This window comes from Chryseobacterium rhizoplanae, assembly GCF_900182655.1.
GTDB lineage: Bacteria > Bacteroidota > Bacteroidia > Flavobacteriales > Weeksellaceae > Chryseobacterium > Chryseobacterium rhizoplanae.
In genome coordinates this window covers 230,686-450,456 of the sequence record NZ_FXTC01000003.1, presented here as the reverse complement: position 1 = coordinate 450,456, position 219,771 = coordinate 230,686, and the positions used below count along the sequence as shown (strand labels likewise).

The 219,771-nt window shown below is 36.0% G+C and carries 182 protein-coding genes, 4 tRNA genes and 1 pseudogene; 91 read left to right on the top strand and 96 right to left on the bottom strand.

Annotated features, from left to right (window positions below; all coding sequences use genetic code 11):
* Positions 1-217: 217 nt before the first annotated feature.
* The 5 genes from FN817_RS10645 to ccoN form a co-directional block, all read right to left on the bottom strand.
* The gene (locus FN817_RS10645; RefSeq protein ID WP_142717890.1) at positions 218-1,159 is read right to left on the bottom strand and encodes a YihY/virulence factor BrkB family protein; all 942 of its coding nucleotides are present in this window, start codon (positions 1,157-1,159) and stop codon (positions 218-220) included.
* 1 nt (position 1,160) lies between these two features.
* The gene (gene tamL, locus FN817_RS10640; protein ID WP_142717889.1) at positions 1,161-3,488 is read right to left on the bottom strand and encodes a translocation and assembly module lipoprotein TamL; all 2,328 of its coding nucleotides are present in this window, start codon (positions 3,486-3,488) and stop codon (positions 1,161-1,163) included.
* Entirely contained in the window at positions 3,488-8,515 is a 5,028-nt protein-coding gene (locus FN817_RS10635) for a translocation/assembly module TamB domain-containing protein (RefSeq protein WP_142717888.1), read from the bottom strand. The genes tamL and FN817_RS10635 overlap by 1 nt, the downstream gene beginning before the upstream one ends.
* A 291-nt stretch (positions 8,516-8,806) precedes the next feature.
* Positions 8,807-9,694 carry a cbb3-type cytochrome c oxidase N-terminal domain-containing protein gene (locus FN817_RS10630; RefSeq protein WP_142717887.1) on the bottom strand — a complete coding sequence of 296 codons (888 nt, stop codon included), beginning with the start codon at positions 9,692-9,694 and terminating at the stop codon, positions 8,807-8,809.
* 19 nt (positions 9,695-9,713) lie between these two features.
* Positions 9,714-11,993, bottom strand: a complete 2,280-nt coding sequence (gene ccoN, locus FN817_RS10625) for a cytochrome-c oxidase, cbb3-type subunit I (RefSeq protein ID WP_142717886.1) — start codon at positions 11,991-11,993, stop codon at positions 9,714-9,716.
* Positions 11,994-12,177: 184 nt separating this feature from the next.
* Between ccoN and FN817_RS10620 the strand changes: the two genes are divergently transcribed.
* The 6 genes from FN817_RS10620 (at position 12,178) to FN817_RS10595 (ending at position 17,882) form a co-directional block, all read left to right on the top strand.
* Entirely contained in the window at positions 12,178-12,471 is a 294-nt protein-coding gene (locus FN817_RS10620; RefSeq protein ID WP_142717884.1) for a helix-turn-helix domain-containing protein, read from the top strand.
* Between the two features lie 686 nt (positions 12,472-13,157).
* Entirely contained in the window at positions 13,158-13,772 is a 615-nt protein-coding gene (locus FN817_RS10615) for a response regulator transcription factor (protein ID WP_142717882.1), read from the top strand.
* A 171-nt stretch (positions 13,773-13,943) separates the two neighbouring features.
* On the top strand, positions 13,944-14,888 hold the full coding sequence (locus FN817_RS10610; protein ID WP_142717881.1) for a hypothetical protein: 945 nt from the start codon (positions 13,944-13,946) through the stop codon (positions 14,886-14,888).
* Between the two features lie 200 nt (positions 14,889-15,088).
* Entirely contained in the window at positions 15,089-16,507 is a 1,419-nt protein-coding gene (locus tag FN817_RS10605; RefSeq protein ID WP_142717879.1) for an amino acid permease, read from the top strand.
* Between the two features lie 258 nt (positions 16,508-16,765).
* Entirely contained in the window at positions 16,766-17,398 is a 633-nt protein-coding gene (locus tag FN817_RS10600) for an HdeD family acid-resistance protein (RefSeq protein WP_142717878.1), read from the top strand.
* A gap of 148 nt (positions 17,399-17,546) precedes the next feature.
* Positions 17,547-17,882 (top strand): hypothetical protein, encoded by a 336-nt coding sequence (locus FN817_RS10595; RefSeq protein WP_142717876.1) that lies wholly within the window; start codon positions 17,547-17,549, stop codon positions 17,880-17,882.
* 337 nt (positions 17,883-18,219) lie between these two features.
* Here the strand turns inward: FN817_RS10595 and FN817_RS10590 are convergent.
* Positions 18,220-18,290, bottom strand: a tRNA-Gln gene (locus FN817_RS10590).
* A gap of 855 nt (positions 18,291-19,145) precedes the next feature.
* On the opposite strand from FN817_RS10590, the gene FN817_RS10585 reads away from it, so the two are divergent.
* From FN817_RS10585 to FN817_RS10555, 7 genes are read left to right on the top strand one after another with little or no spacing between them, the layout of a single operon-like run.
* Positions 19,146-20,135 carry a DNA-methyltransferase gene (locus FN817_RS10585; protein WP_185149908.1) on the top strand — a complete coding sequence of 330 codons (990 nt, stop codon included), beginning with the start codon at positions 19,146-19,148 and terminating at the stop codon, positions 20,133-20,135.
* A gap of 14 nt (positions 20,136-20,149) precedes the next feature.
* On the top strand, positions 20,150-22,150 hold the full coding sequence (locus FN817_RS10580) for an ATP-binding protein (protein WP_142717875.1): 2,001 nt from the start codon (positions 20,150-20,152) through the stop codon (positions 22,148-22,150).
* A gap of 6 nt (positions 22,151-22,156) precedes the next feature.
* Positions 22,157-23,515: a hypothetical protein gene (locus FN817_RS10575; protein ID WP_077419100.1), complete on the top strand. Its 1,359-nt coding sequence runs from the start codon at positions 22,157-22,159 to the stop codon at positions 23,513-23,515.
* The gene (locus FN817_RS10570) at positions 23,512-25,623 is read left to right on the top strand and encodes an AAA family ATPase (RefSeq protein WP_142717874.1); all 2,112 of its coding nucleotides are present in this window, start codon (positions 23,512-23,514) and stop codon (positions 25,621-25,623) included. The genes FN817_RS10575 and FN817_RS10570 overlap by 4 nt, the downstream gene beginning before the upstream one ends.
* The gene (locus FN817_RS10565; RefSeq protein ID WP_077419102.1) at positions 25,616-26,572 is read left to right on the top strand and encodes an HNH endonuclease family protein; all 957 of its coding nucleotides are present in this window, start codon (positions 25,616-25,618) and stop codon (positions 26,570-26,572) included. Before FN817_RS10570 ends, FN817_RS10565 begins: the two co-directional genes overlap by 8 nt.
* A gap of 42 nt (positions 26,573-26,614) precedes the next feature.
* On the top strand, positions 26,615-28,231 hold the full coding sequence (locus tag FN817_RS10560) for a hypothetical protein (protein ID WP_142717873.1): 1,617 nt from the start codon (positions 26,615-26,617) through the stop codon (positions 28,229-28,231).
* Positions 28,224-29,945: a hypothetical protein gene (locus tag FN817_RS10555; RefSeq protein WP_142717872.1), complete on the top strand. Its 1,722-nt coding sequence runs from the start codon at positions 28,224-28,226 to the stop codon at positions 29,943-29,945. Before FN817_RS10560 ends, FN817_RS10555 begins: the two co-directional genes overlap by 8 nt.
* A 285-nt stretch (positions 29,946-30,230) precedes the next feature.
* Here the strand turns inward: FN817_RS10555 and FN817_RS10550 are convergent, their stop codons facing one another.
* Positions 30,231-30,548, bottom strand: a complete 318-nt coding sequence (locus FN817_RS10550) for a DUF6922 domain-containing protein (protein WP_142717870.1) — start codon at positions 30,546-30,548, stop codon at positions 30,231-30,233.
* 37 nt (positions 30,549-30,585) lie between these two features.
* Entirely contained in the window at positions 30,586-31,266 is a 681-nt protein-coding gene (locus FN817_RS10545) for a nucleotidyl transferase AbiEii/AbiGii toxin family protein (protein ID WP_142717869.1), read from the bottom strand.
* 958 nt (positions 31,267-32,224) lie between these two features.
* Here FN817_RS10545 and FN817_RS10540 point away from each other — a divergent pair.
* The 5 genes from FN817_RS10540 to FN817_RS10520 all read left to right on the top strand — a co-directional run bounded on the left by FN817_RS10540 (position 32,225) and on the right by FN817_RS10520 (position 43,009).
* Positions 32,225-33,808, top strand: coding sequence for a T9SS type A sorting domain-containing protein (locus FN817_RS10540; RefSeq protein ID WP_142717868.1), 1,584 nt, complete (start codon positions 32,225-32,227; stop codon positions 33,806-33,808).
* A gap of 10 nt (positions 33,809-33,818) precedes the next feature.
* Entirely contained in the window at positions 33,819-36,644 is a 2,826-nt protein-coding gene (locus FN817_RS10535; RefSeq protein WP_142717867.1) for a hypothetical protein, read from the top strand.
* Positions 36,645-36,649: 5 nt separating this feature from the next.
* Entirely contained in the window at positions 36,650-40,870 is a 4,221-nt protein-coding gene (locus FN817_RS10530; RefSeq protein ID WP_142717866.1) for a DUF6443 domain-containing protein, read from the top strand.
* Positions 40,867-41,265, top strand: coding sequence for a hypothetical protein (locus FN817_RS10525; protein WP_142717865.1), 399 nt, complete (start codon positions 40,867-40,869; stop codon positions 41,263-41,265). Before FN817_RS10530 ends, FN817_RS10525 begins: the two co-directional genes overlap by 4 nt.
* A gap of 559 nt (positions 41,266-41,824) precedes the next feature.
* On the top strand, positions 41,825-43,009 hold the full coding sequence (locus FN817_RS10520) for a hypothetical protein (protein ID WP_142717864.1): 1,185 nt from the start codon (positions 41,825-41,827) through the stop codon (positions 43,007-43,009).
* Between the two features lie 392 nt (positions 43,010-43,401).
* Here the strand turns inward: FN817_RS10520 and FN817_RS10515 are convergent, their stop codons facing one another.
* Entirely contained in the window at positions 43,402-43,626 is a 225-nt protein-coding gene (locus tag FN817_RS10515) for a helix-turn-helix domain-containing protein (RefSeq protein ID WP_142717863.1), read from the bottom strand.
* Between the two features lie 398 nt (positions 43,627-44,024).
* Here FN817_RS10515 and FN817_RS10510 point away from each other — a divergent pair, with 398 nt between their 5' ends.
* From FN817_RS10510 to FN817_RS23395, 3 genes and pseudogenes are all read left to right on the top strand, one after another.
* The gene (locus tag FN817_RS10510; RefSeq protein WP_142717862.1) at positions 44,025-44,846 is read left to right on the top strand and encodes an RNA polymerase sigma factor; all 822 of its coding nucleotides are present in this window, start codon (positions 44,025-44,027) and stop codon (positions 44,844-44,846) included.
* A gap of 1 nt (position 44,847) precedes the next feature.
* Complete coding sequence (locus tag FN817_RS10505; RefSeq protein WP_142717861.1) at positions 44,848-45,942, top strand: hypothetical protein; 1,095 nt, start codon at positions 44,848-44,850, stop codon at positions 45,940-45,942.
* A gap of 636 nt (positions 45,943-46,578) precedes the next feature.
* A pseudogene (locus FN817_RS23395) lies at positions 46,579-47,523 on the top strand (recombinase family protein); the annotation flags it as partial.
* Positions 47,524-48,112: 589 nt separating this feature from the next.
* Here the strand turns inward: FN817_RS23395 and FN817_RS10490 are convergent.
* Positions 48,113-48,183 (bottom strand) — tRNA-Gln (locus FN817_RS10490).
* A 99-nt stretch (positions 48,184-48,282) separates the two neighbouring features.
* Here FN817_RS10490 and FN817_RS10485 point away from each other — a divergent pair.
* The 5 genes from FN817_RS10485 to FN817_RS10465 all read left to right on the top strand — a co-directional run bounded on the left by FN817_RS10485 (position 48,283) and on the right by FN817_RS10465 (position 52,350).
* On the top strand, positions 48,283-49,311 hold the full coding sequence (locus FN817_RS10485; RefSeq protein ID WP_142717859.1) for an AMP-binding protein: 1,029 nt from the start codon (positions 48,283-48,285) through the stop codon (positions 49,309-49,311).
* Between the two features lie 32 nt (positions 49,312-49,343).
* Positions 49,344-49,736: an alternative ribosome rescue aminoacyl-tRNA hydrolase ArfB gene (gene arfB / locus FN817_RS10480; RefSeq protein WP_142717858.1), complete on the top strand. Its 393-nt coding sequence runs from the start codon at positions 49,344-49,346 to the stop codon at positions 49,734-49,736.
* 48 nt (positions 49,737-49,784) lie between these two features.
* The gene (locus tag FN817_RS10475; RefSeq protein ID WP_142717857.1) at positions 49,785-50,429 is read left to right on the top strand and encodes a hypothetical protein; all 645 of its coding nucleotides are present in this window, start codon (positions 49,785-49,787) and stop codon (positions 50,427-50,429) included.
* Between the two features lie 302 nt (positions 50,430-50,731).
* Positions 50,732-51,112, top strand: coding sequence for a GreA/GreB family elongation factor (locus tag FN817_RS10470; protein ID WP_142717856.1), 381 nt, complete (start codon positions 50,732-50,734; stop codon positions 51,110-51,112).
* 263 nt (positions 51,113-51,375) lie between these two features.
* Positions 51,376-52,350 (top strand): deoxyhypusine synthase family protein, encoded by a 975-nt coding sequence (locus tag FN817_RS10465; RefSeq protein WP_047097747.1) that lies wholly within the window; start codon positions 51,376-51,378, stop codon positions 52,348-52,350.
* A gap of 347 nt (positions 52,351-52,697) precedes the next feature.
* Here the strand turns inward: FN817_RS10465 and FN817_RS23135 are convergent, their stop codons facing one another.
* On the bottom strand, positions 52,698-52,844 hold the full coding sequence (locus tag FN817_RS23135; protein WP_167498843.1) for a hypothetical protein: 147 nt from the start codon (positions 52,842-52,844) through the stop codon (positions 52,698-52,700).
* Between the two features lie 90 nt (positions 52,845-52,934).
* On the opposite strand from FN817_RS23135, the gene FN817_RS10460 reads away from it, so the two are divergent.
* Entirely contained in the window at positions 52,935-53,231 is a 297-nt protein-coding gene (locus FN817_RS10460; protein ID WP_142717855.1) for an MGMT family protein, read from the top strand.
* Between the two features lie 275 nt (positions 53,232-53,506).
* On the opposite strand, the gene FN817_RS10455 is transcribed toward FN817_RS10460, so the two are convergent.
* Positions 53,507-53,893, bottom strand: coding sequence for a helix-turn-helix transcriptional regulator (locus FN817_RS10455; protein ID WP_142717854.1), 387 nt, complete (start codon positions 53,891-53,893; stop codon positions 53,507-53,509).
* A gap of 235 nt (positions 53,894-54,128) precedes the next feature.
* The gene (gene htpG / locus FN817_RS10450; RefSeq protein ID WP_142717906.1) at positions 54,129-56,021 is read right to left on the bottom strand and encodes a molecular chaperone HtpG; all 1,893 of its coding nucleotides are present in this window, start codon (positions 56,019-56,021) and stop codon (positions 54,129-54,131) included.
* Between the two features lie 150 nt (positions 56,022-56,171).
* On the opposite strand from htpG, the gene FN817_RS10445 reads away from it, so the two are divergent.
* Both FN817_RS10445 and FN817_RS10440 read left to right on the top strand, forming a co-directional pair.
* Complete coding sequence (locus tag FN817_RS10445) at positions 56,172-59,066, top strand: S9 family peptidase (RefSeq protein ID WP_142717853.1); 2,895 nt, start codon at positions 56,172-56,174, stop codon at positions 59,064-59,066.
* Between the two features lie 151 nt (positions 59,067-59,217).
* Entirely contained in the window at positions 59,218-60,657 is a 1,440-nt protein-coding gene (locus tag FN817_RS10440) for a hypothetical protein (protein WP_142717852.1), read from the top strand.
* 299 nt (positions 60,658-60,956) lie between these two features.
* On the opposite strand, the gene recA is transcribed toward FN817_RS10440, so the two are convergent.
* Positions 60,957-61,958 carry a recombinase RecA gene (recA, locus tag FN817_RS10435; protein ID WP_047419990.1) on the bottom strand — a complete coding sequence of 334 codons (1,002 nt, stop codon included), beginning with the start codon at positions 61,956-61,958 and terminating at the stop codon, positions 60,957-60,959.
* Between the two features lie 483 nt (positions 61,959-62,441).
* Positions 62,442-63,626, bottom strand: a complete 1,185-nt coding sequence (locus FN817_RS10430) for an oxygenase MpaB family protein (RefSeq protein WP_228451524.1) — start codon at positions 63,624-63,626, stop codon at positions 62,442-62,444.
* Between the two features lie 188 nt (positions 63,627-63,814).
* Between FN817_RS10430 and FN817_RS10425 the strand changes: the two genes are divergently transcribed.
* On the top strand, positions 63,815-64,201 hold the full coding sequence (locus FN817_RS10425; RefSeq protein WP_142717850.1) for a hypothetical protein: 387 nt from the start codon (positions 63,815-63,817) through the stop codon (positions 64,199-64,201).
* A gap of 62 nt (positions 64,202-64,263) precedes the next feature.
* Here FN817_RS10425 and gap read toward each other — a convergent pair whose 3' ends face one another.
* From gap to FN817_RS10405, 4 genes are all read right to left on the bottom strand, one after another.
* A complete protein-coding gene (gene gap, locus FN817_RS10420; protein ID WP_047386314.1) occupies positions 64,264-65,268 on the bottom strand; it encodes a type I glyceraldehyde-3-phosphate dehydrogenase in 1,005 nt (334 codons plus the stop codon).
* A gap of 32 nt (positions 65,269-65,300) precedes the next feature.
* A complete protein-coding gene (gene pfkA / locus FN817_RS10415) occupies positions 65,301-66,287 on the bottom strand; it encodes a 6-phosphofructokinase (RefSeq protein WP_142717849.1) in 987 nt (328 codons plus the stop codon).
* Between the two features lie 83 nt (positions 66,288-66,370).
* Positions 66,371-67,249 carry a DUF4846 domain-containing protein gene (locus FN817_RS10410; protein ID WP_142717848.1) on the bottom strand — a complete coding sequence of 293 codons (879 nt, stop codon included), beginning with the start codon at positions 67,247-67,249 and terminating at the stop codon, positions 66,371-66,373.
* Between the two features lie 83 nt (positions 67,250-67,332).
* A complete protein-coding gene (locus tag FN817_RS10405; protein WP_142717847.1) occupies positions 67,333-67,674 on the bottom strand; it encodes a winged helix-turn-helix transcriptional regulator in 342 nt (113 codons plus the stop codon).
* Positions 67,675-67,770: 96 nt separating this feature from the next.
* Between FN817_RS10405 and FN817_RS10400 the strand changes: the two genes are divergently transcribed.
* The gene (locus FN817_RS10400) at positions 67,771-68,571 is read left to right on the top strand and encodes a DNA alkylation repair protein (protein ID WP_142717846.1); all 801 of its coding nucleotides are present in this window, start codon (positions 67,771-67,773) and stop codon (positions 68,569-68,571) included.
* 323 nt (positions 68,572-68,894) lie between these two features.
* On the opposite strand, the gene FN817_RS10395 is transcribed toward FN817_RS10400, so the two are convergent.
* Positions 68,895-69,656 carry a TIGR03915 family putative DNA repair protein gene (locus tag FN817_RS10395; RefSeq protein WP_317129976.1) on the bottom strand — a complete coding sequence of 254 codons (762 nt, stop codon included), beginning with the start codon at positions 69,654-69,656 and terminating at the stop codon, positions 68,895-68,897.
* 126 nt (positions 69,657-69,782) lie between these two features.
* Positions 69,783-71,042, bottom strand: coding sequence for a putative DNA modification/repair radical SAM protein (locus tag FN817_RS10390; protein WP_047419970.1), 1,260 nt, complete (start codon positions 71,040-71,042; stop codon positions 69,783-69,785).
* Between the two features lie 156 nt (positions 71,043-71,198).
* Between FN817_RS10390 and FN817_RS10385 the strand changes: the two genes are divergently transcribed.
* From FN817_RS10385 to FN817_RS10360, 6 genes are all read left to right on the top strand, one after another.
* Positions 71,199-72,527 carry a hydroxymethylglutaryl-CoA reductase, degradative gene (locus FN817_RS10385; RefSeq protein ID WP_142717845.1) on the top strand — a complete coding sequence of 443 codons (1,329 nt, stop codon included), beginning with the start codon at positions 71,199-71,201 and terminating at the stop codon, positions 72,525-72,527.
* 166 nt (positions 72,528-72,693) lie between these two features.
* A complete protein-coding gene (locus tag FN817_RS10380; protein ID WP_142717844.1) occupies positions 72,694-73,764 on the top strand; it encodes a hypothetical protein in 1,071 nt (356 codons plus the stop codon).
* A gap of 1 nt (position 73,765) precedes the next feature.
* Complete coding sequence (locus FN817_RS10375) at positions 73,766-74,152, top strand: DUF423 domain-containing protein (protein ID WP_047419964.1); 387 nt, start codon at positions 73,766-73,768, stop codon at positions 74,150-74,152.
* A 2-nt stretch (positions 74,153-74,154) separates the two neighbouring features.
* A complete protein-coding gene (locus FN817_RS10370; RefSeq protein WP_142717843.1) occupies positions 74,155-75,432 on the top strand; it encodes a chloride channel protein in 1,278 nt (425 codons plus the stop codon).
* Positions 75,433-75,563: 131 nt separating this feature from the next.
* The gene (gene sucC, locus FN817_RS10365; RefSeq protein WP_045500844.1) at positions 75,564-76,754 is read left to right on the top strand and encodes an ADP-forming succinate--CoA ligase subunit beta; all 1,191 of its coding nucleotides are present in this window, start codon (positions 75,564-75,566) and stop codon (positions 76,752-76,754) included.
* 79 nt (positions 76,755-76,833) lie between these two features.
* Positions 76,834-77,331, top strand: a complete 498-nt coding sequence (locus FN817_RS10360; protein ID WP_142717842.1) for an HMG-box domain-containing protein — start codon at positions 76,834-76,836, stop codon at positions 77,329-77,331.
* Between the two features lie 73 nt (positions 77,332-77,404).
* Here FN817_RS10360 and FN817_RS10355 read toward each other — a convergent pair whose 3' ends face one another.
* A complete protein-coding gene (locus FN817_RS10355) occupies positions 77,405-78,292 on the bottom strand; it encodes a mechanosensitive ion channel family protein (protein WP_142717841.1) in 888 nt (295 codons plus the stop codon).
* A gap of 95 nt (positions 78,293-78,387) precedes the next feature.
* Between FN817_RS10355 and FN817_RS10350 the strand changes: the two genes are divergently transcribed.
* On the top strand, positions 78,388-79,023 hold the full coding sequence (locus FN817_RS10350; RefSeq protein WP_047419960.1) for a peroxiredoxin: 636 nt from the start codon (positions 78,388-78,390) through the stop codon (positions 79,021-79,023).
* Positions 79,024-79,118: 95 nt separating this feature from the next.
* On the opposite strand, the gene FN817_RS10345 is transcribed toward FN817_RS10350, so the two are convergent.
* From FN817_RS10345 to FN817_RS10335, 3 genes are all read right to left on the bottom strand, one after another.
* Positions 79,119-79,709, bottom strand: coding sequence for an outer membrane beta-barrel protein (locus FN817_RS10345; protein ID WP_047379061.1), 591 nt, complete (start codon positions 79,707-79,709; stop codon positions 79,119-79,121).
* Between the two features lie 255 nt (positions 79,710-79,964).
* Positions 79,965-80,480: a hypothetical protein gene (locus FN817_RS10340; protein ID WP_142717840.1), complete on the bottom strand. Its 516-nt coding sequence runs from the start codon at positions 80,478-80,480 to the stop codon at positions 79,965-79,967.
* 95 nt (positions 80,481-80,575) lie between these two features.
* On the bottom strand, positions 80,576-82,861 hold the full coding sequence (locus FN817_RS10335; protein ID WP_142717839.1) for a TonB-dependent siderophore receptor: 2,286 nt from the start codon (positions 82,859-82,861) through the stop codon (positions 80,576-80,578).
* Positions 82,862-83,043: 182 nt separating this feature from the next.
* On the opposite strand from FN817_RS10335, the gene FN817_RS10330 reads away from it, so the two are divergent.
* Positions 83,044-84,099, top strand: a complete 1,056-nt coding sequence (locus tag FN817_RS10330) for a Gfo/Idh/MocA family oxidoreductase (protein ID WP_142717838.1) — start codon at positions 83,044-83,046, stop codon at positions 84,097-84,099.
* A 177-nt stretch (positions 84,100-84,276) separates the two neighbouring features.
* On the opposite strand, the gene FN817_RS10325 is transcribed toward FN817_RS10330, so the two are convergent.
* Entirely contained in the window at positions 84,277-86,172 is a 1,896-nt protein-coding gene (locus FN817_RS10325; RefSeq protein ID WP_142717837.1) for an ABC-F family ATP-binding cassette domain-containing protein, read from the bottom strand.
* A 204-nt stretch (positions 86,173-86,376) separates the two neighbouring features.
* On the opposite strand from FN817_RS10325, the gene FN817_RS10320 reads away from it, so the two are divergent.
* Together FN817_RS10320 and FN817_RS10315 are read left to right on the top strand one after the other, a co-directional pair.
* Entirely contained in the window at positions 86,377-86,889 is a 513-nt protein-coding gene (locus tag FN817_RS10320) for a 5' nucleotidase, NT5C type (RefSeq protein WP_047419950.1), read from the top strand.
* 145 nt (positions 86,890-87,034) lie between these two features.
* Positions 87,035-87,892, top strand: a complete 858-nt coding sequence (locus FN817_RS10315) for a carboxypeptidase-like regulatory domain-containing protein (RefSeq protein WP_142717836.1) — start codon at positions 87,035-87,037, stop codon at positions 87,890-87,892.
* Between the two features lie 59 nt (positions 87,893-87,951).
* Here FN817_RS10315 and FN817_RS10310 read toward each other — a convergent pair whose 3' ends face one another.
* Positions 87,952-88,815, bottom strand: coding sequence for a glycoside hydrolase family 25 protein (locus FN817_RS10310; RefSeq protein WP_185149907.1), 864 nt, complete (start codon positions 88,813-88,815; stop codon positions 87,952-87,954).
* Positions 88,816-88,881: 66 nt separating this feature from the next.
* Here FN817_RS10310 and FN817_RS10305 point away from each other — a divergent pair, with 66 nt between their 5' ends.
* The 5 genes from FN817_RS10305 (at position 88,882) to deoC (ending at position 93,374) form a co-directional block, all read left to right on the top strand.
* Entirely contained in the window at positions 88,882-90,144 is a 1,263-nt protein-coding gene (locus tag FN817_RS10305; protein WP_142717835.1) for an NAD(P)/FAD-dependent oxidoreductase, read from the top strand.
* On the top strand, positions 90,141-90,812 hold the full coding sequence (gene trmD / locus FN817_RS10300; protein WP_047419942.1) for a tRNA (guanosine(37)-N1)-methyltransferase TrmD: 672 nt from the start codon (positions 90,141-90,143) through the stop codon (positions 90,810-90,812). The genes FN817_RS10305 and trmD overlap by 4 nt, the downstream gene beginning before the upstream one ends.
* 379 nt (positions 90,813-91,191) lie before the next feature.
* The gene (locus FN817_RS10295; protein ID WP_142717834.1) at positions 91,192-92,127 is read left to right on the top strand and encodes an endonuclease/exonuclease/phosphatase family protein; all 936 of its coding nucleotides are present in this window, start codon (positions 91,192-91,194) and stop codon (positions 92,125-92,127) included.
* Positions 92,128-92,155: 28 nt separating this feature from the next.
* Complete coding sequence (locus FN817_RS10290; RefSeq protein WP_047379047.1) at positions 92,156-92,626, top strand: Lrp/AsnC ligand binding domain-containing protein; 471 nt, start codon at positions 92,156-92,158, stop codon at positions 92,624-92,626.
* A 4-nt stretch (positions 92,627-92,630) separates the two neighbouring features.
* On the top strand, positions 92,631-93,374 hold the full coding sequence (gene deoC, locus FN817_RS10285; RefSeq protein ID WP_142717833.1) for a deoxyribose-phosphate aldolase: 744 nt from the start codon (positions 92,631-92,633) through the stop codon (positions 93,372-93,374).
* Between the two features lie 53 nt (positions 93,375-93,427).
* On the opposite strand, the gene dusB is transcribed toward deoC, so the two are convergent.
* Complete coding sequence (dusB, locus tag FN817_RS10280; protein WP_142717832.1) at positions 93,428-94,423, bottom strand: tRNA dihydrouridine synthase DusB; 996 nt, start codon at positions 94,421-94,423, stop codon at positions 93,428-93,430.
* A gap of 198 nt (positions 94,424-94,621) precedes the next feature.
* On the opposite strand from dusB, the gene FN817_RS10275 reads away from it, so the two are divergent.
* Entirely contained in the window at positions 94,622-96,592 is a 1,971-nt protein-coding gene (locus FN817_RS10275; protein ID WP_142717831.1) for a T9SS type A sorting domain-containing protein, read from the top strand.
* 76 nt (positions 96,593-96,668) lie between these two features.
* On the opposite strand, the gene FN817_RS10270 is transcribed toward FN817_RS10275, so the two are convergent.
* Entirely contained in the window at positions 96,669-99,896 is a 3,228-nt protein-coding gene (locus FN817_RS10270; RefSeq protein ID WP_142717830.1) for a hypothetical protein, read from the bottom strand.
* Positions 99,897-100,051: 155 nt separating this feature from the next.
* Here FN817_RS10270 and FN817_RS10265 point away from each other — a divergent pair, with 155 nt between their 5' ends.
* Both FN817_RS10265 and FN817_RS10260 read left to right on the top strand, forming a co-directional pair.
* Positions 100,052-100,921, top strand: a complete 870-nt coding sequence (locus tag FN817_RS10265) for a T9SS type A sorting domain-containing protein (RefSeq protein ID WP_228451523.1) — start codon at positions 100,052-100,054, stop codon at positions 100,919-100,921.
* Between the two features lie 159 nt (positions 100,922-101,080).
* Positions 101,081-101,890, top strand: coding sequence for a T9SS type A sorting domain-containing protein (locus FN817_RS10260; protein WP_142717829.1), 810 nt, complete (start codon positions 101,081-101,083; stop codon positions 101,888-101,890).
* 155 nt (positions 101,891-102,045) lie between these two features.
* Here FN817_RS10260 and FN817_RS10255 read toward each other — a convergent pair whose 3' ends face one another.
* The 8 genes from FN817_RS10255 to FN817_RS10220 all read right to left on the bottom strand — a co-directional run bounded on the left by FN817_RS10255 (position 102,046) and on the right by FN817_RS10220 (position 111,341).
* On the bottom strand, positions 102,046-104,868 hold the full coding sequence (locus tag FN817_RS10255) for a gluzincin family metallopeptidase (RefSeq protein WP_228451521.1): 2,823 nt from the start codon (positions 104,866-104,868) through the stop codon (positions 102,046-102,048).
* Positions 104,869-104,921: 53 nt separating this feature from the next.
* Positions 104,922-106,301, bottom strand: coding sequence for an orotidine-5'-phosphate decarboxylase (gene pyrF, locus FN817_RS10250; RefSeq protein ID WP_142717828.1), 1,380 nt, complete (start codon positions 106,299-106,301; stop codon positions 104,922-104,924).
* A gap of 121 nt (positions 106,302-106,422) precedes the next feature.
* Entirely contained in the window at positions 106,423-106,764 is a 342-nt protein-coding gene (locus FN817_RS10245; protein ID WP_142717827.1) for a YkvA family protein, read from the bottom strand.
* An 84-nt stretch (positions 106,765-106,848) separates the two neighbouring features.
* Entirely contained in the window at positions 106,849-107,388 is a 540-nt protein-coding gene (locus FN817_RS10240; RefSeq protein ID WP_142717826.1) for a TlpA family protein disulfide reductase, read from the bottom strand.
* A gap of 9 nt (positions 107,389-107,397) precedes the next feature.
* Positions 107,398-107,961, bottom strand: a complete 564-nt coding sequence (locus tag FN817_RS10235) for a thioredoxin family protein (RefSeq protein WP_142717825.1) — start codon at positions 107,959-107,961, stop codon at positions 107,398-107,400.
* A 17-nt stretch (positions 107,962-107,978) separates the two neighbouring features.
* A complete protein-coding gene (gene aroC / locus FN817_RS10230; RefSeq protein WP_142717824.1) occupies positions 107,979-109,049 on the bottom strand; it encodes a chorismate synthase in 1,071 nt (356 codons plus the stop codon).
* Between the two features lie 50 nt (positions 109,050-109,099).
* Positions 109,100-110,671: an LIC_10190 family membrane protein gene (locus FN817_RS10225; RefSeq protein WP_228451520.1), complete on the bottom strand. Its 1,572-nt coding sequence runs from the start codon at positions 110,669-110,671 to the stop codon at positions 109,100-109,102.
* Positions 110,672-110,789: 118 nt separating this feature from the next.
* A complete protein-coding gene (locus FN817_RS10220; RefSeq protein WP_142717822.1) occupies positions 110,790-111,341 on the bottom strand; it encodes a YMGG-like glycine zipper-containing protein in 552 nt (183 codons plus the stop codon).
* Between the two features lie 242 nt (positions 111,342-111,583).
* On the opposite strand from FN817_RS10220, the gene FN817_RS10215 reads away from it, so the two are divergent.
* Positions 111,584-112,024 carry a hypothetical protein gene (locus FN817_RS10215; protein ID WP_142717821.1) on the top strand — a complete coding sequence of 147 codons (441 nt, stop codon included), beginning with the start codon at positions 111,584-111,586 and terminating at the stop codon, positions 112,022-112,024.
* 819 nt (positions 112,025-112,843) lie between these two features.
* Here FN817_RS10215 and FN817_RS10210 read toward each other — a convergent pair.
* The 9 genes from FN817_RS10210 to thrA form a co-directional block, all read right to left on the bottom strand.
* Entirely contained in the window at positions 112,844-113,071 is a 228-nt protein-coding gene (locus FN817_RS10210; protein ID WP_142717820.1) for a glutathione synthase, read from the bottom strand.
* 553 nt (positions 113,072-113,624) lie between these two features.
* On the bottom strand, positions 113,625-114,068 hold the full coding sequence (locus tag FN817_RS10205) for a CPBP family intramembrane glutamic endopeptidase (protein WP_142717819.1): 444 nt from the start codon (positions 114,066-114,068) through the stop codon (positions 113,625-113,627).
* Positions 114,069-114,157: 89 nt separating this feature from the next.
* Positions 114,158-114,228 (bottom strand) — tRNA-Cys (locus tag FN817_RS10200).
* A 58-nt stretch (positions 114,229-114,286) separates the two neighbouring features.
* On the bottom strand, positions 114,287-114,784 hold the full coding sequence (locus tag FN817_RS10195) for an RDD family protein (protein ID WP_142717818.1): 498 nt from the start codon (positions 114,782-114,784) through the stop codon (positions 114,287-114,289).
* A 39-nt stretch (positions 114,785-114,823) separates the two neighbouring features.
* Positions 114,824-116,188 carry a DUF4403 family protein gene (locus FN817_RS10190; RefSeq protein WP_142717817.1) on the bottom strand — a complete coding sequence of 455 codons (1,365 nt, stop codon included), beginning with the start codon at positions 116,186-116,188 and terminating at the stop codon, positions 114,824-114,826.
* A gap of 34 nt (positions 116,189-116,222) precedes the next feature.
* Positions 116,223-116,591, bottom strand: coding sequence for a dihydroneopterin aldolase (gene folB, locus FN817_RS10185; RefSeq protein WP_142717816.1), 369 nt, complete (start codon positions 116,589-116,591; stop codon positions 116,223-116,225).
* A gap of 4 nt (positions 116,592-116,595) precedes the next feature.
* Entirely contained in the window at positions 116,596-117,900 is a 1,305-nt protein-coding gene (thrC, locus tag FN817_RS10180) for a threonine synthase (protein ID WP_142717815.1), read from the bottom strand.
* A 15-nt stretch (positions 117,901-117,915) separates the two neighbouring features.
* The gene (locus tag FN817_RS10175) at positions 117,916-118,842 is read right to left on the bottom strand and encodes a homoserine kinase (RefSeq protein ID WP_142717814.1); all 927 of its coding nucleotides are present in this window, start codon (positions 118,840-118,842) and stop codon (positions 117,916-117,918) included.
* Between the two features lie 9 nt (positions 118,843-118,851).
* Positions 118,852-121,299 (bottom strand): bifunctional aspartate kinase/homoserine dehydrogenase I, encoded by a 2,448-nt coding sequence (thrA, locus tag FN817_RS10170; protein WP_142717813.1) that lies wholly within the window; start codon positions 121,297-121,299, stop codon positions 118,852-118,854.
* 334 nt (positions 121,300-121,633) lie between these two features.
* Here thrA and FN817_RS10165 point away from each other — a divergent pair, with 334 nt between their 5' ends.
* The 5 genes from FN817_RS10165 to FN817_RS10150 all read left to right on the top strand — a co-directional run bounded on the left by FN817_RS10165 (position 121,634) and on the right by FN817_RS10150 (position 122,775).
* The gene (locus tag FN817_RS10165; protein WP_142717812.1) at positions 121,634-121,825 is read left to right on the top strand and encodes a bacteriocin-like protein; all 192 of its coding nucleotides are present in this window, start codon (positions 121,634-121,636) and stop codon (positions 121,823-121,825) included.
* A gap of 56 nt (positions 121,826-121,881) precedes the next feature.
* A complete protein-coding gene (locus FN817_RS23130; protein WP_167498842.1) occupies positions 121,882-122,052 on the top strand; it encodes a hypothetical protein in 171 nt (56 codons plus the stop codon).
* A gap of 61 nt (positions 122,053-122,113) precedes the next feature.
* On the top strand, positions 122,114-122,311 hold the full coding sequence (locus FN817_RS10160) for a hypothetical protein (protein WP_142717811.1): 198 nt from the start codon (positions 122,114-122,116) through the stop codon (positions 122,309-122,311).
* 38 nt (positions 122,312-122,349) lie between these two features.
* Positions 122,350-122,553, top strand: coding sequence for a bacteriocin-like protein (locus FN817_RS10155; protein ID WP_142717810.1), 204 nt, complete (start codon positions 122,350-122,352; stop codon positions 122,551-122,553).
* Positions 122,554-122,565: 12 nt separating this feature from the next.
* Positions 122,566-122,775: a hypothetical protein gene (locus FN817_RS10150; RefSeq protein WP_142717809.1), complete on the top strand. Its 210-nt coding sequence runs from the start codon at positions 122,566-122,568 to the stop codon at positions 122,773-122,775.
* Positions 122,776-122,811: 36 nt separating this feature from the next.
* Here FN817_RS10150 and FN817_RS23125 read toward each other — a convergent pair whose 3' ends face one another.
* The 4 genes from FN817_RS23125 to FN817_RS10135 form a co-directional block, all read right to left on the bottom strand.
* On the bottom strand, positions 122,812-122,973 hold the full coding sequence (locus tag FN817_RS23125; protein ID WP_156121187.1) for a bacteriocin-like protein: 162 nt from the start codon (positions 122,971-122,973) through the stop codon (positions 122,812-122,814).
* 51 nt (positions 122,974-123,024) lie between these two features.
* Positions 123,025-124,044 (bottom strand): quinolinate synthase NadA, encoded by a 1,020-nt coding sequence (gene nadA / locus FN817_RS10145; protein WP_142717808.1) that lies wholly within the window; start codon positions 124,042-124,044, stop codon positions 123,025-123,027.
* 104 nt (positions 124,045-124,148) lie between these two features.
* Positions 124,149-124,712, bottom strand: coding sequence for a guanylate kinase (gmk, locus tag FN817_RS10140; protein WP_142717807.1), 564 nt, complete (start codon positions 124,710-124,712; stop codon positions 124,149-124,151).
* 86 nt (positions 124,713-124,798) lie between these two features.
* Positions 124,799-125,656 carry a YicC family protein gene (locus tag FN817_RS10135; RefSeq protein ID WP_081983652.1) on the bottom strand — a complete coding sequence of 286 codons (858 nt, stop codon included), beginning with the start codon at positions 125,654-125,656 and terminating at the stop codon, positions 124,799-124,801.
* Between the two features lie 301 nt (positions 125,657-125,957).
* Here FN817_RS10135 and miaA point away from each other — a divergent pair, with 301 nt between their 5' ends.
* Positions 125,958-126,878: a tRNA (adenosine(37)-N6)-dimethylallyltransferase MiaA gene (miaA, locus tag FN817_RS10130; protein ID WP_142717806.1), complete on the top strand. Its 921-nt coding sequence runs from the start codon at positions 125,958-125,960 to the stop codon at positions 126,876-126,878.
* A gap of 181 nt (positions 126,879-127,059) precedes the next feature.
* On the opposite strand, the gene FN817_RS10125 is transcribed toward miaA, so the two are convergent.
* The 4 genes from FN817_RS10125 to FN817_RS10110 form a co-directional block, all read right to left on the bottom strand.
* Positions 127,060-128,472, bottom strand: a complete 1,413-nt coding sequence (locus FN817_RS10125; protein ID WP_047425856.1) for an efflux transporter outer membrane subunit — start codon at positions 128,470-128,472, stop codon at positions 127,060-127,062.
* Between the two features lie 166 nt (positions 128,473-128,638).
* Positions 128,639-131,821: an efflux RND transporter permease subunit gene (locus FN817_RS10120; protein ID WP_047425858.1), complete on the bottom strand. Its 3,183-nt coding sequence runs from the start codon at positions 131,819-131,821 to the stop codon at positions 128,639-128,641.
* Between the two features lie 40 nt (positions 131,822-131,861).
* Positions 131,862-133,022, bottom strand: a complete 1,161-nt coding sequence (locus tag FN817_RS10115; RefSeq protein WP_142717805.1) for an efflux RND transporter periplasmic adaptor subunit — start codon at positions 133,020-133,022, stop codon at positions 131,862-131,864.
* A gap of 364 nt (positions 133,023-133,386) precedes the next feature.
* Complete coding sequence (locus FN817_RS10110) at positions 133,387-133,983, bottom strand: TetR/AcrR family transcriptional regulator (protein ID WP_034694942.1); 597 nt, start codon at positions 133,981-133,983, stop codon at positions 133,387-133,389.
* A gap of 320 nt (positions 133,984-134,303) precedes the next feature.
* Here FN817_RS10110 and FN817_RS10105 point away from each other — a divergent pair, with 320 nt between their 5' ends.
* Positions 134,304-134,858, top strand: a complete 555-nt coding sequence (locus FN817_RS10105; RefSeq protein WP_047425862.1) for a thioredoxin family protein — start codon at positions 134,304-134,306, stop codon at positions 134,856-134,858.
* A 270-nt stretch (positions 134,859-135,128) separates the two neighbouring features.
* On the opposite strand, the gene FN817_RS10100 is transcribed toward FN817_RS10105, so the two are convergent.
* A complete protein-coding gene (locus FN817_RS10100) occupies positions 135,129-136,034 on the bottom strand; it encodes an AraC family transcriptional regulator (RefSeq protein ID WP_142717804.1) in 906 nt (301 codons plus the stop codon).
* A gap of 123 nt (positions 136,035-136,157) precedes the next feature.
* Between FN817_RS10100 and FN817_RS10095 the strand changes: the two genes are divergently transcribed.
* From FN817_RS10095 to FN817_RS10085, 3 genes are read left to right on the top strand one after another with little or no spacing between them, the layout of a single operon-like run.
* The gene (locus tag FN817_RS10095; RefSeq protein ID WP_142717803.1) at positions 136,158-137,387 is read left to right on the top strand and encodes an MFS transporter; all 1,230 of its coding nucleotides are present in this window, start codon (positions 136,158-136,160) and stop codon (positions 137,385-137,387) included.
* A 2-nt stretch (positions 137,388-137,389) separates the two neighbouring features.
* Complete coding sequence (locus FN817_RS10090; protein ID WP_142717802.1) at positions 137,390-138,871, top strand: trehalase family glycosidase; 1,482 nt, start codon at positions 137,390-137,392, stop codon at positions 138,869-138,871.
* 22 nt (positions 138,872-138,893) lie between these two features.
* The gene (locus FN817_RS10085) at positions 138,894-141,323 is read left to right on the top strand and encodes a TonB-dependent receptor (protein ID WP_142717801.1); all 2,430 of its coding nucleotides are present in this window, start codon (positions 138,894-138,896) and stop codon (positions 141,321-141,323) included.
* 371 nt (positions 141,324-141,694) lie between these two features.
* On the opposite strand, the gene FN817_RS10080 is transcribed toward FN817_RS10085, so the two are convergent.
* On the bottom strand, positions 141,695-142,333 hold the full coding sequence (locus FN817_RS10080; RefSeq protein ID WP_142717899.1) for an MBL fold metallo-hydrolase: 639 nt from the start codon (positions 142,331-142,333) through the stop codon (positions 141,695-141,697).
* 70 nt (positions 142,334-142,403) lie between these two features.
* On the opposite strand from FN817_RS10080, the gene FN817_RS10075 reads away from it, so the two are divergent.
* Together FN817_RS10075 and FN817_RS10070 are read left to right on the top strand one after the other, a co-directional pair.
* Entirely contained in the window at positions 142,404-143,624 is a 1,221-nt protein-coding gene (locus FN817_RS10075; RefSeq protein WP_142717800.1) for a type IX secretion system plug protein, read from the top strand.
* A gap of 359 nt (positions 143,625-143,983) precedes the next feature.
* Positions 143,984-145,942 carry a M4 family metallopeptidase gene (locus FN817_RS10070; protein WP_167498841.1) on the top strand — a complete coding sequence of 653 codons (1,959 nt, stop codon included), beginning with the start codon at positions 143,984-143,986 and terminating at the stop codon, positions 145,940-145,942.
* Positions 145,943-146,020: 78 nt separating this feature from the next.
* Here the strand turns inward: FN817_RS10070 and hemH are convergent, their stop codons facing one another.
* The 3 genes from hemH to FN817_RS10055 are packed head-to-tail and all read right to left on the bottom strand — an operon-like array spanning position 146,021 to position 148,482.
* Positions 146,021-147,049: a ferrochelatase gene (gene hemH, locus FN817_RS10065; protein ID WP_047425872.1), complete on the bottom strand. Its 1,029-nt coding sequence runs from the start codon at positions 147,047-147,049 to the stop codon at positions 146,021-146,023.
* A gap of 15 nt (positions 147,050-147,064) precedes the next feature.
* Positions 147,065-147,592 carry an NADPH-dependent FMN reductase gene (locus tag FN817_RS10060; protein WP_142717798.1) on the bottom strand — a complete coding sequence of 176 codons (528 nt, stop codon included), beginning with the start codon at positions 147,590-147,592 and terminating at the stop codon, positions 147,065-147,067.
* Positions 147,593-147,603: 11 nt separating this feature from the next.
* Entirely contained in the window at positions 147,604-148,482 is an 879-nt protein-coding gene (locus FN817_RS10055) for an iron-sulfur cluster biogenesis protein NfuA (RefSeq protein ID WP_047425876.1), read from the bottom strand.
* A 167-nt stretch (positions 148,483-148,649) separates the two neighbouring features.
* On the opposite strand from FN817_RS10055, the gene FN817_RS10050 reads away from it, so the two are divergent.
* Positions 148,650-149,186 (top strand): gamma carbonic anhydrase family protein, encoded by a 537-nt coding sequence (locus FN817_RS10050; protein WP_047425877.1) that lies wholly within the window; start codon positions 148,650-148,652, stop codon positions 149,184-149,186.
* An 82-nt stretch (positions 149,187-149,268) separates the two neighbouring features.
* Here the strand turns inward: FN817_RS10050 and FN817_RS10045 are convergent, their stop codons facing one another.
* Positions 149,269-149,721 carry a 2-hydroxyacyl-CoA dehydratase gene (locus FN817_RS10045; RefSeq protein WP_142717797.1) on the bottom strand — a complete coding sequence of 151 codons (453 nt, stop codon included), beginning with the start codon at positions 149,719-149,721 and terminating at the stop codon, positions 149,269-149,271.
* Positions 149,722-149,803: 82 nt separating this feature from the next.
* Between FN817_RS10045 and FN817_RS10040 the strand changes: the two genes are divergently transcribed.
* Complete coding sequence (locus tag FN817_RS10040) at positions 149,804-151,930, top strand: helix-turn-helix domain-containing protein (protein WP_142717796.1); 2,127 nt, start codon at positions 149,804-149,806, stop codon at positions 151,928-151,930.
* A 41-nt stretch (positions 151,931-151,971) separates the two neighbouring features.
* Here the strand turns inward: FN817_RS10040 and FN817_RS10035 are convergent, their stop codons facing one another.
* The 3 genes from FN817_RS10035 to FN817_RS10025 all read right to left on the bottom strand — a co-directional run bounded on the left by FN817_RS10035 (position 151,972) and on the right by FN817_RS10025 (position 153,875).
* Positions 151,972-152,820 carry a M12 family metallopeptidase gene (locus tag FN817_RS10035; RefSeq protein WP_142717795.1) on the bottom strand — a complete coding sequence of 283 codons (849 nt, stop codon included), beginning with the start codon at positions 152,818-152,820 and terminating at the stop codon, positions 151,972-151,974.
* A gap of 161 nt (positions 152,821-152,981) precedes the next feature.
* Entirely contained in the window at positions 152,982-153,419 is a 438-nt protein-coding gene (locus FN817_RS10030; protein WP_142717794.1) for a hypothetical protein, read from the bottom strand.
* A complete protein-coding gene (locus FN817_RS10025; RefSeq protein WP_228451518.1) occupies positions 153,420-153,875 on the bottom strand; it encodes a hypothetical protein in 456 nt (151 codons plus the stop codon).
* Between the two features lie 187 nt (positions 153,876-154,062).
* Between FN817_RS10025 and FN817_RS10020 the strand changes: the two genes are divergently transcribed.
* Both FN817_RS10020 and ribB read left to right on the top strand, forming a co-directional pair.
* Positions 154,063-155,079 carry an LLM class flavin-dependent oxidoreductase gene (locus tag FN817_RS10020; protein WP_142717793.1) on the top strand — a complete coding sequence of 339 codons (1,017 nt, stop codon included), beginning with the start codon at positions 154,063-154,065 and terminating at the stop codon, positions 155,077-155,079.
* A gap of 54 nt (positions 155,080-155,133) precedes the next feature.
* Complete coding sequence (gene ribB / locus FN817_RS10015; protein WP_047425887.1) at positions 155,134-156,255, top strand: 3,4-dihydroxy-2-butanone-4-phosphate synthase; 1,122 nt, start codon at positions 155,134-155,136, stop codon at positions 156,253-156,255.
* Positions 156,256-156,417: 162 nt separating this feature from the next.
* On the opposite strand, the gene fmt is transcribed toward ribB, so the two are convergent.
* The 6 genes from fmt to folK form a co-directional block, all read right to left on the bottom strand.
* Entirely contained in the window at positions 156,418-157,365 is a 948-nt protein-coding gene (fmt, locus tag FN817_RS10010; RefSeq protein WP_142717792.1) for a methionyl-tRNA formyltransferase, read from the bottom strand.
* Positions 157,366-157,517: 152 nt separating this feature from the next.
* Positions 157,518-159,422 (bottom strand): RecQ family ATP-dependent DNA helicase, encoded by a 1,905-nt coding sequence (locus FN817_RS10005; RefSeq protein ID WP_142717791.1) that lies wholly within the window; start codon positions 159,420-159,422, stop codon positions 157,518-157,520.
* Positions 159,423-159,498: 76 nt separating this feature from the next.
* A complete protein-coding gene (locus tag FN817_RS10000) occupies positions 159,499-160,938 on the bottom strand; it encodes an OmpA family protein (protein ID WP_142717790.1) in 1,440 nt (479 codons plus the stop codon).
* A gap of 210 nt (positions 160,939-161,148) precedes the next feature.
* Positions 161,149-162,675 carry an OmpA family protein gene (locus FN817_RS09995; RefSeq protein WP_142717789.1) on the bottom strand — a complete coding sequence of 509 codons (1,527 nt, stop codon included), beginning with the start codon at positions 162,673-162,675 and terminating at the stop codon, positions 161,149-161,151.
* Positions 162,676-162,716: 41 nt separating this feature from the next.
* Positions 162,717-163,832 carry an OmpA family protein gene (locus FN817_RS09990; protein ID WP_142717788.1) on the bottom strand — a complete coding sequence of 372 codons (1,116 nt, stop codon included), beginning with the start codon at positions 163,830-163,832 and terminating at the stop codon, positions 162,717-162,719.
* Positions 163,833-163,849: 17 nt separating this feature from the next.
* On the bottom strand, positions 163,850-164,266 hold the full coding sequence (gene folK / locus FN817_RS09985; protein ID WP_142717787.1) for a 2-amino-4-hydroxy-6-hydroxymethyldihydropteridine diphosphokinase: 417 nt from the start codon (positions 164,264-164,266) through the stop codon (positions 163,850-163,852).
* 20 nt (positions 164,267-164,286) lie between these two features.
* Between folK and sppA the strand changes: the two genes are divergently transcribed.
* Entirely contained in the window at positions 164,287-166,044 is a 1,758-nt protein-coding gene (sppA, locus tag FN817_RS09980) for a signal peptide peptidase SppA (protein ID WP_142717786.1), read from the top strand.
* Positions 166,045-166,123: 79 nt separating this feature from the next.
* Here sppA and FN817_RS09975 read toward each other — a convergent pair whose 3' ends face one another.
* From FN817_RS09975 to rpmB, 6 genes are all read right to left on the bottom strand, one after another.
* Positions 166,124-166,384, bottom strand: coding sequence for a GlsB/YeaQ/YmgE family stress response membrane protein (locus tag FN817_RS09975; protein ID WP_050019846.1), 261 nt, complete (start codon positions 166,382-166,384; stop codon positions 166,124-166,126).
* A gap of 72 nt (positions 166,385-166,456) precedes the next feature.
* Positions 166,457-167,410 carry a signal recognition particle-docking protein FtsY gene (ftsY, locus tag FN817_RS09970; protein ID WP_047386493.1) on the bottom strand — a complete coding sequence of 318 codons (954 nt, stop codon included), beginning with the start codon at positions 167,408-167,410 and terminating at the stop codon, positions 166,457-166,459.
* A 15-nt stretch (positions 167,411-167,425) separates the two neighbouring features.
* The gene (locus tag FN817_RS09965; RefSeq protein ID WP_142717785.1) at positions 167,426-167,893 is read right to left on the bottom strand and encodes a RidA family protein; all 468 of its coding nucleotides are present in this window, start codon (positions 167,891-167,893) and stop codon (positions 167,426-167,428) included.
* Between the two features lie 89 nt (positions 167,894-167,982).
* Positions 167,983-168,135 carry a DUF4295 domain-containing protein gene (locus FN817_RS09960; protein ID WP_002976755.1) on the bottom strand — a complete coding sequence of 51 codons (153 nt, stop codon included), beginning with the start codon at positions 168,133-168,135 and terminating at the stop codon, positions 167,983-167,985.
* A gap of 20 nt (positions 168,136-168,155) precedes the next feature.
* On the bottom strand, positions 168,156-168,338 hold the full coding sequence (gene rpmG, locus FN817_RS09955) for a 50S ribosomal protein L33 (RefSeq protein WP_027373683.1): 183 nt from the start codon (positions 168,336-168,338) through the stop codon (positions 168,156-168,158).
* A 6-nt stretch (positions 168,339-168,344) separates the two neighbouring features.
* Positions 168,345-168,587 carry a 50S ribosomal protein L28 gene (gene rpmB, locus FN817_RS09950; RefSeq protein WP_002976757.1) on the bottom strand — a complete coding sequence of 81 codons (243 nt, stop codon included), beginning with the start codon at positions 168,585-168,587 and terminating at the stop codon, positions 168,345-168,347.
* A 243-nt stretch (positions 168,588-168,830) separates the two neighbouring features.
* Between rpmB and FN817_RS09945 the strand changes: the two genes are divergently transcribed.
* Entirely contained in the window at positions 168,831-170,540 is a 1,710-nt protein-coding gene (locus tag FN817_RS09945) for a T9SS type A sorting domain-containing protein (RefSeq protein WP_228451517.1), read from the top strand.
* Between the two features lie 152 nt (positions 170,541-170,692).
* On the opposite strand, the gene lnt is transcribed toward FN817_RS09945, so the two are convergent.
* Positions 170,693-172,327, bottom strand: coding sequence for an apolipoprotein N-acyltransferase (lnt, locus tag FN817_RS09940; RefSeq protein WP_142717784.1), 1,635 nt, complete (start codon positions 172,325-172,327; stop codon positions 170,693-170,695).
* A gap of 56 nt (positions 172,328-172,383) precedes the next feature.
* On the opposite strand from lnt, the gene FN817_RS09935 reads away from it, so the two are divergent.
* Complete coding sequence (locus FN817_RS09935; RefSeq protein WP_142717783.1) at positions 172,384-172,797, top strand: VanZ family protein; 414 nt, start codon at positions 172,384-172,386, stop codon at positions 172,795-172,797.
* On the opposite strand, the gene proC is transcribed toward FN817_RS09935, so the two are convergent.
* The 4 genes from proC to FN817_RS09915 form a co-directional block, all read right to left on the bottom strand.
* Entirely contained in the window at positions 172,787-173,590 is an 804-nt protein-coding gene (proC, locus tag FN817_RS09930; protein ID WP_142717782.1) for a pyrroline-5-carboxylate reductase, read from the bottom strand. The two genes, FN817_RS09935 and proC, sit on opposite strands and share 11 nt — an antisense overlap.
* Before the next feature lie 360 nt (positions 173,591-173,950).
* Positions 173,951-174,970, bottom strand: coding sequence for a UDP-N-acetylmuramate dehydrogenase (gene murB / locus FN817_RS09925; protein WP_142717781.1), 1,020 nt, complete (start codon positions 174,968-174,970; stop codon positions 173,951-173,953).
* Entirely contained in the window at positions 174,967-175,452 is a 486-nt protein-coding gene (locus tag FN817_RS09920) for a hypothetical protein (RefSeq protein WP_142717780.1), read from the bottom strand. Before FN817_RS09920 ends, murB begins: the two co-directional genes overlap by 4 nt.
* A gap of 10 nt (positions 175,453-175,462) precedes the next feature.
* Entirely contained in the window at positions 175,463-176,668 is a 1,206-nt protein-coding gene (locus tag FN817_RS09915) for a pyridoxal phosphate-dependent aminotransferase (protein ID WP_047425920.1), read from the bottom strand.
* A 226-nt stretch (positions 176,669-176,894) separates the two neighbouring features.
* On the opposite strand from FN817_RS09915, the gene FN817_RS09910 reads away from it, so the two are divergent.
* The 4 genes from FN817_RS09910 (at position 176,895) to FN817_RS09895 (ending at position 182,726) form a co-directional block, all read left to right on the top strand.
* Positions 176,895-179,486, top strand: a complete 2,592-nt coding sequence (locus FN817_RS09910; RefSeq protein WP_142717779.1) for a fibronectin type III domain-containing protein — start codon at positions 176,895-176,897, stop codon at positions 179,484-179,486.
* Between the two features lie 143 nt (positions 179,487-179,629).
* Positions 179,630-180,814, top strand: a complete 1,185-nt coding sequence (locus FN817_RS09905; RefSeq protein ID WP_142717778.1) for a hypothetical protein — start codon at positions 179,630-179,632, stop codon at positions 180,812-180,814.
* A 10-nt stretch (positions 180,815-180,824) separates the two neighbouring features.
* The gene (locus FN817_RS09900) at positions 180,825-182,246 is read left to right on the top strand and encodes a hypothetical protein (protein ID WP_142717777.1); all 1,422 of its coding nucleotides are present in this window, start codon (positions 180,825-180,827) and stop codon (positions 182,244-182,246) included.
* Positions 182,247-182,270: 24 nt separating this feature from the next.
* On the top strand, positions 182,271-182,726 hold the full coding sequence (locus tag FN817_RS09895) for a DUF1801 domain-containing protein (protein WP_142717776.1): 456 nt from the start codon (positions 182,271-182,273) through the stop codon (positions 182,724-182,726).
* Positions 182,727-182,927: 201 nt separating this feature from the next.
* Here FN817_RS09895 and FN817_RS09890 read toward each other — a convergent pair whose 3' ends face one another.
* From FN817_RS09890 to FN817_RS09875, 4 genes are read right to left on the bottom strand one after another with little or no spacing between them, the layout of a single operon-like run.
* Positions 182,928-184,193, bottom strand: coding sequence for a TolC family protein (locus tag FN817_RS09890; protein ID WP_142717775.1), 1,266 nt, complete (start codon positions 184,191-184,193; stop codon positions 182,928-182,930).
* On the bottom strand, positions 184,183-187,278 hold the full coding sequence (locus FN817_RS09885; protein WP_142717774.1) for an efflux RND transporter permease subunit: 3,096 nt from the start codon (positions 187,276-187,278) through the stop codon (positions 184,183-184,185). Before FN817_RS09885 ends, FN817_RS09890 begins: the two co-directional genes overlap by 11 nt.
* A 26-nt stretch (positions 187,279-187,304) precedes the next feature.
* Complete coding sequence (locus FN817_RS09880) at positions 187,305-188,405, bottom strand: efflux RND transporter periplasmic adaptor subunit (protein WP_142717773.1); 1,101 nt, start codon at positions 188,403-188,405, stop codon at positions 187,305-187,307.
* 4 nt (positions 188,406-188,409) lie between these two features.
* A complete protein-coding gene (locus tag FN817_RS09875) occupies positions 188,410-188,892 on the bottom strand; it encodes an MgtC/SapB family protein (RefSeq protein WP_142717772.1) in 483 nt (160 codons plus the stop codon).
* 407 nt (positions 188,893-189,299) lie between these two features.
* Here FN817_RS09875 and FN817_RS09870 point away from each other — a divergent pair, with 407 nt between their 5' ends.
* Complete coding sequence (locus FN817_RS09870) at positions 189,300-190,151, top strand: EamA family transporter (protein WP_142717771.1); 852 nt, start codon at positions 189,300-189,302, stop codon at positions 190,149-190,151.
* 61 nt (positions 190,152-190,212) lie between these two features.
* Here the strand turns inward: FN817_RS09870 and FN817_RS09865 are convergent, their stop codons facing one another.
* Entirely contained in the window at positions 190,213-191,574 is a 1,362-nt protein-coding gene (locus FN817_RS09865; protein ID WP_142717770.1) for a HAMP domain-containing sensor histidine kinase, read from the bottom strand.
* A gap of 21 nt (positions 191,575-191,595) precedes the next feature.
* Complete coding sequence (locus FN817_RS09860; protein WP_142717769.1) at positions 191,596-192,300, bottom strand: response regulator transcription factor; 705 nt, start codon at positions 192,298-192,300, stop codon at positions 191,596-191,598.
* A 101-nt stretch (positions 192,301-192,401) separates the two neighbouring features.
* On the opposite strand from FN817_RS09860, the gene FN817_RS09855 reads away from it, so the two are divergent.
* On the top strand, positions 192,402-193,070 hold the full coding sequence (locus tag FN817_RS09855) for a YiiX/YebB-like N1pC/P60 family cysteine hydrolase (RefSeq protein WP_142717768.1): 669 nt from the start codon (positions 192,402-192,404) through the stop codon (positions 193,068-193,070).
* A 159-nt stretch (positions 193,071-193,229) separates the two neighbouring features.
* Positions 193,230-193,541 (top strand): NIL domain-containing protein, encoded by a 312-nt coding sequence (locus FN817_RS09850; RefSeq protein WP_142717767.1) that lies wholly within the window; start codon positions 193,230-193,232, stop codon positions 193,539-193,541.
* Between the two features lie 219 nt (positions 193,542-193,760).
* Here the strand turns inward: FN817_RS09850 and murA are convergent, their stop codons facing one another.
* Together murA and FN817_RS09840 are read right to left on the bottom strand one after the other, a co-directional pair.
* Positions 193,761-195,068, bottom strand: coding sequence for a UDP-N-acetylglucosamine 1-carboxyvinyltransferase (gene murA, locus FN817_RS09845; protein WP_047386545.1), 1,308 nt, complete (start codon positions 195,066-195,068; stop codon positions 193,761-193,763).
* A complete protein-coding gene (locus tag FN817_RS09840) occupies positions 195,068-195,739 on the bottom strand; it encodes a DUF4290 domain-containing protein (protein ID WP_142717766.1) in 672 nt (223 codons plus the stop codon). The genes murA and FN817_RS09840 overlap by 1 nt, the downstream gene beginning before the upstream one ends.
* 187 nt (positions 195,740-195,926) lie before the next feature.
* On the opposite strand from FN817_RS09840, the gene FN817_RS09835 reads away from it, so the two are divergent.
* A complete protein-coding gene (locus FN817_RS09835) occupies positions 195,927-197,366 on the top strand; it encodes an alpha-amylase (protein WP_142717765.1) in 1,440 nt (479 codons plus the stop codon).
* A gap of 271 nt (positions 197,367-197,637) precedes the next feature.
* Here FN817_RS09835 and FN817_RS09830 read toward each other — a convergent pair whose 3' ends face one another.
* Both FN817_RS09830 and FN817_RS09825 read right to left on the bottom strand, forming a co-directional pair.
* Entirely contained in the window at positions 197,638-198,048 is a 411-nt protein-coding gene (locus tag FN817_RS09830) for a thiol-disulfide oxidoreductase DCC family protein (RefSeq protein ID WP_228451516.1), read from the bottom strand.
* 4 nt (positions 198,049-198,052) lie between these two features.
* On the bottom strand, positions 198,053-198,520 hold the full coding sequence (locus FN817_RS09825; RefSeq protein WP_142717763.1) for a heme-binding domain-containing protein: 468 nt from the start codon (positions 198,518-198,520) through the stop codon (positions 198,053-198,055).
* Between the two features lie 463 nt (positions 198,521-198,983).
* On the opposite strand from FN817_RS09825, the gene katG reads away from it, so the two are divergent.
* Positions 198,984-201,263 (top strand): catalase/peroxidase HPI, encoded by a 2,280-nt coding sequence (katG, locus tag FN817_RS09820; RefSeq protein WP_142717762.1) that lies wholly within the window; start codon positions 198,984-198,986, stop codon positions 201,261-201,263.
* 99 nt (positions 201,264-201,362) lie between these two features.
* Here the strand turns inward: katG and FN817_RS09815 are convergent, their stop codons facing one another.
* Complete coding sequence (locus FN817_RS09815) at positions 201,363-201,614, bottom strand: hypothetical protein (RefSeq protein WP_142717761.1); 252 nt, start codon at positions 201,612-201,614, stop codon at positions 201,363-201,365.
* A 149-nt stretch (positions 201,615-201,763) separates the two neighbouring features.
* Positions 201,764-201,834: transfer RNA gene (locus FN817_RS09810), tRNA-Gln, on the bottom strand.
* Between the two features lie 372 nt (positions 201,835-202,206).
* Between FN817_RS09810 and der the strand changes: the two genes are divergently transcribed.
* Both der and upp read left to right on the top strand, forming a co-directional pair.
* Complete coding sequence (der, locus tag FN817_RS09805) at positions 202,207-203,517, top strand: ribosome biogenesis GTPase Der (protein ID WP_142717760.1); 1,311 nt, start codon at positions 202,207-202,209, stop codon at positions 203,515-203,517.
* A 246-nt stretch (positions 203,518-203,763) separates the two neighbouring features.
* The gene (gene upp, locus FN817_RS09800; protein WP_047420720.1) at positions 203,764-204,414 is read left to right on the top strand and encodes a uracil phosphoribosyltransferase; all 651 of its coding nucleotides are present in this window, start codon (positions 203,764-203,766) and stop codon (positions 204,412-204,414) included.
* Position 204,415: 1 nt separating this feature from the next.
* On the opposite strand, the gene FN817_RS09795 is transcribed toward upp, so the two are convergent.
* The 3 genes from FN817_RS09795 to FN817_RS09785 form a co-directional block, all read right to left on the bottom strand.
* Positions 204,416-205,102 (bottom strand): alpha/beta fold hydrolase, encoded by a 687-nt coding sequence (locus FN817_RS09795; RefSeq protein ID WP_142717759.1) that lies wholly within the window; start codon positions 205,100-205,102, stop codon positions 204,416-204,418.
* A gap of 162 nt (positions 205,103-205,264) precedes the next feature.
* Complete coding sequence (locus tag FN817_RS09790; RefSeq protein ID WP_142717758.1) at positions 205,265-205,918, bottom strand: ComF family protein; 654 nt, start codon at positions 205,916-205,918, stop codon at positions 205,265-205,267.
* 351 nt (positions 205,919-206,269) lie between these two features.
* Entirely contained in the window at positions 206,270-207,748 is a 1,479-nt protein-coding gene (locus tag FN817_RS09785) for a helix-turn-helix domain-containing protein (protein ID WP_142717757.1), read from the bottom strand.
* 126 nt (positions 207,749-207,874) lie between these two features.
* On the opposite strand from FN817_RS09785, the gene aceB reads away from it, so the two are divergent.
* From aceB to FN817_RS09730, 11 genes are all read left to right on the top strand, one after another.
* Positions 207,875-209,449 carry a malate synthase A gene (aceB, locus tag FN817_RS09780; RefSeq protein WP_142717756.1) on the top strand — a complete coding sequence of 525 codons (1,575 nt, stop codon included), beginning with the start codon at positions 207,875-207,877 and terminating at the stop codon, positions 209,447-209,449.
* A gap of 114 nt (positions 209,450-209,563) precedes the next feature.
* The gene (gene aceA, locus FN817_RS09775) at positions 209,564-210,844 is read left to right on the top strand and encodes an isocitrate lyase (protein WP_142717755.1); all 1,281 of its coding nucleotides are present in this window, start codon (positions 209,564-209,566) and stop codon (positions 210,842-210,844) included.
* A gap of 168 nt (positions 210,845-211,012) precedes the next feature.
* Positions 211,013-211,585, top strand: coding sequence for an OmpH family outer membrane protein (locus FN817_RS09770; RefSeq protein ID WP_142717754.1), 573 nt, complete (start codon positions 211,013-211,015; stop codon positions 211,583-211,585).
* A gap of 130 nt (positions 211,586-211,715) precedes the next feature.
* Complete coding sequence (locus FN817_RS09765) at positions 211,716-212,102, top strand: acyl-CoA thioesterase (RefSeq protein ID WP_142717753.1); 387 nt, start codon at positions 211,716-211,718, stop codon at positions 212,100-212,102.
* A 79-nt stretch (positions 212,103-212,181) separates the two neighbouring features.
* A complete protein-coding gene (locus FN817_RS09760; protein ID WP_142717752.1) occupies positions 212,182-213,348 on the top strand; it encodes a hypothetical protein in 1,167 nt (388 codons plus the stop codon).
* A gap of 35 nt (positions 213,349-213,383) precedes the next feature.
* A complete protein-coding gene (locus FN817_RS09755; protein WP_142717751.1) occupies positions 213,384-213,770 on the top strand; it encodes a hypothetical protein in 387 nt (128 codons plus the stop codon).
* Positions 213,771-213,843: 73 nt separating this feature from the next.
* Positions 213,844-215,286, top strand: a complete 1,443-nt coding sequence (locus FN817_RS09750; RefSeq protein WP_142717750.1) for a serine hydrolase — start codon at positions 213,844-213,846, stop codon at positions 215,284-215,286.
* Positions 215,287-215,359: 73 nt separating this feature from the next.
* Positions 215,360-215,806 (top strand): 6-pyruvoyl trahydropterin synthase family protein, encoded by a 447-nt coding sequence (locus FN817_RS09745; RefSeq protein WP_142717749.1) that lies wholly within the window; start codon positions 215,360-215,362, stop codon positions 215,804-215,806.
* Between the two features lie 20 nt (positions 215,807-215,826).
* Positions 215,827-216,597, top strand: coding sequence for a UDP-2,3-diacylglucosamine diphosphatase (locus FN817_RS09740; RefSeq protein ID WP_142717748.1), 771 nt, complete (start codon positions 215,827-215,829; stop codon positions 216,595-216,597).
* 193 nt (positions 216,598-216,790) lie between these two features.
* Complete coding sequence (locus FN817_RS09735) at positions 216,791-217,783, top strand: LuxE/PaaK family acyltransferase (RefSeq protein WP_142717747.1); 993 nt, start codon at positions 216,791-216,793, stop codon at positions 217,781-217,783.
* Between the two features lie 355 nt (positions 217,784-218,138).
* Positions 218,139-218,684, top strand: a complete 546-nt coding sequence (locus FN817_RS09730; protein ID WP_047420709.1) for a hypothetical protein — start codon at positions 218,139-218,141, stop codon at positions 218,682-218,684.
* Positions 218,685-218,946: 262 nt separating this feature from the next.
* Here FN817_RS09730 and aqpZ read toward each other — a convergent pair whose 3' ends face one another.
* On the bottom strand, positions 218,947-219,663 hold the full coding sequence (gene aqpZ / locus FN817_RS09725; RefSeq protein ID WP_034696881.1) for an aquaporin Z: 717 nt from the start codon (positions 219,661-219,663) through the stop codon (positions 218,947-218,949).
* Between the last annotated feature and the right edge of the window lie 108 nt (positions 219,664-219,771).

Genomic DNA, 219,771 nt, shown 5'->3' with positions numbered 1-219,771 from the left:
TATAGATTTAATTGAACGATGAGAATTTTTGTGAAGGTTAATACATTCTAATTTGAAAGCAACGCTAAATTTTTCTTTTCTATACATAAAAAAATACCCCTAAAAAGTGTCTAACTTTTTGGGGGCAGTCCAATTTCAGGAGGATTTTTTATATATGAGTATTATCTCGTATCAAAATAACCCGAATATCAAAACCTCGAAACCCGAACCTCACATTTTACATCTTATCATCACCCTCACCATGCATCTGTTTCAGACTATCTGCATATAACTTGGCTGGAGTCCACCGTGCGTGTTTGGAAAGAACCACCTTATATCCTTTTTTATAAGTATAAACTTTGGTGAATTCGGCGCCAAAAAATATCAGCATACAGGAATAGTTGATCCACATCATAATCAGGATAACTGTTCCGGCAGCACCAAAGGCTGAAGTAGGTTTTACCTGGTTAAAATAAAGACTTAATAAAAACTTTCCTAGTGTAAATAAAACAGTTGTCAGAAATGCTCCTTTCCATACCGGTTTCCAGCTGACCAAAACATCGGGCAGCACTTTAAACATTAAAGCAAATAACAGCATCACAAGGCCAAAACCTACAGCAAAATTCACGGTTTCTACCAGCATATACGTTTCAAATCCAAAATATTGAGTGATAATGGTATTAAACAGGCTGATCAGGGAAGATAAGACCATAGTGATCATCAGAAGAAATCCTAAAATAAGAATCATTCCCAATGAGTTAGCTCTGTCAAGTAAAAATTTAAGTAAAGCTTTTTTTGGAGCAGCTTCTACTTCCCAAAGTGTATTTAACGAATGCTGAAGTTGAAAAAAAAGTGTCGTGGAACCGAAAACCAAGGATCCGACTCCAACGGCTTTCATGAAAATATTCTTTTTGTCAATCAAAGCGCCCGCCAGCATACCTTCAATACTTTTAGCAACATCGGGTCCCATAATGCCGCTGATCTGCGTGCTGATTTGTCCACGGATAGCTTCTTCACCAAAGAAATTTCCTAGTACCCATATGATAATGATCAATAATCCCGGAATTGAAAAGATGGCATAATAAGCAAGACTTGCCGAATCTTTTGATGCGGAAGAATTGTTCCATTCTGTAAATGTGTCTTTCAGAACCTCCCAGAAAAATTTAGCATTTTTGATCATATTAAAAAGGATATCCGATGGCAATATTTAAAACAAGGTTATCTTTTCTCCAGTTAGAGTCTCCGAAATTAATTTTATCGAAGGCCCATCTGTCCCCTTTTTCATAATAAGGAACTCTCAATGGCATGGCCAGATCCAGTCTTAAGATCAGGATAGAAAAATCCAGTCTCAGACCCACTCCGGCTCCCACCGCAATTTCATTTAAAAAGTCTTTTGAAAATTTAGCTCCAGGTCTTGTGGAATCGTCATGCAGCAGCCAGATATTTCCTGCATCTACAAAAACGGCAGCATTTAAAAATTTATAAAGATTGGCTCTGTACTCAGCATTTAATTCCAGCTTCACATCACCGGACTGATCAAAATAAGTTCCCGGATCCATCGTTCGCGGATCAAAACTTCCCGGTCCTAACGTTCTTGCACGGAACGCTCTTATACTGTTACTTCCGCCAGAAAAAAACTGCTTAGAGAAAGGAACAAATTCTGAGTTTCCATATGGATAAGCGATTCCTCCGATAAATCTCGTAGCCAGTGAAGATTTTTCAGTGAACTTATGATAGAATCTAACATCATTTTCAATCTTTACATACTGACTGAAAGGAATACCAAATATTTTCTTTTCCTTATCTTTTTTTACATCTGCTCCGGTAACCAATCCCGTGATATTTCCTGCAAGATCAAGAGTTCCTTTATAATAAAAGGTATTGGTTCTTGGCAGCATGGTATTGGTATACGTGTAAGAATAGGTAGGACCAAAAATTAGCTGTTTATCGACAATTCGTCGCATAGCAGGATTATTGGCAGATTTAGCGTAATATTCATCTGTAACATTTGCTGGCGATACCAATGTAATATCAATGACTTTCAGATCATGTTCTTTTCTTGCATTTTCTTTCCACACATATCCGAATGATCCGGTGAAATTATTAAGAGTGTAATATTGTGTTCTGTTCTGAAATTCATATCCCAATGTGATATTCGTTCTGGGAACAAATTCACTGGAAGAATGAAAACGGAACGGTGCCACAATTCTCGGGATCGAAAGCTGCACATTTGTTCCTGCACGGAAAATATTATTGGCATTTTGAGCGCCTCCCATCTGGAAATCAAAAGCTCCGTAGATGGATGCTTTAAATTGTTCTGCACCTCTGAAGAAATTTCTGTGCGTCCAGTTCAAGTTCAGCTCACTACCTGCATAGTTGGCAGAGTTGGTTCTTCCCAAAGCTTCCAGACGTAGCGACTGCACTTGTCTTGGGGTTAATAGATAATAGGCATCAAATTTATGGCTTAAAGAATCAGATACGATAAACTCGTTCTTTACAAATTTGAAGACACCCAGACTGATTAATCGGTTCAGGGTCAGATTGTGATTGGAGCGGTTATAAAGATCTCCTTTTTTGAAATATAAGGCTCTGTCAAAGATCTTCGGTTTAAACTTATGCTGAGGATCAATAACGTAAATATCATCAAAAGCATATTTTGAAAGAGAATCTTTATCCATCGGAATACTGTATTTTCCATCTTTTACATCCTGAATGTTGTAATTGGGAAATACAATAACATTATCAATGCTGAACTGCTGAGTTGCTAAATCAGGGGTATTGTCTTTCAGTTTTACATTAAGTTCAACCTTATGATTTTTGCTCACCGTACTGTCAGCCTGAACAATAATATTATCAGGATGGAAATAATAAAAGCCTCTTTCTTTTAACCTGTTGTCAATTCTGTCTCTTTCGGCTTTGATGACATCCAGATCAAATGGTCTTCCGTTTTTAAGAAGGGTTTTATCAGTAAGGCTTTGAATTTCCTGGTTCACCAGTGTAGAATCTTTCTGGAATTTTACTCCGTCAATCAAATATCTTGAACCCGGTCTTACCGTATAAATAACCTGGGCTTTTTTATTCTTGGAAACAGTGTCATAAGTCGCTTTAGCATTGAAATATCCTTTATTTTCAGAATAATTTACTATAATATCTTTATTGAACTCTCGGTCTACATCTCCCAATAATACAGGTTTTTCACCCACTTTATATTTAAGCCAGTAATTAAAGCCTTTATCTTTTTTCGGCTCTTTGGCAATATTATAAAAGTATAGTTTGGGGCGCAGTCCTAAAAATGTAGAATTGGGCTTGGGGGTGAGATTAGCTTCTAATGCAGCCTGAAGATCTTTCTTTTCCTTTTTAGAAATTGTATCATTTTCAATCTTTACTTTGGCTCCTGTATAAAGCATCTGGCCTTCTTTCAAAAACCTTGTATTACTGCACGAGACCACAGTGGATGCCATACCGGAAACCAACAGATACTTACAATATATATGGAACTTATTACTCATTATTTAAATTCTACCACTTGGTTATTTTGATTTTTTTTCTGCTTCTTCTCTTTAGATTTCTGGAAAATCTCCCGGAATTTGTCATAATCCAATGTAATGATAAATCCAACTCCGGTTTCTATGATCTGCCCCTGAAGAGCAACCTGATATTCATCCTTGCGGTAAGCACGCAGCATATATCTTCCATCTTTCGAAAGACTGTAATCTACGGAAACATTACCTGCAATATTGGTCATGTTTTCATTCTGGCGGGCCTGGCCTTCCAGTCCGAAATTACTTCCTACCGTTACTTTTAGTCGGTCATTCAATAATTTTTTACTGATATCCACATTCAGGTCAGTTCTGGTGTTTTTCTCTCCGCTGGAATAATCTTCTGAAGAATCAAGACCAAAATTAAGATCTACTCCTTTAATCAGCCCTGCTGCAAGATTGTTCAGCTGCTGAGAAAGAATCTTACTTACACTCTGTCTTGCCATGGTCTCTGCAGACATTCCCGCTCCGCTTTCAAAAGGATTTTCCCCGATGAAACGGTTCAGAAGCAATAATGCAAATACCTGCTTATTCAGCTCGGACTCCTGAGTTCTGATCTGGGCAAGCTTCTGATCTACAACATCTTTTACGTTGGTAGATACAGAATTATTTTTTTCATCTGTAGTAATATCAAAAGTAAGCTGAGGTTTTAATAATTCCCCTTTCATTTTTAATAAAGCATTGAAAGGAACTCTCTGCTTAAACTGATTCAATGTTGAGGCACTCTCTCCACTGATCTGCTGTTCTACAAGATCAATAGGTGGTGCTTCTGTTTTATAAACGGCGGTAATATCCATTTGAGCCGTTGTAGGTTCGCCGGTCCATGTGATGGTGCTGCCTTTCTGGATGTCAAATTTACGTTTCAGGAAACTCACCGAAAGATCATAACTACCTTTTTCCACTTCATATACTCCTACCAATGTGGTTTTTCCTGACGGGTCTATTCCTCCGGTTAATTCTGCTTCGCCCTGAAGCTGTACAAAATCACCATTGGCTTTATCAATGATCAGCGACAGTTTTGCTTCTTTGCTGACTTCAATATTAACGCTTACATCCATTCCTTTGATACGGCTTTGTGCATTAAGAGAATCAGCTTTGATCGTTTTGTTTAAAACCACCTGATCCTGATCTACAAATTCTACAATACCATCTCTTTCCTGCAAAGTAGGGCTGGATTGAGGAAGAACAAAAGTGAAATCTGTATTGTCTGCCACGCTTAATCTTCCGTCTACTTTTGGAAGATCAAGGTTTCCGCGGATATGAAGTCCGGCATCAATAGCAAGAATACCATACATGATTGCATCATTGGATTTCTCTGAATTAACTACTTTAAAGTCTTTTGCATTCACATTCAGGTTAAAGGCGAAATCTCTGTAGGTCTGTGTCAGAACCTGTCCATCTACAACAAGAGCATTTCCGTCTTTATCTTTAATTTTAAATTTATCAAACTCAATTCCCTGGCTCGTAAAATTGATTTCATCACTCAAATGTCTGAAATCACTTCCGGTTTTGGCAATTTCCAATCCGGCATCATTGAATTTTACTTTTCCTAAAATATTAGGTTTATCGGTAGTTCCTGTAATCTTTAAATTTCCTGAAAGATAACCTTCCGTATTGGTAATTGCATTCATAGAAAACCCTTGAATACTCTTCATCTGAAGCTGATTGATCGCCATATTCAGATCGAAAGTACTGGAAGAGGTGTTATAATCTCCCAGGATTTTTACATCATTATTATTTCCGGAAAGTGCAATATCAGCATTTAAAACCTTCGGTGAAGCATTGTTCACTTTTACCGCAAGATTTCCGACAGGACTTCCATAGACGATTAAGTCAGAAATATTCAGATCAGAAGTAAAGGTCATATTTTTAGTCACATCACGAAGCTGTGCGGTTCCGTTAATAGTTCCTCTTGCCAGAACCGTGTCTTTTTTAATAAGTTCTGTAATGGTTTCAATCTTGAAATCTTTTAACGAAATATTCAAAGGACTGCTTGGGCTGTTGGTTTCAGACTGAACAGCAATTTCACTGTTTCCATTGGACAAAATAAAATTATCCGCCAGAATTCCTTTGTTGCTGATCTGGATTTTATTGTTTTCAGCCACGTTCCAATCCGTATAGTTTAGTTTTAAGCCATTCGGGTTCAGAGAAACTTCTGTAATATCATGTAAGGATTTTGCACTTCCGGCAATCAGGAATTGCGTAGCGTCTTTTTCATCCTTTGTGGTAACGTTGTAGCGGATGGTATTGTCAGCAACATCTCCGTCGATATTGATTTTATTTAAAGAAAAACTTGAGCTTTTCAGTGCCGCAACATTCAGGCTGTATTGTAATGCCTGATTTTCATTCGTTACTTTTAAAGCTCCTTTTTCAATAGAATTTTCGCCATATAATAATCGCGGAATCTGTCCGTCAATTTCAATTTTCTGAGAATCTGCATCATAATTTCCTGCCAGATTAATGGTTTCAAAATCTTTCAGATCCGGAACAAATTTTCTGATCAGATCATCATTTTTAATTTTTGCAGTAAAGTTAAAATGCTGTCCCGGATCAATTTTCTGACCTTTATCCGGCTTCTGGAACTGATAATACTGGTTTACAATCTGTGTTAAAGCTCCAAAAATCTGGGTAAGTTTATATTTACCTTTCAGCTCCACATCTGCCACCTGAGAATTGAAAATAATCTGGGTAGAATCCTGAGTGGAAGAAGCTTTCAGATTGACTTCCTGTACAGGATATACTTCTTTGGTATCTGAAAATGCAAAATCTTTAAGGTTTAAATATCCGTTCAGATTATTCGGATCCAGACTGGTGAAATCGCCATCGATTTTTCCGGCAATGATCATCGGTTTTTCATAGAAGCCAAGCTTGTTGACATCAAGTTTAATAACTTCTCCGTTTACTTTTACTGTAGGATTTTTTTCATCATAAACTCCGGAAGCGGTCAGCTGTAAACTGGCATTCGGATCTTTTGAATCTAAAATAACATGATAAGCCCCTTTGTTGATCTTTCCGGTAAGATTCATATTTTGATACCGGTATCCTTTGTAGACCGCAGAAGCAATGTACCCTTTTAAATCGGCATTGGCATTTTTAAAATCAAAACTTTCTCCTTTCGCTGCAATCTGTGCCGTTACAGGACCAATATCTTTATTCTGAATAATTTTTCCTACCTGTATACCCTGAAGATTTGCTTTTACATCATATAACTCATGATTTTTCTTACGCATGTCTACCTGTGCGATGATGGCCGCATTTCCGAGTGTAGAGTAGAGGTTGAGATCTGTATTTACTACTTTGGTTGTTCCTTTTGCATTTCCTTTGATACTGAAATGAGAAGGAAGGGAAATATTGGAAGGAATCGTATTTTTCGGGACAAGATTAAATATCGTTTTGGCACTGGAAGAAAATTCTCCGATTCTCAGATCGTAATACAACTGATCAGGATTCATTACATTTTTAATTTTTCCGGATGCCATTACTCTCAGCTGATCCAGCCCGGAAACTTTAAGATCCTGAATTAAAAGATCATTCACGCTTCCTTTTACATTAGCGTTTACATTGAGAATGGCGTTCGGATATTTATTAAATGGAACTGTATTTCTTAAAGTCGGAACCAGATTCAAAATGTCAGAGAATCCTATTTTTGAATCTTTGATATTGGCTGAAATCTTTACAGCGCCTAAGTTTGAGCTCAGCTGGTCGATAGAGTTATAATTTAAAATAACCTCATCACGCAATATTGTTTTTGGAGTTTGAAGATAAAGATCTTTGAGATAAGCCTCCTTTTCTGCATACACAAAATCTGTATTGAACTTCTGAATGTCCAGTCCTCTTCCCTCTTTGATTTCTGCAGAATTCACTGTTCCTGCAAAAGTATTGTTCTCCATTTTGAAGCTTCTCACCTCCACATTCATTTTTGAAAAATTCAGGTGGTTGAAGTCCATTCCCTGTTTGGTTGGGGCAATAGCGGTATTGTTATAGTTTACCTTTACATCATTCAGAACAAGCTTTCCTAAAAGAAGTTTCATCGCTTTATCCTGATCAGAAACTTTGGAAACTTCAGGTTCTTTTGTCTTTTTCGGATTGGCATTCTGAGCGGGAAGATAAAGGTTGGCGTTAATATCTGCCCCGGAAAGAAATACATTTGAAATATTGTAGGCATTGTTTTCAAGGTCAAGTTTATTGACCTTTGTACTCAGCTCTTTAAATATAACTTTTGCGAATGTTTTGGTATTTTCGTCACTGTAGTCAATATCGAAATGAGTAAGTTTAATCCCCCTCAGTCCAATATTCATCGGTTTTTTTTCATTGAGAGAGTCTACCTTTTTTTCAACCTTTTGGGCAACTTCTTCTACAAGTCCCTGTTTTAACTTTAATTTTAATCCGTCAAGATTAATATCGTTAACCGCGTAATTGTTTTTATTAAGATCAAAAGTTTTTACTCTGGTATCAAACGACTTAAAATATAGTTTAATATCATTCCTGGATTGTTGGTCATTAAAGGTTACCCCAATATCTTTTAAATTGATTTTATCAAGAGAAATAATGAATGGTTTGGAAGAGCTTTCTTCTTTGTCGCTGGTTGCGAAAGCATCAATAATATAATCGAAATTGAATTTGCCATCCGGTTTCCGTACAACATTGGCACGGGCACCTTCCATGCTGACTGAAGTAATGTCTGCTGTAGAATTGAGGAGCTTCAGCATGTGTAAGCCCACATCCAGTTTCTTCACTGCAAGAAGGGTATCTACATCCTGTCCTTTGAGGTAGAGATTTTCCATCACCAAGCTATTGGGAAATCCTATGTAAACTTTTTCAAGGCTTACCTGGGTTTTGATTTTTTTCTCAAGGTAAACAATAAGCTTGTCTTTAATGAAGTTTTGAACGGCAGGAAGTCTTAAGCTTAGTATCAACAGGGTAAGAAGAACCAATATTGAAATAAAGGTTATTGCAATACGCCTTAAAATTTTTGTAGTGTTGATTTTCAGTTTCAAATGCGAAGTGGTTTCTAACAAAGATAATAATACTATTTTATTTGGTCTTTGTTGTGGTACCCTTTTGCGAATGCAAAAATCCTGCCTTGACTGTCTTATTATGGAATTTTTAGTTTGTAGTTGTCAAGTGAATAGTTGAGTAAGACGAACCAAGGCATGGATATTTATTTTAAAAAAGCCCCCTTTATATCATTTTTAGTGTTGAAAAGGTTAGTTAGCAAAAATGAAATTCAAATGTTAGTGTAGTAGAAAAGGGGGCTTGGCATGGTTTATATGATAGATAATAAATTTTTAATTGTTTCCGTTTTCCCATTTTACCTCTTCTCCCTGCGGAGCGGCACCACCTTGGGCTGTTGTAATAGGAGCGGTTTCCTGGTTGATATGGTAAATGTAAGCGGCAATCTTTTCGGCATCTCTTCCTGTGATGGTTCCTTCCTTGATGAAAGGTCTCATGGTAGGATTATTTGGAGAACCGTTTTCAAGCATCCAGAATACATTTTTAAATAAACTTTTTTCTTTAATATTGATCCAGTGCGTATCAGTGAGGTTCGGGCCTATTCCTCCTTTTCCTCCGTCTCCATGGCAGGTAACACAATTTGTTTTGAAAAGTTCCTGTCCTTCTGCGATATTATCAGCACTGTATTTTGCAGATTCCAGATTGATCTGGGGAGCTGTTTTTTCATACTCTTCAATAGATGCCAACATGGTTTTTGCTTCTTTGGTATATTCTACTTCCGGATGGGCATAATCTGTGAAAGAAAAGGCTACCAGATAAACTGCACAGAAGATACATCCGAACCAGAACAGACCGATCCACCATTTCGGAAGTGAATTGTCAAGCTCTGTAATTCCATCAAACCCGTGGTCGATAAGAATATCTTTTTCTTCCGTAACGGATTGTTTTTTGAAGGCAGAATTCCATAATTTCTGATAATAAGGAACCTTTTTGTCTGCCAGATATTGTTTTTTCTCTTCCTCTGATAATCTGTTGAAATTTTCATTTTCCACCAGATCTCCAATCGAATTCATAATGAGCAGGAGGATAATGGCAATTAATATAAGCGCCCAGAAAAAAGGAGAAGAAAAATATCCTGAATCACTGGCGAACATTTCAAAGGCCATGATCGTTAAACCTATCGTTGCTGCGATATATATTGAAATTGGGGTTCTCGTTTTCATTGCAATTCAATTTTAAATGTTACTCTACGCTTGCGGTTTGTACCTGTGTTGTCTTAATATCCGTACCTAATCTTTGCAGGTATGCGATCATGGCTACAATTTCTCTCTGTTCAAGAGGTACATACGCAGATCCTTTTGCTGTTTTCTCTTTTACCATCTGATCTTTTACATCTGTTGCTTCAGCATAGATTCTCTGTACAATTGCTTTTGACTGGTTGTCTGCCCATTGGTTGGCAGAATCTATCTGAGCTTTTGTGTAAGGAACATCGAAAGCATTTTTCATCAGTTTCATTTTATCTACCATCTGATCACGGTCCAGTTTATTGGTAATCAGCCATGGGAAACGTGGCATGATAGAACCGGCAGACGTAATTCTTGGGTTGTACATATGCTTGAAGTGCCAAGAATCCGGGTTTCTTCCTCCTTCTCTGTGAAGATCCGGTCCTGTTCTTTTAGATCCCCATAAGAAGGGCCTGTCATAAATAAATTCTCCGGCTTTAGAATACTGTCCGTTTTTTCCTTCAAATCTTACCACTTCATCACGGAAAGGTCTGATCATCTGGGAGTGGCATGAATTACAGCCTTCACGGATATAAAGATCTCTTCCTTCCAGTTCCAGTGGAGTATACGGTTTTACTGCCGTTATCGTGGGAACGCTTTGCTTCAGTGACAATGTCGGAACAATTTCCACTAAGCCACCAATTGCTATTGTGATAAAAGCTAATATAGAAAGTAGAGTAGGGGTTCTTTCCAACCAAAGGTGTACGCCCTCGCCTTCTTTTCTTGTGCTTCCGATATTGGCCAATGCAGGAGCTTCTGCAGGAACTTCTTTCTGGAATGAACCGGCTTTAACCGTTTTAATAACGTTAATGACCATTAAGATTGCTCCGGACAGATAGAGAACTCCTCCTAAGAATCTCATTTTAAAGTAAGGAATGATCGCCGTAACGGTATCCAGCCAGTTTTTCCACAATAAAGTTCCGTCCGGGTTGAACTGTTTCCACATCAATCCCTGTGTGAATCCTGAAATATACATCGGCACGGCATAGAAGATAATTCCTAATGTTCCCAGCCAGAAGTGCCAGTTGGCCAGTTTTTTAGACCAAAGAGATGTTCTCCACATGATCGGAACCAGATAATATACCACTCCGAACGCCATGAAACCATTCCATCCAAGAGCTCCTAAGTGTACGTGGCCGATAACCCAGTCGGTATAGTGACCAATTTTATTTAATGATTTTGTTGCCAATAAAGGTCCTTCGAAAGTAGCCATACCATAGCAGGTAATAGCCACTACAAAGAATTTCAGAATCGGATTTTCTCTTACTTTATCCCATGCTCCTCTCAGAGTAAGAAGGCCATTCAGCATTCCTCCCCATGACGGTGCAATAAGCATGATAGAGAATCCTGTTCCTACCGCCTGAGCCCAGGCAGGTAAAGCTGTATATTGCAGGTGGTGAGGCCCGGCCCAAAGGTATACAAAGATCAGCGACCAGAAGTGAATAATGGATAGCTTGTATGAGAATACCGGTCGCTGTGCTGCTTTTGGCATAAAGTAATACATCAGGCCTAATACAGGGGTAGTTAATACAAATGCTACTGCATTGTGCCCATACCACCATTGTACCAGTGCATCTTTTACACCTGCATATACAGAATAAGATTTCCAGCTAGTGAAAGATAACGGAACTTCCAGATTGTTGAAGATATGAAGCATTGCTACAGCAATCCAGGTTGCAATGTAGAACCAGATGGCTACGTATAAATGTCTCACTCTTCTTCTGGCAATCGTTCCGAACATATTGATCCCGAAAACGATCCATGAGAATGCAATTAAAATGTCAATAGGCCATTCATGTTCAGCGTATTCTTTAGATGTGTTGATTCCCATTAGGAATGTGATCACTACACTGATAATCATAATCTGCCATGACCAGAAATGGATCCATGAAAGCGTATCACTATACATTCTGGTTTTAAGAAGTCTTTGCATACTGTAGTAAGCACCACAGAAAAAGGAATTACATACGAAAGCAAAAATTACAGCACTGGTATGAAGCATTCTGATTCTTCCGAAGCCCATTGCTCCCTGAGTATTGATCAGTCCCTGAATATTGCCCGAAGCTAAGCTTTTAATAGTTGTATCATCCGTACCGAATAAAAATTCAGGTAATTCAGGATAAAAAAGCATCAATGCAGCTGTAAGCCCCAGCAGAAATCCTACAAGTCCGAATGCGATAGTCGCATAGAGGAATGCTCTGACAATATTATTGTCATAATTAAATTTTTGCGTCTCCATAAATTCCAATAGTGTTTACCGAAGTGATATTTTCTCTGAAAAAAGGCTTATTTTTGACTCTTTTCTATGTTGAAAATAAATATCATGTAACGTGTATAATGTTTTGCCAAAGGTATTTATTAACTTTGTTAGAGGCTATTAGATAATCTTCTAAAATATACCGAAAACTACTAAAACAGAAACGATGAAAGTATGTGGACAAAATATCAGAAAAATTCGAAGAAGTAAAGACTTTACTCAGGAATACATGGCTTTTGAAATGGGAATCTCTCAGAAAGCTTATTCCGATATTGAGAACTCCAAGGTAAAGATCAATCTGGACATACTGACTAAAATATCAACGATCTTGGACATCAAACCATCTGATATCTGCAGTATTTCGCATAAATGTGGAATAGATGCATATGAAGATAAATATCAGGAACTTTTGGAATACATGAAAAAGAATAATATTTCAATTCCGAAAGAGTTTTTGTAGACTTCATTTTCAACCCTACCCAGCTATAAGTTATGATAAAACAATGATCTCCTTCAATTATTGAAAGAGATCATTGTTTTTTTGTTAAAAGAACTGTGTTTCTAGTATGCCTGAAGATCATGGCATTGATGGGGAACAAGTATTGATTTTTTTTCTTTTCAAATTTACTATAATCAATATGTTATTTATAAACAATTATGTAGAAAAAAATTCACGTAATTGTGGATAAATTTTTACAATATATTTAATTTTCTATAATATATTTGTCATAAATATAATGCTGGCCCACTGAATGAAGATTCTTTACTTTATTTCACTCTTGTTTTCTCTATGCATCTACGGGCAAAGCCATACTATCCAATGGTACATGGATAATCGTCTGCCTCAAATCAGTATCAGGGACACTCTAAAAGATAAATATAATTTTATCTGGCTGTTTATGAAAGGCCGGGTTTTACGATATGGCGGGAGTAATTTTGTGGAGTACAAAAATTTTAAGCTTAAAAATGTAAGCTTTGGTGATTATTCGGGGGTCTTTAAGAAAAAAGAAAATGATGGGCCTGTGATTTTCAAAAACTATGCTTTGGATTTTCATATGGTTATTCAGCTGTTGATAAAGATTAATTCCGAAATGACGTTTCATCAAAATACACTGAAAGGAATCTCATTAAAATCCTTATTAAAATATGACAAAAAAAATACTCATTGCAGATGACCATCATGTGGTAAGAATCGGGACTGCTATAATCCTGGAGAAAAATTTTAATTATTTTGAGATTGATTTTGCCGAAACCTATGGAGAGGCAAAACAGAAAATTGAATCTGAAAAATATGACCTCATTATTCTTGATATTGAATTTCCAGGGAGTATCCTCACATCTATGGTTAAAGAGATAAAAAATATTTCTGAAGAAACTCTGATCTTAATATTTACTTCCTACAAAGAAAATATTGCCCTGCAATACATTGAAGAAGGAGCAAATGGATTCATGAATAAGCAGAGTGATCCGGAACAGTTTGTGAAAGCTGTTGAGGCTGTCTTTAAAGATGGGTATTATTATACGCCGGAGATTATGAATGAAATGCTGAAAGGAAATAAAAAGAAAAAAGCAGTAGAGAGTTTATCAGAGAGAGAACTGCAGGTTTTTAATCTTTTAGCTAAAGGAAACGGAAATCTTGAAATTGCAAACATCCTTACTATTGAAGAATCTACTGTAGGAACCTACAAAAGAAGAATCTATCAGAAACTGAAGATTACCAATCTGATTGAACTGTTTGAAATTTATAAACAAATACATTAATCTCATTGCTCTTGTCATAAAATAACTACAATAGTGTGGAAAAATACGTACAGAATCTATTCTTTATTTATTCATTTTTCGCAGTAGGTTCGTACAGCGAAACTTCCATTAATAATTAAGGTATTGGATGGTATTCCGAACCTTTTAGATTCTAAAAATATGTATTTGTTTATGAAAAAAAAGATGCTTTTCATTGCCTTATTGGCCGGTGTAAATTGTATTTTGGTAAATGCCCAGATAGGAAGTGTAGGGATTAATACTGCGAATCCCGGCAGTACCTTGACAGTGAATGGCTCATTTGCGGCAACGTATAAAACAGTTACTGTAAGTGGCGCTGTAGGAGCCAATGACTATTATACCGCCTATAACGGTGCTGTGGATGGAACGTTAACTTTACCGGCAGCCATCACTGGAGCAGGTAATTTTGCAGGACGTACCTATCACTTTAAAAATACGGGCGGAAAAATACTTACCGTTTCAGCCAATGGTTCTGAACTGATTGATGATCAGAACGGGACCGGTCTGGGAGTTCCTTCCATTACAGTTCCTCCTGGATACTATGCATTTCTGGTAAATAAAGGCACGACTACCGGAGCAACATGGGAGCTGGTATTGGTTTCAAGTGCAAACAGTGTTCCTTCAGCAGAATCTACCTATCCTTTTTCAGCAGTGTCTACTACCCAAAGACAAAGCTGTAATGCAACTCCCACTCCCTCTGATCCATGGATACAAACAGCTATTGTTTATCCTCAAGGGACAATTATTAATAAAGGAAATGTGCTTAATACCTCTACAGGGGCATTTAAGGCACCCAATGACGGGTATTACGTAATTCAGGGGTCTACACAATTTGACAATGGGAGCGTAGCCGGAAATCCAAACTTTACATGGACCGTGTTGTATCTTGTAAAAAATTATGTTCCCGGTATTGGCGGAAGTGTATTAGTCCAATCCTATCAACCTACTGTAACGAGAGTTTTTGGTTCAAGCGTTTCATGCATGACTTATCTTAGTGCAGGGGAAACTGTAAGCATGGCTTCTGTAGCCGGCGTATCTGCCGGGAATAAGTACGAAGTGGTGACAAGTACTATGTTTGGGTATAAAATAGCGAATTAATATCATATTGATACTGTGGAAAGCGGTCTTAATCTATCGGATTAAGGCCGTTTTTATCATTATATTTTAAATTTTATTTGCAAGGGGCTAATCAGAAAGGGGCTTTCCGGTTTGAAGAATCCCGAATTCTCAATTTACCCCATGGAATGTGAATTTCTCTGAAAAGTTTTTATATATTTAGCGACCGAATAATTCATTCAATGAGCAACGAAAATAAAACAGGAGAAAAGGAGACTTTAGTTAGAGGATTAACAAATCGACATATACAATTAATTGCCCTTGGAGGTGCCATAGGAACCGGGTTATTCCTGGGAATCGGGCCGGCTGCAGTACTGGCGGGACCTTCAGTAATTTTAGGCTATGCCCTGGCCGGAATTATTGCCTTTTTTATTATGCGTCAGCTTGGTGAAATGGTTGTTCAGGAACCCGTATCAGGAAGTTTTAGCCACTTTGCCTACAAATATTGGGGAAATTTTCCAGGATTTGCTTCCGGATGGAACTACTGGATTCTCTATATTCTGGTAAGTATGGCGGAACTCACGGCAATCGGACATTATATTCACTTTTGGTGGCCGGATATACCGCTTTGGGTTTCCAGTTTATTCTTTTTTATTGTAATTAATGCACTTAATCTTGCTTCCGTAAAGGTATATGGAGAAACAGAGTTCTGGTTTTCTATCATCAAAGTAGTAGCTATTATAGCCATGATTATCTTCGGAGTATACCTGTTGATAAGTGGTACAGGAGGAGAAAAAGCAAGCATTACCAATTTATGGAATGATGGTGGATTCTTTCCGAAAGGATTATTTAACAAAACAGAAAACGGATATTCAGGATTATTTGCTGCAATGGCCATGATCATGTTCTCTTTCGGAGGATTGGAACTGATCGGAATTACAGCTGCAGAAGCTAAAAATCCGGAAAAAACCATTCCACAGGCTACCAACCAGGTGATTTACAGAATCCTTATTTTCTATGTGGGAGCTTTGGTGATCTTATTTTCATTAAGCCCCTGGAGAGATATTACAGAAGGTTCCAGCCCGTTTGTAATGGTGTTTCAAAATCTGAACGGCCTTGAATTCAGCCTTTTTGGTAAAGTGATTCAGTTCAATACATTGATTGCTAATGTGCTTAACCTGATTGTTTTAACCGCAGCGCTATCAGTATATAACAGCAGTGTTTACAGTAACAGCAGAATGCTTTTCGGATTGGCTCAGCAGGGGAATGCCCCGAAATTCCTGAAAAAGCTGAATAAAAATTCTGTTCCTATCAATGCCATTCTTATTTCATCATGCTTTGCCGGGATATGTATCATCATTAACAAATTAGTACCGGAAAAAGCTTTTGAATACTTAATGGCTTTAGTAGTATCTACTTTGATTATCAACTGGCTGATGATATGCTATACCCATTTGAAGTTTAAAAAATCAATAAATGCATCAGGAATTCATTCAAAATTCCCTTCTATATTTTATCCTGTATCCAATTATATCTGTATTGCCTTTCTGGTTCTGATATTAGGATTAATGAGTATCACAGGAATGGAAATTCAGGTGATTCTGATTCCGGTATGGATTGGCTTTTTGTTTATTATGTACAGATTATATAAAACGAAATAGGTTATAAAAAACTATATCTGAAAAGGTGAAATCATTTGATTTTCACCTTTTTTTATTTGTGAAAATTCTGGAGAATATTTTTTTAAGTAGAGAAAAATTAAAAATTTTCATTGGATGCTATCACATATTTTTAGCATATTTTTCGTATCTTGGTGAGAGGTTATATTTCAAATTCAGGTGAAATTTTGATCTGTTTGAAATACCTGCGGATAAGCCGAAACCCGTTAAAAAAAGTAGGCAGGACTAAAAAAGACACTTATGGCCAATTTATTTCAAACCCTTACCAACACCGTAAAACATTGGTATATCCCATTAATCTTCGGAATTATATTTCTGATCTGTGGTTTTTATGTATTCAGTGTGCCGCTTGCAACGTATGTTACACTTTCCATTTTTTTTAGCGTTTCATTTTTATTTTCAGGAATTACGGAAATATTCTTTTCCTTACAGAACAGTAAATCCCTGCAGGGTTGGGGCTGGTTTCTGGTAAGTGGATTATTAACTACAGCGATAGGAGTTTATCTCATCGCAAATCCTCAGATTTCAATGACTGTGCTGCCGTTTGTGATAGGATTCACTTTACTGTTTCGTTCCTTTCAGTTATTGGGTTTTGCATTCGATCTGAGAAGTATGAAAATAATGAGCTGGGGAAATGTAGCGCTGGCCAGTGTCGGAGGAATTATATTTTCTCTGTTGTTGATTTTTAATCCGGTATTTACAGGAATTTCATTAGTTACCCTTACTGGTGTTTCTTTTATTTTCATGGGAATAGCTTCCATTATGCTGGCCCTGGATTTAAGGAAAATTAAAAAGATCCCCGGAAAAGTAAGCCAGGAATTAAGAGACAGAATCAAATCTATACAGGAGGAAATTGATGATCTGAAAAAATAATAAGTAAATTACTTCTCAATATAAAGGCCTTGTAAAAAGGTCTTTTTTATTCATTATTTTCCTGTGCTTAAAGTAAAAGGAAAATCAGATAACAAGGCGAAGTAGAAATTGTTAAAAAAAAATGTTACGTACTCAATTAGATTAAATTATGAAAATATCTGTTTTTTTTGTTTTTTTATTAGGTTTATTTTCTTGTGGAGAAATTGATTGTAATACTGTGAAACAAGGATTCTATCCTGATGAATATAATATAATTGTAGAAGAATCAAATATAAATGAAGTATGGATAAAAATTAGAGGTTCTGTTCCAATAACTGAAAAAAAATCTAGTATTATGGTACATAATAATTGGATGGTAGACTTCAATGAAGTCGAAGAGGGAGATACGATAGTTAAAAAAAGGGGAGATTTAATGCTTGCTATTCATAAAAAAGATACTATTATCAGACATGATTGGTATTGTAAAGGAAAGCCTTATAGGTAAGTTTAATACAATTATCATGAAATTAGATAAGAGTGGAAGAAATTCTACTCTTATTTTTTTTGTAACTCAAAATTTATATAGATTCTTTAGCAGTCTTACTTTTATTTTTCATATCAAAATATTCTTTTTGTCTGAAATTGAGTATTGGAAAATAAAAACTTCAACTTTGTAATCTTAATTTAAATGATTGATTATTAAACTAGAAAATGCTTCCGGTGCTATCTAGTTAAGAGGGGTGAAAGACAGAATGTTTTTTCTTTTGAGATGAACTCAACTTTTTGCTTTTTTCAAAAGAGGATCTAAAAAAACAAAAACCATCCTTAAAAAGGATGGTTTGTAGACCCACAGGGATTCGAACCCCGACTGACGGTACCAAAAACCGGAGTGCTACCGTTACACTATAGGTCTGCTTTATTTTGGTGATGCAAATTTATATAATTTTTTCTTATTTACAAATATCTTCTTTCAATTTTCTGCTGTTTGCATGAAAAAAAATTAGATTTTAATCCCATAACAATTGATGTATGGATAAAAACAAAAACCACCCTTAAAAAAGGATGGTTTGTAGACCCACAGGAACAAATCTCGAACCGATTCGCTGATGATCTGCAAATTTTGTCAACTTTACAGTTATAAGACTTTAGTTTGAATAGTGGAATAGATAATTATCAATTATTTAATAAAAATACTGTCGTTATCTGTACAAGTCTTGGTTTTAAGAATCAAGACTTTTATTCTATTCAGTGTACTTTTTCGTTCTACATAAATCCAAATTACATTATATTTGATACAAGTGAGTAAAGTGGACTATGTTAAAAGAACATAAATTTCATAATCAAAAGCTAAATAAAAATGATTTAGCATTAATAGTCAATTCGACTTTTGATAATCGGATTATGATTATAGTAATGGAATATACATAATAGGCTCAATGTAATATTTTTAATATCCGTATAAATACGGATGTTTTTATGTGTGATTTTTACGAAATTTCTTTCGATAATTTACATTTTACGGAAAACCATATTTAATTTTTCTTACATTAAAGTATTTTTGATAGTTAAATAATATTTAGACAACAAAGTTTGTTTAAAATCACCTACAATTATTAAAATCTATCGATCATGTGGAAGTTATAATACTTAATTTTGAACTCTTAAATATTTAATTAATTATCATTAATATTTTTTTTCAAAGAATTTTTTTAAGTTAATATGCTTTAGAGAATTAAGAATTGAAGATATACATTGTAAATAGATTTTTATGTCAACTGAAATAGAAAAAAATAAAAAATATAAATCAAAACTTGGTAAACTTTTAGTAGGTAATTCACTTGAGTTATTGAAAAATGATAAAAAATTAGCCAAATTGAAAGGCAAAGTAAATCTTATAGTTACTTCACCACCGTTTCCCCTTAATAACAAAAAGCAATATGGAAACGAAAAAGGGGAAGAATATAAAGATTGGTTTATAAAATTAGCACCAATATTTTCAGATCTTTTAGCTGATAATGGTTCATTAGTCATAGAAATTGGAAATGCTTGGGAACCAGAGAGACCTGTTCAATCATTATTACATCTTGAATGTCTTTTAGGAATGGTTAAGCATCCTGCAGCTAACCTTAGATTAATTCAAGAATTCATTTGTTATAATCCGTCGAAATTGCCTTCGCCAGCTCAATGGGTAACTGTTAATAGATTACGAACAGTTGACAGTTATACACACGTTTGGTGGATTGCTAAAAATGATTTCCCAAAAGCAGATAATAGCAAAGTATTACGTCCCTACAGTAAGAGTATGGAACAATTGCTAAAAAAGCAATCCTATAACGCAGGTAAACGTCCATCAGAACATCAAATAAGTGAAAAAGGATTTCTCAAAGATAATGGGGGAAGTATTTCTCATAACTTTTTTGAAATGGAAGCTTTGGATGAAAATAGAGAAGTTAGATTACCTCACAGTGTATTGAGTTTTTCAAATACCAATTCTAATGGCTATTTTCTAAAAACTTGTAGAGAGAAAGGAATTACGCCACACCCAGCTCGTATGTCTGCTGGACTGGTAAATTTCTTTATTCAATTTTTGACAGATGAAGAAGATTTGGTTCTGGATCCATTTTCTGGAAGTAACACTACAGGTTATTGTGCAGAAAAATTAAACCGTAAGTGGATATCATTTGAAATTAAAGAAGATTATATTGAACAAGCCATTATTAGGTTTAGTGACCCTGATTTAAAATCACCATTAAAATAAAAACTACTATAACTATGGAAAACTTAAGGGATGAATTTGAAAAAATTGCTAAAACCGATATTTTTGAGGTTGGAAAAGACTCCAAAAATTTTGTAGGTAATCCTTTTAAAATAGACTACGACAAAACAAGTCTATTAACATGTGATGATTGGAAATACAGCGTTGGAGGTATTGCTCAAGGTTGTTTTCTATTAGCATTTTATGAAAACGATTTTGGAGAAGAAATTGTACATGAAGCATTATTATTAAGAGCATTGAGACCTTGTCCTATTCCAAGTGATAGTAGTGTAATTAGTTCCAGAATAGAATATTTTAAAGAAGAGCTTAAGACAGCTGGAAAAAATAGGCAAATTGATCAATTTACCAGATTTGAGTTTAGCTGCTCTGGGATGGAATGCTCTATACTTGGGACATTTTATAAAACTGCTGATGAAAAAATAGAGTTTGGAGCAGATTTAGAAAATTTTTATTCTCCACATTTATACAAAGTTTATAAACCATCAGGTAAATACCTTCAATATATTGTAAATCTTAGAGATAATGATGGCCCGTTAAAACCAGATTCTAATTTTCAAATAGGAACAGTTCGCTATAGTTCAAGCAGAAAGAATTATTCAGATGGCACAATTACAGATGAAAAAGTTTACATGCATACGAAAGATATATTGGGCAAAAGAACTGCCTTGTTTGGTATGACCAGAACAGGTAAATCAAATACAGTTAAAAAGTTAATCGAGGCTACCCAAGAACTTTCAAGTAAAACTACTACTACAAATATGAAAGGAAGCTTTCAGGAAGATATTAATCCATATAATGAAAATGAAATCCCGAAAGCAAAAGTAGGTCAAATCATTTTTGACATTAATGGCGAGTATGCAAATAAAAATTTACAGGACGGAACTGCGATTTTCGAAAAATATGAAAATGATGTTACCAGATATAGTGTACTGGAAAAGGAAGGTTTCAATGTATTGAAAATTAACTTCTATAAAGAAATTGTAGCAGGTCAAGAATTAATTAGAGGATATTTTAAACAATTTGGTAAACAATCGGATTATTTCGAGGACTTTTTAGGAGTTAATTTAGAAAAACCTGAAGATGCTTCTGAGTTAACAAATTTTTATAGAAAATTAGCTGCATATAAATGTTGTCTGAAATTAGCGGGTTTCCAAATTCCAAAAACATTTAAATTGACATTTCAAGGTAAAGCAGAAGGGATTGATGATCAGATCATCGAAAATAAATCTATAACTCCTAAGGATGGAATTACATATGATGAAGCTATTATTTGGTTCACTCAAGTGTGGAAAAATTATAAGGAGTGGGAATATTTAAAAAACTATGAGAATAAAAATGGACATGAATGGGCGGATAATGATTTAAAAGCTTTATTGCGATTTATTTCTCAATATAGGCAACCTGAAGAGAAAGGGCCAATAAATAGTTATATTAAATTAAAACCACTTATTAAATATCACTCGCAGGCAGCAACTATTTTGTTTGAGAACGAAATTGAAGGACTCGTTCGATCAGGAAAAATTGTAATTGTTGATTTATCTCAAGGCGATCCTGAAATTCAGAATCTTTATTCTGAAAAGATTTGTAGAACAATTTTTAACTCATCAATGAGAAATTTCATTGATGCTAAACCAAACAACTTTATCCAGTTTTACTTTGAGGAAGCACATAATCTTTTTCCAAAGAAAGATGATAAAGATTTAAGTCAGATTTATAATAGAATTGCCAAGGAAGGTGCTAAACTTAATCTGGGAATGGTATACGCTACACAAGAGGTTAGTTCAATTAGCTCAAATATTCTGAAAAATACCCAGAACTGGTTTATAGCTCACTTAAACAATGAAGATGAAGTAAAAGAGTTACGAAAATTTTATGATTTTAGTGATTTTGCAGATGCTTTAATTAAGTTTAGTGCAAAGAATGATAAAGGATTTGTTCGAATGAAAACTTATTCCAATCCTTTTGTTGTTCCAGTACAAATTGGACTTTTTAAATAACGGAATATGTCAAGCGAATACACAAATAATAGTTTCGAACAAGGTAGTCGAATTTCTCATAGTTACATTATTAACGATGAGGAAGTAAAACAGTATTTAAATAACTGTGAAATTCCTGTTGAAGCGGAAGATGTAGAATTGAATGATGCTCTTAAGTGTGATATTGTATATCCTGAAAAGAATACAATTGAATTTATTGTTGCAGTTGATGGAGAAAGTACGACCATTCCTGTTAAAAAAAGTTTTCCATCTTCATTAATCACTTTTTTTCAGTTTGGTTCACTTCTTATCAAAGGTTCTGACTTGGATGAAATGGAAAAGAAGCCATTCGTATCACCTTCTGATATTAATAAACTAAAGAAAATAGAGCGAGAAAAGTTTGTCTTACCCACAAAAAATGTTGCACTTAAAAAAGATATTGATTTTAGAACAACCGTTAGAGAAGCTATCCAAGAATTTTATAAAAAAAAGCATTCAGGCAAAACATCTATTCTAGAAACATTGTATTGGTTAATATTTGAGCAATATAATCCCACTTCTGCTAAAAGTAATTATAAACTTTCTCAGTGTCCTCATTGCGGAACAAATAATATTCTTTTGGAGAAAGATAAAATGGATTTTAAGAATTATTCATGGAAATGCACAAAGATTAATTGTGAAAAAGAAATCTTGATTACTGATGTGCTAAGATTATTTGAGAAAGTTGATAAAGTTGAAAATGCCGATGCTTCCGGTATTATTACTTATTTAGAAAAGGCTACAGAAAGTTTTTTTATGATCCATACTATAAAAAGCTTAATAGAAATACAGGATGGTTTGGTAGATCGTTTTTTGTTTGTCAAGGATGGTCCATTAAGTTTTGGTGGTGAAACAGCTAACATGCATAAACCAATGCAGGCCTTAATAACTTATCTTAACCAAAATAATAGGATTAATCTTGTCGGAGTTGAGACTTCCGGAGCTTTTGTAGATCATGCAAGACAAATTAAAGACAAGTTAGATCCTGGTCAGGTCTTTTTATTGAATAATGAGCATATTTACACTTATATACAAGTTGGTAATCATAAAGAACAGCAGTACGGTAGTACATCATATTACAGTGGAAAGTTTATTTATAAATCTTTTGATAAAAGAGTGTATGTTCTTACAATACCAGTAGAAAATCATAATACATATTATAATCAACCAGAGATTGATGACTTAAAAAATATCCAAGAAATACTTATGAATATTGATAAATTAAGATGTGATATTTATGAGAATGCGCTGATTCCTGTTGCTGTTGCAAATAAACTTATCTCACTAACAAACCACCCAAGTTCAAATATATTGGAACGATTTGCTAAAAAATCTATGGGAAGATGATTAGAATAGAAAAACAAAAAGCTCCGGGATATCTAAATTCGGAAATTGTTGATTTAGCTATTGAAAAACTAGAAGAGTTTTTCTCAGCTAATAATAGAAGCCAAAAGCGATACGGCTGGCCTTTTAATAAAGAAATAGACAACGAGCTAAAAAAATACTTGCATGAGCAGTTTCATGGTAAGTGTGGTTATTGCGAAATTAGAATAGACTTCCCAGAATTAGGAGTAGTTGATAGATATAGACCTAATGATGGGGTAAGAGATCAAAATGAATTTTATCAAGATCTCTATTGGTGGTTAGCGTTTAATTGGAATAATTTGATATATTGTTGTAAAGAATGCCATCAATATAAAGCTAATTACTTTCCAATTGATGGGGAACGAATGAAAAATCATAAAGTAAATAAAAATACTGAAATCCCTCTTTTACTAAATCCATACGAAGATAATCCAGAGGAACATATAAAAATTGTTGATGGTTGTCTTTTTGTTGGTCTTACTCTTAAAGGAGAGCAGACTATAAGTTTGCTAAGATTGAATAGGGAAAATTTATTAATTGAGCGAGAGAAACTTAAAAACAAGATTGATTCTTTAATTTTAAATTATATAGATAAGGGAAAAGATAGCTTAATGAGTCCTTCTGATTTCCAATTTTTGTTTGGCTATTTAGGGGGTGAAATTGATTTTTTTGAAGCTCATACATTTTTTGGTAGACATTATATTCAAAGACAAAGTGCTACAAAGCGTTTTAAAAATGTACTTGAAAGATTTTTTCCGACGATAGTATTTGACGAAAAAAAAGAAGATTTTAGCATTGATATTGATTCGTCATCTTTAATTAATAACGATTACTTCCCAATAGAATATATTCATATCAAAAACTTTAAATCCATTGATGATTTAAGAATTGACTTTAAAGAAGATGAAATAAATAAAAAATCATGGTTATTTTTACTTGGAGAAAATGGGGTTGGTAAAAGTTCCATTCTTCAAGCAATTGCAATTGGGTTAAAGTTGGATAAAAAATTTATAAATGAGAAAATTGTTGAATCTTTAATTAAAAAAAGAAAACAAACTTCTGAAATTACAATCAAAGAGAGAAATAGTGATAATATAGTACATACAAAACTAATACGAAAATCAGGCACAGTCGAACAAAGTGGTAGATTTACTTCTTATTTGATTGGTTATGGTTCATTAAGGCTTTCAGTTGATGAAATTGAAAGTGAATCAAATAGAGATGTTTCTAGAATAAGCTATCAAAATTTATTTAAACCAACTAAACCATTAAATGATGTAACAAAATGGTTGAGAGCTAAGCGTAAAAATGACGTTGATTTTTTTAATAAAGTAGCAGTTTCTATAAAAAAATTATTACCACATGACAAATCAGACACTGACCTTTCTATAAGAAACGGTGAAATTGTTTTGGGTGATTCAGAAAAGTTATTTTCAGAATTAAGTGATGGTTATAAAAGTACAATTACTTTAGCTCTTGACATAATGATGAAACTTTCTGATGCTCAATCAGACATGAATGTGATGAACGGAATTGTTTTAATTGACGAGCTAGGCAATCAACTACATCCACGTTGGCAAATGAGAATTGTAAAACAGCTACGAGAAGTATTTCCTAATATTAACTTTATCATCTCTACACACCATCCTCTTTGCTTAAGAGGAGCAGAAAGAGAAGAAATTTTGTTGCTTAAAAATTTAGATAATGAAGTTATTATTAATACAGAATTGCCAGATCCGTCTTCTTTAAGGATAGATCAAATCTTAGCATCTGAATTTTTTGGATTAAACAGTCTTGTTGACCCTGAGATAGAAGCTTCGTTTAACAGATACTATGAGTTATTAGCTAAAAATGATGAAGTTAATCCAAGCGAGAGATCAGAGATTGATCAATTAAGAGGATTTCTCAGAAATAAAAAACAATTAGGAAACTCTTTGAGAGATGAACTAATGTATACTGTACTGGACAGATTATTAGCCGAAAAAGTAGCATTTAACAAACAAACTTTGGACAGGAATACTTTAAAAGAAGAAGCTGTTCAAAGAGTAAAAGATGTATGGAAAAATCTAAATCTTGACTTGTATGATTAATGTTAAAAGATTGGACTGTCCAGACATCCTTAAAATTGGAGAAAATCCCCAGAGTGAGGGCGAATTTGAAACAAAAGATGCTATTGACTATTTTAAAATAATTGCTAATCATCAGACAAAATATAAAAAGATAGGGAAGAATAGGCAAAGAACTAAGCAAGATTATACTATATATTCAGACAAGAAAATTAGAAAATTGCTTGTAAAAATGTTTCATGGTAAATGTGCTTATTGCGAAAGCAAAATAACAGCAATTTATAATGGAGATATAGAGCACTTTAGACCCAAAGGAAAAATTCATGACGCAACTCCCAAGAAACCTGGCTATTTTTGGTTGGCGGCAGAATGGGATAATTTATTATTTGCGTGCCCTTTTTGTAATCAAACAAATACCCATGAGTTTAAAAATGGAAATATTATCGAGGAGAAGGTTTTTGGTAAACATGACCAATTTCCATTAGATACAGAAACCTATCGATTAAAATATACCCATGGAATAATTTATTTTACAGATAGTGCAACCTATAAGAAAGCCTTTGATTTAGAAGAGTCCGTAAGGTTACTACTTAATCCGTGTAAGGATGATAGAGTTGAGAAATATTTTAAATTTGATGATAATGGAGCTATTATTACGAATGATGGTCTTACTGATTTTGAAGAGAGAAAAGCCCTTCAATCAATCATTACTTATGCTCTGCATAGACTACCATTAACTATTGCCCGAGAACAAAAAATTATACAAATAAAAGCACAAATTCGGAGAGTCGAAAATGCTATAATAAACTATAATGATAATTTAGACGCTTCTGATGAAGAAAGAATATGGTTTGAGGGAATTATGCGTGAAGAAATGCAAATACTAAAAAAATATAAAGATTCTGACCAAGAATATGCAGCTCTAGCAAGGTATATAATTGACAAATATTTTGACGAGGCAAAATTTATTTAGACAATATAATTAGTTATATAAGATTTCATACAAAATTCAATCATGCAGACTTATAAACAGAACCTAAAAAATGAGGCTCGTGAAAAGCTTGTTAAGCATGCTATTCAATCACTAACAGACGAACGGCACAGTAGTTTTCTAGTTTCTCAAGAACATTTCATTAAAATAACAGACCATTTTAATAAAATGTTCTTCAAATTTCTTGGAAACAAAAATTTTGAATATATCAATCAATACAATTGGCTTTTTTCAAGTGAAAAAAATAATTGGTTAAAATTTTATAAAGAAAAATGTAAATCTAAATTAGCTAGTGAATTGAAGGTATTGTATCTTTCTGGACCAGAGCCAGCTAACGATATAGAAATTTTATGTAATAATGGTATTATCCTTGAAAATATCTGGGCTATCGAATCGGATAAGAAAATATATAAAGAAGCATTAAAGTCATTAATTGAAAATAAAATTCATATCAAATTACACCGTGGATCGTTGGCTGAATTTTTTGAATTAACAAATCACGAATTTGACATAGTGTATTTTGATGCTTGTACTCCAATTCTTTCGACACAACAGTCACCACTTGAAATAATTAAGCAACTTTTTGTAAATAAAAGACTAACGGGCTTATCTACGTTTATTACAAATTTTGCAGAACCAGGTGATAATTATAATTGGGGTGATATATTAGCTACCTGGTTTGCAACAAAGGAATTTTATGAGGTTCCATCAGTAGATGATGAATTCGGAATGAGTCCATTAGAAAAATCATCTTCATTTTCATTATATAGTAGTTTTATAAACCAACATTTAGACTCTTATTATGATACTTTTTTAACACATTTTATACCAACAATAGCATCAGAAATAATTCCAATGTGGCAATTATCTTCTTTAGGATCTGTTCAAAGAAATCATCTACTTAATGAACAGTTGCTCCAAAAAGAGTTGAAAATTATAAAATCGGATAAGATAAATGCAAATTATTCCGATGAGATATTAAAAGAAATACCACATTACATACTTTCGATTGACAATTATCCACTATTAAATTGGGTTAGGTTAATAAATAATAATTTACCCAAAGATCATACTTTACGTCAGTTTATCAATAGTAATCGAAAAAAAATGACAATAGAGGATGCTTTGTATATAGGTAGTTTATTAAAACGTTTTGAAGAAGTAGATTCTGGTTTTAAAACCTTTATTCATAATATTTGTGGAGAAGGTCTAAAGGAAATAATTACTAGACTTGATTTCTTTGATAGAAATATGAATTTGACCTGTGACATACCAATGAAAAATTTATTAATTGAATTGTTATTAGGTATCTATGGACATCCTTATATTGCACATACAGAAAAAACTATGGGAATAAAATACAAGGCAAAAAATACTTGGATGTACTCTAATGTATTTGTTTTTGACCAATGCAGATATCTGTATGATTTTCTACCTACTCTAGACTTATGGGAAAGCTTTTTTGAAAATATCTCACATCAAACAATTATTCGTGGATGCATAGACGAAATTCGACGTAATCATTTGCATCTCAATAATTCACTTTTCAAATGGGGCTTTATCGAAGGTATATATGGAGAATTTACTCATTCTACGCTTTCAGAGAGAATTAATTTAAATATTGAAAATATTGATGTTTGATAAAGATAAAATTATATCAAAACTAATAGGAAATCCGTTTGACACCCAAACAGAAGGAGAGCATATTACTGTTGCAGAGCTTAAAACAATTGATAAGAATGGATTGAAGGAAACCATTGATATCAATACCGCTTTAGTTTCGCCAAGTCTAATTAATAAAATAAAATCATCACATGTTAATCCTTATGTAAATCTATCTGGAGCATACTATAGAGAAGACTATGAATATAAACCTTCATTTTCATTATATCTTTCTAAATCTTCAGGATTAAGTAAAGCAGAACCTTTAGTTGTTTCTTGGTGCTCAGGTAATCATACCACATTCATGGTTGATCAGGGCTTTTTAAGTGCCTTTAAATTATCACCACGTTTGTTGGATAGTGAAATTTTATGGGATGACTTAAAAGAACCTCAATATGATATAGTAAAAATCAAACCTCTTTCTGAATATAAATTCCCAACCTATTCCGAGGCTTATGTGAAAATTAAAAAAGATTATTTAGAGACTTATTTAGCGTATAGAAAGAAAGCTGCTGTACAGATATTCACCATAAAAAGAGATATCGTAATAGACGAAGAAATCTCCACACTGCTTAAAAATAAAAAACACTTTATAGAAGAATTTAAACAATTAGAAATAAGGATTAGCAGATTTGACAACAAAAAGGATACAGCTCGCTTAGAAATAAATGGCTTCAAACTTTTATTAGAAAATAGTGGGAATAATGAGAAAGAAGAAACAGGTGCAGGGCACTATTGGAAGGGAATTGATGGATTGGTAACAGAATGGCGGGCAAGACATGAAATGCCGTTTGAATATGTATATGTTTCTGATAAAGTATTGGCAGTATATGAAACAGACGAAGATTATGAAGTTCATCCTTTGTCCGGAAGTGTAAGCTATAGAAATCAATGGGCAGTAACACATTGTGATCGTGTTGGAAAAAATGCGATTAAAATTGAAATTAAAAAATTATACGAAGGTAATGGATATACAGTAATTGACTATTGGAATAAATTTTCGATTCATCCATCCGAAATTATTGAAGGCGAGAACATTGCTGAAAAAGCAGAACGTTTAATAAGGAAGTTCTTTTTGTTTGGACGAATATTAACTAATCTATTTAACGGATTGCTAGAACTCAACTATCTATCAAAAGATTTAATTAGTTTGGATGAAGAATGTGTTGAATATACGGGATGGTCGGGATTTTCTGAATTTAATGCTATTGCTCAACATGTAGATTTAAAATACTTTTCTAAAGAACAATTTATATCCCGATGTAAAAAATTATATATCATATTAGGAGAAAATTTGAAAGAAAAGCCTTTACGTAAAATTGTAGATATGTTAGGTTTCCCTGCCTCAGATACTGAGAAGCTGAGAAGCATAAAGTTGCTTGAACTTATTATAGCCTATATTAAAGTTACGGAGGAAAGCGGATTAGATCCTTTGGTTAATAAAGACATTATTGTAAAAAGAGTTTTAGAGAATAAAAGTTTCAATGCATTATTAGAATTGTCAGCTGTGAATAGCATTAGACAGCTAGACGCTCATAAAGCAAATGACTCGAAAGCAAGACTTCATAAAGCAATGATAGATTTAGGAGTAGAGCCTAATTCCATTTCTAATAACTATTCTGATGCTTGTTGGCAAGCTTATGATAGTCTTGATAAAATGTTTTTGAGACTAAATGTACTTTTTTCTAATTAACGATTGACACTATCCCACGAAGTGTGTAAGTTAAAAAGTTAGGGTTAGATTTTATAATCTGAGCCTTTTTTCAAAAATAAGCATCAATTGGTTGAGGACAATACCCCACTTTTGGATAGGAATGTTCCATTTTTAGTAGCTTCTTTTTATCAAAAGGAAAAAGAAGCTAATTTTTACCGAGCGTTGCCTCACTCAATGTGGCACCTTTCAATTTTTAATACGAGAAATTGTTTTCTCAAAAATATAATTGGTTTTAATTTATTGCTCAAATAAATAGTTTCTTAACTATATCCAATGATATGGTTTATCCTTACGGTTAATATAGCAGAGCATCTCTTCTTTTTTAAGTTCCGGAAAAAATTCTAAAGCTTTATCAATTGCATAATTTGGCAGGAAATGGATTTCGTCACGAATTGCTTTGACTACCTTTTCGTAAGTATAAAATTCTACAATTCTATCAATGTCGTTTTGATTACCACGTTCAACAATACGGGCAATAATTGACTTATAGGCTTTATGTAGATCCATCGCATCTAAATCAAAATCCCAAAAAAACGAAGGATCAATATCAAAGTGCGGTCTTTTTTTATTTCCTGTTTTCATAGTATAAATTTACTGAATTATAGTGATATATGAAAGTTTAACGTTTGAATCCCTGTCCCTTTTGTTTATGATTTTGCTCTTTGATTTCAGTAAATTTAAGTAATGGGTTCTGTACTGATTTTTTTAGTCTCTCTTCTACCTTTTGCCAGGTTATATCTTTACCTTTTATCATCTTGACCTGTACATTCCTATCAATATTGTCGTGATATAGCAAACTTAAGGCAGCAATTGAGGGATTTCCTCCGTACTTTTTTTGATAAAAATCAAGATAAGTCCTAAGGGAATTGTGTTCCAGTAGGAAATGTATATCAACAAAATCTTTTATTCTGCTTCCATCTTGAAATATAGCGTGAAGTTTCATAGCGCCTATATCCTCGAGGGATGCCAACCTAATGTCTTCTTTTGTTATTATTGTGGGCAATTGCCATTGATACTGATGGGCAAGGATATCGACCTTGATTTCAGATATTTTCAAAAGTAATGTATTTTCAAATGTGTTTTTAACTTCTACAGGATAGTTATCCGAGAGATAGTTTAGGATAGACTTCTCATTAAACGGCTTAGTTGTAAACAGATCAATATCAATACTTAAACGATGACCAAGCATTAGACTGAGTGCAGTACCACCTACCAAGGTAAAATCTTTTAGTCTTTCCTCTTTCATCAGTTTTTGAAGAAGTTCCCACATTTCTTTACTGACAGTTTCTTTATGTAGCATATTTTCATTTTTCAGAAAATTAATTCTGAAAGTGAGGTATGCTTCTACAAGAGCTTTACAAGGAACTGTTTGGCTTTGATTATCAATGAAAGCTAAATTATCAGCCCTTTATTGGTGGAGATATTATTGGAATTACAATTTTTTTTCTGTTGTTATTTAGTACCTGCATACTGATACGTTCACTTAATTTTAACATGATTTGTTCTTCTACTTGGCTCTTATAATTTTAAGAAGTCTGCCTTTTAGTTGGATACCTTAAAATCTACAATATGTATATGGCTTCGTTTTGTACTTTTTTAAAAATTAATTAAAACCCCTGCGTTATAAAAGTAATGTTCCCAAAATTCTGTTTTAAGAATGGATCTATTGACTATTAAAAATGCGTGCGATTTACAACTATGCGGAGAAGTTAGGAGCTCATTCGCAACTTTGAAAGTCCTTAGGTCCTAACAAAGTTGCTGCTTCGCTCTGTGAGACTTTTGAATTGGGATGATTTTGTTTTAGAACCTATGAATTTGATTTAATTGATAATTTTTAAGTGGATGAAATAACATTTGTTGAATACTCTTCCTTCTGTTTTTCTGCTTCAATTACTTTCCAAGTACATATTAATTGTAAAATATATAAATTTTGTGTCTTTTTCCTTTCATACTTGTTTTCATATTTTCAAAATTTATTATAATACGACAAGTTTTGTCGTTGTGAATGGATATTTTTACATCATAGATAGATAGATAGATAGATAGATAGATAGATAGATAGATAGATAGATAGATAGATAGATAGATAGATAGATAGATAGATAGATAGATAGATAGATAGATAGATAGATAGAATTTGATTATTAATTGTATAATTTACAGGATACCACATTAAAATGCTTTTGGTGTCTTAAAAAGTGTTAAATTCGCGAAGTTTTTAGAAACTAATTACTAACTCAGAAAACAACAACACGGGAATGAAAAAATTCTATATCGGTGCATTTACCTTATGCGCGGTCTTGGGAATCTCTGCCCAGGAAGTGGTATGGCAAAAAGACATCAAATCCTCTACCCAGGATTTTCTTAGCCAGATTACCACAACAATCGATCAACAGTATCTTATTACGGGAAGCTCTATTCAAAGCGGTAAGCTCCAGACATCAGGAAGTAAGCAGAATAATGGATATGATTTCCACCTGGTAAAACTCAATCAACAAGGAAATGAAGTCTGGGAGAAATACTTCTCAGGATCCAACCATGATTATTTATCAGCAACAGTCACAACACAGGATGGTGGATTTCTATTGGCCGGAACCTCTTATTCAGGAAAAGGTTTAGATAAAAAAGATGATTCGAAAGGAGGATCGGATATCTGGCTGATCAGAATCAATGAATTCGGTGATGAATTATGGCAGAAAACCTTAGGAAGTTCTTCAGATGAAGAAGCCAGAGCTGTTATTCAAACTACAGACTTAGGGTTCTTTGTTGCCGGTAACGTACAGAATTCTTCAAAAGGGTATGGTTCAAAAGATGTTTTGATCACAAGACTGAATAAAGACGGAAAAGAACTCTCCCAATTAATTCTAGGCGGAAAAGGTTTAGACGAAGTAGAGAAAATGATTCCAACGAAAGATGGCGGAGCATTGGTTGGAATTTATTCCAGAAGTGGATCAGTTAAAACGATCATTATTAATATTTCGACCGACAAGCCTGCAACCTCAAAGCAGAGCGACAATTTCGGTGAAGGTGACTATTGGATTGTAAAGTTAGACAAGAACGGAAAAGTAGAATGGGAAAAGAATTTTGGTGGTAAAGGTGATGATCATATCAGAACCCTCGCATTAACTTCAAATGGTTTTGTTATCGGCGGAGAATCCAGATCAGAAAGATCAGGAAACAAAACTGTAGGTATAGAAGAAGGAACAGACCTTTGGCTGATTTCTTTGAATGAAAGAGGTGATGAACAGTGGCAGAAAGCTTACAATTTCAAAAACAGGGATATCCTGATGGGAATGAACGTTCTTCATTCAGCAGATGACAACTCTTCCAAAGGAATTTTATTAGGAGGCTACACTCAGGCAGAAGGAAGAATACAGACTGATGACGAAACTTTCTGGATTTTATATCTTGATCAGAATGGAAGTGAACAGTGGAGAAAGCACGTGAAAGGAGAATCCAGACAAAAAGAAGAGAGACTTTCTGATTTAAAGCTCAACAGAGATGGTTCAATTGTTCTGGCAGGAACCAGTGCAGAAGAGTTAGGCAAAGAGAACTGGAAGATTGTAAAGGTGGGAGATAAACAGGTTGATCAGCTGATTGAAAAATATGATATCAAGATCTATCCGAACCCAGTTTCAGATTATGCTTACATAGAAATTGGTTTCGATTTTAAGGATGCTGATATTCTGCTGTATGATATGAGTGGAAGACAGCTTCAGAGTATAAAAACCAAGAATAGAGTGACTAAGATTAATACCCAGGCTTTGGTACAGGGAGCTTATCTGATTACTATAAAAACTGATAATAATAAAACGGCAAATGCCAAATTAATAAAGAAATAAACACGAGATAATGAAAAAAACAATCATTTCACTGGTAATTCTTATTGCTGGTATGGGGCAGCTTTATGCCCAGCAACAGCAGATTAATTTTGGGGATTCTTCTAGACCAGTACCGTCTGTTTCTTCCCTTGCCACCTATGCCAATACTCCTATATCTAATGCAACAGGGCTTACTGATATTTCATTTCCTTTGTTAGGACTGCCAACGTATAACAGCAGTATGAGCTTAAATGTGGGGCTGTCTTACAATCCCATGAATGTGTCCCAATATGAGCCTGCCAGTCAAGCAGGAACAGGCTGGTCAGTATTTGCGGGAGGTGTTATCTCAAGGAGTATTACGTTTGATATTGATGAGATGTATGATGATACAACTAATGGTAATTATGTTAAAAATAATTTTGATGACATTTATTATTACAATCTTCCTGGGATTTCTGGAAAATTCAAATTTATCAGGAATTCTACCACTAATACTTTTGAGCTGATTAATCTTTCTTCCAATAAAGTAAAGATCGAATATACCCGAACCAGCAATACCGCAACCCTTATCCTTGATTCTTTCACCATAACCGATGCAAACGGCATAAAATATTTTTTCAATGATTACAGCAGAAGCAATCAGGAAAGAAACATTTATTCACCTGGTGGAAAAGTGTATAAATCTGCATACTTTTTATCTCAGATTAAAGATGCCAATAATGTGGAACTTGCCAATTTTACGTATCAGAAAGATATCAAATATAAGAATGGTTCCACAACGATTGTATATCAAACCTGTAAATTAAAAAGTATTACATCTCCTGGCTTTGGAAAAATTGAATTTGACTATTTATATGATTCTGCTCTGGATGGCGGTATGAATGATCCCTATGAGCTTCAAAAAATAAGTTTAAAAGACAATTATAACCATATGATTTCTGGCTATAATTTTGAATATATTTCATTTGGATATAATTATTCACCTTCAGGAAATCCATTAAATATTGAATACAAAAGATCTTTGACAAAACTAAAAAAGCTGGATAAGAATGGATCTGTTTCACAGACAACAGAATTTGAATATGGTGACTCTGCTGCAGCTTCATCTCCTGGAATGAGTCCAAGCTCTTTATGTGATAATTTATATCCCTCTTTCACCCCAAAAGTTGTCCAAGGAATTTTAAAAAGAGTAATTACTCCGAGCAAAGGAGTCATAGAATATAATTTTGAGTCTAACCAATATTATAAGGATAGAAGTGAGCCCAATTATGTTAATTCTATTCTAAATGGAAATAGTTTTATTGATGAGGAAGTACAATATCTTGCTCCATTTAAAGATCTGTATTACAATACCAAGCAGGCTACCAATTATACATTTACTATTCCAGGAACACAGCCTAAAAAAGTATATCTCGTATTTGGAGTCGATGAATTATTCCCTGCGCCACCATATTGGGATTCCAATACGCCTACGTATGTAGATTATGTGATAAAAAACGGTAACGAGTTTATTTATGGAAATGCCTGTGGATCTTCCCAATATGCGGTAAGAGAGTATGATCTGTCACCAGGAAATTACACTTTCATGGTTACGGGATCGGGAGGTAAAGGTTTAGCTAATTTCTTTGGAATAGAACATATTGCCCAGCCGTTCCCTAACAAGGTTACAGGGGCAGGGATAAGGATTGGCAGTATTAATTATTATAACAGCAAAACAGAAACTACCCCTGTAAAAACTACAAAATTTGATTATAGTAGTTTTTCGGACAGCCAGGCTTCATCAGGTGTTTTGTTCTATCCAGAATCAGCTGTCAATGCCGATAGCTATCCATTATATAAAAATGTAAAAATAACGGAGGGTGATAATAGCAACGGTCATGTGAAGTACTATTATAAAAACCCTGATGATTATCCTAAAAATGGAGATTACTGGCCTTATTACTCTTTAACAAGCGGAGGATTACTGGGCAAAAAAGAAATGTATGATGCACAGAATAAACTTCTGGTTTCAGAAGAAAATAATTACACATTTGAAGAAATTCCTGGAGCCCAGGATTATCAACTTTGGAGCAATAACACGTTAACTTCCAAAACAGCATGGCTGAAAAAATCATCGGTTACCTCCACCAGCTATTTTGATAACGGACAAAGTATGGAAGAGAAGTCAGAAACCAATTTCAATGTGTTTAATTTAGGCATAGCATCTACTAAAAAAGTGGTTGATGGAAATACGGTAGAGCAATTCTATACTTATCCTGAAACCGGATATGCCAACCTGTCCAATGCTCATATTTTAGATGCCCCTGTCATTGCGGAAGAAAAAAATGATGGAAAAACCGCTTCCAAAGCAGAGACAAAATATGATAATGCAAGCAGTACACTCCCAACTTCTGTAGTAACTACCAACATTATTGATGGAACTACAAAAACGACTATGAAATTTGATCTCTATGATGAAAAAGGAAATCTTCTGCAGTTTACATCTTCCGTAGGAATTCCTACGGCTATTGTATATGGCTATGACAAAACACAGCCTATTGCTAAGATAGAAGGAGCAACCTATGCACAAGTGTCACCTTACATTCAGGCTATTGTAGATGCTTCCATTGCAGATGCCCAAAATCCTGATAATGAATCGGCACTACTTACTGCGCTGGATAATTTCAGAAAAACAGCCGCATTGAAGGACTTTCAGATCACAACAATAACCTATGATCCACTCATAGGAATGACTACAACAACCCCTCCCAATGGAATCAGAGCAATTTATAAGTACGATGCTAATAACAGGTTACAAAAAATTGTAGATATGAACGGAGTAACCCTGAAAGAATATCAATACAACTACAAAAACTAAACACAATGAAAAAAATAATACTACTACTCAATTTGTTTGTGGTTGGTTTTACTTATGCACAGACTACCCTTAGTTCGACAGAGAACTATGTATATGAAAAAAACTGTCTGACAGAAGATTGCTCCAAAAAAACAGAATCCGTACAATATTTTGACGGACTTGGAAGAGCAAAGCAAAATATAGCAGTAAAAGCAACTCCCTCCGGAAAAGACATTGCGGTTCCCGTAGAATATGATACCTATGGCAGACAGGTAAAAAGCTATCTGCCTGTGCCACAATCAGGGACACAAAACGGAGCTTTATACGCCAACCCGCTTTCCAATGCTTCTACCCTGTACGGAAATGAAAAAATCTATGCCGAAAAAATATTGGAATCTTCTCCGCTGGGAAGACCACAGGAACAAAGACAAGTGGGTAACGACTGGGCAGGACATCCCGTACAGTTTTCGTATGCTGCAAATAACACAGCAGATTCAGTGAAAATATATAAAGTGGTAACAAATTGGGTAGAGGGACGAACCAATGGTGCACCAAGTCTTTCAGGAACTTATTCGGAGAACACTTTATACAAATCTGCTGTTACGGATGAAGATGGTAATATAACGACCCAATTCAAAAATAAGAAAGGACAGGTCATCTTAACAAGAAAAAAAGACGGAACCCAGAATGTAGACACTTATTCTGTGTATAACGAATATGGTCATATGGTATACACAATACCTCCATTAGCTTCTGCTTCTACGTTAACCCCGACTGTATTGGATAATCTTTGCTATCAGTACCGATATGATGGCTGGAACAGGCTGGTAGAGAAGAAAATCCCGGGAAAATCCTGGGAATATATGGTGTATAATAAGGCTGATCAACTTATTTTGTCACAGGATACCATTCTGAAAGGAAAAGGACAATGGCTTTTTACCAAATATGATCAGTTTGGAAGAGTCATTTACACTGGAATCACCAATAACCCTGCCGGCAGGGCATCCATGCAAAACAGTGCCAACATCAATACCAATTTATATGAAACCAGAACTGCTACCGCAGGATTTGTCTTAAATGGCCTGCCTGTATATTATACTAAAGTATCTACTCCTACCAGTCTTAATGTACTGTTAAGTGTTAACTATTATGACACTTATCCTTCATACAGCTTCAATCCGGCTTTTCCTTCTTCCATTATGGGAAAGGTGCCGCTATCTGACAATTCAACAGCTAATGCAGTAAGTACGAAAAGTCTTCCTGTAATGAGCCTTGTAAAGAATATTGAAGACGATAACTGGACGAAAAATTATGTCTACTATGATCACAAAGGAAGAGTAATTGGAACGCATTCTATTAATCATTTAGGAGGATACTCCAAAACAGAATCTGAACTTGATTTTGTAGGTGTTCCCCAAAAAAGCAATGTGTATCATGTAAGAAAACCGGGTGAACAGGGAGTAATCATTAAACAGCGTTATGTCTATGATTCAGGAAACAGGCTTTTACAGCATTACCATCAGGTAGATGATAAACCTGAAGAATTATTATCTGAAAATGCCTATAATGAGCTTTCTCAAATAACGAGCAAAAAAGTAGGCAATAATCTTCAGAGTATAGATTATACCTACAATATCCGTGGCTGGCTGTCTGATATCAATAAAAACCAGATGGGATTGGCAGATCTGGGAGGAAAGCTTTTTTCCTATGCCATTAAGTATAACAAAAAAAATGGAATCGATAATCCGGATACGGCACAGTTTGCAGGAAAGAATGTAACTCCGAAATATAATGGAAACATTACAGAAATAGATTGGAGAGCAGTAGAAGCAGTAGGGGTAAATCCTTCGCTTACCCCAAAAAGATACGGCTATGCTTATGATTCAATGAACAGGATGACGGCTGGTTATTATCAAAACCCAGGCAACCCATACAGCAAAGAAAATACGGAATCGTTATCGTATGATCTCAACGGAAATATCAGCAGTCTGTACAGAACTTCCGTAGCGGAGTATGGAAGCAATACGGCAACCGTAATTGACAACCTGGACTATGCCTATATAGGAAATCAGGCAACAAACATCAATGATATTTCCCAAAACCCGACGGGCTATGAAGGCGGAGGAAATACCATCACATATGACCTGAACGGGAATATGCTGACCATGCTGGATAAAGGAATCAGCTCTATTCAATATAATTATTTGGATCTGCCCAATAACCTTCACTTAAACAAAAATGGTAACGAAGATATTACCATTAATACGAAATACAGAGCAGATGGGACAAGGCTGTCTAAGGAAAATATAACAACGATTACCGGATTTAATGGGTTTACAACGACAAAAAGGTTTACGGACTATTTAGACGGTTTTCAATATCTGAGAACAGAAAACTCTGGTTCAGGTGGTGGTTCGGAAGCGTTGATACTTTCTTCAATGTCCGCCAGAGCAATGCAGCCACAGGCCTATAGCATTGTTACAGACCCTACCGTACAACCAGTAGGAGAAAGCTTTAGCACTAATCTGAAAACTCCGGATTTGCAGTATTTACCCACTGCAGAAGGATTTTATGATTATCAGAAAGATCAGTATATTTACCAATACAAAGATCATTTGGGGAATGTAAGGGTTTCTTACGGAAGAAACAGTGCAGGAGCTCTTGAAATTACAGATGCTAATGATTACTATCCTTTTGGGATGAATCACCTGAAAACAGGAAATGCATTCTTTGGGCGAGGAAGTTATAAGGACAATAAATACAACGGCAAAGAACTTCAGGAAACAGGTATGTATAGCTACGGCTGGAGAGAGTATATGCCGGATATTGGACGTTGGAACGGAATAGACCAGTTAGCGGAAGTCTATACTTCTACAAGTCCATTTGCTTATGTCGATAATAATCCTGTTTTAATGACAGATCCTGACGGAAGATGGATGGATGACGCAGGGCATATTACTGATACGACAGGACAGACCTTTGGATTTCTTGGTTCATCATATAAACCTCAAGGTGCTACTAATTATCTTGGTATAAAATATGGAGATGGTGGTGGAGGTAGTGGCGGAAACCCTTTCAATCTTATTTCAACGGCATTAGGTTTAGGAGAAGGAACTTGGTATAATACAGGTTCGGGGTTTGAAGACGGCAGTGGTATAAGTCTTGGTTATGATGGCAGTTATCAAAGTCTTAATACCAATTATGCTGAAGGCGGTATTGGTGAACCAATAAATTATGTTCCTGAAGTCATTGTAACTGGAAAAAAAGGCAGTGGATTTGGAATGGGATCATACAACAGTTTTATGATGGATCTTGGTGTCAACAATGCCAGACTGGGATGGAACTTAAGCCAAAGCAGATCTTTGCTGTATAGCGCCATAGAAAACACCAAAGTAGGAAGGTCTGTATCTGCAGCTGAAAACTTTATGTTTTTAGAATTACCTGCATCTCTTGCTGGTGGAGAGCTTTTATCTGCAGGATGGAGAGCTGCCGGAATGAGCAAAATTGTATGCGGTCCTGTAGGAAGACTTACCAATGGTCTTATTAAGATTTGCTTTACAGAAGGTACATTAGTAGCGCTAGAAAAAGGAAGCAAAAAGATTGAGGATATTAAAGTAGGAGATCTTGTATGGAGCTACAATGAGAAGACAGGAAAAAAAGAACTGAAAAAAGTAGTAGAACTATCCCGCAATACTTCTTCTTCATTAGTAAAGATCTTCTTAAACGGTACAGAAATTACCTGTACACCTGAACACCCTTTCTATGTAAACGGATACTGGGTAGAAGCTAAAGATCTTGTAAAAGGAATGCCTCTTACTAACTTGCATAAAAAAACTTCTCCTGTAGAATCCATCAAATTCTTGGATGGGAAAGTAAAAGTCTATAACTTTGAAGTAGAAGGCAACCATAATTACTATGTTTCTGACAAAGAGATTTTGGTACATAATAACTGTGAATATACAACCGAATTTGTAAAAGGATTTTATGTTAGAGGGATGACTACAATGGAAAATGGTATTTATAATAGAACTGTTCAAGGACTTGCTAATTACGAAGGAAAAAGTCTTTTCGAGCTTGTAAAGGCGTTTGAAAGTCAAGCTAAAAGTGCAGGAATGAATAAGGTAGTTATAAAAGGTGTTGATATTGTAGAAACAAGATTAATGAATCCAAGGGCAGCAGAGATCATGGGATATTCTTATAAGGAACTTAGTAAAAATAGTATAGAATTAGTAAAGTTTATAAAATGATAAAGAACATAAATATTGTTAAATCTAAATTCAATAGAATAAAACAGGATTTTTTTAAGACAGATTTATTTGAAAATTTAGAAGATAATATACAACAACAAATAAATAATAATGTTTTATATCTAGATAATGAAATACCTGTCTTAGGTTATTACGCTTCTAGCTATGATTATTGGTTATTAACAAATATTAGACTTATAACATCTGACTTTATTATTTTTCTAGATGATATTGAAATAATTAATATACCTGAAATTTTTGACGAAGGAAGAGGAAACTCGGAATGCGAAAGTTTAGCAATTGTTGAAAAAGATTCTGGTATTTATACTTTAAAATTAGAGAGATTAACATGGTATGTAATATTTAACATCTTTAATTTTATTATAAAACATTAGATTTAACGAATCATCTCAAAAGTCATGGAGATAAAAAGATGATTAGAGAGACTGTGAAATTTAGCTCAATTTTTTGGTTTTTTCGATGTAGCTAAAAGTGCAAACTTGAAATAAGATGTTTCACAGCGTTGCTATAATTATTGTTGATAATAAGCTTTACAAGTTGCACTGACTGTTTTGAGAAATGAAAACTTTAATATGTATTAGTTCGATTGTAATGTATCATAGGGAGATGATATTTAAAGTTAGTGAAATGGAAAACTACAGTAAAAACGAGACAATTCTTAAACATAATACTGTCTACGAAGGTTAGTAGAATCCTAGTATTGCATTTTATTCGAAGCTGGTCCTGAATTGGACTCATTTTAAATACCAGTTAGAAAATAAATGATAACTGTCAACATAATAAGAAATGAAAAAATTATTTAATTTAAAATCATTTTTCATTCATATCTAAATCCGTATCACCTAGATACGGATTTATTCTTTGCCTTAATTATTATGACAATGAATGAAAACTTACGCCATGTAGATCTTATTATTTATAAATAATGGTTATATGAATTATTTTACTGCCGTGAAAACATCTATCAATTTTAAGGCAGTCAAAACAAATTCCGAAGCGCACAATTTCAGAAGAAAGACTTTTGATTATATAAAAAAAGATCTTACCGGAAAAAATGAGTACTGGATAGGAGATAAAATCTTACAGAGGTTTAAGTTAATAGAAGCATATTGCAAGGAAAAGTCTGGAAGGAAATTACAAAAAAATGCACTGCCGATTCGTGAAGCTGTAGTTGTAATTAAAGAAAATACAACGATGCAGGATTTGCATAAGCTTTCTAAAAGGCTTGAAGAAGAACTGAAAATAAGAATTTTTCAAATTGCCATTCATAGGGATGAAGGACATTATGATAAAGATTCTAAAGAATGGAAACCCAATTATCATGCTCATTTAGTAGCCGACTGGCAGGATTTAGAAACTGGAAAAACATTGAAGCATCAATCCTTTCACTATTCAAAAATGCAGGATATTACGGCTGAATGTCTGGAAATGGATAGAGGTGTTTCAGGTTCTAAAGTACGGCTTGAAGCCATAGAGTTTAAAGTTCAAAAAAAAGAAGAAGAACTTTTGTTGCTAAACAATAGAATAACTGAAATGAAGGCAGCGTTCACTTCTAAAAAGTTTGAAGATCTTATCGTAAAAGAAAATGACTTTTTAGGCTTTCGTAAAATAAAAACAGATAAAACGATTGAAAACTATGAGAGAGTTTTTAAGTCATATAATACAGAACTGCTTAAAAATAAAGAAATTCTTCAATCCAAAACCAAAATAATAACTGAGTTTAAACAAAAGAATATTGAGCTAACTAAAGAAGTATCACTACTAAAAAACAAGCTGTCATTTATTTTGTCTAACGTTACTGCATACACGAAAGAAAAGGAGGTTTATTTCAATTCAGTGAAAGATACCATTATAAAGGCTATACAGTTTGAAAAATTTAGACAGCCAAAATTATTCGATACAACCGAAGAAAAAATTCTAGCAATACTTGACGGTATTTGTAAACAAGTTTCTGAAAAAAATAATATTCCTTTTTCATCACTGGCGGAGGTTTTTAAAAATCCTGACAGCAGCTTAGAAATCTTTTCGTTATTAAATTTTGATAATCATGGGATACAATATAATACCGAAAATACTCCGGTTCAACAAAAAAGAAAAAAGATAAAGAGGTCACAGTAGAACTGGCAAAAATTCATAAAAGAAAACAAAGGTATTGTTTCGGATTTATAAAAGACAAGTTCAGGTCCAAAGGATATGCTAAAAAATCTCCACCTTGCAGGTAGTATTTTTCATCATAAACTTGCTTTTTAAAATCTTCCATAATGAATTTTGGGCTTTCTTTTTTTCCTTTTTCTTTTGAAAATATAATTAATCATCACGGAATTAGGTTAGTAGCTCCAAATTCTTTGAAAAAAAACACATCCCCAGGACTGTTTTTTCCTTGAGAATCATATAAACACCTTATTTCTTTAAATCCCAAATACTCTCTTCATATTTACAAAATAAAAATACCAACGACAGTTGGTATTTAATTCATTTATGAATTAAAAAATTGTTCAAGAGCAATTTCCTTACTTTAATTTAAAATCAAATAGGTCCTGTGGATGCACATCTAATCCTTTGGCTAGCTCTTGAATAGTAGAGATTCTTAGATCTACTTCCCCTTTTTCTATTTTACTAATATTACTATGATCTACATCACATTTTTGAGCCAACTCTCTATAACTCAAATTCAGCTTTTTCCTAAACATCTCAACTCTTTTACCAAATGCTATTCTAAATTCTAATTTATCCATTGCGGTTAACTTTGAATAGACAAAATGATGAGATTTTAATAAATTGTTGTAGTTGAATTAACCTACATGAAAAAATTGTGTTATATTTGCTAAACAAGTTACAATAATGGTAACTTTGCAATACTTCAATAAAATAAACGAAGCTATTGCTTAGATTCTCGACTAGAAAACTGGTAATTTTATGTGTACGAGAAGATAAGTAAATTAGCTCACGACCGCGGCGTGGGCTCTCTTATCGTACACGGGTATACCAGTGCCTCTAGTCAATAAGTTGAGTTCCACGCCTTTTCTTTTGAGCAAGATGTAGGGAGTTAGGGTTTGATGCCAAGAATTCATCATATTATCTTATTGATCTAAGCAGTTCCTTCCAGCAATAATTTAGCTAAAATAGACTGCTTATGAAAAGAACAGATTCATTACCATTGCCCCGGATGTTGAACGATCATCAGCTATATGAACTGCTGAAAAAAGGTAATCCGACCTCCTTAGAACATATTTATTTTCGATACAAAAGACTTCTATTTTGGCTTGGAAAACAAATCCTTGATGATGATTTTGTTGTGGAAACGCTTGTGCAGGATACCTTTCTCAAACTTTGGCTACATCGTGATTCCATTGAGACCCCGAATCATATTCTTGGCTTTTTACGGTTTGTTTTGAAAAGAGACTGTATATCGTATTTCAATGCTCCAAAAAATAAATTTACCCGTTTAACCACTTCTCTTGAACGTTTTGAGAACTATCAGGATTATCTTGCCGGCTATGATCCGTTGCAAGATAAAGAACATCTTCTACGTCAGGAATCCGACCAAAAAGATTTTGATGAAGTTAAAAGGGTTTTAAACGTAATTAATCCCAAAAGAAGACGCCTGATCACACTTTGCCTTGAATATGGTTTTCAGTACAAACCCATTGCAGAGGCAATGGGAAGCAGCATAAAAGACATAAGTAATGAAGTAAACAGAGCGATAGATGATCTTCGGAAAATCATTAAAGGAAGTTCTTTTGAACAGCCACAGAAAAAAGCTTATGATAATGGGGAGCGGCCAGCTAAACTCAGTAACCGGCATCTCGAGATTTTAAAAAGAAGGTTTGAGCAAAAATCTTCATTCATAGTAATTGCCAAGGAACTTAAACTTTCTGAAAAGCAAGTCCAGCGGGAATTTCTATATGCTTATCAATTTCTACAAAATCGAAATACCTCTCAAATCCCTCTTTGAAATGGAAAAATCAACGATTACCCTTACCCGAAAAATTCAGCTGCTGATCGACGTTCCTTCCAATAAAAAAAACGAAATGTGGGAAAAGCTATACCGTTATCAGAACCGATGTTTCCGAGCGGCTAATTTTATTGTTTCCCATCTGTACGTTCAGGAAATGATTAAGGATTTCTTTTACTTCACCGAAGAAATCCAATACAAGCTTGCTGATGCAAACAAAGATCAAATGGGAATATTTACACGTTCAAAAACAAGCACAACTGCACGCTTAGTTTTTGACCGATTCAAAGGAGAGATCCCTACCGATATTTTGGGAAGCCTGAACAATACAATTCAATCTACTTTTTCTAAAAACAAAGCCGACTACTGGCAGGGCTTAAAGTCTTTGAGGAACTTTAAAAAGGACATCCCCATTCCTCTTCCTGTTAAATGCATTAGCAAAATGAGATATGACGAAGAAACGAAAGCATATTGCTTCAATATGTTTGCTATTCCGGTTAAAACATATTTAGGGAAAGACTTCTCCGATAAGCGCCTTATAATGGAACGTCTTTTAAGAGGTGAAATAAAACTTTGTACATCACAGATCCAGCTGAAAGCGGGGAAAATTTATTGGCTTGCAGTATTTGAATTTGAAAAAGAAAAATACCTTTTACAACCTGAAATAATCGCCGAAGCCTCCCTGTCTTTGGAACATCCTATCGTAGCAAAAACTGGCAATGTGCGAATCAATATTGGCACAAAAGAGGAGTTTTTATATCGCAGGCTTGCCATTCAGGCAAGTCAGAAAAGGATTCAAGACGGTATAGCTTATGCCCGTTCAGGAAATGGCACAAAACGGAAACAAAAGGCATTGTATAAAACAGAGAATCTTGAAAGCAAATATGTAAGAAATCGGCTTCATGTGTACAGCCGGAAGCTTATCGATTTCTGCATCCAGCAGCAGGCAGGCACACTTATTCTTAAAAATCAGGAAGATAAAATTGGTATTGCAAAAGATAATGAATTTGTGCTTCGCAACTGGAGTTATTATGAATTACAAACCAAAATAAAATATAAAGCTGAAAAAGCTGGTATCGAATTAATCATTGGATAGCTAAAAAATAATGAGGGTGCTTGTACACCCGCGGGGTGAGGTTATAAACACTCACTAAATACTTTAGTAGTATATACAACGGCGTGGGCTCTTTTTTATTTAAACATTGAACAGAAGATATATAAGAGAAAAAACATTAAACGTTTTAGAGAAATGTTGGGAATAAAAACAAGAGGCTTAACTATTGATTAGGTAATAAGTGTAATCAGGAAAAATTTACTTTACCTGAGTAAAAGGAAGAAATTGATTAAAATTTCTTCATGGCTGTAGATGGATAATAATCCAATTGACATGTACATTAGGTGAAACCTCCAATTCTTTTGTGGGCGGAAAAGACGAGCTTTAAAATAAAGCCATTAAAAGACATAGACACTCCTTCAAAGCCGAATAAAATTATTATTCAATTTCGCTGATAATTTTATTTGAAATTTATACAGAGTGCTGGAGGATAATAAAATAAAAAAAATACCCATTGAGGAGGTGATAGAATTCTTTCAAAACGAAGGCATGGAAATAACTGAGGAAGAAGCAGAACTGATCACTGAATTTCTGTACACTCTTACCTTGGCTGTTATTAGACAGTACTTCGGTTCTGAATAATGTATTTCTAAAGCTATCCTCTAATATTTACTAAACATGAAAATTATGAAGGTAGCAGATTTATACATCCGTGTTTCTACTGATGAACAGGCAGACAAAGGATACTCACAAAGAGATCAGGAGGATCGTTTAAAAAAATATTGTTTATCTAACAATATCTCTATTGGACAAATAATCTACGAAGACCATTCCGCAAAATCATTTAACCGCCCCGGATGGATAAGACTTTTAACTACACTTAAAAAGAGAAGTTGTAAGACAAATCTTGTTCTATTTACTAAATGGGACCGCTTCAGCCGTAATGCAGGGGACGCATATCAAATGATAAGTACACTTGCAAAATTGGGAATAGAACCACAGGCCGTTGACCAGCCTTTGGATCTTTCTATTCCCGAAAATAAAATGATGCTCGCAATTTATTTGGCAGCGCCTGAAGTCGAAAATGACAGAAGGGCGCTTAACGTGTTTTATGGAATGCGCAGAGCAAAAAAAGAAGGGAGGGTTATGGGAAAAGCACCATTTGGCTATGCTAATAAAAGTAGGGAAAATGGTGAAAAGTATATTGTACTGCAAGAACCTGAAGCATCAGCAATGAATTGGGCTTTTAATGAGATTGCAAAAGGGATATTAGCCTCTAATCAAATCAGAAAAAGGGTCAATGAATTAACAATCAAAAAGGTGAGCAGAACATCTTTTCATGTGGCAATAAGAAATCCCATATACTATGGGAAAGTATTTTTAGAAAAACACAAAGATGAAGAAGCACATTTTGTAGATGGTCAGCATGAAGCTTTAATCAGTGAGGATCTATTCAACAGAGTGCAAGAAATACTGGATGGTAAAAGGAGACTCCAACGGCCTAATACTAAAATTCTTTCCGGTGAGCATTTTCCATTGCGAGGTTTTTTGGTATGTCCTAAATGTGGAAAAAATATTACAGCAAGCGCTTCAAAAGGAAGAAATAACAGATACTACTATTATCATTGCAATGCAGTTTGTGGATTCCGCCATAGAGCAGAATTGGTCAATTCAGTTTTTGAAGAAGGATTAAAGCAATTGGAAATGACTGAGCCTGCAAAAAAGCTTATAGAAAAAGTATTTCTGGATAACTATCAGAAGTTTATAAAAGCCCCACAGGATGAAAGAAAGAAGATATCCGCTGAGATAGATAGGTTGAATTCAAGGATTTCTCTGGCAAGAAATAAACTTCTTTCCGAAGTAATCACCGATGAAGAATATCTTGAAATAAAAAAAGAATATAAAGAGCAGATTGAAAAACTGGAAGGGCAACTAAGTGAAAAACCGACAGAAAGTAAAGTAGATATACCAAAGCTACTAGGAAAAGGATTAGAAACGCTTACAAATATCTGGAAAGTCTATACAGAAGGGGATATTGCAGTCAAGCGACAAATTATCGGTTCGATTTTTCCTGAAAAACTTGAATTTGACGGAAATCATTATCGAACCACAAGAATTAATGCTATAGCTCACTATATCTTTCAGATTAACAATGGATTATCACAAAATAAAAACAGGAGAAATGATAATAATAATCATTTCTCCTGCTATGTAGACCCACAGGGATTCGAACCCCGAATGACGGTACCAAAAACCGGAGTGTTACCGTTACACTATAGGTCTGTTTTATTTTGGTGGTGCAAATTTACAGCTTTTTTCTTTACATACAAGAACTTTTTGAATTTTTTTTTAAATTTACTGTGGATTTTATTTACGGAAAATATGCTGATAGACTTCAATAATCTCAATATTAATAAATTATCGTTCCATACGGAATTTGAAAAAAAAGTAAAAATTTTTCTGGAAGAATGGTTTTCAGAAAAAGAAGGAGTACATGTTCAGACTTCAGGTTCTACAGGAGTTCCAAAGATTTTTGAAATTGAAAAAAAGAAAATGGTCAATTCTGCAGTAATGACCTGTAACTTTTTGGGACTAAAAAAAGGAGATACTGCATTACTCTGCCTGCCTGTAGAATATATTTCAGGAAAAATGATGATTGTCCGTTCTATAGAAAGAGAGTTGAAGTTGAGAATTACAGAGCCCTCTCTAAAACCTCTTGAAAATTTAGAAGAAGAAATAGATTTTTGTGCGATGACACCGCTTCAGGTAGAAAATTCATTGGAAAAACTTCATCTGATCAAAAATCTGATTATTGGTGGTGCAGCCGTTTCAGAAAGCCTGAAACATAAAATTCTACAGATGAACCGTAGTGCTTCAAACCGTATTTTTGAAACCTATGGGATGTCAGAAACACTTTCCCATATTGGCTTAAAGCAATTGATGCCCGAACAGGAAGATTATTTTACCGTTTTTGAAAATGTATCCATCTCTTTGGATGAAAAGGGATGTCTGAAAATCTTTGCTCCTAATGTTAATGCTGAGGAATTGCAAACTAATGACTTAGCTGATATTAGAAACGATAAACAGTTTAAATTTCTCGGAAGAATTGATAATGTGATCAATTCAGGAGGAGCAAAAATTTTCCCGGAAACCCTTGAAGCCTTGGTGAAAAAGGAAATACCCAATGAGGCCGTATTTATCGGTTTGCCGGATGAAAGTTTGGGTCAGAAATTGATACTGATTATAGAAGGAAATCAATCAGATGAGGTCATAAAGAAAATTTCAGAAATACCATTTGAGAAAAACTTTCATAGACCCAAGGAAATTATTTTCATCAGTGAAATTCCGAGAACGCCCAATGGGAAAATAAACAGATTGGAATTGTATAAAAATATAAACGCGGATCTGTAGCCTTGACTCTGATATGTCAAAATCTTAAAATAATGAAAAACTTTTCAAAAGAACTCAGTTTCAAAACATCCCGAAGCAGTGGAGCAGGAGGGCAGAATGTCAACAAAGTGGAGACCGCGGTTACTGTACTTTGGAAAGTAGATGCATCAGAGTTTTTCAATGAGGATGAAAAAGTATTGATTCAGGATAAACTGAAAAACAGGATCAATGCAGAGGGCTTTTTATTCCTTACGGTTTCCGAAAGCAGAACCCAGCTGATGAATAAAAATAAAGCCATTGAAAAAATAATTGAAATTGTAAACAAAGCCCTTATTGTTCCAAAGAAAAGAACTGCAACAAAACCTTCAAGAGCTCAGAAACAGAAGAGACTCGATGGCAAGAAAAAACTTTCTGATAAAAAAGAGAACAGGCGTTTCAAATTTTAACTTGTTTCTCCCGAAGAAAATTTTAATTTTGCCGGAAACTTTAAAACCATGATAAAAAAACTAATTGTATTGGGAACTATTTCGAGTTCTTTATTTTCTTTTGCACAGGAAAAAATAACCATCATACCTGCTGTAGGATATGCATGGAGAGTAGCTAAAACAGCACCTGGGCTTTCCATGGCAGAAAAAAATTACGTTAAAGGATTGAAAAACGGAATCCATTTTGAAATTGCTGCTTATTATAATTTGAAAAATATTGGGATTGGTGCTAAATTTTCCAACTATAATGCTTCCAGCAGCGGTGTACTGAGCGGATACAATATGAATGGACAGGCTGTCACAGCTTCTATAAGCACTAAAGATAATATTACATTCTTTGGACCTTCCGTTATATTCTCCAATTATACCCAACCTACAAATCATAAACTTGTTGCTGATGTATCTCTTGGAGTGATTACCTACACTACAAAAACAGCAGCTGTAAAAGGTACAGGTTCCAACCTTGGTCTGGAACTGGGAGCAGCCTACCAATATGCAGTTTCGAAAAATTTTATGATAGGTCCTAAGTTGGGAATTACGGCAGGAACATTGAGTAAAATAAAAGTTAACGGACAAACTGTTGACCTTGGTGATGACCAGAAAGAAGGTCTGACAAGAGTTTCCTTAAGCGCAGCCGCTACATTCCGTTTTTAAATTACTATCTTTGTAAGGATTACAAATAATCTCATAATAATGGCAGCAACAATCTCTTTATTGGCAGAACGCAGGCAATCAGGATTGTTGCTGTCATTACTTTATCTGCACACAGATTCTTTTCTGAAAAGTTCTAAGGACTTTATCAATTAAGCCCTGTCAGGATCCAAGACAGGGGAATCATTCCGGATTTTATTTATTGCTTTTTTGCGGTTTTCTATAGAAGAAGGCTGTTGTATGCCTGGATTCTACATTGGGTCGTCAGGGAATAACTGCATTTTAATTTAAAAAAAATTGAACAAATGTCCAATCATATTATTGTTACCACCGGAATTTATGATGCTATAAAAGATACACTCAGAAGGAAAAAAGTGAGCATCGGAGAAGAAAAAAGACTTACGGAAGAACTTAGAAATGCGAAACAGGTATTGAGAAGAGATCTGCCTGCTGATATCGTAACCGTTGAAAGAAAAGTAACTTTAAAAGACCATACCTTAGATTTTGAACACGAATATATTTTTGTGCCGTCTACCAAAGCAAAACTTAAAAAGAATAAACATTCCATACTATCGGATATTGCTCTTGCAGTAGTAGGATATAAAGTAGGAGATGTTATCAACTGGCCATTCAGAGACGGAGAAAGGAAAATTGAAATTCTGAAAGTGGAAGCCTGGGAGGGATAATCTTTGTTGAATGATATTAAGTTGAATTACAATGAAAGCGTGGCTGGTATAGGCTACGCTTTTTATTTCACTAATATAATTGTTTGAAAACTCTACCGTATACAATTTTATCGCAGATAAAATCCTTGCGCCTTACATTTCTAATAAAAACCACTTAGGCTTTCCATTTAACAAATGATAAAAAAAGACTCCTCCGTTACACTTTCTTCAAGTGCTTTGACTGCATTCCGTTTTTAAGTTTTATCTTTGCAAAAATTAAAAAAATGAGCAAACCGATAACTGAATTCATAGAAAAGTATTACCTGCACTTCAACGCAGCTGCATTGGTGGATGCTTCTAAAGGATATGTTGCACATCTTAAAGATGGCGGAAAAATGATGATTACTTTGGCTGGAGCAATGTCTACTGCTGAACTAGGGAAGATTCTTGCTGAAATGATCCGTCAGGGGAAAGTAGACTTTATCTCTTGTACAGGGGCTAACCTTGAAGAAGATTTAATGAACCTTGTAGCACACTCTCACTATGAAAGAGTTCCTCATTACAGAGATTTGACTGCTCAGGATGAGTGGGATCTTTTAGAAAGAGGTCTGAACAGAGTTACAGATACTTGTATCCCTGAAGAAGAAGCTTTCAGAAGATTACAAAAACATATCGTTGAGATCTGGAAAGATGCTGAAGCTAAAGGAGAAAGATATTTCCCTCACGAATTCATGTACAAAATGATCCTTTCAGGAGTATTGGAGCAATATTATGAGATTCCTAGAGAAAACTCTTGGATGATTGCTGCTGCAGAAGCAAACTTACCAATCGTAGTACCGGGATGGGAAGATTCTACCATGGGTAACATCTTCGCTTCTTACTGTATCAAAGGGGAACTTAAAGCTACTACAATGAAATCAGGAATTGAATATATGACTTACCTTGCTGACTGGTATACTAAAAATTCAGGAGGAAAAGGAGTTGGATTCTTCCAGATTGGTGGAGGTATCGCAGGAGATTTCCCTATCTGTGTAGTACCCATGTTATATCAGGATATGGAAATGCATGATATTCCTTTCTGGTCTTATTTCTGCCAGATTTCTGACTCTACAACATCTTACGGGTCATATTCGGGAGCAGTTCCAAATGAAAAAATCACTTGGGGTAAACTTGATATCACTACACCGAAATTTATCGTTGAAAGTGATGCAACGATCTGTGCACCATTGATGTTCTCTTACATCTTAGAAAACGCCTAAAATTCTCACAAGAGATTACCATACAGCGCTCCAATTCATTTGGAGCGCTTTTTTATTTTAGTATTTAGAAATAGATTTGTTTTAAAACTCAAACTATTTAAACCCTTAAGAAAAATGAAGAGAATAAGAAAAATTAAGTTTCATCTTTGATGAAAAATAAAGCACACAGCTAAAAAAATAGCTTTAGCTATTCTCTTAATATTCTTAAAAACTTAAATGGTCTTAACGGTTCAAATAAATAATGATATACAATTTTATCTCAGATAATATCCTTGCGCCTTGTGTTTTCCAAAAATTCCCCACAAGCATCTGTGAAAATCTGTGTCATCTGTGGTCAAATAAAAAAATCAATCTAAAGAATTCACCAGCACAAAATATCGATATGCCAGAATCCCTTTTTCAACCTTTGTTAATTGATTGGGATCCTTCTTACTCAACTTTGGAAGTACCTTTTTATTAACTGCATTCAGCAGCCTGAAAAATGATTTTTTCATATCTTTATCTTTTAATGAAACATCATTGAGCTTAAGAGAATTCAAAAATGATGCAAAAAAAGAAAGCTTGTTAAAAAATAGCAATTTGATATGGATGAAATTTTCAAACAACAGGTATATGAAGTAGCAAGACTTATCCCAAAAGGAAGAGTTTCTACGTATGGCGCCATCGCAAAAGCAGTTGGCTATCCAAATCATTCCAGACACGTAGGAAAAGCCATGGGCGGTTGTCCAAAAGATGTTCCGGCTCACCGTGTCATATCAAGTTCAGGAGTTTTATCTGTTCCGGAATTTCAGCCTAAGCTGGAAAAAGAAGGAATTGTCGTGGAAAATCTTAGGATAAAAAAATTCAAAAAACTGTTCTGGGATCCGTTGGCTGAATTGTAAATTTTAAATTTCGGAAACAATAATTTTTTAACGCAAAGTTTCTATCTATAAGCTTTGTATTTTTAAGGGGGCAAAGAAGGGAATCAATTTCATTGATTTTTTTAAGCGAACGTATTATCCCAAAGCTTCATCAGCGACAGAGTTGCAACTCTTTGCTTCCTAAAATAAAACGCTCGAGTCATTAATTCTTTGCGTTGAAAAATAATATTAAAAAAAAAATGCCACTCCATAATTGAATATGAGTGACACCAATATTTTTAAAGTTTCAAACCGTATTATTTTTTTCCGCTTGGGAGACCTTTCAGTTCCTCTTTAAGTCTTTCATTTTCTTCTTTTAATAGAGCAATATAGTTTTGAAGGTTTTTAATGATGTCCCCAGGAATATTATCATAATTATTTTGGTTACTGATAACTCCTGCAGATCTATCATTAAATACAGGATGGTCATTATTAACAACTACTGTAGCTTCCTCTTCTTCATAAATGTCCTCAATGGGTACATCCAGAAAACGGGCAAGTTTATCCCATTCATCTTTTACGATCCTCACATCACCGCTTTCTTTTCTGCTGTAATTAGATACATCCGTTGCGATAAAGTCAGCTACCTGCTGTTGAGTATAGCCTTTTTGCTTTCTGATGACGCGTAATTTTTCTTTTTGCATGACCAACATTTTATACAAAAATGGCAAAAAAGCAGAAGTTATACAATAGAAAACGAATAAAATGTAGAGTAAAGCAACGAAGATTAAGAGAAAAGAAGGAACAGGTTTATAATATGCATGCTGTGTATATTAATTGTTGATTATTTTTTGAGTCTTTTTGTTTTGTGTCTTTGCGTTTATCCAAGATTCTCAAACAAAAAAAGACTGCTTCAAAATTGAAACAGTCTCTTGTAATTTATTTTTCAAGTTGCTTATAGCTTCTCTGTATAAAATCTGTCAGGTCTTTTCCTTTCAGTAAGTTTTGTGAAAGCTTGGCAAGATCCAGAGCATATTTGATTAAGCTTTCCTTCTCTTCAGCATTTTCAGTTTTTAAAATCTGATTAGAAAGCTCACTGTTGGAGTTCACCACAAGATTATACATTTCCGGGAAACCGCCCATTCCAAACATACCGCCACCGCCTGTAGCCTGCATTTCTTTCATTCTTCTCATGAATTCAGGCTGGGTAATAGTGAATGGAGCATCATTGCTGTCAAGATCTTCAAGCTGAACTGTAAATTTAGAATCCTGAATAGCTTCTTCTACATTCTTTTTCAAAGATTCTTTTTCAGTTTCGCTCAGTTTTGAAATTGCCGGCTCATCTTTTTTAATCAGGTTGTTCAAGTGATCTGCATCTACTCTTGCAAAAGAAATATTTTCTTTTGAAGTTTCCAGCTTTTGGATAACATGTGGAGTGATAGGAGAGTCTAATAACAGAACTTCATATCCTTTATCCTTTGCAGACTGGATGTAGCTGTGTTGTTCATCAGCATTGGTAGCATACAGTACAACCAGTTTATTGTCTTTATCCGTTTGTATAGGCTTGATTTTCTCAACCAGTTCATCCCAAAGGAAATATTTTCCGTCTGTAGTAGGATATAAGGTAAATTTATCAGCTTTGTCAGCAAATTTTTCTTCTGTAACAATTCCATACTCGATTACGATCTTAATATCGTTCCATTTTTTCTCGTAGTCTTCACGGTTTTCGTTGATCAAAGAAGCCATTTTGTCGGCTACTTTTTTCGTGATGTAAGATGAAATTTTCTTTACAGCACCGTCTGCCTGAAGATAAGAACGGGAAACGTTCAATGGAATGTCCGGAGAATCAATAACTCCTCTCAGAAGCATAAGGAAGTCCGGAACAATTCCTTTTACTTCGTCCGTTACAAATACCTGGTTTTGATATAATTGAATTTTGTCTTTCTCAATATTCAGGTTGTTGCTCAGTTTCGGAAAGAAAAGAACTCCCGTAAGGTTAAATGGATAATCAACATTCAGGTGAATATTGAATAAAGGCTCCTCAAACTGCATTGGATACAGCTCGTGGTAGAACTTCATATAATCCTCGTTGGTCAGTTCACTTGGAGCAATCGTCCATGCCGGTACCGGATTGTTGATGATATTGTCTACCTCTTCCGTTTCAGCTACGGCGTCTTCAGGAGCGTCTTCCGGTAAAGGAAGTGTATGTGTTTTTGTCCCGAATTTGATCGGAACAGGCATAAACTTGTTATACTTTAATAATAATTCACGGATTTTTCCCTCTTCTAAAAATTCTACAGAATCTTCAGCAATATGAAGAATGATCTCAGTTCCTCTATCAGTTTTATCAGTAGTTTCTTCAAGAGTAAACTCCGGGCTTCCATCGCAGATCCAACGTACAGCGGGCTCATCTTTATAAGACTTTGTAAGAATTTCTACTTTTTCGGCTACCATAAATGCAGAGTAAAATCCAAGACCGAAATGTCCGATAATCCCTGAATCCTTTGCCGAATCTTTATATTTCTCCAAAAATTCTTCAGCCCCTGAGAAAGCAACCTGGTTGATATATTTTTCAACTTCTTCACCTGTCATCCCAATACCCTGATCGATAATGCGTAAAGTTTTCTGATCTTTGTCAATCTTAACTTCAAGTTTCGGATTTCCATATTCCACTTTCGCTTCTCCGATGCTTGTTAAATGTTTTAATTTTAAAGTAGCATCCGTTGCATTGGAGATCAATTCTCTTAAGAATATTTCGTGGTCACTGTAAAGAAATTTTTTGATAAGCGGGAAAATGTTTTCCACAGATACATTAATATTTCCTTTAGTCATCATATTTAGATTTTTAATTTTTAAATTCTTTCTCAAAAAAAATACCATATAGCAGAAAGTGACAGAATGGCATTTTTTTACTTGAAACAGGCTCATCGTATGAATTTGTCAAAGAAATACCTTACTTTTAATTCTTAAAATATTTTAAAAATGAAGTTGAAATGTACAGTTTTTATTCTGCTCATGATGACCTGTTGGGTCTATGCACAGAAAAAGCCTTTAGACCATTCTGTTTACGACAGCTGGCAAAATATTGGGGCAAGAAAAATCTCAAATGACGGAAAATGGATTGCCTATTCTGTGGATGCTCAGGAAGGAAATACTAACCTTTCTTTATATTCCGTTAAAAATAAAACATCAAAGAAGTTTGCAAGAGGAACAAAAGTAGATTTTACGAATGATTCCAGATTTGCTGTCTTTCAAATCCGTCCTCAGTATAAAGACATAAAAGCAGTAAAAGATAAAAAGCTTAAGAAAAATAAATTAACAAAAGACAGCCTTGCAATTGTTGATTTTTTAAATGATAAAACAGAGAAAATCCCGAATGTGAAATCATTTAAAATTCCTGAAAAAGCAGGTTCTTATGTTGCCTATCTTCTGGAGAATACAAAAGATAAATCTTCGGATGATGCCTCCGATAAAGAAGATGGAGACGAAAATAAAGATGAGGATAAAAATGTAAAGCCTTTGCAGCTGATTGTGCGAAATCTTTTGGATGGAAAAACCACAGAATATGATAACGTAGTCCGCTATGAATTCAGTAAAAATGGAAAACAGCTTGTTTTTGTAACTAAAAAGCCGGACGAAAAGAAAGATAAAAAAGAAGGAAAAGATTCAGCAGATGAAAAATCTGCGGACAAAAAAGATACAGATAAATCAAAACCTAAGAAATATGCACTTCAAACCGTACAGGTTGTAGATCTGCAAAAGGGAACTGTTACTAAGATTTCAGAAATGGAAGGTGATTTTTCACAATTGTCTTTTGATGAAGAGGGAAATCAGCTGGCATATGTGGGAACTTCTTCTGCACAAAACGATTTGGTGAAATTGTATCAGTTGTATTACTTTAATTTTAAAGGAAATAAAAAGGAAACAATTACCAATGAAAATGCACAGATGAAGAAGAACTGGGTGGTTTCTGAAAACCATTTGCCTTTATTCAGCAAAAATGGAAAGCAGCTGTATTTCGGTGTTGCTCCAAAGCCTGTTGCAAAAGATACAGCAATGATAGCGAATGACCATGCCGTAGTAGATATATGGAATTATAAAGATGATTATCTGCAAACGGTACAGCTTAAAGAATTGAAAAATGATCTGAAAAAATCTTATGCTGCGGTAATGCAGACGGAAAAACCGAATTTCTTCAGAAATATAGATGGTGAGGATTTGGATACTTTAAGACTGGTAAATGAAGGGAATGCTGAATTTGCGCTTGGTATTACAAGTTTGAACAACCGTATTTCTTCACAATGGGAAGGGGCAACAAAGAAAACATATTTTCTGATTGATAATAAAACAGGGGAAAGAACGGAAATTATTAAGAATCTGAATGGCGCGGCAGCTGTATCTCCGCTAGGAAAATTTGTTGTGATCTTTGACAGGGAAAAAGGGAAATGGTTGAGCTATAATGTGAAGACAAAACAAACTCTTCCACTGAATACAGGCTTACCTGTTTCCTTCGTTGATGAAGAATTTGATATGCCGGATTTTCCAAATTCTTATGGCATTGCATCCTGGACAGATAATGATGAATCTGTGATTATCAGAGACCGATACGATCTTTGGGAGTTTTTCCTGAACGGTTCAAAAAAGCCTAGAAATATTACCAATGGATTCGGACGTAAATATAAAATAACATTTGATACTTATGATTTAGATAAAGATATTAAAAGCTTCAACCGAAAATCCGCCATTTATTTATCAGCATTTGATAATACATCCAAAGCGCATGGAATTTTTAAGACTTCTATTCAGTCGGGTTCAGATCCTGTAAAAATCCAGATGGAAAATGTATGGGGATACAGAAGTCTTCAAAAAGCAAAAAATGCTGAAGAATATATCTTAGTAAAAGAATCATACACTGATTCTCCCAATATTTTTGCAGCATCAGATTTCTCAAAACAACAAAAGCTGAGTGATACCAATCCGCAGCAAAGCCAATATAACTGGGGTACAGATGAACTGGTACACTGGACAACACCAAAAGGACATACTTCTACAGGAATTTTATACAAACCGGAAAATTTCGATCCGAATAAAAAATATCCTATGATTGTTTATTTCTATGAAAAACTTTCGGATAATCTGAACCGTTATGTTGCGCCAGCTCCTACACCTTCAAGATTGAATATTTCTTATTTTGTGAGCAACGGATATCTGGTTTTTACTCCTGATATTTCTTACACAGACGGCTTCCCTGGGGAGTCTGCAATGGAATACATTAATTCCGGAGTTGAAAAATTAAAACAAAATTCCTGGGTAGATGGTGCTAAAATCGGAATTCAGGGTCAAAGCTGGGGCGGTTATCAGGTAGCCTATCTTATTGCTCATACCAATATGTATGCAGCCGCATGGAGTGGTGCTCCTGTTGTCAACATGACTTCCGCATATGGAGGAATCCGATGGACTTCAGGAATGAACAGACAGTTCCAATATGAGAAATCACAAAGTAGATTAGGCAAAAATCTATGGGAAGCACCGGATCTTTATATTAAAAATTCACCGCTTTTTACTATTGATAAAGTACAGACTCCGGTAGTTATTATGAGTAATGATAAAGATGGTGCAGTGCCATGGTATCAGGGAATTGAAATGTTTACCGCATTACGCCGCCTTGGGAAACCGGTATGGCTTCTGAACTATAACGGTGATGATCATAATCTGGTAAAACGCCAGAACAGAAAGGATATTCAAATCCGTGAACAGCAGTTTTTTGATTACTATCTTAAAGGTGCTAAAGCTCCGGTCTGGATGACGAAAGGTATTCCGGCCACCCAAAAAGGAAAAGATTGGGGATTTGAGCTGACGGATGATAAGCCTAATTAATATGAACCCGGCGGAGCCAAAGGCTCCGCCGGTTTTTTTTATATTTCTCAAAAAAATATATCACAAAACATAAACTGACACAATGGCATTTTTTTTATGATGGGTCTGTTGGGCACTTTTATTATATTTACCGCCAATTATAAATAACAGTATGGGAATCTTTGATTTTTTTAAGAAGAAAAACAACAATCAGGAAAATGTAAATACTTTGGTTCAGGAAATGGAAATGCCAGAGGAAAGAATAGTGGCACAGGAAGTGGCGGAAGAAGTAGAAGAAACAATACCGGAAATCCCTTCATTACAAGTGGAAGAGCCGAAGACCGTAAATAAGGAATTTGAAAAAATCAAAATTTATAATGATTATATAGTCTATTCTATAGCGCTTCAGCTAAGAGGAGAATATACGCCTATTTCTGCTTTTGAAAAAGAAAATGGTGAGATAGAAGGCTTTGCTTATATGGTAACAGAAGATGCTTATGCGCTGGCTCCACAACAGGCAATCGCACAAATGGAAGAAAAGTTTGAAAACGAACTTCAGGAAGGGAAGATCAAGTCTTATATGATTTTGTATCACTCTCAGTTTGATAATAATGATAATCATAATCCGGCAACAAAAGAAGACGAATTTAAAGCAATTTCACTTTCTTATCATTTTGAAGGATCTGATAAGGCAAAAACAGGACTTCCGTATATTTTTGAAAACCAAAATGTCACTTACAAAGGTTTTGCAGCGTTTTCTCACGAAGAAAATAATGAGATCATGAATCATCAGTTGGTGGATGGTAAGGATTATTTCCCGAATACAGAAGGAATTGCTGCTCCTGAAATTACTAACGAAGCAGGAATTATCATAAGAAAATCAAATGTTCATAATCTTGTGAATACCTGGAGTGGTGTTTTTGGTCATGAAAATTTCCAGACTAAAGATTACGGCCAATACCTTACCACTGTTTTAATGCAGTCTACGGTTACAGACACGTCAGGTGAAGATAAAAGCAAAACAGAATTTGAAGATGTAAGATTTAAAACGATTGTTACGGATGAATTGAGTACCATAATCCCGGAAGTGAAAACTGATTATGTTTTGGATTTTGAAACAAGATCAATCAGGGAATGGGAAAATGCACTTAATTTGCAGGCGATTGTAGCGGGGCCGGCCAGAGAAACTTTTGGAGTTTGGTTCTTTGCTACAGATTATGCTGAAAATAGAAACACTTACATGACCCAGCCTCATCTGAGGGTAAATATCAGCGGAATTGTTTTCATTCTTGATGTTCACACAAACACTGATTTACCTGACGGGACTAAAATGAGTGAAGATTTCACAACATATGCACCAAGCCAGGATCTTCCTAATTATGCATGTTTCGATTTTATTGCTCAGGTTGTAGACTATAAGGAAACAGAATTGCTTGAAGATGGCAGCGTTAAAGGATATATCCTGAAGTTAAAACTGATTACAAATGAAGAGAATGAAGATTTCTTCACTATCGATGCTTTTGTTAATAAAGAAAACATGAGATTTGAAACTCCGGCAAAAGGAATGAAGGTTACCGGAGCCCTTCAGCTTCAAGGTAAAATTGCTGAATAATTTAAAAAAATATAAAAGCTTAAAAAGAGGTTGTTCCCATGGAATAACCTCTTTTTATTTTCTGATTCTTCATTTATTAAACGCAAAGAATTATGTGATTCGAGAGCTGTTTATAAGGGAGCAAAAGGTTGTGACTTTGTCGCTGATGGAGCTTTGTGGTAAATGAGGCGTTTGCTTAGTACGAATCAATGAAATTGATTCCGCCCTTTGCTCTCTTAAAAATATTACAGCATACAGATTTGCATGTAAAAAACAAAAAAGGCAATCCTAAGACTGCCTTTCTATATTTTTCTGAAAAATTATTTGTTTTTCATTTCTTCCTTGATCTTGTTCTCCAATTCCTCAGAAAGATCCGGATTATCTTTTAAAACATCTTTTACAGCATCACGTCCCTGACCAAGTTTCGTCTCTTCGTAGCTGAACCAAGATCCGCTTTTCTTCACGATTCCCATATCTACTGCAGTATCAAGAATTTCACCTACTTTAGAAACTCCTTCTCCGTACATGATATCGAATTCTGCCTGTTTGAAAGGAGGTGCTACTTTGTTTTTCACAATCTTCACTTTCACACGGCTACCGATAGCCTCATCACCTTGTTTGATAGGCGCGCTGGCTTTTCTGATATCAATTCTTACAGAAGCATAGAACTTAAGAGCGTTACCTCCGGTAGTAGTTTCAGGATTTCCGAACATTACCCCGATTTTTTCTCTCAACTGGTTAATGAAGATCACTGTACATTTCGTTCTTGAAATAGTAGCTGTAAGCTTTCTTAATGCCTGAGACATCAATCTTGCGTGAAGACCCATTTTAGAATCTCCCATTTCACCTTCAATCTCTGCTTTTGGCGTAAGAGCTGCAACAGAGTCAATCACAACGATATCGATAGCTCCTGAACGGATAAGGTTATCTGCAATTTCTAAAGCCTGTTCTCCGTTATCCGGCTGAGAAATGATCAGGTTTTCAAGATCAATTCCCAGTTTCGCAGCATAGGTTCTGTCGAAAGCGTGCTCTGCATCAATAAATGCTGCAATACCACCTGCTTTTTGAGCTTCAGCAATAGCATGAAGGGTTAATGTTGTTTTACCTGAAGATTCAGGACCGTATATTTCAATGATTCTTCCTTTTGGATATCCGCCGATACCTAATGCGATATCTAATCCTAAAGAACCGGAAGGAATTACTTCTATTGTATTGTCTATAGATTCATCACCTAAAGTCATTACTGTTCCCTTTCCGTATGTTTTATCTAATTTGTCAAGCACTAGAGCAAGTGCTTTTTTCTTATCATCAATGTTACTCATCGCTATTAAAATAATTTCTCAAAAATACATAATTTATATATCAAAAACTAATGTTTTTTGTCCCTGAAAACTGTTTTTAGAGTTAAAAAATGATAAAATTTTGCTGCTGATTTTATTCATAACGTAAAGAATGGAGGATGGACTGTATAGGAATATTTAAAGATTTTTTTTTGTAACTAAAAAACTGTTGATTTATAATGTAATGTTTGTTGGAGACCCGCAAAGACGCAAGCTTTTTTAATGATTCTATGCTTTAAGGCGCAAAGATTTTATCGAAGATAAAATTGAATACTGTAAAATTATTTTATCTCTCGCTAATTTTGCAGATGTTAATAAAAATCTGCATAAATAGCTTGATCTTCGAGAAAATTTATTTAAGATTTATAATTTCTCTAGCTGAAAATCTTTGATTTTCTTGCGCCTTAAAAGTTTTTGTAACGCATGGGGATTTTTTGCGTCTTTACGATTTTTAAAAGAGGTATTTTAATGGAAATTTGAATTCTTGGTGATATTCAGATAATCTTCCAGTACCTTCATCTGATCCTTATTTCCTCTTTTTATTCTGGCATCACGGCTTACGATGCTGTCATAAATCTTGTTGAAAAGTATCTTTGATTTGGGAAACAGATTTTTGTTGGGAACTTCCGGGATCTGTAGCCTTTTGCAGACTTCATGATCCAGCAGAAACCAGGTACAGCAGACATGCAGATATTTTAAATTTTTCCTTTGGAATTCAAATTTTAAAATTGGATTTTCCAGAGACTCATTCAACAGGGAATGAGCAAGAAGAACAGAATCTTTATCGGACGGAGGTTGAACAGAAGTCCATAAATAAAAATATTCAGTAGCTTGTTTTTTATTGTCGGGGAGAAGCTGTTCCGGAATTCCCAGAAGATAACCTACGTATTTCCAAAGGTGAAAAATTCCCTGTTCCTCTTCAATAGAAAAACTATTTCCTAATTTTTTAAGACTATGAAGGAATACCAGACTGAAACCAATATACGTTGCCATCATATCCCATGAATTGATGGGCTCACCCCAGTTTTCTGTATCCCAGTTTTGATAATGTTTTTTTATGGAAAGTCTTGCATAAGAATGGATCAGGCGGGTTTTTATAGCAAATTCATATCCTTTTGCGTGAACTTCCAGTGCATTGTAACGGGTAGCATTTACCCAGAAATCCAATGTTTCCGAAAGGCGTTTTACCGCACCCTTTTTTAATGCCTCTGTAACAATAAGGGGTTTGTTGAGGTAGGCATAGTCATAACCGCCGATCAGACAATAATCTCTCAACGAAATCAGAGAGTCCAGGTTGCTTCTCATGCATAGTTCAGCACCGCTTTTGAGTAAATTGCAATCAAGCCATTCAGGAACTTTCTGAGTTTGGCTGAAAAGCTTTTTTACACTTTCAGGAACTGAATCTGTTTCCGAAACTCCATTTCTGATATACTGCTCAATTTCCCTGGATGCCTCATGAAATTTTTTAGTAAAATAAACATCTCTTACCACCTCATCACCAATCTCGTCCACATGATGAAAAAAAGGAGCGAATTTTTCAAATTTTTCAAAACCCACTTCTGCTCCTGAAAATTCAATAAGTAGTTTTCCGTTTCCACTTTCCCAGAAATCTCTGAAATGAGGAGCATCTTTAAATCGCGGTTGTATCATGTTCATTCCTTTACCTATAAAAGTACAAGTTTTATGCTGAAATTCTTTGGTGAGATTTGTCAGGCTAGGTAAAAAAATAATATATATAGAAATAAATCACCCAAAAGGGTAATTGTTTAGCCTTAATTGTTTTTGAAAATTTGCAATAATCATTAAAACTTCAAATTATGTTAATAAAAAATGAAAACATGAAATTAGTAGATCTCTCAGTTTACTCAAATGAACTTCTTACTGAAGGATTAGGCCAGGGAGAGGTTACGGAACAGGATGCTCAAAATGCATTGGCTCAACTGTATATTTCATATGCCGAAGAGCAAGCAAAAGTATTTTTAGTAAGTAATATGCATTTTACCACTTTGACAATTGATAATGTTAATTTACAGGGATTGTGGACCAGGTTGAAAGAAATATTTTGTTCAATTGTAAGAGAGGATAGTATTTTTAGTAAAATAATTGATTTTATCTTAGAAGCTATAGGACAAATTATTCCTTTGGGTATTTTTGTCAAATCTTTAGTTAAGATAATTATTAAGTACTTTCTTCAGAAAGGTATTGGAGCAGTTTGTCCCGTATAACACAAAAAAACCTTCCCATCGGGAAGGTTTTATATTACTTATTGCTTATCGCTCATTACTTATTATAAAGAAGCAGCATGTACAAGCATATCCACTAACTTGTTAGAGTAACCCATTTCGTTGTCGTACCAAGAAACAAGTTTCACGAAGTTTGGAGAAAGCATGATACCAGCATCTTTATCGAAGATAGAAGTTCTCTTATCTCCTACGAAGTCCTGAGATACTACTGCATCTTCAGTGTATCCTAGGATACCTTTCAATTCACCTTCAGAAGCAGCTTTGATTACTGAACAGATATCTTCATAAGAAGCAGCTTTTTCAATTCTCACTGTTAAATCTACTACAGAAACATCAACAGTTGGTACTCTGAAAGACATACCTGTTAGTTTTCCGTTCAAAGAAGGGATTACTTTTCCTACTGCTTTAGCAGCACCTGTAGAAGAAGGGATAATGTTGTTCAGAGCAGCTCTACCACCTCTCCAGTCTTTTACTGAAGGACCGTCAACAGTTTTCTGAGTAGCTGTTGTAGCGTGTACAGTTGTCATTAAACCTTCTACGATTCCGAAATTATCGTGGATCACTTTAGCTAAAGGAGCTAAACAGTTTGTAGTACAAGAAGCGTTTGATAAGATTTTGATATCATCAGTAAGTTCCTTGTGGTTTACACCCATTACGAACATTGGAGTATCATCTTTAGAAGGAGCAGAAAGGATTACTTTCTTAGCACCAGCGTTGATGTGAGCCTGAGCAGTATCTTTAGATAAGAAAAGACCTGTAGATTCTACGATATAGTCAGCACCAATTTCATTCCACTTTAGGTTGTTAGGATCTCTTTCAGCAGTTACTCTGATTCTTTTCCCGTTTACTACAAGATCATTTCCTTCTACAGAAACTTCACCTGGGAAAATACCGTGTACAGAGTCATATTTTAACATGTAAGCCATGTATTCTGCATTAATAAGGTCATTGATTCCTACAACTTCAATGTTGTCTCTTTCAGTCATTGCTCTGAAAACAAGACGTCCAATTCTACCAAAACCGTTGATACCTACTTTAATTGTTGACATAATAGTTTGTTTTTATTAGATTATAAAAATAATTAGATTGCTAAAATTTCTGAAATCAGTAAAAGATCTCTATTGATTTCGTTATGTTTTTTAATGGCTTCTTCAATCGGCGTATACGTCAGATCGTTAGAACGCATTCCTGCCATTACATTGGTTTGTCCTTCCATTAATCCTGTTACGGCACCATAGCCTAGTCTGCTTGCCAAAACCCTGTCTGCACAGCTTGGAGAGCCTCCTCTCTGCATGTGTCCCAAAATGGCTACACGAATGTCATAATCAGGGAATGTCTGTTTTGTTTTTTCTGCAAGTTCATACACATTGGCAAGTTTTTCACCCTCTGCAACCACCACAATGCTTGATGCCTTTCCGGTTTTTTCAGCATCTCTGAATTTCGTGAAAAGCTCATCAATACTGTCTTTTTTCTCAGGAATCAAAATATCCAAAGCTCCTGTTGCCAATCCACTGTTTAATGCAATGAAACCAGCATCACGCCCCATCACCTCTACAAAGAAAACTCTGTTGTGGGAAGTTGCCGTGTCACGGATTTTATCAATGGCATCCATTGCGGTATTCAAAGCAGTGTCGTATCCGATGGTATTATCAGTTCCGAAAATATCATTGTCGATTGTTCCCGGGACACCGATTACTCTGATTCCAAATTCTTCATTAAAGATTTTTGCACCGGTGAAAGTTCCGTCTCCACCAATACAAACCAATCCGTCTATTCCAAGCTTTACGCAATTGTCATAAGCTTTCTGGCGGCCTTCTTTTGTTCTGAATTCAGCAGATCTGGCAGACTTTAGAATTGTTCCACCCTGGTTGATTATATTTTTTACGGAACGGGCCCCCATTTTCAGGAAATCATTGTTGATAAGACCGTTGTAGCCTTCTCTCACCCCGTAGCATTCGATATTATAGTAATTGGCGGTTCTTACTACCGCTCTTAACGCCGCATTCATACCCGGAGAGTCACCTCCTGAAGTAAGAACTGCAATCTTTTTTACAGCACTCTCTTTCATCAAGAAAAAAATTTCGAACACAAATTTACAAAAACAAGTTCAGATTATCGTAGTAACTTTCCAATAGTTTTGAATATAAATTATTAAAAGCTTCTGAAGTTTGTAGGTTTAAAAAAATATCGTGCGGTTTTAGTTTCCTGAGCATCGATATCCAGATCATACCATGGTGTAAAATGAGGATTAAAAGGATTGGAGAGTACATGAATAGATTGTGCTGGCGTAAATCCTTCACTCAACAAAAACAGTCTTTTCCCTTCTTTATTCTTACAGACACCTGAAATAAAAACAATATGTCCCGGACTTCCCGGTGTAATCAGAATATCTCCGGTTTTCAAGTCAGAATTTTTTGCAACAGGTTTTGTTTCTTTATGTAATGAAATCGTTCCTGCATAATTAAAGATCAGATCCAGATAATTTCTGAAACTCTGATAAGAATCATCAAAAGCAGCAGTTTTTCTAAAGCTCACCGAATTTCCGTTGACAAAAGCTCTTGTTCCATTTTTATAGTCATTCCAGCTGAGAAGATCCCCGCTCGTAAAATGAAATTTGATTTCGTCAAACTTTTTCACTTTATAAAGATACTCCGCTCTCATACGGATGGCAGCATCAGCGCATTGCTGAAGGTCTTTAGTTCCTGTATCAATATCAAAAACAGCTTCATGGAGGTGTTGGGTAGAAATAGGAGTACCATCATATTTCAGAATCTGACTTTCATAAGGTTTCAGCTTAAAGTTTTCAATAAAATATCCGAAAGAACCAGGTTTTTCTTCACTCCATTCATATCCCTTGGGAGGAGAAAATCTTTCCCGGATGGTATTTTTATCCTTATGGATCTTTGCAGAACTTTTTGCCGTTAAATTTTCATTATGATCAGGTTCAGCCAGTAAACGGTCTGATAATTTTTCCTTCGTACAGTTGGTAAGAATAAGAAGCGCTGTAATTCCCGTGATGATTTTTTTCATGCGTTTTTAGTTAACGCAAATATCATTTTTTTCCACGTATCAGCAAATAAAGTTGTGAAAATCTATAATATTTAACTTCTGCTTTACGCTTTTTCATTTTCAGGAATCAGTAATTTGCCCCAATCATTCAGCTGCCAAAGAATCTTCACCAGTTGTTCACCCAGTAGTGTCAATGTATATTCAACTCTTGGAGGAAGTTCATTAAAAGATTGTTTCGTCAAAATGCCATCATCTACCATCTCCGATAATTGCTGATTCAAAACTCTCCGGTCAACTTTAGCGATACCGCGCAGAAATTCACTCGGACGTTTTTTTCCTTCATTGATCTGCCAAACGATAGGAATTTTCCATTTTCCGCTGATGGTATTCACTGCGACTTCCAACGGGCAAATTTTATTTTCTTCAGCTCTTTCCTTTGTTTCCATAAAATTGACTTTTTTATCCCTATGGGTGAAAAATATGCGGTATTGCTTTTGTCTGGTTAGTTTCAGACTTTTGTAAAGATAATCATTAAAAACAGCATGTCAGAAAAACGAAAAGGGGCCCGTTCCATCAAAGATATTCCACAGGATATTTTAGAACAGCTGAACCGCGGAGAAATTGAAACCGCCAATCTTACAGAATGGCTGGCAGTAGATCAAAGGTTATTGTTGGAAAATTTACTTCAGCAGAATAACCGGATTGGTTATTTAAAACCTGTCTTGGAAAATGTAGACCAGCTGAAAAAGCAAACTGTAAATACTCTCAACGAAGCTATCGGAGTTGGACTTTTGAATTTAGCCGGAAAAAATAATGATAATGAATTTCTATCGAAGCTTGCAACCCATCCGGCAGATCTTGTGCGTTGCTGGGCAGCTTATACCATTGGAAGAAATCACGACTTGAACCTGAAAGAAAAATTAAAAAGCATTCAGTCTTTTGCTTCTGATTCCCATTTCGGAGTGAGGGAGATCTGCTGGATGACGGTGCGTCCTGATATTTCAAAAAATCTTGACGAGAGTTTGTTTGTTTTATCAGAATGGACACAGCATAGCAATGAAAATGTAAGACGTTTTGCCAGCGAATCTACCCGGCCGAGAGGAGTGTGGTGTGAACATATTGATGCTTTGAAACAAAATCCTGGACTAGGTCTTGAAATTTTAGAACCTTTACGATCAGATTCATCCCGATATGTGCAGGACAGTGTTGGCAATTGGTTGAATGATGCCAGCAAATCTCAACCTGAATTTGTGGTAGAAGTCTGTGATGAATGGCTCCGTGAAAGTCCGACAAAAGAAACCCAATATATCGTAAAGAAAGCCTTGCGGACCATCAAAAAGTAGAAGTTATCCACAAACTGGAAATGTTGATTTAATTTTTGATCACATAGGTCACAGATTTTCATAGCATTACATGGTGCCTTTATATCCCATTTATTCTTCGGTAGTGCCTTTATTTGCTTAATTTTTACATGAAAATTACATTGAAACATTTTCAATGTTAACTATATATTAACGAGAAAAAGTTATCCACAATATGAGTTTTCAATTAATGTGGATTCTATCTGTCACTCAATTAATAATTTAAATAAAAATTAAAAAATGGAAGCTTGAATTTCTATCTTTTCTTCGCTTAGAAAAAAGTTATCCACAATATGAGATTTCACTTACCATTTTTCCGTCAAATACTTCCAGTATCTTTTCGGAACATGCTGAATATGAAGTTTCATATTCTTTCGTTCTACAATATTGGTTTTAGTAAAATATCGCTGCCAAAGCACCTGATAATTCATTTCTTCATTATGAAACTTCTGTTGGTATTTATTGAAATCCGGTTTTTCATCAGGGTAGAAGAACTCGCAGTTTTCCAGGTCGTAAAAAATGCCGTAATTCCTCCTCAGATCATAGATCATCCATTTCTGGTCCTGATACCGGTCATTAAAATGTTTTCGGATTAACGGAAGAACATTGAAGTCAGGATCTATTTTAGAAAAGAATACATCATCTTTCATTTTTTCAAAGCGGACAAAAGCAGTCATTCTATGCCTTTCCCTATCAACCGATTTACAGATTTTTGAAATTTGTAAAATATTGTTATCTGCAAAATTTTCAAGAATATTTTCTCCCGGATGTTTGATAGATTGTCTTACAGCGGATAAGATGAGGTTTTCAAGATAGGGTTCCTCTGATAAAAAAACTTTTAAAAGCTTATGGATGCCCAATTTTCCGATATTCTGCTCCAATTTGTTGAGAACCCGCTCAGACTTTTCTGTTTGTGTGATGACTTCGTGGATTTCAGCAAAAATATTTTCCTGATGAAAACGCCCTCTGCTGGCTATTTCTACCTCTTTATAACGGTATTCAAAAACTTCAAATACCGCAGTGAAAAGACCATCGAAACTTCCATCGTAGAGTAGGGTTGTCATCATTTATTTTAAAATTTAGTTGTACTGCCTGTCATTCTGAGATTCTTCCTTCGTCAGAATGACAAATGTGCTGTTTTACCGAAGTAATAAATTAGTGATCATTTGTGAAAAAATTCGTGTAATTTGTGTTTAAAACAATGTCAGTTGTTGTGAGAACTGATTGTGAAACTTTGATGAGCTTCCACCTATCAACAGTTTTCTAAAATTTTTGTCCGTTAAATATTTCAGGTAAGCATTCCCAGCAGTGAAATCAATAAAATATTTTGCCCGGTTCACGGCTGCTCCCAGTTTTTTTAAATGATCCATTGTTAAGACCTGAAAACGTCTTGCACTTATAATTTTTTGAGCTGTTTTTACCCCAATTCCCGGAATTCTTAAAATGGTTCGATATTCTGCAGTCTGAAGATTCACAGGAAACTGATCCAGATTTCGTAATGCCCAGCTTAATTTCGGATCCATTTCCAGATCAAGAAAGGGAACATTCGGATCTAAAATTTCTTCAGCTTTAAAACCATAAAATCTCATCAGCCAATCCGACTGATACAACCGGTTTTCACGAAGCATAGGAACTTCCGTCGTTAAAGAAGGTAATCTCTGATCTTCCAAAACGGGAACATAACCTGAATAATAAACTCTTTTGAGATTGAAATTTTTGTAAAAATGATCGGCCACTTTAATGATCTGCAGGTCGTTTTCATTGGTTGCGCCTACAATCATTTGTGTAGACTGTCCTGCCGGAGCAAACTTGGGAACTTTTTTTAAAACTTTCTTTTCATCCTTATACTGGATAATTCCTTTTTGAATATATCGCATAGGACTGATCATATCCTGCCTGTTCTTTTCTGGAGCCAATAATTTTAATCCGCTTTCTGTAGGGATTTCAATGTTTACGGATAAACGGTCTGCGTACAAAGCGGCTTCCTGCATCAGGTCATCACTTGCCCCGGGAATAGATTTCAGATGAATATATCCATTAAAATTTTCTTCCAGGCGCAGCTTTTTGGCCACTCTCACCAGCCGTTCCATTGTGGTGTCTGCATTTTTGAAAATTCCGGAGCTCAGAAATAAACCTTCAATATAATTTCTGCGGTAAAAATTAATCGTAAGATCTACGACTTCTTCTACTGTAAAGGCAGCTCTTTTAATATCATTTGAACTTCTGGAAACACAGTAAGCACAATCATAGATACAGTGATTGGTCAATAGAATTTTAAGCAAAGAAACACATCGTCCATCTTCTGTATAGGTATGGCAGATGCCACTTGCGGAACTGTCTCCTAAAGCTCCTTTTTTATTCTTTCTTGAGCCGCCGCTGGACGAACACGAAACATCATATTTCGCTGCATCGGCAAGGATTTCCAGTTTTTCTTTAAGGCGGTCAAAATTCATATTTTTAAATTTTTGATATGTTTTGTATCTGAGATGTATTTTAATTTTGTTCAAATTTAGTTCCAAAATTGATAAAAGTCAATCTTTTTTCATAGAAGTTATCAACAAAAAAGAGTCTCAAAATCATTATATTTACGGCTCATTAAAGTTTATATCATGAATCATAAACCAATCGAAGGTTTTTCCAAGCTTCCAAAGCAGGGTAAAATCGACTGGCTCGTAAACGAATATCTTGAAGGAAACCAGGAATATCAAAATATATTAAAACAATACTGGAACGATGATGCAGATCTTCAGAAACTTCACGATGAGTTTTCTGAAAATACCATCTCCAATTTTTATATGCCTTACGGAATTGCTCCGAACTTTCTGATCGATGGAAAGCTGCTGGCACTTCCAATGGCTGTTGAAGAAAGTTCAGTAGTGGCGGCCGCTTCCAAAGCTGCGAAATTCTGGATCGATAAGGGAGGTTTCAAAACAACGATTATCAACACTGAAAAACTGGGGCACACCCATTTTATTTTTAATGTTGAACCCCATAAATTATTACATTTCTTTAATTTCAGTTTAAAGAAAAAATTACTTGAAGCGACAGAAGATATCACGGCGAACATGAGAAAACGCGGTGGTGGTATTTTAAATATCAATCTGGTGGATAAAACTGCAGAAATGCCGAATTATTACCAGCTAAAAGCAAGCTTTGATACGGTAGATTCCATGGGAGCGAACTTTATCAACTCATGTCTTGAGCAGTTTGGAAAAACTTTGAGGCAGGAAGTGGCAACCAGTGAAGATTTCACTCAGGAAGAAAAGAATTCACTACAGATCGTGATGAATATCCTTTCCAACTTTACCCCTGACTGTATCGTGAGAGCTGAGGTTTCCTGTAAAATGGAAGACTTAAAAGACGACAGCGGAATTTCTCCTGAAGAATTTGCTTCTAAATTCAAACAGGCAGTTACCATCGCTGAAATTGAACCTTACCGTGCAACCACTCATAATAAAGGAGTGATGAATGGAGTAGATGCAGTGGTGATTGCTACCGGAAATGATTTCAGAGCTACAGAAGCCTGTGCACATGCTTATGCTGCAAGAGATGGACAATACAGATCTTTGACGCATTGTACCACAGATAATGGAGTATTCAGATTCTGGATTGATCTTCCTATTTCTGTAGGAGTTGTGGGAGGGCTTACGAATCTTCATCCATTGGTAAAATTCTCATTAGCACTTCTTGGAAAACCTTCTGCACAGGAACTGATGAGTATTCTTGCTGTTTCAGGTCTTGCACAAAACTTTGGAGCATTGCGTTCACTGGTAACTACAGGAATCCAGAAAGGGCATATGAAAATGCACTTATTGAATATCCTGAATCAGTTGGGAGCTACCGAAGAAGAAAAGCAGCACTTTGTAACGTACTTCAAAGATAAGACGGTGAGCCACCACGAGGTGATCAATGAATTTAACAGAATGAGAGGAAACTAATGTTACAGATCATCTTGCCCATTGTGTTTCTTCTTTTTGGATTCTTTTTAAAGAAAACCAATAATGAAGGGTTCAGAAGCTCCAAGAGATTTGCCAATATGTTTATCATACTGGGAATCTCTACCTTGGTTGCCAAGTTCATTTTAATGTACTTAAAATCAAAATAGTGAAAAAAAGTATTGTATTTTTCTTATTGATTTCAGGTTTAGGTTTTTCGCAGCAGAAAGAAGTGAAAATAAATAACCTGCCGCCAAAATCTGAAAACTTTGTATTCCCTGTGATTACTTATGCAGGAAATCCAGCAGTTGCCGATAAGATCAATACATTTCTGCAGGTGAAAGAACTGGAATATATTCCGAATTCTGGTGGAAATCCTTTTAAACTAGCCTCTACCGCAACAAATTCTTATTCCAACTATGTTTACTTCTATGATTGGGAGAAACTGGAAACGCCTAAAAATATTTTAACAATGGGTATTCATGGTGAAGCTTCGGGAGCCTATCCAGAAGAATTTGAAGATTGGAAGAATTTTGATCTAAGGACAGGGAATTTTATCAATGCTGAAGATTTATTTCGGGCAGAGAGCAGGAAAACAGTCAATGGTTTGATTCAAAGTAGAGTAAAAAAGAGAGTGAATGACTTTCTCGTTAAATTAAAATCTGAAAAAAATCCATCAGAGGAAGTTCAGGATCAAATTGCAATGTATGAAGATTGTTTCATAGAACATACTTTGAATGGTATCCGGTATTTTTTTGGTAAGGATAAAATTACTTTTGTGGCAGGCAGATGTTCTAACCATGCGATGCGGGCATTGGACGATCTGGGAAGTCATGAACTTGAATTTACTTATAAAGAACTTGAAAAATACCTGAGTATTTATGGTAAAAATCTGATTTCAGGTTCGGAAAAGATAGGGCAGACTGGGCCCGGGAATAAACTGTTCAAAGGAAAAATTGACGGAAAATATCCTGTTACGGTTTTGTTTAACGAAATTAATGAGGACGATTCTTTTTCCGCTACTTATTGGTATGATAAGAATAAAAAACCGATTAACTGGAGAGGAGAATTTATTCACGATCATTTTTCTATCACCGAAGATGATTATCATAGCGAAGAACTTAAAGAATGGGTTCCAAGAGCCTTAATAGAAGCTGACTTAAAGGGAAATAAAATCTCCGGAACCTGGCAGGACTATAAAACAAAAAAATATTTAACCTTAGAATTAGAAGAGCTATAAAATGAAAACAATTACTTTAGTTTTTGGAGCGGTTTACGGAATGGTGTCTGTGATCCTGGGTGCATTCGGAGCGCATGCTTTAAAGAAAATATTAGCCGTGGAAAGGCTGGAAAGCTTTGAAACAGGAGTAAGGTATCAGATGTATGCGGCATTTTTCCTGCTGATCATCGGGTATATCTTAAAATTTGAAACTTCTGCTGAGAGATGGACTTCCATTTTAATGATTGCAGGAACCTTGTTATTCTCAGTGAGTATCTATTTTCTGAGTATGCAGGATTATTTAGGAATGAACCTTAAATTTTTAGGACCTATCACTCCGCTTGGAGGTTTGATGATGATTTTAAGCTGGGGAATGCTTATCTTTTATTTTGCCAAAAACAGAATTTAAGAATGAAGATTAAGAGAAGAAGACGGTTAATAAGGACATTCAATCTCTTAGATCAGCCTATCAGATTCAATCCGTTTGTTTTTAGCCGTACTTTTTTTATGTGGGCTGTTACAGGCCTTGTAGGAGGTGTTATTGCCGGAGGATATTGGATCGTTCTGGAACATTTTACAGAATTTTTAGCTGAATTTCAAGGCTGGCAGGTTATTCCCACCATGGCGATCTGTGGTTTGCTGGCCGGGCTGGTAATTCATTTTATAGGTGATCCCGGAGAAATTCATTTGATCGTTAACAACATCAGATTTAATAAAGGAAAACTGGAACCGAAGAACAATCCTTCGATGATTCTTTCATCCCTGTTTTGTGTAGCTTCGGGAGGAAGTTTGGGACCGGAGGCGCCATTGGTACAGGTAACAGGTTCTACGGGAACCTGGCTGGGGAAAATTTTCAGACTGAAAGGTGAGGAACTGCGTTCTTTGAGTATTGCCGGGATGGCTTCTGGCTTTACCGCGTTATTTGGAGCGCCGCTGGGAGGTAGTCTTTTTTCTCTGGAAATCCTGCATCATAAACATGCTGTAGAATACTATAAAGCCATTATTCCTGCTTTGGTAGCGAGCTGTTTCAGTTATCTGATGTTTGCTTTGATTATCCATTTGGGAATTGGGGCAACCTGGGATTTGAAAGCCTATCATTATACCGGAATATATGATTTTCTATATGCTGCACTGTTCGGAATTGTAGGAACTTTGTTCGGATGGATTTTCATTTTTGTAGTTAAGTTTTTCAAAAAAGTTTTCGAATACAGAAACTTCCCAATATATATTAAAACATTGGTGGGAGGAATTATTTTAGGAATCATTGCCTATAATTTCCCTATTACAAGATACTTTGGACATAACGAGATCAATCAGTTAATCGATGGTAATTTCGGACTCAATTTCTTACTCCTGATTCTGGTTTTTAAAATACTGGCGATTGCCATTACAGTAACTTCAGGATGGCGGGGAGGATTTATTATTCCTCTGTTCTTTGTAGGAACAACATTGGGACTCATTATCCATAATTTATTTCCGGCTGTAGATACCACATTAGCCATTGTAAGCTGCATGGCGGCGATTAATGCGTGTGTAACAAGAACGCCGATGAGTACTACCATTATCTTAGGAACCCTTACCGGATTTACCTATTTTGTACCGATATTATTTGCGAGCCTTACCGGATATTTTCTGGCTCCAAGAATTCCGTTCATCGGATCACAATCTGAGAAATTAGTGGAAGAATAAAGGGAATTTGAGTGATATGTTAAAAATCAAGTCAATCAGACTTTAATTTTTGAGTCAATAAACTTGAACTTCCATGTCTTTTTAGTAAATTTGTCAACCTTTAAATAGTAAAATAAAATAATAAAAATAATATGAATCTTCACGAGTATCAATCAAAAGAGATTTTATCAAAGTATGGAGTAGCTATCCAACGTGGTTTCGTTGCAAACAACGTAGATGAAGCTGTAGCAGCTGCTGAAAAATTGACTGCTGAAACCGGAGCACAGGCTTGGGTTGTAAAAGCACAGATTCACGCAGGTGGTCGTGGTAAAGGTGGGGGTGTTAAGTTTTCTCCAAACATGGATAAACTTAAAGAGAACGCTCAGAATATCATCGGAATGCAGTTGGTAACTCCTCAAACTTCTGCTGAAGGTAAAAAAGTACACTCTGTTTTGATTGCAGAAGATGTTTATTATCCGGGAGAATCTGAAACTAAAGAATTTTATGTTTCTATTCTTTTAGATAGAGCTGAAGGAAAAAATACAATCGTATATTCTACTGAAGGTGGTATGGATATTGAGCACGTTGCTGAAGTAACTCCTCATTTGATCCACAATGAATTGATTGATCCAGCTATCGGTCTTCAAGGGTTCCAGGCTAGAAAAATTGCTTTCAACCTAGGTCTTGAAGGAAATGCATTCAAAGAATTTGTGAAATTTATTTCATCTCTTTATAATGCGTATACAGGAATTGATGCTTCTCTTTTCGAAATCAACCCGGTATTAAAAACTTCTGATAACAAGATTATCGCTGTAGATGCTAAAGTAACTTTAGATGACAACTCATTGTTCCGTCACAAAGATTTAGCTGAACTTAGAGATACAAGAGAAGAAGATCCAATGGATGTAGAAGCTGGTGAAGCGGGTCTTAACTTCGTAAAACTGGATGGTAACGTTGCTTGTATGGTAAACGGAGCTGGTCTTGCAATGGCAACTATGGATATCATCAAATTATCAGGTGGTAACCCGGCTAACTTCCTTGACGTAGGTGGTACTGCTGATGCTCAGAGAGTACAAACTGCTTTCGGAATCATCTTAAGAGATCCAAACGTAAAAGCTATTTTGATCAACATCTTCGGAGGTATCGTAAGATGTGACAGAGTTGCTCAAGGGGTTGTAGATGCTTACAAAGCGATGGGTAGCCTTCCGGTTCCATTGATCGTAAGATTACAGGGAACTAACGCTGTAGAAGCTAAAAAATTAATTGACGAGTCTGGTCTTCCGGTACACTCTGCAATTACTTTAGAAGAAGCTGCAAACAAAGTAAAAGAAGTTTTAGCTTAATTCTAAAATTTTCAGATAAATAGAAAACCGTTCCATTTTTGGAACGGTTTTTTAATGCATATGAAGAAACTTATTATCCATGAAAAACGTATATATTCCAAAACCATGCTCTGAAAACTGGGAATTGATGTCTCCACAGGACAAAGGACGATTCTGTGATTTATGTAATAAATGTGTTGTTGATTTTACAGAAAAGAATCCTCAGGAGGTTGAACAGATTTTAGAAGAAAATAAAGATACCCGAATCTGTGGAAGATTTTACAACCATCAGTTAGGTGATCATATTAACCAATCACAAAAGCTTAAGGTTCATTTCCTGAAATATATTCCTTCTTCATTTCAAAATAACGGAATTGTTTTAAGCTTATTTTCTGTGATTTTATTTTTAATAGGATGTTCAAAACCAAAAGTAGAAACGTATGCTACAACAGGTTTTGTTGATGTGATAGAAGAGGATTCTTGTGCTGCTAATGATAAGTATGCAATGGGAGAAGCACGCATTCTGGATAATGACAGTATTGCCAAAATGCCTAAAAATGATCCTATAAAATTGAAAAGAAAAGAGAGTAAGAAGTAGTTTATTTTTTAGAACAGATATAAAAAGACCACTTCAAAAGTTGAAATGGTCTCTATTTTTTTATTTGAATTCCTTACTTATCCTGATGGCTTTCAGGTAAAATATTCTCTCCACTCGTTATACTGATGCTTGTAGGCGTTACCAACTGCACTTTATCCACATCAAAACGTTCTTTAATCCCTAAATAAGCCTTACTTCTTACCTGAGCCAGATTAGAACCTACTTTTATCCAGAACTTCACCTGCAGATTAAATGCGCCTTGTTTCAGATCGGTAAAGATCACCTCTATAGTGTCTAGCTTATCCACATTGTCAAGGTTTTTAATCACATCCAGAATTCCTTTCTGTGCTTTACTGATATCTTCATCAGCAGGAATTTCAAAATTTAAAATAATCCTGCGCTGTGGCGAAGCCGTAATATTATAAAACGGCGCATTGAAGACTACCTGATTAGGAATATAAGCCTTTTTTCCATCGTCGGTAAGAAGTTTTGTAGTTAAGAAACCAATTTCCTGTACCGTTCCTGAATGAGCTCCAATCGTAATATAATCGCCTACTTTGTATGCTTTATCAATTCCGATCAGCATTCCTGAAAAAATACTTGAAACCAAATCTTTCAGCGCAACCCCGGCAATAACCCCGGCAACTCCCAAGCTTCCGATAAATTTCCAAAGAAAACCACTGAAACCCATTATTTCCAAAGCAATAAAGGTTCCCATCAGCATGATCAGAAATCTGAATACACTGATTAAGGTAACCAGGGAACTTTCTTTTTGGCTCTTCGGGAAGAATTTATGGAAGATTTTTACGGCTGCCTGGCTTAAATATTTACTGGTAATCAGGAAAAATGTAAATACTAAAATTCCGACAATAAGTTTGGGGGTAAGCTCTGCAAAGGTCACATACCAGTTTTCCAATACTTTATAAACAAGATCTACATACCTGAGTCCGGTCTTCTCCATGAATAAAATTTTTAATTAAAGATATAAATTTTCATCAAAAAATTTGCCAGTTCCAAAAAGTCTACTAAATTTGTAGACTATAAAGAGAAAACATTATGTCAATCAAACTAGGAGATACAGCACCCAACTTTCAGGCAGAGTCATCAGTAGGAGATATCAATTTCTATAATTATCTGGGAGATTCCTGGGGGATTCTGTTTTCGCATCCTGCAGATTATACCCCGGTATGCACTACAGAGTTGGGATATACTGCAAAATTGCAATCTGAATTTGATGCCAGAGGAACGAAGGTGATTGCTTTAAGTGTGGATGGAGTAGAAGATCATCAAAACTGGGTAAAAGATATTAATCAAACTCAGAATACCAATGTACAGTTTCCTATTATTGCTGATAAAGACAGAAAAGTTTCGGAGCTGTATGATTTTATTCATCCCAATGCTTCCGTTACGGCGACTGTACGTTCTCTTTTGATTATTGATCCTTCCAAAAAAGTAAGACTGATTATTACCTATCCGGCCTCTACAGGAAGAAATTTTGACGAAATCCTTAGAGTGCTGGATTCTTTGCAGCTTGTGGATAACTATCGTGTGGCTACTCCGGTTAATTGGGAAAATGGAGAAGATGTCATTGTGCCGCCAACGATTTCTACAGAAGAAGCACGGAAGATATTCCCAAAAGGGGTGACGGAAATAAAACCTTATTTACGATACACGCCACAACCCAATACATGATTTATTTGATTTTTTATAGTTTAGTTTTAATTTGTACGAAAAGCGCCCCGAAAAATTATTTCGGGGCGCTTTATTTTTTATAAGTATTTCAGTGATTACTTAACGTCGTTGATGATTTGTTTTGCTTTAGACGTTGGAAGATAAATCTGGAATCCTAAACCAAAAGTAATTTTGTTAGTATATCCACCGCTTCCGAATCCTGCATTTGCATCATATTTCACTAAACCTTCCAATCCGATGTTTGGAGTGATGAAGTAAGAATAACCAGGTCCAAATCCGAAGTTAAGACCGTTAGAAGAAGAACCTCCTTTAGAGATTGACATACCTCCAACACCTACGTTACCTTCGAAGAACCATCTTCCGTGGTGAAGCAAATTGTTTACTCCCTGCTCTCCCGGGTTAAGGTAATAACGTCCTAATGCTCCCACATTATATGTAAAAGTAGTAGGTGCATCTTTAGCTCCTTTGAATCCTAAATCCACATATCCCCCAACTGCAATATTATCTTCGATGAAATATGCTCCTTTTGGCTGAATTGCAAAGTCATATCCTGCTCCTTCATTTAAACCAAAATTTGCCCCTGCAAGGTTACCCCCTACCATCCAATTACCTTTTTGAATCTGAGCGTTTGCGGTTGCTGTTAAACCTGCTACGGCTAATATCCCTGTTAAAATAAGTTTTTTCATAATTTATTATTTTAATAATTAAATGTTTATTATTCACGAGTTATAGAAAAAACAATAAATGTGCCATACTCTTAATTTTAGGTAATTTTTCTAAATAAACGTTAACATTCTCAGTGAGATATAATTCAGTTTTTTAACATATTCGCTGAAGATTTCATAATGATAAAGAAAATAAAAAGCGGGTTTTAAAAAAGAAATGATAAAAATGGATGATAATCCCAAGTGGTTTTTCTCTTTTGTTCAGTTTGTTGAGTATTAAACAAATAAAAGAATGATAGATATGATCAGTCCTGCAATCGTAAACTTGATTCCGCGTTTGAAAGCCTTTGTTTTAGGATTAAACATCCAGAAGCTTGAAATCACAAAAAAGAAAAGAGAGACTCCAAAGAATACACTTAGAGGCGATATCGCATCCTTAGACTGCGATTTGTGAAGAGAAACCATTTTATCTAATACGAAAGGTAATTCCTTTTTAGTGTATTTGGCTTTTCCGGTTGCGCTGTCATAAGTACCCTGTTTAAAATAAAGAACAGTTCCTTCTGTTTTTTCCACTTCAAGACCTTTCATCTTCAGCTCTTTTTTCAGCTCTTTCTCTGAAAGATTGGCCGAGATATTTTTTTCATATTTTTTTTCGTTCTTCAGAAAATCAGTGTCTCTGTACACCAAAAGAATTCCACTTAATGAATACACCGCCATAATTCCGGCAAGGAAATATCCCAGATAACGGTGGGTAATTCTCATGAACGTTCTTGTGTCTTTAATCTTATCCATATCTTATTGTTTTGTTTTTGTTTTAAAATTTCAAAAGTGGAAACTGCAAAAATGCAATCTCCACTTTTAATGAAAGAATTATTATAAAAAGAATTCTAGAGTCTGTATGTTAGTGTGAAATAGTAGTTTCTCGGTGTGATAGGATTCACTGAATAATTTTCGTGAACATTGTAGTTTACGACATCAAACAGGTTCCCCACTTTACCCTGGATAGAGAATTTGTTCCATTCGTAGCCTACAGATACAGAAACGGTTGTATAATCTTTCAGATCAAACATTCTGCTCACATTATTTCTACTTTCGTTTGTAGATTTTGAATCATTCCATCCAGCGATTCTGTCTCCGATATAATAAACTCCAGCTCCAATTTTTAATCCTTTTACATAGTTTGTAAATTTATAGAAAACAGAAGCATTTGCTGTTGTAGCAGGAGTTCTTACCAGTCTTTGGTTTTCAACATATCCCTTTTCAGGAGTGTCTGTGTAAACAGAATTGTTATAAGAAAAACCTCCGATTATAGATAAGTTTTCTGTTGGATTTCCTGTAATATCCAGTTCCACACCACGGCTTCTCATATTTCCTGCAAATTCTTTAAGATTAGTATCTGTAGAATTTACCGGTACTCCGTTCGGAGCAGAAGCAAACCAATACGTTTGATAGTAATTATTGTACATGATCTGGTAAGCCGTTAAGTTAACAGCTAAAGCATTGTTCCAGAAATTCTTTTTAATACCAATTTCATATTGATCAACTGTTGATGGCTTTATGCTTTGTTTTGATAAAGTGTTTAACTGAGCTTGAACATCTGAAGCAGATTGATTGGTATTTACTGTACCGAATTGATCTGAAGTATACCCCGCATTTGCTGCAAAAGAATTCGTATACGTTGCGAACACCGAAAGGTTTTCATTTGGTGCATATACCAAACCTACTTTTGGAGAGAATGCATTGTCAGATGTTGAAGAATTGGCTACTTCAATTTTATCATTTAATGTAAAACGAGTTGTCAGCGTAGGCATATTTTCTATGTAAGACCATCTTAGCCCGGCAATTACTTTTAGTTGTTTTGTTATGCTGATAAAATCCTGTGCATAGATCCCGATTCTTCTTGTATTGATTCTGTTTCTTGTACTAAGAGTAGAATTTGGCATATCAATACTTCCCCACGTTGATGGATCATCTAAATACAGAAGATTTCTTGGAGCCGTAACAGTATAAGCATACGCATCTGCCTGGCTGTAATCGGCATCAGCACCAATTAAAACTTTATGGTTGATTTTTCCTGTATTGAATTCACCATTGATGTTTACTTGTGCAGAAGTATAATTTTGTTCGTTGTAAGTTCTGCCAAAAGGTCTTTTCCATGATAATCTGTTAGGATCTACACTGGCATCTTTGGTGTCATATATCCATTGTACTCTTTCAGAAGAAAAATAATCTTTAGTATAGTTTTGGTAAGAAGCAGTAGCGTTCAAAGACCATCTTTCGTTAAATTGATGATTAAAAGTTACGTTCGTAGAGGCTTGCTGCACATTTTGATATTGCCAGTCAGTTCCGAAGAACGTGTTTCTGGAAACAGCATCATTTAATCTGTAGCTTTGGTCTTTTTCAGTGATAGATCCAATTCCGAAATCTGGGGTGAAATTATTTTTAAGATAATCTGCCTCAACAATTAACTGAGATTTATCGCTTAAATTAAATAAGAATGAAGGATTGAAATAGTATTTCTCTGATTCTACAACATCTCTGAAACTTTCAGCATGCTCATAGGCACCATTGATTCTGAATGCAACATTTTTGGATAAAGGTCCATAAATATCAACTGTTGGCTTATAAGAGTTCCAGCTTCCACCATTTAATCCTACGCTTCCCCCAAAATTGAATTTAGGTTTTTTGGTAATCATATTGATAACACCACCAGCTGCTGTATTACCAAAAAGCATAGCATTCGCTCCCTTTAAAACTTCTACTCTTTCCAGACCACTTACTTCAGGGAAAACCCCACTGTTTATTCTTGAACCATTCTTGAAGATGTTATCATTTCCTAAAATGAAACCACGTCCACCAAAGCTGTCCTGAGAATTTCCTCTGGATGAAGTAATATACAGTCCATTTACATTCTGAAGAACATCGCTAAGCTGTTTTGCCTGCTGCTGCTCAATGATTTCGTGAGTAACAATAGCAATAGGCTGTGGATTTTCCATTACCGTCAGGTTTGATTTTGTCGATAATGGTCTTGCCTGATTCGGATTTCCTGTTTTATGAAGATTGATATCCTCAATGGTCTGGGTTCTGATGGTGTCTGCTTCAACGTTTTTCAGCTGTGAACTTGCTGAAGCAGCAATAAATAGAAGACCTAAAGAAAGTAATTGTCTTTTCATTTTATTTTTATGTAGAACAGTTTTAAATAAGGCGCAAATGTAAGTATTTGTTTAGAATAGATAAAAATAATTTTATGATTTAAATCATATTTTTCAGGGTTAGTGAGATGGATTATTTCTATACCTCCTTTAGATTGGGGAATAGAGAATTTTTTATGAATATATTTGTTAAAAATTATAATATGCAATTGGTAAAAGCAGGGCTTTGTGCCTTTGGAATGAGCGGAAAAGTGTTCCATGCTCCTTTTTTAAAGGAACATCCGGGATTTTTTATAGCTGCTGTAGTGGAAAGAAGTAAGGAAGAATCGAAGGAGAAGTACCCCGAAGCAACAATTTACCGTTCTGTGGAAGAAATGCTTCAGCAGGCAGATGTAGAATTGGTCATTATCAATACTCCGGTTCAGACCCATTATGAGTATGCAAAAAAAGCATTGGAAGCAGGAAAAAATATTATTGTAGAAAAACCTTTTACAGTAAATGTTGCTGAAGCAGAAGAGCTGGTACAATTGGCAGAGGAAAAAGGACTGTTTTTAAGTGTGTATCAAAACAGAAGATTCGACCGTGATTTCTTACAGGTTCAGAAGATTTTAAATGATAAAAAAATAGGGAATATTAAAGAGGCAGAAATCCGCTTTGACAGATTCCGTACAACTTCCAGCGGAAAACTGCATAAAGAAAGTCCGGATCAGGTAGGTGCAGGAACACTTCATGATCTGGGAGCGCATCTTGTAGACCAGGCTGTACAGTATTTTGGATATCCTGAAAAGCTTTTTGCAGATGTATTTTCTATGAAAGGAAGTGAGTTTGCTAATGATTACTTTGAAATTCTCTTATTCTATAAAGATAACCTGAGAGTAAGGCTGAAGTCATCTGTTTTCAGTAAAGAAGGGCACTACGCCTATACTATTCACGGCGACAGAGGAACTTTCTTACAGGAAAGAACAGATAATCAGGAAAATGAATTGGTAGCAGGTGCTATTCCTGAATATGGTAAAGAATGGACCCAGCCATTGAAAGAATCTGATGGAATTTTAAACTTCCTCAATGATGATTCCGAGACAGAAAGAATTCTGACGTCCAGTGAAGCCGGAAATTATATGGATTATTACCAGCAGATCTACGAGCACATTGTGTTTGGATATGCTTTACCATCTCCGGGAAGAGAAGTTATTCAGAATATGAAAATTATTGATGCTTCTCTGGAAAGTGCAAAAGAAGAAAGAGTAATTAAATTGTAAAAAGGGTATTCAATTATAAATGATGGGTTATGAATTATGAATGAGTCAGAGTGTTTGAGAGTTTGAGGGCTTGGGTGTAAATGAGTTGAAACTTCTAGTCACGACTGCTATCAACCTTGAACTTTAAACTTTGAACCTTAAATCCATTCATAATTCATAATTTTTAACTCATAATTATTAAAGGATTTCCTGAAGCTCCAGCCATCTCATCTCATGGTTCTCCAGTTTTTCTGAAACTGTTTCCAGTTCGGAAGAGAGTTTGGCGATCTTTTCGTAATCTGCTTCATTGTTGAGCTGATCCAGAATTTTGGAGCGCTGGTCTTCAAGTTCAGGCATTTCCTTTTCTATCGTTTCCAGTTCTTTTTGTTCCTTAAAAGTTAATTTTCTTTTTTTAGAGGCAGCAGCTGGAGCGGTTTCTGTTACAGCAACAACTTCTTTAGCGGGCTCAGGTTTTACAGTGGCATTTTTTTCCAATGCTTCTTCGCGGCTTCTTGCCTCTCGGTATTCTGAGAAATTTCCTACAAAGTTTCTGATTTTTCCGTCACCTTCAAAAGCCAGGACATGATCTACAATTCTGTCCATGAAATATCGGTCGTGGGAAACAATAATCAAAGATCCCTGGAATTGCTGAAGGAAGTTTTCAAGAACCGTTAGCGTAGGAAGATCAAGGTCATTCGTAGGCTCGTCAAAAATCAGGAAATTAGGATTCTGATACAAAATATACATCAGGTGAAGTCTTCTCTTTTCCCCACCCGAAAGTTTGGAGATAGGAGAGTACTGTGTCTGGTCGTCAAATAAGAACAGTCTTAAGAATTGCGATGCTGACAAGCTTCTTCCATTGGCCAAAGGATAAAATTCTGCAATCTCTTTGATGAAATCAATCACACGTTCATCCTCTTTATAGGTAAGCCCTTTCTGAGCGAAATAACCGAAAGATATCGTTTCTCCGGTTTCAATTTCTCCCTGGTCAGCTTTTTCCAAACCTTGGATAATATTAAGCAGGGTAGATTTTCCTGCGCCGTTTTTCCCGATAATTCCAACCTTTTCACCACGTTGAAACTGATAGCTGAAATCTTTCAGAAGAACTTTTGACCCAAAACTTTTATCAATATGTTTAAGTTCGAGAATTTTATTTCCCAGACGCTTCATCTCAAAATCAAGTTCCAAGCCATCTTTTCTGGTATCAGTTTTGGCAACCTTCTCCGTTTCGTAAAAAGCATCAATTCTGCTCTTTGATTTTGTGGTTCTGGCTTTAGGTTGTCTGCGCATCCACTCCAATTCCTTTCTGTAAAGGTTATTGGCTTTATCAATCGTAGCATTAAGATTCTCCTCACGAATCATTTTGTTTTCAAGATAAGTAGCATATGAACCATTATGAACATACAGATTTCTATCTTCCATTTCCCAGATAATGTCACAAACACTGTCAAGGAAATATCGGTCATGGGTTACGAGTAATAATGTGATTTTTGCTTTATTCAGATAATTTTCAAGCCATTCTACCATATCCACATCAAGGTGGTTGGTAGGTTCATCCATGATAAGAAGCGTATGTCTGTGTTCTGCTCTTGTTTCCGTCAAAAGTTTAGCCAGCGCTACACGTTTGATCTGACCTCCCGAAAGCGTTCCCATTTTGGCATCCAGATCAGTAATCTTAAGCTGGGAAAGAATCTGTTTCATTTCATTTTCAAGATCCCATGCCTTGTGAGCTTCCATATCGGCCAATGCTTTCTCAATAAAATCATTATCTGTAGAATGAAGTGACTGATGATAATTTTTAAGAGCAAGGATAGGTTCAGAATCCAGCGCCATCATAAATTCCTCAATGCTGAGTTTAGGATCATAATCAATTTCCTGGTCAAATAATACCACCTGGATATCTTTGTTGATGATCGCAGTTCCACTGTCTGCAATTTCTTTACCCATTAATATTTTCAGAAGGGTAGATTTTCCACTTCCGTTTTTGGCAACAATAGCAATTTTATCCCCTTCATTGATATGAAAAGTAATGTTTTCAAATAAAACTTTGATGCCGTATGATTTGGTAAGATTTTCTGCAGAAACGTAATTCATTGGAAATTAATGGTTTGATTTTAATTTTGAATTGAACCGCAAAAATACGAAAATGTAACCTAAAATTTTCCGGAACCTCTTTTATAAAAATGATTATTTATAATTTTTTAATAGAGTTTACAGGCTTGCTGGAAAAACTATTCAGTAAATTTGATAATGCATGCATTTTTAATAATATAAATAATACAAAATCTGATTGAAGTAATGAAAAAAGTAATTGTCGACATGGATGGGGTAATGGCAGATGTATATCATCAGCTGGTACAATTTGAAAAAAGAGATACGGGGAGAGAAATTGAAATCAGTGATTTGACAGGTAAGCCCGAAATAGAATCATTTCCGAATGGAAAAAAGCACGTTAATGAAGTAGGATTTTTCAGAACGCTGCCTGTAATGAAAGGGAGCCGTGAAGCAATAGAATATCTGAATAATAAATATGATCTGTATATTGTCTCTGCAGGCATGGAATTTCCCAACAGCTTAAGAGAAAAATATGATTGGCTGGCAGAACATTTTCCATTCATCACCTGGGAGCAGATTGTTCTTTGTGGAAGCAAAAAAGTAGTTTCAGGGGATGTAATGATTGATGATTATCCAAAAAATCTGGATCATTTTTCAGGACAAAGATTGATTTTTACCCAGCCTCATAATGAACTGATAGAAAATGAAACTTACGAAAGAGTTCATTCGTGGGAAGAAGTTATGAATATCCTTTAGCAGAAAAGAATGTAAATTCTTTTTAGGGTTCTTTTAGAAACAATAGAATTTTTTAAAAGAACTTTAACTATAGGAAGAATAAATTTAATAAAGAATTGTGACAGCTGAAGATTTAAAATAAATAAGTTTGCGTCAAACTTTTAACATGAAAATATCTCATACTTTATTCTTCCTTTTGGCCGCTTCAGCCTTCCATGCACAAATTATTACCGGAACTGTTATTTCTAAAAACGAAAATCAGCCGATTCCTTATGTGAAAATCGGGATTGAGAAAAAATCAACCGGGGCGATTTCGGATGAAAAAGGACAATTTTCAATTGATCTTTCCAATGCCGAACCACAGCAGAAAATAAAAATAGAAGTCCCGGGGTACGATCTTTATCAGGAGACAATAGAGAGTTTTAAAAAGCATGATCAGCAAAAAGTATTTTTAACGGAGAAAACTAAAAATATTAAAGAGATTGCAATTAAACCTAAAAAACTTGTTGATAAGAACTGGGGAGTAAATACAAAAACAAAAAGTGTTATTTATTCTGTTAATCCGGAATTTGACAAAAAAAGTTTTCTTGGAGAAACCGCTTTGGAATTCAATGCTAAGAAAAGATCCAAAATTAAAAATATCAATCTGAATATAGCCAGTTATGTTTCTACCCAGCCGGTTTTAATGAGATATAGCATTTACAGTGAAAAAAATGGCTTCCCGGATAAAAATATTCTTGAAGAAGAGATTACTGTGGAACTTACTGAAAATATGATCAAAGACGGAACCTATACGCTGGATGTCAATGATCGTAATATCTGGGTTCAGGGAAAATTTTTTATCGGAATTCAGTTTTTAAAAGCTTTTGACGGCAGGATTAAAATAAGTGCCGCTTTATTCAGAACTGGATTTATAAGGGAATTTTATGGTGACTGGCAGAAAATGACCATTGCTGCACCAGCGATTAATATTGATGTGAAAATGGATAAAAACGGAAACGATAATCAGAATGAGAATGATTAATACAGGTATGTCTGAGTAGCTGAAGAATCAATCAGCTTGTTCATACATTTCCATCTTTACTAATCCAGCGTCAGTCTTTTTAACGACCAGGAATTACCATTATAGATATCAAGATCCACTTTGGCATTGATGCCATGAACAATTCCGTTTTCCGTAAACTGCCAGAAATCCCACTGGTCATCAGGAGACGGAGAAGGAACATCATTGTAATTGGCCAGCCATAAAGGATAACCTTCAAATTCACCTTTCAGGAAATCTTTATAATAATGATAGTAGGTGTAAATGATAGGTTTTTCACCATAAGCATCCTCCACAATTTTGCACCAGACTTTCAGGTCTTCAATCAGTTTTTTATTCGTTTTGCGCTTTGGAATTTTCTCAATATCAAGAATGGGAGGAAGATCTCCACTTTCAAGTTTTACATTGGCTAAAAAATTATTGGCCTGAATGACAGGATCTTCATCAGCCCTGTAAAAATGGTAGGCACCACGGATCAGATCATGTTTTTTAGCCATTTCCCAGAACTCATCAAAATGCTTGTCAGCACTTTTATTTCCCATCGTAGCACGCATCACGACGAACTCCAGTGGAATCGTTTTGTTACCAATGCTGAGACTGTCCCATTTGATATCTTCTTTGTTCTGATAATGAGAAACATCAAAACCATAAGTTTTATCAAGGTTGTTCGCTAAAATTCTCTGAATTCTCGCGGCTTCCCTTTCGCTGTTGTGGAGTTTTTTGTGAGTGAATTTGTTAAAGTACAGTGCGTAATAATAGCTGATGGATTGCTTTAAATAAAAGCCGGTTCCGATAAGAGCAATAATTAAAATAGCCAATATTACCTTTCTGCGGAAAAAATAGTTCTTCCGTCTTATTTTATGGAGCTGTTTGGCAGTTTTTTTGGTGTACTTTTTTGGTGTCATAAAGTTTTGCAAAACTAACTTTTTTCACTGCTAAATGCTAAAATAAAATCAGTAAATTTGTGTATTATGGAAACACGCGAAAAAATCATCATTATAGGAGGAGGATTTGCGGGGCTGCAGCTTGCAAAAACATTGAATAACAAGAACAAAAAGGTCATTGTTCTGGATCGGATGAATCATCATATGTTTCAGCCGCTTTTTTATCAGGTAGCCTCAGGAAGGATAGAACCTTCCAATATCTCTTTCCCCTTCAGAAAGATTTTTCAGCAGTCCAGAAACACACAGTTCCGTATGACAGAGGTGAAAGAAATAGACCCTGCCAACAATAAAGTAATTACCGATGAGGCAGAATTTACTTATGATAAACTCATCATCGCAACGGGCTGTAAAACCAATTTTTTCGGAAACAAAGATCTGGAAGGAAAAGCTTTTGGAATGAAAAATACTCAGGAAGCCATCAGCATCAGAAATCATGTGTTGACGACCTTTGAAAAGCTGATTATTGAAAAAAGCCGGAGCGATGACGGAAACTGGAATATCGTTATCGTAGGAAGCGGACCTACAGGAGTAGAACTGGCAGGTGCTTTTGCCGAAATGAAAAAAGACATCCTTCCAAGAGATTATCCTTACATGAACTTTGACCATCTGAAGATTATCCTTGTAAGTTCCACAGAAAAGCCTCTGGCTGTAATGAGCAGTGAAGCCCAGGAAAAATCTGAAAAATACCTCAAAGATCTTGGGGTGACTTTTATGAGTGGAGAAGTGGTGACAGATTATGATGGAGATAAAGTGCATCTTAGAAGCGGGAAAGAAATTCCTTCCAATAATGTAATCTGGGCAGCAGGAGTTACCGGAAATGTGGTAGGTGGTTTCCCTGAAGAAAAATTAGTGAAAAACAGATATATTGTAGATCGATACAATAAAATAAAAGGATACGATAATATTTATGCCATCGGGGATATTGCCTATATGGAAACTCCAAAATATCCACAGGGGCACCCGCAGGTAGCAAACGTAGCCATTAATCAGGCAAAAAATTTAGGTAAAAATCTATTAAAGAAAAGTCAGAACGAGTGGGCAGAATATGAATATGATGATAAAGGTTCATTGGCAACCATAGGGAAGCACAGAGCCGTTGTTGATCTGCCATTTATAAAATTTCAGGGATTTCTGGCGTGGTATTTCTGGATGTTTCTCCATTTAATGCTAATTTTGAGCGTTCGAAATAAGCTGGCCATATTCTTCAACTGGATGTGGAGCTATATCAACAAAGATTCTTCTTTAAGATTAATTATTATACCTACTAAGAAAAACGGAACATTACAATGAGAATTGACATAATAAGCGTACTTCCGGAATTGATGGAAAGTCCGTTCAAAACTTCTATTTTGAAACGAGCAATGGATAAAGGACTGGCAGAAGTACATTTTCATCAACTGAGAGACTGGGCTGTTAATAAGCACAGACAGATTGATGATGAACCTTACGGAGGCGGAGCAGGCATGGTGATGATGATTGAGCCGCTGGATAAATGTATTTCAGAACTTAAATCCCAAAGAAATTATGATGAGGTAATCTATCTGACACCGGATGGCGAAACTTTAAATCAGAAAATTGCCAATTCGCTTTCCATAAAAGAAAATCTGATCTTTCTTTGTGGCCACTATAAAGGAATAGACCAAAGAGTAAGAGATCTTCATATCACAAAAGAAATTTCCATCGGAGATTATGTTCTTACCGGAGGAGAACTGGCAGCCTGCGTTCTGGCAGATTCTGTAATAAGACTGCTTCCGGGCGTTTTAAATGATGAACAGAGTGCCTTAACGGATAGTTTTCAGGATGACCTTCTTTCACCGCCAATTTATACCAGACCTGAAAGTTATAAAGGACTGGATGTACCTAAAATTTTACTGAGCGGAAATTCCGGAAAAATTGAAGAATGGCGCCATGATGAAGCGGTAAGGATCACTAAAGAAAAACGTCCCGATTTACTGTAGTCAAATACTGTCGAAACTTGTCAATTCTTATCCGCGTTGAATTCCATTTGTTTTGAAGATAATGGAATAATATTTGTTATAAATTTAATAATAACGAAAAATATTAATATTTCTAATTTTAAATTAAAAATTTATTTCTATTATTTTGATTTTTATGTATTGTCTCAATTTTGATTAATGTATTAAAACTCTCTAATAATTGAAAAATTAATTTATTATAGCTGATTTCATTGATATTTTTTATTATATTTGAATCGTTTTTTATTGGAAATTGATTCGCTTTTCTTGAGTTGAATCAGAGGAATTTGAAAAAAAATAAATAAATTTACATCTTAAGAAAAAAGAACATAATAAATTAAAAGTATAGAAATTAGTGTAGATGGAGCTGTTCTCTTTTTATAATGTTGAAAATTTATTTTTGCCCGATCCGAAACCTGTCCACAAATTAGATCCTACACGGTCAGGATTAAGGAATTGGGATGAAAAAAGATATAATAATAAGCTTTTCAAGATCTCCCATGTATTTCAGTTGATGAAGGAGGATAATGGTGTATTGCCATTTGTAATAGGATTGTCTGAGGTTTCCGGAAGGAAAGTATTGGAAGATCTTGTGGAGATGGAGCCCTTTCATTCGCAGTATGGGATTGTACATTACAATTCTATGGACGAAAGAAAAGTGGATGTAGCCATGTTGTATGATAAAAATAAAGTAGAGGTAATAGATTCTGAAACCATTACTTTCTTTTTTGAAATAGTAAATAAAAACACAGGAAATTACGACACAACCCGAGACGTACTTTTTTCAAAAATTAAATATAAAGGGGAAATTATTAATGTCTTTATCGCCCATCTTCCCTCTAAGCGAGAAAAAGATATCAATAAACCTAAAAGAGCCTTTATATTGAATGAAGTCCGGGAACGGATTATGAAAATTGTAGATGCTGATAAAGAGCATGTCATACTGTGTGGTGATTTTAACGAAAACCCGGATGATGAAAATTTAGTACAGATTCTCTATAACAATGACCACGAGAAGGTTTTAATAAACCCTTTTCAACAATTGTTTTCTGCAAGAAATTATTCTACTTTTCATTATAAATCTGGATTGCTGTATGATCAGATCATTATGTCAAGATCTTTGCTTGATAATAAGACGCTGGCTTTTCAGGATGCCGATATATTCAATTCTGAGAAAATCCGCAGCAGAACCAGAAATTTTGAAGGACGGCCTTTCCGAACTTATGCCGGTACAAGGTATTTGGGAGGATATAGTGATCACTTTCCGGTTTTTGTAAAATTTAAAAATTTACAGTAAAAAACATAAATAATAAAAAAAGTAGAAAATGAAAAATTCGAGCAACACAAGCTATCATTTAGATTCTATTGACAAGGAAATTATCTACATGTTGATGGATAATGCTAAAACTTCTTTAGCCCACATTTCAAAAAATGTTGGAATTTCCACAACTGCAGTGCATCAAAGAATCAAAAAACTTGAACATGCAGGAGTTATTGAAAATTCAATATCATTTCTTAATCCTAAAAAAATAGGATATAAAGTGATTTCCTACATTGGTGTGTTTCTGGATCAGCCAAGCCATTATCCAGAAGTGGTAAAATCTTTGCATGATATTAATGAAGTAGTGGAAGCCCACTACACAACAGGAAATTATACCATATTCCTGAAAGTTCTTTGTAAAGATAATGATCACTTAATGCAGATCCTTAACAAGCTTCAGAAGCTGAAAGGGGTAACAAGAACAGAGACTTTTATATCTTTGGAACAAGGTATTTACAGACAATTGAAAGTATAACGATATGAACATAGCCCAATATTTGGATTCAACCTACCTGAAAACACCGGAACAATCAGGTATTTCCCATGAAGAAACACTTCAAAAAGATAAAGAACTTGCTCAGGAAGCTATTGATAATGGCATTTTTGCAGTAATGATTCGCCCGGATTATGTAGCTGAGATCAGGAAATATATTCAGGAAAGAAATTCAAATGTTGCAGTAGGAACAGTAATAGGCTTTCACGAAGGAACGTATTCTGTTGATGAGAAACTTGCTGAAGCCTCAAAAGCAATAGAAGACGGTGCTGATGAATTGGATTTCGTTATTAATTATACAGCTTATCTGCAAGGAAATACAGAACTGGTAAAAGAAGAATTTGTAAAATGTACAAGATTGTCTCTTGAACATCATAAAATAGCAAAATGGATTATTGAAATTGCTGCATTGACAGATGAACAGATTGCAGATCTTACCAAAAATATTTCTACCTGGGCGGAAGAGAACTTCTCTGAAAATGATTGGTCAAAAATTTTTGTTAAGTCTTCAACAGGGTTCTACAAAACTCCTGAAGGAAAACCTAACGGAGCAACCTTTGAAGGAATAACAATTATGCTCAACAACGCAGGAAAACTTCCTGTAAAAGCAGCAGGTGGTGTAAGAACCCCTGAGGATGCTGAGAAAATGATTAAGATGGGAGTGAAAAGAATAGGAACCTCTTCAGCTTTAGCACTGATTAAAAATGTATCTCCGTCAGAAGGATATTAATCTGAAAGTTCAAAATAATAAAAAAACCATCAGTTTTGCTGATGGTTTTTTATTTATACCTGTGCCTGATATTCTTCGTAGAACTGTTGGGTTTCTTTGATTAAGCTGTTCATTTCTTCCAATGTGAAAACTTCCAGGAATTTTCTTCTGAAGTCCTTGAAGTGAGGTATTCCTCTGAAATAATTACTGTAGTGCTGTCTCATTTCCACCAAACCTAATCTTTCTCCTTTCCATTCAACACTCCATTCCGCATGCTGGCGAACGGCCAATAAACGGTCTGATATGGTAGGAGCAGGTAAATGCTCTCCCGTTGTAAAGAAATGCTTGATTTCATTAAATATCCATGGATAGCCAATAGCAGCACGTCCGATCATAATACCGTCACATGCATACTTTTGTTTATATTCTAATGCTTTTTCAGCAGAATCAATATCTCCGTTTCCAAAGATAGGAATCTCAATATTAGGATTTTGTTTGATTCGGGAAATATGTTCCCAGTCTGCTTCCCCTTTGTACATTTGAGCACGGGTTCTGGCATGTATCGTAAGAGCTTTAATTCCTGTTTCCTGCAGACGTTCTGCTACTTCATCAATATTGATAGTATGGCTGTCCCATCCTAAACGGGTTTTTACAGTTACAGGCAGATGAGTGGAACTTACAACAGCTTTTGTAAGACGAACCATCAGGTCAATGTCTTTCAAAACACCTGCTCCCGCTCCCTTGCAGACCACTTTTTTTACAGGACATCCAAAATTGATATCTACCAGATCCGGATTTACTGTTTCAACAATTCTTGCGGACATGGCCATAGCTTCTTCGTCTCCACCGAAGATCTGAATACCTACTGGCCTTTCATAATCAAAGATATCAAGCTTTTTACGGCTTTTGATAGCGTCACGAATCAACCCTTCAGAAGAAATAAATTCCGAATACATTAAGTCTGCACCATGCATTTTACACAAACGTCTGAACGGAGGATCACTTACGTCTTCCATCGGAGCCAGCAAAAGTGGAAATTCCGGCAGTTCTATGTTGCCTATTTTTATCATGGTGCAAATTTACGAAATTCTAAAAAAACAATATTTTACTATTTATAATGTGTTTTGCGTTTCGTGTATTTTTGTTTATTTAAGGGATTTTATGATATTTTGTTTAATTTTTATTTAATTTATATGTTTGATTTTCAGTGTTTTTAATATTATGTTAAAAAATATTTCTTATATTTAATACTAATAAAAATTAATAATATGAGAAAAATTCTATTTTGCTTGATGGCAGTTTTTTCTGCATCAAATTTTTATTCACAAGTGAATGTATCTGCTACGGCAGGCACAGCTACAGGAACCTATACTACGTTAAAGGGAGCATTTGACGCTATTAATGCGGGAACACATCAGGGAGCAATTGCAATCAGTATCACAGCTAATACTACCGAAACGGCAACTGCCAGTCTGAATGCCAGCGGTGGTGCCACAAGTTACACTTCTGTTGCGATAAAACCCGCAGTGGGAGTTACGGCTACTATTTCAGGAGATGTTGCCAGTGCACCTTTAGTGAGAATACAAGGAAGTAATATTACTTTAGATGGAAGTAATGCTGCTTCAGGAACTACAAGAGATCTTACCCTTACCAATACTTCTGTTACAGCACCGCAGGTACTTACATTTATTGCGGCTTCTGCAGCAGCTGCCAATACGAATATTACGGTTAAAAACCTGAATATAGTAAACGGTATCAATACCTCTTCTGCTTTTATAATGTATGATGGAGCTGCAACCCCTACAGGAGGCTTCTTTAATAATGTGACGATCCAGAATAATTCTGTGAAGAAAGCTTACATAGGAATTTATTTATTTGCTGCAATAGCTGCAGGTAACGGAAGTAACACTCTGGTGACAGGAAATGATGTGAGTGCCTCCGGAACAGATGCTGTTCGTCTTTGTGGAATTTATGCGCAGGGAGCAGACGGAGTAACAGTAAGTAATAATACAATTGGCAATTTTGAAACTACCAATGCTGAGATCAAGAGAGGAGTCTGGTTTGCAACTGCAACTGTAAATTCTTCCATTACTTCAAATACCATTACCAATCTTGGCTATACGGGAACAGGTGCCGGAGGTGCTTCCGGAATAACAGTAACTTCTGGTAATACGGGAGCTTCCGCAGCAGCCAATATTATTGTAAAAGGAAATACCATTTCCAATTTTAATTCCAGTGGAACGGGAACTCTGTTTGCCGGAATTTATGCTGGAGGCACATTAACGAATGGAATGGCCATCACTAATAATAAAATCACCGGAATCAAAAATACCAATGTATCCGGATATGGAGCGCAGGGGATATATCTGTCAACAACAAATCTTACCTCCAATACTTTAGTGGCCAACAATATTGTAAGTGGTGTGGCAGGTTATGGATATGCAACAACAGGCGGAGTAAATGACAACGGAAACGGAATAGTCATTGCCGCAGGAGGAGGGTATAAAGTATATTATAATACTGTTGTGATGGATGTAAGCCAGACTGTTGCAGGAAGACCATCTGCTTTAAACATTACGAGCGGAGTAACTGGCGCAGGAGGTATTGATGTGAGAAACAATCTTTTTGTCAATACCCAAACCCAGGCAGGAGATAGATATGCTATTTATGCCGGCGCAGCCAGCACGGTTTTTTCTACCATTAATTATAATAATTTTTATTCTTCAGGAACCAATCTCGGGTATATCGGAGGAGCTGCAAAAGCTACCCTTGCTGATATCCAGGCAGGATTTGGAGGTAATGTAAATTCTTTGAATGTTCTGCCGGTATTTGTATCAGCAACAGACTTCCACGTGTCTGGTACCGGAAATGCAGCTCTTGATAATAAAGGAACTCCGGTTGCTGAAGTAACATTGGATGCTGATGGTAATACAAGAAATGCTGTAACACCGGATCTCGGAAGTTTTGAATTTACAGCAACGGTATTGGCTGTAAATGAAACAGCGAAAAAGAATACAGTCAATTTCTATCCAAACCCGGTTGTAGATTACCTTTATATCAATAATGACAGCAGAATCAAAGATGTTGAAGTATATAATGTTTCAGGACAAAGAATCCTTAGCGAAACAATCAACGCAGAAAAAGGCTCTGTAGATATGAGACGTGCCCCAACAGGAATTTACATCTTAAAAGTGAATACCGAAAGAGGTTCACAATCACTTAAAGTTATTAAAAAATAAAAATTAACTAATAATCAATACAAATCCCCAATAGTGATATTGGGGATTTTTTATGGTAAAAAAGGAACTGTTCAACTTAGAAACTTGCTTTTACCTGCATACTTCCGATATGAATGGTCCGGTCACCCGAATTTCTTCCTTCATAATTAAGATTCAGCTGGATAAATGAGTTGATTGCCTGCTGAATAAATACACTCCATACCTGGTTTTTCCCCGGCTTCAAACCATCCAGCATCTGGTTTCCTACAATACTGAAATTGTTTCCGGTAAAATTGTTGCTGATGAATGAGAAGTTTCCACGGATCGATGTTTTTCTGCGCTCCCATTGGATAGTTCCTGTAACATCAAAAGCCTTAAGAAGCTCTTCACCATCAAGTCTTTGTTTTTGACGGAAAGCAGAGGATAATTCAGCCTGTATGGCATCTGTAAATTTATAAGTGGCCTTGGGCTTTGTTTCAAAATTATTGAGACGATAATCCCTTGTTTTAAATAATTGCGAAGAGTTTTGGATATCATGAACTGAATTTTCCCAATCCACTCTGAATTCTTTATTGAACCAGTATCCGATATTCAGGAAATGGGAGGTTTGTTCACGCTCTTCATTACTGAAATTGGCATTGATGAGGTTATCGTTTGTGATGAATCTGTAGTTACCATTCCAGCCCGATTTATCGGTAGGATTGAATTGTACAGAAGCCAGTATATTTTGATTTTTAAGGATCTGATCGCTGTTTTTTTCAAAAGGATTCAGCACAAGAACTTTATCCTTTTTATAGAATGAGTTTTGGGAATTCAATGAAATGTTGAAATTCCAACGCTTTAAAAATCCGTTTTCTGAGTTGAAAACAATGGCCGGATTGACAAATAATGCCAGCTGTAACTTATTTTTATTGGAAGGAATATATCTTACGGAATTGGTATACACACGAATATATTGAGCAAGATCGGAATATTCGGCAATTTCAAATTCGTCAAGCTGCTGGATGCCGTCTCCGTTATAATCTGTCCATTTATATACACCCTGTCCATCTGTTACTTTAATGTACTGGAATTCCCGCTGTGCTTCCTGTCCGTTTCCAAGTTCATAGAAGGCCTGAAGACGCATCCCATTTCTGAACAGCTGTTGATTGTATAGAATATTTCCAACAACGAAGTCATTATTTCGGGTAACATCACCTTCCGCACCCGAGTAGAAAAATTTTCTGTAGTGGATTAAAGCATTTAATGTAGTTCTTTCCGTTTTGATGATCTGACTTTCTGCCATGAAACCTAAAATATTGTTCATATTCTGAAGCCTGTTGTCACGCACAGAATCATTATCTCTCATGTATACTTTTGCCAATAGCTTGGTTCTTGTACTGTCACCGATCTTTTTTTGCAAAAAGATTTCTTTCCAGCTGAAACTTGTGACATCCATAAGCTGAGTGTCATTATACTTTTTCTCATTGTGTTCCATGCTTCCACCAATGGCCCAGCTTCCTTTTTTACCGGTAAATTCAGTTGAAATTCCTCCGCGGATAAATTTTGTATCCTGAAGAGTGGCATTGGTACTCAAATAAGATAAATTTCCTTTGGTAAACAGTTTTCCAGTGATCCATCCGAAATCCAGGTCGTTTTTAAGTCCTTTGTAAGAATCCTGTTCATTCAGATAATTGACACGGTAGTTTAAGGTAGACTTATTATTCCATTTATTCAGGAAGCTGAAAATAAACCTGTTTTGTGTCCTGTTGTTAAATTCCTGTGTAAGGTTAAAATCTCTGGAGAATTCCACATCATTGATACGGTCAAGAATATGAAACTGTCTGTCTATATACTGATATTCAAAACTTGGAGTTCCCTTCCATGTGTTCTTCGTAAAGCTTTTATTCCCGAAAATACGCCAAGCATAGCCCATATTCTGATCAGAATCCTTTGATGAAAACAAATTGACATCATAATTACTCAGGGAAATATCAGCTCCTATTTTTCCTTCATTCAATAAATACTCAGAGTTCAGGGAATATACCTGTGATTTCTGAGGTGAAGGAAGTTTTCTTACCGCTCTGTAATCTCCGGCATTAGGACCAACATATTCAAAAACACGCCCGTTATTGGTGGTCTGTGCTATTTTATAATCTCCCAGATTAGCTCCGAAATACGTAAAAGAAACCTGATAAAGTGTTAAGTTAGGATCAGTAGAAAATTCGTAGAAATTCCCGGCAGAGTTTAATTTGTATAAAATTTTATTCACATCATATTCGGTAACAACTCCTGATGGTGCATACATCAGGTTGGGATCATTACCTGCTTCAGCAAGAATTTGTTCATCTTCCTTGGAGAGATTTAAAGAAAGAGGAGCGTTTTTGTTGTCATTTTCCATAAACCAGTTTAGGCCCACTTTGAATTTCTCTCTCTGATGCTCAAGCTTTCCGGTAAATAAATATCTTGAATAATTCCTGTTGGCGTAGTTATAAGAGATCGTAATGAAATTCTGTTGAAAAATAGGACGGAAACTGGTAAAAGTAACCTCACCTGTATTGTAATTGATGATATAATCCTGGTTTTCCCCTCGTTTCATTAAGATACCATCAATGAAGACCTGCTCAGATCCTGAGATTAATGTGATAAACTGTTCACCGTTTTTACCGGTCAGACGGTAAGGTCCCTGGTTACCTTCAACCCCTTGAAAACGGATTCTGTGGAATTCACTTCGTGCAACACCGGCAGAAATATCGATCAATGTTTTGTTTTCCTTTCCAAATTCTGTCTGGAACTGAAGTCCCATACTTCTTCGTTGGTATTTTGCAAAATAATTTTTGGCCTCTACAAGATCAAGGTGTCCGGCTCTGAGAATAGACTTTTCCTTGATGTTAAGCTGCATATAAATTTTGTCAAATTCCTCTAAAGTCTGAGTATACCCATCAGCCTGAATAGGAAGGTTATGATCTGAAATACTGGCTAAAATAGTAACATCTTTTGACAGACGTCCTGAAATCTGCAAATCCATAGAACTTTGTACAGATTGTCCCTGGTTGTTACCGAAAGTAATCCCACGGATAATGGAACCCTTTGAATTAAGCTCTCCTAAGAATCTTTTTTTATCATTTTTTGCCAGTACAGCTTCATCAATAATGATCTTATTGTGTGTTCTTATGAAATCCAGGGTATCTTTGGCAAAGATGTCCTGCTCCAGCCGTGCGGCAAGAATACTATCCCTTTTAATGCTGTCTTCAGGCACATTGGGGTTTTTCCATGAAAATACCTGAGCATTTCCTGAAAATATGCCTAAAAAGAACAAAACGAATAGAATGATGAAATTCCGCAACTTTTAAAAATAATTCGTAAAAATAATTAAAAAATGTTAACATTAAGGGGTCAACTATAATTAACAAAAACTTAACCTCTTTATTGTCCCGGAAAAAAAATTAGAATGTAGTTTTGCTAGGGAAAAAAATTATTAACAACAAAAAAATTTAAATCATGAAAAAATTTTATTCTCTTTTTGCAACAGTAATGATGAGTGCAGTTGCTTTTGCACAAACAACTTACCTTTGGGATGGTAGTTCTGTAAATCCTATTTCCGGCACAAATGCAAATATTTCAAGTGTAGCATTTGCAGCAACTCAGGGTAATAATAATGGTACTACAACTTTAATTACTACTTCATCAGTATCTTCTGGATATACAGGAGCAAGTGGTTCAAGCAATTTTGGCGCTGCTGCTTTTAAAGAAGCTCTTTCTACTGCTACCAGTACTTATTTTAGTGTAACCGTTACTCCTGTGGCTGGTAATAAAGTAACTTTGAATTCTTTAAATTTAGGATCAAGAGGAACATCTACAGGACCTGGAAAGATTACAGTATATTCCAGCATTGATAACTATACAACGGCGATAGGTACTGTAAATGTTAACAATAATAGTACATGGACATTGAATAATATCGCTTTTTCAGGTGCTAATCTGGTAGGTGCAGAATCAGCTCCGGTTACCTTAAGAATCTATGGAAGTGACAGTCCTGGTACAGGAACTCCTTCTCTTGGTACTGCCAACTGGAGAATAGATGATATTTCTTTAACTGTTACTTCGTCTACTGCTTCTCTGGCTGTTATTGATGCTAAAAACACAAAATCAGGGAACTTCGTAAAGAATTCTTTTGTTAAAAACAATGAGATTGTTTTCGGATCTGATGTAAAAGACGTAAAAGTTTTCAACATGTCCGGGCAGCTTGTAAAAGAAGGTTCTGTGAAACAAAACGGAACGGTCAATATTGCTGAACTGGCAAAAGGAAACTATATCGTAACGGGTACAGTAAACAACCAACCGGTTTCTCAAAAAGTCCTTAAAGACTAATCTCCTGAGATAAAAATACAAACAGCCGTTTCATTGAAACGGCTGTTTTTTTATACAATTATTTACTGATTTTTAGATTTTTATATGCTGTTTATTTCTTAATTTGGTGGTATTGTTTTTGATGTTTTTATTACAAATCCATTGCTAAAAATTATTACGATGAAAAAAATCTTTACTCTTGTCGGGCTTGTATCATTAACTGCCTTTTCAAATGCCCAGATTGTAATTAATGAGATTTATGGCGGCAATGCAGATTCAGGTGCCATATTGAAGAATAATTATATTGTACTCAAAAACATTGGGACGAATTTTGTTTCTTTGACTGGCGCAAGTATACAATATGCTCCGGCCATTGGAGCTTTTACTGAATATCATACGCTGCCGGATTTTACTTTGGGTCCTGAAGAAACGTATTTGATTCAGGAATCGGCAATCAATGGCGGTGTTGAGAATTTACCAACTCCGGATTTTATCGCAACTACTGTTGTCAATTTTGATGGAACACCCAATACATCCTCCGGATTAAGAATTTCCAGTGTGTCAGGAAAGGTTGCTCTGGCAGGAAACATCGTACAGGTTACCGGACCATCTGCATCTAATGTCCTTGATTTTGTAGGATATGGATCAAATGCAGATCAGTTTAAAGGAGATGGACCAGCTCCTTCTCCAACTACGACCACTGCTATAAAAAGGACATTAGTAGACAGTAATGATAATAGGGCTGATTTTTCCCTGGAGGGCAGTGTGAAGTCCGGTTTTGTGCAAAACCCTTTTATAAAGGACAGTAAAATTGTCTTCGGAACTGATGTGAAGGATGTAAAAGTCTACGATACCTACAGGCAGATTGTAAAAAAATCACCTACAAAATTAGCCTCAACTCTTGATATTGCAGAGCTTCCAAAAGGAACTTATATTGTTACCGGAACCATTAATAATATTCCGATCTCACAGAAAATTATAAAAGATTAGTTTTAATAAAAAATAGCATCTTTGTTAAATGTCATTCTGAACGGAATGTAAATGTAGTGAAGAATCTCATAAGTCCGGCTATTTATAAGATTCTTCCTTCGTCAGAATGACAAAGCCAAATTATTTGATTCTGAGACTATCTTTTTTCCGGTATTTTAATACCAGCCTCTTCTTGCTGCATTGATGATGGAACCAAGATTAAGAATCAATGTATATCGGATGCGTTTTCCATAATCTTTAAATGAAGGCTCAAATCCTAAAGAAGACTGTATCGGGAAATAAACTTCCAGGAAATCCGGGATGATTCTTACTTTAACTCCGGTATCCCATATGAATTTAGCAGGAAGATCTTTGTTTTTGTAAACTCCGGCATCTGCATACACATGGAAAATTTTCCATACACTTGAATCTACGTTGGCAGAAGTGATCCATTGGTTTACCGTTCCCGGCAGGAATGATTTGAAACCACCATCAGCTAATATAAACTGTTGTGAAAGCAGACCGCTACTGGCACTTTCTCCCAAAAGATTGTAAGAGAAAGAGTAGTTGGAAACCCTCGAAATTCCATAGTCAAAAAGGTTGTTTCTTGTGTTATTTCTTAAGAAGTATCCGGCAAACAAACGTAAACTTAGCTTTTGTTTAGGAGCAAATTCCCATCTATAGAAACCTTCAGCTGTTATTTTATTAAAATCCTCCATTCCCTGCGTACTCAGACTGAAACTTTTTTCATGGATCATCTGGCTGTCACTATAGCCATATCCAACAGTCCAGACATTGTATTTGCTGTAGTCATTATTGGCAATCATTTTAGGGCTCAGATCTCTTTCAAAATAGTTATAGGAAACTCCGATACTTCTGCTAACGGTACTTCTGGGATTTTTTCTGAAGTTGACAGAGGTAGCTATTGAACTCTTTCTGTAGGCTAATCCATAATCGTAATGGAAATAAGAACCGGAAACTCCAAAGGTTAAACTTCGGATAATGCTTTCGGCAGGCAGAATAGAGTAGGAAACGGCTCCAGAACCTGTCAGCTTTCCTGTTCCGGTACTGTAGGTTGGCGTAAATGAATACAGGAATTTCTGATCAAATAAAGATTGGTTTTTTAAGTTAACTCCCAGAAGGAATTTATCATATGTATTGTTGAAACGTACTCTTGGACTGAGATAAATTTCGTTATATTCAGGATTCGGAATGTCTTTTATGAATTTAAGCTTAATTTTTTTTGCGTTGGAAAAAATTCCTTTTGCATACAGAAAATTATCCCTGTAATTTGATTCAGGGAAAATATAACCGCTGTTTAGGGTGATTTTATAAATGTTTTCTGAAGCAGGAAGCGTCAGACTTGACATACGTTCATTTTCATCAGTATCTATCCAGTACGCTTTCTTTTCTCCTTCTCGGGTTTCGGTTTCCAGTTTTACAGGAATAGAAGTATCTGTATTTTTTGTAATGTTTATTTGAAGAGAATCGTTTTCTTTCCGAATGTTTTTTAATTTGAAATCGACTCTGTTTTTCTGCCTGAAAAAGTTTGAAAGATAATTTGTTGATTTATCCTTTTCAGAAAGTGAAGTTAGAAAACCTTCAGGATGTATTCTTTTTCCGGAATTCTGGGAAATATAATCTTTTACAATATCATTGAAATGATCATATCCCATTTTATCCGCTGAATAATTGAACAAACTTCCGGTTTCGAAGCTGCTGACAGCCATGTCATTGAAATTGCTTAAAACAGGGAAATGCTCATCAATCTTCTGATCAAGATTTTGCAGCATGATATACTGATAAGAAAGTCCGTAACGATCCAGAAGTTTTACCTTGGACGCATGGAAAAATTTTAAAGGCTTTATTCCAAATACTCTGGTTTCAGGAAGGGTTCCTAAAAGTTTTGTATCAGCATAGAATTTTTTCAGATACTGGATTTCCAGGTAAGATTTTAAACCATTTTTGAACCAATGGTCTTTTTCTTTATCAGCAATCACATTTTCATCAAGAATTTTCTTGGCGATGATTCCAAAATAATCCAGATCTGTTTTTTCAGCATTCGTAAAAAGCTGAAATCTGAATTTCCAGAAAGTAATATCATTATTTCCGAAAAAGTCTTCCTTAGCTCTGAATTTATCAGAAATAAAAATACTTTTCGGAAGAATACCAATTCTTTCTTTCAGGAATTTTAATTGTAAAGGAAGATAAAACTCCAGATTCTGTTTTTCTTCCGGTTTCAGGTTATATCCAAACTTAATTTCAGTTTCAGCCCCGTCAACATTGGTTTTTATAGAAGGGTAGCCTGTTGTCGAAATCAAAAACTCAGGATCTGAATCCAGATATCCTTTGAATGAGTTCATCTGAACCTGAGGAAGATTACCTTCCACAAAATTATTTACGGGAATATCAAAGTTGACGGTCCAGAAAGTATTAAAACTTACGGGTTCTTCAATATCATGGTAGTTTCTTTCGGAAATATTGTCCGGATCAAAATGATCCGGAACAATAAAGAAATATTTTAATACTGTATTCTGAGAGGATGTTCCGTATCCCGTAAAAGTTTTATCGGGAAGCTGCATCCGGTATTGCAGTTGTAACGTGACGCTTTCGCCAGGTTTTAATACATTTTTCAGAGGAATAAAAAGATTTTCATCTGAGATTGTATTGACGGGAATAACTTCATTGTCAGAATTCTTAACATTCAGTTCAAGAAGTTTTCCCAATTGATCGCTTTTCGCAAAATGCAAATCAGTATTTCTGTCTTCCAGTTTTCTGTAGACTAAAGAAGTTCCGCGTCTGTTGTAGGCGGAAACCCAATTCAGGAGTTTTACGGTCTGCAGGTCTTTTTCAGAATGATTGTAATAAACAATTTCCTGACTGATCTCAAGGTTCTTTTTGTCAGGAGACAGTTTAGCTTCAATATAGATGCTGTCTTTCTGTGCAGAAACCTGTGCGGCTCCCCAGAACAAAATAAGGCAAATGCTGATCTTTTTCAAATATTCGTGATAAAGCCCAAATATAACTTATTTTGTAAATACTTTATAGGATTTTAACCCTGAATTGCTTTTTTTTCCAAAGAATTAATATACGCGTTCCAACCCTCTGTCTTATAAGTGATCGCAGCAGCTTCAGGATTATCAGATTTGTAGATTCCTCTTCCTACAATGATAAAATCTGTATGCAGCGTTTTGAACACATGTTCCGGAGTATTGTACTGTTGTCCTTTACCATCACCAGAATCTGCAAGATTAACTCCCGGAGTGAATAGTAAAAGATCTTCAGGAATTTTGTTCTGAGATACGCCGCCAATTACATTAGGATGAGATAAAGCTACTTTTAAAGCCTCTTCACGATAGCTTGCAGTAGTCAGGGCTCCTTTGGAAGACATTCCTACAATAGCTACTACTCCTACATTGCGGAAACAGTCTAATGATTCAAAACCTCCGATAACCTGGGACGTTACGAAATCTGCCCAATTTGTAATTTTGAAAACCCCGCTTGTGAACTGAAGCTCCTGAGTATTTCCAATGTCAGCAAATTTTCTGTCTTCCATCAGTAAGAACTGGTGTTTTGCAGCGATAGCTTTTAAAGGTGTGATCGTTTTTTCGTAATCAAAATCAGAAATAATATCAATATGTGTTTTTAAAGCAATAATGTGAGGTCCTACTTTTTCAGCAAACTCCAGTAACTCCTGAGTGGTAGTAACATCTGCAGAAGCAATAAGGTTTGATTTTTTTGCTAAAGCCGTTTCCAGTAATTTTTTTGAAACTGAATGTTGTGCAGTCTGAAGTTTCTGCTCGTAAGAAGATCTTGTTTCTTCCTCAAACTGAATATGGTTCCCCTGAAGGAAGTCCTGAATTCTTTTTACTTCTTCATCAGACAATTCACCGGTTTCCTGAAGAATATCACATACTTCCGAAATATTAAAAAGAGTGTGTACTCTATATCCTTTGCTTTCCAATAGCTGTTTACCACCTTGCTCTCTGTCTAATACCACAACGATGTCAGACACTTTAAGGTCTTCCTGCTCTATTTCAGGAATAGTTTCCAGCAAAGATTTTCCTGAGGTGATCACATCTTCTACCAAAAGACAGTTTTGTCCTTTCTGGTAAATTCCTTCAATCAGTTTTTTTGTACCGTAGCTTTTAGCTTCTTTTCTTTTAATAATTAATGGAATATAGCTTTCCAGAGACATTGCAGTTGCCATAGGAAGAGCAGCATAAGGAACTCCACAGATTAAATCAAAATTATCCAATGGAAGCATTTCCAATAAATAATTAGCAAGATTTTTTAAAATTTTAGGATCTGAAGCCAAAGGTCTTAAGTCTACATAAAAAGGACTTTCAATACCACTTTTTAGGGTAAACCTACCAAATTTGATGATGCCTAGTTTGTAGCACTCTAAGAAGAATTCTTTTTTACTTTCCATTATTTTTTATTAGATATTGCAAATTTAAGGAATTGAAATAAGGCTTAAAAATTTATCGTTCATTTGTAAATAAAAAACCACCCCGGATTGACCAGGATGGTGTGAAAAATATAATAAACTATTATTTTACGATTTCAGCATCAATGACTTGGGCTCCGCTGTATTTTTGCTGGGCTTCCCATAATAAAAACTTGTCGACCTCTTTGATGAGTTTAGGAATGGTAAGTGACAATACTGCCAGGTCATCCATGACTCCAAGTACTGGTATGGCAAATTCAGGAAGCAGGTCAATAGGGGATATGACATATAAAATTCCCAGTAAAGGAAGAATAATATCTATGGATTTCATTGGATAGGTTCCTCTTCTCCACATTTTGACCATTCTGAAAATATCAGGGATCTTTTTTATAAAGCCCTTATGATTGATGGCTTCTTTTGCAAGATTTAATTTTGAATATTTCATTTTTGTGTTTGGATTTAATAAATTTTTCAACATTATAAATTTCGCAAATCCTGTACCAACAAATTATAAAATTTAGTTAAAAATTTATTTGATAATATTGTCAATGAACTGATGCACAGTCTCTGTGTCCCAATCTTTTGTTGCATCTTCCTTGATAAGGATTCTTCCATGCTTGTCCAGAAGAAAAGTCGTAGGAAAAACTTTAGGAAGAATTTTCTCAGAAATAGGGCTTTGAGCAATATATACAGGAACAGTGTAATTATTTTCCTTTAAAAATTTTCTTATATCCTCTTCTTTGTCATTCATTGCAATCAATACAAAATCTACATGATCTTTTCTGGTATCATACAGTTTCTGAATAGATGGCCATTCTTTTCGGCATGGCGGGCACCAAGTTCCCCAGAAGTTCAGGAAAATCCCTTTATCCTTAAAGTTTTTAAGATTCGTACTCGGAGCATTGATTCCTTTAAGTTCTATGTCGTAATCTTCTTCACTGATATGTACAGCGTTTTCAATAGTGGCTACCGGAAAGAATGTATCCTTTAGGAAATTTCTTATCCCCGGTATAAACGCAACAATACCAATGACGGCAATAATTACAAGATAAATGATCCCTTTTTTCATATCTGGTTTTTATAGAAGATCCAAAATTTCCTGAACAGCATCTTTTCCTCTGTTCTTGGCATAATATATCTGCAGATCATTGTAAAACATATCTTTTGTATACGTTTCAGGATCAGCTTTGTATTTCATTAGCAGCTCATATCCGTATTTCGGACGCGGGCCCCACGAATTTTTTACATTCAGGTGCTTGTCCAGGATAATTACTTTCGGAATAGATTCTGTACCATTGGTCAGAAACTGGTTGATTAAGCTTTTATCACTGTCTCTTAGAAAAACTCTTACCTCATTATGACCTTCAAAAAATCTGAATAATGCAGGTACTGTTGCACTTGCATCACCACACCAGGCTTCAGAGATGATTAAAATTTTTCCATCAAAATTTTTAGTGGCAAGTTCTTTCAGCTGATCTTCATCCGGGACGTATTTTTTTACCGTTCGGTCCATTCTCTGAAGACCCAGCTCATAATATTGTTTATAGTCAGCTTCCTGTTGGTTGGCAGGATTCTCTAATCTTTCTTTTGCAATCTGAAGGTATTCCTCAAAAGAAATTCCTTTATCCCAGTAATTTTTCATTACCAAAAATATTTATGTTAAAAATTATTGATATTTCTTGTTTTATTGATCAGAAAAAGATCTGCCAATACAAATGCAGCAAGGCTTTCCACTACAGGAACCGCTCTTGGAACTACACAAGGGTCGTGACGCCCTTTTCCTTCTACGATCACAGGATTTCCGTCTTTATCAATACTATCCTGAGGTCTTAAAATAGTCGCCACAGGTTTGAAGGCTACACGGAAATAGATATCCATTCCGTTGGAAATTCCACCCTGGATACCTCCTGAAAGGTTAGATTTTGTAGTAAAATCGGTATTGAAAGCATCATTATGCTCTTTTCCTGTCATTTTGGCTCCGCAGAAACCGCTTCCATATTCAAAACCTTTGCAGGCATTGATATTCAGCATAGCTTTTGCCAGTTCAGCCTGAAGTTTTGAGAATATAGGTTCACCAATTCCTACGGGAACATTTTTAATCACACATGTAATGGTTCCGCCAATGGTATTTCCTTCTTTTTTGATCTCTTTGATTCTTGAAATCATCTTTTCAGCCGTTTCAGCATCCGGACAACGAACGTCATTGCTTTCCGTTTGGGAAAAATCTAAAGCCTGATAAGGCTTTTCACAGAAAATATCACCTACAGAAGAAACGTAAGCATTGATTTCAATGTCTGATAAAAGCTGCTTGGCGAGAGCTCCGGCAACTACCCAGTTCATAGTTTCCCTTGCTGAAGATTTTCCGCCGCCACGATGATCTCTGAAACCAAATTTCTGGTCATAAGTAAAATCTGCATGGCTTGGACGATATGCCCCTGCTATATGATCATAATCTTTCGATTTCTGATTTTCGTTTTCAATGATAAAACCAATGGGAGTACCTGTTGTTTTTCCATCAAAGATTCCTGAAAGAAACTTTACTGTGTCACTTTCTTTTCTTTGAGTAACAATTGCTGACTGGCCAGGTTTTCTTCGGTTCAGTTCGTATTGAACCTTATCGAGATCTACCGTTAAACCTGCCGGAAAATTATTGATGATACCGCCATAAGCCACTCCGTGACTTTCTCCAAATGTTGTAAGACTAAGAAGATTACCTAATGTATTGAACATAGTACAAAATTACCTTTTTTTCTTCAGATAATAAAGTTTCTGGATTTGTTCTATTTATCGGTGTTTTTGATATTATTGATAACCTTTAGAGCTTCTTTTTTTTCTTCCGGAGTCATTTTTTTCCAGATAAAACCTTTTTTGAGATCATTTTTATCTGATAGTTGAGGGAAAATACCTGCTTTTACATCATCAAAAATATAGAATGGCGTAACGGCTGGAAGAGGAGTATCAAAACTGTACGGATAATTGTGGGAAACATTAAATTTAAAATTCCCGATTTTAAATATATTAAACTGACGATATTCGTAGGTTGATGGCTTGTAAAGCTGTTCTTTTTCAAAACCTGTCATAAAACTTCCCACTCTGAAACTCGGAATATATTTTTGAATCAATGCCGGAAAAGATAACATTGAAATAAAAAATAAACTTAAAACTGAAAAAACAATCATGGATTTTTTCTGATTAAAATATTCATGAAACAGAACAAAAAATATCACGAAAAAAATATCGATGAAAAATCTGTATTGGGCGGAAAATGCAAGGACCAATATACCTTTTATTAATAATGAAATGCAGATCAGAGTGATGAGTTTTCTTTTTTTGATCCAGGTAAATACAGAAAAAACAGCTAAACTCAAGATAAAAAGAATATTAATTTTTGATTTGATTCCTGCTAGGAAAAGCCAGTTTTTAATATAATCTGATGTCGAAAATTTTTGGATTTCTTCATAGGTGTACTGCATATCATAGGTTTTCATGATGGCAAACTGTGACGAAATTTTTAAAACCTCGGGATTGGGTTTCCAGGATACTCCCAGATCGCCTATTGCTACAGGGAAAACGGGAAAACCGAATGTCCATATATTTTTAATGAAGAAAAGGAAGAGAATCAGAATACCTAAAAGTAATGGCTTGAAATTATTTTTGAAAATAAAAACTGAATGTAAGAATACCAGTATGGGCAGCCATATCATAGTAGGTTTTATAGAGAAAACAAAAACTGAAAAGGCAAAAAGGAGAGCAGTATTTCTGTTTCCGGCTGTGAGTTCATTCAGAATAATCAGTGAAAAAATAATGACAGGAAGATCCGGGCTTGGAGACTGAGAAAACAGTAATAAAACCGGTAGGAAACAAAGATGTATCCAGTTTTTTCTTTCGATAATATAAATGGTGTAGATAATGAGTAATACAGCATTAATTCTTAAAAATGGATCAGAAAAATTGGAAAACCCTGCCTGAAAAATATGCCAGACAGACATTTGCCCCAACGTAAGATCTACGTTTGAAATTCCTTTTACCATTCCATATTCTGCAAGCCACTGAAGAGTAGGGATATAATAGCCAAAATGATCTAATATATAAGGATAGTAAGAACCTGCGAGCATGATAATAAGAGTGGCAGCACTAAAGAGTATAAAATCTTTCTTGGAAAACTGATAAAATTCTCCATAGAGCCGATTTCTAAAGAAAAAGAATAAACCCACAAATATTGAAACGGCTTCAACATAGATATTCAAAGGAATAAAAAAAGAAATAAGTGTCCATATCAGGCTTATTCCCAGGATTCCGGATAAAATTTTCCCTGAGATTCCCTGAAACAAAATCCCGGACACATTTTCCATGATTTTCCCCCAGCCTATTAAGACAGGTATGATGAAAATTGAAGAAAACAGAATCAATAGCATAAAAAAAAGATTGCTTAAAAATAAGCAATCTTTATATTTATTGTGAAAATATTTATTAACGGGGTTGTACCCTTCCGTCTTTTCTATCTTGTGATCTACCGATGGTATATCCTGTAGCACCTCCTACAACACCACCAATTACAGCTCCGAGTCCTCTGTTTTTCTTAGCGATGAGTGCTCCTGCCGCTGCTCCACCTACCGTACCAATTACGGTTCCTTTGGCTGCTTTACTCCACCCTTTTTTCTGGGTAGTTCCCTGTGAGGTACCACTTCCATTATTGGCATAATTTCCGTTGCTACCTGATGAGCCGGAATTTGAATTTCTGTCTCTATATATTGTTCTTGTTTCTCTGATTACCTGTGGTCTTGAATTATTTTCAGCAGCAGCTCTGGCTTTTTTGGTTTCAGATATGCTGTCTGCTTTTTTCTGAGCTTCATAGACCATCTTTTCTTTTTCAATGGCCAGTTTTTGTTTTTCTATTTCAAGTTGTCTGGCCCGAAATTCAAGTTTCTGTGCTTCCAGTGATTTCTCAGCAACGCTGTCATCTTTCTTGCAGGCCGTCATTAAAAAGACGGATAAAAAACCTGCTAATATTATCTTTCTCATAATTCAAATTTTAATAAGATAAAGCCAAAACGACTTTGATTTTAGTTTTATTCTCAATTATGAAGCCAAATTTTAGTTAATGAATGTTAAAATTACTACTAAAAAGTGGAGATAATTTTTAATAATGATAGATTTTATACTGTTAATGCGGAGTTGCAGGGGATTTGTAAATTTTAGTTCACTGATAGTTTTTATTGAATTCATATAAGTTGACTATTTTTGAATACCAAATTACTTTTAATATGAAAAAATCAATTTTTACAGTATCAGCATGTATTGGACTGCTGGCTGTTGTTACATCATTTTCCTCCACGGAAACAGTAGAGAATAATAAAACCTGTTCAGAAACAGCTGATATCACACCAAAGTCTCAGACTTATAAGATCCGTTATGGACTTCTTTCAAAAAACGGAGCAAAAATCCTTTCGGGAAATTATGATGTAGGGAGTTTTCTTGCTGAAAACATGGTTACGGGAGAAGTGTATGATACTTATTATAGTGGAGGATTTCAGACGGTGCCACAATATTATGACGGACTTCCGGCAGGAACTTATACCTTTTCTGCTATGCAAGGACAAGGTGGATGGGTAGGCTATGGAACGGTAATTGCTACAGTTTCGGACGCTCAGGTAGATTCTGATGGGTATATTACAGTGTATATTCCGATCATTTGGGAGGAATAGGTTTGTGAGTAAAAAAATATTTAGTTACATTTACCCTTTCCTGAAATGAGAATTTTTTCAATCATTAAATAATTAATTACATTTTTTATTTTGTTTCTATGTTTTTGTATTGAATAAATACTAACAAATTACTATAATTGTATAAATTATTACAGATTCATTCTTCAGGATGTTTTTGATTCTACAGAAATATTCATTCTCTATTTCTCCATTGTATTATCTTCTTCTGAAGAATGTAGTAACAATGGCTGTATTGAATGATTCTACGATATTCTGTTTGGATTTTTCTAAATAGATTTTTTTCATCATTTGTGTTTTTTAGGCCTCCATCAGGAGGCCGTTTCTGTTTATTTAGTTTTATGATTATGCTCATATAATAATTGGACAGGAGATGGTATATTTGGGTATAAAAGCATTTTCATTCCATATTTTATCAAAAAGACTTCTCTAAATGAGGAGTCTTTTGTTTTTATATTATTATATGTGTAAAATATTACTATAATCAGAGGTTATATGATATTTTTTAGTAAATCAGTTTTTGGAGTATTCTAGAATCCGGAAGAGTAGGAATTACAACGACATTGTTTATTGTCTTTTTTTGAGAAATAGTTTCTGCTGGCTGGATGGCTTATTATTTAAAAGAAATAATTATTTTATGACTGTACTCATAAAATAAAAAAAAAGTGTGGTATATCTTTGGTTAAGAATTAATAGATAAAATAATTTTTATCTCTGATATAAAATTTTTTTTCATCATTTGTGTTTTTTGAGGCCTCCATTTTTTTTGGGGGCTTTTTTCATATAATACTCTTAAATCTTTTAAAGATCGAAGAGTATTCTACCGTTAAACGGGGTATCCCAAATGATAAATATTTTGTCACTTGATCTTCTCAGAGGAGCTTGAATGATTTCATAGTCACCTTTTTCGGTTAGTCTTTCTACAATGAGATCGGAACCTTTACCTATTTCATTTACATCGTATTCCAACTGATATTCTTTTTCATTGCTTTTCGTGAAATCTTCTTTATTAAAAATTATTTGTGCCATGATAATTTAAATTTATTGGATTGATTTATATGAAGAATAAATTATGCCAATTTGGTGTTGATTTAGTTTTTTTTGATAGCTTGATTAAGTATTTTGAAAGTTTTCATTTTCTAATATGAATTTTATTTTACCAAATTGTAAATTATTTTATTTTTAACGTTTTTGCCGGCATGTTATATTTATTTTAATTAATTATAAATAATTATGAAGTGGTTTTTAAAGCATCAATAAAATCTGTCTAAAATGCTGAAATCACAAAATGAATAACACTTGGAGTAAATCGCTTTTTTTTCTCAAAGTTGGCATTCTTGGCACGATTTTTCGATATAGAAATGTAACTCATGTTTAATTTGAGTTTTCATGGTTATTAGTTTTTATCCTCGGAATTTCCGGGGATTTTTTTTTGCTCTGATATGACGCTGCTCATAAACGTAAACTAATTAAATCCTCTATTTTTGGGTAAGATAATTTTCTATCCATCATCTTTTTGCATTATTTATCAAGCTCTTTTTTGATCAGGAAGAGCTTGTTTTATATTATTTAATAGAAAAAGTCACATTATAAACAAAAATCCAAAAAGATTGAATAATGCGTGGAAGAGTACTGTTAGGATAAAACTGTAGGGATGGACGTGCTTGTTATAATAGATATAAAGGTTATTTAAAATAATACCTCCAAAAAATGTCATCACAATATATAGCCAATTATAATAATGCATTGATGCGAAAATGATACTCATAATGATGATGCAGAAATATTTATTCTTTATACCTATCCATTTCGTCAAAACCAGATAAAGGAAATATTGAAATACTAAAGTCTCAATGAAAGGAGCAACAAAGATTGCAATAAAGTGTAGTTCGTTTTTTGTGATATTTTGATGCTTATAATAATTTACATTAAAATGCAGATAGGTATCATTAATGTAATTGAAGAAATATCCATTTAAAAGAGCTAAGGCAAATGAAATGATAAAGATGGTTACTGTTTTTTTCATATTAGTTTAATGATAAAAGAATGGAATATTTGAAAAAAATTAAAAGTATAAAAACAAAAAAACCTCTAAATAATTAGAGGTTTTTTCTGAGGTACCTAGCGGATTCGAACCGCTGTAGATGGTGTTGCAGACCACTGCCTAGCCGCTCGGCCAAAGTACCATTTTTACCATTTTTGAGGTGTGCAAATATAGCAAAATTTATTTATGAACAAAAGTTTTTAAGCAATTTCTTTCTTTCCAAGAGCCTCGATTTCGCTTTTTGCTTGAATTTCAGCCTGATAATTTTTGATGTTAATTACTCTTGTTTCGCTCCATTTATCATGCCAGCCGTTTTCACCTAAAAAAGAAAGGGCATCAAAAGGAACAATCCTGGAAAGACTTCTGTAAATAATTTGCTGGGTAGTTGGTTTTGTGCCATCTGTACTGATTACTTTGGTTCCTGTAATATACTTTGCTACTGTTCTCCCGTCCAAATAGTTTTCCATCAAAAAGTAATAAAGAAAATAATTGAAATTTCCAATAACGATCTGCCATAATATATTTCCATTACTGTACAGGTAGAAAAACTCAATTGAAGTTACTTCATAAAGAAAATTAGATACAATGGAGAGGAGATAATTAATAACATATAGTAATATAAAATCCAGAAAATTATTAGCAAGCCTAATCCCTAATGAGGCTTTATTATATTCAACAACATTTAGAATTCTTTTCATCTTGGTTATTAGTTTAAGTTTATTTTTTTTATTTAAATTTTAAAATCCGTTGACCAGTAACTTTAATGAAGCATTTGTATCAATAACGGCTGTAATTCCTGTACTGCTGAGTAGAATTTTACTGGGTTTCAGGTTGAATACTTTCCCGTTCATCTTTAAACCTTTATAGTATTCTTTATTAAAAGCTTCTTCAATACTTTTTCTTGATGTTTCTTCAAGCTCCTGGGTTGGTATACCATATTCGTCCTCAATCATTTTTACAATTTTCCCCTGGAACAGGAGAGAAGCTGTTTTCTGAAGAATATTGGTTGTTTTCAGTTTAAATTTAGTCTCTGATAAAACAATTTTTCTTTTTGCATCATCATACACCGGAATTCCGGAAATAATAGCTGTACCTTTTATATAGCCATCGGTCTGAGCTTCAATAACCACTCTGTTATCAACTCCATATACCCTGATATCAGTTACTTTCACTTTAGAGTCACGGATATCAAACTCCTTATTCAGAAATGTTTTTCTTGCCATGCTGCTTGCTTCTGTAAAAGGAATATTGGCTGTAGTCTGTAAAATAAACTTATCCGCAACAGTAGGAGTGGAATTGAAATTGGCAACGCTGGTTACAGGTGAAGAAGCTGCGGGTTTGCTGCCTGTAAAAGTTTCGGAATAAATATCAACACCAAGCGTAGCATTGATCTGGTTTCCATAAAACTTCAAAGGAGTAATATTGACTCCCACCGGGCTTACTTTCAGCCATGTATTATATTCTTCGGAGATATTGAAAGGTTGTAAAAAGGTATTCCAGGCCATTAAGGCATATTGCTGGAAATTCAGCTGTGTGGCCATTTGCTGGTCTATCGTTTTACAGAATTTCTCCTGTTGTTCCTTCAAACTTTTTTCAACAATGGAAGTAATAGGAATCTGTATTCTTCCATAATCAAGTACCGGTTTACTTACCCATCTGAAACCGTTCGGTCGGGTATTGGTGGTAATGGTCCAGTTATTTTTAAAAGTAACGGTTGTATTGAATGACATTACCGTTTCAAAGGTAGTATTCTGATAAGTATAGACTCCCAGAGTTCCGATTCCTTTTTCTGCCCATATTTTTAATGGAACTTCAATCAGTAAATTCTGGCTGGTACCACCTACAAGACGAATAGGTCTGGTTTTCCATACTTTCACTTTAAACTGATCATTATTATTGTCAGTATAAGAATCGTCCTGGTAAACAAGGTCTTTCACGGAAGCATTGATCATATTGCTCAGTTCGGAAAGTGGAATCGTCACAGGCATAGTAATACTGGACTTTATCTTTGGAAAATTATAAGCTGCCAGCTGATTATCAACACCGGTCTGGCCAAAAACGCTGATACCTGCTAATAAAAATAATATTTTAACGAATTTCAATGTGTATGTTTTTTAATGAACGAAAATAAGAATTTTAATTTTCCGGTTTAAAGCTTTTTTCAAGCTCAATGCTGGCACCTGTCATTTCTCCCTGCATAGGAGGAGCTGTTTTCGTGATTTTTAATTTAATATAATCAATCTGTGGAAAGCTGTTATGAATAGTTGAGATTATTCTTCCGGCTACATGTTCCAGTAATTTGGATTTTATTTTCATTTCCTTGTGAAGAATATCGTTGATATCTGCATAGCTTATGGTGTCATGCAAATGGTCGGATGCTGCTGCTTTCCACAGATCAGTATGAAGTTCTACATTCAGAATATAATATGTCCCGATAATATTTTCCTCAGGAAGTACACCGTGGTACGCATATATTCTTACGTCTTCAAGATATATTTTGCTCATTGCCTCATATTTTATGAAGCAAAAATCGTCTTAATTCTTCAAAGTCTGAATTTATTTCTACAGTTTTTTTCTCCTTTTTCATCAGCTCGTTCAATGAATCCGGAATTTCAATCTGGGTATGGATCGCTTTTTCTACAGCATCAGGGAATTTTACCGGATGGGCGGTACCAAGGATATATCCTTTTTGACCGGGATTTTCTTTCAGATACTGCGCCATTGCAGCAAACGCTACGGCACTGTGAGGTTCCAGAATATAGCCATATTTCTCATAGACTTCTGTGATCATATTCATTGTTTTATCATCGTCAATGGAATACGAAGATATTTTATCTTTTAAATCATCAAACTGATGTCCGAAAAGCTCTAAAATTCTCACAAAATTGCTCGGATCTCCCACATCCATAGCATTAGATAGAGTGGCAACTGCCTTTTGTGGCTGATACTTCTGTGTTTTAAAATAATCAGGAACTACCTGATTAGCATTACAAGCTGCAATAAAATGACTGGCAGGCAACCCTCTGAAATGAGTCAGAAGCCCGGCACAGATATTTCCGAAATTTCCACTCGGAACACAGATTACGGGTTCTTCTTTATGATGTTGAAACCATTGTTTTAAAGCTATTAAATAATAAATCTGCTGGGGAAGCCATCTTGCAACGTTGATAGAATTAGCAGATGTCAAAAATAACTGATTGTTAATTTCTTCATCAGAAAAAGCCTGTTTTACGAGATTCTGGCAGTCATCAAAACTGCCATTTACTTCCAATGCTGAGATATTTTCACCTAATGCTGTCAACTGTTTCTCCTGAACCGGACTTACCCTGCTTTTGGGATAAAGAATGACCACATTAATTTGTGGTATTTTATAGAATCCATGGGCTACAGCGCCTCCGGTATCTCCGGAAGTAGCTACAAGAACAGTAACTTTTTTATGCTGACCTTTCAAAAAATAAGACAGACAACGGCTCATAAATCTTGCTCCGATATCTTTAAAAGCAAGGGTAGGACCATGAAACAATTCCAAAATGGAAATCTGCTCACTGATCTTCACGAGAGGAATTTCAAAATCCACCGTTTCTGCCACAATTTCTTTTAGAATTTCTGATGGAATTTCATCTCCCACAAAATCTTTCAGGCATTTGTACGCAATTTCTTCATTAGAATACTGATGAAGGTTTTGAATAAATTCTTTGTCAAACTGTGGAATGTTTTCAGGGAAAAATAATCCTTTTCCTTTCCCCTGACCTTTTACTGTTGCTTCTCTGAAATTAATTTTTTCAAGATGATCTTTTAAGTTATAATATTTCATTTCTGTTTTTTAGGGTTAATTTTCTTCGACAATTTGAATACCTGTCGGATTTATTTTTGAAACATATACAGGACTTGCTATTTCAATCTCATCATAGACTGATTTCATCATCTGAGCAATTTTTTCTGCTGTTTCTTCCTGTTCGGAGAGCATAAAAACAGATGGTCCTGATCCGGAAATTCCTCCTCCCAGAGCTCCCAACTGTAAGCTTCTGGTTTTAATTTCGTCAAATTTCGGGATCAGAATGCTGCGTATCGGTTCTATAATGACATCATTAAGACTTCTGCCAATCAACGGGAAATCATTTTTCTGAATTCCTGCTACAAGACCTGCTATATTTCCCCATTGCTCTACTGCACTTTTCAACGTGATATTTTTTTTCAAAATCTGTCTTGCATCAGAAGTTTTCACTTCCACCTGCGGATGTACGGCGGTTACAAATAAATCGGGACTGTTCAGCGGAATGATATCAATGGGATTGATGGATTTTACCAGGGTAATTCCTCCATAGATGCACGGAGCAATATTATCAGCATGTCGTACTCCTGAAGCCAATTCTTCCCCGAACATGGCAAAATAGACCATTTCCTCTTTTGACAATTTGTTTTCTAATAATATATTGGCTCCAAAAGCGGCTCCGGCGGCACTTGCCGCACTGGAGCCGAGCCCGCTTCCAGGTTTTATATGCTTGTGAATAATCACTTCAAAACCACTTTTCAGATTAAAATATTCCTGAATTTTCAATAAGACAATTCCCGCAACATTTCCGGAAGGTTCTTCCGGAAGTCCAAAAGAATCAGTATGTCTTATAATGATTTCAGGAGTGTTCAATAATCTGAATTCCATTTCATCATAAGGGTCATGCACTGCCATTCCCAGAATATCAAATCCGCAAACCAGATTGGCAACAGTAGCGGGGATTTTTAATTTTACTTTTTTCATAATTGTATTTTAAATAGAACGAATAATATCTGCAAAAACTCCGCTTGCCGTTACATCAGCTCCGGCTCCCGCACCTTTTACAACCAAAGGCTGTTCGGAATATCTGAGGGTTTTGAAGATGACAATATTGTCTTTGCCATAAAGATGAAACAGATCACTGTCCGGAGCGATATGCTGCAGGCCTACTTTGGCTTTTCCGTTTTCAAATTCTGCGACGTATTTTAATATTTTGCCCTCATTTTTAGCATTATTCAATAAGTTTTTAAAATGATCTTCATATTCTGTAAGCTTTTCATAAAAGTCACCAACGCTTCCCTGCATACATTCTTCAGGAAGAAAACCTATATTCTCAATTTCTTCAAACTGAAGCGGATATCCGGCTTCTCTTGCCAGAATTAAAATTTTTCTTGCCACATCAGTTCCTGACAAATCGAGTCTTGGATCCGGTTCCGTATAGCCTTCCTGCTGAGCCTGGGCTACGACTTCAGAAAAGGTTCTGCTGCCATCATAATGATTAAAGACAAAATTTAAGGTTCCGCTCAATACTGCCTGAATAGACTGGATCTGGTCTCCACTTTTGATCAGATCGTTGATGGTTCCTATTACCGGAAGTCCTGCTCCTACATTAGTTTCAAAATAAAAATTACAGTTGTGGTTTCTCGCTGTATTTTTTAAAGTTTTATACTTTTTAAAATCTGAAGAGGCTGCAATTTTATTACAAGCCACAATATTCACACTTCTTTTTAACAGACTTTCATAAATTTCGGGTACATCAGGACTGGCTGTTACATCTACAAAAACTGAGTTTCTAAGGTTTCTGTGGATAATTTCTTCAGCAAATTCTTTGGCAGAGGCTTTTTCACCCTGCTGATCCCATATCAGATAGTCTTCCTGTGCTATTCCTTTGTCTGAAAATAACATATGTCGGCTGTTGGAAATTCCTGCAATTCTCAGGTTGATCAAAAAGTTTTCTCTCAGATAAGCATTCTGGTTATAGATCTGCTGGATCAGTTTTGAACCTACATTTCCTGTTCCGCAGATATAAAGATGAATTTGCTTAATTTCAGTTTCAAAAAATTCCTCATGAAGTACATTCACTGCCTTTTTGCTGTCTTTTTCTGAAATAACGATACTGATATTCCTTTCCGAAGATCCCTGGGCAATAGCTCTTATATTGATACCATTATTTCCCAGACATCCGAACATTTTGGCGCTTACGCCGCTTCTGCTTTTCATACTTTCTCCAACTAAAGCTACAATGGAAAGTCCGGTTTCAATTTTTACGGCATACACTCTCTTCAGATTGATATCATCCGCGAAAGAAGAATTGATCGCATACTCGGCACGCAAAGCTTCTTTTTCTTCAATTGCAATCGTGATCGAATGTTCCGAAGACCCTTGTGTAATAAGGATTACGTTGATTTTTTCCTGACTTAAACATTGGAAAAGTTTTGCTGAAATACCCGGGATTCCTACCATTCCGCTGCCTTCCAGTGTAAGAAGAGCAATCCTGTTCATATTGGAGATACCTACTGCGATTTGCTTTTCGTCATCCGAAGACTTCAATTGGTGAGAAATTAAAGTTCCCTGTGCATCCGGATCAAAAGTATTCCTGATGATCAGATTTATGTTTTTTTCCATGACAGGCTGAATGGAAGGCGGGTAAAGCACTTTTGCCCCGAAATGGGACAGTTCCATGGCTTCATGATAAGATATTTCTGATATAGGTTTTGCATTAGAAGCCAAACGGGGATCAGCAGTCATCATTCCGCTTACATCGGTCCATATCTGGAGCTCTTCTGCATGGATAGAAGCAGCCATAATGGAAGCTGTGTAATCAGAACCACCTCGTCCTAATGTTGTAGCATTATTTTTTTCGTCATGGGCTATAAAACCAGGACCTATGATAATACGATTGTTATTTTCATTCAGAAAACTGATAATATTATTTTCTGTGCATTGAAAATCTACTTTTGCATTGGTGAAATTACTGTCTGTTCTGATGAGGTCTGCAGAATTCATCCATATGCAGTCTAATCCCTCATGCTGAAGTCTTGCTGCTATAATTTTTGAAGATAAAAACTCTCCGTAAGTGGCAATTTTATCTTTGATTCTGTTGGTAAGTTCACCAAGAACTGCAATTCCGCTGTAAAGGTCTTCAAGATCATTAAAATGTTTCTTAACAAAACTCAGCCATGAACTCTGTTCTGTGATAGGAAAAAGGTCTTTGACCAGACTGATATGTTTTTCTTCAAGATTCTGAACTATTTGAATATAATTTTCATCTTTTACAGAAGCCTGTTCTGCTGCTCTGATCAGTTGGTCAGTAACGCCATGAAATGCTGATACAATAACAACTATTTTGTTTTTTAAAGATTCATCTTTTATTATTTTTTCCACCAGAAGGATATTCTGAGAATGGGCGACTGAAGTTCCGCCGAATTTTAAAACTTTCATCAATTATTTATTTGAAGTTGGATATAACGAAGTGACTACTCTTTAGAAAAAAGAGTACAGGTACCGGAAATAATATGTGAAAATTTACCCCGTTATGGGGTAGTTGTTGTAGTTGTGAATGTAGAAACAGAAGATATGCCTGAAATAAGCGATTTCAGGGCAGAAATATCAGATATGTTTCTTAATAAATTCATTGTAACAGGACAAATGTACAACTTATTTTGAAACAGCCAAGTTTTTAACATAATAAAATATATTTCCTTTTCTGGAGATATATTTGGTGTAATTGATTAAAAATGTTACATTTATAACATTAACTAATAACAAAATACACATGAAAAATTTAAAGAAAATCAATCGAAATGATTTAAAATCAATTAACGGAGGAATAGGCCCTTGTACTGCAAACTGCCCTCCCGGACCTTACGGACCAGGTGAACCGAGATCATGTTCTGATTACCATGCCTTACCGGAATGCTGTAAAGGAAGAGTACTGGTAAGCTTTGAATGCTTTGGTCCTTATTAATCTTGAATAACAAATGTTTGTTGTTTTTTTATTACCGAATACTAAATTATTACAATATGAAAACAATTAAAAAATTATCACGCGAAGAAAAGAGAAATATCAGCGGAGGATTCACTGATATTCAGATTGAAGCATGTGGTGGAGAGCAATTTGTATGTTTCCGCGGAGGTGGAAAATGGGGATGCTGGTTAAAGCCAGGAGGTACTTGCTATGCACCGATGCTATAAGTATTGACTGATTTTACCTAATCAAAAACCATCAAAAATTTAATTTGAAATAAAAACTACCATGAAAAATTCAAAGAAATTAAACAGAGAAAGCTTAAGAGCTATTATTGGAGGTGGAGGAGATACCTGTGCTGTTGATCTTGACTGCGGACCAAAAGGTTGTGCAGTGTGTACCGACTTTAAAGGACGTAAAGTTTGTCTTTACCTTTTCCCTTATGATCCATCCATCCCAGGTAGCTGCCCAATTCTTGAAGCCTAATCAAAAATAGTAAAATCAAAAAATTAATTAAAACTCCTATGAAAAATCTAAAGAAATTAAACAGAAAAGAACTTCAAACGGTGCAAGGAGCAGGTCCTGCCACATGTACAGGATGTCCTAAGAATACGACTTACGGAAATAATCCTGGCGATGCTCCCTGCGAGGCTTTTCAGATGCTTCCTGACCGTTGTAAAATGTGCGTGATTGTTGATATGTCATGTATGAGCGGAGGAGTTTCTTAAAATTTTAAAAGTATGAAAACAATTAAAAGATTAAGCAGAAGAGATCTGGAACTTGTGAATGGAGCGGCTATTTCCAGATGTGACGGCTGTCCTACCCATCTGATTTTTGGACCAGGCTCTTCCAGTGATCCTTCGTGTGAGGCATATTGGACATTATCTGAGAATTGCAGAATGTGCGTTATTGTAAGCACAGATTGTTTTGTTGCAATCACTGCAGACTAAAAATAAAAAGCACTGTGAAAACAGTGCTTTATTTTTTTAACAGTTATCCGGAATATACATTCCTCTGGGTACACAGATTAATTCTCCATTACATCCCGCTCCACAGGTTTCATGTATTTCGCAGTTTAAGTTACATATGGTACCACCTCCATTTACATTTTTAAGACTTCTTCTGTCTAATTTTTTTAGATTTTTCATATTTATTATTAGTTTAAGTTTTAAATATAATAAATATTCATGACAAAAAAATTATTTTATGCTTTTGGAAAGGTCAAGCATTGCCTCAATAGGCTTTAATGCTCTTAATCTTAATTCTTCATCGATAAGAATTTCCGGAAGTTCATACTTCATACATAAGTACAATTTTTCCATTGTATTACGTTTCATATAGAAACATTCCGAGCAGTTACAGCTTTCATCAAAAACCAATGCAGGAATCAGTTCTTTGTGAGGAGCACGTTTTCTCATTTCATGAAGAATTCCTTCTTCTGTTGCAATGATGAATTTCTGACAGTCATCTTTTTCTACATAATTCAGCAGAGCAGAAGTAGAACCAATAAAGTGAGCCAGTTTCAAAACAGCTTCTTCACTTTCAGGGTGAGCAATCAGCTTGGCATCGGGATTATCTGCCAGCTGCTGGGCAATTCTTTCCATTGAAAAAGCTTCGTGTACGATACAGCTTCCATCCCAAAGGATCATGTCACGACCTGTTTTCTTAGATAAATATCTTCCCAGGTTTTTGTCCGGTGCGAAGATGATTGGTCTGTCTTTAGGAAGTGCTTCAATTACCGTTTCAGCATTTGAACTGGTTACGATGATATCACTTTCTGCCTTAGTTTCTGCGTTACAGTTGATGTAAGTTGCAATTAAAGCATTCGGGTGCTGTTCACGCATTTTTCTTAATCCTTCTCCGGAGCAGCCGTCAGCCAGAGAGCATCCGGCCATTGTATCAGGAAGAACTACTTTTTTAGTTGGGTTCAGAATTTTAGCAGCTTCCGCCATGAAATGTACACCGCAGAATACAATCATGTCTGCATTCGTTTCTTTTGCCTGCCTTGCCAGCTGTAAAGAATCTCCAAGGAAATCAGCGATATCCTGAATCTCTCCCGGCTGGTAGTAATGGGCAAGAATAACAGCATTTTTCTCCTCTTTAAGTTTAAGAATGGCTTTTACCAACTCTTCTCCCTGAGGAATAGCAATATCTTTAATATCCAGAAATCCTCTGACAGGAATTGCAGATTTAGCTTTTTCTAATGTTTCGGTACTCATATCAACCTCAATTTTTTATGATCAGAAGCTAGAGGTTAGAAATTAGAAGTTAGATTTTGAGAGTATTTGATTACTTTCATCTTCTGGCTTCCATCTTCCAGCCATTAATTACTGATAAAACTTTTTATTAAACTTTCTATTTCTTTTTTAGCTACATCAAGATCGGTATTAATCACGATCTTATCAAACTCGCCGGCGTAGGACATTTCTTCTTCTGCCTTCGCTACACGGGTTTTTATGGTTTCTGCATCATCTGTATTTCTGGAAATCAATCTTCGTTCCAATTCTTCAATGGAAGGCGGTTCTATAAAAATAGACAGGGCTTTTTCACCAAAATATTTTTTTAACGAAATACCTCCTTTTACATCTACATCAAAAATAACTACTTTTCCCTGATTCCAGATTTTTTCTACTTCAGATTTTAAAGTACCGTAATATTTATCAGTATATACTTCTTCATATTCTACAAAAGCATTTTCAGAAATTTTCTGTCTGAATTCATCCGGGGTCAGAAAATGATAATCTACCTGATGAACTTCACTTCCTCTCGGCTGTCTCGTTGTACATGAGACTGAGAAACTCAGTTCCGGAAATGTTTCCAGTGAATGCTTTACTAATGTAGTTTTTCCGCTCCCTGATGGCGCTGAAAATATAATTACTTTATCCATTTTTTACAATTTCGGGTTTCAGGTTTCGAGTTACGGAGTTCATTGTTAAGAATGATAATCACGCATCTCGTAACCCGTACCTATCATTACAATACGTTTAACGTCTGTTCTTTAATTTTTTCCAGGTCATCCTTCATCATTACTACCAGTTTCTGGATTTCTGCATGATTGGCTTTAGAACCTAATGTATTGATCTCTCTTCCGATTTCCTGAGAAATAAAGCCCAGTTTTTTTCCGTTGAAAGATTCATTGTCCATTACTTCTTTATAATATTTCAGGTGCTGGGTAAGTCTTACCTTTTCTTCAGAGATATCAAGCTTTTCAGTGAAATAGGCCATTTCCTGGTAGAAACGCGTTTCATCAACATTTTCGAATTCTTTCAAAGATTTCTGATAACGTTCTTTCACGCTGACAATTCTTTCTTCCTCAAAAGGAATTACTTCTCCAAGATATTTGTCAATATTCTGAATATTCCTGTTTAATTCTTCATGTAAAATGCTGCCTTCAGTTCTCCTGAATTCTTCAAATCTGTCTACGGCATTATTGACAATTTTTGCCAGTGATTCCCATTCACCTTCTGTAAGTTCATCAGGTCTTGATGAGATGGCATCAGGAAGTCTTACCGCCATTTTAAGGTATTCGAAATCGGGACCGTCAGAAGCTATGTTTTTAAGCTCATTGATGTAAGATTCAATTAAATTTTTATTAATTTTTACATCATTGGACTCTTCAAGGTTCTCAATATTAACGTAGCAGTCTACTTTTCCACGGATAATTCTATCGTTAAGAATTTTTCTGATTTCAAATTCTTTTTCTTTATAACGTAAAGGAATTTTGATATTCAAATCAAAGCTCTTGCTGTTCAATGATTTAATATCTATTGTAATTTTTTTTCCTTCAAAAACATCTTCGGCTCTACCGAATCCGGTCATTGATAAAATCATAGTTTTTTATTGTTCTACAAAGATAAACATTTAAGTGTATAATATAATACCATGAAACTTGAACGTAAAGTTTATATTATTCTGTTTTTAAATTTATTTTTGAACCATTAAGAACATTTAAGCTATTAAGTTTAATTAAGAAAAAATCTCATAGATTTTGATAAGCGTTATGCTAAATAGCGAAGCTCATCTTAATATTCTCAACTTCTTCATTAAAAACTTAATGGTTCAAAATAAACAGCAGCTTTATTTGTATTTAAAAATAAAAAATCAAATGAGCGCATTTTCGTAAATTAGCGCTGTGAAAAAGAAAAATTTGATTTCTGTAGTAGGACCCACCGGAATTGGTAAAACGAGACTGGCAATTGATTTGGCTCAACATTTCAATACGGAGATTATTTCCTGTGATTCCCGTCAGTTTTTTAAAGAAATGAAAATAGGAACCGCTGCACCTTCTGAGGAGGAACTTGCCGGGGCACCTCATCATTTTATCGGAAATCTTTCAGTTGAAGAATATTATTCTATCGGTCAGTACGAAGAAGATGCGCTTCAAAAACTCAATGAACTTTTTGCAGCTCATGACACCGTTATTCTTGTTGGCGGAAGTATGATGTATGAAAAAGCAGTGATAGAAGGGCTACACGATCTTCCTGAGGCCAATACTGAAAATCAGGAAAAACTTCAGACCATCATGGAGCAGGAGGGAATTGAAAAACTTCAGGAAATTTTACAAGAACTTGATCCCGAATATTTTAGTGTGGTGGATATTCACAATCACAGAAGACTTTTGCGTGCTATAGATGTGATCTGGCAGACTGATACAAAATATTCTGAACTAATCGCTGTTTCTCAGGATTCCAGAGATTTTAATGTGATCAGAATCGGGATAGAAGCTCCCAGGGAAGAACTGTATGACAGAATCAACCGAAGAGTGGATATAATGATGGAAAATGGCTTGCTGGATGAGGTGAAAGGTCTTGAACAATTCAAAGATCTGACAGCTTTAAATACCGTGGGCTATGCAGAACTTTTTAAATATTTTGACGGAGAGTGGGATCTTGATTTCGCGGTTTCGGAAATTAAAAAGAATAGCCGAAGATATGCGAAACGCCAGCTGACATGGTACAGAAAGGCAGACGATATTCACTATTTGCAGTTGGGATATTCTGAAAAGGATTATGAAGACTTGCTTCAATGGATTGCGGAGCAATTTCAGGAATAAATTAAGCGCTCTGTTTGTCATACTGACGAAGGAAGAATTTCATCTATTATTTTAAAGATTTTTCATTCCACTTTGTTCCATTCAGAATGACAGTACGGATGATCATTAATTAAGGTATTTTTATATTAAAAAATGCGGCTCTGAAAAGAACCGCATCTTAAAACAAATATAATTTAATTTACTACTTCCAACCGCCGCCCAGCGCTCTGTATAGATCTACAATGCTGCTTAATCTCTGTCTTTTAATGGAAGCCAGATTCAACTCTGCCTGTAGGGAATTTCCCTGTGCTGTAATCACTTCCAGGTAATTGGCTGAACCTCCTTTGTAAAGAAGCTGTGCACTTTTAATTCCATCTTTCAAGGTAGTTGCCTGCTCGGTAGCTTTTTGTTCCTGAGCTTTTAAGTTTTCATTAGATACCAAAGCATCTGAAACCTCACCTACAGCATTTAATACCGACTGACGGAATGCCAGAACATTTTTCTCTCTTTGAATTTTTGCGACTTCAAGATCTGTTTTCAACTGTCTTTTCTGGAAAATAGGCTGGGTAAGTCCTCCCAGAACAGACCCGAATAATGAAGCGGGAATCTGAAACCAGTTATCAAACTTGAATGAGTTTACTCCTCCATTCGCAGTAATTTTCAATGCCGGATACATATTGGCCTGAGCAATTCCTACGATAGCGTTTGATTCCAGTAAAACAAGTTCCTGCTGACGAACGTCCGGTCTTCTGCTTACCATAGCTGCAGGAAGTCCTGCGGTAATGTTCTGCGGTAATGAAGTATCAGACATTTCAATGGTTCTGTTTACTTTATTAGGGACTTCACCCACCAAAATACTTAAAGCATTTTCCTGAATGGCAATATTCTGTTCCAGCTGAGTAATCAGAAGTTCTGTTGCCTGTTTCTGTGCTGAGGCCTGCTGTACTCCTAAAGAGGTGTTATCACCACTTTCCCACATTTTTTGTGTGATCATCAGGGTATTGCTGCTTAGCTCAAGATTAGATTTTGCAATAGCTAATTGTCTGTCAAGCATCAACAGGTTATAATATCCCTGAGCAATTGCTGCTACTACCTGGGTCTGAACTGCTTTTGAAGCTTCATATGTCTGCAGATACTGCATTCTTGAAACCTCCTGCTGGTTTTTAATTTTTCCCCAGATATCCGCTTCCCATGAAAGGTTGAAGGCTGCATTATAATCTTCAACATGGCTTGATCCTAAAAATAAATTTAAGCTTTGCCCGTTCATGCTGTTTTTGGAAGGCCTTGAGATTTGCCCGCTTACGCCGAAACCAACATCCGGATATTGCATATATTTTGCCTGTTTCAGTTTTTCCTGTGAAGCAGCAACCTGCTTTAGGGCAATCTGAAGGTCATAATTATTTTTGATTCCTTTTTCAATCAATCCCTGTAAAATAGGATCGCTGAAGAACTGCTTCCACTCCAGATTCGCTATGCTGGCTGTATCGGCAGTTGCAGTATACTGAAACTTTTCCGGAAGTGGCAGTTCAGGCTCTGTGTATGCCAGTTTGGACACACATGATACAGAGCCTATAGCCAGCGCGAAAGTTAGAATAATATTTTTTACTCGTTTCATAGTTTTTAAACTTTTAATTGAATACAAAACTTAGAGAGGTTTTCATTGATGCAAAAATTGTCTTTAGTAGGAGAAAATAGCTGATTTTTTTAATCATTAAGAACAGCAGGAGAATAGTTAATCCTTTGTCTTAAAATTTTCTCTAAGTTTTTGTTATTCATTTTTATTAATGAGCTGAAGCTAAAAGTTCTTCCTCCATTTGTTTTTTCTTCAGTCTTTTCTGTTTTCTGCTTGGCATTTTTTCGTGCAGATACTGGAAGATCACATACATTACCGGAATGATAAAAATTCCGAATATTACTCCTGTAAGCATTCCTCCTACGGTACTGTATCCAATAGAGTGGTTTCCTTTTGAAGAGGCACCTTGTGTCCATACCAGTGGAAGCATCCCCACGATAAAGGCAAAAGAGGTCATTAAGATCGGTCTTAAACGTAATCTTGATGCCTGAAGTGCAGACTCAATCAAAGTTTTTCCTGCTTTTCTTCTCTGTACGGCAAACTCTACAATAAGGATGGCATTCTTAGCCAATAGTCCTACAAGCATAATCAATCCTACCTGAACATAAATGTTATTATCGATTCCGGCTAACCCTGTGAAGGCAAATACTCCGAAGATCCCTGTTGGAATGGTAAGAATAATAGCAAAAGGAAGGATATAACTTTCATACTGAGCTGCCAGTAGGAAATACACAAACAAAATACTTAAGAAAAAGATGAATGCAGTTTGTCCGCTTGTTTTGATCTCTTCACGGGTAATCCCTGTCCATTCATATCCATATCCTCTTGGAAGTGATTGCTGAGCCACTTCTTCTACAGCTTTGATGGCATCTCCGGTACTGTATCCGGGTTTTGGTGTTCCGTTGATTGTTACTGCGTTGAAAAGGTTGTTTCTTGTTACCGTTTCAGGTCCGAAAGATCTTTTTAACGTTACTAATGTTTTCGCAGGAACCATTTCTCCTGATTTATTTTTAACATAAATTCCTTCCAGAGAGTTAACATCAGTACGGTAAGGAATATCTGCCTGTGCCATTACTCTGTAATACTTTCCGAATCTGTTGAAATCCGATACAAAACTACTTCCGAAATAAATCTGCATCGTCTGCATCAATTCCGTTACGGAAACTCCCAGCTGGTTGGCTTTGTCAGTATCTACATCAATGGTGTACTGAGGGTTTCCTGCTGCATAAGTAGTGAATGCGAAAGCAATTTCAGGACGTTTCATCAATTCACCAATGAACTGCTGAGTGGTTGTTCCCAATTGTTCAAAAGAACCATTCGTTTTATCCTGAAGCATGAATTCAAATCCGGAAACGTTACCGAAACCTTGTACAGTAGGGAAGTTGAAGAAGAAAGCATTCGCATCTTTCACCTGGCTTACCTTTCCTGTTAAAGTTCCTGCAATTAGATCGGGATCTTTCATTTCACCACGTTTGTCATAATCTTTAAGCTTAATGAAACCTGCAGAATATGGAGAAGCGTTGGCATTACTGATGAAGTTCATCCCATCCGCTACCCAAAGGTGATTGGTGGCTTTCTCACTGTTGATGATTTTATCAATTTGTGCAGTCGCTCTGTGTGTTCTTTCCAATGAACTTCCCGGAGGAGTATTCACTGCATACAATACGAATCCCTGGTCTTCAGTAGGAATAAATCCTGACGGTGCTTTTTTGATCAGAAAGACACTTGCTGCTGTAATAAGAACAAGACCTCCTATAGCCACCCATTTATTTTTAATTAAAAACTTAAGGCTGTAGATGTATTTTCTGGTCATGCTGTTGAAGCTTGCATTAAATGCATTGAAGAATCTTGCTCCAAAACCTGTTTTATGACCGTGTTCTCCATGTTCTCCCTGAGGATCATTTAAGAACATTGCACATAATGCCGGACTTAATGTCAAAGCATTCACTGCTGAAATTAAAATCGCAATAGCTAATGTAAAGGCAAACTGTCTGTAGAAAACCCCTGCAGGTCCCTGCATGAAACCAACCGGAATAAATACCGCACACATTACCAATGTAATGGAAATGATGGCTCCTGAGATTTCACTCATCGAGTTCATTGTAGCATGTTCCACAGGCATTCCTGTCTGTTCCATTTTGGAATGGACGGCTTCTACCACTACAATGGCATCATCCACTACAATACCAATGGCCAGAACCAATGCAAACAGCGTAAGCATGTTGATACTGAAGCCAAAGAGCTGAAGGAAGAAGAATGTTCCGATGATCGCAACCGGTACTGCAATAGCCGGAATTAATGTAGATCTGAAATCCTGAAGGAAAATATATACTACAATAAATACCAGAATGAAGGCAATAACTAACGTTTCAACAACCTGATGGATAGAGGCGTCCAGGAAGTCTTTAGAGTTATACATGATAATCGGCTTTACTCCTTTTGGAAGAGTAGTTTCCATTACTTTTACCTGACTTTCAATTTCAGTAAGGATTTCATTTGCATTGGAACCCGCAGTCTGTAAGATAGCGAATCCGGCAACCGGTTTCCCGTCAACTCTGTTGGTTGCCGTATAAGTATAAGAACCGAATTCTACTCTTGCTACATCTTTTAATCGTAAGAAAGAACCGTCACTATTGGCTTTAATAGCGATGTTTTCGTAGTCTTCATTCTTATTCAGTTTTCCTTTATATTTAAGGATATACTCGTAAGTTTCCTTGCTTCCCTGTCCCAAACGGCCCGGAGCTGCTTCAAGGTTGTGGTCTTTAATGGCTCCCAGCACTTCCTGAGGAGAAAGATTGTTAGCCGCCAGTCTGTCCGGTTTCAGCCAGATTCTCATGGAGTAATCCCTCGTTCCGAATACCTGAGCCTGTGCTACCCCCGGAATACGCTGAATCTGCGGAATAACATTAATCTTCAGGTAATTTTGAAGGAATAATTCGTCATATTGTTTTTCATTTTCACTGGTTAAACCCATGAACATGATCATACTGTTCTGTACTTTCTGGGTAGAAATACCTGCCTGCACTACCTCCTGAGGTAATTGGCTCATTGCTTTCGACACACGGTTTTGTACGTTTACAGCTGCATTATCAGCGTCAGCACCCTGTTTGAAGAACACACTCAGTGTCATTGTACCGTCGTTACTGGAGTTTGAGGTCATATAGGTCATGTTCTCAACTCCGTTTACGGCTTCCTCAATCGGGGTAGCAACCGAACGTGCTACAACCTCCGCGTTGGCTCCCGGATAGAATGCAGTTACCTGTACACTCGGTGGGGCGATGTCCGGGAAGAGGGCAATCGGTAAATTAAAGAGAGACAGGGCTCCCAATAATAAGAGTATTATGGAGATGACCGTTGAAAGGACCGGTCTTTCTATAAATTGTTTTAACATAAGAAGTTTATTTTTTTAAGTCTTCTGTATTCGGGATGGATTATAATGGTTTTGCTTTTAGCAAGCTGTCAGAAGAAATATTTTTCGGATTGATGGAAGCTCCGTCTTTTAGGTTTCCAATTCCTGTGTAAACTATTTTTTCTCCAGGTGCAAGTCCTTCAGAAATAAAATAATAGCTATCCGTTTTTCCTGATATTTTGATTGGTCTTCCGGTTACCTTTTTGTCTTTACCCATTACATATACATAGGTTTTATCCTGAATTTCGAAAGTAGATTCCTGTGGAATAACTACAGCATTTGAGATCAGTTGCGGCATACGGACTCTTCCTGTGTTTCCGGTTCTTAAGGCTCCATTGGCATTAGGAAAAACAGCACGTACACTGATGGCTCCGGTAGTTTTATCAAACTGTCCGTCTACGATGCTCAGTTTTCCTTTTTCAGGATAAGTACTGTTATCAGCGATCACCAATTCTACCATTGGCATATTTTTCAGCTTTTCTTCCAAAGTAGCGCCAGGATATTTATTCTGAAAAGCAATAAAGTCCAGTTCACTCAAAGAGAAATAAGCATAAATTTCACTGATATCAGATAATAAGGTCAATGGATTTACATCTGTTCTTGAGATCAGACTTCCTTTTTTGTAAGGGATTCTTCCAATATAACCACTTACTGGAGCGGTAATGGTTGTAAATCCTACATTGATTCTTGCGCTTCCTACAGAAGCTTTAGCCTGTGAGGCAGCAGCCACAGCGGCTTCATAATTGGCTTTTGCTGTTTTTAACTGTACATCAGAAACTACTTTTGCAGCAACCAATGGTTGAAGTCTGTCTACTTCTACTCTTGCCTTTTGGATATTAGCATTAGCAACTTGTAGATTGGCTTGTGCCATATTCATTTGTTCTCCGTAGCTTCTGGAGTCTATTTTAAATAATGGCTGTCCGGCTCTTACGTAAGATCCTTCCTCTACATAGATTCTATCAAGATAGCCATCTACCTGAGATCTTATTTCAACATTGTTTTTCCCTTCTAAGGCAGTAGGGAATTCCTGATATGTAGTAGCGGGTGATGTAAGAACGGTATAAACCGGAAGTTCTGGAGCTGGCGGCGCGGCATTGGATCCTTCTGCAGCCTTGGTACAGCTCTGTAAAAGAATTATACTTGCAATAAGTACAATAAACCTTGTTTTTCCAGGTATTTTCATTGTGGTTTAATTTTTTTAATGAAGTGTTAGATTAAGTAAAAGTCTTTTTTAATAAATGCTGTTTTTTTTCCTAACAGTGTTAATGATTAGTTCAAAAAAATTACAGAATTTTTAATGTCCGATAAAGTCGATTGTTTCCATAATTGAAAATTGTTTTTAATGTATTTAAGTGTATAATGATGGTGTAAGGTGTGTTAATTTTACTAACAGTGTTAATTGATAAGCAAAAAATGACTATTTTTAACAACTGAATGGTATGAATTGCTCCATAAATGATTTCATTTTTAATCAGGAAAGACAGAATAATTTAAATTAATTCGGTGTTAAATTTCCTAACGGTGTTAATTTTAAATTCAAAAAAAATTTACAAAGACTTAATAAAAGCCGAAACAGTTTCGTCCAATGTCGTCTTGTTCATTGTGGAAGGGATATCAGCAGTACGCATCATCATAATAGAGATCATTCCGTGAACGGCAGAAAACAGAGCGTGAGACATATGACAGGCATTGTCCGGATTGGATCCGTTTTTCTTGATAATCTCATAGGTACATTCATAGATCAGTTCCTGAAATGATGAGAATTCTTTTTTCATCTGCCCTTTTCCACAGCATTGCATTCCAAGACCAAACATAAGCTGGTAATATTCCTTGTTTTTAAAAGCAAAGTTCCAGTAGGCATCCACAATAGCAACAAGTTGCTCTTCCGGAGTGTCATGTTTCTGCTGAGCTTTTAATAATTCTATGTGTAACTTATGAAAGCCATCTAAAGAAATTTCAAATAGAATAGCTTCTTTATTTTCAAAATAATCATATACTACGGGTGCACTATACTCAATAGCATCAGCTATCTTACGCATAGAAAGTGAGCCCCAGCCTTCAGTTTTAGCCAAAGTAAAAGCAGCCTGCAAAATATTTGCACGGATGGATTCTTTTTCTCGTTGACGGCGTTCATGTAGACCCATGATATTTATTTACTAACAGCGTTAGCAAAACTACAAACTTTTTAATATAACTTCCAAAGGATATTATGGATTTTATTGATTTATGAGTCATTTCAAGAAAAATTTATTAATGGCTGGAAGTAGGAAGAATGGGAGCTGGAAGTTATTTCAGAGGTCAATAAATCTAATAATAGAATTTGGCTATAACTATTTTTGAGGATTAAAAATCTTCTCTCCCCCAGCTTCCAGCTTCCTTATCCTACAAAAATAAAATGTCTGTTTCAGAACCCGGCTCAATTAATAAAAGAAATATCTATCTTTGCCGGTAAAGAAAAAAAGATATGAATACTCCATCAAATATGCTGGCATTAGGAACAAAGGCTCCGTTTTTTGAACTTCCTAACCCGTCAAAAACGAATGAACTTCAGTCTTTAGAGGAACTGAAAGGAGAAAATGGTACTTTGGTGATCTTTATGTGCAACCACTGTCCGTTTGTTCTTCATGTAATTGATAAGATTAACGAATTATATGAAGATTATAACGAGCGAGGAATAGAATTCATCGCTATCAACTCTAATGATATTGAGAAATATCCGGCAGATTCTCCTGAGAAAATGATAGAATTTCAGATTGAAAGAAATTTTGATTTCCCTTATTTATTTGATGAAAGCCAGGCAGTAGCTAAAGCTTACGATGCGGCTTGTACCCCGGATTTTTATTTCTTTGATGATAAGCTGGATCTTGTATACAGAGGTCAGATGGATGATTCAAGACCGGGAAACAATAAAGATGTAACAGGTGAAGATCTTATTATTGCTTTTGAAAATCTTTTGGCAGGAGAAGCGCAGGAAGAAATTCAAAGACCAAGTATGGGATGCAATATTAAATGGAAATAATTGCTGGTTGCTAGTTATTTAGTGACTAGTTTTTACTCATTATAATACAAGGCTGCTCTTTTTAGAGTGGCTTTTTTGCTGATCACAACATCTTCGTTTAGTTATCCACACAGTTCGTCTCTCCATAGGAGTCTCAGCATAGTTGGTCTTTTTATTGTAAGTGGCTGCAAATTTTACATAAGTAGGTCTGGATTCTACGGAATGACAAATAGAATCCTTCGTTTAACACACAGTTTGTCACTCCGTAGAAGTCTCGGCATAGTTTCTCTATTAAAAGCTTGCCTTGATTTTAGTCTCATTCTCAACCTTCAAATCTACATTAACGTTATTGTGAGAATAATTCCTGATAAACTCAGAAGGCGTCTTCCCGGTATATTTTTTAAACATCCTGTTAAAGTACGTCACATTATTAAAACCGCACTGATAACTGCATTCTGAAATAGATCTATCTTGTGCCATTAGCAGGCATGCCTTATTGATTCTGTATCTATTGACAAACTCTGTAAACGTAATCTGAGTCGCTTTTTTAAAGAAATTACAGAAAGCCGGCAAAGTAAGATTGGCCAGTTTTGCTACTTCTTCAATTTCGATTTCCTTATCATAATGGTGTTCTACATAGGTGAAGATATTTTGCAGACGGGTTTTATTTTTAGAAATAATGGTGTAGGGCATGATTTCTTTGTTCAAAAGATCATAATCTTCACATTTTGAAAGCTCGAAAAGAATTTCAAGCAATAATAAATACCTTTTGTAGCCCTCAGATTCCAGCATAAACTTCAGTTTGGGAAGCATTACTTTTTTTACTTTATGATGAAAATGAATTCCATATTTTGAAAGTTCCAGCAGATTTTTGATAGATCTGGCTTCTACTTCCTGCTGGGGAAACTGAAGAATCTCTTCCTTGAACTGAAGTACAATTTCTTCATGCGGATCAATGGAGTTTAATCCAAATCCGGAATGAGGAATATTAGACCCGATTAATACCAGATCTCCATTGGTGTAATTACTTTTATGATACCCTACATGGCGGGTTCCGTTCCCGGAAATGACACATACCAACTCAATTTCGGGATGATAATGATACTCCCATTTAAATTCTGAAATAGGAGAGTTGTTATGAATCGTGCGGAATGAACTCTTTTCATTAGGGATTACCCTTTCAAAAGTAACTTTCATTTAATTAATCATATTTAATTACTAAAAATAGTAAATATATTAATATAGTTCAAATATTGATTTACTGTGTTAAATTATCGTTAACACAAATGCTTCTATCTTAGCCGACAAGAAATAACCTGAATGAAAAATATTAACATCAAGGCCGTTTTATTTTTAAATTATTTTGTCTTTGCCATTCTTCTGAATTCTGTAGGTACAGTGATCCTGCAGGTACAGCAGAATTTTGGAATTTCAAAATCTTCGGCCAGTGTTTTGGAAGGCTTCAAAGATCTTCCCATTGCAATATGTTCATTCATTCTGGCTTCATTTCTTCCCAAAATCGGAATCAAAAAATCAATGTTGATTGCTTTATTGCTGGTAAGCTGTATGTGTTTTGTAATGCCGTTTACCAATACCTTTTGGGTTTTTAAATTATTATTTGCCACAGTAGGAGTTTCCTTTGCTTTAATTAAAATTTCGGTTTTTACTTCTATCGGGCTGGTAACGGAAACAGACAAGGAACATTCGAGCTTTATGGGCTTTCTTGAAGGTTTTTTCATGATTGGAGTTCTGGCAGGAAATGTATTGTTCAGTTTATATATTGATGATCATAATCCGGAATCTACGCGATGGCTGAATGTATATTGGGTTTTAGGCGGGCTTTCCACTTTATCTTTTTTATTCCTGTTCTTTTCAAAATTAAATGAACAGGAAGCGAAAAGCGGGAAAACAGACTTATTGGGAGATTTAAGAAATAGTGCAAGCTTATTCAGTTATAAAAAAGTGTTGTTCTTTTTATTATGTGCTTTCCTTTTTGTACTGGTAGAGCAGAGCTTTCAAACATGGACACCTACTTTTTATAAGGAAATTTTAAAAGTACCTACTTCAATGAGTATCCAGGCGGGAGCAGTTTTGGCGGGAGCTTTTGCTTTGGGAAGATTTTTGTCGGGATTCTTCTCTAAGAAATTCAACTGGATCTATGTTGTTTCTTTTTGTGTGGTAGGTTTTGCTGTCAGCTTACTGTTGGTTTTACCTCTTACCCATAATATTCATATAGACACGAATACAAGCTGGATGAATGCACCTTTGGTTGTCTATTTATTTCCCTTGATGGGAGGTTTGCTGGCACCAATTTATCCAAGCATTAATTCTGTAATTCTGGCATCAATCCCGAAATATTTACACAGCGCGATGTCAGGTTTAATTGTGGTTTTCTCAGCAATCGGAGGAACTATCGGTTCTATCATTACCGGTTTTGTGTTTCAGGAATTCAGCGGTCAACAGGCGTTTTATCTTTCTTTGATTCCGCTTTCATTACTGATCACTTCGGCAGTTTTCATGAATAAATTAAAAATTAATCCTAAAAAATAACAATGAGTAATCAGCTTTACATAAACGAAATTCAAAGTCTGTTTGATGAGGTGCAGAGATCTGAAATTTTTGAAGATCAGAAAATGATGACGGATGCAGTTCCTCTTTTCCCTATTGCAAAGATTAATGAAGATTATGAACAATCAAAAAATACAGAGGGTTTTGATCTGAAAGATTTTGTGATGACCCATTTTGATTTTTTAGGAGCCAGAGTTTCAGTGCAGAGAGAAGATCACCTTCCTATCAAAGAACATATTGAAAAATTATGGGACGAATTGACCCGTACAGCCGGTGAAGAAAAAGGGACTCTTTTAAAATTACCGAAACCTTATATTGTTCCGGGAGGCCGTTTTAACGAATTTTTTTATTGGGACAGCTATTTTATTATGCTGGGGTTAAAAGCTTCCGGCAGAATAGAAATGATGGAAAATATTATTGAAAACTGTTCTTACCTGATTCAAAACGTAGGATTTGTTCCAAATGCCAGCAGAACTCATTTCCTGAGCAGATCTCAGCCGCCTTATTTTTCATTAATGCTGGATATTCTTTTTGAGACAACGCATGACGAAAGAATTTATATAAAATATCATGATACTCTTGAAAAAGAATATGCTTTCTGGATGAATGGTGAAGAATGGCTGGAAAACAATTCAAGTGTAAAAAGAGTTGTCAAAACAGCGAATGGAGATGTTCTGAACCGTTACTACGACTCAGAAAATACACCACGTCCCGAAAGTTATCTGATCGATATTGAAGATCATGAAACAAGTTCGGGAGATGAATTTTACAGAAATATAAGAAGTGCTTGTGAATCAGGCTGGGATTTTTCCAGCAGATGGTTTGCAGACGGAGAAAATATACAGACCATAGAAACGCTGAATCTTGCACAGGTTGATCTGAACTGTCTTTTATGGCATTTGGAAACGACTTTGGCAAAATCATCAGCGCTTCAGAATCTGAGTGAAAAAGAAAAATATTTTTCAGAAAGAGCAGCAAGCCGAAGACAGATGATCAATACTTATTTCTGGGATAGAAATACTAACAATTATAAGGATTATCACACTAAAAAAAACACAAAAACACCGTCTGAACATATTGCTGCTCTTTACCCTTTATTCCTTGGAATTGCAGATCAGGAGCAAGCAGAGGCGGTTGCGAAAGCTATAGCTGAAAAATTTCTTTACAAAGGCGGGTTGGTTACCACCACTAAAAATTCAGGCCAGCAGTGGGATCTTCCCAATGCATGGGCTCCTTATCAGTGGCTGGGCTTTAAAGCAATGAAAAATTACGGCTTTGATGAACTGGCCGAGAAGATAAAAAATAACTGGTGTTCCAATGTAGAACGAGTCTACAAGAATACCGGAAAACTAATGGAAAAATACAATGCATTAGACACAGAAACAATAGCAGGCGGCGGGGAATACCCTAATCAGGATGGATTTGGTTGGACGAATGGAGTGTATTTACAATTACAACAAAACTGAAACTAACTATAAAAATAAGGCTATGAAAAAAAAATCAATCTTTTTAATCGCCGCAACAGCTACGTTATATTTTAATAATGCTTATGCCCAGGAAACTCCGCAGGATTCTGCAAAAATTTCCTCTATCGATCAGATTGTCATCACAGGAAATTCAAATCCGAAGAAAAAAATAGAATCCAGTACAGCGATTTCCACATTCAGTTCCAAAGAAATCCAGAAGCAGAACCCCATTAGTGCCGCTGCTTTATTACAAAGAGTTCCCGGATTTGCGGTGGAAACTTCAGGAGGTGAAGTAGGAAATAACCTTTTTGCAAGAGGGATTCCTTCTGCAGGAGCTTATGAGTTTGTGCAGGTACAGGAAGATGGCCTTCCGGTTTTTGAAGACGGAGCCCTTCAGTTTGCCAATGCGGATAACTTTTTTCGTGTGGACAATTCGGTAAACCGTATGGAAGCTTTGAGAGGGGGATCGGGATCTATTTTTGCAACCAATTCTCCCGGTGGTTTGATCAACTTTATTACCAGAGAAGGAACCAATGATTTCAGAGGTACAGCAAAATTGGAGACAAGTACATATGGATTAATGCGTACTGATGTAAATGTGGGTGGAGCTTTGGTTCAGGATAAACTGTTTTTCAATGTAGGAGGTTTTTACAGGACAGATGACGGGATCAGAAAAACAGGTTTCAAAGCCAATAACGGAGGGCAAATCAGGATGAATCTGAAATACGTCTTTGATAAAGGCTACGTAAAAGTGTATTACAAAAAACTGGATGACAGAAATACTTTCTTCCTTCCTATTCCTTTGGTACAAAACGGCAACAAGCTGAAAGGATTCCAGAATTTTGATCCTAATTACGGAACATATAGTTACAGAGCAATCAGCCAGCTGAATATACCACAGGCAGGAGGTGGATTTTTCAACAGAAATCTTGAAGACGGAATTCATCCGAAAGTAGATGCAGTGGGAGCTGAGTTTAAATATGATCTTGGAAACAATTTCAGTGTTTTAAATAAGACCAGATACACCAATATCAATATGAATTATACCGGGATTTTCCCTGCAGGAGGTCCGCAGACGATGGCAGAATTTGCTAAAAGTAACGGAATTGCCGGCAATAATTATCAATATTCATTGGTGAGCAACGGAGCTGTGGTTAATCCTGAATATGTACAGAAACTGGGATTCTGGGCCATTGACAAGCAGATGAATAACTTTGTGAATGATCTGCAGTTCAATTATAAGTTTGACCAGGGAAATGTTACTGCAGGTTTTTATAAATCCAATTGGAAATCCCATCAATATTGGAACTGGAGTAATATTCTTACTACAGCCACAGACAGACCGGAGTTACTGAATCTGGTAGATACTTCTTTAAGTCCGTCAGATACCGGATATTCTAAAACCTATAATGGAGTAACCAATATGACGTTTTTACAAAGAGATACCCAGACTCAGGGAAGCTTAAATGATCTTTATGTAAACATTGATTATAATATTACCAATGCTTTAAGTGTGAATGGAGGTCTTCGCTACAGCCATGATTATTATAAAGGGAATTTTGCCAATACAACTTCTTCCAATTTAAATAATTCAGGGTTAACAACGGATGGAACTCATGGCTTCAGTACGACTACCGCTGATGATAATATGAGTGTATTGGGAAATAAATATACTTACTGGAATTATAATGTAGATAAAGTATCTTTCACATTAGCCACCAATTATAAGATTAATAGAGAAAATGCAGTATATGCCCGTTTTTCCAATGGTTTCAGATCACCGAATGAAGAAGCATATTACAACTATTTCTCCAATCCGAATCCTGATAAACCTTTAAAATCTGTAACAACCAATCAGCTGGAAGTAGGATATAAATATTACTCGCGTACTTTTGATGTAGCAGTGATTCCGTTCTATTCTACCTTGAAGAATCTTTCATTTACAGATGTTTTCTCTGATGGTAAATCCGAAAATACTTTCGCCAATACACAAAACTATGGAGTTGAATTAGAAGGTTTCGCCCGTTTATTCAATAATATTTTAGAAGTAACATTCAACGGGACAATCCAAAGTCCAAAATATAAAAACCTTGAGGCCGGAAGCGTTCTTGAAGGAAATGTAGTAAGAAGAATGCCTAAATTTTTCTTTAATATCTCACCTGCAGTCAATATTACGAAAGCATGGAGAGCTTATGCAAGTATGAATTATTATGGAAAACGTTTCCAGGATGAGAAGAATGTGCAGACATTACCTTCTTTCACCGAATTTGGAGCAGGAATGTCTTACCAGTTAGGAAGAATACGTTTTGCCGTGGATGGAACCAATATCTTTAATACAATCGGAATCACAGAAGGTGACCCAAGAGCAGGTTCTCCAAACGGAGACGGAATCATTATGGCCAGACCTATTATGGGAGCTGCAGCCAGAGCTTCCATTACTTTGGATTTCTAAACTCTATTTCTTTATAACAGCAAAACCGTCAGAAATTCTGACGGTTTTGTATTTTTTTATTATTGCTGTCCGATAAAAAGTATAAATACATTGAAAATATCAATATTTACGGCATGAATTAACAGGTCGCTCCTCCGGAGCTTTATTTTACGGCGATCTCATTTTTTCTACTAACAGTTAATCCCGATGGGATCAAATCCAGCTCCAATAGGAGCTAACTGTTAATAGGACGTATTTATTTTTAAATTAGAGCTCCGGAGGAGCGACCTGTTAATTATTTTTAAATTTTATCGAACATGATTTTTTATGTAAAGTGTCAGATCTAAGGTTGATTTAAGACGTTTATATGACTCTCAAACCCTCCGGCCCTTTTACTTCAAAAATGGATTATACTGCTTTTCAAATCCAATTGACGTAGGATTTCCATGTCCTGAGAAAACCTGAGTATCATTATCTAAAATAAAAAGTTTAGATTTAATACCATCAATCAGTTGCTCATAGTTTCCTTTATATAGATCTGTTCTTCCGATGCTGCCCTCAAAAAGAACATCTCCTGAAATAATGAATTTCTGATTCTCATGGTGATAAACCACACTTCCCGGAGAATGGCCTGGAACATGGTAAATTTTAAACTTTTCTCCATCCAGATCCAGTTGATCTCCTTCCTTAATATATTCCACATCTACTTTTACAGGATCTACCTGCATTCCGAATCTCATTCCGCTTGCCTGAAGCATATCCAGAACTTCCTGATCTTCCTGATGCATTACTACGGGTACTTTGAACGTGTCAAAAGCCCATTGAAGCCCCAATACATGATCAATATGTGCGTGAGTCAAAAGAATTTTCTGAATTTTCAGTCCGTTTTCTGAAATGAAACTCTCAATAGCCTGGGTTTCCTGCCCTTTCATATTTCCCGGATCAATTAACCATGCGTTTTTATTCTCGTTATAAATGATGTAAGTATTTTCGCTCGCAAAGTTGAATACGAAACCTTGAATCTGAAGCATATCTGAATATTTTTTATTCAAAAATACGATATTATTAAGAAAATGGCTATTTTTCGTTATCTTCGTCATAATGAAAACTTTGCGAATACTCTTACTTACTTTGAGCGGACTGGTTTTTGGACAAAATATCCAAAGTGTTCAGCTGTTCAATCCTCAGACCAATGATGAAACTCCGGTAATCAGGATTGGTGAACAGTTGGTTCTGGGCTTTGATGATCTTACCAACGGCAGTCAGATCTATAGATACACATTCAAACATTATGACAGAAACTGGAATGATGATAATCTGTTTTTTACAGAATTTGCTACCGGAAGTATGAATGCACTTCTGGATCAGTTTCAATATTCTTTCAATACATTACAGGCTTATACGCACTATAAACTTGTTTTTCCGAATGATAAAATCCAGTTGAAAATTTCAGGGAATTATGAACTGATTGTTTACAAAGATTCCGCAGATCAGCCTCTGTTCAAAAAAAGGTTTTACCTGGTAGAAGATGCAACATCTGTAGGATTAAATATTTCAAGGTTTGCAGACGCAAAAAATCCCAATCTTAACCAGAGGGTAGAAGTGAATGTTTCTCCGAAAGGAGGAGATATTTCTTCCAATGTCAATTCAATCACAATGAATGTGATGCAGAATAACAACCCCAATATGGTGATTTCTAATCTGAAGCCAAGCAGCGTTTTAGGCAATCAGATACTTTTCCAGCAGATGAATCTTACGTTTCCCGGAGACAATGAATTTTATTATTTCGATAATAAAAACATGAATATGGCGGCGGATATGGTGCGTGTAACAGAAATAAAAGATGATGTTAATCAGACTTATCTTCATCCGGTATGGGCATTTCCTTTAAATTATCAATATCAGCCTGATGTAAATGGAGCATGGTATTACAGAAGAAATGACCTGGGAAGAGAAAGAGATGCCGAAAGAGAAGCTGATTACTCATGGGTGCATTTCTATCTGGAATCGGATCCTGTGGATAAAGAGATTTATGTTTTGGGAGGATTTAATAATTATATGCCAACTAAGGAAAATCAAATGCAGTATGATGCTGCTACGAAGCAGTATGTAGCTAAAATATTCCTGAAACAGGGTTTTTATAACTACGTTTTAGTAACCAAAGAAGGAAATGGACCGTTGAATTTCGGTGAGGTAAACGGTAATTTCTGGCAGACAGAAAACCTTTATCAGGCATTTCTTTATTATGCACCATTTGGGAGAAATTATGACGGGCTGATGGGCTATGGTGAATTCAGAACTCCAATAGCAAGTAAGCGTTAATTATTTGATATCAGTATTTTAAAAATATTTATATAAACAGGACTGTCTCTTCAGATAGTCCTTATTTTTTTGTCAATTTCGAAATGATTATACTATAAGATTTCAAATCAAGTTATTTTTTTTGATTATAATGCACTGCATAGTGGAAAAAAATAATTCACAAAATTTTGATTTTTGTTAAATATATTAATGTAAAATCTATATTCCAAAAAAAATATATTTAAATTATTTTCTTTGTTTTAAAATCATTATTATGTTTTATTTATTAATTTATGATATACTTTGAATTTTATTCATTGTTCGTGTTGTTTTATTGTGAAAAGTTTATATATTCGTCATCACAATCAACCAATATTATTATGAAAACGAAATTTATCTTAGTGGCAAGCGTTGCCGCCTGCTCTTTTGTTTTTGGGCAAAACACACCATCAAAATTAAATCCGGGTAAAAGTGGATTACATGCGGACTTTATGAGATTTGATAAAAATGCACCTGCATTTCAGGGAAGTCCTGTTTTATTTGATGAAACTTCACAGAGACTTTCTCCTGGGCAAGCACTTAAACTGGGCTTGGAAAAAGATGTGCTGGGCTTTGAAACTCATAGATTCCAACAGACCGTTAATGATATTCCGGTAGAATACGGAATGATGGCGGTACAAACAAAAGGAGGCAAAATAGTAGGACAATCAGGAAAATGGGTTCTTCAGCTTCCGAAAGGGCTTGAGAAGAAAACCAATATTTCTGAAAGTATCGCTCTGCAGAGTGCTTTATCATTCGTTGGGGCAGAATCCTACAAATGGCAGAATAAAGAAGAAGAAGATTTTCTTAAAAAAGAATCCAATAATCCCAATGCAAGCTTTGCTCCTAAAGGTGAACTGGTATATTATTCAGATCCTACGGATGAAAAACTGAATGATTTAACTTTAGCTTATAAATTTGATATTTACTCAGAAAAACCATTAAGCAGACAATATGTTTTTGTAGACGCTAAAAATGGAAAAATCTTGGGAACAGACGCTATTATCCACGAAGTGAATACCCCGGGAACAGCAACTACAGGATATAGCGGAAGCCGTAGCATTGTAGCTGATTCTTATAACGGAAGCTACAGATTAAGAGAGACCGGTAGAAATGCGGGTACAGCGGTAGAAACATACAATCTTAAAAAAGGTACTAATTATTCTGCAGCAGTAGATTTTACAGATACAGATAATGTATGGAATAATGTAAATACCAACAAAGATCAATATGCTACAGACGCCCATTGGGGAGCAGAAATGACGGTAGATTATTTATATACAAAATTTGGAAGAAAGAGTATTGACAATAATAATTTTGCAATAAAATCTTATGTTCATTACTCTACCAATTATTTTAATGCATTTTGGGATGGCTCCAGAATGACCTATGGTGACGGAAGTTCTACAACTAACGGAGGAAAACCACTAACAGCTATTGATGTCTGTGGACATGAAATTACCCACGGGATGACTTCCAAAACAGCAAATCTTGTATATCAAAGAGAACCTGGAGCATTAAATGAAGGCTTTTCTGATATTTTCGGAAATTCAATAGAACGCTGGGCAAGACCAACACAGGCAAGCTGGACATTAGGAGAAGATTTCAATTATGTCATCAGAGATATGTCTAATCCTAATGCTTACCGCCAGCCGGATACTTATAAAGGTACCTACTGGAAAGATGCTACAACTACAGGATGTGCAGTGCCGGGACAGACAACCAATGATTATTGCGGTGTTCATACCAATTCGGGAGTCCTTAACTTTTGGTACTATTTATTGGTAACAGGAGGTTCAGGTACAAATGATAACGGTTTTGCTTATAATGTTTCCGGAATCGGACTGGATAAAGCAGGTGCTATTGCTTACAGAACATTAACAACTTACCTGACTTCATCATCCAACTATGCCAACACAAGAACTTATTCTCTTCAAGCAGCAGCAGATTTATACGGAGCTGGAAGCAATGAAGTGACACAGGTTACCAATGCATGGAATGCAGTAGGTGTAGGAGGCGGAACTTCTGCGGCAGGACTTGTTGCAGCAACTTCAAATGTTTCAGCTTATACCATCAGCCCGAATCCTGCAACTGACAGATTCACTGTGAATTTTGAAGGTAAAGCCGGAAAAGGAATTGTAGAATTGGTAAGTCTTACAGGTAAGAAAGAGATTTCTGAAAAAGTTGAGATTACAGAAGGTGCCAATAAACTGAACATCCAGCTTCCTTCCAATATACTTCCTGGAGTATACATCGTAATGGTAAACGGACAGAAAGCAGGAAACCTGATTAAAAAGTAAACACCAAAATTTTAATATATTTAGCAAAATGGCCACAAGAATTACTTGTGGCCATTTGTATATTTTGAATGAAGTAAATTACACTAAATAGAAATCATTCAGTTTTTCTTCACAAAGGATTTTTACGACTTCAATCCATCGGTCTTCATCATTCAGACATGGGATATAATGGAAATTTTCTCCGCCTCCATGCATAAACTGTTCTTTTCCTTCTACAGAAATTTCTTCTAATGTCTCAAGACAGTCAGAAACGAATGCCGGACAAACTATGGCCAGATTTTTTATCCCTTTTTTACCAATTGTTTCCAATGTTTCATCGGTATATGGTTCAATCCATTTATCTTTTCCTAATCTTGACTGGAAAGAAACAATTGTTTTTTCTTTGGGTAAATTCAGTTTCTCAATAACACGCTGTGTTGTGTTATAGCATTGATGGCGATAACAGAACTGATGGCTCGGATTATCATCTCTGGAACAGCAGTCATTAAGATTGCAGGTCTTGGTGGGATCTGTTTTATAAATATGCCTTTCCGGAACTCCATGATAAGAAAACTGCAAGGCATCAAAATTTTCAGGAAGTTTTTCTTTAATACTTTCTGCCAGACAGTTGATATAAATATCCCTGTTGTAAAAAGGCTGAATATAATTGATCTTTACTTTTGGAAATTTCTTTTTTCTTACTTCTTCTGCCTTTTCAATTACCGTTTCTGTAGTACTCATGGCATATTGAGGATATAAAGGGAAAAGAACGATCTCAGTGATTCCCTGATCTACCAGTTTCTGAATACCGGTTTCAATGCTGGGTTCTGCATATCTCATTCCTATTTCTACAGGAACATCTACCAGCTTCTGAAGTTTCTTCTGAATTTTTTCAGTAATGACAATCAGTGGTGAACCTTCATCTGTCCAAACCGTTTTATAGGCTTCAGCAGATTTGGCAGGTCTTGTTTTCAGGATGATTCCCTGTACAAGAAGCGCACGAAAGATCCAACGGTAATCGATTACTCTTTCATCCATCAAAAATTCATCAAGATATTCCTTTACGTCGTTTACAGAGGTTGATCTCGGTGATCCGAGGTTGACCAGTAAAATTCCTTTATTATTCAATATTCTAATTTTTAATTATGAAACAGACGTTGTAAAATCTGCTACTAATTTTGATACTTTAGCAAAGGTATTACTTTCCAGTAAGCCATTGCTGTCAAATTTGCCTTTTATCCCCTTTATTAATGCCTGATGTTTATCATCTGTTGATGCTCCAAGAGTCTTTAAAATCATTAATAATTCTTCATGGCCTTTTTCTCCACTGGCTGATGCGGTGATTACTGCAACCGGCTTATCAGAAAAGACTGTTGTAGAAACACACCATTCCAGCATATTTTTTAATCTGCCGGGAATACTGAAAATATATTCCGGGGTGGAAAATATTACACCTGCTGAGTTCTTAATATCCTCTCTGATCTTCAGAACTTCATCCGGAATATTCTCATCCGTTATTGCAGTATCAAAATGGGGAAGAACAGCAAGATTATCATACATCAGAAAATCTGTATTTCCCATCTTTTCCAGGACCTGCTCCATCAGTTTCTGATTGCTGGAGTTCTCTGAAGCACTTCCAATAATAACAACAATTTTCTTTTGGGGAGGCATTTTAAACTGAATTATCCGTTTACAGCTTCTACTTTTTCTACCAGATCCGGAACGAATTGTTTTAAAATATTTTCAATTCCGTTTTTCAAAGTAGCTGTAGAACTAGGGCAGCCTGAACAAGCTCCCTGTAAAAGCATTTTTGCAGTTTTACTCTCCTGATCATATTCCATTAATGAAATTTTTCCACCATCATTTTCTACTGCAGGCGCTACATATTCATTTAAAATGTCAGAAATTTTCTGCTCATCTTCCGTATAATCTCTGTTGATAATTTTTTCAACAGGGTTTTCATGTTTCTGAGGTTCTATTTTAGAAATTTCACCTCCGTTTTGAAGATACTCGGCAATAAGCGCACGAACAGTCATCATCACCTGGTGCCATTCTACAGAATTGTCTCTGGTAACCGCTACAAAATTATCAGAAATGAAAACTTCTTTTGTAAATTCAAATTCTTTAAAGATTGCCTGTGCCAAAGGAACTTCCTCAGCGGCTTCAACAGATTTTACTTCCACAAAACCATCCATTAGCAATTTGTTTGAAACAAATTTCATTACATTAGGATTCGGAGTCATTTCAGCATAGATCTGATACATTTCTTTTTTCTTTTGAAGGTAAATTCTTGGGTTGGCCAATAATTCATCCTCAATCACATTTTTCAGACTTTCAGCTACATGTTCCCATTCTATGGTATCCTGTTTAGCCACAGCTACAAAATTAGCCGTTATGAAAATTCTTTCCACAAACGGATAGTTGAAAAGCTCCTGTGCCAAAGGAATTTCTGATATATCTGAATTTCTGTCCAACTCTAAAGACCCCGGAATGAGATTGTAATCTGCAACAAATTTCATTACTTTCGGGTTTTCGGTAGGTTCTATAAGTACGGTACGCATTTTTTCGTTAAATTTGAGATACAAAAATACGCATTAGAAGTTAGAAGCTGAGAATTGAGAGTTAGATTTTTGCTATCGCTGTAATTTAGAAGTTAGATACCTGGATTATAAAGCAAGAGATTTATCATTTTCAATTGGGCATATTTTCAAATTTTCAAATTAATATTATGGCACTTATAAAAGAACTTTTAGGAAAGGCACCACAGATCGGAGAGAACACTTTTTTAGCAGAAACCGCTACTATTATTGGTGATGTTACGATGGGAAGAGACTGCAGCGTTTGGTATAATGCTGTGATCAGAGGCGATGTTCACTATATAAAAATGGGTGATAAGGTAAATGTTCAGGATAATGCAATGCTGCATTGTACTTATCAGAAAAGTCCGCTGAATATCGGAAATAATGTTTCTATCGGGCATAACGCAATTGTTCACGGGTGCACTATTAAAGATAATGTCCTGATCGGGATGGGAGCTATTGTAATGGATGACTGTCTGGTGGAAGAAAATTCTATTGTAGGAGCAGGTTCTGTAGTAACCCAGGGTACTCATATCAAATCCGGGGAAGTATGGGGCGGAGTTCCTGCGAAAAAAATCAAAGATATCAATGCTCAGTTACTGGAAGGTGAAGTAGACAGAATTGCAAATAATTATGTCAAATACTCTTCATGGTATAAGGAGAACGTAAAAGATCATCAATTTTAATTTTCAATTGATCCTGTAAATATAAAAGCTCTGTCCCAGGACAGAGCTTTTTTCGATTTGATATAGAACCTTTGCTTTATTGTTAGGTATTATCAGGCGTAATCAGTCTGATTTTTCCATGAATACATTTCAAAGAGGTAGGAGGTGTGATGGCTACACAGTCCGACATGATATTATATTTTTCATTAAAAGTTTTTACTTTTTCCGTGTAATCATTCACTCTCTGTAAGAAAGCCGCTTCTATTTTCTTTGGGTAAGCAATATATTGCTGAGGTCCGCCACAGGATTTTGCTCCCATGGGTGCAAACGCCCATTCACTGGCATCCGTACATTTTTCTCCGGACACTTCAGACTCAATAGAGGCTTTTAATCTATCCAGCTGTGCCTGCTCATACTTCTGGCTGTCTTCATCAGCAGGTCTATCTGCGATATCTACAGGAAGATTGGTATTGGTATTTTTTGAGGTATTACAGGAAACCATGGTTAATGTAGTACTTAATACTATCACCGGGAAATAGAAGAATATTTTTTTCACAATAAACTTTTTTCTTTTTAAGAATTTTCAAAACTTATGCCAAGGTAAGAAATTCAAATTCATTTCCGTATTTTTGACAACGATGAACAATCATTTTTTTGACTTAATAGAATATACGAACAGAAGTGTTTTTCTGACCGGGAAAGCGGGAACAGGTAAAACGACGTTTCTCAATGATTTTGTACGACGTACAAAGAAAAAACATATTGTGGTAGCACCCACGGGAATTGCTGCAATCAATGCGGGAGGCGTTACCATTCATTCCATGTTTGGGCTGCCGTTGAGAACTTTTCTTCCTACAACAGAAAGAATAGACACCAGTTTGGCTAATAATATTGCCGATCTGATGCCCCATTTCAAATACCGTAAAGATAAACTTAAACTTCTGAGAGAAGTTGAGATCATTATCATTGATGAGGTTTCCATGTTGAGAGCTGATGTTCTGGATATGATGGATTTTTCTTTAAGATTTATCAGAAGAAATAATCAAAGATTCGGAGGGGTGCAGATGCTCTTCATTGGAGATTTGTTTCAGCTTCCGCCTGTGGTAAGGGATGAGCATATTCTGAAAATGTATTACCATTCACCTTTCTTTTTTGACAGCCATGCCATTAAGGAAATTCCGATTGTTACCATTGAACTGACAAAAGTTTACAGACAGTCTGACCAGGGATTTCTGTCGATTCTGAATGCTATCCGGGACGGTGATGTGGATAATATAGATTTTAACCACCTTAATGAAAGATACGATCCTGATTTTGACATGGGGAAAGAATCTTATGTATACCTGTGCTCTCACAATAAAATGGCTGATGAAATCAATCTGGAAAAACTGACGGAGATCAAGGCAGATCCTCAGATTTATGAAGCTAAACTTGTAGGTGATTTTAAAGAAAACCAGTTTCCAAACGAACAGTTTTTAGAATTGAAAATCGGAGCGCAGATCATGTTTATCCGAAATGACATTTCCGGAGAAAAGAAATATTTCAACGGGAAACTAGGAGAGATTATTGCATTGGATGAAAATGAAATTCGTGTTGCGCTGGATGGAAGTGAAAATGAAATTGTAGTTAAAAGAGAAACCTGGGAACAGAAAAAATATTTCCTTGATACCGATAAAAATATTCAGGAAGAAGTATTGGGAAGTTTTGAACAGTTTCCGATAAAACTGGCCTGGGCTGTTACCATCCATAAAAGCCAGGGACTGACGTTTGATAAAGTAATTATTGATGCAGGAAAAAGTTTCACGGCTGGTCAGGTATATGTGGCTTTATCCCGTTGCAGAACATTGGAAGGAATTGTTTTAAAATCGAAAATTACCCCCGAAGTTATTTTCAAGGATAGCAGGATTTTGCATTTCCATACGGATACTATTGCCAACGACCATGTGGAAGCTATTCTGAATCAGGAGAAATATGACTACAGCATCAGAAAAGTACTTCGTACCCTTGACTGTACATGGTTTTTAAAAGAAGTAGAAGAATGGAATAACCTGTCTATTGTGACCAAGAATATAGATCATGCCAAGACTAAACAGCTTTATCTTCAGTTGAAACATGAAGCGGTAAATCTTGGGAAAATCTTTGAAAAGCTGGAAAGAATTATTTTCCAGAAAGTCAATAATTTTATTGAACAAAAAGAAGACTGGTCCGAAATTGAAAGTAAATCAAAAGGAGCCGTTAATTTCTTCTTTACAGAAACCAGAAATAAAATTTTCGATCCTTTGAAAGAATTCTATGCTGAAATAAAAGGAGCGAAAGGGTTAAAGCAATATAACGAGGAATTCAAAAACTGGCTGGAAGATATTGAAGAATACCTGAACAGTTTAAGAGAAATTTATCTTCTGGAAACTAAACTTTTAGATGAAAAGAATGATAAAGAAATCAATCTGAAAATAGCTAAAGTTCCGTCTCAGGTTTTAACCTTTCAGTTGTTTGAACAGGGAAAAACTATTGGAGAAATTGCTTTGGAAAGAGGTCTGGTAAAAGAAACAGTCATTGGCCATCTTGCCAAATTTGCAGAACAGGGATTGCTGGATATCTCCAGAGTCATTACTTCAGATAAGATCAAGGCTTTTGAAGATGAATTCTACAAAAACCCACGCGAAACATTGACTGAGTGGAAGAGTGCATTGCCAAGCCATTTTGAATTCAATGAAATCAGGATTTTAATTAATCATTATAATTATAAAAAAGGGAAGAATTCATAAGAATTCTTCCCTTTTTTGATGGTCACAAAAGTTCTTTGAAATTAAGGATACATAGTATTAATGGTATTGATATCCCCGGCTGTAAAGCCTGTTCTGTTATATGTAAAGTTTGAATTGTCTGCTCTTGTAATAGTTGGCAGTCCGTTTTTAGAATAAGAAGTAGGCCAATACATCATCACAGAATTGATGTTGAATGGTCCTATATCTGTCCCCGAACTATATATATTGAAATTATAAGATTGCCCACTTTGGATATTATTCCAAAGAATTTTTACATACTGATCTCTGTCTTTGCGGGTATGTTCATGATAAAGTCCTACCGTATGCCCCATCTCATGAATTACCGATCCTACAGAAATATATTGATCCAAAGAAACAGTTTGTTTTCCTCCCTGATATCCAATATGGGCCCAACCATCTGATCCGGACGAACTTCCAAAAATAAATTCTACATAATTGGTTTGGTTGGTACGTGGAATCCATTGAGTATTTGTTTTTGTATTGTACTCATTCACGGCAGTAGTAATTTTATTAGCATTGATAGATCCCATATTACTAGCAACAGTATAATAAATTTTACCGTTTGGCCATCTTGAATAGCTTGCACCACCCTTATTAAATTCACTGCCTTCTGTAAGTTGTTTGTCGGATAGAACAATGTCTCCCTGGAAAAAATTCATTCCGTTTTTTCTTTCATAACTAATTTCCTGGCCATTCAACTGCCCCTTTTTGACATTTTCAGTATTAAAAGCATTAGTTTGAGCTTCGGAGGTTATTTCTTCATTGTTTTTGCTACAAGATGTTAATAAAGCAGCAATAACAAGGCTCATAAAGACAGTTCTTCCTGTCAGAATCTGCAGAGAGAACAGACTTCTTGGTTTTTTGTTCATATTAAAGTTTTTTAAAGATTTGGTATACGAATATAAATAATATTTCTCTTTTTATTGAATTATTAATGTTAAAAAAACTTTTAATATGATAATTATTGAATGTGAGAATTTGCTTGAGTGAAATAAAAAGGGTTTTGAAAATACTCAAACCCTTTTTTATTTTATTCGTTTAATAAATCCTGATTAACTCTGTAACCCACTATTTTTATATCTCCTTCTTTATTCTTTTCTAAAGTAAAAGATTCTTCTGTTTTCTTAGTCCCTCTTTTTACATTATACATGAAGAAGTATTGACTTCGTGCGTTGTTTCCCTTCACAACCATTGTTTCCCATTTGGCAAGATTGTATTCTTCAACAGGGCCAATCGCATTGACTGTATTCATAAGTTTTACAAGTTTTTCTTTATCGGTCACTTCAAAAAACTTCTCACCAAATAACTTATAAATATCATCCGGATTTTTTCCATAACGAAGTTCCCAATAAAATTTTATGGGAATTTTCTCACCATCTGTTTTGTCTGATTCTCTGTCTTTATAAAATTGGTTGAAAGAGCAGCTGATTAAAAGGAATGATAAAAGCAGTAAATAAATATTTTTCATTTAAATTTTAGTGTCTAAGATTAATTTTCTTCGATTGTTATCATAAAAAGTAGCATGAAAACTCCTATCTCTGAATTCAGTTTCTGTATTTTCTATTTCATTAAATCTGCTTTTGTCTGTTTGGGAGAATTCAACGATCTCAAAGTGATTTTTGTCTATGATATTGAAATCTACCAATTTCAGATATTCATCCATAGAGTTTTTATCAAGCATAATTTTTCCGCCTCCACACCAATGCCTGTCCTGTCCGTTTTTCTTAATACCGGATACCCAGTATTCTTCCCCGGTTTCTATATCAAAATAGTTGGCAACATATTCCGGTCTTTTCAGTTTTTTGAAAGCCTTCCCATTGCAGTAAATAGTTTGTCCGGACTTTGAAAATTCCACAAAACCAATCCATGCCGGCCCGCTATGTCCGAAGGATTTGTTTTCGATATACATTATTCTTGTTTTCATGTTCTTGAATGATGTTGCAATTTACTCAAAATTGTATAACTAAAATCAGGTAAAGAAAATTTGAATTCCAATAGTTTTTCCCTGAATTAACCGATCGGTTTTATTAATTACAAAAAGTAACTAATGAAGTTTTTATGTTTTAAATTTGTATGGTTTTTTGAGACCAAAGAAAAATTAACATCTCAATATGAAAAATTTTGAAATTTCTGTTTTAGATCTTGCACCTGTAAAGCAAGGCAAAAGCATTCACGATACTTTTCAGGACAGCTTATCATTAGCGAACCATGCTGAAAATTTAAACTTTAAAAGATTCTGGCTTGCAGAACACCACAATATGGAGAGTATTGCCAGTTCGGCAACTTCAGTTTTGATTGGATTTATTGCCAATGGAACCAAAAAAATCAAAGTAGGTTCTGGAGGAGTTATGCTTCCCAACCATAGTTCTTTGATTATTGCGGAACAGTTTGGTACTTTGGAGTCTCTTTTTCCCGGAAGAATAGATCTTGGGGTTGGGAGAGCACCCGGTACAGACGGATTGACGGCTCAGGCTTTAGGAAGAAATCCTGCAATTATTAATGAACAGTTTCCAAGACAGATTCTGGAACTTCAGCGCTATTTTTCTAAGGAAAATTCAGATGCTATGGTTCGTGCTATTCCTGGGGAAGGGCTGGATATTCCCATTTATATTCTGGGATCAAGTACAGACAGTGCATGGCTGGCTGCGGAACTTGGTTTACCGTATGCATTTGCAGGACATTTTGCTCCGGAGCAGATGGAAATGGCTTTTAAAATATACAGAGAACATTTTGAGCCTTCAAAATATCTGGATAAACCTTATATTATTGCCTGTGTAAACGGTGTAGCGGCAGAAACTTCGGAGGAAGCTCATAGAATCTCCACCACTTTATTCCAGGCCTTCATCAATATCGTAAGAAATGACAGAAAACCTTTCGCTCCTCCTGTAGATGATATGGACGAAATCTGGTCACCAATGGAGAAATCCATGGTTCTGCAGAAGCTGAGATATACTTTTATCGGAGATCAGGCTGAAGTTCAGGAAAAGCTTAAAAATTTCCAGGAAAAATTCCAGGTTGATGAACTGATGATCAATTCACATATTTATGATCATCAGAAAAGATTGAGGTCTTATGAGATTTTCAGAGAGGCAGCTAACTCTATCCAAAGCGTAATAAACCATTCATAATTTGTTGGCAGATGCTTATTTTTATGAGTATCTTTGCAAAAATAAAAAGTAAAAATGTCCGATATTAAATTAAATACTATTCCAGAGGCTATTGAAGACCTTAAAAATGGTAAAATAATCATAGTAGTAGATGACGAAGACAGAGAAAATGAAGGAGATTTTCTTTGCGCAGCAGAGTTAACAACACCGGAAATTATCAATTTTATGGCGCTTCACGGAAGAGGGCTTATTTGTATGCCGCTTCCTGAGAAAAGATGTGATGAACTTGGGCTTGAAGTGATGGTAAGCAGAAGCAGCGATCCTAAAGAAACTGCCTTCACGGTATCGGTTGACCTTTTAGGAAACGGAACCTCTACCGGAATTTCTGCAGGAGACAGAGCCAAAACAATTTTAGCACTGATGGATGAAAAATCCAAACCTACAGACTTTATGAGACCTGGCCACATTTTCCCGCTTCGTGCAAGAAAAGGTGGAGTATTGAAAAGAGCCGGACATACTGAAGCAGCTATTGATCTTACGAATTTAGCAGGGTTAAAAGAAGGCGGAGTGATCTGTGAGATCATGAATGAAGATGGTACCATGTCCCGTCTGCCTGAACTTCATGCTTTCGCTCAGAAACACGATATGAAAATTGTTTCTATTGAAGACCTGATCCATTATCAGCTTAAAAAAGGAAACCTGGTTGAAAGACTTGAAGAGAAAAAAGTAAAAACGCATTACGGTGATTTTGATTTTTATGCTTTCAGAGAAACTTCTAATGACCAGATTCACTTTGCACTGACAAAAGGAGCATGGACCGTAGATGAGCCGGTTTTGGTGAGAGTACAGTCTTCAGATTCTTATTTTGACGTATTGACAAGATTAAACAACGGGGAGAAGCCATTATTGGAAAAAGTAACCGGTATGGTAAATGAAGCCGGAAAAGGAGCGATCATTTTCATCAATAATGTTTCTAACTCTGAAAATACATTGAGAAAACTTCAGCAGTTTCTGAACTATCAGGACGGGCAGGAGCAGCATCCTACTTTGGCGTACAATTACAGAGATTATGGAATTGGAACGCAGATCTTAAAGAATTTAGGAATTAATAAGTTCAAAGTAATCACTCAAAACCCTAATATCAAACCTCAGGTTGGAGGATATGATGTAGAGGTTACTGAGATGGTACAGCTATAATAAATTGAATAGTCAACGATAAGTTTTGACTGTTTACAATATAAAAGGTTTAGGATTTCTTAAGCCTTTTTTAATGGTATAAAATTTAAAAAGCCATAAAAGTATTTGAAAATAAAACTTTTATGGCTTTTATATAGTAAGATAATGATCTGAGTTTTATCCTTAGCTTAATGTGATTCCATCAAAATTCCTGAAACCATTTAAGAAATCTTTCACAGTCATTCTTTTTTTACCTTCCAACTGAAGTTCCAAAGGATAATACATTCCGTCCTGAGTATAGATTTTAAATTCATTTTTGGAAATATCTAAAGTTCCTGCCGGTTTTTCATGGTCAGAAAGCTCAAATTTACCACCGAATATTTTTAATCCTTTTTCTTCGTTTTCAATTTTTAAAGTTGTAAAAGCAGCAGGATAAGGAGACATTCCCAGAATAAACTGATGAATGGTTTTTGAAGACTGGTTCCACTTGATTCTGGTATCTTCCTTGAAAATTTTATAAGCGTTTTTAGGATGTTCTACCTGTGGCTGAGGTTTTTCTTCAATAGAATCTTCAGCGAGACCATCTAATGTTTTCACTACGAGTTTTGAACCCATTTCCATCAATCTGTCATGAAGGCTTCCTGCATTTTCGTCAGGTAAAATTTCTATTTCCTGCTGAAGGAGAATATTACCCTCATCAATTTTTTCATTGATAAAGAAAGTAGTTGCTCCTGATTTTTCTTCCCCGTTAATGACTGCATAATTGATGGGAGCAGCTCCTCTGTAATCCGGCAGTAAAGAAGCATGAAGATTGAAAGTACCCATTTTAGGCATTTCAAAAAGAACTTTAGGCATCATTCTGAAAGCCACTACTACAAAAACATCGGCATCCAGTTTTCTAAGTTCTTCCAAAAATTCAGGATTTCTCAGCTTTTCCGGCTGAAAAACAGGAATATTGTTTTCTTCAGCATAGACTTTTACAGGGGATTGGTGAATTTTCTGTCCACGTCCACTTGCTTTATCAGCTACAGTTACAACACCTACCACCTGATGGTGAGATTGATGGATTGCCTCCAAAGATGTTTTTGCAAACTCAGGAGTCCCTAAAAAAACGACTTTCAATGATTTCATACTACAAAGATAAGTTTTTGATCTGAGAGTCTGAGGGTAGTAGAGTTTTAGAGATAAGATGAGTTCATAATCATGACATCACGCATTCTTTCAGAAAATTTTTATTATTGCTTATTACTTATTACTTATTACTTATTACTCATTGCTTATAACTAATGATTAAGCTCGTACGTTCTGAAGTTCAGCATTCTTACTTTTCCGGAATCTAAAAGGAAAATAAGATTTTCTAAGATGTTCTCTTTAGAATGATAGCTCAACTGTATAGAAAGCTCTTCAATTGTTGCCGGCTTTTTAGCCAGTAAATTAACAATCTGCTGAGAAATATTTTTACCAAACATTGATTGTTTATTTTTTTCACAAACAGAACATTGGCCACAGTTTTTTGAATTTTTTTCACCAAAATAGGCCAGGATGAGTTTCATTTTGCAATATTCATTATTTTCTGCATAAAACTTCATCTCCTCCCATTTCTGGATTTTGTTTCTCTGAATATGTTCAAATACCTTCCAATAAACACTATTTACTGCTCTTTCATCACGGGGTTTCAGGAACTTAATACTGGACAGCGCGCCATCAATATATTCAAGGTAATTCTTTTGCTGCAGTTCCTTAAGACGTTCTTTGATCAAAGGAACACTGACATTGATTTTATTGCTTACCTGCTGTTCACTGAACATTACCTTATGGGTAGTAATACCGGATATCGTACGGAAAAGAAGCTCCATAAAATAAGCATCTTTTTGTGGTAACTGATCTATTTCGTCTGCTTTGATATATAGTTCGAGAGAAGACAGACTTTTGTTTTCATTATAGTAGATAATTTCCTGGTTGTGCAGAAAATTAAGTATGTTTTTGATTTTTGCTTTCGACAGTTTTGTAAAATTCTGTATCCCAAGAGTATTCAGCTGAAATGTTTTTTCAGGAAGCTCAAATTCTGCTACCTGAAAAATAGAGTAGAGGTAACTGATGATCTTTAAAAATTCTGCTTTGTTGGGCGTTTGATTTTTTAAGATCTGATCAAAATTCAGGAGTTCCTGTTTATTCCAAAGCATGAAGGCAAAACTGTCTTTTCCATCCCTTCCGGCCCTTCCGATTTCCTGATAATAGTTTTCCAGGGAGGCAGCAGGAGAGTAGTGGATTACAAATCGTACATTGTCTTTGTCAATACCCATTCCAAAGGCATTGGTAGAAATAAGAACATGATTGTCACTGTTGTTCCAAAGATTCTGTCTGGCATTTTTTTCTTTGGTGGTTAGACCCGCATGAAAATAATCTACATTTTTCAGTTGATTTTTTTTCAAAAATTCTGCCAGCAGTTCAGCTTCTTTTCTGGTTCTTACATATACAATTCCAGAATCATTACTGTATTTTAAAATATCAAAAACACGTTGGAATTTATCAGATACTTCATCTGTAAATATTTTAATGTTCTCTCTCTTGAAACTTTTTTGGAAAACAAAGGGTTTTTTAAGTTCCAGTTTATTTTTGATTTCTTCCAGGACCTTTGGTGTTGCAGTGGCTGTCAGGGCAAGACAAGGGATCTCAGGATTATTGCTCCTGAATCCTTTAATATTCTGATAACTTGGTCTAAAATCCTGGCCCCATTCTGAGATACAGTGAGCTTCATCAACTGCAATAAAGGATAACTGAATTTCCTGCATGTTCTGAATAAACTGAGTATTGGTAAGTCTTTCAGGAGAAACATAGAGTAATTTGGTAAGGCCTTCTTTACAACGGTTGTAAATTGTTTCCGCATCATATTCATCCAGTTCAGAGGAAAGATATTCTGCTTCTATACCACGCGATTTAAGCTGATTTACCTGGTCTTTCATTAACGCAAGTAAGGGAGAAACTACCAGGCAGGTTCCTTCTTTCAGTAAAGCGGGCAATTGATAGCATAAAGATTTTCCTGCTCCTGTGGGTAACAGAACCAGCGTGTCTTTTTCATTAATGACAGCGTTAATAATTTCTTCCTGAGCATCTCTGAAATCGGTATAACCCCAGAAATACTTAAGAGTATCATATTTGAGCTTTTGAAAATCCTGCGGCGAAATCATGTTGTAAAAATAAGGAAAGTATTAGGACAAAAAAAGTCACGCCAGGCGTGACTTTCATATAATATAAATAAGTTTATTATTTAGCTTCGAAGTAAACTCTTCTGTTGGCTCTGTTTTTCCATTCAGGGCACTTCGTTGCTGGCTCACACTCAGGGTATTTAAGGTCTTTTTCACCTTTTCCTATTGCCTGTAGTTTACCTGTTTGAACACCGTTTTTGATCAGATAGTTCTTAACGTTGTTTGCTCTTCTTTCAGATAGTTTTTGGTTGTAAGCATCAGTACCCCTTGTATCAGTAGCTCCGATTACACTATAAGAACCATTTGAAGAATTAATATAGTTTACAGCATTATTTAAGATTGGAGTGTTTGAAGGTAAAATTCTGTCAGAATTTAAATCAAATTCGATTCCTTCCAATTTAGTTTCTGTTTCTACTACAGGTCCTGTTGTTGCTACAGGACATCCGTTGTTTTCAACAGGTCCAGGAACCGTTACACACTTGTCGTAAAGGTCAATTACACCATCAAGGTCTGTATCAAGGGCAACTCCGGCACCATCCACTCTTGCTCCTGCAGGAGTGTCAAGTTGTCTGTCCCAATCATCGCATACCCCGTCGTTATCAGCATCTCCTTTTTTACATACTTCGATATCCTGGTTTTTATTAGCCAGTACATCCAGTTTGTAATAGATTTCCTGAAGCGGGTCATGCCACATCAGGTGAGATTCGTGTTTTCCTAATTTTACGGAAACCCCTAAAGTTGCATTGAAGAAGTTGTCAGAAACCTGCTCAGAACGCTTGTTGATAGCGCTGTAAGCATCACCACCACCATCAAATTCATCATCACCGGTTACTACATACATCAATCTACCTTCAATATCGATTCTTCTGTTCACTTTAAACTTCAGACCTGTACCAGCCTGCATGAACATAGAACCTAATTGGAAAGGTTTTACTTCAGTCATTAATCTCTGTTTGTTGCTTCCGTCTTTCTGGTATGCTCTGTACGCAATTGTACCGATACCTGCATATCCATGAAGAGCCCATCTGTAAGGAGAATGATTATCAACTCTTCTTAATAAATTAGAAAAGTTAATGTCTCCTAAGATTGAGATAGCATCATACTGAGTTCTAGCTCCTACTGCTGTTGCATCAGGTGCAGCATTTTTAGTATTGAACCATCCTTGTCTGGTTTCACCTTTGTCATACTGTAGATTGATTCCGAAAGCATGGGTAATTGCTTTATCAATACTTAGATAGGCAGAATATCCAAAAAGGTTCTTACCGTTACCATTTTTGATTGAAGTCAAATCTGCTGACTGAAGAAGTGGAACTCCAACCCCTGCAGAGATAGACCAATCGTTAAATCTTTTAGATTGGCTGGTGAAAGGGGAAACATTAGCAGATCCCGAAGAAAATGTATTAGGGTATTCTCCTTTTGAAACTGCCGTTGAGTCTTGTGCATAAGTGGCAGAAGGAATTGCCAAAGCAAATGCTACAATTGCTAAACTTAATTTCATAGTGTTATTTTTTTAAGTTAAGTTATTTTAAATGATTTTTTACGCCAAAAAGCGATTTTTTGTTATTTTTTTTCAAATCAAACTAGTTGATTTTTAATGTGTTTCATACTACTATCCTGAAAATAATGATAAAGGTATGTAAAATAATTCGTAGTAGAAAAAAAATAAACCGAAAAGAAATAATTCTTTTCGGTTTTGATGTATTATAAATTATTTCTTCTTTTTCTTAGCAGGTACTTTTTTTACTGCTTTCTTTACAGATGCATCTTCATAGTCTTTCTTTTTGATAGAATCCCATTCTGATGTCTCTATAAATCTTACCGTAACTTTTCTGTCTGCCATTCTTTCAGCATCTGAAGCTGATGCAGGGATTGTAGCTTCTGCAGAACCTACTCCTCTTGATTTCAGTACATTTTCTTTGATGCCTCTGGTTTCCAGAGCTCCTACAACAGCAGCTGCTCTTTCTTTAGACAGTCTTAAGTTATAAGCTGCATTTCCTTTGATATCGGTATGTCCTGTTAACAAATAATTACCTCCATTTTCTTTAATAATTGACGCCGCCAGATCCAATTTTTCATTAGACTCAGGTCTGATAGTCGCTTTATTAAAATTGAAGTAAATATCTTTAAGGGTTTTCTCTACTTCTACAGCAGTTTCCTTGTTGTCTTTTTTGATAGGGCATCCGTTGTTTTCAACAGGTCCAGGAACCGTTACACATTTGTCATAAAGGTCAATTACACCATCAAGGTCAACATCAAGAGCAACTCCGGCACCATCCACTCTTGCTCCTGCAGGAGTGTCAAGCTGTCTGTCCCAATCATCGCATACCCCGTCGTTATCAGCATCTCCTTTTTTACATACTTCGATATCCTGGTTTTTATTAGCCAGTACATCCAGTTTGTAATAGATTTCCTGAAGCGGGTCATGCCACATCAGGTGAGACTCATGTTTTCCTAATTTGAAAGTAAGACCTAAAGTCGCATTGAAGAAGTTGTCAGAAACCTGCTCAGAACGCTTGTTGATAGCGCTGTAAGCATCACCGCCACCATCAAATTCATCATCACCGGTTACCACATACATCAATCTACCTTCAATATCGATTCTTCTGTTCACTTTAAACTTCAGACCTGTACCAGCCTGCATGAACATAGAACCTAATTGAAAGGGTTTAATTTCCGTCATCAATGTCTGTCTGTTATTTCCGTCTTTCTGGTATGCTCTGTACGCAATTGTACCAATACCTGCATATCCATGAAGAGCCCATCTGTAAGGAGAATGGTTATCAACTCTTCTTAATAAATTAGAAAAGTTAATGTCTCCTAAGATTGAAATTGCATCATACTGAGTTCTTGCTGCTACCGCTGTTGCATCAGGTGCAGCATTTTTAGTATTGAACCATCCTTGTCTGGTTTCACCTCTGTCATATTGCAGATTGATTCCGAAAGCATGGGTAATGGCTTTATCAATACTTACATAGGCAGAATATCCAAAAAGGTTTTTACCATTACCATTTTTGATTGAGGTTAAATCTGCCGACTGAAGAAGTGGAACTCCAGCCCCTACTGAAATAGACCAATCGTTAAATCTTTTAGATTGATTGGTAAATGGGGAAACATTAGCAGATCCCGAAGAAAATGTATTAGGGTATTCTCCTTTTGAAACTGCTGTTGAGTCTTGTGCATAAGTGGCAGAAGGAATTGCCAAAGCAAATGCTACAATTGCTAAACTTAATTTCATCGTGTATTATTATTTGATTTCTTTTGAAAAAGAATTTTTAATTATTTGATAGGACATCCGTTATTTTCAACTGGTCCTGGTACAGTTACACACTTATCATAAAGGTCAATAACTCCGTCAAGGTCCATGTCTAAAGCAACTCCGGCACCATCTACTCTTGCTCCTGCAGGAGTATCAAGCTGTCTGTCCCAATCATCACATACTCCATCATTGTCAGCATCTCCTTTTTCGCAAACAACAAGATCTGTTGATGCATTTTCAAGAACGCTGGTTCTGTAGTAAGCTTCCTGAAGTGGGTCATGCCATGCAAGGTGAGATAACTGCTTTCCTAATTTGAAAGATAGTCCTAAACTTACTGTCCAGGCATTATCTGATCTTCTGGAGTTTAGCATATTGTATTTTGAACCTGGCGTTGAAGGATCATAGTCATTAGGATCAGCCCATCCGCCGCCATCAAATTCATCATCACCACTGATGATGTACATGGTTCTTGCTTCAACATCAATAAGTTTTGAGACATTATATTTAATTCCTATACCTCCCTGGTAGAAGATAGAGTTGATATCAATGTCTTGCTTAATGAATAAAGGAGTTCTTCTTGGAGTAGTGCTCCATCTGAACTCATCATTATCATGTAATGATGTTCTGAATCCCTGAACTCCAATTCCCATATATCCATGGAATGCCCATCTGTATGGGGAATGGTTGTCTACTCTTCTGAATAAGTTCGAGAAGTTAATATCTCCTAATAAAGAGATATTGTCAAACTGTGTTGTTGCAGTAGCAATTCCTGATTTTACACCTGCAGCACCGGGAAGCTGTGCTGTCTGTTTCGTTTCTCCTCTCATATACATAACGCTTAGAGCGAATGCATGTGTGATTTGTTTGTCTACGCTTACATAGGCATTGTACCCCCAATTGGTTTTATCCTTGCGGATAGATTTTAAATCGGAATGAACCATAAATGCAGGACCTCCCCCGACAGAAATAGACCAGTCTCTGAAGCGTCTGGCTTTATTGTCGAAAGGTTGTACATTAGCGGAGCCTGAGGAGAATGTATTAGGATACTCTGTGGAAGAGTTTACTGTAGTGCTGCTGTTCTGTGCGAACGCTGCAATTGGCAATGTCGTAGCCAATAATAATAAACCTAATTTCATACAATATGTTTTATGTTTTAAATAAAATCTTTTAATAATACTCTGGAAAAATCCCTTTCAAAAAGATGTTTTTTATGAGGGATTTCTAATCTTTCTGATTGAAAATTTAATTCATTATACTTAATGATATCAATATCTATTATCCTGTCAGTATAGCCTCCGGATACCTTTGAATCATTAATTCTTCCCATCTCAACTTCTATATTCTTAATACAATCAAGCAGTTGAATTGGCGAAAGAGGAGTGAATATTATTGCTGCAATATTACAAAAAATATTGGAACTGACAAACTCTACGGGTTCAGACATTAAATATTCGCTGGTTTGTGAAATGTTATTTCCAGCATCTTTTAGCTTCTTTAATGCAAGCTCTACATTTTTTTTTTGCTCTCCTAAGTTACTTCCTAGTAACAAAACGACCTTATGCTGCGACATATTAGAAAATTGATTGATTTATGAGAAGTTTCTTCAAAAATGTTTTGGCAAATATAGTAGCAATTGTCATACTTTGCGCTCTATTTTTCATCTTTTTCATTATGATGCTCGTGTTCAGTTCTATGGGAAGTGATAAGTCGGTGGCGGTGAAAAAAAATTCGGTTCTTACGATTAATTTAAAGACAAATATAATTGATAGTCCTACTGAAGAGGAGATGGGATTGTTTGGTATAGGTGCCCAAAATAAAAGCGTCCTTTTATATGATGCATTGGAAGCTATTAATAAGGCTAAGACCGATGATAATATTAAAGGGATCAGTATTGAGGCAGATAATCTGAATGCAGGTCTGACTCAGATTGATGATCTTAGAAATGCTATTGAAGATTTTAAGAAGAGCGGAAAATTTGTGTATGCTTATGGAAACGGAGTGTCACAATCAGCTTATTATTTAGGATCTGTGGCGGATAAATATTATCTGCATCCGGCAGGAGGTATTGAATTGAAAGGTCTTTCCACTGAAGTTACTTTCTTTAAAGATTTTGCTGATAAATATGGTATTGGGATTGAAGTGATCCGTCACGGTAAATTCAAATCTGCTGTAGAACCTTTTTTAAGAAATGATATTTCACCGGAAAATAAAGAACAGCTAGGTACTCTTCTGAACGACCTTTGGAAAAATACATCCAATAAAATGGCTGCTTCAAGAAAAATTGATACCGCACAGTTCAGAACGATTACAGACAGTTTATACGGAATGATTCCTGAGCAGAGCTTGAAATATAAGCTTGCGGATAAACTTATTCAGAAATCAGAATATGAAGATCTTCTTAAGGCAAAACTGAGTGTAAAAGAAAAAGAAAAACTGAATAAGATTTCTTTGACAAGCTATATCAATTCTTACGCTGATGAAGACAAATCCGGTGAAAAGATCGCGGTGCTTTATGCTTCAGGATCTATCAACAACGGAGACGAATATAATGATATTCATTCTGAGAAATATGTGAAGTATATTAAAAAACTTCAGGATGATGACAAAGTGAAGGCAGTAGTTTTCAGAATCAATTCTCCTGGAGGAAGTGCCAATGCTTCAGATGAGATTTTATTTGAATTGCAGCAGCTGAAAAAGAAAAAGCCATTGGTAGTTTCTTTTGGTGATTATGCGGCTTCAGGAGGATATTATGTTGCTATGGCAGCTGATAAAATTTATTCAGAGCCTAACACACTTACCGGTTCTATCGGAGTATTTGGGGTAATGCCTTATTATAAAGATATAGCGAACAAAAACGGAATCCGTGCGGATATTGTTTCTACGAATGCTAATTCTATGTATTATTCAGGACTAAACGGAGTGACTCCTTATGGGGTAAATATGATGACGAGAAGTGTGGAAGGTACTTATAAAAGATTTGTACATTTTGTAACGCAGAACAGAAAGAAAACTTTTGAGCAGATTGATAATGTAGGTGGCGGTAGAGTATGGAGCGGAGTTCGTGCTAAAGAGATCGGCTTAGTAGACGAATTGGGTACTTTGAATGATGCTGTGAAATTTGCTGCACAAAAAGCAGGATTGAAGTCTTATCAGGTAGACGCTTTCCCTAAGAGAATGTCACCATTTGAGCAAATCTTCAAGGATCTGAATGAAGAGGACGTCTCTGCCAGAATTATTAAGAACAAGATCGGTAAATCCAACTATGAGATTCTACAGCAGATTACAGATAAAAAGCTACAGTCTGAGGTGAAAATGGAAATGCCCTACCAGATCAGAATCAACAACTAAACTAAATTTTATATTGTATACAAAAATCCCGGATCTGAAATTTCAGATCCAGGATTTTATTTTTTTATCAGCGTTAATATCAGCTTTTCTTGGTAGCCATTCCATAAATCCAGAGGATAATTAATGCGCCTCCGATTGAAAGAATCCAGCTTCTCGGATTCCAGAATGAAGTGACATCTCCCCAATGAAGAATGTAAACTCCTATAGCTCCTCCTATAAATGCTCCCAGAATTCCCAGGATAATAGTGATTAGCCATCCTCCTCCCTGAGTTCCGGGCATGATCATTTTAGCGATTGCACCTGCAATAAGACCGAATAAGATCCATGTTAGTATTCCCATAGTTGCAAATTTTTTTAATTGTTAATATTTAAAATTGATTTGTTGCTAATATAAGGGAAAACATGATATAAATCATCTTTTCTTGAAGAATGAGTCTACAAATTCCGTACCATTAAAAAGCTGTAGATCCTGCATTTTTTCGCCTACACCAATATATTTAACCGGAATCTGGAACTGGTCAGAGATACCAATTACCACGCCTCCTTTTGCTGTTCCGTCTAGTTTTGTAACTGCCAATGCGTTTACTTCCGTTGCTGCTGTAAACTGTTTTGCCTGTTCAAAGGCATTCTGTCCGGTAGAACCATCCAGAACCAACAGGATTTCATGAGGAGCATCAGGAATTACTTTCTGCATTACTCTTTTGATCTTGGAAAGTTCGTTCATCAGGTTGATCTTATTGTGAAGTCTTCCTGCCGTATCAATGATCACAACGTCTGCATTTTGTGCTACAGCGCTTTGTACAGTGTCAAATGCCACGGAAGCAGGGTCAGATCCCATTTCCTGTTTTACGATGGGAACGCCTACTCTTTCGCTCCAGATCACCAGTTGATCTACTGCAGCGGCTCTGAAGGTGTCAGCAGCTCCGAGAACTACTTTTTTACCCTCTGATTTGAACTGGTGAGCCAGTTTTCCGATAGTTGTTGTTTTTCCCACTCCATTTACTCCTACCACCATGATGACATAAGGTTTTTTGGAGGTATCAATATTTCCTGTACTGGCATGAGGATTTTCAAGCAGGAGCCCTGAAATCTCATCACGAAGAATTTTATCCAGTTCGTTTACGCTTACATATTTGTCTCTGGCAACACGTTCTTCAATTCTTCCTATGATTTTGATAGTAGTAGAGGCGCCTACATCGGATGCAATCAGTATTTCTTCCAGATCATCAAGAACTTCATCATCTACTTTGCTTTTACCGACTACGGCTTTCGTCATTTTTTCAAAGAATCCCTGGCTGGATTTTTCCAATCCTTTGTCTAAGGTTTCTTTTTCTTCTTTTTTGAAAATATTTTTAAACCAACTCATAGTTTTAGTTTATTCTTATTTATTTTTAATCACTGCTGTGGCTTCTACTTCTATAAGCACATCATCTCTGAAGAGCCTGCTTACTTCCACAAGGCTGCTTACAGGAGGGTTTTGAAGATTGACATACAAATCCCTTACTTTTCTGAAATCAGGTGTTTTTTTGATGTCTGTGGTAAAGATTCCCAGTTTAATGATGTCTTTTCCTGTTCCTCCATATTCTTTCAGGATATTCTCGATATTTTTGAAAACCTGCTGAGTCTGCTCCTCTATCGTTTTTCCCACAAGATTACCCTCCGGATCCAAAGGCACCTGTCCAGATAATAAAATCATTTTGGAACTCCCGCAGTCAATACTTACTGACTGTGACAGTCCTTTGATGTTGAAAACTTTTGGCGAACTTTTATATTCTACAGGGTTCATTGTTTTCTGACTGAATGAAAATAGAAAAGTTGCTGTGCAGGCCAGAACAAGTATCTTTTTCATACTTTACTGATTAATAATCTGGTGCACAAAGATAACAAAAAAACTACCCAAAATATGAGTAGTTTTTTATATTGTAAACAAAGTACTGATTATTTTTTCAAATAACCGTCTACTTCGTCAGCATTCATTACTTTTTCTTCGAAAACGTAAGCTCCTGATTTAGAAGACTTAACCATTTTCACCACTTTCGTCATTTTCTTAGACTGACCGCTTTGTAGGGTTGCTACTACTTTCTTTGCCATGGTAAGTTATTATTTATAAATTACTTAATTTCTTTGTGAAGGGTAGATCTCTTAAGAACAGGATTGTATTTTTTCAATTCCAATCTCTCTGTAGTGTTCTTTTTATTTTTTGTAGAAATGTATCTAGACATTCCTGGCATACCGCTTTCTTTGTGCTCTGTACATTCAAGGATTACTTGAACTCTATTTCCTTTTTTTGCCATGATTTATTAATTCTTTTTAATCAATCCGTTTCTAGTAGCTCTTTCAATAGCTTCCTCGATTCCAATCTTGTTAATCACTCTCAATCCATGAGCTGATACTTTCAGTGTTACGTGCTTATCTTGCTCTGGAAGGTAAAACTTCTTCTCTAATAAGTTAATTTCAAAACGACGCTTCGTTTTGTTATTAGCGTGAGAAACGTTGTTACCAACCATTGCACGCTTTCCTGTTATTTGGCAAATTCTTGACATATCTCGATGTTCTTATTTGTATAATATTTGAGAGTGCAAAATAACGAAGAATTTTTTAGATAGACAAATCTTTTGGAAAATATTTGCAAATAAGTGACTGATTAATAATCATGAATTTTTAAAATAGCAGAATCCTTGGGATACAGCAGATAATCAGTGCTGATATAATTCATACAGGCTTTTTTTTAAGCAAAGAAGTTAATATTCTATCTTTGTTTTTAATTAATCTAAATAAAAACAACTATGAGGAGGATTTATATTTTATTGTCTATGTTACCTGTCAGCCTGGTGGCCCAGAATTTTACAGAGGTGCAGACCAGCATGAATAATTTTTATTATTCAGCGGCAGACATTGCTGATATAGATAACAATGGTACAATGGATATCGTGCTGAACGGAGCAATAGATTCTGATGGTGATGGAAATGTAGACAATACTTATAATGAAGTATATCAGAACAATGGAACAACATTACTACCTTATGCCGGATTGGGAGCTGATGTGACCCATCTGGGAGATATCAGGTTTATTGATTATAATAATGACGGGCTGATGGATATTATCTCCACAGGACTCAGCTATATGGATGTTGTAAATTATAAACAGTACCGATTCAAAAATACAGGAACAGGGTTTGTGAAAGAAGCTGAACTTCCCGGGAAAATTTATGGATCTGTAGAAGTTTTTGATTTTAATCATGATGGAAAATCGGATTATGCCATCAACGGAACTCAATATGCCCATGGAGGAGGGTTTGGAAATACATTGGATTATTATAAAAATACAGGTGCCGGTTTTGATCTGACAGCAAACTGGGTTGACGGAACTCAAAGCGGAAGCTTTAAAGTAGTAGACCTTAATAATGACAAGCTTCTTGATCTTGTTATTATCGGGTCAGATATCAATGGTGATCCGGTTTCTAAAGTGTATATGAATCAGGCAGGCGTTCTTACTCCTACGCAGGATCTCGCGCCTGTAGCTGTTGGGAAAATGGATTTTGCAGACTTCAATGCGGATGGTTTTCAGGATATTGTCGTGATTGGGAGAGACGGAAATGATGAAGGATATTTTGCAGTTCTGATGAACAATGGTATGGGTAATTTCACCCCTCAAACAATTACCGGAACTGATATTTCAGATCTTTCGCTGAGTGTTGGTGACCTTAATAATGACGGGTATTATGACTTTATCATTTCAGGAAATGAAAACTATAATGCTGTGGTGAAGACCTATATCTATGATGTTTCCAATAATAAATTTAATGAAGGAACATTATCAGGTATCACTGCACTTGGAGGTCCGGGATTGGTCCAGCTGTTTGATTTTAATAATGATCATCATCTGGATATCCTGTTGGGTGGATTTGACTGGGCTGCTTCTGATCTGCCTTCACTGACTAAAGTATTTAAAAATAATTCTGCTGCCGCAAATGAAAAGCCTGCACCACCAACACAACTGAATATGACCAAAAACGGAAACCGTTTTAATTTTACATGGAGTGGCGCTTCGGATGACAAAACTCCGGTAAATGCATTGCGTTATGAAATTACGGTAGGTTCTACACAGGGAGCTCATGATATTGCTAAATATGTTGTGACGACCCCATCATGGTTCCTGGATCTTGATCCGGGCATTGAGAATGTATATTGGAGTGTGAAATCTATTGATGCTTCAAAGGTGTATTCTGATGCTTCTGTACAAAGTGTATTGGGAGCAGCTGAAATTAAATCTGATAAACAGCTTATCATCTATCCGAATCCTGTATCTGATAAATTATACATCAAAGGAGAAAAAGTTTCTGAAGCTGAGATGTATTCTATGGATGGAAAAAAACTGAATATCAGTGTGAATGGAGATCAGTCTATTGACGTTTCTCATTTGCCTAAAGGAGTGTATTTATTAAAACTGAAGATAAAAAACGAAATAACCACAAGGAAGCTTACGATTAAATAATTGAATCAATTCTATCTTCTATCAATGAGAAAAGCCAGACGTCCAGCTGGCTTTTCTCTTTTTTATGAAATAAATCTGAGGAATCTGCAGAATTTTTGATTGTTGATTCTTGTGGTATTCGTGCAAAAATTTGTGTAATTAGTGTTTAACAATTACGCTTTCTTCGTTTTCTTTTTGAACCATTCAATCAGGTAATAAAAAAGTAAGAACCCCAATGCAAATAGGGAAAACCTTGAAAGGATATCTCCTGCTCTGGTATAGAATGTCTTGGTGTCATACAAGTTTACTTTCGCAAATAAAGCTGTTTTGTCTCCATAGAAAGTATCAGCAGTCACCTCACCTTTAGCATTGATATGGGCAGATATTCCACTGTTTGCAGCGCGGGCAATTTCTCTTCTGGTTTCAATGGCTCTAAGTTTAGCATAAGATAAAAGCTGTTTATGTCCTTCTGTAACACCCCACCAGGAATCATTGGTCATAATGGCTAAGAAATTGGCTCCTTTTTTTACATAGTCAGTTACAAACTCCCCGTAAATACTTTCATAGCAGATAATAGGCGCCAGTTTCCCTTTGTTGTAAGGATTTGAAAAAGCAACTCTTTCTTTGTCTGTTCCCAAAGAGGCTACAGTTCCTCCCAGGTTGAGCATAGCATCTCCTAAAAGTGGTTTTAAAACATTCATATAAGGGAATATTTCAACACCGGGCACCAATTTTCCTTTGTGGTAGGCTTGTACTTTCTGGTTAGGCACCAATTGAATTGCTGTGTTATAACTGCTCACCCAAACACCGCTATTGATCTGGTAAGCTTCTTTAGGTAAATCAGCAGGATTATAAAAAAAACGGTGTGAAGAAATTCCGGTTGCAAAAACAGATCCCGGATGATTGGAGAGAAATCCTTTGATATTGTTTAAAAGTAAACTTTTTTCAAAAGCGGTTTCAGAAATAGATCCTCTGCCGGGAAGAGCCGTTTCCGGCGCAATATAATAATCAATTTTACCGGTAGAATTTTTTTCAGCAAGTGCCAGTAAATCCTGCTCAATGGTAAGGCTGTCCTTTGAATATTTTTCAGCATAAGGATCAAGATCCGGCTGCAGCATCAGAACGCTTACCTGTCCGGTTGGTTTTTCGTCAAAATTATGGTATCTGATCACTGAAATAATCATTGGCAGAACAATTAAAGCCCCAACAATAGCTGAATTTTTAATCAGGTCTTTTCTCTTTCTTCCAGCTTCCCAGGTTCTTACGGTATAAAAAATCAGAACATTGATCAGAAGAATCCAGAAACTTCCTCCGGTAGCTCCTAAAGTGTCATACCACTGGATCAGTTTTGGATAGTCGGCGAATACATTCCCCAGATTCAGCCATGGCCACGTCAATTCCCATCCCAAATGAAATTTTTCAAAACTCATCCAGATCGCAATCAGAAATCCTAATCCCCAATAGGTTCCCTGGGCATTTTTGTACCAGTGATAACATTGGAAGACTAATGAATATAAAAGAGAGTTGACCAATACCGGGAATACAACAGCCATCAGAGAATGGCTTCCGTCAGGGTTCTTTGAGCCATACAGCCATCCTGTAGTGACTATGTTCCAAATCACAAAACATAGATAAGACAATCCGAAGACGACCCAGCTTTTCCTTTTGTAATCTGAGAATTTTGAAACGCCATGTTCCATCATCAGAAGAGGAACAAGGGCAAAAAATATAAAAAACGGAACTCCATAAGTTGGCCATGAAACCGACAGCAGCATTGCTGAAATAAGTGTAAGTAGAACGTATTTCATTAAATTATTTTAATACACAAATTTAATGTTTTTGAAATGAATATATTAGCAGTTCAATGTTAAAGAAAATATATAAAATTAGTATTGTTCCGTATACTCTGTTTCTGCTTTACCTGATGTTTTTGGGAATGGGCAGGTTTCAGTATGAAGAAAATCTCCTTACGCTAGAACCCGTTTTTTCTACAATAAAATTTATCCAGGGTCCGAATAAGACAATAGATATTGTAATGATTGTCCTGGGAAATATTATCATGTTTATTCCTTTTGGATTTTTGGGCTGGGTTTTGCCTGATCTGAAAAAACTAAAACCATTATTATTTAGCTTTATCTCATGTATCGTTATTGTTGAAGCACTCCAATACTTTACACGAATGGGAATATTTGAGGTAGACGATATCATCCTGAATACATTTGGGGTGTATCTGGGATGGGTATTTTGCAGGATTATTGAAAAAAAGTTTAATTATTAAGTTCCTTGGCGCGTTTTTCGGCATTCAGAATTCCCTTTTTCAGAATTTCTTTGAGACGGCTGTCTTCAAATGTTTTTAAAGCGGCTTCTGTCGTTCCGCCTTTAGAAGCTACATCTTTAATCAGTTCCTCTAGATTTTTTTCTGAGTTATTGATCAGGTGATAAGCTCCCAGCATCGTCTGCTTCACAAAAAGTTGAGAGAGGTTTTCTTCAATTCCCATTTCAATACCGGCTTTAATCATTGCATCAATGATGTAATAGAAATAAGCGGGACCACTTCCTGAAAGTGCCGTAACACCGTCCAGAAGTTCTTCTTCTTCCAGATAGACCGATCTTCCCGTGCTGTTCAGTAGTCTTTCTATACTTATGAGTTGACTGAAAGAAATTCCCTCTGCAGCAGTATATCCCGTAATTCCCATTCCCAGAAGGGTAGGAGAGTTCGGCATTGCTCTTACAACAAGCGGATGGTTCAGTAATTTTTGAATTTTTTCAATATTGATTCCCGCCATGATGGATAATACCATCTGGTTTTCTTTTAAAGTAAATTGAATATTTTGGGCAACGGACTGAAAATCCTGAGGTTTTACCGCGATGATAATCAAATCAGCATCGAGTTCCTTTACTTCTTCAAAGGTGGAAATTTTAGATCTGGGGAATTCTTCAGCTATTTTGGAGATTTTTTCCTGATTTCTGATAATCAGATGCAGATGTTCAGGTTTGATCAGCTCGTATTTCAAAAATGATTTTGAAAAAGAAAGTCCCATATTTCCGGCTCCAAGAATAGCTATTTTCATCACAAATTGTAATTTTTAAGCTAAAATAATGAATTTTTGGAGACTGGATATGAATTGGTTCTGAATTAATTTTTGTTGGAAAACGCAAGGGCGCAAAGATTTTGAATAATACACAGTTTTTAATACTTAAAAAAAATCAAAGATTTTCAGCAAGCATGAAATGTTATAAAAATATTGTAGCAAAAAGATTATACGGTATTCAATTTTATCGCAGATAAAATTTTTGCGTCTTAAAGCATAACATATATCAGAAAAATTGCGTCCTTGCGTTTTCCAACTATCATTCGCGCTATATTCCCGGAAAAATCAGTAATGAAAAAGGCTGTATTCCAATCGAATCAGCCTCTATATATTTGTAGATTAAATGATATTCACTTCCCTTTCTAATTCTATTCCGAATTTTTCTTTCACAGAGTTGATGATTTCAGTAGAAAAGTCAAAAATTTCTTTTCCGGTAGCATTTCCGGTAGCATTGATGATAACCAGGGACTGCAATTTGTGTGAAGCTACATTTCCAATCTGCTTTCCTTTCCAACCGCATTGTTCAATCAGCCATCCGGCAGGAACTTTTACCATATCGCCATTTGGATAGCCTTGAATATTTTCAAACTTTTGTTTTAAATCTTCAAATTGAGCTAGAGGAATCGTTGGATTTTTGAAAAAGCTTCCGGCATTTCCGATTTCTTTAGGATCCGGCAGTTTGCTTTGTCTTATATTGATGACCGCTTTGGAAATATCCTGAATGGTTGGATTTTCAATGCCAAGATTTTCCAGTTCAGATTGGATCGCGCCATATTCTGTTTTGATAGAATGATCTTTTCTGGTAAGTTTAAAAGTGACTTCCAGAATCACATATCTGCCTTTTCCTTCCTGTTTGAAGATAGAATCTCTGTAACCGAATTTGCACTGTTCAAGGTTGAATGTTCTTACTTCAGGATTTTCTAAATCCAATACCTTACAGCTTACAAAAACATCTTTGATTTCTGTCCCATAAGCCCCGATATTCTGCATCGGAGAAGTGCCTACATTTCCGGGAATTAAAGAAAGGTTTTCCAGTCCTCCAAAATTCTGCTGCAGGCAGTACATCACAAATTCATGCCAGTTTTCACCTGCTTTTGCGGTTACCAATACTTCATTTTCGTTGATGCTCTCTGCAGTAATTCCTTTTAAATTAAGTCTGATAGCAAGACCGTCAAAATCTTTGGTAAGAAGAATATTACTTCCTCCTCCCAAAAACAGAAGCTGAAGAGATTGGTTTTTCGAGAAAATAAGAGCCTCTTTTAATTCATCAATTGTATTGACTTCAGTAAAATAGCGGGCTTTGGCTTCAACACCGAAAGTGTTATAAGGTTGTAATGAAAAATTTTCCTGCATGTTTATTTGTATTCTTTGGGAAGAATTTTGTCTAGTTGTTCTTTAAGTTGTTGTAATTGCTTGTAATGTAAAGTGTCTGCATAAGCATTCACATAGATGTGTGATTTTTTCGGAGTCCGGATCTGAAAAGTTTCATCTGTTCCGTCTACCGATTGTAGGCTGGGAGAGCTTTTAATATGGTCTAGATCTACAATCCTTACTGATGATACAAGCTGCTTCCATGTGTTGGAACTGATGGCAGATCCCCATTTTTTATGGGTTTGATTGGCCGTCATTCCTTTTTCTGCAAAAACGGAATCTTTTGTGACTTTAATAATTCTGTAATTTCCCAGATGTCCTCCGATATCGGATACGCTAATGAAAGTAATCTCGTACGGATTCTGATGAGGAATAGCCTGTTCCGTTTTTTTGGAATCACAGGAAAAAAATGCCGACAGCAAAAGAATCGAAAACAGTATTTTCAGATGTAGTTTTTTTGTTGTCGGCATAGGATATATTTTACAGACTGAATTCTTCTCTGTACTTCTTTAAAGCTTCTTTCAGAATTTCAGCACTTCTTTTTAAATCTTCTTCTTTCAGAACGTAGGCAATTCTTACCTGTTTCTTTCCTAATTCAGGATCACTGTAGAATCCTCCTGCAGGAGCTACCATAATGGTTTCGTTGTTAAGAGAATATTTTTCAAGCAGCCACTGTGCAAATTTTTCAGTATCATCTACCGGAAGTTCAGCAACACAGTAGAAAGCTCCTCTTGGTTTTGGGCAGATTACACCCGGGATAGCATTCAAAAGATCTACCAATACATTTCTTCTGTGGGTATACTCTTCTCTTACCGCTCTGATGTAGGCACCATCATTCTGGTGTGCCGCTGTTGCTGCAATCTGTCCTAGAAGAACCGGGCTCAACCTCGCCTGTGCAAAAAGCATGGCAGCATTACGGATCTTGCTGGAACGGGTAACCATACATCCGATTCTTACTCCACACATAGAATAACGCTTGGATTCAGAATCAATGATGATGCAGTTTTCAGCTAATTCAGGGAAATCAAACATGGAGATCTGCTGTTTTCCGTCATATACATATTCTCTGTATACTTCATCAGAAATGATTACAATATCATATTTCAAAGCAATGTCTGCCAGCTTCTGAAGTTCCTCGCGGGTATACAGATATCCGGTAGGGTTTCCTGGGTTACAGATAATGATTGCTCTGGTTTTTTCTGTGATTTTTTTCTCGAATTCTTCAATAGGAGGTAAAGCAAAACCTGTATCAATAGTAGAAGATACGGCTACTACATTCACATCAAATGTGCTGGTGAAACCATTGTAGTTGGCATAATAAGGCTCAGGGATAATCACTTCGTCACCTTCATCACATAAAGTAGAGATCGCAAAGTTCAGGGCTTCAGAACCTCCATTGGTAACAATGAAATTATCGGGTGTAAGATCTGAAAAACCTAAAGAGTGATAATATTCTGTAAGGGCCTTTCTGTATTCTATATTTCCTTCAGAAAGCGCATATTCCAATACTTTTAAATCGATGTTTTTTAAAGCATTTAAAGCTGTTTCCGGAGTTTCAATATCAGGCTGTCCGATATTAAGGTGGTATACTTTTATTCCTTTCTGTTTTGCTTGTAATGCAAAGGGAACCAGTTTTCTTACCGGCGATGGCGGCATATGCAGCGCTCTGTTTGAAATATTCGGCATTGTTCAAAAAATTTGTATGACAAAAATAGGATTTAATTTCTCAATAATAAAATTAAGAATCAATAAGAAGATGTTTCATTAAGTTTTACGTTGTCTTTGAAAGTTGCTTATTTAAATGGTGTTTGATATTAATTTTTCACACATTTTAAATAAAGTTTAAGATTTTGTTAAAAATAACATTTTCGTATTATTATTTTTACTAAATTTCGCCTCAAATGTGATTAAAATGGTAATAAATTTATTTTCTAGAGTGGTACCTGCTATCGCTCTGTTTTCTGCCAGTGTACTCATGGCTCAAAATTATCAAACTATGCCGATTTCTTCAGGCTTTACAGCTGATGTAATTGCAAACGGGATAGGTTCTTCAACAGTTACTACAAATAATGACGTAGACGGAGTTTCTTACGCTTTTATAGCGAAAGATTTTCAGCTGACCTCCACAAGTGCAGCGATTACGTATGGTATTCCTGTTGATGGAGTTATTAATTCCGTAGTGGGAACCACTCCGGGATTGAGCTTTCAGCTAGCCAGTTTGAATGCGAACAACTCTTTAAGGCTTGCTGCAATCAATGATAACGGAACTTTGGCATTTACAACACCAAAAGCAGCAACCAAGCTGTATATGCTTGCTGTAAGTGGAAGTGGGACTTCTACAGTAAGTGTAGTGGTCAATTTTACAGATGGCAGTTCACAGACGTTCTCAAGTATCAGTCTTGCAGACTGGTATAATGGATCTAATTTTGCCATCCAGGGAATAGGAAGAATTAAAAAGCCGGGAGCTACTCCTGGGGCTGGTGATGATGTTCCTTCTCCTGAAGGCGGAACCAATCCAAGATTATATCAGGCTGAACTGGCAATAGATGCAGCAAATCAGACAAAGCTGATACAAAGTGTAACAGTAACCAAGGCTAGTGGTTCAGGGATACCGAATATTTTTGCTTTTTCAGCGGACGCTTATTCGGATTGTATGCCTCCTGTATTGCAGGCCGTTTCAGGAATCACGGCAAACTCGGCTTTGGTTTCATGGACAGGTAATGCTGCCAGCTATGATGTATACCACAGTACTTCAAACACAACCCCGGCGGGCTCAGTAACACCTACCTATCCGGGAGTAACAGGAACAAGTACAACGATAGGAGGTCTTAATTCCAATACCACTTATTATTATTGGGTAAGATCCAACTGTAACACGGCGACAGGCCAAAGTGTATGGTCTTTTGCAGGAACATTTAAAACAGCTTGTTCTACTTTTACGGTTCCGTATACAGAAAACTTCGATACAACAAGTACAGGTTCCAGCACCAACACAAATGCACCAAGCTGCTGGGCATATCTAGAAAGTGCATCATTTGCGGGCTATGGTTATGTAACTACAACCAACAACTATTCAGCACCTAATGCTTATTATTTATATAACTCTACGGCTACTACAGGCAGCCAAATGTTAATTTCGCCTCCAACTGTAAACCTTTCAGATGGTACTAAACGGGTGAGATTCTATGCAAGATCCGGATCAAATGGGTACACATTGTTAGTGGGTACTTTATCAAACCCTGCTGATCCTGCGTCTTTTACACCAATTGGTTCTCCTATTGCTCTGACAACTACCCATACACAATATACAGTTAATATTCCTGCGGGTTCTGATTTACAATTAGCATTTAAGCATGGTTTAGGAGGTACAGGCCGTGGACTTTATATTGATAATATTACAGTTCAGAATATTCCTTCTTGTCTGGAGCCTACAGCAGTTACGTCATCAAACGTAGGAGCGAACACAGCAACGATCGGTTGGACGGAACCATCTCCGGTTCCTGCAGGTGGATACGAAGTTTATTACAGCACAAACAATACTGCACCTGATGCTTCTACTGTTTTAAACGCTACAAACTCTGTAACTTCTACAACAGCTTCTGCACCGTTAAGCGGACTGCAGCCCTCTACAACATATTATACGTGGGTAAGATCTAGCTGTAGTGCATCTGATAAGAGCATCTGGAGTACTTCTACATCATTTACAACTCTTTGTGTTCCAATAACTACACTGCCTTGGAGTGAAAATTTTGATGCAATGGCAACTATAGGTTCTGCAATCATTCCGAACTGTTGGAAACAAACTCCGGGAGGAAGTTCATCTAACTATAACTTTACATCAGCAAATGCTTCCCAGCAAGCTTATAATGATCCTAAATCTGCTCCAAATTATGTGACGATTTATTATCCATATAGTAATGCAGCTTATTTATGGACACCTACGTTTACTCTAACTGCAGGAAGTTCGTATGATTTTACATTCTATTGGGTAGGAGACGGCTATTCTGGTTGGCAGAATGAAGTATTGGTAAACAACGGACAAACAGCGACCGGAGCAACTAGCTTATCAACATTTATTACGGCTGATCAAACAGCTGCAGGGGGAGGTAATAGTGCTAATTATACTAAAGTTACCGTTACCTATATCCCAACGGTTACTGGTGACTATTCATTTGGAATTAAAGCTTTGAATACAACAACGGATCCGTACTATATGGGATTTGATGATTTCTCTCTTACACAGTCCAATTTAGCTACAGCTGAAACAGCTGTTAAGAAAAAAGAAGTGAATGTATATCCTAATCCTTTCAAAGATGTTCTGCATGTCGCAGATATCAAAGATGTTAAATCTGTAACGGTTACAGATGTGGCAGGAAGAGTAGTGAAAACTATTGACAATCCAACCTCAGAACTTCAGTTGGGAGAATTAAATGCTGGTTTATACTTAGTGACAATGAACTTTAAAAATGGTTCAAAATCTACAGTAAAAGCCATTAAAAAATAAAATTTTTTGAGTTAATAATTTCTGTAGGCAGTTGCATTCGTGTGGCTGCCTTTTTTATGATCCATTAAATAATAACTGGACAAATTATTCTTAAAAAATGTTGATGAAATTATTATACATTTGCACCGAAAACTATAACATCCATGAATAAATTAAAACTACTTTTTTTAATACCATTATTTTATTCCGAATTTTCGCAGGCTCAACGAATTGATAAAGAAATGATCAGTTTCCAGCTTTTGAAAGAACCGGTTTTTCCTACAGACCTTTCCAGCAGAAACTATACGATTACGGTAAAATCTCCCTATAACATTACAAAAGATGATGTTATAAGATTATCAAAAGAAGATCATCAGAAAAAGGTGAATAATTATCAGGCAAACGTTGAAAATGCCAAGTACGAACACGGAGAAAGATTGAAAGATTATGATGCTGAAGTGAAAAAGCTTCAGGAAAAGTACAAACTTGAATCTGCAGAATACAGTAAGTTATCAGCGGTTGAAAAAATTGCAGCTACCAACGGTGCTCCAACGCTGAGATTACCATCCAGACCTATCCTTAATATTCCTCCGGTTCCGGTGTATCAGCAGCCAGATCTTAGAGATGCCCTAATTGTGGATAATAAGATTCTGGCTTCTCAAATAGATGTGACCGGTTTTTCAAAAGGAGGAAATTATCTGGATATTGTCATTGAAATGGAAAGAACAAATTTTCAGGACAATCAGGGAAAAACTTTCGCCAATCAGCCTACAAAAATTATTGCGAAACAGGGAGGAACTGTAAAACTGGATAAGACTTATTTCTCAGATTTTGCAGAAATAGCAAGCGTTCCGACCAATGAAATTAATCTTAATGCTCAGGAAAAAAGGTATCTTCAGAGAACCATTGACCGTACAAGGAATATTATCAATGAAAACTTCGGGTATCAGACCATCAATTCTACCGTGACCTTGGCAACTGTAAAGAACAAAGGAGAGTATGATGATCTGGAAAAAGCGTATATCTACGTTACAACCAATCTTAAAAAACTTCAGGCAAAGTCAGATTATGCACCGAATAAAGTAGCCATGGAAAACATGCAGAAAGGGATTGATCTTTGGAAAAGTGCTTTGACAAAAGTAAATTACAACGATAAGAAAGCTGTTTACAATCAGAAGATCGGAGAGTATCTTTATTTTAACCTGATCAGATTGAATATTGCTTTAGGGAACTACCAGGAAGCAGAGAAATATTTAAATGAACTACAGGAACATCTGGTAGATATTAAACTATCCTATGATGCCAATCTTGAACTGAAAAGATTAGAAGAGAAAATTTATAATAACTAAAGAAAACGATATGATTAAACAGATTATTGCTTCGGCATTAATTACAGCTTCTGTGTACTCTTATGCACAGACGAAAGTGACTGAGGGAACAAAATTCACGGTGGATGCCAATCTTGAAACGGATGATAAACTGGTACTGGCAGATGATTATAATTCTTATATGTTCAGTGCTATCAATATTGACGGACTGATGAGAAATGTTTTTCCTCACAAGAAATTATTAATGAGAAAACTGGATCAGAACGGAAGTCTTGTGGATACTTATGTAAAAGATTACGCCAATAAAACGAATGGGGTTCTACACAATTATTTGGGATCACAGCAGATTGATGATGATAAATTTATAGCATTTACAGAAGAGTATTTCGGAAAGGAAAACAGGAAAGAAGTTTTTCAACATGTTTTCAGTAAAAAAGAAGGTACTTTTACAACAAAGAGTATTGCAAAATACAATATTGAATCTACCAACAGATCGGGTACAACGTATGTTCTTTTCTCAGAAAACGGAAAATATGCAGCCATCTTCAATGACAGATTTGCCAGCAAAAAAACAGATAATGTAAATGATGTTCTGGTATTGGACCTGAGAACCCTTTCCCCGGTTTGGAACAAAGAAATTACATTGAGTAATGACTATGTTGAAAAATCTTTAACATTAACTAACTCAGCGAAAATCGTTGTACTGCGTAAAGCTGCAGGCTGGAAGGAATCTTATAAGCTGGAGCTGGTGTCTAATACTGAGGATAAAGATCTTCCATTTGATGACAAATATATTCCTGAGAAGTTGTATGCTTTCAGTAAAAATGATAATGATTATCTGGTGACTTTTGGAAGAAAAAATGCAGCGGTTACCATTGGAGCGAGTACTTTCGGAACGGTAATGTTTTATGATATGAAATCCGGAAAAGCGGTTATCAGCAATACCAATTTGGCGGGAAGCAAAGACATGAACGACGTGAAAGTCATCAAAACCATCGTGAAAGGAGATGAGACTTTAATGGCTGTCCAGCAGGAAACGGTGACAAGACCGATGCCTACAACAATGAATCGTTTCCCTGATCCCGTATATTCACTGGATGCAGGAATGTTGATCAAATTTAATAAAGAAGGAGAGGTAAAGCAATTTGTAGCAGCTGGAACTTCTACTGGAAAAAGAATTCACGTGGTTGAATCCGGAGACAAACTTTATATTTCTGCATTCTATCCTAAAGGAGCCTTCGGAAACACAGGATTCTCTATGAAAGTTTTTGATTTTGCCAACCTGAAACCTCAGGAAGTAAGCCTTGATTATAAAGGAAGAAACTTCTTTCAGAACTACGGTTTTGCAGATGGAAATATGATTCAGTATGTTCCGAATGTCAACAAAATGATGTTCCTTCAAAAGAGCAGCAAAGATGTTCAGATGTTCAGTGTATACAATTTTATAAAATAATCGTATTTTAGAAAAAATTACAATATGCAGATTCAGTCGGTTTCCATAGAAGATTATATCTCAAAGATTCCTGAAGAAAGACAGGAAGCTTTCAAAAAACTTTACGATGCGGTGAATGATAATCTCCCGAAAGGTTTTGAGGACGCTACAAATTATGGGATGATAGGTTGGGTAGTTCCTTTGACAACTTATCCTGCCGGATATCACTGTGCTCCCGGAACACCGCTGCCATTCATCAATCTGGCTTCTCAGAAGAATTTTATAGCGCTGTATCATATGGGTCTGTATTCAAAACCGGAACTTCTGGATTGGTTCGTAGGAGAATATCCTAAACATTCCAAAAAGAAGCTGGATATGGGAAAATCCTGTGTCCGCTTCAAAAAAGTAGAAGATATTCCTTTTGAACTGATTGCCGAACTGAGTCAGAAAATGACTCCTGATGACTGGATCGGAATTTATGAATCTCAGTATAAAAGATAAAAAAAGAGCCCTGAACTAAATTTCAGGGCCTTTTTTATGCTGGAAGCTGGAGGATGGAAGCAGGAAGTTATAGTTGTGTTTTTAGAATCAGCGTTTGTCGTTTGATGGGTATGTGTTTTACGATTAAAAAGTTAATTAAATGGGTGTGTATTTATTCATCGACATCCGGAAACTTCCATCCTCCAGCTTCCTTCTTCCTTTCTAAAAATGAATATCCCAAATTCCCGCTTTACGCTCAAGCTCAATCAAAGCGGCAGCATTATCTGCAAGAGCCTGATAATAATCTTTCCTTACATTGTTATATGTTCTCTGGGCATTCAGGACTTCAAGGATTGAGCTTTCTCCTCTTTTGTAGCTGTAGGTGATTCCTTCCAGAATACTTTGTGCTTCCGTAAGCATTCCGTTATGAAATTGTCTGAGCTGTTTCTGAGTGGCTGTATATTGCTGATAAGCCTGCATTACCTCAGCTTTTATACCTTGTTCGATTTGTTTGTACTCAACTTCTGCCTGAGAATGAGCCATTTCTGCTATTTTCAATCCTGCATTTCTTCTGTTGGAAAATTTCAAAGGAATGCTAATGCCCATTTTTACAGCATTTACGGTGGGAGAAGGGGCAATTTCATTCGTAGCTTCGGTATGACGCTCTGCTCCGGCACTGATGCCTAAATCTATAACTCTATTAGCTTTTTCAAGGCTGATCTGACTTTTGGTAACCTCTGTATTTTGTCTGGCAGCCAATAAATCTGCTCTTTCATTTAAGGCCTGAAGAATCAGATCATCAATACTAAAATCCCTGTTGAAGGCATTAAAATCTCCGGCAACATCTCTGTCTGTAATTTTGCTTTCTCCAAGAAAAACCGATAAACTGGTGAGCGCCTGCTGTTCTGCACTTTCAGCCTGATATACTTCATTGAGAAGAGAAGTAGCTTCCAGTTTACTTTGTTTGGACGTCACAAGTGATATAGTTCCCAATCTGTAACGGATACTGTCGGACTTTGCAAGCTGTTGCATATTTTTATAAGAATCCTGCTGTACCTCAAGCAAAGCTTTGGATTTTAGAGCCTCAATATATCCTAAGCTTGCATCTGCTCTCAGATTCCTGAAGAAATCCTGCAATTGTATTTTGCTCAGCTCCGATTGGTTTCTGGCCAGATTTACCCTGGCTTTTCTTTTACCACCCAATTCAAGGGTCCAGCCTAGTGATGCGCCATACACATATCCCATATTCTGACTGACCCCATTATTGGTAGTTTCCATTTCTAATTGAGGATCAGGAAACATATTGGCGGTTTGGATAGCAGCTTCGGCCATACTTACATTGTATTTTTGAGAAGCATATCCCAGATTTTTATTTCCGACAAGACTCAGGTATTCTTCGAATGATAAAAGTTCTTTTTCCTGTGCCTTCATCCATGTAATACTTAGCAATACGAGAGATAATATGATAAATCGAACTCTAATTTTCATTTGATTCTAAATTTTGTTTTTCGTTTCGGCGTTCAGTCATAAAATAAATTGCCGGCAAAACGAATAAGGTTAAAATAGTGGAGAACATCAGTCCATAAACAATCACAGTTGCCAGTGGACGCTGTACATCAGAACCGATTCCTGTGGCCAATGATGCAGGGAATAATCCAATTACAGCCACCGTTGCGGTCATCAGTACAGGTCTGAAACGGTCTTTTGCCCCTTTGATGGCTGCCTCTTTCAGCTCATATCCTTTCTTACGGAGATCGTTGATATGAGAAATCATAATGACTCCGTTCTGGATAGCAACTCCGAACAACGCGATGAATCCTACGGCTGAAGACACATTCAGAGACATTCCCCGGATATTGAGCGCGAGCATTCCGCCAAATAAAGCCAGTGGAACAATAGACATCAATACCAAAGCCTGCCTGAAATCTCCAAATGCGCCATACAACAACAAGAACATAATAGCCAGTGCTAACGGAACAATAAATGCCAGCCTTGAATATGCCCTGTTTTGATTTTCAAACTGCCCGCCCCATTTGATTTGATATTTTTCGTGATCGTATTTGATCTCTTTTTCAATTTTATCCTGTGCATTTTTCAGAAAAGAAGAAAGATCAGTACCTCTCAGATTCAGTTTTACCGTAAGATGTCGTTTATTCATTTCTCTGGTAATAGTACTTTCACCGGTGCTTAATTTTACTTCTGCCACCTGAGACAGCGGAATTTTTGCCCCTGAAGCTGAAGTCAACATCAGGTTTCCGATTTTATCCGGCGTATCGCGGCTGTCTTCCGTGTAACGGCAGGAAATATCATACACCTTATTGCCGATAAAGATCTGGGAAATGGCTTTTCCTCCCAATGCCACTTCAATAAGGTCGGCAACATCAGCTACATTCAATCCATACTGAGCAATCTTGTCTCTGTTGGTAATAATCTGCAGTTGAGGTAACGGTGGCTCCTGATCGATAGCAAGATCTGCAGAACCCGGAATTGTATTTAAAGTGGATAATACATTTTCTGCAATTCGCCTGGTTTCCTTAAAGTCTTCTCCATATACCTTTACTACCAGCTCACTGTGAGCTCCGGAGATTTTATCCATGACCCCGTCAATCATAGGTTGCGAAAACCCAACGGTGAACCCCGGCATATCTTTATAATCGGCCGCAAGTTCTTTGATGAGGTCGGCTTTTGTTTTTCCTGAAGGCCATTCGCTGTAAGGTTTTATTCCAACAGATACTTCAAAGTGGGAAGCCGTCCATGGGTCGGTACCATCATCATTACGTCCTGCCTGAACCATCATATAAGTGATTTCAGGATGTCTGAGAGTACGGGCACGTAAAGTATCACTCATTTCTTTTGATTTGGCTAAAGAAATTCCAGGAGGTAACTGTACCTGTAACCATATGGAACCTTCATCCAATTCGGGAAGGAAATCTTTTCCCACATGATAGGAGAGAATTCCGGCAGAAACCAGAACGATCATAATAGGAATGATTACTCTTTTAGGAGTCTGCATTATTTTTTCAATGCTCTTTCCATAAGCTGAGCTTAGTTTTTCCAGCCATTTATTGTGATAGATCTTCTGTGGTTTCCGATAGATGACATAAGCTAATCCCGGAATCAGAAGTAATGCAACAGCAAGGGCTCCCAATAGAGCATATCCAACAGTAAAAGCCATAGGGGTAAATAATTTTTTCTCTACTCTTTCAAAAGCAAACAAGGGAAGATAAGCGGTAATGATAATGATCGTGGAAAAGAAAATAGGTTTTGCCACTTCAATCACTCTCTGGGTAATGGTTTTTTCTTCCAGTGTGTCTTCAGAATTTTCTTCGCGTTTCTTCAGAATGGTTTCCAGCATGACGATGGCTCCATCTACAATGATCCCGAAATCAATCGCTCCCAGTGAAAGAAGATTGGCCGGAATATTGGTAAAATACATGAGTATAAAAGCAAATAACAAAGAAAGTGGAATGGTAATCGCCACCAGCAATGCTCCCCGCCAGCTTCCAAGAAATACAATCAGAACGATAATAACCAGTACAATACCTTCGGTAAGGGTATGGGAAACTGTGGTAAGCGTAGTTTTCACAAGATCCGTTCTGTCCAGAAAAGGATGGATTTTAACTCCGGGAGGAAGTGTTTCGTTATTCAGTTCTTCAATCGCTTCATGCACACCTTCCAGTACTTTTGAAGGGTTTTGACCCCTTAATAAAAGCACAATTCCTTCCACACTTTCAGAATAATTACGTTTTCTGTCTGTATAGCCGAGAATCCCTTTCCTTTCCAGATTTCCGTATTTCAATGTTCCTACGTCATTCAGAAAAACTGGAACCCCATTTTGGGTTTTGACTACAATTTTTCCAAGGTCATTTAAGTCTTTTACCAAACCTATTCCACGGATGACATAAGCAAGGTTTCCGCGAGGAAGCATACTGCCTCCGGCGCTCACATTGTTTTTGGAGATTGTTTCGGTAACTTCAGACAGAGATAATCCGTATTGTTCAAGCTTATGCGGATCCAGCTCGATCTGAAACTGAGTGGTAATTCCCCCAAAATTGGTTACATCAGCAATTCCTGAAACCTGTTTGATACGGGGAATGATGACAAACTTTTGTAAATCCGTCAATTCCCGCAGACTGTGGTTGTTGCTTTCGATAATGTAACGATAGACTTCGCCGATGGGAGAGGTGAGGGGATCCAATCCCGGCTGTGCCCCATAAGGAAGCTCCACATCTGTCAGTCTTTCCTGAATACGCTGCCTTGCCCAATAATCATCTATCCCGTCATCGAAAACCATGGTAATAATGGAAAGCCCGAAAGTACTTTTGCTTCGCATGGCATGCATTCCGGGAAGTCCGTTCAGAGATCTTTCCAAAGGGATTGTGATTTGCTGTTCTACTTCTTCGGCAGCCAGCCCCGGAACCTGAGTTACTACCTGAGAGGTTACATCCGCAATGTCAGGATAGGCTTCAATGGATAATCTGGTCCAGGAATAATACCCGAAAAATCCCAGTAAAAGGAAGAGAGCCAGCATCAGCCATCTTTTCTGTATAGAGATTGTAAGTAATTTTTTCATAGTTCTTGATTTCGCATCATTTTACATTATTTCGCATCCAGCATATAAATTCCTCCTTCGGTCATGATGATTTCTCCGGGTTTTAATCCTGATGTGATTCTTACTGTTTTCTGATCAGTTTCTCCCGTTGTCACAGAGCGTTTTGCATATTGATTCCTGCCGATTTTTACCCATACATACTGGAAACTGTCCTGCTGCATCAAAGCGGTTACGGGAATCATAACCGTTTTTTCAGGAGTTGTTGAAAAGTTGACGGTAGCATACATGCCAGGTTTTAGTTTTCTGTCTGGATTATCACATTCAATAAGAACTTTTATACTTCGGGTATCTTCATCCACTATTTCATTGATGTGATACACTTTTCCGCTAATATTTCTGTCCGGATAGGCACTTACTTTTACAGAAACCTGATCTCCGGTATTCACAAAGCGGATGTCTTTTTCTTTTACATCACCGGAAATCCAGACTTTTGATAATTCTGCGATAATCATTACCGGATCGGCATCTCCTTTCAGATATTGGCCGTTTACAATTTTGTTGGAAATAATTTCTCCGTTGATGGGAGCTCTTACAATGAGAGGACTCCCAATACCTCCTGCTTTACTGTTATAGACTTTTAAGGCTGAAGCAGCATTAGAAAGAGATGTCTTTTTATTTTTAAAATCGGTTTCCGCTTCGTCCAGTTCCTTTTGGATGCCTACTCCGTGCCTGACAAGATCTTGCTGGCGTCTGTAATTTTTTTCCGCAAGTTGTACATCATTCAGTGCATCTGTGTAATCTTTCTGAACTGAAAAATAATCTGAAGAAAGGATCTCGAAAAGCGGGCTTCCGGCAGAAATATGTTGTCCAAGCTGAATAAATGATCGGGTAATTCTTCCGGAAAAAGGGCTGGCAATTTCCGCATAATGATTGGGAATCGCCTGGATTGTTCCTGCTGAGATTACTCCATCACTGTGTTCCTGTTCGGCAACAACCTGTGTTTTAATTTTTTTGAAAATGGGAATATTTTCCGGAATGGTTGCCTGATCACCTTTTATCATTATTTCCGGTTCTTTGTTTTGCTGAGGTCTATTGTCTTTACAGGAAACTGCAAAAAGAACAATACTACTTAAGATTATTTTTTTCATGATCTTAATACAATTGAGTGCTATTGCTGATTTTTACTTTTTCTTTGGTATTTTTCTTGGTGCTGAGCCATTTTTTGCCTCTTGCTTCCTTCTGAGAGGATAAAGTAGGTCTCAGGAATATATTGGTAGAGACAATAAAGAAAACTGTGATGAGGGCTTCTGCAGGATATCCCAACGCACATAATGCGCCTATGGCCGCAGAGCACCATAATGTGGCTGCTGTATTTAATCCTCTTACGGTAAGGCCGTCTTTCATGATAACGCCGCCACCAAGGAAGCCTATTCCGCTGACAATATAAGAGGTGATTCTTCCGGCCGCATCGCCACCAATTCTGATAGCAATCAATACGAATGCTGCAGAGCCAATGCAAACCAAAGTGTTGGTTCTGAGTCCGGCATTTTTTTTGCGCCACTGTCTTTCAAAACCAATGCCGGCACCAAGAGCAAATGCGGTAAGGAGGCGAAGAGTAAATTCGAATGTATTCATAACTTTTCCTGTTTTTATAAAGCTTTTCAGCTGTACGGGAAAAGTGAGTACAACTAAAGCTTTTAAGATTGATAATTACTGTAAGGATCTGCGTCCATGTGCTTTATTTTTTACTGTGCAAAAGTAAAGAGTAACACGTTTTTTTACCGTTAGAAAAGCTTTAGAATATTATTATAAAATCATTAGAGAAAATGTTTTCCTGTTTTTTTAATGGTGAAATAAGAAATGATTATTTTTTTAGACCCTATTAATAAGTGTAAGCTGTACCCATTGTAAAAGATAAAATTTCAATACATTTGGGGGCAGGCAGTTTTACATGATTAATTTCACGATTTATCACATAAAATAAAAGCCTGCTGAATCTCGGAAACTTCTTTCCAAAATCTTTTGAATTATATATTTTAGAAATGAAAAAATCAAACATAGCAATACCAGCTACGCTTTTAGCAATCATATGTGTACAGGGAGGAGCGTCCATTGCCAAGCAGCTTTTTCCTGCCATCGGAGCTATTGGTACAGTTACTTTAAGAATTGTACTTTCTGCTGTTTTGCTTACGTTGATTAACCGTCCGAAATTTTTACAGTTTGACAGACAAAAATGGAAATACTGTGCGGTCTACGGAATAGGATTGGCTGCAATGAATCTTATTTTTTATATGGCGATTCAACGGATTCCATTGGGATTGGCGGTTACAGTAGAATTTGCAGGTCCTTTATTTCTTGCACTGGCTTTGTCACGTAAACTATTGGATGTTGTATGGGCATTATTAGCCTGTGTCGGAATTCTGCTGATTGTTCCGTGGCAAAATGATCATGTTGATTTGGTAGGTCTTGGGCTGGCCTTTCTGGCCGGGATGTTCTGGGCTGTTTACATCATCATGGGTGGAAAGGTTTCGAAAATAATGGACGGAAAAGATGCGGTAACGACCGGGATGATATTTGCGAGCATGGTAATTATTCCCTTTACGATTTGGGATGGAGCGGTTTTTAATCTTACTCCTGCTATTTTTGTTAAAGGTCTCGGTGTGGCTATTCTTTCGAGTGCTTTGCCTTTTTCATTGGAGATTATGGCATTGAAAAGACTTCCTGCAAAGACTTTTAGTATTCTGATGAGTCTGGAACCTGCATTTGCAGCACTTTCAGGATTGGTTTTTCTTGCTGAAGAATTATCTTTTTTACAATGGATTTCTATTGCATGTGTAATTGCTGCCAGCATAGGAACTACAGTTTTCAATAAGAAATCTCTTGCTCATGAGTAGAATTATGGAATTTTAAAAGGGAAATTAAGATTCAAATAAATTTGAATGAAGTGTTGATACATCAACTAATCATGAACTCTACCGTGAAAATAGTTTCGTTATGATCCGATACTACATTTACTTTTGCATTGTGGAGCAGAATAATTTTCCTGGTGAGAAATAATCCTATTCCATGACCTTTTTCCTGACTGGTTGTTTCACTTCTGAAAAATGGCTCGAAAATATACTGTAAATCTTCCTTAAGAATCATATTCCCGGAATTGATAAAGCTTATTTTAAGATATTCGTAATGGATTCTGACATCTATCAGACAACTGTGTTCCGGAGAATATTTACAGGCATTGTCAATAAGATTATTAAATGCAACCTGCAGCAGATATTCATTTCCCTGAATGACCAGCTGGTGTTCTTCTATTGAATCTTCGATGTTCAGTGAAACTTTATATTCTGAATTTTCTCTTATTATTTTGCTGTAAGATTCCAGAAGAATCTCATCAAGGCGCACTTCAGAAAAACTGATTTCATTGGGGTCATAGCTTGCTTTGGCGAGGTCCATTAAGCTGTTGGACAGTTTTACCATATTTCGGGCGTCATTCAGGGCATATTGAATGGTTTCTTTGTATTCCTCTTTGGTTTTATCTTTCTCGGAAGCCAGTTCCAGCTCTGTAATAATCGCAGATAAAGGCGTTCTCAGTTCATGTGAAATGTTTGATACGAAATGCTTTTGTGAATCAAAAGAATTTTCAAGCCGCTCCAGCATTCCATTGAAGTTTTGGGCAAGCTCATTAAGTTCATCTTTTTCCTTCGTTGTTTTCAGGCGTAACTGTAATTTTCCGGCGGTGATTTTTTTGATCTGATTGACCATTTCACTAAGTGGGCTCAATGCTTTTTTAGAGAGAAATATCCCAGCCAGATAAATCAATATTAAAATAATAAAGAAGGAAATAATGCTGATGGTAAGAAGATGAGTGAGATATTCATATCCATACTGATCATAAGCTGCTGCGGTGACTGCGTAAGTTTTTCCCTCGTAATGATATACCATTCCGATTACCTGTAAATCGTTTAGAAAGAAATTGATTCTCTTTTTCTGGAATATCTGCGAAAGCATTTCCGGGGTTTCTTTTACATAATCTACTTTCGCATCATCATGATAAACAAGTTGCTTATTAACATCATAAATCGCTACCTGAACTTCATTTAGGGTTCTGGTATTGTTTTTATAAAGCTTGTGCATTTCCTTTTCAGGCAATGAACTCCGGAAAAATAAATCAGCTTTAGCAATAGCTTCGTTCTGAAGTTCACTGTAAAAAGATTTCTCTCTGGCTTCTTTGGATGAATAATAGATCGAAACGCTGTAAACCCCCAAAAGCATTGCAGTGATTAAGGTAAAAAGCAGCGTAAGTCGGGTTCTTATTTTCATCCGGATATTTTTAGTTGATGCTTACTGTACAAGGCCTGATTCGTAGTCTTTTTTCAGAATGAATCCCATGCCGGCTTTGGTGTGGATCAGTTTCGTTTCAAAATCTTTATCTATTTTTTTTCTAAGGTAATTGATATACACATCAATAAAATTGGTGCCCGTATCGAAATGGGTCTCCCATACTTTTTCTGCAATTTCACTTCGGGAAAGAACCCTTTCGGAGTTCTCCATCATGAATTTTAAAAGATTAAATTCTTTCGGAGTGAGTTTTATTGGTGTATGATCTCTGCGCACTGTTTTCTGTTCCAGATTCATTTCAATTCCTTCATATTTCAGAACGGAAACATTTTGCTGTCTCTGTTGTGAAAAGCGTTTCAGAAGTACTTTGATCCTTGCTACCAGTTCACGCATTTCAAAAGGTTTGGTCAGATAATCATCCGCTCCGGCATCAAAGCCTTCCAGTTTATCATCCGTAGTTCCCAATGCTGTCAGCATAATGACCGGAAGATCAGGTTTCAGCGTTTTTATTTCATTGCAAAATTCAAGACCATTTTTTTTAGGCAGAACAATATCTGTGACTACCAGATCAAAATTCGTCTGTTGAGCCAGTTTCAAACCTGTGTTTCCATCATAAGCCACGGTCACCTCAAATTCAGCTTCCTGAAATCCTTTTGCAATCAGTTTGGAAAGTCTGTCATCGTCTTCAACTAATAAAATATGTGGCATAAGAATCTTGAATAGGTTTGAGTTGATGTGAAGAATAGATCAATATTCCCACAAATGTAATGAATTCTATTTTGTAATTTTGGTCCCGAAAGTATAATCGAATGTCTGAATTTAGAATTAAAAAAAGAATAAAAAAGGGTACTGTTATTTGGTTTTTATCCTGTCTGATGGTATTATTGGTACAGTGTAAAAATGCTTATTCCGGTAAGGTACAGCTTAAAAACGGTGACCTGCTTTTTGTAACGGCTAAAGAATCGGGGCTTTCCGGTGCGATCAATAATGTCACTCAAAAACAGAAGGCTGCTTCATTTGATCATATCGGAATTCTTGAAAAAGATGGTAATAAAATGTTTGTTCTGCATGCTGCTCCGAAAGGAGGTTCTCAAAAACAGGATCTGAAGGATTTTATAAAAGATCAAAAAGAAGACGGGCAGGAGGTGATTGTTTATCGTTTAAAGCCTGAATATCAGACAACTATTCCTGAAGCTATTAAAAAAGCGCATTCTATGTTGGGGAAGCCTTACAACTTCAATTATATCCTGGATGAAAATTCTTATTACTGTTCAGATTTTGTAGAAAGATCCTTTCGGGCAGAAAATATTTTCAAACTGGAACCCATGACGTTTATTGATCCTAAAACAGGAAAAACAAATGCATTCTGGAAAGAATTCTATACCAAAAAAAATCTGATAGTCCCTGAAGGAGAGCCGGGTTGTAACCCTAATGGACTTGCCGGGTCTGATAAATTAGAAAGGATAGGAAACTATTAAAATATAGAGAGAAGCTGAACAGGCTTCTTTTTTTTATGTTAAATTTTTAAAAATATTAGTCTACTAATTTGGTGGACTAATATTTTTTTATATTTTTGTCACAGATTTAAATGCAGAGCGCAATATGATCATAGAAGTTTAACCAAAAAATGTTTAGCGATGATTACACCTAATCCGGGCCTGCAGGTTTTACAAAATAAAATTAACCTGCCTAAAAAAGAATTGTTATTGGAAATAGAGTTGAATGGCAAAATGAAATTTGAACATTTAATGAATACCATCTACAATCAACTGGGCATCTGTCATAGAGTGTTATCCGCTAATGTAGAGTATGTGAACGGATATAGTTTTGGTTCAGTACAGTTATATATTAATGTCAATTCAGAAGATTTTCAGCAGCTTGAGATCTATCTGAATAAAAATAAACTTATGAATACAACAGTGGAGTATATCTGCAGAAAGTATTTTTAAGTGAGATTCATATAGTTTTAATTACTCAAAGTGTCCGGTTTTTTACCGGGCACTTTTTACTTTATACTAAATGTAAATTAAAACAGAACAATTATTGGCCGGGACAAAATTCCCCTCCTCCGGAGGGGTGGCGAAAATTCAAAGAATTTTTGACGGGGTGGTAAAAAAGAAAAAAGCGCTCAGATTACTCTGAACGCTTCGATATTAAATAAAATAATTTTAAATTCTTTCGATATCAGCACCAATTGCTTTCAGCCTTCCATCGATATTCTCATATCCTCTGTCGATTTGCTCGATATTGTGGATAATAGATTTTCCTTCTGCAGAAAGTGCTGCAATAAGAAGTGCATTTCCAGCTCTGATATCCGGAGAAACCATCGTTGTTCCTCTTAGCGGAGCTTCCTGGTTCAACCCGATTACCGTAGCTCTGTGCGGATCACATAAAATGATCTGAGCTCCCATGTCAATTAATTTATCAACAAAGAATAATCTGGATTCAAACATTTTCTGATGAACCAGAATGCTTCCTTTTGCCTGAGTAGCTACCACTAAAATAATAGATAATAAATCCGGCGTAAATCCTGGCCATGGAGCATCCGAGATAGTAAGGATAGATCCGTCAATAAATTTCTGAATTTTATAATGTTCCTGAGCAGGAATGTAGATATCATCACCACTTTGCTCAAGCTCGATTCCTAATTTTCTGAATGTATTCGGGATGACACCAAGCTGGTTCCAGTTTACATTTTTGATGGTAATTTCAGATTTCGTCATAGCTGCAAGACCAATCCACGATCCGATTTCTACCATATCCGGAAGCATAGTATGTTCTGTTCCTCTCAGATAATCTACTCCTTCAATAGTAAGAAGGTTAGACCCGATTCCTGAGATATTGGCTCCCATTCTGTTCAGCATTTTACACAATTGCTGAAGATAAGGTTCGCATGCCGCGTTGTAGATTCTTGTTTTTCCTTTTGCCAGAGCTGCTGCCATTACAATGTTGGCAGTTCCGGTAACAGAAGCTTCTTCCAGTAAGATAAATTTTCCTCTTAATTCTTTAGCTTTTAAAGAATAGAAATATTCCTCTTCATCATAATTGAATTCAGCACCCAGTTCAACAAGTCCCTGAAAGTGGGTATCCAGTCTTCTTCTTCCGATTTTGTCCCCTCCCGGAGTCGGCATATAGGCTTCACCGTAACGGGCAAGCATTGGTCCCATCAGCATAATGGATCCACGTAATTTTGCGCCGTCTTTTTTGAACTCGTTAGATTTTATGTAATCAAAATTTACCTGATCAGCCTTGAAAGTATAATCTCCCTGTCCGTTTTTAGTAATTTTTACCCCAAAATCTCCAAGAATTTCAATCAGTCTGTTGACATCATGAATATCCGGAATATTTTTGATTCTTACCTCTTCGTCCGTAAGGAGTACCGCACATAAAATTTGTAGAGCCTCATTCTTGGCCCCTTGTGGAGTTATTTCGCCCTGCAGTCTTTTTCCTCCTCGTATTTGAAATGTTCCACTCATTATTTTCTGTTTTTATGATTGTTATTATGCCTTCTTTTGTTAGGCTGGTTGCTGTTGTTGTTTTTATTACTGTTGTTATTCCTGTTGTTATTGTTGTTATTCCTGTTGTTGTTATTGCTGGTGTAATAGATTTTACTTTTTTCAAGAGAATCTATTCCGGTAAGGTCCAGCCTGTTTTCAGACAGTTCTTTCAGGTGGCGGAAAATTACATCATCCGTCACATGTTCTTTATTATAGACATTATAAGATTTCTTCATATTGTTGGCAATTACCTCGATAAGGGCTTCTTTTTCATCACCCGTTTCCAGTTCAATTGCTTTTTCTATCAATTGAAGAATACTTTTTCCGTAAAACTTAAAGTCACCCTGAAGTTTTGGATATTCCATTCTTTTAGGCTTTTCTGCCAATTGTTCCGGAGTAGGGAACGGATATGGAGAATCTACATCCAGATCATGATTAGCAAGAATAAAAAGATGGTCCCAAAGTTTATGTTTATAATTTTCCTCGTCGCGAAGTTGTGGGTTTCTCTGACCCATAAAATCGATGATTGCCATAGCCATTTCATTCCTTTCCTCTTTGGTAGGAAGTTCTTTGCAGCGCTCAACCAACTGTTGTATAATTCTGCCGTATTCCGGCATATGAAGCTGAGTTTTTTGGGTATTGTATTCCATAGTATGCAAATATATGGATTAAAAGAAAAATTGTTTCGAGAATCTGAAAAATTTATGATTTTTTAATGAAAATTTTAAATGACTTTCCTCTTGATTTATTATTGAAAATTAAAATATTTCCCATTCATTTGAATTTGTTTTCAATAAAATTGTATCTTGTTTAATAGATTGATAATTAATTATTACAATGAAAAAAACATATTTTTTCCTTTCCCTATTGGCTTTAGCACTAGTCAGCTCATGTCAGAACAGGGATGAATTGATTACAGAGACTTCCCGGCAGGAAGAAGTTCATAACAAAACGGTGAATGTTACTCATCATGACGGCCGTCCATTCAGTACCGGAAAGGATTCCGGATCTACAAATGGTAAATTTATTGCGGGTCCCGGTGGTGGAGTTCTGATGCAGGGTTTTTACTGGGATGTTCCTGAAGGAGGCAACTGGTGGAATACCGTTAAAGATAAATTAACTGCATGGTCTGATGCGGGAATTGGTGCCGTATGGCTTCCTCCTGCTTCAAAAGCACAGAACGGAGCTTACTCTATGGGATATGATCCTACGGATTATTATGATTTTGGAAATTTTAATCAGAATGGAAGCGTGGAAACCCGTTTCGGATCAAGAACAGAATTGGAAGCATTGATTACAAAAGCACACACAGAAAATATGCAGGTATATGCAGATATAGTGATCAATCATAACAGTGGTGGACAATCCGAAGCGAATCCTTTCACCGGAACCAATACCTGGACTGATTTTTCAGGCGTTGCTTCGGGAAAATTTCAGAGAAACTACAATGATTTTTATAAAAATGCTTACGGAAACAATGACGAAGGCGCTTTTGGCGGATTTCCTGATCTGTCTCATGTTAATCCACATGTTCAGGACTGGCTTTGGGGAAGAGATGATTCTGTTGCAAAATATTATAAGAATGTAATGAAGTTTGATGGATGGAGGTTTGATTACGTTAAAGGTTTCGGTCCTTGGGTTGTTAATACCTGGAATTCTAAAGTAGGCGGATTTTCTGTTGGTGAATTATGGGACTCTAATGTAAATACACTGGAATGGTGGGCCAATAATGCGAACAGCTCCGTATTTGATTTTGCGGCTTATTATAAAATGGATGAGGCTTTTGACAACGGAAATTTAAACGTTCTGAATGATGATATGATGTGGAAAAGAAATCCATATAAAGCTGTCACTTTTGTAGCCAATCATGACACGGATATCATTTATAATAAAATGCCGGCCTATGCCTATATCTTAACCCATGAAGGATATCCGACCATTTTTTACAGAGATTATGAAGAATGGCTGAACAAAGAGAGACTGAACAATCTGATCTGGATTCATAATAATAAAGCTACCGGAACAACTTCTATTCTCTACACCGATAATGATGAATATATTGCAAGAAGAAACGGATATAATGGAAATCCCGGGCTGGTTGTTTATATCAATACATCATCAAGCTGGCAGGAAAGATGGGTAGAAACCAACTGGAGCAGCCAGCAGATTAAAGATTTTACCGGAAATTCAACCTGGTACCCGACTACCCAAGGTGATAAATGGGTGAAAATCCAGTGTCCGCCGAATTCTTATTCTGTATGGTCACTTAATTTATAAGTAATGAGTAATAATTGATAATTGATAATTGATAATTGATAATTGATAATTGATAATTGATTAAGCTGGTAAAAGACCGTTCTTCAGTTTAACTTCCATTAAACATTAAACATTAAACATTAAACATTAAACATTAAACAAAAACAACTATACGTCTTATTTGTCATTCCGTAGGAATCTATACAATCTTTCATTTTAATGTTGTGCTGTAAGAATTTCTTACGGAATGATATTTTATAATAATTGGAAAGAAACTTTCTATAAGATAAAATTACACCTGAATAAACTTTTTCTTCTGGTGCTGATCCGGTAAATAACATTTCTGATTGGCCAGTTTCATTCTGTTTCGGGAAATAATATCATATACTTTATCGCTTAAAAATGCAGGCATAATTTTACCAATAAAAGAAAGTTTATAAACTCCTCCCAGTAAGTTGGCGATTTCCAGTACTGCCCGCGATTTGATCAGATAATATCGTCCCGGTTTCCATAGGTACATCGTATTAAAGACATTTGTTTCCAGACCTCTTTCAGATAAAAATTGCTGTCCGAATTCAGATTGAAGGGAAGCAAACATGAATTGGTCTTTCTTATCTCGCTCCAAAATCCACTGTACCCAGAAATTACAGACTCCGCAATCTCCGTCAAAAAATACAATATGTTTATTTTCCCAGTTTTCCACAGCTTTATTTATTAAACATGATTCTTCTTTCGGTATCTTCTTTAACCTTTTTGAAATATTGAATAAGTTCTGCACGCTGTTCATCCGATAGCTTGGCATCCTGATGTCCTAAATAATAAGATTCAAGCGGCATTTCTTTTTTTTCAACCATTTCTATACATTCCTCCAGTTTATGAAGTTGTCCTTTAGGTTCATATACTGCAAAGGTAGAAAAATTAAGATGCTTCCTGCCTTCATCAATATGATTTTTTACCCACCATGAAGCTGGTGAAAAATTAGTATACCAGGGATAAGTGGTTTCGTTGGAATGACAGTCGTAACAAGAAGTTCTAATGGTACGGGCAATTTTTTCCGGAGTATTTTTAATCTTCAGAAAATCCATACCCGGGGTGGCAGGCGGATTTGTTTTGTCAATAGGAAAAAACTGAATGATGATAAAGGCAACGAGAATAACAACAATTATTTTTTTCATAGAGATAATATTCATGTTTGGTAAAGATAAAGGTAGTTAATTTATTTTTAGTGAGATAAAGTTGGAAGCTGGGAGAAGGAAGCTGGAGGCACTTTCAGTAGTTTTATGAAATAGTATATTTTTTCATATTTTTTTTAGAATTGATAATTTATTTTTCCTGATATTATTACACTTCCTTCCTCAAGCTTCTTTCTTCCTTTCTTTGTAAATTCTTACGTTGAGTAATTCTAAATTGAGCGCTATACTGCTGTTTTTATTTAAGTTAATCTGAAAAATGATTAACTTAATACCACAATTTTGTCTTAGTTCTGATGCTGTCAGAAATACATATTTATAGTTTTTAACTATCGTTGAAATAAAAATTAATAGATTGTATTTATTAAACAAACGTTGTAGGTTTGTCATGTTCTTACAACAGAAAATTAAACTGTATTAATCAACATAAAAAATAAAATAAACGACAATGGAAAAAGATTTGAATGACATCAGTAAATGCCCGTTTCATAACGGAACAATGAAGAAGAGTGTAGCAGGTGGCGGAACCCAGAATTCTGATTGGTGGCCGGATCAGCTTAGAGTAGATCTTCTGCGTCAGCATTCTTCGCTTTCAGATCCTATGGACAAGGATTTTGACTATGCCAAAGCATTTGAGAGCCTGGATCTTGAGGCGGTAAAAAAAGATCTTCATGCATTGATGACAGATTCCCAGGATTGGTGGCCGGCAGATTTTGGTCATTATGGTCCACTGTTTATCCGTATGGCCTGGCACAGCGCCGGAACTTATAGAGTAGGAGATGGTAGAGGCGGAGCAGGAGCTGGGCAGCAGCGTTTTGCACCATTAAACAGCTGGCCGGATAACGTAAGTCTTGATAAAGCAAGAAGATTACTATGGCCGATCAAGCAGAAATATGGTAGAAATATTTCATGGGCAGACCTTTTAATTCTTACCGGAAACATTGCTCTTGAATCTATGGGCTTCAAAACATTTGGATTTGCCGGAGGACGTGCGGATGTTTGGGAACCGGATTCCGATGTATATTGGGGATCAGAAAAAACATGGCTGGGAGGAGACTTACGTTATGCTCACGGTTCAGAAGGAGTAGTAGAAGGGCAATCAGCAGTTCTTCCTACTGATGATGATGCAGACGGAGATATTCATTCAAGAAATCTTGAAAATCCTTTGGCCGCTGTACAGATGGGACTTATTTATGTGAACCCTGAAGGTCCGGACGGAAATCCAGATCCTATTGCTGCTGCTAAAGATATCCGTGATACTTTCGGCCGTATGGCAATGAATGATGAAGAAACGGTTGCTTTGATTGCCGGAGGACACACTTTCGGTAAAACACACGGAGCAGGCCCTGCAGATCATGTAGGTAAAGAACCTGAAGGAGCAGGAATTGAACAACAGGGATTAGGATGGGCAAGCAGCTATAAATCAGGAAGTGGTAGAGATGCTATTTCCAGTGGCCTGGAAGTAACCTGGACAGAAACTCCGACTCAATGGAGCAATTACTTCTTTAAAAACCTTTTTGAAAATGAATGGGAATTAACAAAAAGCCCTGCCGGAGCTCATCAATGGGTAGCAAAGGATGGTGCAGATATTATTCCTGATGCATTTGATGCTGATAAAAAGCATAAACCAACAATGCTTACCACAGACCTTTCATTGAGACTGGATCCTGTTTACGAAAAAATTTCAAGACACTTTTACGAAAACCCTGATGCTTTTGCCGATGCTTTTGCAAGAGCCTGGTTTAAATTAACACATAGAGATATGGGGCCACGTGCCCGTTATCTGGGACCGGATGTTCCACAGGAAGAATTGATCTGGCAGGATCCTATTCCGGAAGTGAATCACGAATTGGTTGACGAAAATGATGTGGAAACATTGAAATCAAAGGTTTTAAATTCAGGATTAAGTAATTCAGAGCTTATATCTACAGCCTGGGCGTCTGCTTCTACTTTCAGAGGAAGTGATAAGCGTGGGGGTGCCAATGGAGCCAGAATCAGATTAGAACCTCAGAGAAACTGGGAAGTAAATAATCCTTCACAGCTGAATAAAGTATTAGGAGTATTGGAGGGAATCCAGAAAGAATTCAATGATTCTCAGAATGGAGGTAAGAAAATCTCTTTAGCTGATGTGATTGTTTTAGCAGGTAATGCCGCAGTAGAAGTTGCGGCAAGAAATGCCGGACAGGATGTAAAAGTTCCTTTTGCTCCGGGAAGAATGGACGCTTCTCAGGAACAGACTGATGTAGAATCTATGGGATATCTTGAGCCCGTTGCCGATGGATTCCGTAATTACCTGAAAAGAAGATTTACGGTATCTACAGAGTCTTTATTAATTGATAAAGCTCAGCTATTAACACTTACAGCTCCTGAATTGACAGTATTAGTAGGCGGAATGCGTGCTTTGGATACCAACTTTGACGGTTCAAAACATGGCGTATTTACCAGCCGTCCTGGGGTTCTTACCAATGATTTCTTCGTAAATCTTTTGGATATGGGAACGCAATGGAAAGCCATGTCAGATGATAAGCAGCTTTATATGGGAAGTGACCGTTCAACCGGTCAGCCAAAATGGACCGCTACCCGTGCCGATCTTGTTTTTGGTTCCAATTCTGAATTGAGAGCAATCGCTGAAGTATACGGAAGTGCAGATGCACAAAGTAAGTTTGTAAAAGACTTTGTGGCAGCATGGACGAAGGTGATGAATCTGGATAGGTTTGATCTGGTTTAATCTTTTTAATCATATAACAAACAGGCTGTCTTGAAAAGGCAGCCTGTTGTTTTTTATATTTATTGTCGACTTTGAAGGTTAGCGAAAGATTTATTTATTTTATTGATCTCTTTTTAATTTAATAATTTCATCTACTAATAATGGAATTACATTTCTTGCCATGGCAATGAAATCTTGATCCTCAGGCTTTATTGAAATGAACTCTATATCGTAATCTCTCTTTTCTTCTTCTCCAGTCATTATAAAATTCGATCCTGAATCGAAATCTCTACCTTCAATATATGATGTCCATGGAGATGGAGTAGCCTTATTACATATTTCCATGATGTTTTTTAATTCTAATTCTGTCATTTTATTTAGTTTTAGCCGGATTCTTAATTGTAGTATTTAAATAATTTTTTCGACCTGCTTCTCTGTCGCTATTCCTGAGCTAAATTACAATTTAAGGATTTGTCATGAAGATATAAAAACAAAAACCATCCTTAAAAAAGGATGGTTTGTAGACCCACAGGGATTCGAACCCCGACTGACGGTACCAAAAACCGGAGTGCTACCGTTACACTATAGGTCTGTTTCGATGATGCGAAATTATAGAATTTATTTTAAATATGAAAATCAAAATTAAAGATTAATTAACATGATAAGAGTGTAAAACACTTTACTTATTGATATCCAAATAATTATTTTTAATAAAAATTTTAAAAAATCTGCTCCTACCCATAAGCAGCAGGTTGGTGAATATTGTCTGCTCAATTTGAGGAGTCAGGTTTATGCTAATTTATCCGATGAATAATAACTTCCAGCCTCCTTCTTTCAGCTTCCATCCTTAAAAGCCTCGTTAAATAATAAAATCTTATCTTTGCAAAAAATTGGGCTCCAAAAGTTGGAGTAACCCATTAATAACATATCCTGAGCATAAGCAAAGGATTATTAAACATTTTTTATGTCAAATATTGTCGCAATCGTTGGACGTCCCAACGTAGGAAAATCCACGCTTTTTAATCGTTTATTAGAAAGAAGAGAAGCTATTGTAGATTCTACAGCCGGTGTTACCAGGGACCGTCATTACGGAAAATCAGACTGGAACGGGGTAGACTTTACTGTAATTGATACCGGAGGTTATGATGTAGGGACAGATGATATCTTTGAAGAAGAAATCCGTAAGCAGGTACAATTAGCTGTAGAAGAGGCTACTTCCATTATCTTTATGATGAATGTAGAAGAAGGACTTACTGATACAGACTACGAAATTTACAGTTTACTAAGAAGATCCAATAAACCGATTTATATTGTTATCAATAAAGTAGATTCTGCAAAAGAAGAACTTCCGGCAACAGAATTCTACCAGTTAGGAATTGATAAATATTACACTCTTTCTTCTGCTACCGGTTCAGGAACAGGAGAAATCCTGGATGATATCGTTAAAGACTTTCCAACAACAGAATATAAAGATCCTTTCGAAGGATTACCTAAAATTACTATTGCAGGCCGTCCAAACGTAGGGAAATCTACAATGACAAACGCTTTATTGGATGTTGAAAGAAATATCGTAACGGATATTGCAGGAACTACCAGAGACAGTATCCAGACTTTGTATAACAAATTTGGGCATGAGTTTGTATTGGTAGATACAGCGGGGATGAGAAGAAAGTCCAAGGTAAACGAAGACCTTGAATTCTATTCTGTAATGAGATCTATCCGTTCTATTGAGTATTCTGACGTAGTTATCATTATGGTAGATGCTACACAAGGATGGGAATCTCAGGATATGAACATCTTCGGACTGGCTCAGAAAAACAGAAAAGGAATTGTAATCCTTGTTAATAAATGGGATTTAATTGAAGACAAGCAGACCAATACAATGCGTGATTTCGAAAAATCAATCAAAGACAAAATCGGTCAGTTCCAGGATATTCCAATTTTATTTGTTTCAGCTTTAACGAAGCAGAGAATCCTAAAAGCTGTAGAACTGGCAATGCAGGTTTATGAAGACCGTAAGAAGAAAATTAAAACTTCAAAACTAAATGAAGTAATGCTTCCGATCTTCGAAAATACTCCGCCACCGGCATTGAAAGGAAAATATATCAAGATCAAATATTGTGTGCAGCTTCCAACGCCGTCACCACAGTTTGTATTCTTCTGTAACCTTCCACAGTATGTGAAGGAACCCTATAAAAGATTTACTGAAAACCAGCTGAGAAAAGAATTCGGGTTTACCGGAGTCCCGATTGAAGTATATTTCAGACAAAAATAATAAGAACAATTGTTCATAGAAAATCCGGTAAGTTTACTTGCCGGATTTTTTAGTTTAAAATCAAAAAGTTCTACGTAATTATCTCTGAAATTAGACTTTTTATCATTGAATAATTATAGTATGTAGCATAGGTTTATTTCTATTCATATGCTTTATTTCTCCCCAGGGCCAATCTTTCAATTCGTTTTTTAGTTGTAATTTTGCAGGAATTAATATCAATTAACTGAAATTAAAAATAAAATTTTCATGCTTACTATTTTATCGCAACACTTTTCTCTTGTCAATGAATGGATTAACGAACTTAGGAACGTTAATATCCAGCATGACCGAATGAGATTCAGAAGAAATATGGAAAGAATCGGAGAGATTGCCGCTTTTGAAATCAGTAAAGGTCTTGAGTACAGAGAAGTTGAAATTCAAACTCCTTTAGATACAATTAAAAGCAGGGAAATTGCTGTACAGCCGGTTATTACAACTATTTTAAGAGCAGGAGTTCCATTGTTTGAAGGAATTCTGAACTATCTTGACAGAGCTGACTGTGGTTTTGTGGCAGCCTACAGAAAACACGATGCCAACGATTATTTCTCCATCAAACAGGATTATCTGACTTGCCCAAGCATTGAAGGCAGACCTTTGATTGTAGCAGACCCGATGCTGGCAACAGGAGCTTCTTTAATTGAAGCAATCAAAGATTTATTAACCAATGGAAATCCAACCCAGCTTCATATTGTAGCGGCAATTGCTTCAAGACAGGGCGTAGAAACCATTCAGAATGCCTATCCTGAAGCTCATATCTGGGTAGGAGCCATCGATGAAGAATTAACATCAAAAGGGTATATCACTCCTGGTTTAGGAGATGCCGGAGATCTTAGCTACGGAGAAAAACTTCAAAGATAATTTAAGAAAGATTCCAGAAATCTTTTATTAAATTCAATAATAGACTTGGCCGTACTTTATCCAGTGGATGTTTTGTATCCGGAAGTACGGCCAATTTTGCATTCGGAAGGCTTCTGTAAACTCTGGAGCTTTCTTCAATAGTTACCATATTATCTTTATCTCCCACCATGATTTGAATGGGAATATTAATCGTCGCAAAATTATTTTCCAACGGAGGATTTTTACCTAGATCAATCATCAAATCTGCGATAGCAGGAAGAAGCTGCTTCCATTTTGGTCCGTGCTGTGATTCTAAAAGTTGAGCATACTGCGGAATTTTCTCAAGAATGACATCAGGATTAAGCATTTTACTTTCCTTTAAAGCCTGCTCTTCACTCCAGTCAAACTTTGTTCCCAGCGTGATAATAGAATGTACATTCTCAGGACTTTTCATTGCGTAGCAAAGCGCAGCATAACCTCCCATACTGTGCCCGAAAATAGATACATCTGTTAAATTATTTACTTCGCAATATTCTGATAACTCCTGAGTGTACTTTTCAATACTAATCCCTTCAGCAGGAAGTTCCTTATCCCCATGTCCCGAAAATAAAGGAGTGTGTACCGTAAAATACTGAGATAAAGTTTTCAGATAAGGCGTGAAAATATCGCTGTGACCTAAAGCTCCGTGTAATAAAAGCAGATGTGGCATGGTGGTTTAGTTTCCGGAAAATTAGGAAAAAGAATTGAATGATGAAAATAGATTCGGTAAGTGTGTGCGAGGGTTTGAGAGTTCTGGAGTTAGGGAATATTTTTAAAAATGATTCTGTGCTGAAAATCCCGAAACCTCGAATCTCGTACCTCGCAACCCCTTTCAAACATCCATCGCCATTACCAGTACACTTACTTTATTATTTCTGGCATTTAAAATCTCCCATGCAACCGATGAAATGGTATTCCCTGTGGTAAACACATCATCAATCAGAAGGATGTGCTTTCCTGAAACCGGTTGTGTGACAGAAAATGTATTGGCAGCTTCCAATCTGTGTTTCTTATCCTTTAAAGCCTGGGCTTTTGAATAATGATTTCTTTTGATTAATTGATGGTCAAAAGGGATGTCGTAAAATGCCGATAAAGTTTCTGTGAATAAATGAAGCTGGTTATATCCGCGCTCCTTGAGCTTCTTTGGATGAAGAGGTACACTTACCAAAAGATCAGGTTTTTCATTTTTGAAGTCCAGACGTTCTGTTGTCCAGTATGCAAGGATCTTTCCTGCTTTTTCCCGGCCTTTGTATTTCAGGTCATGGATAATCTGACGGCTTAGGCTCTTCTCTTCAAATTGCAGTAAAGCAAAGGTGTTTTCAATAGGAAAAGACAAACTGCATCTTTCCTTAACCGGATTATTTTCAAAATAGGAATAATGGGTAAAATAAATCTGGCTGAAACAGAGATCACAAACCAAAAGTTCAGAATCAATAATTCTATTGCAGTGGATACAACGGTTCGGAAACAATAAATCTAATATCATGAGTGTGTTTTTACTAAGATGGGAAATAATCGTTATCTTTTGTTCAGCAAAGTTAATAGTTGATGATTATTAACGCTAATGTTCGCAATGGTTATTAATCTACATTGTTTATTTGTTCTCAAAGGCATTTCATTAAGCAGATGGACAGACTTTTCTTTGCTGAGTGAAATGCCATAGTGCCCGAAAAAGCTATAAAATAATATAGAAAACTCAGCGAACTCTGCGTTTAAGATGAACGCATTATCCTTAGATTTAAAACAATAAATTGAGTACTCGCCACCCCGCATCACGTATCTCGAAACATATTTGAAATTCACAAGCGAAGCGAATTGACAATTCACCATTCACCTTTTAATTCTCAAACCTCCTCCTTATCTTCTCCACAGAATTTTTCATACTCAGATTAAAATGTTCCTTTTCCAGTCTTACCGGAGGAGCCTGCCTCACTTCACAATCTGCAATACTGCATGATTCGCAGGTCACTCCAACGTTGATCGTTTTTAAAGAAGGTGATTTGATAAAGCTTATTTTTTTGATCGTTTGAGTATTCAATAAAATCCCCAAACAATAGCTTCTGTTGCTTCCATCCGAAAAAGGATTTTTTTGTGAAGTGGAAATGACCAGATAACTTATTCCCTGGTCTTTATAATGGGAGATCTGAGCATCGGTCAGGGTTTCATTTTCTTTTAAATGATCGAGGTTTTTCACCGCAATCCATCGTCTGCAGTAATGCTCATTGGTTGCATTGGCATGAGGAGCCTGCTGATGGTTCAGGTGGAGTTCTTTTAAAATCTGAATCTTGTCTGAATTTTTCTTTTTTACCAGACACAGATAAAACAAATCTTTAATTCCCATTTCTGCCGAAAGAATATTGGTCAGCCGGTAGTAGAACGTTTCAGGAGAACGGGTAAAACTGTTGATAAGATTCTCAAAATTTTTAGATTCCCAAGTATTGTGCTGGAAAAATTCCGATGTCTTCTCAATGACCGGCCCTTTTGAAATTAATAAAGCACCTGCAAAATAAGACGCATAAAAATTATTCAGAATTTCCTCAAAACTTCCAAAGTCAAGCCATGAATACGTATTCGGACGTATTTTTAGTTCCAGAACATTGAATCCGATTTCTTTGGCGAGGATAAATGTTTTCTGATCCTTTTCCAGTTTTTGGTTCAGCAGCAATAGTTTTTTCTCCGGAATAAAAAGTGAACGGAGGTTGTCCAAAGTTTCATATTTTTCAAAATCTTCAGATTGAATCGTGTAGCTGAACTTTTCTGTAAGAATTTTTTCCAGAACCTCAGATTTTAAATTTTTTCCGGGTTTTATCTGATTTTCCTGAGTAAACAGAATTACTTTTTCTTCAATCTCCGGAAAATAATTGTCATAAAGTTCCTGAAATGATCTTAATACAGCAAAATAAAATCTTTCCTTACCAAGATTATAATTCTGGGAAATTTCGATCAGGGCATTGATGAAAGCTGTCACCTTTTTGGGAGCATCGCTGATAATGCTGATAAGATTGTTTTTGTTGATCCCAAACAGCTCCAATGGTACTTCTTTGAAAAAATCTGATTGCAGAATTTCATTGAAAGGAGCCAGGCTTTTATCAAGTTTGGTAGAAACCAGATCATCAAACGTACAGCTCAGTGCTTCAGAAAGCTGAATGATTTTATCGTGTTTTGGATATTTTTTTCCGTTTTCAATTTCGTTAAGGTAAGATTTTGATAATCCTGTCTTTAGAGCAAGATCCTGCAGGGACCAGTTTTTCTTTTGTCTCTGCTGTTTCAGTTTTAGCCCGAAAACTGTTTTGATAAAGTCACTTTCTGAATTCATTACTCAAATATAAATAATTAGATGCGATTATTCGCATAATAATTTTTAAATAAATTTAGCGAACGTTCGCTGTTTGTGAAATTTTTTATTTATGTTTGTACTATCAAATCACAAAATCAATATGTTATGGAAACCAAGACTCAATTAGAAATAAAAGCACAGAAGCAGTTTGAAGAAGTTTTTACTCCGGATTTGGCAGATTTTCTGATTGCACTTCATCAGAATTTTAATCATAAAAGACTTGAACTTTTAAAAGAAAGGAAAAATACGCAGCAGAATTTTGATCAGGGAAATCTTCCTGAATTTTTAAAAGAAACGGAAGACATCCGAAATGGAAATTGGGTATGTGCCTCTTTGCCTGAAGATTTGCTGGACAGAAGAGTAGAGATTACTGGACCTGTAGACCGCAAGATGATTATCAATGCTTTGAATTCCGGGGCTTCTACCTTTATGGCAGATTTTGAAGACAGCAGCTCGCCGGTATGGGAAAACTGTATTCAGGGGCAGATTAATCTTTCTGATGCTATTAATCGTACTATTGATTTTGTAAACGAAGCAGGAAAGGCTTATGCGCTTAACGAAAAAACTGCAGTTTTACTGGTTCGTCCTCGTGGGCTTCATCTTCCTGAGAAGCATATTGAAATCAATGGTGAAAAAGCTTCCGGATCGCTGATTGATTTTGGAATATATTTTTTCAGAAATGCAAAGTCGCTTTTAGAAAAGGGAAGCGGCCCTTACTTCTACCTTCCGAAACTGGAACATTATAAAGAAGCCCGCTGGTGGAATGAGGTTTTTATATTTGCTCAAAATTATCTGGGAGTTCAGCAGGGGACAATTAAAGCCACAGTTTTGATAGAAACCATTACTGCTTCATTTCAGATTGACGAAATTTTATTTGAATTAAAAGAACACAGTGCAGGGCTGAACTGTGGCAGATGGGATTATATTTTTTCCTATATCAAAAAATTCAGAAACCTTCCGGAGTTTATTGTACCAGACAGAGATCAGGTAACCATGACTTCTCCTTTTATGAGTGCTTATTCAAAAAGAGTCATCGAAATATGCCATAGAAGAAATGTACATGCTATCGGCGGAATGGCAGCTCAAATTCCCGTAAAGGACAATGATGAAGCTAATGATCTTGCTTTTGAAAAAGTAAGAAATGATAAGGAAAGAGAAGTGAAAAACGGTCACGATGGAACTTGGGTAGCACATCCTGCATTAGTTTCCGTGGCAAAAGAAATTTTTGACCAGTATATGCCTTCCAAAAATCAAATCGATAAAAAATTTGAATATCATATAACAGAAAGTAATCTGCTGGAAATTCCTAAAGGTGATATTACCGAAAAAGGAGTCAGAAAAAATATTAACGTAGGAATTCTCTACCTTGAAAGCTGGCTGATGGGAACTGGTGCTGCCGCTATTTATAATCTGATGGAAGATGCTGCTACAGCAGAGATCTCAAGAACACAGATCTGGCAATGGCTGAAAAACGAAGCCGTGTTAAGTGATGACAGAACGCTTACCCGCCATATGATTTTACAGTGGGAAAGCGAAGAAATGGACAATATTGAAAACTATATAGGAGAAACCCGTTTCAAAAATGGAAAATTCAATCTTGCGAAAGAACTTTTCAATGAGCTGATTTTCTCTGAAAATTTTGAAGAATTTCTAACGCTTAAAGCATATCCTTTTATTTAGGTTGAGAGAAAGAGAGTAGGAGTGTTTGAAAGTTTGGGAATCATATCCCGAACCTCGTACCCCGAATTTCGCATCTCGAACCCCCAACCCTAAACAAACAAAAATCCAAATATTATGAAAACAAGACAAGAACAAATCCAGGCTATAGAACAAGACTGGCTGACAAACCCACGTTGGAATGGTGTAAAAAGGCCTTATACGGCGGAAGAAGTTTTGAAACTTCGCGGTTCTTATACCATAGAATATACCATTGCTACAGAAATGTCCAAAAAATTCTGGAATAAACTAAATACTCAGAATTATGTGGCAGGACTTGGAGCGCTTACAGGCAATCAGGCCGTGCAGGAAGTAGATGCCGGACTGGAAGCTATTTATCTTTCAGGATGGCAGGTGGCGGCAGATGCCAATTTATCAGGAGAAATGTACCCCGATCAATCGCTGTATCCAGCCAATTCAGTTCCTTCTGTGGTAAAGAAAATTAATAATGCGTTACTCAGAGCAGACCAGGTACAATCTGTAAGCGGAACGGGAGATAAAGAATATCTGGTACCTATCATTGCAGATGCAGAAGCAGGTTTTGGAGGTAATCTGAATGCTTTTGAACTGATGAAGCAGATGATAGAAGCGGGAGCTGCTGCCGTACACTTTGAAGATCAGCTTTCTTCTGCCAAAAAATGCGGACACCTGGGTGGGAAAGTATTGGTGCCAACACAGGAAGCAGTCAATAAACTGATTGCTGCACGTCTGGCAGCCGATGTACTGGGAGTTCCCAGTCTTATTATTGCAAGAACAGATGCGGATGCTGCCGATTTATTAACTTCAGACATTGACGACAGGGATAAAAAATTCGTAACAGGGGAAAGAACTTCTGAAGGATTTTATGTGGTAAGAAACGGAGTAGAGCAGGGAATCGACAGAGGTCTGTCTTATGCTCCATACGCGGATCTGATCTGGATGGAAACCTCCAACCCGGATCTGGAACAGGCAAGGAGATTTGCAGAAGGGATTCATGCTAAATTCCCTGGAAAAATGCTTGCTTATAACTGTTCACCTTCATTCAACTGGGCAGCAAGGCTTAGTGTAGAGGAAATGTCTACTTTCCGTGAAGAGCTGGCGAAAATGGGGTATAAGTTCCAGTTTATTACATTGGCAGGATTCCATGCTTTAAATACGGCAATGTTTGAATTGGCATTAGCCTATAAAGAAAGAGGAATGGCTGGATACTCAGAACTGCAGGAACGTGAATTTGCCTTGCAGCAGAAAGGATTCAGGGCCGTGAAGCATCAGTCTTTTGTAGGAACAGGGTATTTTGATGAAGTACAGAATGTTGTTACCAACGGTTCTTCAGCTACCGTAGCGATGAAAGATTCTACGGAAACAGCACAATTCCATTAGTCATTTTTTCCATATTTTTTGATGTTAAACCTTCCTTTTTGGGGAGGTTTTTCATTATTTAAAGCTTTGAGTCTGTTTTTATTTCTTTCAGATTTTCAAATAATAAAGGTCATATGATAAGTAATTGAAATTTGAATTATATTTGGGGACGAAAATATTATTAAAAAAATGAATTTAATTAAAGTACTTTTTATTACATTAGGATTAACGCTTACTGCAGGTGTTGCAAATGCTCAACAGAAAATAGGAAGTGTAAACACAGAAGAAATTTTTGCAAGCTTATCTGAAGTAAAAACTATAGGAACTACGATTGATAATCTGACTAAAACAAAACAGACTGAAATTGAAAAGCTGATCAATGATTATCAGACTAAGCTGAAAGCAGGACAGGATAAAGAGAAAACTCTTACTGAAGCTAACAAAGAAGCTGTTACCAAAGAACTGATCGCTATACAAACTGAGCTGCAGAGCCTTGGTAAAAAGATTGAAGAAGCAAGAGCACAGGCAGCTAAAGATATTTCTGCCAAGCAAAATGAAATGCTTACTCCGCTGCAAAAGAAAGTAAGAGAAGCTATTTTTGCTGTAGCTAAAGAAAAAAATCTGAGCTATGTATTTGATACAGCAGCACAGGAATCCAATAATCTGCTGTATACAGACGGTAGTGAAGATATTACGACTGCTGTTAAAAGTAAATTAGGTGCTACCGCTACCACTACTAAGGCTGTTGGGAAATCTAAATAATAATTTCAATATACTGAATATTAGAACGGAATCAGATTCATTGATTCCGTTTTTTTTATGGGCAAAAATGGGGAATAGTATGAAGACAATTCTGTTTTAAAATGATAAATTTGAGTAAACTTTCAGGAGAATGAATTTAATGTACGAAAAACAGATAGTAGTAACAGAGGAACATATTGATCAGAATAATCATGTAAATAATGTACAATACGTGCATTGGGTGGAAGAAGTGGCAGCAGAACACTGGGATCTTCTAAAACATCAGACTGAATATGTAAATGATGCCTGGATGCTTCTGGATCATCATATCCAATATAAAAAACAGGTTTATCTGAATGATACGATTACAGTAAGAACCTACCCAATGGCTCCTGAAGGTGCCAGGCAGCCAAGAAAAGTTGAATTTTACTGTAATGATGAACTTGTGGTAGATTCAAGCACACTATGGATTTTGTTTGATCCGGAAACCAAGAAGATCAAACGTCTGGGAAGTGACTGGCTCGAGAAATTTTTCTAGATGGAAAAATGATTAAAATCAGAATAGGAAATAAAAATTTTATTTTTAGCTACAACATTCAATAAAAAAACTACATAACATGAAATTCTTTTATTCACTGGCTTTACTATTGTTGAGCATAGCAGCCCATAGCCAGGAAAATCCTTACCTTTTTTCCGATGATATTAAAAAGAAGGTGGAAGATCCTGCCCAAAGCCAATCCTGGAAAAGTCAGATGGGGGCAACATATTACTCCATTAGCGGACAGTATAAATCTGCGCTGGAAAGTTGGGACCAGACTTTCGGAAGAATAAAAAAACTAAATGCTGCTGATAGTTTGAAATTCACAAAATTAATCCCGGTCAATGCAAAAGAATATATTCTGAAAAAAGCAGCCGATGAGAAAATAATCATCATCAATGAGGCTCATCACAATGCCAGTCACAGAACTTTTGCTTCTTCTTTACTTCAGGGTTTATATGATAGAGGTTTCAGATATTTAGGAATCGAAACACTGGAAGGAGATTCTCTAAATACTGTGAAATTTGCTACCCTCAACAGCGGATATTATTCCAAGGAACCGGAATTCGGAAACTTTATTTATAATGCCCTGAAAATTGGATTCAAGCTTTTTCCTTACGAAGCTGAAGGCAATAATAAAGAAAGGGAAATTGGAGAGGCAAAAAATATTTTCGATTTTATGCAGCAAAATAAAGAGGGTAAATATCTGATTTATTGCGGGTATCAGCATGCTTACGAAGGGATTCATAAATCCTGGGAAAAAACGATGGCTGGCCGACTATCAGACTTGGCAGGGATCAACCCGTTGACCATTGACCAAACTCAGTTTTCAGAAAAAAGCTCGCTGAAGTATAATGAACCGATTTTGCGGTTGGTAAATAATACCGTTCCTGTTGTTTTGAAAGATGAAAACGAAATGATCTATAATGGTGAGGACAAGGAATTGTATACAGATATTAAAATCATTCATCCCGTCACAAGATATATCAAAGGCAGACCAGATTGGATGCTGAAGGAAAACCGAAAGCTTTATAGAATTTCAGCTGCTCAACTTTCAACCTATCCGGTTATGATTTTTGCGTACCGAAAGGGTGAATTTGAACAAAATGGAATTCCTGCTGATATCATCGAACTTAATACCTGCAAAGACAGCCGTTTTTTAATCCTTGATAAAGGAAATTATGATATTGTCATTAGAGATAAAGAGTACAAAGTCATTCATAGATTTGAAAAAAGAATAAAATAAAGTTCAGTTAGAAATAAGTTGGATAAAATGAGGCAATGAAAAATAAGTTGAGGAAAGTCATTATTAATAATATTGAGTATCTGTATTCTGTAACAGATCAATTTCATTCTGAAACAGAAACCAATACTCTGACTGTAAAAATATTTTTAAGTGGGCAGAAAAAAACTCCTTTGATTATCAAATTCCTGACAGCTGATGATTATATGATGGGACAGCCTTTAAAATCGGGGATTAAGCTGATAAATAAAATGACAGGCTTGGAAGATGAGGTTAATCTTAATGAACCTAAATACATCAAACAGCTTATTGTATTGGGATTAAAAAAAGGGTGGTTGGGGACTCATTCAATAGAAATACAAAACGGACTTCATTATTTAAATGAATTAGGTTTTGAAACAGGTAAGTTAATTCCCGGAGAATAAAGAACTTTTTCTTCAATGTAATAGAATAAGAGGAATAATTGTTTTAATAGAGAAATAAGAAACAAACATTACCATGAAAACATCTATTTTAACAATACTCTTTTTGAATTTTTTCTTTTCCGGTCATAGTCAGACCGCAGACCAGTCAAAAGAAATAGACCGCTATATAAAAAAGGTCATTCAAATCAATGAAATACCGGGAATGGCCGTAGGAATCGTTACCAATAATACAATAACCTTCCAGAAATACTATGGAATGGCAACCTTGGAGACTCCTAAAAAAGTAGATACCAAATCCATGTTCAGGATCTATTCTACTACAAAACTAATGTCAAATGTTGGACTCTTTCAGCTCATAGAGCAGGGAAAAGTATCTTTAGAAGATAAAATCTCAAAATATATCGACAATGTACCGGCAGAATGGCAAAATGTTCAGGTGAAAAACCTTGTATCCCATTCTTCAGGATTACCAGACTGGATCCGTTTCAGTGATATTCCGGCGGATGCTTCCAATGCGGAAGTGATTCACCGGTTGTCAAAAGAAAAAATGGACTTTGAAACAGGAAGCTATTACAGATACAATCAGACCAACTACATGCTGGTCATGATGATCATTGAAAGAGTAACCGGAGAAAAATTTGAAGACTATATCGTGAACAATCAGTTTTCAGATTCCAGAAATCAAGTTGTGTTTTCATCTAATTCTATTGAAAAAATCCCTAACAGAATCGTAAAGTATATTTACAACAAGAACACTCATCAATATGATAAATCTACATTTGTAGAGGGGAGAAGAGCACATTCAGCCAATGGTTTGGCCATTACCTTACCTGCGTTTTTACAATGGAGTATTCATTTGAGCAAGAATGATTTTCTAAAACCTGCCACACAAGAGATGATGTGGAAACCTTTTGAATATAAAGATAAAAATATCATCTTTACTCATGGTTGGGACATGGGAACCTTTAATAATATAAAGTCCTATCACTTTTCCGGTGGAAATGTGAGCGCCTATAGGGTTTTCCCGGACAAAAATATGGCTGTTGTATTGATGTACAACGGATATAAAGAATTTCCGGTGATGTATCAGATGATCAATCAGATTGCCGGGATTATGGATAAACATTTGCTGAACCCTTACACATTGGCAGAAGAACATACAAAGTCTGAAGCTCTTGTTCATCCTGATCTTAAAAAAGAAATCTATGGATATCGTACAGAAAAAGATAATATTATTTTCTCTTATCAATTTCCTGAAAAACAAAGTGTAGAATTTATTAAGAATGTTTCAGTTACCGGTTCATTTAATGATTGGAACCCTGATGATAAAACCTATTATATGAATCTGAAAAAGAACAATACTTTTGAGCTGGTTTTGCCAAAATCTCAGTTTGAAAAAGGGAAAACTTATCAGTTCAAATTTGTAATGAATAAAAACGGATGGCTTTCTGTACCTTACAATGCAATGAATGTTGATGGAACTCCGGATAATAATTTAACCTTTAAGATCGACTAAAAAAGTTATATTAATATCACTGTAATAGAAACAGTCTTTTCTGTGTTAAGTGGTTTTATCATATCTTTGCAGTATGATACGTATTACAAAAATTTTTACATTTGAAACAGCTCACGTGCTTTACAACTACGATGGGAAGTGTAAAAATATGCATGGACATTCCTATAAGCTGTTTGTAACAGTGAAAGGAAAACCGATCAATGATATTGAAAATCCTAAAAATGGAATGGTGGTAGATTTCGGAGATATTAAAAGTATCGTAAATTCCGAAATTGTAGATGTATGGGACCATGCGGTTCTTGTAAATGCTCTGTCTCCACACAAAGAATTGGGGGATGATCTGGAACAGAAAGGGCATAAAGTAATCTATTGCAGTTTCCAGCCAACCTGTGAAAACATGTTGTATGCTATTGCTGCTAAAATAAAATCAAAACTTCCTGATGGAATTTCTTTAGCCTATCTTAAACTTCATGAGACAGAAAACTCTTATGGAGAATGGTTTGCAGAAGATAATCAATAATTTACCCCAAAACTCAGAAAGTGTTAAAGACAACAATTAGCTTAGAACCTGGAAAAAAAGTATATTTTGCTTCAGATCAGCATTTTGGAGCTCCCACTCCAGGTGAGAGCAAAGTGCGTGAAGAAAAATTTATACGCTGGATGAATGAGATCAAAGAAGATGCTCAGGTTTTGTTTTTAATGGGTGATCTTTTTGACTTCTGGCATGAGTGGAAGCATGTAGTTCCCAAAGGATATATCCGGGTATTCGGAAAAATTGCAGAGCTTAAAGACAGAGGAATTCATATCTATTTCTTTGTCGGAAACCATGATCTGTGGATGAAAGATTATCTGGAAGAGGAGATTGGCTGTACCGTTTTTTATCAGAAACAATATTTTGAAATGGGAGGAAAGCAGTTTTTGCTGGCCCATGGAGACGGGCTGGGGCCTGGCGACAAAGGATATAAAAGAATGAAAAAATTATTCACAAATCCGGTAGCACAATGGTTCTTCAAATGGCTGCATCCTGATATTGCGATGAAAGTTGCATTGTACCTTTCCCAAAAAAATAAAATGATCTCCGGAGAAGAAGACAAAGCATTTCTGGGAGAAGATAAAGAATTTCTGATCATTTATTCCAAAGAAAAGCTGAAGTCTGAAAAGATAGACTATTTCATTTATGGGCACAGACACCTGCCAATGGTGCTTGATCTGGGACAGGATTCAAAATATATTAACCTCGGAGACTGGATTTCCTATTTTACCTACGGGGTTTTTGAAAAAGATTTTGAACTGAAGACTTTTGAAAAATAAAGCAAAAAAAATTACCTCTAAAAGAGGTAACTTTCGAACGGGCCGAAACCCACTCTTGTTTTTAATCCATATTCCACTCTGGTATGTGCAAGAAGCTTACCAAAATAAGTTTTGTAGATTAAAAAATTATTAAATATCAATATTTTATCTTTATAATTGCTTTATAGTGAGGTGATAAGGCGTCTGGAAGATTATGGAATTAAAAAATATATTCAATATAAATACTGAACAGGATTTTCTGAATGCTTCATTGAAAACATTTCGTTATCAATATGAAAATGTTGAAATATACAGGAAATTTGTTGACTTTCTGAATGTTAATCCTGATGAGGTGGATAGCTTGGTGAAGATTCCGTTTTTACCGATAGAAATGTTCAAAAACCATCAGATTCTGGATAAAAATGTGACAACTGATCTGTTTTTTCAGAGTTCAGGAACAACGCAGATGAATCTCTCAAAACATTTCATTGCAGATCCGGGACTTTATGAAGAAAGTATTTATAAAAGTTTTGAACAGTTTATCGGGAAGCCGGAAGATTTTATTTTTCTGGGTTTACTTCCAAGTTATCTGGAAAAACAGCATTCATCATTGATTTATATGGTAGATTATCTGATGAAAAAATCTGCCAAACCGGAAAACGGATACTTCCTTTATAACCATTCTGATCTTTTTGAGTTATTGAATAAGCTTCAGGATAAAAAAGTAATTCTTTTCGGAGTTTCATTTGCTCTTCTTGACTTTTTAGATTACTGTCATTCTGAAAGAAGCGAAGAATCTCTGAATTTTCTTGAAAATTTAATAGTGATTGAAACCGGAGGAATGAAAGGCAGAAAAGAAGAAATGACGAAAGATGAATTGTTGAAAATCTTAAAGGATGGTCTTAAAACAGATAAAATCTACTCAGAATATTCCATGACGGAGCTGCTTTCACAAGCGTATTCCCTTGGAAATAACGAATATGTATGTCCAAACTGGATGAGAATCATGGTTCGGAATGCAGAAGATCCCCTGGCCTATGAAAAAGAAGGAAGAACCGGAGCTATTAATATCATTGATCTTGCCAATACTCATTCCTGCTCTTTTATAGCGACACAGGATTTAGGAAAAATTGTAGGCGATAAATTTCAGGTATTGGGAAGAATAGATCATTCGGATATCAGAGGATGCAGTCTGTTGGTAAGCTAGAAAAATGAACTTCAGAAAGTAATTGTGAATAGTCAATTTGCTTTGCTTGTGAATTTCAAATATGTTTCGAGATACGTGATGCTGGGTGGCGAGTACTCAATTTATTGTTTTAAATCTAAAGATAATGCGTTCATCTTAAACGCAGAGTTCGCTAAGTTTTCTATATTATTTTATAGCTTTTTCAGGCGCTATGGCGTTTCACTCAGCAAAAAAAGTCTGTCTATCTGCTTAATGAAATGCCTTTGCGAACATTTAACGACAGTAAATAAATACTTTGTAAACATTGCGTTTATAATATTGACTATTAGGAGAGCGCATTATCATTAATACTTTTTACATTGTACAATTATAACCAATGATCAAGATAGAAGAACTCATACACGCCTATATCCATTCCCATTGCGATTTTGAAAAAGAAATCGTACTGACTAACTATTTTCAGGCCGATTGGGAAGCAGATATTCTGATTATTGATTCAGAAGGGAGAAGTCATGAAATTGAGATCAAGTTTTCGAAAAGTGATTTTAAAAATGATTTTAAAAAATCATATCTCAATAAAGATACCGGAGAAAAATTTCTGAAACACGATAAAATTTCCTGTGGCGATTATATCTGTAATTCTTTTAGCTTTTTGCTCCCGATGGGAATGGTAGATGCTGCTCTTATCCCCGAACATTGCGGAATCATTGAATTTTACCATAATGCAGATACCTGGGAAACCGAATTTTATCTCATCCGTCCACCTAAAAAACTTCACGAAGACTCCTACTGGAAATTGAATGATAAAGACTTTTTTATCAGAAAAATGGCTCTAAATCTTCTGCAGCGCAAAATGGAAATCAAAGGAAAACATGAAGAACTGATCTTCAAAAATCCTTTTGACATCAAAAAACTGAAATAAGATTAAAAAAAATCTTTATTAACGCAAAATTTAATTTCTTATTGATCTGTCTTAAGGATGCAAAGAAGGAATCAATTTCATTGATTTTTATTAAGCGGTTGTAAAACCTATCACTTCATCAACGACGTAGTCGTAACCACTTTGCTCCCTTAAATAAAAAGTTTCACTTATAAAATCTTTGCGTTTACGAAAAATCAAGAACCAAAAAATAAAAAAATCCTGCCGCCTGACAGGATTTTATCATTGAATTTTATTAAAAAAATTAATCTGCAATTTCAGCAGTATCTCTCTGAAGTAAGAACTTGTAGATCAGTCCACCTACAACTCCTCCCAAAATAGGGGCTACCCAGAACAGCCAAAGCTGAGACATGGCAATTCCTCCCATGAAGACAGCCTGTGAAAGTGATCTTGCAGGGTTTACTGAAGTATTCGTAATAGGAATAGAAATCAGGTGAATCAAAGTAAGCGCAAGACCGATAGCAAGACCGGCAAATTTACCGTTGGCCCATTTATCTGTAGCTCCCATGATCACGATAAGGAAAAAGGCTGTTAATAAAAACTCAGCCAGGAACGCGGCTCCCATGCTGAAAGCTTTTCCGTTGTAAACGGCCTCTCCGTAAAAGTTCGTGGCAAAATCTCCGGGTTTTGAGAATTCTACCGCTCCCGCACCGTTTAGAATTGTATACAGGCATCCTGCTGCTACAATGGCTCCCAGACACTGGGCCACGATGTAAGGAATAAGATCTTTGGCAGGAAATCTTCCGCCTGCTAAAAGTCCAAAAGAAACTGCCGGATTAAAGTGTCCTCCTGAAATGTGGCCTACAGCATAAGCCATCGTAAGAACAGTAAGACCAAAGGCTAAAGCAACTCCTAAAAGTCCGATGCCAATGTCGGGAACGCCGGCTGCGAAAACAGCGCTTCCACACCCTCCGAAAACAAGCCAAAATGTGCCGAAAAATTCAGCGAAAAGTTTTTTTATCATGTTGTTTATTATTTATGTATCTCAAATGTAAAATTTAAATCTTAAAGTAAAAAGTTAAAACTGAAAAAAAAATTCAAAAAAGAGTGAACAAAAATTACAAAATCG

Excerpts from the sequence above, each read along its gene's own strand:
- FN817_RS10645 (WP_142717890.1), bottom strand. The coding sequence starts at position 1,159 with ATGATCAAAAATGCTAAATTTTTCTGGGAGGTTCTGAAAGACACATTT.
- tamL (WP_142717889.1), bottom strand. The coding sequence starts at position 3,488 with ATGAGTAATAAGTTCCATATATATTGTAAGTATCTGTTGGTTTCCGGT.
- FN817_RS10630 (WP_142717887.1), bottom strand. The coding sequence starts at position 9,694 with ATGAAAACGAGAACCCCAATTTCAATATATATCGCAGCAACGATAGGT.
- ccoN (WP_142717886.1), bottom strand. The coding sequence starts at position 11,993 with ATGGAGACGCAAAAATTTAATTATGACAATAATATTGTCAGAGCATTC.
- FN817_RS10620 (WP_142717884.1), top strand. The coding sequence starts at position 12,178 with ATGAAAGTATGTGGACAAAATATCAGAAAAATTCGAAGAAGTAAAGAC.
- FN817_RS10615 (WP_142717882.1), top strand. The coding sequence starts at position 13,158 with ATGACAAAAAAAATACTCATTGCAGATGACCATCATGTGGTAAGAATC.
- FN817_RS10610 (WP_142717881.1), top strand. The coding sequence starts at position 13,944 with ATGAAAAAAAAGATGCTTTTCATTGCCTTATTGGCCGGTGTAAATTGT.
- FN817_RS10605 (WP_142717879.1), top strand. The coding sequence starts at position 15,089 with ATGAGCAACGAAAATAAAACAGGAGAAAAGGAGACTTTAGTTAGAGGA.
- FN817_RS10600 (WP_142717878.1), top strand. The coding sequence starts at position 16,766 with ATGGCCAATTTATTTCAAACCCTTACCAACACCGTAAAACATTGGTAT.
- FN817_RS10595 (WP_142717876.1), top strand. The coding sequence starts at position 17,547 with ATGAAAATATCTGTTTTTTTTGTTTTTTTATTAGGTTTATTTTCTTGT.
- FN817_RS10585 (WP_185149908.1), top strand. The coding sequence starts at position 19,146 with ATGTCAACTGAAATAGAAAAAAATAAAAAATATAAATCAAAACTTGGT.
- FN817_RS10580 (WP_142717875.1), top strand. The coding sequence starts at position 20,150 with ATGGAAAACTTAAGGGATGAATTTGAAAAAATTGCTAAAACCGATATT.
- FN817_RS10575 (WP_077419100.1), top strand. The coding sequence starts at position 22,157 with ATGTCAAGCGAATACACAAATAATAGTTTCGAACAAGGTAGTCGAATT.
- FN817_RS10570 (WP_142717874.1), top strand. The coding sequence starts at position 23,512 with ATGATTAGAATAGAAAAACAAAAAGCTCCGGGATATCTAAATTCGGAA.
- FN817_RS10565 (WP_077419102.1), top strand. The coding sequence starts at position 25,616 with ATGATTAATGTTAAAAGATTGGACTGTCCAGACATCCTTAAAATTGGA.
- FN817_RS10560 (WP_142717873.1), top strand. The coding sequence starts at position 26,615 with ATGCAGACTTATAAACAGAACCTAAAAAATGAGGCTCGTGAAAAGCTT.
- FN817_RS10555 (WP_142717872.1), top strand. The coding sequence starts at position 28,224 with ATGTTTGATAAAGATAAAATTATATCAAAACTAATAGGAAATCCGTTT.
- FN817_RS10550 (WP_142717870.1), bottom strand. The coding sequence starts at position 30,548 with ATGAAAACAGGAAATAAAAAAAGACCGCACTTTGATATTGATCCTTCG.
- FN817_RS10545 (WP_142717869.1), bottom strand. The coding sequence starts at position 31,266 with ATGCTACATAAAGAAACTGTCAGTAAAGAAATGTGGGAACTTCTTCAA.
- FN817_RS10540 (WP_142717868.1), top strand. The coding sequence starts at position 32,225 with ATGAAAAAATTCTATATCGGTGCATTTACCTTATGCGCGGTCTTGGGA.
- FN817_RS10535 (WP_142717867.1), top strand. The coding sequence starts at position 33,819 with ATGAAAAAAACAATCATTTCACTGGTAATTCTTATTGCTGGTATGGGG.
- FN817_RS10530 (WP_142717866.1), top strand. The coding sequence starts at position 36,650 with ATGAAAAAAATAATACTACTACTCAATTTGTTTGTGGTTGGTTTTACT.
- FN817_RS10525 (WP_142717865.1), top strand. The coding sequence starts at position 40,867 with ATGATAAAGAACATAAATATTGTTAAATCTAAATTCAATAGAATAAAA.
- FN817_RS10520 (WP_142717864.1), top strand. The coding sequence starts at position 41,825 with ATGAATTATTTTACTGCCGTGAAAACATCTATCAATTTTAAGGCAGTC.
- FN817_RS10515 (WP_142717863.1), bottom strand. The coding sequence starts at position 43,626 with ATGGATAAATTAGAATTTAGAATAGCATTTGGTAAAAGAGTTGAGATG.
- FN817_RS10510 (WP_142717862.1), top strand. The coding sequence starts at position 44,025 with ATGAAAAGAACAGATTCATTACCATTGCCCCGGATGTTGAACGATCAT.
- FN817_RS10505 (WP_142717861.1), top strand. The coding sequence starts at position 44,848 with ATGGAAAAATCAACGATTACCCTTACCCGAAAAATTCAGCTGCTGATC.
- FN817_RS10485 (WP_142717859.1), top strand. The coding sequence starts at position 48,283 with ATGCTGATAGACTTCAATAATCTCAATATTAATAAATTATCGTTCCAT.
- arfB (WP_142717858.1), top strand. The coding sequence starts at position 49,344 with ATGAAAAACTTTTCAAAAGAACTCAGTTTCAAAACATCCCGAAGCAGT.
- FN817_RS10475 (WP_142717857.1), top strand. The coding sequence starts at position 49,785 with ATGATAAAAAAACTAATTGTATTGGGAACTATTTCGAGTTCTTTATTT.
- FN817_RS10470 (WP_142717856.1), top strand. The coding sequence starts at position 50,732 with ATGTCCAATCATATTATTGTTACCACCGGAATTTATGATGCTATAAAA.
- FN817_RS10465 (WP_047097747.1), top strand. The coding sequence starts at position 51,376 with ATGAGCAAACCGATAACTGAATTCATAGAAAAGTATTACCTGCACTTC.
- FN817_RS23135 (WP_167498843.1), bottom strand. The coding sequence starts at position 52,844 with ATGAAAAAATCATTTTTCAGGCTGCTGAATGCAGTTAATAAAAAGGTA.
- FN817_RS10460 (WP_142717855.1), top strand. The coding sequence starts at position 52,935 with ATGGATGAAATTTTCAAACAACAGGTATATGAAGTAGCAAGACTTATC.
- FN817_RS10455 (WP_142717854.1), bottom strand. The coding sequence starts at position 53,893 with ATGCAAAAAGAAAAATTACGCGTCATCAGAAAGCAAAAAGGCTATACT.
- htpG (WP_142717906.1), bottom strand. The coding sequence starts at position 56,021 with ATGACTAAAGGAAATATTAATGTATCTGTGGAAAACATTTTCCCGCTT.
- FN817_RS10445 (WP_142717853.1), top strand. The coding sequence starts at position 56,172 with ATGAAGTTGAAATGTACAGTTTTTATTCTGCTCATGATGACCTGTTGG.
- FN817_RS10440 (WP_142717852.1), top strand. The coding sequence starts at position 59,218 with ATGGGAATCTTTGATTTTTTTAAGAAGAAAAACAACAATCAGGAAAAT.
- recA (WP_047419990.1), bottom strand. The coding sequence starts at position 61,958 with ATGAGTAACATTGATGATAAGAAAAAAGCACTTGCTCTAGTGCTTGAC.
- FN817_RS10430 (WP_228451524.1), bottom strand. The coding sequence starts at position 63,626 with ATGATACAACCGCGATTTAAAGATGCTCCTCATTTCAGAGATTTCTGG.
- FN817_RS10425 (WP_142717850.1), top strand. The coding sequence starts at position 63,815 with ATGAAATTAGTAGATCTCTCAGTTTACTCAAATGAACTTCTTACTGAA.
- gap (WP_047386314.1), bottom strand. The coding sequence starts at position 65,268 with ATGTCAACAATTAAAGTAGGTATCAACGGTTTTGGTAGAATTGGACGT.
- pfkA (WP_142717849.1), bottom strand. The coding sequence starts at position 66,287 with ATGAAAGAGAGTGCTGTAAAAAAGATTGCAGTTCTTACTTCAGGAGGT.
- FN817_RS10410 (WP_142717848.1), bottom strand. The coding sequence starts at position 67,249 with ATGAAAAAAATCATCACGGGAATTACAGCGCTTCTTATTCTTACCAAC.
- FN817_RS10405 (WP_142717847.1), bottom strand. The coding sequence starts at position 67,674 with ATGGAAACAAAGGAAAGAGCTGAAGAAAATAAAATTTGCCCGTTGGAA.
- FN817_RS10400 (WP_142717846.1), top strand. The coding sequence starts at position 67,771 with ATGTCAGAAAAACGAAAAGGGGCCCGTTCCATCAAAGATATTCCACAG.
- FN817_RS10395 (WP_317129976.1), bottom strand. The coding sequence starts at position 69,656 with ATGATGACAACCCTACTCTACGATGGAAGTTTCGATGGTCTTTTCACT.
- FN817_RS10390 (WP_047419970.1), bottom strand. The coding sequence starts at position 71,042 with ATGAATTTTGACCGCCTTAAAGAAAAACTGGAAATCCTTGCCGATGCA.
- FN817_RS10385 (WP_142717845.1), top strand. The coding sequence starts at position 71,199 with ATGAATCATAAACCAATCGAAGGTTTTTCCAAGCTTCCAAAGCAGGGT.
- FN817_RS10375 (WP_047419964.1), top strand. The coding sequence starts at position 73,766 with ATGAAAACAATTACTTTAGTTTTTGGAGCGGTTTACGGAATGGTGTCT.
- FN817_RS10370 (WP_142717843.1), top strand. The coding sequence starts at position 74,155 with ATGAAGATTAAGAGAAGAAGACGGTTAATAAGGACATTCAATCTCTTA.
- sucC (WP_045500844.1), top strand. The coding sequence starts at position 75,564 with ATGAATCTTCACGAGTATCAATCAAAAGAGATTTTATCAAAGTATGGA.
- FN817_RS10360 (WP_142717842.1), top strand. The coding sequence starts at position 76,834 with ATGAAAAACGTATATATTCCAAAACCATGCTCTGAAAACTGGGAATTG.
- FN817_RS10355 (WP_142717841.1), bottom strand. The coding sequence starts at position 78,292 with ATGGAGAAGACCGGACTCAGGTATGTAGATCTTGTTTATAAAGTATTG.
- FN817_RS10350 (WP_047419960.1), top strand. The coding sequence starts at position 78,388 with ATGTCAATCAAACTAGGAGATACAGCACCCAACTTTCAGGCAGAGTCA.
- FN817_RS10345 (WP_047379061.1), bottom strand. The coding sequence starts at position 79,709 with ATGAAAAAACTTATTTTAACAGGGATATTAGCCGTAGCAGGTTTAACA.
- FN817_RS10340 (WP_142717840.1), bottom strand. The coding sequence starts at position 80,480 with ATGGATAAGATTAAAGACACAAGAACGTTCATGAGAATTACCCACCGT.
- FN817_RS10335 (WP_142717839.1), bottom strand. The coding sequence starts at position 82,861 with ATGAAAAGACAATTACTTTCTTTAGGTCTTCTATTTATTGCTGCTTCA.
- FN817_RS10330 (WP_142717838.1), top strand. The coding sequence starts at position 83,044 with ATGCAATTGGTAAAAGCAGGGCTTTGTGCCTTTGGAATGAGCGGAAAA.
- FN817_RS10325 (WP_142717837.1), bottom strand. The coding sequence starts at position 86,172 with ATGAATTACGTTTCTGCAGAAAATCTTACCAAATCATACGGCATCAAA.
- FN817_RS10320 (WP_047419950.1), top strand. The coding sequence starts at position 86,377 with ATGAAAAAAGTAATTGTCGACATGGATGGGGTAATGGCAGATGTATAT.
- FN817_RS10315 (WP_142717836.1), top strand. The coding sequence starts at position 87,035 with ATGAAAATATCTCATACTTTATTCTTCCTTTTGGCCGCTTCAGCCTTC.
- FN817_RS10310 (WP_185149907.1), bottom strand. The coding sequence starts at position 88,815 with ATGACACCAAAAAAGTACACCAAAAAAACTGCCAAACAGCTCCATAAA.
- FN817_RS10305 (WP_142717835.1), top strand. The coding sequence starts at position 88,882 with ATGGAAACACGCGAAAAAATCATCATTATAGGAGGAGGATTTGCGGGG.
- trmD (WP_047419942.1), top strand. The coding sequence starts at position 90,141 with ATGAGAATTGACATAATAAGCGTACTTCCGGAATTGATGGAAAGTCCG.
- FN817_RS10295 (WP_142717834.1), top strand. The coding sequence starts at position 91,192 with ATGGAGCTGTTCTCTTTTTATAATGTTGAAAATTTATTTTTGCCCGAT.
- FN817_RS10290 (WP_047379047.1), top strand. The coding sequence starts at position 92,156 with ATGAAAAATTCGAGCAACACAAGCTATCATTTAGATTCTATTGACAAG.
- deoC (WP_142717833.1), top strand. The coding sequence starts at position 92,631 with ATGAACATAGCCCAATATTTGGATTCAACCTACCTGAAAACACCGGAA.
- dusB (WP_142717832.1), bottom strand. The coding sequence starts at position 94,423 with ATGATAAAAATAGGCAACATAGAACTGCCGGAATTTCCACTTTTGCTG.
- FN817_RS10275 (WP_142717831.1), top strand. The coding sequence starts at position 94,622 with ATGAGAAAAATTCTATTTTGCTTGATGGCAGTTTTTTCTGCATCAAAT.
- FN817_RS10265 (WP_228451523.1), top strand. The coding sequence starts at position 100,052 with ATGAAAAAATTTTATTCTCTTTTTGCAACAGTAATGATGAGTGCAGTT.
- FN817_RS10260 (WP_142717829.1), top strand. The coding sequence starts at position 101,081 with ATGAAAAAAATCTTTACTCTTGTCGGGCTTGTATCATTAACTGCCTTT.
- pyrF (WP_142717828.1), bottom strand. The coding sequence starts at position 106,301 with ATGGAAAGTAAAAAAGAATTCTTCTTAGAGTGCTACAAACTAGGCATC.
- FN817_RS10245 (WP_142717827.1), bottom strand. The coding sequence starts at position 106,764 with ATGAAATATTCAAAATTAAATCTTGCAAAAGAAGCCATCAATCATAAG.
- FN817_RS10240 (WP_142717826.1), bottom strand. The coding sequence starts at position 107,388 with ATGAAAAAAGGGATCATTTATCTTGTAATTATTGCCGTCATTGGTATT.
- FN817_RS10235 (WP_142717825.1), bottom strand. The coding sequence starts at position 107,961 with ATGAAAAATTACTGGGATAAAGGAATTTCTTTTGAGGAATACCTTCAG.
- aroC (WP_142717824.1), bottom strand. The coding sequence starts at position 109,049 with ATGTTCAATACATTAGGTAATCTTCTTAGTCTTACAACATTTGGAGAA.
- FN817_RS10225 (WP_228451520.1), bottom strand. The coding sequence starts at position 110,671 with ATGGAAAATGTGTCCGGGATTTTGTTTCAGGGAATCTCAGGGAAAATT.
- FN817_RS10220 (WP_142717822.1), bottom strand. The coding sequence starts at position 111,341 with ATGAGAAAGATAATATTAGCAGGTTTTTTATCCGTCTTTTTAATGACG.
- FN817_RS10215 (WP_142717821.1), top strand. The coding sequence starts at position 111,584 with ATGAAAAAATCAATTTTTACAGTATCAGCATGTATTGGACTGCTGGCT.
- FN817_RS10210 (WP_142717820.1), bottom strand. The coding sequence starts at position 113,071 with ATGGCACAAATAATTTTTAATAAAGAAGATTTCACGAAAAGCAATGAA.
- FN817_RS10205 (WP_142717819.1), bottom strand. The coding sequence starts at position 114,068 with ATGAAAAAAACAGTAACCATCTTTATCATTTCATTTGCCTTAGCTCTT.
- FN817_RS10195 (WP_142717818.1), bottom strand. The coding sequence starts at position 114,784 with ATGAAAAGAATTCTAAATGTTGTTGAATATAATAAAGCCTCATTAGGG.
- folB (WP_142717816.1), bottom strand. The coding sequence starts at position 116,591 with ATGAGCAAAATATATCTTGAAGACGTAAGAATATATGCGTACCACGGT.
- thrC (WP_142717815.1), bottom strand. The coding sequence starts at position 117,900 with ATGAAATATTATAACTTAAAAGATCATCTTGAAAAAATTAATTTCAGA.
- FN817_RS10175 (WP_142717814.1), bottom strand. The coding sequence starts at position 118,842 with ATGAAAAAAGTAAAATTAAAAATCCCCGCTACTGTTGCCAATCTGGTT.
- thrA (WP_142717813.1), bottom strand. The coding sequence starts at position 121,299 with ATGAAAGTTTTAAAATTCGGCGGAACTTCAGTCGCCCATTCTCAGAAT.
- FN817_RS10165 (WP_142717812.1), top strand. The coding sequence starts at position 121,634 with ATGAAAAATTTAAAGAAAATCAATCGAAATGATTTAAAATCAATTAAC.
- FN817_RS23130 (WP_167498842.1), top strand. The coding sequence starts at position 121,882 with ATGAAAACAATTAAAAAATTATCACGCGAAGAAAAGAGAAATATCAGC.
- FN817_RS10160 (WP_142717811.1), top strand. The coding sequence starts at position 122,114 with ATGAAAAATTCAAAGAAATTAAACAGAGAAAGCTTAAGAGCTATTATT.
- FN817_RS10155 (WP_142717810.1), top strand. The coding sequence starts at position 122,350 with ATGAAAAATCTAAAGAAATTAAACAGAAAAGAACTTCAAACGGTGCAA.
- FN817_RS10150 (WP_142717809.1), top strand. The coding sequence starts at position 122,566 with ATGAAAACAATTAAAAGATTAAGCAGAAGAGATCTGGAACTTGTGAAT.
- FN817_RS23125 (WP_156121187.1), bottom strand. The coding sequence starts at position 122,973 with ATGAAAAATCTAAAAAAATTAGACAGAAGAAGTCTTAAAAATGTAAAT.
- nadA (WP_142717808.1), bottom strand. The coding sequence starts at position 124,044 with ATGAGTACCGAAACATTAGAAAAAGCTAAATCTGCAATTCCTGTCAGA.
- gmk (WP_142717807.1), bottom strand. The coding sequence starts at position 124,712 with ATGGATAAAGTAATTATATTTTCAGCGCCATCAGGGAGCGGAAAAACT.
- FN817_RS10135 (WP_081983652.1), bottom strand. The coding sequence starts at position 125,656 with ATGATTTTATCAATGACCGGATTCGGTAGAGCCGAAGATGTTTTTGAA.
- FN817_RS10125 (WP_047425856.1), bottom strand. The coding sequence starts at position 128,472 with ATGAAACGAGTAAAAAATATTATTCTAACTTTCGCGCTGGCTATAGGC.
- FN817_RS10120 (WP_047425858.1), bottom strand. The coding sequence starts at position 131,821 with ATGTTAAAACAATTTATAGAAAGACCGGTCCTTTCAACGGTCATCTCC.
- FN817_RS10115 (WP_142717805.1), bottom strand. The coding sequence starts at position 133,022 with ATGAAAATACCTGGAAAAACAAGGTTTATTGTACTTATTGCAAGTATA.
- FN817_RS10110 (WP_034694942.1), bottom strand. The coding sequence starts at position 133,983 with ATGGGTCTACATGAACGCCGTCAACGAGAAAAAGAATCCATCCGTGCA.
- FN817_RS10105 (WP_047425862.1), top strand. The coding sequence starts at position 134,304 with ATGAATACTCCATCAAATATGCTGGCATTAGGAACAAAGGCTCCGTTT.
- FN817_RS10100 (WP_142717804.1), bottom strand. The coding sequence starts at position 136,034 with ATGAAAGTTACTTTTGAAAGGGTAATCCCTAATGAAAAGAGTTCATTC.
- FN817_RS10095 (WP_142717803.1), top strand. The coding sequence starts at position 136,158 with ATGAAAAATATTAACATCAAGGCCGTTTTATTTTTAAATTATTTTGTC.
- FN817_RS10090 (WP_142717802.1), top strand. The coding sequence starts at position 137,390 with ATGAGTAATCAGCTTTACATAAACGAAATTCAAAGTCTGTTTGATGAG.
- FN817_RS10085 (WP_142717801.1), top strand. The coding sequence starts at position 138,894 with ATGAAAAAAAAATCAATCTTTTTAATCGCCGCAACAGCTACGTTATAT.
- FN817_RS10080 (WP_142717899.1), bottom strand. The coding sequence starts at position 142,333 with ATGCTTCAGATTCAAGGTTTCGTATTCAACTTTGCGAGCGAAAATACT.
- FN817_RS10075 (WP_142717800.1), top strand. The coding sequence starts at position 142,404 with ATGAAAACTTTGCGAATACTCTTACTTACTTTGAGCGGACTGGTTTTT.
- FN817_RS10070 (WP_167498841.1), top strand. The coding sequence starts at position 143,984 with ATGAAAACGAAATTTATCTTAGTGGCAAGCGTTGCCGCCTGCTCTTTT.
- FN817_RS10060 (WP_142717798.1), bottom strand. The coding sequence starts at position 147,592 with ATGCCTCCCCAAAAGAAAATTGTTGTTATTATTGGAAGTGCTTCAGAG.
- FN817_RS10055 (WP_047425876.1), bottom strand. The coding sequence starts at position 148,482 with ATGCGTACCGTACTTATAGAACCTACCGAAAACCCGAAAGTAATGAAA.
- FN817_RS10050 (WP_047425877.1), top strand. The coding sequence starts at position 148,650 with ATGGCACTTATAAAAGAACTTTTAGGAAAGGCACCACAGATCGGAGAG.
- FN817_RS10040 (WP_142717796.1), top strand. The coding sequence starts at position 149,804 with ATGAACAATCATTTTTTTGACTTAATAGAATATACGAACAGAAGTGTT.
- FN817_RS10035 (WP_142717795.1), bottom strand. The coding sequence starts at position 152,820 with ATGAACAAAAAACCAAGAAGTCTGTTCTCTCTGCAGATTCTGACAGGA.
- FN817_RS10030 (WP_142717794.1), bottom strand. The coding sequence starts at position 153,419 with ATGAAAAATATTTATTTACTGCTTTTATCATTCCTTTTAATCAGCTGC.
- FN817_RS10025 (WP_228451518.1), bottom strand. The coding sequence starts at position 153,875 with ATGAAAACAAGAATAATGTATATCGAAAACAAATCCTTCGGACATAGC.
- FN817_RS10020 (WP_142717793.1), top strand. The coding sequence starts at position 154,063 with ATGAAAAATTTTGAAATTTCTGTTTTAGATCTTGCACCTGTAAAGCAA.
- ribB (WP_047425887.1), top strand. The coding sequence starts at position 155,134 with ATGTCCGATATTAAATTAAATACTATTCCAGAGGCTATTGAAGACCTT.
- fmt (WP_142717792.1), bottom strand. The coding sequence starts at position 157,365 with ATGAAATCATTGAAAGTCGTTTTTTTAGGGACTCCTGAGTTTGCAAAA.
- FN817_RS10005 (WP_142717791.1), bottom strand. The coding sequence starts at position 159,422 with ATGATTTCGCCGCAGGATTTTCAAAAGCTCAAATATGATACTCTTAAG.
- FN817_RS10000 (WP_142717790.1), bottom strand. The coding sequence starts at position 160,938 with ATGAAATTAAGTTTAGCAATTGTAGCATTTGCTTTGGCAATTCCTTCT.
- FN817_RS09995 (WP_142717789.1), bottom strand. The coding sequence starts at position 162,675 with ATGAAATTAAGTTTAGCAATTGTAGCATTTGCTTTGGCAATTCCTTCT.
- FN817_RS09990 (WP_142717788.1), bottom strand. The coding sequence starts at position 163,832 with ATGAAATTAGGTTTATTATTATTGGCTACGACATTGCCAATTGCAGCG.
- folK (WP_142717787.1), bottom strand. The coding sequence starts at position 164,266 with ATGTCGCAGCATAAGGTCGTTTTGTTACTAGGAAGTAACTTAGGAGAG.
- sppA (WP_142717786.1), top strand. The coding sequence starts at position 164,287 with ATGAGAAGTTTCTTCAAAAATGTTTTGGCAAATATAGTAGCAATTGTC.
- FN817_RS09975 (WP_050019846.1), bottom strand. The coding sequence starts at position 166,384 with ATGGGAATACTAACATGGATCTTATTCGGTCTTATTGCAGGTGCAATC.
- ftsY (WP_047386493.1), bottom strand. The coding sequence starts at position 167,410 with ATGAGTTGGTTTAAAAATATTTTCAAAAAAGAAGAAAAAGAAACCTTA.
- FN817_RS09965 (WP_142717785.1), bottom strand. The coding sequence starts at position 167,893 with ATGAAAAAGATACTTGTTCTGGCCTGCACAGCAACTTTTCTATTTTCA.
- FN817_RS09960 (WP_002976755.1), bottom strand. The coding sequence starts at position 168,135 with ATGGCAAAGAAAGTAGTAGCAACCCTACAAAGCGGTCAGTCTAAGAAA.
- rpmG (WP_027373683.1), bottom strand. The coding sequence starts at position 168,338 with ATGGCAAAAAAAGGAAATAGAGTTCAAGTAATCCTTGAATGTACAGAG.
- rpmB (WP_002976757.1), bottom strand. The coding sequence starts at position 168,587 with ATGTCAAGAATTTGCCAAATAACAGGAAAGCGTGCAATGGTTGGTAAC.
- FN817_RS09945 (WP_228451517.1), top strand. The coding sequence starts at position 168,831 with ATGAGGAGGATTTATATTTTATTGTCTATGTTACCTGTCAGCCTGGTG.
- lnt (WP_142717784.1), bottom strand. The coding sequence starts at position 172,327 with ATGAAATACGTTCTACTTACACTTATTTCAGCAATGCTGCTGTCGGTT.
- FN817_RS09935 (WP_142717783.1), top strand. The coding sequence starts at position 172,384 with ATGTTAAAGAAAATATATAAAATTAGTATTGTTCCGTATACTCTGTTT.
- proC (WP_142717782.1), bottom strand. The coding sequence starts at position 173,590 with ATGAAAATAGCTATTCTTGGAGCCGGAAATATGGGACTTTCTTTTTCA.
- FN817_RS09920 (WP_142717780.1), bottom strand. The coding sequence starts at position 175,452 with ATGCCGACAACAAAAAAACTACATCTGAAAATACTGTTTTCGATTCTT.
- FN817_RS09915 (WP_047425920.1), bottom strand. The coding sequence starts at position 176,668 with ATGCCGAATATTTCAAACAGAGCGCTGCATATGCCGCCATCGCCGGTA.
- FN817_RS09910 (WP_142717779.1), top strand. The coding sequence starts at position 176,895 with ATGGTAATAAATTTATTTTCTAGAGTGGTACCTGCTATCGCTCTGTTT.
- FN817_RS09905 (WP_142717778.1), top strand. The coding sequence starts at position 179,630 with ATGAATAAATTAAAACTACTTTTTTTAATACCATTATTTTATTCCGAA.
- FN817_RS09900 (WP_142717777.1), top strand. The coding sequence starts at position 180,825 with ATGATTAAACAGATTATTGCTTCGGCATTAATTACAGCTTCTGTGTAC.
- FN817_RS09895 (WP_142717776.1), top strand. The coding sequence starts at position 182,271 with ATGCAGATTCAGTCGGTTTCCATAGAAGATTATATCTCAAAGATTCCT.
- FN817_RS09890 (WP_142717775.1), bottom strand. The coding sequence starts at position 184,193 with ATGAAAATTAGAGTTCGATTTATCATATTATCTCTCGTATTGCTAAGT.
- FN817_RS09885 (WP_142717774.1), bottom strand. The coding sequence starts at position 187,278 with ATGAAAAAATTACTTACAATCTCTATACAGAAAAGATGGCTGATGCTG.
- FN817_RS09880 (WP_142717773.1), bottom strand. The coding sequence starts at position 188,405 with ATGAAAAAAATAATCTTAAGTAGTATTGTTCTTTTTGCAGTTTCCTGT.
- FN817_RS09875 (WP_142717772.1), bottom strand. The coding sequence starts at position 188,892 with ATGAATACATTCGAATTTACTCTTCGCCTCCTTACCGCATTTGCTCTT.
- FN817_RS09870 (WP_142717771.1), top strand. The coding sequence starts at position 189,300 with ATGAAAAAATCAAACATAGCAATACCAGCTACGCTTTTAGCAATCATA.
- FN817_RS09865 (WP_142717770.1), bottom strand. The coding sequence starts at position 191,574 with ATGAAAATAAGAACCCGACTTACGCTGCTTTTTACCTTAATCACTGCA.
- FN817_RS09860 (WP_142717769.1), bottom strand. The coding sequence starts at position 192,300 with ATGCCACATATTTTATTAGTTGAAGACGATGACAGACTTTCCAAACTG.
- FN817_RS09855 (WP_142717768.1), top strand. The coding sequence starts at position 192,402 with ATGTCTGAATTTAGAATTAAAAAAAGAATAAAAAAGGGTACTGTTATT.
- FN817_RS09850 (WP_142717767.1), top strand. The coding sequence starts at position 193,230 with ATGATTACACCTAATCCGGGCCTGCAGGTTTTACAAAATAAAATTAAC.
- murA (WP_047386545.1), bottom strand. The coding sequence starts at position 195,068 with ATGAGTGGAACATTTCAAATACGAGGAGGAAAAAGACTGCAGGGCGAA.
- FN817_RS09840 (WP_142717766.1), bottom strand. The coding sequence starts at position 195,739 with ATGGAATACAATACCCAAAAAACTCAGCTTCATATGCCGGAATACGGC.
- FN817_RS09835 (WP_142717765.1), top strand. The coding sequence starts at position 195,927 with ATGAAAAAAACATATTTTTTCCTTTCCCTATTGGCTTTAGCACTAGTC.
- FN817_RS09825 (WP_142717763.1), bottom strand. The coding sequence starts at position 198,520 with ATGAAAAAAATAATTGTTGTTATTCTCGTTGCCTTTATCATCATTCAG.
- katG (WP_142717762.1), top strand. The coding sequence starts at position 198,984 with ATGGAAAAAGATTTGAATGACATCAGTAAATGCCCGTTTCATAACGGA.
- FN817_RS09815 (WP_142717761.1), bottom strand. The coding sequence starts at position 201,614 with ATGACAGAATTAGAATTAAAAAACATCATGGAAATATGTAATAAGGCT.
- der (WP_142717760.1), top strand. The coding sequence starts at position 202,207 with ATGTCAAATATTGTCGCAATCGTTGGACGTCCCAACGTAGGAAAATCC.
- upp (WP_047420720.1), top strand. The coding sequence starts at position 203,764 with ATGCTTACTATTTTATCGCAACACTTTTCTCTTGTCAATGAATGGATT.
- FN817_RS09795 (WP_142717759.1), bottom strand. The coding sequence starts at position 205,102 with ATGCCACATCTGCTTTTATTACACGGAGCTTTAGGTCACAGCGATATT.
- FN817_RS09790 (WP_142717758.1), bottom strand. The coding sequence starts at position 205,918 with ATGATATTAGATTTATTGTTTCCGAACCGTTGTATCCACTGCAATAGA.
- FN817_RS09785 (WP_142717757.1), bottom strand. The coding sequence starts at position 207,748 with ATGAATTCAGAAAGTGACTTTATCAAAACAGTTTTCGGGCTAAAACTG.
- aceB (WP_142717756.1), top strand. The coding sequence starts at position 207,875 with ATGGAAACCAAGACTCAATTAGAAATAAAAGCACAGAAGCAGTTTGAA.
- aceA (WP_142717755.1), top strand. The coding sequence starts at position 209,564 with ATGAAAACAAGACAAGAACAAATCCAGGCTATAGAACAAGACTGGCTG.
- FN817_RS09770 (WP_142717754.1), top strand. The coding sequence starts at position 211,013 with ATGAATTTAATTAAAGTACTTTTTATTACATTAGGATTAACGCTTACT.
- FN817_RS09765 (WP_142717753.1), top strand. The coding sequence starts at position 211,716 with ATGAATTTAATGTACGAAAAACAGATAGTAGTAACAGAGGAACATATT.
- FN817_RS09760 (WP_142717752.1), top strand. The coding sequence starts at position 212,182 with ATGAAATTCTTTTATTCACTGGCTTTACTATTGTTGAGCATAGCAGCC.
- FN817_RS09755 (WP_142717751.1), top strand. The coding sequence starts at position 213,384 with ATGAAAAATAAGTTGAGGAAAGTCATTATTAATAATATTGAGTATCTG.
- FN817_RS09750 (WP_142717750.1), top strand. The coding sequence starts at position 213,844 with ATGAAAACATCTATTTTAACAATACTCTTTTTGAATTTTTTCTTTTCC.
- FN817_RS09745 (WP_142717749.1), top strand. The coding sequence starts at position 215,360 with ATGATACGTATTACAAAAATTTTTACATTTGAAACAGCTCACGTGCTT.
- FN817_RS09735 (WP_142717747.1), top strand. The coding sequence starts at position 216,791 with ATGGAATTAAAAAATATATTCAATATAAATACTGAACAGGATTTTCTG.
- FN817_RS09730 (WP_047420709.1), top strand. The coding sequence starts at position 218,139 with ATGATCAAGATAGAAGAACTCATACACGCCTATATCCATTCCCATTGC.